Raw genomic sequence first — 230,686 nt, forward strand, 5'->3', positions numbered from 1 at the left:
GGACGCGTAGAGCCGGCCCACGGTGGAGGCCACCAGGCCCACCGCCGCGCCCATCAGCAGGTACCAGAGGTAGCGCGAGTCCGCCGCGCCGAAGCGGCCCGTCTGCAGCAGCGCGCCGCTCACCAGGTCCCCCAGGAACAGCAGCGCGGCGGCGGACGGCACCACCCAGAAGGCGATGCGCCGCGAGCCCGCGTCGATGCGGCTTCGCAGCTTCTCGTGCGCCTGGGCCTCCCCTTCCGCCGTGGCGCGGGCCATCTCCGGCAGCTCCGCGGCGGACACCGCCATGCCGAAGAGGCTCACCGGGATGAGGTAGATGGTCTGCGCGTAGAGCAGCGAGGACAGCGCGCGGTTGGAGATGAGCGACGCGAAGGCCGTATCCACCCACGCGCTGAACTGCACCACGCCGCGCCCCAGCACCACCGGGCCGAAGTTCTTCAGCACCTGGCGCACCGACGCGCTCGCCAGCGACACCACCGGGCGGAAGTGGCCCAGCAGGCGCATCACCGTGGGCACCTGCACCGCGAACTGGAGGAAGCTGCCCAGCACGACGCCGTAGGCCAGCCACTCCGTCAGGGCCTCCTCCGCGGCGCGGCCACCGGACGTGCCCTGCCAGCTACCCACGACCAGCAGCGTGGCGATGATCACCACGTTCCAGACGACGGGCGCCAGGTACGACAGCAGGAAGCGCCGGTGGCTGTTGAGGATGCCCAGGCACCACGCGCTCAGCACCAGGAAGCCCGTGCCGGGGAAGAGGATGCGCACCAGGCGCACGGCCAGGTCGCGCTCGCCGCCCTCGAAGCCCGGCGCGATGAGGTCCACGAACAGGGGCGTGGCCAGCATGCCCAGCGCCACCATCACGCCCGTGGCCAGGGCCAGCAGCCCGAACACCGCGCCCGCGACCCGATCCGCCTCGTCCGCGTCCTTCTTGCCCAAAAGCTGGGCGTAGACGGGGATGAAGGAGCCGGACAGCACGCCCTCGCCGAAGAGGTTCTGGAGGAAGTTGGGGATGCGCAGCGCGGCCTTGAAGACGGCGGCGGCCTCCGCGTTGCCCAGGTAGTGCGCGAAGACGCGCTCGCGCACCAGGCCCATCAGCCGCGATGCCAGGATGCCGATGCCCACCAGCATCGCGCCCCGCCCTCCCGCGCTGCGTTCAGGGGCGGACGGTGGAGTGGCTGCCGGGGAGGTGGGCGGAGGAGGCGTCGCGGGAGCGGGGGCGGTCACGAAGGGGCGGACTCTACGTCCGGCGTTCTTCGGCATGCAGCAGGAAACCCTTCGACCGCTGTTTCACTTGACGGTCACTCCCCAGGTTGCGAGGGTCCGCCCCCAATGGCCGGAAAGTCCGACACCGAGCGGTCCGACGTCGCGCGCATCCGCGCCGTGCTGGCACGCGAGCTCGAGACCATCAACGAGTACGAGGCCTACGCCGAGGACTCCTCCAATCCGGAGGTCCGCGCCTTCTTCCTCCACCTGGCGGCCGAGGAGAAGGAGCACGTCTCCGAGGCCACCCACATGCTGCGGATGCTCGACAAGGGCCAGGACGCGCACTTCGCCAAGCCCTTCGTCCCCGGCCACTTCCAGGCCGCCGCGGCGGGCGCTCCCTCTGAGCCCGCCCTGCCTCCCGCCGCCTCGCCTCCGCCCGTCGTCACCCAGGCGCCGCCCTCGGTGGGCCGCCTGCCGGTCGAGCCCCTGACGAACCTGCCGCCCCAGCGCCTCATCTACGGCGTCCCCGCGCCGCCGCCTTCCGCCAACAGCCACCCCCTCACCATCGGCAGCCTGCGCCGCGGTGGTGGCGGTGGCAGCGGCTCTGGTGGTGGTCGTTAAAAACCTTTCGCAGTCGCCCTTCCCTCCCCTCCTCTGCCGCCGCTCGTGACGGAGACACCGATGCCTGACTTCCTTGGACATGCCGAGAACCCGCTGCGCGAAGAGGAGTGGGCGCGCCTCAACGAGACGGTGATCCAGGTCGCGCGCCGTTCGCTGGTGGGCCGCCGCATCCTGGACATCTACGGGCCGCTGGGTGCTGGCGTGCAGACCGTGGCCTACGACGAGTTCCAGGGCGTGTCCCCGGGCGCGGTGGACATCGTCGGTGAGCAGGAGACCGCGATGGTCTTCACCGACGTGCGCAAGTTCAAGACCATCCCGATCATCTACAAGGACTTCCTGCTGCATTGGCGGGACATCGAGGCGGCGCGCACGCACAACATGCCGCTGGACGTGTCCGCCGCCGCTGGCGCCGCCGCGCTGTGCGCGCAACAGGAAGACGAGCTCATCTTCTACGGCGACCAGCGCCTGGGCTACGAAGGCCTGATGACGGCCAACGGCCGCCTCACCGCCACGCTGGGGGACTGGACCGCGCCGGGCGGCGGCTTCCAGACCATCGTGGAGGCCACGCGCAAGCTCAACGAGGCCGGCCACTTCGGGCCCTACGCCGTGGTGCTGTCGCCGCGCCTCTACTCGCAGCTGCACCGCATCTACGAGAAGACGGGCGTGCTGGAGATCGAAACCATCCGCCAGCTCGCGTCCGACGGCGTCTACCAGTCCAACCGCCTGCGCGGCGAGTCGGGCGTGGTGGTGTCCACGGGCCGGGAGAACATGGACCTGGCGGTGGCCATGGACATGGTCGCGTCCTACCTGGGCGCCAGCAAGATGAACCACCCGTTCCGCGTGCTGGAGTCGCTGCTGCTGCGCATCAAGCACCCGGACGCCATCTGCACGCTGGAAGGCGCCGTCCCCGCCGCTCCCCCGGCGCGCCGCTAGTCCGTCGTCTTTTCCGCGCGGAGGCTTATGGCCAAGGTCCTGGTCATCGACGACGAGACGAACCTGCGCAAGGTGCTGGCCGCCCTGCTGCGCCGCGACGGGTTCGACGTCACCGTGGCGGAGAACGGCGAGCAGGGCCTGGCCGAGTTCCACAAGAACGGCGCGGACATCGTCGTCACCGACCTGGTGATGCCCAAGCTGGGCGGCATGGACGTGCTGGCCGCCGTGCGCACCGCCAACCCGGACGTGCCGGTGATCATCATCACCGCGCACGGCACCGTGGACTCCGCCGTGGAGGCCATCAAGGCGGGCGCGTTCGACTACATCACCAAGCCCTTCGAGCAGACGGAGCTGTCCTCCGTCGTGGCCAAGGCCGCCAAGACGAACGAGAGCGCCAAGCGCTCCGTGCGGGCGGACCACAAGGCGCGCTCCGCCATCATCGGCGAGTCACCGCAGATCCAAGACGTCTACAAGATCATCGACAAGGTCGCGGACACGCCCTCCACGGTGCTGATCACCGGCGAGAGCGGCACGGGCAAGGAGCTCATCGCAACCGCGCTGCACGGCGCGTCCAGCCGCCGCGACAAGCCATTCATCAAGATCAACTGCGCCGCCATCCCCGCCACGCTCCTGGAGAGCGAGCTGTTCGGCTACGAGAAGGGCGCCTTCACCGGCGCCGTCACCTCCAAGCCGGGCCGCTTCGAGCTGGCCGACGAGGGCACCCTCTTCCTGGATGAGATCGGGGAGATTCCCGTCGAGATGCAGGTGAAGCTCCTGCGCGCGCTCCAGGAGGGCGAGTTCGAGCGCGTGGGCGGCATCAAGACGACGCGCGTGAACGTGCGCCTGGTGGCCGCCACCAACCGCGACCTCCAGGCGGAGATCGAAGCGGGCCGCTTCCGCAAGGACCTGTACTACCGGCTGGCCGTGGTGCCCATCGTGCTGCCCGCGCTGCGCGAGCGCCGCAGCGACATCCCGATGCTCGCCCAGCACTTCGTGGACAAGTACAACCGGCGCCTCAACAAGAAGATCGAAGGCATCGCCGACGACGCGCTCGCGCTGCTCCAGGCGTACGCGTGGCCGGGCAACATCCGCGAGCTGGAGAACCTCATCGAGCGCGTGCTGCTCTTCGCGGACGGCCCCCTCATCACCGCCAAGGATTTGCCGGAGCCGGTGCGCGGGGGAGCGGGCGTGCAGGCGGGGGCACCGGTCGCAGCCTCGCTGGGCACGCTGGACGTCCCCGTGGGCGAGGTAGGCCTCAAGGACATCGTGCGCATGAAGGCCGCGGAGCTGGAGCGGGACCTCATCGTGAAGAAGCTGGAGGAGACGGGCGGCAACGTCACGCGCGCCGCGCGCCTCCTGCAAATCAGCCGCAAGTCACTCCAGACGAAGATGAAGGAGTTTGGCCTGCGAGACACCACCCCGGACGGTCAGGAAGACGGCCCGGACGAGTAGCCCCGGGGCGCCGAAATATCGCCTTTTCGCCAGCGGTTTCGGCCCCCGCGTACCTTCTTACCCTCAGGGAGCCTGAATGCGGCCGAATCTTCCCACCCTCGGTGGACCACCGAAGCGCAATCCCTTCGGACCGGTGGTTGCCGTCTCCGTCATCCTCGGCGCGGCCGCGGGTGGCGTGTGGTGGTGGAAACAGCGCATGGCGGATGTCCCCATGGACGTCGCCTCGCAGACCGTGACCGCGCTGGACGCCGGCACCGTGGCCCAGGCCCCCGTGGCCCCGCCCGCGCCCACCGACCCCGTGAAGGCCGCCGGCCTGGAGCGCGCGTCCATCCGCATCGAGGGCCCGCTGGAGACGGCGCTCATCCAGGCCTCGGACGCCACCGTGGGTCCCGCCCTGGCCCAGGTGGTGACACGCACGCTGGTGTGGTGGGTGCGCGTACCCGGTGAAATCCTCCGGGGCGACACGCTGGACGTGCTCTACCAGCGCCGTCCCAACGAGGAGCCGCTGGTGTACGCGGTGCGCTTCGTGAGCGGCAAGACGGGCCAGACGCACCGGGCCTACCGCTTCACGCCCGCGGGCGAGCCGAACGCCCACTACTACCTGCCCAACGGTGACGAGCTGGAGCTGCGGATGGAGAAGTCCCCCATCGACAGCTACGAGCAGATCACCTCCCTCCTGCGCGACGGCCGCGGCCACAAGGGCGTGGACTTCCGCGCCCCGGTGGGCACGACGGTCCGGGCGCCCTTCGCGGGCGTCGTCAAGCGCAAGAACTGGAACTTCGGCAGCAACGGCAACTGCATCGAGCTGGTGGAGTCCGGAGGCAAGGGCCGCCGCGCGCTCTTCCTGCACCTGGCGGAGCTGCCCAAGTCCGTCCAGCCCGGGATGCGCGTGTCCGCGGGCCAGGTGCTGGCCCAGAGCGGCAACACGGGCCACTCCTTCGCCCCCCACCTGCACTACCAGCTCATGCTGGGTGAAAACCGGGTCCTGGACCCCTTCGACCAGCACAAGACCTACCGCGCCTCCCTGGCGGCGGCCCAGAAGGGCGCCTTCGACACCGAGGTCCAGCGCCTGGACGGACTGCTCGGGACGCCCGTGGCGGGCAAGTAAGGCCCACCCATTTCTTGACACTCCTCCGACGGCACGGCTAGCTGGCAGGCCTGGGCCGTGGTCGTCGGAGGTAGTGGATGCACAGGTTTCGCGCCGTCATTGCCGCGCTGACGCTGGGCGTGCCTTTCGCCGCCAGCGCGGCGGACATCACGCGGATTGCTTCCTCGTTCGAGGACGATGATCCGTTCGACCTCTTCCTCGACGTGGGCTTCGAGCGCACGCAGACGCGCGCGAAGATCGTCCGCGAGCAGCTCGCGGGCGGTGACGCCACCGACGTCCGGGAGGTCAACGAGCTCTGGTACAAGGGCGTGGACGCGCGGCTGAACCTGGCCGTGGCCTTCGGCCTCTGGAAGGACCTGGAGTTCAGCTTCAAGCTGCCCATCGTCTTCCAGCAGAACGAGTCCTGGAACTTCGTGTCCGGCACGAACCAGGGCAACTCCACCATCACCAACAGCTGCTTCAACGCGGACGGCTCGCCCTACTCGGCCGAGGGCTGCGTGGGCCGGCTGTTTCGGATGCCCCAGGAGAGCTACCGGGGCGGCCTGGGCAACGTGCACTTCGGGCTGGCGTACGCCTTCTTCAACCAGGAGAAGGACGACACCAAGCCCACGTGGATCGTCGGCATCGACTACGAGGCGCCCACCGCCAAGCAGCGCGATCCGAGCCTGGACAACACGGATCCGGATGGCGACCGCGGCAACGTGGGCGACCGCGTCCACAAGTACCAGCTCTACACGTCCTTCTCGCGGCGCATGGGCGTGGCGGAGCCGTACTTCAAGGCCTCCCACACCATCCCGGTGCGCGGCCCCGGCGCGTACTCGAACTGCGACCAGTCCGGCACCAACCCGTCCAACCTGGGCGCTCCGGGCAACTGCTACAAGGAGCCGTGGACCCGCCATGAGACGGGCATCAAGGCCCCCTCGCAGACGGCGCTGACGTTCGGCATGGAGCTGGTGCCCTTCGAGAACGCGTCGAAGAACCAGAAGCTCACCCTGGACCTGCGCCTCCTGGGCAACTACGTGGGCCGCGGCCGGTACTACAACGAGCTGAGCTCCGCGCTGCGCAAGCTGCTCACCTCCGAGGACTACCTCCAGGTGGGTGGCCAGCTCGGCGTCACCGCTCGCGCCGCCCAGGCCTTCACCATCCGCGCGTCCGGCAATTTCCTCTACAACACGGACCACCTGCTCACGACCGAGGCCATCGGCCAGGACGTGGACGGCAACGGCCGCATCGACACCGCGCCGGGCTCGCCGGAGCTGAACCCCACGTTCGACTGGCGCTACGACACGGTGTCCCGCCGCTTCCGGGCCATCCAGAGCACCACGTTCCGCTTCGACCTGGGCGCGACCTTCAGCTTCTGAGGGCCCGCCCCCGAGGCAGCGGTAGACGTTCCCCTACCGCTGCTTCAACCCCAGGCCCAGCCGGTACACCTCCTGGCCGGGCCACCCCGCGCGGCGGGCCAGCTCCGTGCTCAGCGGCTTGAGCTTCTCGCCGCGAGCCAGACCCGCCTCCAGCGCCTTGCGCAGCTCGTCCTCGCTCCAGCGCTGCTCGCCAGTGCGGCCCTCCACCAGCACCACCACCTCGCCCCGGGTCTCCTCCCCCGCGTAGCGCGCCACGAGCGTGGACAGCGGGCCCCGGACGAACTCCTCGTGCAGCTTGGTCAGCTCGCGCGCCACGCACGCGCGCCGGTCGCCCCAGGCCTCCTGGAGGTCCGCCAGCGTCTCCGCCAGGCGGCGCGGGGACTCGTAGAGGACGCAGGTGGCGGACAGGGGCGCCACCTCATCCAGCATGGCGCGGCGCTCCGGCCCCTTGCGCGGCAGGAAGCCCAGGAAGTGGAAGCGCCCCGTGGGCAGCCCTGAAGCGCTCAGGGCGGCCACCAGCGCCGTGGGCCCCGGCACCGGCTCCACCTTCAGGCCGCGCTCCAGCGCCTCCGCCACCAGCTTCTCCCCCGGGTCGCTGATGCCGGGGCTGCCCGCGTCGGTGATGAGCGCGCAGTCCTCACCGGCCTCGAGGCGGTCCAGGATGCGCCCGGCGCGCTGCCCCTCCGCGAAGGCCGGCAGGCTGACCAGGTCCTTCCCGGCGATGCCGAAGTGGTCCAACAGGATGCGCGAGTGCCGGGTGTCCTCGCACGCGAGGAAGCCCACGGTGCGCAGCGTCTCCAGGGCCCGGGCGGTGACGTCCCCCAGGTTCCCGATGGGCGTGGCCACGAGGTAGAGCGTTCCAGCCAAGGGACGGATTCCTTTACATGCCAGCGTCGAAGGCGGCGGGCAGGTGCTCCACCCGGGCGTGCTGGCCCTGGCCCACGACGGAGATGACGTCGAAGCGCACCATGCGCCCGTCGATGCCGTTCTGGAAGAGATAGTGCAGCGCGGCCTTCACCACCCGGCGCTGCTTGGCGAAGGACACGGTGTGCGAGGGGTCTCCCCACGCCGCGGTGGAGCGCATGCGCACCTCCACGAAGCACATGACGTCACCCTGCTCCGCCACGATGTCCAGCTCTCCGTAGCGGCACGTCCAGTTGCGCGCCACCACCCGGTAGCCCTGCGACTCCAGCAGGCGCACGCCCTCCGCCTCCGCCACGTTCCCCACGTCCCGCCGCGTTCCCATTCCGCCCCCGCCGCCCCACGCACTGCTTCGCGGCGGCTAGACGTTAACGGTGCCGTCCGACATCTGGCCGAAGCCGGGGTGCGCGGTGACGTGCAGGACCTGGGTGAGCGTGCCCAGGTGCTTGAGCATGCGGGCGACGAGGGGCAGCTTCGCCTCGTCCACGCCCGTCAGCACGTCGTCCAGGAGGAACGGGCGCTTCACCCGGGCGCACGTCTTCTCCACCACCGTCAGGCGCAGCGCCAGGTAGTAGAGGTCGATGTCCTTCGGGGGCAGCTCGCCTACCGGGATGCGCTTGTTCGGCGCGAGCAGGAAGGCGTTGCCCTCCCGATCCCACTCCACGCCCTGGTAGCGCTTGTCCGTGAGCGCGGTGAGGTACTGCACGCAGCGGTCCTTCAGGAGCGCCTGCACCGACAGCATGTCGGACGTGAGCACGTCCGCGGCCTGCGACAGCACCAGCGGGGACGGATCCTCCAGCGGATCCACCGGCACCGGCGCCTGGCCGGGGGCCGCGACGACCTGCACCGGGGGCGCCTTCGCCAGCGCGATGGACTCCTTCAGCCGGGACAGCTCGCGCTCCACCTCGCGCAGGTCGCGCACGTAGGTGCCCTTGGCGGACAGCTCCGCGTTGAGCTCCTCCTGCTGCGCGCGCAGCTCCTGCCCATCGCGAAGGGCGCCCTGGTACTCGGCGGAGGCTTCGAACTCCTCCAGTTGCGTCTGCAGCTCTCCCAACCGGATGCCGAGCAGGTCCTTCTGCTCCAGCGCGCCGGGGATCTCCTCGTAGGTCTCCAGGTTCAGGGCCTTGATGGCCATGCGCACCGGCGCGTCCTCGAGCTCGAACTCGTCGAGGATCTTCTTGTGCCGCGCGTCCTTGCGGTTGTCCTTGGAGCCCTTGCGCGTGGCGTGCTGCAGGTCATCCACGTAGCGCAGCGCCATCCACCCGGCGGTGCCGAAGGCGGGGATGTTGATCAGCGCCAGGTAGCGCCACAGGGGCTGTCCCGCGACGATGCCCAGGCCCACGCTCAGGCCCATGAAGAGCACGCCCGCGCCCAGGCCGCCCCAGAAGACGCGGTTCTTCGTGAGCGGCGGCACCTGGAGCGACACGTCCTCCAGCTCCGGATCGCGGTCCGTCTCCAGCCGCGCCAGCGCCTCGTCCCGCCGCGCCACCACCTTCGGGTAGCGCTTCACGCGCGAGAGGATGTCCAGCGGCAGGCCCAGCGACTCCGGCGACGGCGCCGCACGCCACGCGGCCTCCGCCTCCGCGATGGCGGTCTTGAGCCCCTCGCCGCCCTTGAGCTTCGAGTCCGCCTCGAAGATGAGCGACGACAGCTCGTCCACCTTGAACTGGAGCTGATCCACCGCCTTCGCGGTGACGAGCTCCTTCTCCAGCACCTTCACCTTCGCCTCGGCGGCCGGGACGTCCTCCGCGGGCAGCACCTGCGTGGCGGCGGCCAGCGACGGCGTGGCCCCGGAGGCCTTCGCTCCCGCGGCCGCGGCGGCCTTGGGCGCGCTCCTGCGGGGACGGCGCGACGGCAGCATCACCAGCTGGAGGCAGTACACCTGCTCGAAGGTGGTGCGCGGAGGCAGCCCCGCCTGACCGCGCAGGTACTGGTTGATCTCCGAGACGTCCGTGGACACCAGCTCCGGCTGGCTCGTGGTGGGGTTGAGCCGGTGCAGCGAGCCAGAACCGCCCAGCTCGCGCAGTACCCGGTACGTCATCCCGTCCTGGCCCACGAAAGTCAGCGCGGCCTTGCCCGAGCGCCCCGCGGCCCCCACCAGACTGGAGTCCCCGCCCCGGCCGTCCGCGAACAGCAGCGACAGCACGAGGCTCCCCAAGGGCAGCACGTCCGCCGTGGGCGGCTTGAGGATGAGGTACCCGGTCTTCAGCGGGAAGCGCCCGGCGGGAGAGAACCCGCGGACGTTCTGGATGGCGACCTCGACGAAGTGCATGGCGCGCGCAGTCTAGCCCGAACGAAAAAAGGAGCGTCCAGTGAAGGACGCTCCTTCTCTCACGCGGCCGCGAAGGCCGCGAGAGGGTTTCTGCGGACCTACTAGCCCTTGGCGACGGCGGCCTTGGCGGCGGCCTTCTCAGGATCCACCTGCACGTCCACGCGCGAGGCCTTGCCCTTCAGCTCGCGGAGGTAGAACAGGCGCTTGCGGTTCACGTCGCCGCGGGTGAGGACCTCGATCTTCTCGTAGCGCGGGCTGTGGATGGGGAAGATGCGCTCCACGCCGACGCCGAAGGACATCTTGCGCACGGTGAAGGTCGCGCGGTTCGTGCCCTTGGTCTTGCGGATGACCACGCCCTCGAAGGCCTGCACGCGCTCCTTCTCGCCTTCCTTGACCTTCCAGTGGACGCGAACGGAATCACCCGTGCGGAACGCGGTGATGTCCTTGCGCAGGAACTTGTTTTCGACGTGCTCGATGAGGCTGCGGCGCATGACGGACTCCAGAAAGCGGAACTTGACGCGTAGGACGCGTGGAAAAGAGCGGGCCGTCCTAGCAGAGACCACCGGGACGAACAAGCCTGCAACAAAAGGTTCCGCGAGAACACGCAGGGTTACAACGCTTCTTCTTCCCTGGCGAGCAGTTTCTGATCCGCCTTGCTGAACTCCAGCCGCGCGAACAGGTCCGGCCGCCGCTCCTGCGTGAGCTTGATGGCCTTCCACCGGCGCCACCGGGCGATGCGGGCGTGATCGCCTGACTGGAGGACGGCCGGCACCTCGGCGCCCCGGAACACAGGCGGCCGGGTGTAGTGAGGGTGCTCCAGCAGCCCTTCTTCAAAGCTCTCCGCGACGGAGGAGGCCTCGTTGCCCAGGACGCCCGGCACCAGCCGCGCCACGGCGTCCACCACGGCCAGGGCGGCCACCTCCCCTCCCGTGAGCACGAAGTCGCCCAGCGACAGTTCCCCGTCCAGGAAGGGCATCACCCGCTCGTCCACGCCCTCGTAGCGGCCGCAGACGAGGATCAGCCCGGCCTCGTGCCGCGCCAGCTCGCGCGCCGTGGCCTGGGTGAACGTGGGCCCCCGAGGGCTCATCAGGAGCGCCTTCGCGCCGGGCAGCCGGGCCCGCGCGGCCTCGATGGCGGCCACCAGGGGTTCGGGCTTCATCACCATGCCGGCGCCGCCGCCGTAGGGCGCGTCGTCGGTGACGCGGTGCTTGCCCTCGGCGAAGTCGCGCACGTTGGTGAGCGTGACGGAGAGCAGCCCCTTCTCCTGGGCCTTCCCGAGGATGCTCGCGCCCAGGTAGCCAGCCAGCATGTCGGGGAACAGCGTCAGCAGTTCGACGGGGTAGCTCACCCGTCGTCTCCGGAGTCCTCGGGGGGACCCTCGGGCCCGTCCGCCTCCAGGTACTCCAGGGGCCGGATGACGATGCGACCCGCGGGCACGTCCACCGTGGGGACGAACTCGTCCGCGAAGGGCACCACCAGCTCCGGCCGGCCCTTCATGCGGATCACCAGGTTGGGCACCTCACCGGTGGCCCAGACCTCTTCCACCGTGCCCAGGGACGCGCCCTGCTCGTCCACGGCGGTGAGGCCCACGAGGTCGCCCTGGAAGAACTCGCCCTCTTCTGGCGGCTCCAGGTCCTCGCGGTAGACGAGCACCTTCGCGCCCACCAGCGCCTCGGCGGCCGTGCGGGACTCGATGCCCTCGAAGCCCACGAGGTCTTCCTTGTTCGCCGGGCGGAAGGACTCCACGGTGTACTCGCGCTCCTCGCCGGAGCGCAGCCGCAGCCGGACACGGTCGACGGTGCCGAGCGTCTCCGACGCGGGGTCGAAGGCGCGGACGGCCACCTCGCCACGCAGCCCGTGCGCACGGGCCACGTAGCCCAGCTCCAGACAGGCCAGCGCGCTCACCGCGCGGCGTCCGGAGCAGGCGGCGCCGGGGGAGAACCCGGGGTGCGCCGGTCGTCGAGAATCTCCAGGCGGACCTTCTGGCCCTGCTTCTGGGCGGCGGCGTTGAGCAGCGTCCGGAGGGCGTTCACGGTGCGCCCATCACGGCCGATGACCTTGCCGACGTCCTCGGGGGCGACCTTCAGCTCATAGAGCCGGCCGCCATCCGCCTCGGAGATGCGCAGGGCGACCTGGTCGGGTTGATCAACCAGGGCCTTCGCCAGATACGTGAGCAGCGGCTCCACGTCTTGTCCAGACGGGGGCGTGCTCAGGCGGTGGTCGCCGGGGCCTGCTTCTTCGCCGTCTTGATGAGGTCCGCGACCGTCTCGGAGGGCAGCGCGCCGCTCTTCAGCCAGTAGTTCAGCCGCTCCTCGTTGAACTGCACCTTCGCGGGGCTGTGGTTGGGGTCGTAGGAACCGACCTGCTCCAGGAACTTGCCGTCGCGCGGGCTGCGCGAGTCGGTGGCAACCACGTGGTAGTACGGCATCTTCTTGGCGCCCGCGCGGGCAAGACGGAGGACAACGGCCATGGAACGCTCCAGCGAAAACGTGTGACTTCTACGGTAACAGGCGGAGGGGGGCGCTCTTAGCGCCCTGCCGACTGGATTGTCAAGGAAGCTCGGGTGCTTATGTCACGTCGGGGCTTCCGCGGCCGTCTCGTCCCGGTTGGCGAGCTGACCACAGGCCCCGGCGATGTCCCGGCCCCGGTTCTTGCGGATGTATGCCGCGACGTGCGCCTCGGCAAGGATGGCCCGGAACTCCTCGGCCCGCTGCTCGCCCGTCGTCTGGAACCCCAGGCCGGGGTTCTCGTTGTAGGGAATCAGGTTCACCTTCGCGGGAATGTCGCGCAAGAGCTCCCTCAGCCGGTGCGCGTCCTCGTCCGTGTCGTTGAACCCTTTGAGCAGTACGTACTCGAAGGTGATGCGCCGGCCCTGGCGCAGCGGGAACTTGCGGCAGGCGTCCAGCAGCGCCGCGATGTTCCACTTGCGGTTCACCGGCATCGTCTTGCTGCGCTGCTCGTCCGTGCTGGCGTTGAGCGAGATGGCCAGCTTGACGTCCGTCTCCTGGCCGAAGCGCTCGATCATCGGCACCAGGCCCACGGTGGAGACGGTGATGTGCCGGTGGCTGAAGTTGGGCCCCTCCTCCGACTGGAGGATGGAGAGCGCCGTCTTGAGGTTCTCGAAGTTGTGGAGCGGCTCGCCCATGCCCATGAACACCAGGTTCGTGAGCGGGCGCAGCGTCTCCAGACCTTCGTTGCGGCGCACCTCGCGGTTCACCGCGTGCACCTGGGCGACAATCTCCCCGGGGGTGAGGTTGCGCTTGAGGCCCAGCGTCCCCGTCATGCAGAACGAGCAGGCCATCGCGCAGCCCACCTGCGTGGACACGCAGAGCGTCTTGCGGTCCTCCGCCGGCATGTAGACGGACTCGATGAAGCGCCCGTCGCGCGTCTTGAAGCGGTACTTGATGGTGCCGTCGACGCTGCGCTGCTCCAGGTCCTTCACCAGCGGGACGATCTCCGCCTGGGCCTTGAGCTTCTCGCGCAGGGCCTTGGACAGGTCCGTCATCTCGTCGAACGTCGTGGCGCCGCGCTGGTGCAGCCAGCGGTAGAGCTGCGCCGCGCGGAACGGGCGCTCGCCCAGATGCTCGCTCAGGAACAGCGCGAGCTTCTCGCGCGACAGGCTGGCCACGTCGGTCAGCTTCGCGGGGGCCGGCACCGGCAGGGGCTCGGTGACAGGGAGGGCTGTGGCGGTAGGCTCTGACATCGTTCAGTCGGGGCTAACGGAGGGAAATGGGGCGTGCTTCCCACAAGAAGGCACGGCAAGTCAAAGGAGTGCCCGTCCCCTCCCCTGCCTACCCCTTCGAGTCGTGGTGCTCGGCGACGCCGCGCTTCCAGTAGCCCGTCACCCGCATCCAGCTCTTGTTCAGACCGCGCTCGTTCACCAGGTGTTCCCGGATGGACTTGAGCGACGTGGACTCGCCGGCCACGAACACGAACCCGTCCCCAGGGGGAGGCGTCCAGGCGCGCAGCGCGTCCTCCAGGTGCTTCGTCGTGCCGGCCTCCGCGCCGCCCCGGTGCAGCCAGGTGAGCTTCACGTCCGCCTTGCTGACGATGCGCTGCTCCTCCGCCGCGTCCGCGACCTCGATGAAGGCGAACGCGCGCTTGCCTGCGGGCAGCTCCTCCAGGCGCCGGGCGATGGCCGGCAGCGCGCTCTGGTCCCCCGCGAGCAGGTACCAGTCGAAGTCGTCCGCCACGTCGTGCGTGCTGCGCGGACCGCCAATGCCCATGAAGTCGCCGGGCTTCGCCTGCGCGGCCCACATCGACGCGGGGCCCTCGCCGTGCAGCACGAAGTCGATGTCCAGCTCGTTCGCCTTCGGGTCGAAGCGGCGCGGCGTGTAGTCGCGCGAGGCGGGCTTCTCCAGCCCCTCCGGCATGGCCAGGCCGTGGGGCCCGACCACCGGCATGTCCGGCTTCTTCACGCCGGGCTTCGCGAAGAAGCACTTCACGTGATCATCCGCGCCGGGGGACGAAAAGCCCTCCAGCTCCGGGCCGCCCAGCGTCACGCGCACCATGTGCGGCGACAGCCGCGTCACGCGCAGAACCTCCAGCAACCGCAACTTCACCGGGAACGGCCCCCGCCGGGCCACGCGCTCCGAATCGCCGCTCATGCGTGCTTCCTTGCCGATTGTGATTTTCATTATCGGTAGCAAGGACCGCCCGGGAGGGCAACCGGATACGGCAAAGGCGGGCGAGCTTCGGAAAAGACGACGGCCCGGGTCCGCGCCGCGTGGGGCGTGGACACCGGGCCGCTGTCACCAGACTGAAAGCTGATCAGCCGTGGATTTCGGTCTCGCGGAAGAAGTACGCGACCTCGTTCTTCGCGTTCTCCAGGCTGTCCGAGCCGTGGACCGTGTTCGCGTCGATGCTCTGGGCGAAGTCCGCGCGGATGGTGCCCTTGTCGGCCTTCTTCGGGTCCGTGGCGCCCATCAGGTCGCGGTTCTTCTGGACGGCGTTCTCACCCTCCAGGGCCATCAGGACCACCGGGCCGGAGATCATGAAGGACACCAGGTCCTTGAAGAACGGCCGGGCCTTGTGGACGGCGTAGAAGCCCTCGGCCTCCGCCTGGGACAGCTGCTGCCGGCGGATGGCGACGGGCTTCAGGCCCGCCTTCTCGAACCGGGCGATGATCTCGCCGACGTGGTTGTTCTTCACTCCGTCGGGCTTGATGATGGACAGCGTGCGCTCGATGGCCATGGTCTTTGGCTCCTCGTGTGTGGGTCGTGTGAAAGGTTCGGCTCAGCGCTTCGGCGGGCCGCGCTTGACGGCCTCCTGCAGCGTGGTGCCCAGCTCGGCGGGGCTGGCGGCCATCAGGATGCCCGCGCCCTCCATCGCCTTGATCTTCTCCGTGGCCGTGCCCTTGCCGCCGGAGATGATGGCGCCCGCGTGGCCCATGCGCTTGCCCGGGGGCGCGGACTGACCGGCGATGAAGCCGGCGATGGGCTTGGTGAACTCGCGCTTGACGTACTCGGCGCCCTCTTCCTCGGCGCTGCCGCCGATCTCACCGATCATGATGACGGCGTCCGTCTCAGGGTCGGCCTGGAAGAGCTTCAGCACGTCCACGAAGTTGGTGCCGTTGACCGGGTCGCCGCCGATGCCCACCGCGGTGGACTGGCCCAGGCCCAGCTGCGTGAGCTGGTGCACGGCTTCGTAGGTCAGCGTGCCGGAGCGGGACACCACGCCGATGCGGCCCGGCTTGTGGATGTGGCCCGGCATGATGCCGATCTTGCACTTGGCGCCGGGGGTGATGACGCCCGGGCAGTTCGGGCCAATCAGGCGCACGCCCGGCTTGCCCTGCAGGTAGCGCTTGGCGCGCACCATGTCGTTGACCGGGATGCCTTCGGTGATGGTGATGATGAGGGAGATGCCGGCGTCCGCGGCCTCCATGATGGAGTCCGCGGCGAAGGGCGGCGGCACGAAGATGACGGACGTGTTCGCGCCCGCCTGCTTCACCGCGTCGGCGACCGTGTTGAACACGGGAACCTTGCCCTCGAAGGAGGTGCCGCCCTTGCCCGGCGTGACACCGCCCACAATCTTCGTCCCGTACTCCAGCATCTGCTTGGCGTGGAACGAGCCCGCCGAACCGGTGATGCCCTGGACGAGGACCTTCGTGTTCTCGTTGACGAGGATGCTCATGGCGATCTTTCAGGTAAGAGGGGGCGAAGGCCCTACTTGATGGCCGCCACGGCCTTCTCGGCCGCCTGGCGCAGGTTGTCCGCGGGGGTGATGGCGAGGCCCGAGTTGCGGAGCAGCTCCTTGCCCTGCTCCACGTTGGTGCCTTCCAGGCGCACGACGAGCGGGATCTTCAGCTGCACTTCCTTCGCCGCCGCGATGATGCCTTCCGCGATGACGTCACACTTCATGATGCCGCCGAAGATGTTGACGAGCACCGCCTTGACCTGCGGATCCGCGAGGATGAGCTTGAAGGCCGCCGTCACCTTCTCCTTGCTCGCGCCGCCGCCCACGTCCAGGAAGTTGGCCGGAGCGCCGCCCACCAGCTTGATGGTGTCCATGGTGGCCATGGCCAGACCCGCGCCGTTCACCATGCAGCCGATGTTGCCGTCCAGCGCGATGTAGGCCAGGTCGTGCTCCTTGGCCTGCGTCTCGCGGGGCTCCTCCTCCGCCACGTCGCGGTACTCCAGCAGGTCCTTGTGCCGGTAGAGCGCGTTCTCGTCGAAGTTCACCTTCGCGTCGAGCGCCACCACGCCGCCGCTCTTGCGGATGACCAGCGGGTTGATCTCCACGAGGGACGCGTCCGTCTCCACGTACATCTTGTAGAGCGAGGAGCAGAACTGGACGAACTTGTTCACCGTGGGGCCCGTCAGGCCCAGCCCGAAGGCCAGCTCGCGGCCCTGGAAGTCCGCGAAGCCCACCGCGGGGTCCACGACGGCGCGGAGGATCTTCTCCGGGTGCTTCTCCGCCACTTCTTCAATCTCCACGCCGCCCTCGGTGGACGCCATGAAGGTGATGCGGCTGGTGGCGCGGTCGAGCGTCACGCCCAGGTACAGCTCCTGGCCGATGTCGAGGCCCTCTTCGATGTAGACCTTGTTGACCTTCTGCCCTTCCGGGCCGGTCTGGATGGTCTTGAGCATCATGCCCAGCATCTGCTGGGCGAGCGTCTTGGCCTCCGCGGGGCTCTTGGCCAGCTTCACGCCGCCGCCCTTGCCGCGGCCGCCCGCGTGGATCTGCGCCTTCACGACGACGACGGGCGTGGCCAGCTCCTTCGCCGCGGCCTCCGCCTGGTCGGGATCGAGCGCGAGGATGCCGCGCGGCGTGGGCACGCCATACTTCCGGAAGAGTTCCTTGCCCTGGTACTCGTGGATCTTCATCGAATCTCCGGGTGGGACGAGGGGAGACGAGGACAGCCCCTACACGGGGCGTCAACGCGGGCCCTCATTGCGCAGAAAACGACGGATGGCAAGGCCGTTTGGCCTCCAGCGTCGCGGCGGGACACAGGCACGGCCCCCACGGGATAACGCCCGGTGTCCGGGGGAATGAGGCGGCCTTCATCCCAAACGCCACGGCCCCGCCCGGCGCCCCGCTTGAGGGGGACGCTGGCACGGGGCCGCGAGGAAGCCAGGACGGCGTGACGGGAGACTACCCCGGACCGCTGGACGCCTTCTGCTCCTCTTCCTTGAAGAAGATGTCCTTGATCATCAGCTTGCTCACCTCGCGGTTCATCACCGCGATGGAGGTCGTGAGGGGGATCTCCTTCGGGCAGACCTTCACGCAGTTCTGCGCCTTGCCGCAGTCCTGGATGCCGCCGGGGCCCATGAGGGCGCGCGTGCGCTCCTCCGCGTTCAGCTTGCCCGTGGGGTGCATGTTGAACAGGCGGGCCTGGCTGATGGGCGCCGCGCCGATGAAGTCGTTGTCCAGCGTCACCTGGGGGCACGCCTCCAGGCAGCTGCCGCAGGTGATGCACGTGGACAGCACGTACATCACGGACTGGTCCTTCTGCGACTGGCGCGGGCCGGGGCCCAGGTTGTACGTGCCGTCGACGGGGATCCACCCCTTCACGCGCTTGAGCGACTCGAACATGCGGTCGCGGTCCACGGTGAGGTCGCGCACCACCGGGAACTTCTTCATCGGCTCCAGGGTGATGGGCTGCTGGAGCTTGTCCACCAGCGCGGAGCACGCCATGCGCACCCGGCCGTTGATGTTCATGGCGCAGCTGCCACACACCTCCTCGAGGCACGCGGCGTCCCACACCACGGGGGCCACCTTCTTGCCCTCCACGGTGACGGGGTTGCGCTGGATCTCCATCAGACAGGAGATGACGTTGGCGCCCTTCGTGTAGGGGACCTTGAACTCGTCGAAGTGACCCGGCTTGTTCGGATCATCCTGACGCCAGATGCGGAAGGTGACGGTCTTCGAGCTGACGGCGCTGGCCTGTGCGGTGTCCATGGTGCGGCTGCCCTTCCCTTCACTGCCAAATCAGGTGGCGGAAACCCGCGCCGCCAAAAGCGCGCGGGCCCGAAAAAGCAACGAGCGCCCTTACGCGTACCAGCGGGGCTCGGGGTCCAGCACCGGCGTGGGCAGGTCCTGGTAGGAGATCTGCGGGCCCTGGGAGGCGTACGTGGCGATGGTCGTCTTCGCCCACTTCTCGTGGCGCTTGCGCCACAGGTCCATCCACTGCGGATCCTCGCGCGGGTCCTTCGACTTGGGCTCCGGCAGGGAGAAGTCCGGCTTGTAGTGCGCGCCGCGGCTCTCGTCGCGCAAGAGCGCGCTGGTGGCGATGACCTCCCCCAGCTCCAGCATGTTCCACAGCTGGTTGGTGTAGGAGAGCGCGCGGTTGGCGACGACGCCCGTGTCCAGCACGTTGACGCGGCTCCAGCGGTCCTTCAGGCCGCGGATGGTCTCCACCGTCTTCTTCAGGCGGTCGTTGTAGCGGACGACGGTGCAGTTCTCCGTCATCACCTCGCCCAGCTCCTTGGCGAGCTGGTACGGGTTCTCCTGCCCGTTCATCGCCTTGATGGTGGCGAAGCGGTCCTGCCAGTACTTCTTCGCGTCCGCGAAGTACTTCTCCGGCATCGCCGAGGCGCTGGTCGTCTGGCTCTTGGCGAAGGACACCATCGCCGGGCCGCCGATCATGCCGGAGTAGATGCAGGACAGGAGCGAGTTGGCGCCCAGGCGGTTCGCGCCGTGGAAGGCGTAGTCCGCCTCGCCGGCCGCGTACAGGCCGGGGATGCGCGTGCTCTGGTTCACCGGGCTGCCGTCCAGCGGCGTCTGGGTGCGCGAGTCCGCCTCGAAAGAGACGTGCAGGCCGCCCATCGAGTAGTGCATGCCCGGGAAGATGACCATGGGCGTGTGGCGCGGATCATCTCCGACGAACTTCTCGTAGATCTCCATGACGCCCTTGATCTTCGCGTCGAGCGTCTTGGCCGGGATGTGCGTCACGTCCAGGTACACGCCGTCGCGCCCGCCCAGGCCCATGCCCAGGTCGCGGCAGACCATGAAGATCTCCCGCGTCGCCACGTCGCGCGGCACCAGGTTCTTGTACTTGGGGTACTTCTCTTCCAGGAAGTACCAGCGCTCGCTCTCCGGGATCTCCCGGGGGTTGCGCGTGTCGCCCTTCTTCTTGGGCACCCAGACGCGGCCGCCCTCGCCGCGCACGGACTCGCTCATCAGGCGCAGCTTGTCCTCGCCCGGGATGGAGGTGGGGTGCACCTGGATGAACTCGCCGTTGGCGTACAGCGCGCCTTCCATGTACGCGCGGCCCGCGGCGGTGCCGGTGTTGATGATGGAGTTGGTGGAGCGCCCGAAGACGATGCCGGGGCCGCCCGTGGCCAGGCACACCGCCTCCGCCGGGAACGTGCGGATCTCCATGGTGCGCAGGTCCATGGCCACGCTGCCGATGCAGCGGCCGGACTCGTCCTTCACCGTGCCCAGCCACTCCCAGTACTCGTACTTGGTGACCTTGCCCTCCGCCTCGTAGCGGCGGACCTGCTCGTCCAGCGCGTAGAGCAGCTGCTGGCCGGTGGTGGCGCCCGCGAACGCGGTGCGGTTGTGCAGGGTGCCGCCGAAGCGGCGGAAGTCCAGCAGGCCTTCCGGCGTGCGGTTGAAGGTCACGCCCATGCGGTCCAGCAGGTAGATGATGCCAGGCGCCGCGTAGCACATGCCCTTCACGGACACCTGCTCCGCCAGGAAGTCGCCGCCGCGCAGCGTGTCCTTCACGTGGATGTCCGGGTGGTCGCCTTCACCCTTCGTGTTCACCGCGCCGTTGATGCCGCCCTGGGCACAGACCGAGTGGGAGCGTTTGACCGGGACGAGCGAGAGCACGTCCACCTGGTGACCCGCCTCCGCCAGCTTGATCGTCGTCATCAGCCCGGCCAGACCGCCGCCCACCACCGTGAATCGCGCTGCTGCCGCCATCATCGTCTCCTTGACCACCGGACGCCCGGGGGGGTGCCTTCACGGGGGGCCGCCGAAGTCCTGCTTCGCGACACGTGCCCCGCTCCCGTGATCCAGTGCGAGTCCAACACGCTAGTTAACTTGGAAAAATACCGCCGCAAGGACGGTGCGCCGGGGGATAAGCCCGGATCATTCACGGCATCAGGCGGGGCCCGCCAGCAGGATTCCGGCGGGCCCGACCGACAGCCGGACTACAGCTTGACGAGCTCCACGGTGCCCTTCACGGAGGTGAAGGACTTGTTCAGCTCGGCCTTCTCCGCGTCGTTCAGCTCCACCTCGATGATCTTCTCCACGCCGCCCGCGCCGATCTGCGCGGGGACGCCGAAGAAGAAGTCCTTGATGCCGTACTGGCCCTTGAGCAGGGCGGCGGACGGCAGGACGCGCTTGCGGTCGAAGAGGAAGCTCTCCGCCATGGCGATGGAGGAGGAGGCCGGGGCGAAGTAGGCGCTGCCCGTCTTGTACAGGCCCACCAGCTCCGCGCCGCCCTTGCGGGTGCGGTCGATGATGGCGTCCAGCTTGTCCTTCGCGATGAGCTGGGTCAGGGGCACGCCGCCCACGGTGCTGTGGCGCACGAGCGGGACCATGTCGTCACCGTGGCCGCCGAGGACGAGCGCCTCCACGTCACGGATGGAGCAGTTCAGGGCCTCGGCCACGAAGCACTTGAAGCGGCTGGTGTCCAGCACGCCCGCCATGCCCACGACCATGTTGTCCTTCAGGCCGGCGATCTTGTGGAGCGCGAACACCATCGCGTCCAGCGGGTTGGCCACGTTGATGACGAAGGCGTCCGGGGCGTGCTGCTTGATGTTGCCCGCCACGTCCTTCATGATCTTCAGGTTGACGTCCAGCAGGTCCTCGCGGGACATGCCCGGCTTCCGGGGCACGCCGGCCGTGATGATGATCACGTCCGAGCCCGCGACGTCCTTCCAGTCCGTGGAGCCGGTGACGCGGCAGTCGTAGCCGTCCACCGCGGAGAGCTGGTTGATGTCCAGCGCCTTGCCCTTGACCAGACCCTCGGCCGCCGGGATGTCGTAGAGCACCACGTCGCCGAGGTTCTTCTGGACCGCCAGCAGCGCCAGGTTGCCGCCGATCTGACCGCCGCCAATGAGGCCGATCTTCTTCTTCTTGTGAGCCATGGTTTCGCCCTCCTGCTTTGGGGTGGGGACTACATGTGCTTGATGATGGCCTGACCGAACTCCGAGCACTTCACCTCGGACACGGTCTCCTTCGTCTCCAGCTTCATCAGGCGCGCGAAGTCGTACGTCACCGTGCGCGCGGCGATGGCCTTGTCCATGCCCTTGATGATCAGGTCCGCGGCCTCGTGCCAGCCCATGTGGCGGAGCATCATCTCGCCGGAGAGGATGACGGAGCCCGGGTTCACCTTGTCCAGGTCCGCGTACTTCGGCGCGGTGCCGTGGGTGGCCTCGAAGACGGCGTGGCCGGAGACGTAGTTGATGTTGCCGCCCGGCGCGATGCCGATGCCGCCCACCTGCGCCGCGAGCGCGTCCGACAGGTAGTCGCCGTTGAGGTTCAGCGTGGCGATGACGTCGAACTCGTCCGGACGGGTCAGCACCTGCTGCAGGGTGATGTCCGCGATGGAGTCCTTGATGATGATCTTCCCGGCGGACACCGCGGCCTTCTGCTCCGCGTTGGCGGCGTCCTCGCCCTTGGCGGCCTTGGTGGCCTCCCACTGGTCCCAGGTGTAGACCTTGTCACCGAACTCACGCGCCGCGAGGTCGTAGCCCCACTTGCGGAAGGCGCCCTCGGTGAACTTCATGATGTTGCCCTTGTGGACCAGCGTGACGCTCTTGCGCTTGAGGTCCACCGCGTACTGGATGGCGGCGCGCACCAGGCGCTCCGTGCCTTCCTGGGACACGGGCTTGATGCCGATGCCCACGTTCGCGGGGAAGCGGATCTTGCCCGCCTCCTTGGGGAACTCCTGCTTCAGCCAGCCCAGGAACTTCTCCGCCTGCGCGGTGCCGGCCTCGAACTCGATGCCCGCGTAGATGTCCTCCGTGTTCTCACGGAAGATGACCATGTCCACCTTGTCCGGCTGCTTCACCGGGCTGGGCACGCCCTTGAAGTAGCGCACGGGCCGCAGGCAGACGTACAGGTCCAGCATCTGGCGCAGCGCCACGTTCAGCGAGCGGATGCCACCGCCCACCGGCGTCGTCAGCGGGCCCTTGATGCCCACGAGGTACTCGCGGAACGCGGCGACCGTCTCGTCCGGCAGCCAGTTGTTCACCTGCTTGAAGGACTTCTCGCCGGCCAGGACCTCGTACCAGGAGATCTTCTTCTTGCCGCCGTAGGCCTTCTCCACCGCGGCGTCGAACACGGCCTGCGAGGCCTTCCAGATGTCGCGGCCGGTGCCGTCGCCCTCGATGTAGGGGATGATCGGGTTGTTCGGAACGGTCAGCTTGCCGTTCTGCAGGGTGATCTTCTCGCCAGAGGGAGGCGCCATGAACGCAAACTCCTGATTGAGACCGGGGTCTTGAGAGGCGGCGGATAGTCGGGAACCCGCCCCCGGTCGTCAAGGAGTTTGGCCGCACGCCGCCCTGGGTTCGTCACACCCGGGGTGTGCCGCGCTTATCGCAGCCAATGGTCCGGAAGCAGGATCGTTTTTCCGGAATTTGGCGGCGGACTAGAAGCTGGCGAGCCCCGGCGCCGGCAGCTGGACGCTCACGGCCGTCCCCTGCTCCAGGCGCTCCAGCCCGAGCTCACCGCCCATGGCGTCCACCAGCTCCCGGGCCCGGGCCAGGCGCCGCTGGGTGTTGCCCACGCGCAGGGGCGACAGCACCACCGAGCGCGTCTCCCGTTCCGACAGGCTCACGCCCGGCATCACCACCAGGAAGCGCGGCCCCACGTCGCCAAAGTCGTCCGGCGGCTCCACCACCACGCGCACGGTCTGGGCTTCCTGCGGCGCCGCGTCCACCGCGTGGGCGACGAGCAGCAGCAGCACTTGCTCCAGGCGGCGCCGGCTGACCCGGGCGATGACCGGATCCTCGGGGAGCTCCAGCGCCACCTCCACGCCGTGCAGCCGCCGCGTCGCGCCGAGCAGCCCCAGCGCGTCGCGCACGGACACCGCCACGTCCACCTGGAAGACGTCCGGGAAGTCCACGGGCTCCAGCCCCTGACCGCTGGAGGAGGCTTCCGCGTCCCCCGGCGAACCCTTCACATCCAGCGCTGCGCTCATTCGCGGCTCCCATCCCCAGCCCAGAAGCGCCGACCATAACGGCCACCCCTGCCAGGGTCCATTGTCTGACGGGCCCGGGGCTCCCCCACCTTTCCTGTTCAGGAGAGTTACAGCCCCGCGCCACTTTGCTGATAAGGATGCGCACGCTGGGTCCGTATCACTCCTCGGAAAACCCGTAGAACGACGGTCAACTATGACCCAGGGTGAGTCAAGGCGTCGGGCGGAAAAACAGCAGCGGCATATAAATTCGATTTGACTGTTACGGCCGAGATCTCCATGATGAGGACCCAGAATCCAGAGCCGTCAGCGTCTCCAGTGAATCAGGGAGGAAGTGTTGTGCTCGCAACATCGCCGACCACCAACGGTACCGCTGCCCGCAAGAGGGGAGTCCTGACGATGGATGGAGGGATCCCGGCGTCCTCGAAGTTCAGGCATGCGATCGAATTCGGCAGTGGCGACGCGCTGCGCAACGTGATTCCCCTCCCCCCCGCTGAAGCCGCACTGGACGACTCGGGCTACTCGCTGCACGGCACCGGCCCCACGGCCATCACCTGCGCGGTGGGCCAGCCGGACGCGGTGCTGGGTGAGGTGACGCGGCTGTCCCCGACGGTGGTGTGGGTGGCCCCGCGGCAGCCGCTGGTGGACACGACCGAGTCGCGCACCTTCCCCGTGTACCTGGCGTGCAACGGCGCCACGATTGGACCGCTCAATGGCGCCTTCATCCGTACGGACATGGACGTCCCGAACGCGCCCGTGGGGTTGCAGCTGGTGGGCGTGACGCTGGAGCAGGGCCGGCAGATCCTGGGCTTCCTGTCGGACGCGCTGCGCCAGGGCGTGGCGGTGCCGGCGGCCTCCGCGCTGCCCGTGCAGGACATCATCTCGGATCCGGAGCGGATCCGCTCCATCTTCACCGCCATCTGCGCGGCCGGGAACAAGGGCGTGCTGCGCCGCCAGGGCCGCGTGGTGCGCATGGTGCTGGAGCGCTTCCACGCCTCCACCGGCCAGCTCGAGTGGCGCACGGAAGATGCGACGGTGGACTTCGGCGAGCCGTCCTACGACATCGACGTCATCGGCTACAACTCCGCCTACCGCCTGCGCGCGGAAGCGGGCCGCAGCGAGGGTGACCGTCTCTTCACCACCCTGCCCGCGCAGCTGTTCCGCATCCGTCACCGCTGGCACCGCCGCGTCCCCGCCCCCGAGGGCGTGCACGCCCGGTTCCACCACCCGCTCTGGCGGGAGCAGGGACTGCTGCGCCGCGAGGTGCTGGACCTGTCCTTCTCCGGCCTGTGCATGCGCTGCCAGCCGCAGGACCTGCTCTTCCCCGGTCTGCTGCCGCCCCTCATCGAGCTGGAGCTGGGCGATGGCCAGCGCGTGAGCGTGCGCGGAGAGATCCGCTACGTGAGCAGCCCCCGCGCGGACGGCACCGTGCTGTGCGGCCTGAGCGTGCTGCCCTACTCCTCCGACGAGGCGCGCTGGGTGCGCTTCGTGTCCCAGACGCTGTCCCCGGCCACGCGCACCAGCGAGGGCCTGGTGGAGGAGCTGTGGGACCTCTTCAACCGCTCCGGCTTCTTCAGCCTGGGCGGCAGCACCCCGGCGGAGTTCGAGGAGCTGAAGCAGAACTTCGCGTCGCTCGCGAAGCGCGCCGCGGAAGTGCCGCAGCTGTTCTGCAACGCGGTGTGGCCGTCCGAGCGCGGCATCGAAGCGACGCTGTCCTTCACCAAGCCGTACCGCCACGCGTGGCTGGGCCACCAGGTGGCGAAGCGGCCCGGCAAGCCGCCGGAGGGGTTGAAGGAGGCGGGCGCCATCATGCGCGACCTCTACCTGCGCACCTTCGAGCACCCGCAGAGCGACCCGGACTTCCACTGGGTGGTGGCCTACGTGGAGGCCCTCAACCCGTGGATCAACAAGGCGCACGTGAAGTACGCGCAGCGCCAGATGGAGGCCGGTTCGTCCCTGGCCTTCACGCGGAAGATCCAGAAGATGAAGGCCTTCAGCCACGAGCTGACCGGCCGCGTGCACCCCTACTCCGTGGGCCCCGCCACCGCGAGCGAGCTGAGCCTGCTGGCCGCGACCGTCGCCCAGCAGTTCCCCGAGTGCTACGTGCAGTCGCTGGACCTCACGCGGGACCGGCTGGACATGGGCCCCGTGACGGCGAAGTGGAAGAGCTTCGGCATGGAGCGCGAGCGCGCCGTCCTGGTCGCGCGGCGCGACGGCGTCCCCTGCGCCGCCGCCGTGGTGGAGCTGGGCCAGCTGGGCGCGAACCTCTTCCGCCTGCTGGACAACACGCGGCTGTTCTCCCTCTTGGGGGATGGAACGCGCGCGTACTCCGCCCTGCTGGACGCGGCCCGCCGCTGGTACGCCGCGCGCAACCGCCCCTCCTTCCTCTACCTGCGCGAGGACGAGGGCGGCGACTACGTCCAGGAGTGCGGCCTGCACGACGGGCCGGATCCCTACCTGTGGATCATCTCCTCCAAGCTCGTCCCGGATTTCCTCGAGCACATCAGCGAACTCACCATCGGGCGCCGTGGTGCCCACTCCCGTTGAGGACCCCCACCCCATGAACAAGCCCCTCGTCGAAGAGCAGTACCTCCCCCACGTCACCGACGTCCGTCACCTCCTGGCGACCGGCCCCCACGTGACGACGCTGCTGGATGAGAACGTGGATCCCGCCCTGCTGGAGGCCTTCCTCATCCAGCTGTGTGCCCTGGGCGTCTACATGACGGAGCCCGTGGACGGGTGGATCCGCCGCGCCGGCGAGGCCTGTGTGAAGGCGGGCATGGTGGACGTGGGCGAGAAGCTCATCACCCACGCCAAGCACGAGGCCGGTCACCACCTGATGATGGTGGAGGACACGAAGAACCTGGTGGCCGGCTGGAACGCGCGCCGCTTCCCCAAGCTGGACGCGGAGGCCCTCCTGGCGCAGGCCCCCACCCGGGCCATGCAGGAGTACCGGGAGATCCACGAGGAGACCATCGCGGGCCCCATGCCCGGTGGCCAGGTCGCCATCGAGTACGAGATTGAAAACCTGTCGGTGGTGTTCGCGCCCCGGCTCATCGAGCAGTGCAAGCGCGTGCTGGGCCCGGACGTGATGAACTCGCTGTCGTTCATCAAGGAGCACGTGGAGCTGGACGTGGGCCACACGGCGCTCAACGAGGTCATGCTCAACAAGCTGCTGGGTCAGAAGCCCGAGCACGCGGCCACCATCGGCAAGACGGGGGCGCGCGCGCTGGACATCTACCTGCGCTTCTACGGCGACTGCATGGCGAAGGCGAAGCAGTTGCTCCAGTCCGCCGCCGCCTGATTCTCAGGCGCCGAGCTGCGCCGCCCGGCGAGATCCGCGGCTGCCCCAGCGGGTCAGCGGGCGGACGGCCTGCTTCAGCGATGCGTGGACCGCGTTGACGCCCGCGCGGTTCGTGGCCGCGTAGACGTAGCGGTCCGGGCGCAGGACGACCAGGTCCGCGGCGTGCTGGGCGAACCACTCGCCCAGCCTGCCCTCCAGGTCCACCACCTCACCCGAGCGGCCCGCGCCGGAGCGCGCCGCCGGCGCGACCGACAGCCACACGCCGCCGACGTCCTCCGCCATCGCCTTGGCGGCCTGCTGGACTTCCGCGGGCGCACCCGGCCGAGTCAGCACCGCGAAGCGGTGGCCGATGACGTCATCCAGCGGGCGCTCCCCTTCCTCGCCGTGCTCCACGCGCGGCTGCGGGAAGTAGGCGCCTTCCGCCGCCTGCTTGGACTTGCCGCGCTTGCCGCCGAAGAGGAACCCTTCCGAGTGGAAGAGGTTCGGCTTCATCTTGTACTCGCGGATGAACGGACCGGTGACGGGCATGTGGTAGAGCAGCTTGATGAAGGCGTTGCGCGCGCGGGCCACGAACGGACCGCCCGACGCCAGCATCGAGCCCAGCGAGTCCGACAGCCGCATCATCTCCGCGGCGTGCGGCCGGCGCTCCACCTCGTAGGTGTCCAGCAGCGACGCGTCCGCCGCGCCGCCCAGCACGTGCGCCAGCTTCCAGGTGAGGTTCGCCGCGTCGCGCAGGCCGGAGCACAGGCCCTGGCCCAGGAACGGCGGCATCAGGTGCGCCGCGTCCCCGAGCAGGAACACCCGGCCCACCCGCCACTTCTCCGCCATGCGGCTGTGGTAGGCGTAGAGGTTGACGCTCTTCACCTTCACGGTGTCCGGGTCGATGAAGGGGGCGATGATGCTGCGCACGTACTCGGGCGTCTTCACGTACTCCAGGTCCTGCCCCGGCTTGACCACCGTGTCGAAGCGGATCTCGTCGTGCGCGGTGCGCGTCACGATGCCCACGCGCTCCGGGCCGCAGGGGTAGTAGGTGAAGTCCGGCGCGGACGACTGCGTCTCCACGGAGACGGCCAGCGCGTGCTCCAGCGCCGTGGTGCCCTCCAGCTTCAGGCCCAGCCGGCGGCGGATGCCGCTCTTGGCGCCGTCGCACGCCAGCAGGTAGCGCGCGCGCACCGTCAAGGTGCGGCCATTGACGTTGTCCTTCACGCGCACGGACACGCCTTCGTCGTCCTGCATGAAGGACTCGACTTCGTGGCCGCGCCACATGCTGACGTGCGCGAAGCGCTCCAGGCCGCGGTGCAGGGCGGCCTCCATGCGAGGCTGGTTGAACAGCGAGCCGATGGGGTGGCCGTTGGGGCGCTCCACCTTGGTGAAGTCCACCTCGGCGAGCATCCGCATCTCGTCGTCCACGTAGGTCATCTTCAGGCACGGGTGGAAGCCCGGCCCCAGCTCGCCCGTGAGACCCGCGGCCTGGAAGATGCGCTGCGCTTCGTCGTCCGCGTTGATCGCGCGGGACTGGGTGTGCGCGGTGGTCTCCTTCTCGATGACCACGGTGCGCAGGCCGTACTGCCCCAGGAGGTTCGCCGCCATGGCACCCACCGGGCCGCTTCCGACGACGATCACATCAACAGATTCCGGAGCCATTACTCCCTCCCGTTGTGTGCGAGCTGATCCGTTTTGAACCGTGCGACCGGACGACCGAAGCCCCCCTCGGTCGTAAGTAATAATACCTATAAACTGCGGCAACCCCACTCCGGATACGCCGCTTCAGCGTGATCCTGGCTGCCCGGTCCGCCATCCCGACCGTCTGATAAAGAAACGCACCCCTCCAGAAACCTTGCAGCGCGGATCCGCACTGGCGGTCCGCTGTCTGCCTTTCGAGCAGTGATTTCCTGCAAGGCTTCAAACGTTTCGCGGCAACGGCAGGAATTGTGTGGGTTGTCTGGATTCCATGGCTCCAGATGTATGTGGATGCCCCTGGGGGGCGCCCCTTGTACGTGGCGCGATTCCGGGCGACAGTGACGGAGTTTTCTCCCCCTGAGCACCTTGGAGCGCCCAGCGATTATGCCCAGACTGCAACTTTTTGAATTAGAGGATCAGCCCTGGTTCCCGAAGGTGCTTCGCCGGGGTGTGACGGACTTCCTGGCGTACGTGTGGAGCCTGTCGGACGACCGCTATTCGGAGTTCGTGAAGCGGCTCAAGGGCGCGATGGCGGCGATGGGTGAGACGCAGCTCTTGGACATGGCGTCGGGCAGCGCGGGGCCGGTGCCGAAGCTGCTGGAGATGCTGGAGACGCAGGAGGGCTACAAGGCCACGGCGCTCCTGACGGACCTGTACCCGGAGACCTCCGCGTTCGAGAAGGCCAAGGCGGCGAACCCGGGCCGCATCGACTACGTGACGACGCCGGTGGACGCGACCGCGGTGCCGGCGACGTTCAAGGGCTTCCGGATCATGTGCAACTCGTTCCACCACCTGCCGCCGGACATGGCGCGCAAGGTGCTGGCGGACGCCGTGGCGCAGCGCCGGGGCATCGCCATCATGGAGTTGGTGGAGCGGCGCGGGCCTGCCATCGCGATGACGGCGGCGGCGCTGATCAACGTCCCGCTGACGACGCCCTTCATCCGTCCGGTTCGCGCGGACCGGCTCGCCCTCACCTACCTCATGCCGCTCATCCCCATCGCGGCGGCGTTCGACGGCGTGGTGTCCTGTCTGCGCACCTACTCCGTGGAGGAGATGCGCGAGCTCACCCACGGTCTGAGTGACGACTACATCTGGGAAATCGAGCGGCTCACCAACCCGGGGAACCCGTTCGGCATGATGATGCTCATTGGCCGACCTGCCACCCCCTCGCAAGCCTGAGTGGGCTGTCGGCGGGAGGTCACTGACGCCCCTGGTCAACGCGGGGCGTCGTGATTTCCGGGTTTGAAGCGGGTTCAATGGCCGCTCCTTCAACGAGGAGCAGGCTCATGGAATGGCTCGAATTCAAGCGCTGGTCTCCCGAAGTCCAGCACGCGCTGGCACTGCAGGCGGCCCGGTTGGGCCAGACGGCGATGCACGCCGAGCCGCCGCGGCCGTCCGCGACGATGGTCGCCGCGCACCGCCTGTGCACGCTGCTGCGCCAGTATCCGCGCACCAACCCCTGGGGACACCCGGCGTCGGAGTGCTGAGACGCTGACCTGAAGCACCCGGCCCGTCCGTGGGAACGCCACGGGCGGGACGGGCGCCTGGGGGTGGCTTCAGGCCCCGGTGGGGGTCCACGCCACGCGCAGGTGCTGGATGGTGCGGATGGTCAGCGACTGCGTGTGGCCGAAGTCCGGGGTCTCCTCCGCCAGCCGCAGGTCGGGCAGCAGGTCCAGCAGCAGGTTGGTGGCGATGAGCGCCTCCAGCCGGGCCAGCGGCGCTCCGATGCAGAAGTGGATGCCCCGGCCAAAGCCCAGGTGCGTCGGGTGGTGCCGGGAGATGTCGAAGTGCTCGCCGTCCGCCAGCAGCGAGGCGTCACGGCTTCCGGACGCGTAGAGCAGCAGCAGCCGCGAGCCCCTGGGCAGCGCGACGCCCGCGAGCTCCACGTCCTCCACGGTGGTGCGGATCATCCCGTGCGCCACCGAGTCGAAGCGCAGCGTCTCCTCGATCAGGTGCGGCACCAGCGAGCGGTCCTGCCGCAGCCGCTGCCAGAGGCCGGGCTGGAGCAGGGCCTGCTTCCAGCACTGGGCGAGCAGCGCCGTCGTCGTCTCATGGCCCGCCGCGAGCATGCTGCCGGCGATGGCGATGATCAGCTCCGGCAGCGTGAGCGCCTCGCCGTCCGCGTCGGTGGTGACCAGGTAGCTGACCAGGTCGTCCCTGGGCTCGTCGGTCCGGGCGCGGATGAGGCGGGCGACGTAGTGCTGGAAGGTGACCCAGCTTCGCGCGAGCGGCGGCTGCTCCTCCGCGGGGACGCGGGTGAAGATCATCCGGAAGAAGTCGTCGCACCAGCGCTTGATGTCCGCCATGTCCTCCTGGGGGATGCCCGCCATGCCCAGGATGACCCGCACGGGCAGCGGGTACGCGAACTGCGTCACCAGGTCCGCGTGCCCCTTCTGCGCGAAGGCGCGGATGAGTTCCTCGGAGACGGCGCGGATGGGGGCTTCCTGCGCGGCGATGCGCTGGGCGGAGAAGCCGCGGCCCAGCAGCTTGCGCAGCCGGGTGTGCGCGGGGGGATCCGAGTTGATCAGGCTGTCCGCCAGGGGATAGCCCTCGGCGAGCACCGAGAGCGTCTCCGGGGACAGCACCGAGCCCATGTTGCCCAGGTCCGCCGACGAGTAGCGCGACGGGTCCTTCAACACGTGGCAGATGTCCTCGTAACGGCTCACCAGCCACATCCCCAGCATGGGGTTGTAGCTGACGGGCGCGTCCCGCCTCAGCTGCGCGTAGAACGGATGCGGGTCCTCGACGTGAGGTCCCGCGAAGGGATTGTACTGGGCCCCCAGATGGGGGCACTTCATGGCGTTGGGGGCCTTGCCGCCATGCGCTTCGATGTGGATTGCGTCGGACTGCTCATCCACCTTCACTGCTTCCACTGCGGTACTCACCGTGAGCTTCCTCTCAGGATCCCCCCACAGTGGAATATTATAACCCGACCTGACAGGTCTTCTCGCCGAGTCCAGTGAACCCCACCCGTCAGGAAATCAGGGTTGTTAGGACCCTGGCTGATACGGGGGATGAGACAGGGCGTGTTTCCGGAGGACGGGGCGCTCCACCTTGCTCATGGCGTTGCGCGGCAGTGTTTCAATTGCAACAAACCGGGTGGGGACCTTGAAGCGCGCGAGTGACTGACGGCACCACGCGTCCAGGTCCGCGGGCAGCGCGTGGCCGGGGCGCAGGACGACGAAGGCCACGGGGACCTCGCCCCACTGGGGCTCCGGCACGCCGACGACGGCGGACTCCAGGATGGCGGGGTGGTTGGCGAGGACGGCTTCGATCTCCGCCGGGTAGAGGTTCTCCCCTCCCCGCACGATGAGGTCCGTGCGGCGCGACAGGAGGGTGAGGCGTCCCTTCGCGTCCAGCACGCCCACGTCGCGGGTGCGCAGCCAGCCGTCGTGGAAGGCGTCGCGCGTGGCCTCGCGCTGGCGCCAATAGCGGGCCATGAGCGTGGGGCCTCGGACCTCGACATCCCCCTCCTGCCCTTCCCCGAGCGTCGCGCCGTCCGTTCCGACGATGCGGACCTCCAGGCCCGGCAGGGGCGGCCCCGCGGTGCGGCCATCCGCTTCGTCGGGGCGCTCGGTGGTGACCTGCGAGCAGGCCTCGGTGAGGCCATAGGTCTGCAGGGCCCGGAGTCCCGCGGCCCGGGCCCGCGTGAGCAGCGCCGTGGGGACGGGGCCGCCGCCGATCAACGCGTACTGGAAGGTGTCGGGCAGCGTCCGGTCCTGCCTCGCGTCCAGCACGCGCTCCAGCGTGGTGGCGACGAAGCTGGCGTGCGAAGCGCCCTCCACGTCGATGGCGCGGTTGACCGCGTCCGCGTCGAAGCGCTCGTGCAGGAGGAGGCAGCCGCCCTCGTACGCGGTGCGCGTGAGCATGGCCAGGCCGCCGACGTGGAACAGGGGCAGCGTGCCCAGCCAGCGTGGCGCGGGGTGTGCGCCCAGGTTCGCTGCGGAGGCTGCGCACGAGGCACGGAAGGCACCTTCCGTGAGCACGGCGCCCTTGGGCCTTCCCGTCGTCCCGCTGGTGAAGAGGATGACCCGGGACGTGTCCGCGTCCCAGGCGCGCTCGGGGACGGAGGTCGTGGAAGCGGCATCCGGGAAGGACTCCAGGGCCTCCGCTTCGGGAAGCCGGTCGCGCAGGGCGTTGAGCGCCAGCGTGAGCCGGGGCTCGACGTCCTCCAGCAGGGGCCGCAGCTCCGCCGGGGTGAGGCGGGCGTTGAGCGGCGCGAACACCGCGCCCAGACGGCCCAGGGCCCAGAAGAGGAAGGTCACCGCAGGGTGGCTCGTGGACAGCAACGCCACCCGTTCGCCCTGATCGATTCCGCGCGCGGCCAGGGCTCCGGTCCAGCGCGTCACCTCCGCGTCCAGCATGCGATAGGTCCACGTCTGATCCGCGAAGCGCAGGGCCTCGGCTTCCGGATGCAGGCGCGCGCCTTCGCGGATGGGGCAGTCGTGGATCATGGCCGCGCAGCTCAGCGGTCCCAGAGGTAGTCCGGGTTCAATCCCAGTCCGGGCATGTCGCGCAGCCGCACGAGTCCCCCGTGGGGTTGATAGGGATGGTCGCGCGGTTCGTCCGCGAAGAGCCGCCCCACGGCGAGCCCGGACGCCAGCTCTCCCGACGGCAGCGCGGAGGCCAGGTGCGCGGCGCCCGCGCGGGCCACCACGCCGTCGATGGAGCTGGTGACGAACGCATGCATGCCCAGGTGGGCCGCTCGCAGCGCCACCACCATGGAGGGCAGCAGCCCCCCGAGCACCATCGGCTTGATCACCACCGCGCCCACCGCGGGCCCGCCGCCCAGGTCCATCGTGAGCAGCGTGCGCACGGCCGCGGGCGTCGCGAGCGTCTCGTCGGCGGCGATGATGCACGGCGCACGACGCTGCACGCGCCACAGCGCCTGCAGGTCCTCCGGGGACGTGGGCTGCTCCACCAGCTCCAGGTCGTACCAGCCCAGCCGGTCCAGGGCGCGGTTGGCCTCGGGTTCGGACCAGCCGCCGTTCGCGTCCAGACGCAGGCGCACGCGCGGGCCCACCGCCTCGCGCACGGCGCGCACCCGGGCTTCGTCCTCGTCCAGCGAGCGGCCCGCGACCTTCACCTTCAGCGTCTGGTAGCCCTCGTCCACGGCCTCTCGCGCCTGACGGGCCAGCGCCTCCGGCTCCTCCGCGCCCAGCAGCGCGTTGACCAGGACCTCCTGCCGCGCCTCCTCCGCGAGCAGCCAGCACAGGGGCACGCCCTTGCGCTGGGCCACCAGATCCAACAGCGCCAGTTCCAGGCCGTGCTGCGCGGCGGGGACGGGCTCTCCGGGATCGATGAGCCGGATCCGCGCACCGCGCTGGCGCAGCTCCTCGCTGGCCGACGGCGCGAGCGTGGCTTCGATGCCCTCGATGCTGTCCTCCAGCGACTGGCCCTTGAGCGAGCTCAGCCACGCGCGCAGCACCGTGTGCGTCATCGTCAGCGGCTCGGTGCCGAACTCCGGCAGCGGCATCGCCTCGCCCTGCCCCACGCGGCCGTCCTCGTCACGCAGCCGGATGAGGAAGCCGTCACGGGTGGCGTAGGTGCCCCTCGCCGTCTTCAACGGGTGCGTCAGCGTGAGGTGCAGCGGGGTGAGCGTCGCGTCGGTGATGCGCATGACGCCCCTTCAGCGCAGGTACAGGCCGACCGCGAACAGCAGTCCGAACACCATCTGCAGCTTCGCCGTCCCGCCCAACGCGGGGTTGAGCGCCGCGCCCTCGGCCTTCAGCATCAGCTTCAGCGGCGGCACCACCAGCGGCAGGCTCAAGAGCGGCAGGAAGACCCAGGCGCTCGCGTAGCCCCGGGCGAACAGCACGAACGGCGTGACGTAGGACGCCACGAGCAGCAGCACGTACTCCGCGCGGCCGAAGCCCTGACCGAAGCGCACCGCCATCGTGCGCTTGCCGGCCTTCACGTCCGTGCTCGCGTCGCGCTGGTTGTTCACCACGATGAGGCACGTGCCGATGGCGCCCACCGGCACCGACGCCCACCAGGCCGCCGGGCTCACGACGCCGGCCTGCACGTAGTACGTGCCCGTCACCGCGACGATGCCGAAGAAGATGAGCACGAACAGGTCGCCCAGCCCGAGGTAGGCCAGCGGGAACGGGCCTCCCGTGTACGCGTAGCCGCACAGCAGCGAGGCCACGCCGATGGCCACGATGGGCCAGCCGCCCACCGACACCAGGTACAGCCCCACCAGCGTCGCCAGCGCGAAGCACCCGAGGCCGCCCATCAGCACCGCGCCCGGCGCGATGAGCCCGCTCTGCGTCACGCGCTTGGGCCCCAGGCGCTCCTCGGTGTCCGCGCCCTTCTTGAAGTCGTAGTAGTCGTTGATGAAGTTGGTGCCGATCTGAATCAGCACCGCGCCCACGAGCGCCGCGAGCGCGGGCAACAGGCGCCCCACCCCGTTGCCGTACGCGAGCGCCGTGCCCACCAGCACCGGCACCGCGCCCGCCGTCAGCGTCTTCGGACGCACGGCCATCAGCCACGTCTTCAGCGTGGGCCGGGGAGGAGCCGCGTCGGGAGGGGTGCTCACCAGGGTCGTCACGAGTGGATCGCCTCTCGCGCCAGGATGGCGGGTTCGAACTGCGGCGCTTCGTACCAGGGCGTCTGGAGGAACGAGAGCACTTCGCGCACGTACTCCTCCGGCGCTTCCAGGTGCGGGGCGTGCGTGACCCCGTCGAACGCGTGACGCCACACCACCGGCAGCTCCGCCGCCATGCGCCGCGCCAGGGTCGTGAACTTCACGTCCAGGCTGCCCGTGAGCAGCAGCGTGGGCAGCCGCTGGCGGTGCAGCGACGGCCAGTAGTCCGGCTGCACGCCCAGGCCCAGGGTCTCCAGCGCGCCGGCGAGCCCCTCCGCCGTGCACGCCTTGCGGCGCTCACGCAGCGCGACCTGCTCCGGATCCGGCAGGCGGCGCAGGCCGTCGAACAGGGGCAGCGCTTCCCACCGGTCCACGAAGGCGTCCACGCCCTTCGTGCGGATGAACTCCACGAGCTTCGCGTCCGCCTCGCGCCGCTCGGAGCGTTCCTGGCGGCGGTGCAGACCGGGCGAGCCGCTCTCCATGATCAACCGGCCGAAGCACTCCGGCGCCTGGACCGCCGCGCCCAGCGCGACTCTGGCGCCCTGCGAATAGCCGAGCAGATCCACGTGGCCGCCCAGCTTGCGCGCCAACTGGACGACGGCGTCCACCGTCTCCAGGAAGCCGTCGCGTCCGGTCCGCTCCGGCAGCGGCGTGCGGCCGTGGCCGGGCAGGTCCACCGCCACGACGCGCACGGAGCGGCCGAGCAGCGGACGCAGGTGTCCGAACGAGGCGCCGCTGCCGGTGAAGCCGTGCAGCGCCAGGAGCGTATGGGGTCCGTCCCCCCAGGTTTCATAAGCGAGCGTCACGCCCATGGTCCTTCTCCCAGTGCGGTGGCCATCCGCGTGAAGAGGTTTCGGTGTGCTTCCACGTTGGTGGCCCGGTCCACCTGGACCTCCACCACGTGGAGGCCGCCTTCCAGCCCGGTGCGCACCGCCGCGCGCAGGGCCGCGGGCGTCGTGGGCCGCTCGAAGCGCGCGCCCGCGAGCGCCGCCGCGTGCGACAGGTCCACGCCGTGCGGCGTGCCGAAGAGGGCCTCGAACACGTCCGGCTTCGCCACCTGCGCCAGCGGCAGGAAGGAGAAGATGCCGCCGCCGTCGTTGTTCACCACGACGACCGTCAGGGGCACGCGCGCCCGCGCCGCCGTGACGAGCCCGCCCACGTCGTGCAGGAGCGCCAGGTCGCCGGACAGGAGCACCGCGGGCCTTCCGGCCGCCGCGGCCATGCCCGCCGCGCTGGACACGATGCCGTCGATGCCGTTGGCGCCCCGGTTCGCCAGGACGCGCAGCGGGATTCCGCCGCCGTGCGCGAACGCATCCACCGCGCGGATGGGCATGCTGCTGGAGACGAAGAAGAGCGCGTTCGCCGGCAGCGCCGCCACCACCTCGCGCGCCAGGCGGGGCTCGGTCAGCGCGTCCTTCTGTTCGCCGAGCGCCGTCTCCAGCGCGTTGCGGGCCACCCGCTCCGCGTTCACGAAGTCCTGCGCCCAGCGGCCCGGGCCTCGCGACAGCCCTTCCGTCAGCGCACGGCACGCGAGCACCGCGTTGCCTTCCACCACCCGCGTGGCCCGGTGCGCCGGGTCGTACAGCGCGCCCTCGTCGCTGAAGACGGAGATGTCCGCGCCGGAGGCGTCCAGCCACTGCTGCGGCGACTTGGGCGTCAGGCCTCCACCGAAGCGCAGCACCACCTCCGGCCGGTGGCCGCGCGCGAACGGTTCATGGCGCAGAAGCGCGTCGTAGAGCGACACGGTCAGCGGTCCGCCGCCGTAGCGCGCCTGCGACGTGGCCTCCGCGAGCACCGGGTAGCCCGTGGCCAGGCTCAATGCGGTGATGGCCTCCGCGAAGCCGTCGTCCTCGTCGCGGGGACCGCACACGATGACGCCGCGCTCGGTGGCGGCGATGCGCGCGCGCACGGACTCCAGCGCCGTTGCATCCGGGGCCCGCGACGCCTGCGCGATGTGGGTGATGGGCGCGTTCGTCCGCCCCTCCCTCGCGAGCGCCGTCAGCTTCTCCGCGCCGAAGTCCTGCGGGATGGGCGCCAGCGGTTCGCGGAACGGCACGTTGAGCTGCACGGCGCCTCGGGGCGCGCGGCACGCGGTGCTCACCGCGCGGGCGGCCGTGGCCCGCAGGTGCTCGATGGCGGCGCTGTTCACCTCGGGCATTCCCACGTCCGCGAACAGCCGCGCGAAGTCGCCGTAGAAGCGCGCCTGGGGCACCGTCTGCGGCGCGCCCCAGCCCTGCAGCTCCAGCGGCCGGTCCGCCGTGAGGATGATCAGCGGCACCTGGGCCATGGCCGCCTCGATGACGGCCGGGAAGAAGTGCGCGCCGGCCGAGCCGCTCGTCGCCACCAGCACCACCGGCTGGCGCGACTGCTTCGCCATGCCCAGCGCGAAGAAGCCCGCGCTCCGTTCGTCGATGACGGACCAGACGCGCAGGCCCGGCGTGGTCGCGCACGCGAGCGCCAGCGCCGAGGACCGGGAGCCCGGACACACCACCGCGTGCCGCACGCCGCCCCGCACCAGCTCTTCCAGCAGCGCACGCGACCACAGCACGTTGAGGTTGGCGTCCAGGGACATCACCGGCCCCCCAGCGCGCGCAGCATCGCCAGACTCTTCATCTCGGTCTCCCGCCACTCGGACTCCGCGCTGGAGCCCGCGACGATGCCCGCGCCCACGAAGAGCCGGGCCTTCGCGCCACGCACCAGCGCCGAGCGCAACGCCACCACCAGGTGCGCGCGCCCGGGGCCCACCCAGCCGACCGGTCCCGCGTACCAGCCCCGGTCCAGCGACTCGTGCTCCACCAGGAAGGACAGCGCGCGCTCGCGCGGCGTGCCGCCCACCGCGGGCGTGGGGTGCAGCGCGGTGACGACCTTCGCGGTGTCCACGCCGTCCGCCAGCTCCGCGCGGATGCCCGTGCGCAGGTGCACCACGTTCTTCAGCGCGAGCACCGACGGCTGCGCGTCCGCGGACACGCTCGCCGCCACCGGCGTCAGCGCCTGGAGGATGTAGCGCACCACCGCGTCATGCTCGCGCCGGTCCTTGTCGCTGGCGTCCAGCGCCTCCGCGCCACCCGGCGCCGCGGAGCCCGCGAGCGCCTCCGTCTCCAGCCGCCGCCCGTCCACGCGGCACAGCGTCTCCGGCGTCGCGCCCAGGAAGCCCGTGCCGTCCGGCGCGCGGAAGAGGAACGTGGCGCAGCGAGGGTTCTGCTCACGCAGGCGCGCCAGCACGTCCACCACGTCGAAGGGCTCCGGCCCCTCCGCCTCCAGCGCCCGCGCCAGCACCACCTTGTGCAACTGACCCGCGCCAATGGCCTCCACCGCGCGGTCCACCAGCGCCTCGAAGTCCGGCCGCGAGGAGGCCGTGCGCAGCGCCACCGGCGCGCCCATCGGATGCCGGTACGCCTGCGGGAAGGCGGCCCGCACGCGCTCCAGCCGCGAGCGCACCACGTCCTCCGCGCCAGGCCCGTCCGGCGCGAAGACGGCGACGGCCAGGGCGCCGCCATCGCGCCACACCAGCACCTCCGGAAGCGTCCAGCGCGCCAGACCGTGCGAGCGCCAAGCGCCGTCCGCCGGCTGCGTCGGGCTGAAGCGCATGCCGCCGAACCAGGGACCAGGCATCTGCGGAGACACCGCGTCCAGCCACCGCACGCTGTCGTGGCCGAGCGCGCCGAGCACCACCGGCAGCTCGCCGGGTGCATGCGCTTCGAGCACGCCCGCCTCGCCCCACCCCGCCACCGCCTCGCGCGCTACGGGTCGCTCCCAGTAGACGGAAGGCACGCCCAGGCTGCCCGCTCCAGCCAGCGGATCCACTCCGGCCAGCGGCATCATCCCGGCGACCCATCGCGGATCCTCAGCGGGACTGAGCGGCGTCATCAGCCATTCTCCTGCACCTCGGGGGAGGCAAGTGACATCAGCTTCGATTGTCTTCTAAGCGATCTCGGCTATACATGCACCATGGAGTTCAAAACCGCTTGAACTCCATGGAACACGAATTCCAGTAACTCCAGCGAGGGAGCCGCCGTGGGAGCCCAGCAACCAGACGACCCAGCCGGTCGGCGTGACCCGGGTGCACACCGCGTCCTACGCGCGGCGCATCCCTCCGGCACCCGCATCCAGGTGGGGGGCGTGGAGGTGGGCGGACCCGGCTTCGTGGTGATGGCGGGGCCGTGCGCGGTGGAGGGCGCGGAGCAGTTGGAGCTGGCGGCCCGCGCGGTGGCGCAGGCGGGGGCGCACCTGCTGCGCGGCGGCGTGTTCAAGCCGCGCACCAGTCCGTACGCGTTCCAGGGCATGGGGGAGCCGGGGCTGAAGCTGTTGGTGGACGCGGGCCGGCGTCACGGCCTGCCCATCATCAGCGAGGTGATGGAGACGGAGCAACTGCCCCTCATGGCGCAGCACGCGGACATCCTCCAGGTGGGCGCGCGGAACATGCAGAACTTCGGGCTCCTGCGCGCGCTGGGCCGGCTGCGCAAGCCGGTGCTGCTCAAGCGCGGGCTGTCCGCCACGGTGCAGGAGTGGCTCAACGCCGCCGAGTACATCCTGGCGGGCGGCAACGAGCAGGTGATCCTGTGCGAGCGCGGCATCCGGACCTTTGAGACAGCGATGCGCAACACGCTGGACCTGGCCGCGGTGGCGTGGGCGAAGGAGCGCACGCACCTGCCGGTCATCGTGGATCCGTCGCACGCCACGGGCATCCCGTCACTCATCACCCCCATGTCGCTGGCGGCGGCGGCCTGCGGGGCGGATGGTCTGTTGATTGAAGTCCACCCCCGGCCGGAGCAGGCGCTTTGTGATGGGCAGCAGGCCACGTCGCCCGGGGATTTCGCTACGTTGATGCAACGGCTGCCCGGCGTGCTCGCCGCGGTGGACCGTCACCTCTACACGCCGGCGGGGCCGGCACAGATCGCGGGGGCGCGATGAGCACCGAAGTCCGTCAGATGTTCTCCTCCATCGCCACGCGCTACGACGTGACGAACGAAGTCCTCTCGCTCGGCATCCACCGGCTGTGGCGGCGCTCGGCGGTGAAGTTGAGCGGTGCGAAGGAAGGCAGCCACGTGCTCGACTGCGCCACTGGCACGGGCGACCTGGCGCTGGCGTTCAAGCGCAAGGTGGGCGCCGCGGGCCGCGTGGTGGGCACGGACTTCTGCCCGGAGATGCTGGAGAGCGCGCCGGCCAAGGCGGCCAAGGCGGGCCTGGAAATCGAGTTCCAGGTGCAGGACGCCATGGCGCTCACGCTGCCGGACAACAGCTTCGACGTGGCGTCCATCTCCTTCGGCATCCGCAACGTGGATGATCCGGTGAAGTGCCTCCAGGAGATGGCGCGCGTGGTGCGCCCCGGAGGCCGCGTGGTGGTGCTGGAGTTCGGTCAGCCCACGGGCCCGTACGGCGCGCTGTTCCGCTTCTACAGCAAGACGGTGATGCCGGCGATTGGCGGCCTGCTCACGGGCAACAAGGCGGCGTATCAGTACCTGCCCCGCACCGCCGCGGCCTTTCCCGCCGGCGACCGCTTCCTCTCCCTGATGGACCAGGCCGGCGCCTACAGCGAGCGCGCCGCCCACCCCCTGCTGTTTGGAACCGCCTACGTCTATGTCGGCACCGTCCGTTGAGGCCCCGCGCCTCCTTGTCTCGCAAGTCGTCGCGTCGGTAGATCCCAGACTCCAGCAGGCGCTCCAGGGGGCCCTTACGTCCCCGGGGCCATGCCCCCGCCCGGCCGACGCGCAGACCGTCGTCATCGCCGGGCACCGCGCCGCGGGGAAGACCCGCCTGCTGCCGCTCGTCTCGAGCCTGCTCGGGCGGCCCGGCCTGGACCTGGACGCGGAGCTGGAGCGCCGGCACGGGCGCCCGCTCCGCACCTGGGTCGCGGAATCCCCCGCCACCTTCCGCGCCGCCGAGCGCGAGACATTGGGCCTCTTGCCCCCGGGCAGCGTGGTGGCGGTGGGCGGCGGATTCCTGTCGCATCATCCGGACGCGCTCGCCGGGCACTTCACGTTGGTCGTCCCCGTCACCTTCGACACGTACCGCGAGCGGTTGATGGCGGACACCACGCGCCCCCGGCTGCGCACGGACGTGTCGCTGGAGGAGGAGTTGCACTCGCTGTTCCACGAACGCGAGGCGCTGCACGCCCGCGTCCCCACCATCTCCCTGGCGGACTTCCTCCGGGGCTGTCTGGTCCAGGAGCCCGCGTGATGGCCACCCGGCGCATCATCACCCTGCCCCCCACCCTCACCGGCGCGGACGCCGTGGCCTTCGCGCGCGATGGGCTCAAGCGCGGCGCGGACGTCATCGAGGTGCGGACCGACCTGCACGCCGCCGGAGACATCGACCCGGACGCGCTCGCCCGCGTGATGCCGCTGCTCGTCTCCGAGCGGGGCAAGCCGCTGCCCGCTCCGTGGATCCAGGCCGCGTGGCGCGTGGACCGGGACGTGGAGCGCGCGCAGGACATGGACGCGCCGCCGGGGAAGCTGCTCGCGTCGCACCACGCGGAAGGACCACTCACGACGGCGGAGGCGCTGCGCCGCTGGTCCCGTCCCATTCCGCCGGACGCGCTGGTGAAGCACGTGGAGCCCATGGACGGGCCCGCGCACCTGGACACGCTGCTGGAGACACAGGCCCTGCTGTCCCAGCGCTTCGGCGCCGAGCGCGTCACCGTGCTGGGCATGGGGCCTGTCGCCATCCCGGCGCGCGCGGTGCTCTCGCGCAGGAACGGGCTGGAGTACGTGGCCATGGGCGGCCCGTGGACGGCCGCGCCGGGACAGCGCCTGCTGGACGACGTGGTGCGCGAGCATCGCAAGGCGAAGGATCCGCACGCGCTCCGCCTGGGCATCCTGGGCACGTCCATCGCGCACTCGCGCTCGCCGCGGATCCACCGTCAGCCGTTCGACCGCATCGACCTGGCGGAGGACGCACCGGTGGAGGCGGTGGTGGACGCGATGCTGCCGTACTACGCGGGCTTCGCCGTGACGAGCCCGTTCAAGATGAGGCTCGCGAAGCACACGGGCTCCACGCTGGACGCCATCAACACGCTGGTGCGCCGGGGCGCGCGGTGGGAGTCCTTCAACACCGACACGGAAGGGGCGCGCGCGGTGCTGGAGCGGTTGGGCGCGAAGGACGTCGCGGTGCTGGGCGACGGCGGCTCCACGCAGGCGCTGCGGCTGGTGGCCGCCGAACAGGGACTTGCCCTGCGGGTCGTCAAGCGCGCGGAGATTCACGCCCCGCTGTCCGGGGATTGGGTCTGGACGTGGCCGGACCGCGTGGCTCCGCCCGAAAACCTGCGATTCCACGGGGCACGCGTGGCGGTGATCGCATACGGTGCGCCCGGCCGGCGCGTCGCCGCGGAGATCGTTCGCCGCGGGGGCACCCCTCTCCTGCTCGGTGCGGCGTGGTTCGTCGCCCAGGCCCGGCGGCAGCGACAACTCTGGGAAACGGCGACATGAATACCTTTGGCACCCTCTTCCGGCTGACGACCTTCGGCGAAAGCCACGGCCCCGCGCTGGGCTCCGTCATCGACGGCTGCCCCGCGGGCGTTCCGCTCACGCGCGAGATGATCCAGGCGGCGCTGGACCGCCGGCGTCCCGGACAGTCCGCCCTGGTGACCCCGCGCAACGAGCCCGACACCGTGGAAATCCTCTCCGGCGTCTTCGAGGACAAGACGCTGGGCACTCCCATCGCGGCCATCGTGCGCAACGCGAACCAGCGCTCGCAGGACTACAATCAGTTGGCCAGCGTGGACCGGCCCGGCCATGCGGACGCCGTGTGGCGCGAGCGCTACAAGCACCGCGACCACCGGGGCGGCGGCCGCACCAGCGGACGTGAGACGCTCTGCCGCGTCATCGGCGGCGCCGTCGCGGAGGCGTACCTCGCGCGCGACCTGCCCTCCATCAGCACCGTGGCCTACGTCTCCCAGGTGGGCGAGCTGATCTCCTCCGTTCCGGCGCCGGGCCTCACCCGCGCCATGGTGGACGCCCACCCCACCCGCTGCCCGGATGCAGCCGTCCGTGAAGAGATGTCCCGGCAGATCCTCGCCGCGAAGGAGGCCGGGGACAGCCTGGGCGGCTCCATCGACGTGCGCGTGGAGGGCCTGCCCGTCGGCCTGGGCGAGCCCCTCTTCGGCAAGCTGAAGGCGCTCATCGCGCAGGCGCTGGGCAGCATTGGCGCCGTCACCGGTGTCGTGTGGGGTCCGCCGGATCTGATCCAGCGCCTGGGACAGCCCGGCACGAAGTTCCACGCCGTGAAGGACGCGTACGGCGGCATCCAGGGTGGGCTCGCCAACGGAGAGCCCATGCAGGTGCGCGCCTTCTTCAAGCCCCCCGCGACGCTCGCGGATCACGCCAAGGGCGGCCGTCACGACCCGTGCATCATGCCCCGCGCCGTCCCGGTGCTGGAGGCCATGGTGTCGCTCGTCATCGCCGACCTCGTCCAGCAACTCAACGCCCGCCCCCACTCCGCATGAGCCCGCTTCCTCCCGGTTCCTACCGCCCCCCCAACGACCGCTGGGGTTCCTTCACGAAGCTCGTCGCCAAGCTGCCCGAGGGCAGCGTCGCCGTGGTGGACCGCACCGTCGCGCGCTTCCACCCCACGCTCATCCCCGCCATCGAGGCCCGCAAGCCGCGCGCCATCATCCAGTTGGTGGGCGGTGAGCGCGCCAAGAGCCTCGCGTCGCTGCAGAAGGTGCTCGCGGGCGGGATCAACCTGCCGCGCTCCGGCACGCTCGTGGCCGTGGGCGGTGGCACCGTGGGCGACGTCGCCACCGTGGCCGCGCACCTGCTCAAGCGCGGCGTGCGGCTGGTGCAGGTGCCCACGACGCTGCTCGCGGCGGTGGACAGCAGCCTGGGCGGCAAGGGCGCGGTGGACCTCGTCGTGCGCGGCCGCGTGGTGAAGAACCCCGCGGGCGTCTTCCACTACGCGGATGAGACGTGGCTGTGCCCGGAGCTGTACGCCACGCTGTCCGACGCGCAGGTGCGCGAGGGGTCCATCGAGGCGTGGAAGATGGTCGCGTCGCTGGATGCGTCCCTCTTCAAGCGCTACGTGCGCACGCCGCCGGCGCTGGAGAAGCTGGTGAAGGACGCGCGCGGCCTGAAGGAGGACGTCTGCGCGAAGGACCCGTACGAGCACCAGGGCCTGCGCCGCGTGCTCAACTTCGGCCACACCTTCGGCCACGTGCTGGAGAGCCTGTCGCGCTTCAAGCTGTCGCACGGCGACGCGGTGGGCCTGGGCATCCTCTGGGCCCTGGACGTGGGCCGGCACCTGGGCATCACGCCGGAGCCGGTGGCGCATGAAGTGGAACGCGCGCTGGCCCGGGGTCCGGGCGTGCTCGGCCGCGACCGCGCTGCCGAAATTTCCCAGCGCGCGCCGTTGAAGGACGTGGTCGCGCTGCTGGACGCCGACAAGAAGGCCGGCGCCAACGGCGAGCTGCGCATGGTGCTGCTCACCGCGGTGGGCACCGCCGAAGTCGTGGATGTGATGCCGAAGACGTGGCGGGCCCTGTGGCCCGCCTGGACCCGTGGAGCCCGCCCTTGAGCCATGCCTCGCCGAGCCGTCTCACCGTCGACCCGAGCGCCTTGAGCGCCTCACCGCTCACCCCGCCCGTGTCGAAGTCGGACGCCCAGCGAGCCCTGGTGTTGGGACACCTCACGGGCGCCTGGCCGCTGCCGTCGGTGCAGGCGGAATCGGACGAGGACCTTCCCGCGGACGTGCGCGTGCTGCGCCGGGGCGTGGAGGCCCTGCGCCTGCCGCCCGGCCCCGTGCGTGACGTGGACTGCGCGGACGGCGGTGCTCCCTTCCGCATCCTCGTCACGCAGGCCGCGGTGACGCCCGGTGCGCGCGTGCGCTTCACCGGCACGCCCCGCCTGGGCGAGCGCCCGCACGGCCCGCTCTTCACGTCGCTCAAAGAGGCCCTGGGCCCCGCCGGCCTGACGCTCACCGAGGGCACCCCGTGGCCGGTGGAGCTGCACGCGCCCCAGGACACGGCGAAGCTTGCGCCGGTGTTCCGCGTGCCGGGCGCGCAGAGCAGCCAGTACGCCTCCAGCCTGCTCTTGGGCTGCGCGGAGCGGTTCCTGCGGGAGAAGCGCGCGTGGAGCGTGGAGATCGAAGGCACGCTCACCAGCGCCGGCTACATGGACCTCACGGTGGCGTGGCTGCGCCGCTTCGGCTTCACCGTGGAGCAGTCCGAAGGTCACTATTCCGTCACGCATTATCAGGCGCCCGAATCCGTCCCATCACTGCCGGGCGACTGGTCGTCGTTGGGCTACCTGGTGCTCATCGCCTGGCGCACGGGCGGCACGGTGGAGCGCGCGGAGCCGCGGAGCGCCCACCCGGACCAGGCGATCCTCCGGCTGGTCGCTGACGTCGGGTTGAAGATGATCCCCGCGGACGCGCCCAACACGTGGCGTTTCCAGGGCGAAGCCACCGGCGAGCTGCGCGCTTCCGGCAAGGAGTGCCCGGACCTGCTGCCCACGCTGGCGGCGCTCGCGTGCGTGCTGCCCCGGCCCACGACGCTGACGGACGTGGGCATCCTGCGGGTCAAGGAGAGCGACCGGCTGGAAGGAATCCGAACGTTGGTCACCGCCTACGGCGGCACCACGGAACTGTCGGCCGGAGCCGACAGTGAGTCGCTTCGCATCCTCCCGCCGAAGACGAAGCCCGCGCGCTTCGCCATGGACAGCCGGGGCGACCACCGCCTGGCGATGTCAGCGGCCACCCTGTGTGTGCTGTCCGGGGTGCCTCTGGAGTTGACGGGGCCGGAGTGCGTGGAGAAGAGCTTTCCGGGCTTCTGGCGGCAGCTGGCGCGCTCTGGAATCCGCTATTCCTGAGCAAGTGAGCGGACCGGAAACTTCGCCTCTCGGACTTATCGTTCTTTTTTGTTGAAAGCGTCCGCCGCCCTGTGAAATCTCCGCCCATGCCCAAGGACACGCTGACCGTCACCGACAATCGGACCGGGAAGACGTACGAGATCCCGATCGAGAACGGCTGTATCCGCACCCCCGACCTGCGCCAGATCAAGACCGGCAGCGATGACTTCGGTCTGATGGGTTACGACCCCGCGTTCCTGAACACGGCGAACTGTAAGAGCGCCATCACGTTCATCGACGGTGACAAGGGCATCCTGGAGTACCGCGGCTACCCCATCGAGCAGCTCGCGGAGAAGTCCACCTTCCTGGAGGTGGCCTACCTGCTGCTCAAGGGCCAGCTGCCCACGCAGGCGGAGCTGGACAACTTCACGCACAACGTGACGCACCACACGCTGGTGCATGAGAACATCAAGTCCTTCATGGACGGGTTCCGCTACGACGCGCACCCCATGTCCATGCTGGGCTCCACAGTGGCGGCCCTGTCCGGCTTCTACCCGGACGCGAAGAACATCCGCGACGCGCGCAGCCGTGAGATCCAGATCACGCGCCTCATCGCGAAGATGCCCACCATCGCCGCGTTCTCGTACCGGCACTCGATGGGCCTGCCCTACGTCTACCCGGACAACGACCTGTCCTACGTCGCCAACTTCCTGGCGATGATCAAGCGCATCGGCACCACGACGTACAAGGTGCACCCGACGCTGGAGAAGGCGCTCGACGTCCTCTTCATCCTGCACGCGGACCACGAGCAGAACTGCTCCACCACGTCCGTGCGCACGGTGGGCTCGTCGCAGGTGGACCCCTACTCCGCGGTCGCCGCGGGCGTGGGCGCGCTCTACGGCCCGCTGCACGGCGGCGCCAACGAGGCGGTGCTCCGCATGCTCCGCGAGATCGGCACCAAGTCCGCCATCCCGGAGTTCATCAAGCAGGTGAAGGGCGGCGAGGGCGAGAAGAAGCTCATGGGCTTCGGCCACCGCGTCTACAAGTCCTACGACCCGCGCGCGAAGGTCATCAAGCGCGTGGCGGACGAGGTCTTCGAAGTCACCGGCAAGAACCCGCTGCTCGAGATCGCGCTCGAACTGGAGCGCATCGCGCTCGAGGACGAGTACTTCGTGAAGCGCAAGCTGTATCCCAACGTCGACTTCTACTCGGGCCTCATCTACGAGGCGATGGGCTTCCAGGCGGAGATGTTCCCCGTCCTGTTCGCCATCCCCCGCACGGTGGGCTGGTGCGCGCAGTGGGAGGAGATGGTGACGGACAACGAGCAGAAGATCGCCCGGCCCCGTCAGGTCTACACGGGCTCCACGCGCCGCGACTACGTCGCCCGCGAGAAGCGCACCAGCGCCAAGTAGTCGCTGGCCGTCTCAGCCACTGAAGCACGAAGGGGCGCAGGACTCGAAGCTGAGTCCTCCGCCCCTTTCGCTTTGCCCTACCCGTGGGCCGCGGCCGCGCCCCCCGGCTCGCTGTAGAGCGCGTCGATGACGTCCGCGTACTTCTGCTCCACCACCTTGCGGCGCATCTTCATGCTGGGCGTGAGCTCGCCGCCGTCGATGGAGAACTCCCCCGGCAGCACGCGGAAGCGCTTGATGCCCTCGAAGCGCGACAGCTTCGGGTTCACGTCCCGCTCGAGGGCCTCGTGCAGGTGCTGCTGGAGCCGCGGGTCGTTCACCAGCGTGGCCACGTCCTCCGGCCAGCCCTTCTCCCGTGCAAGCCTCCGCGCCCGGTCCGGCTCCAGCGTCAGCAGGGCCACCAGGTAGTTGCGGCGGTCCCCCACCACCAGCGCGTGCCCCACGGGGGAGACGGCCTTGATCAGCTCCTCGATGTTCGCGGGAGACGTCTTCTTGCCGCCGGAGGTGACGATGATCTCCTTCTTGCGGCCGGTGATGCGCAGGAAGCCTTCGGCATCCAGCTGTCCCACGTCACCCGTGTGCAGCCACCCGTCCGCCAGCAGCTCCTGCGTGGCCTCCGGGTTGCGGTGGTAGCCCAGGCACACGTTGCCGCCCTTGACGAGGATCTCCCCGTCCTCCGCGATGCGCACCTCCACGCCCAGCATGGGGCGGCCCACCGTGCCCAGGCGGGCGCACTCGGCGGTGCTCACCGTGGCGGGGCCGGTCACCTCCGTCATGCCCCAGACCTCCAGGAGCACGACGTCGATGGAGGCGAAGAAGTCCAGCACGTCCCGGCCAATGGGCGCCGCGGACGTGGAGAACAGCCTCGCCCTGTCCAGACCGATGCGCGTCTTCAAGGGCTGGAACACCACCCGCTGGGCCAGCGCGAACTTGGCCTCCATGAACGAAGGCACGCGCTCCTGGTTGAGCACGCGCGTGTTGCGCTCCAGCGCCGTGGCGCGGGCCCACTCCACCAGCCGGCGCTTCAGGGGCGGCTGCGCGGCGAGCCCCTCCTCCGCCTTCGACTTGAACTTCTCCCAGACGCGCGGCACCGCGAAGAAGATGGTGGGGCGCACCTCCGTGAGGTTCTTGCCCAGCGCGTCCAGCGAATCCGCGAAGTACACCTGCGTGCCCATGAGCAGCGGGCTGTGCAGGGAGACGATCTGCTCCGCGATGTGTGACAGCGGCAGGTACGACACCAGCCGCTCGTCCTCCATGTCCTTGAAGCCCATGGTGTCGCCCAGCTGCTTCGACGTCCAGGCGAGGTTGCGGTGGCTGAGCGCCACGCCCTTCGGCTGGCCGGTGGTGCCGGACGTGTAGATGAGCGTGGCCAGGGCGTCCGGGTGCAGCGCGTGGACGCTGTCCCAGTAGGGGTCTTCGTCCTGCTTCGCGCCGGAGGCCAGCACGTCCGCGTAGCGCAGCACGCCGTCCGGCAGGGGCGTGGGCGCGTCCACGACGATGAGGTGCTTCAGCGCGGGCAGCCGCTTCTGGACCTCCAGACCGGTGGCCAGGTGCTTCGCGTTCTCCACCAGGAGGAAGCGCGCCTCACAGTGGCCCAGGATGTAGACGAGCTGATCCACACTGCTGGTGGTGTAGAGCCCCACCGGCACGCCGCCCAGGGCCATGGCCCCCAGGTCCGCGACGTGCCACGCCTCGCGGTTGAAGCTCAGGAGGCCCAGCGGGTCGCCTTCCCGGAAACCCAGCGCGTGCAGCCCCAGGGCGAAGCGCTTGACGCGCTGGGCATAGTCGAACCACGAGGTGGGGACATAGGCGCCTCCATGGTGGGACCACAGCGCCGGGCGGTGTTCCAGCCGCGCGGCCTGGTCATGGAGCGCATGCAGCATCGTCTTGGGCAGGTCCATCCGACGGAACGTAGTGGAAGCCCACCGCCTGTTCCACGTCTCCCCGTCTCAGCCGTTGACAGCATGTTCACCGGCTTTGTATGCCGCGCCCGACCATGAGCATCGACTTCACCTGCCAGAAGTGCGAGGCCAGCTTCGAGTTGGAAGCCCAGGACCTCATCGAGGGGACGGAGAAGATTGTCTGTCCCCACTGCGACGCGAAGGCGCCCGCCAACCTCACGGAGGACTTCGTCGCCGCGCTCACGGAGATGCGCGCGCAGATCGCCACCCTGAGCAAGAAGTTCGCGGTGACGATGACGCTCGAGGCCGAGGAGCTCGAGGACGAACTCGACGACGAGGACGAAGACGAAGAGGAGGACGACGAGGACGACGTCGACGAGGACGAGGACGACGAAGAGTCCGAGGACGACGAGGACTACGACGACGAAGAGGCCGAGGAAGACGACCGCTAGTCGTCCCGCGCCCCCTCTTCCCGCCTGCCCGCCTGCTCTCCAGCCGGGTGGGCCAGGGCCCGGGGGCCGCTCGCGACGGCCGGGGGGCGCTGCCCTCCCGGTGAAGGGACAGGTGCGTAGCTTAGGGATGTGAAAACGTCCAACCGCGCCAATTTCTTCGTCGCTCCGTTCACGGCCGTGGTGCTGGCGCTGGGGGGAGCGTTGTTCCTTCCCGCGTTCGGGATCCCCGGCGCCATCGCCGCCTCCGAGACGGCCGAAGGGAAGAGAGAGAAGCCCTGCATCACCGAGAAGGGCGCTGATCCCAAGGCGTGCTCGGAGCTGGTGGAGCTGGAAGTGAAGGACGTGGTGCCCTTGATGGAGGCGCAGACGCACGCCGTCGTGCTGACCACCAAGGACGGGGAGACGGTGCTCCCGCTCTTCGTGGACGAGGGCGCGGCGGTCTCCATCGCCTTCCGCCTCGCGGAACGTCCGCCCCCCCAGCCGCTGTCGCAGGACCTGCTGGACGACGTGGTGTCCAAGCTGGGCGGCAAGGTGACGGAGGTCCGCATCGACGACCTGCGCGACAACGTCTACTCCGGCCGCGTCTTCCTGCAGCAGGGCAAGAAGGAGCTGGCGCTGGACGCCCGGCCCTCCGACTCCATCGCCATGGCCATGCACAGCCAGGCCCGCATCCGCGTGACGCGCAAGGTGCTGGCGCTGGCGGGCATCACCCGCGCGGAGATCGAGGCCCTGCAGAAGCAGCAGGACCTGGGCGTGGGCGGCAGCGGCCAGGGGGGGGAGGACATGGGTCCCCTGCCCCCGCCGCCTCCCATGGGCCCCAGCGCGGGCCACCCGAAGCCTCCGTCCGAGGACATCGGCATGGACCACTCCGTCAAGGACGAGCCGCTGATGGCGCCCACGGGCAAGGGCCAGGAGATCGACCTCTAGCCCCCGGAAGCCCCACACCCCGGAACGATGAAAGCCCGGCCCCCCCTCCCAGGGTAGCCGGGCTTTCTTCGTCTCAAGCGTCTGAGAGCGCCACGAATGGCGCGCGCCAGCTCGCGGTAACTTTCCGCCCGGCGCGTGAAGCGAAGAGTTAGTCCTTCGGGCGCAAGCCTGTCAAGCCGCCCACCCCGTGAGGCTAGGATGGGCGGTCCTATGCGCAAGGCGAAGATCATCTGCACGCTGGGTCCGGCGTCGGACTCGAAGGAAGTCATCGAGGGGCTGGTGAAGGCGGGCATGAACGTGGCCCGGCTCAACTTCTCTCACGGGACGCACGACGAGCACCGCCAGCGCGTCCAGCGCATCCGCGCGGTGTCGAAGAAGCTGGGTGTGCCGGTGGCCATCCTCCAGGACGTGCAGGGCCCCAAGGTGCGCCTGGGCCGCTTCGAGGGCGGCCAGATGGCGGTGAAGACGGGCGACCTGGTGACGGTGACGACGCGCTCGGTGATGGGCCAGGGGAACGTCATCCCCACGCCGGTGCGCTCGCTGCCCCGGGACGTGGAGAAGGGCCACGAGGTGCTGCTGGACGACGGCCGGGTGCGCCTGCGCGTGCTGAAGGTGAGCGGCCAGGACGTGTCCTGCCGCGTGGAGGTGGGCGGGCTCCTCAAGGACCACAAGGGCCTCAACCTGCCCGGCACGGCCATGTCGGTGCCCACGTTGACGGAGAAGGACAAGGTGGACCTGGCCTTCGGCCAGGAGGTGGGCGTGGACTACGTGGCGCTGTCCTTCGTGCGCACCGCGCAGGACGTGCGCCAGGCGCGAGCGCTGGTGGCGAAGAACAAGACGCCGCTCATCTCCAAGATTGAGAAGCCCCAGGCGGTGGAGAACCTGGAGGCCATCGCCGCGGAGTCGGACGGGGTGATGGTGGCCCGCGGCGACCTGGGCGTGGAGATGCCGCTGGAGCAGTTGCCCGCCATCCAGAAGCGCACCGTGCGGCAGGTGAACCGCATGGGCGGCATCGTCATCGTCGCGACGGAGATGCTGGAGAGCATGGTGCTCAACGCCCGGCCCACGCGCGCGGAGGTGTCCGACGTGGCCAACGCCATCCTGGATGGCGCGGACGCGGTGATGCTCTCCGGTGAGACGGCGGCGGGCAAATACCCGGTGGACGCGGTGGCCACCATGGCGCGCATCGTGGAGGAGACGGAGCGCACCAGCCTCATCACCCTGCCCCACTCGCCCTTCGAGCGCTCGGAGGACCTGGGCACCGGCATCGCGGCGGCGGCGGTGGCCGCGTCCCGGCAGCTGGGCATCGGGACCATCATCGCGTACACGGAGAGCGGCCACTCCGCGCGCCTCATCTCCGAGTTCCGTCCCGGCGCGCGCATCCTCGCGCTGACGCCCAACGCGAACACGGTGAACCGGATGGCGCTGTACTGGGGCGTGACGGGCCACCTGGTGAAGCGCGTCAGCTCCACGGACGCCATGCTCAAGCAGGTGCGCCGGCTCTGCCTCGAGCAGCGCTTCTGCGAACCCGGCGCCCCCTTCATCCTGGTGGCCGGCGTGCCGCTCAACGTGCCGGGCAACACCAACCTCATGAGCATCCACCGCGTCTGATTCACGCGGTGGAGGCTTCACGGGCGGAAGGCCCTAGAGGACCTTCTGCTCGAAGTCGTAGAGCTTCTCCACGGAGAGCTGGCGGTAGCGCTCCACGTTGAGGGCCCGGCGGGCGCACTCCCACACCAGGTCCTTGGCGGGGCGCTCCGGCTCCTTCTTCTTGCGGCGCTTCACCTCGGCCTTGATGGCCTTCAACGCCATGGCCGGGTGGTAGCAGAAGGCAGAGGAGAACAGCAGGTGGCCGCCGAAGGGCACGAGGCGCGCCTCCAGCACGTCGCCCGTCTCCAGGCCCGCAATGTGGCGGCGCTCCGTCACGTCGAAGTCCTTGCCGGAGAAGAGCTCGCGCAGGCGGACCATGCCCTTGCCCAGCTTGCGCACCTCGAAGAGGCCGTGGACCGTCTCCGTGAAGCTGCGGAAGGCGTTGGCCTCCTCGGGCGGCGCGGACTTCTGGCGCTCCTCGTACAGCTCCGCGGCCGGCGTCTTGCCCGTGAGCGGCGAGACGCGGTCGTAGAGGTAGTAGTCCAGGAACGACGCCATGCGCAGCTCGAAGAACTTGTCGTCCTCGAAGACTTCACCGGTGAGGCGGAAGTACTCCGCCTTCGCCTCCAGGAGGTCCGGCTTGCGCGCCTCCGAGGAGCCGAAGGCGATGAGCTGGTCCAGGTACGGCTGGTACGACAACGGGGTCAGCGCGGTGTCCATGGCCGTTGCGAGCTTTCTTCCTACGAACCCGCCATCAGCGTCGCGAAGCGGCTGAACAGGTAGCGCGCGTCGTGAGGGCCGGGCGAAGCCTCGGGGTGGTACTGCACGCTGAAGGCCCGCGCGTCCGGTACGGCCAGGCCCTCCACCGTGCCGTCGTTCAGGTTGATGTGCGTGACGACGGCCTTGCCCTTGAGGCTGGCGTCGTCCACCGCGAAGCCGTGGTTCTGCGCGGTGATCTCCACCTTGCCCGTCGTGAGGTCCTTCACGGGCTGGTTGCCGCCGCGGTGGCCGAACTTCATCTTGTACGTCCGGCCGCCCAGCGCCAGCGCCATGATCTGATGCCCCAGGCAGATGCCGAACACCGGCACCTTGCCCAGGAGCGCCGCGACGGTGCGATCCGCGCCCTTCACCGCGGCCGGGTCGCCCGGGCCGTTGGCCAGGAAGACGCCGTGCGGCTTCTTCGCCAGCACCTGCTCCGCCGTGAAGTGCGACGGCACCACCGTCACGCGGCAGCCCACGTCCACCAGGTACTGGAGCATGGAGCGCTTGAGGCCGTAGTCGTACGCGATGACGTCGTACTTCAGCTCCGGCTCCGGCTGCTTGTCCCCGGTGCCCAGGAACACGTCCGGCGTCGGCGTGGTGAAGACGTAGGGCTCCTTGGTGGACACGCCCGTGGCCAGGTCCAGGCCCTCCATGCCCGCGGCGCTGCGCGCGCGCTCGGACAGGGCGGCGGCGGACACGTTCTCCGTGGAGATGATGCCCGTCTGGGCGCCGTGCGTGCGCAGGTGGCGCACCAGCCGGCGGGTGTCCACGCCCTCGATGCCCACGCGGCCGTGGCGCGCGAGGTACGCGTCCAGCGTCTCCTGGGCGCGCCAGTTGGAGGGCGTCTTCGTCAGCGAGCGCACCACCATGCCCACCGCGTGCGGCAGGCCCGCCTCCTCGTCGCCCGCGTTCGCCCCGATGTTGCCCATCTCCGGGTACGCCATGGTGACGATCTGCCCCACGTACGAGGGATCCGTGAGGATCTCCTGGTAGCCGTACATGGACGTGTTGAAGACCACCTCACCCACCGTCTCGCCGGAAGCGCCAAAGGCGCGTCCCTCGAACGTGGTGCCATCCGCCAGTGCGAGCACCGCCCGCTTCGTCATCACCGCGACTCCTTGAGCTGACCGTCCTCGAACACACACCGGCCGCCCACCCACGTCTGCGTCACGCGACCCTTCAGCGTGCGCCCGTGGAAGGGCGTGTTGCGACTGCGGGAATAGAACCGGTGGGCATCCACCGTCCACTCCTCTGAAGGAGACACAAGCGTGATGTCCGCCGGGGCACCAGGCGCCAAGTGACCGCCCGGCAGGCTGAATACCCTCGCCGGCCCGTCCGACAGCAGCTCCACCGCCCGGCGCGGGGTGAGCACGCCCTCGTGCACCAGCGCCAGGGTGAGCCCCAGGGCCGTCTCCAGCCCGACGATGCCGTTGATGCCCTTCTCGAACTCCACCAGCTTGTCGGACACGCCGTGCGGCGCGTGGTCCGTGGCGATGGCGTCCACCGTGCCGTCCACCAGCGCCTCGCGCAGCGCCTTCACGTCCGCGTCGCTTCGAAGCGGCGGCGCCATCTTCGCGTGGGTGTCGTAGTCCCCCACCGCCCGGTCATCCAGGGTGAAGTGGTGCGGCGCCACCTCGCAGGTGACGCGCAGGCCGCGCTTCTTCGCCTCGCGGATGAGCCGCACGCTGCCCTCGCAGGACACGTGCGCCACGTGCAGGCGCCCCTTCGTCTCCTCCAGGAGCACCAGGTCGCGCGCCACCATGGCGACCTCCGCGGAGGCGGGAATCCCGCGCAGGCCCAGCCGCGTGGACGTGGCGCCCTCGTGCATGGCGCCGCCGGCGGACAGCGTGAGGTCCTCCTCGTGGACCATGACCGGCACGTCGAACTGGGTGGCGTACTGGAGCACCCGGCGCATCAGGCCCGCGTTCATCACCGGGCGGCCGTCGTCGGTGAGGGCCACGCAGCCGGCGCCAATCAGCTCGCCCGCTTCCGACAGCTCCTCGCCCTTGAGCCCCTTGGTGATGGCACCGGCCGGGTACACGTGGCACAGGGCCGCGTCCCGCGCGCGCGACAGCACCAGCTCCGTGACGAGCGCGCTGTCGTTCACCACCTTGGTGTTGGGCATGGCCACGACGCCGGTGAAGCCGCCCGCCACCGCCGAGCGGCAGCCGGTGAGGACCGTCTCCTTGCCCTCTTCGCCCGGCTCGCGCAGGTGCACGTGCAGGTCGATGAAGCCCGGCACCAGCCACTTGCCCGTGGCGTCCACCACGCGCGCGTCCTGGGGCGCGGGCAGCGGCGCCTCCGACACCTGCGCCACGCGGCCGTCCGTCACCAGCACGTCGCGCACACCGTCCACGCCATTGCGCGGGTCGATGACGCGCGCCCGCTGGAAGAGCACCGTCGTCATGATGCGCACGCCTCCAGGATGGCCCGGCGCACCGCGACGCCGTTGGCCACCTGTTCCAGGATGACGCTGCGGGGCCCGTCAGCCACCGCCGGCGACAGCTCCACGCCGCGGTTGATGGGGCCCGGGTGCAGCACGAGGGCTTCCGGCTTCATCCGCTCCGCGCGGGCGGGCGTGACACCGAACAGCCGCGAGTACTCCCGCTGGGACGGCAGGAAGGCTTCCGACATGCGCTCCGTCTGCAGCCTCAGGCACATCACCGCGTCCGCCTGGGGCAATACGGAATCCAGCTGGTGCGTCACTTCACCGCCCATCTCCTCCAGCCCTGGCGGCAGGAGGGTGGGCGGCCCGCAGAGCACGACCCGGGCCCCCAGGGCCTTGAGGCACACGAGGTTGGAGCGCGCCACGCGGCTGTGCAGCACGTCACCCACGATGAGCACCGTGCGCCCGTCCAGGCGGCCCCAGCGCTGGCGCAGCGTGAAGGCGTCCAGCAGGGCCTGGGACGGGTGCTCGTGCGCGCCGTCGCCCGCGTTCACCACCGCGCACTTCACGTGCCGGGCGACGAGGTGCGGCGCGCCGGAGGAGCGGTGGCGGATGACGATGATCGCCGGCCCCATGGCCTCGATGTTGCGCGCGGTGTCCAGGAGCGTCTCGCCCTTGGACACGGAGGAGCCCGCGTGGCTCCAGTTGAGGACGTCCGCACCCAGCTTCCGCGCGGCCACCTCGAAGGAGGAGCGCGTCCGGGTGGAGTCCTCGAAGAAGAGGTTCGCCACGACGCGGCCGCGCAACACGTGCGAGGCATCCGGTCCGCCGGGCAGGTGTGCCTGGGCGCGGTCGAGCAGCGCTTCCAGCTCGTCCCGACGCCAGCCTGCGATTCCGAGAAGATGTCTCATGGGGCCGGGGCCGCCGCGTACCGCGCGCCGCACGTTGCGTCAAGCACGGCGCGTGGTGGCGACCCGGCCAGCGTCCGTCAGCGTACCGGTTCGAAGAACCGGTCCACCCGCAGGCCCGTGCCGCCGAACAGGTTGCCCAGCAGGCCCCCCCACCCGAGCGACAGCCAGACGACCATGGCCTTGCCCTTGATGTGGCCGTAGGGCACGTAGGCGACCTCGGCGCCGCCCGGGCCGCCCAGGTTGTAGCGGCTGTCCGCGCTGTTGTCCCGGTTGTCGCCCATCACGAAGACGCTGTCCGCGGGCACCGTGTAGGGGCCCTCGTGCTCGCGGCCCGGCAGGCGCATGGGGTGCTGCAGCGACGAGTGCACCACGCCGCCCAGGTCCTCGCGGTAGAGGACCTCTTCCTGGTCGAACCAGCGGCCCGTCATGTCGTCCTGGTTGTGCACCACGAAGTCCGCCGACACCAGCGTGCGCGGCTGCGGCTCGCCGTTGATGCGCACCACGCCGTCGACGATCTCCACCGTGTCGCCGGGGATGCCGATGACGCGCTTGATGAAGTCCTTGGACTCGTCCACGGGGTTGTTGAAGACGATGACGTCCCCGCGCTCGGGCGCCCGCACGATGCGGAACGGCACCACGTTCATGAACGGGACGCGCACCCCGTAGATGAACTTGTTCACGAAGACCTGATCACCAATCTGCAGCGTGGGCAGCATGGAGCCGGAGGGAATCCGGTACGGCTCCACCAGCACCGTGCGGATGACCAAAGCAATCAGCAGCGCCTTGCCGAAGCCGCCCACGAAGTCCCAGACGGACTGCTTGCGGTACGCGCCCAGGTGCTCCTGCGTGAGCTTCTCCAGGGCCTGCGTCTCCGTGCGCAGCAGCTCCACGTTGCCCGCGACGGAGGCCGACTCCACGCGCAGGGCCTGCTCGGTGATGCGGTCCGCCGCGGCCGGGGACACCTTCGTGCCCACGCGCGAAAGGATGCGCTCGTCCTCGGAGATGAGCTCGCGCGCCTCGTGGCGCAGCGTGCGCAACTGCGACTCCTTCTTGGAGGCGTTGCGCCACACCAGCAGGCCCACGAAGGCCAGCACCATCAGGAGGCCGAAGCCCTTCATCAGGGGCTGGGCCCAGGACGCGGTGCCGGGCGCCATTTCAATCAGCGTGACGTAGGGGATGAACGCCAGGCCCACGCCGCACAGCGGGGCCCAGAGGCTGGTGAGCAGCTCGCGCCACATCAGCTGGCGGCGGGCCTTGAGCTGCTCCGGGGTGCGGCGCGCGGCCATGGCCGCTCCCAGCTTCAAGGAAGGACTGGCCGTGCTCATGGGGCTACTGCTCCGTCTTGAGGACCGCGAGGAAGGCTTCCTGCGGAATCTCCACCGTGCCCACCTGCTTCATGCGCTTCTTGCCCTCCTTCTGCTTCTCCAGGAGCTTGCGCTTGCGGCTGATGTCGCCGCCGTAGCACTTGGCAAGGACGTTCTTGCGCATGGCGGAGATCGTCTCGCGGGAGATGATCTTCGCGCCGATGGCGGCCTGGATGGCCACCTCGTACATCTGCTTGGGAATCACTTCCTTGAGCTTCTCGCAGACCTCGCGGCCGCGCAGGTACGCGCGCTCGCGGTGCACGATGACGCTGAGCGCGTCCACCGGCTCGCCGTTGATGAGGATGTCCAGCTTCGCCAGGTCCGCTTCCGCGTAGGCGGACAGCTCGTAGTCCAGGCTCGCGTAGCCGCGCGACACGCTCTTGAGGCGGTCGAAGAAGTCGAACACGACTTCCGCCATGGGCATCTCGTACGTCACCTGCACGCGCGTGCCGCTGGAGCCCAGGTACTTCATGTCCTTCTGCACGCCGCGCCGGTCCTGGCACAGCTTCAGGATGGCGCCCAGGTGCTCGTTGGGCACGTGGATGTGACAGGTGAGGATGGGCTCCTCGAACTTCTCGATGTTCTGCGTGGGCGGCAGCTTCGCCGGGTTGTCCACCAGCATCACCTCACCCTTGCTGGTGGTGATCCGGTAGACCACCGACGGCGCCGTGGTGATGAGGTTGAGGTTGTACTCGCGCTCCAGGCGCTCCTGGACGATCTCCATGTGGAGCAGGCCCAGGTAGCCGCAGCGGAAGCCGAACCCCAGCGCCGTGGAGGACTCCGGCTCGTAGGTGAAGGCGGAGTCGTTGAGCGTCAGCTTCGCCAGCGCGTCGCGCAGGTTCTCGTAGTCGGCGGAGTCCACCGGGAAGATGCCGGAGAACACCATCGGCTTGACTTCCTTGAAGCCCGGGAAGGCCGTCTCCGTGGGACGCGCCTCCTCCGTCACGGTGTCGCCGACCTTCGCGTCCTGCAGCTCCTTCACGTTCGCGACGAGGACGCCCACCTCGCCCGCCATGAGCTGCGTCACCGGGCGCGAGAACGGGCTGAACACGCCCAACTCCTGCACCTCGAAGACCTTGTTGTTGCTGAACATCTTGATCTTCTGCTTGAGCTTCAGCGTGCCTTCCAGCACGCGCACCAGCGTCACCACGCCCCGGTAGTTGTCGTACCAGGAGTCGAAGATGAGGGCCTTGAGCGGCGCGCTCGGCGACCCCTGCGGCGGCGGCACGCGCTTCACCACCGACTCCAGGATGTCGTGGATGCCCAGCCCCTCCTTCGCGGAGGCCGGCACCGCGACGGACGCGTCGATGCCGATGACGTCCTCGATCTCCCCGCGCGTGCGGTCCACGTCCGCGCTGGGCAGGTCGATCTTGTTGATGACCGGGATGATCTCGAGGTTGTGGTCCAGCGCCATGTAGACGTTGGCCAGCGTCTGCGCCTCCACGCCCTGGGTCGCGTCCACGACGAGCAGCGCGCCCTCGCACGCGGCGAGGCTGCGGCTCACCTCGTAGGCGAAGTCCACGTGTCCCGGCGTGTCGATGAGGTTGAGGACGTAGTTCTGGCCGTCCTTCGCGGTGTACGTCATCCGCACGGACTGGGCCTTGATGGTGATGCCCCGCTCTCGCTCGATGTCCATGTTGTCGAGGAACTGAGCCTGCGCCTCACGCTTGGTCAGCGTGCCTGTCTTTTCCAGGAGGCGGTCGGCCAGCGTCGACTTTCCATGGTCGATGTGGGCGATGATGCAGAAGTTGCGGATGTGCGCGTTTTCAGCCGGCATGTTCAGGGCGCTCGTCGGTCGCGAAGCGGGCGTAGGTAACACCGAACCGCCCGAAAATCCACGACCGGCGCACTCCTGCCCGCCGGGCACTCCACCCACCTGACGCCCGGTATTCCTCCGCGGCTCCCCCCGGCGTCCAGGCCGGGGGGACCGCGGAAAGCGCTAGCCCCGGGCGCGGACGGGCCCGGCGGCCTGCTCGCGGAAGAACTGCAGCGTCAGGCGCAGGCCCTCCGCCAGCTGCACGGACGGCTCCCAGCCCAGCACCTTCTTCGCGTGGGACGCGTCGATGCACGAGCGCAGCTGCTCGCCCGGCTTGCCCGGCGCGTGCTCGGCCTTCAGCGAGCTGCCGCCGGCCTGCGCGATGAGCTCGTAGAGGCGGTTGATGTCCGTCTCCACGCCGGTGCCGATGTTCGCGGCGCCCACATAGTCGCTCTGGGCGGCCAGGTAGTTGGCGCGGGCCACGTCCGGGCCGAAGACGAAGTCACGCGTCTGCTTGCCCTCGCCGAAGATGGTGCAGCCCTGCCCCGCGACGACGCGCTTGCTGAAGACGGCCACCACGCCGGCCTCGCCATGCGGGTTCTGCCGGGGGCCGTACACGTTGGCGTACCGCAGGGCGACGTACGGCAGGCCGTACTGCGCCCGGTAGTAGCCCAGGTACAGCTCGCCCGCCGCCTTGGAGACGCCGTAGGGCGACACGGGGCGCGTCGGGTGGTCCTCGCGGGCGGGGAAGTAGTCCTGCTCGCCGTAGATGGCGCCGCCGGTGGAGCTGAAGATGACCTTCTTCACGCCGGACTGGCGCGAGGCCTCCAGCAGGTTGAGCATGCCGCGGACGTTCACGTCCGCGTCGAAGCTGGGGTCCTCCACGCTCTTGCGCACGTCCATCTGGGCGGCCAGGTGGCAGAGCACCTGCGGCTTCTCCGTGCGGATGAGCTCCGCGGCCTCCGGGCTCCGGATGTCGTGCACGGCCAGCCGCACGCGCGGATCGAGGTTCTCCTTCTTGCCGCTCGTCAGGTTGTCCAGCGCGATGACCTCGTGGCCATTGCGGAGGAACTCATCGCACACGTGCGAGCCAATGAAGCCCGCGCCGCCCGTTACCAGGACTTTCACGCCGTTCTCCCCCGGTCCGGCCGCCAGAGGGGGGCCGGACCGTCGTCTACCTCGCGTTCACTCGCGCGCGGCCAACCTATGCTCCAGAGGGGCGACCGGCAACCTCTCGGAAGTACGCGATGGTGTCCCGCAGACCATCTTCCAGCTTCACCTTGGGCTCCCAGCCCAGCAGCGTGCGCGCGCGGGTGATGTCCGGCTGACGCTGCTTCGGATCATCCTTGGGCAGCGGGTGGTAGACGATCTGCCTACCCCCACCGGCGGCCTCGCGCACGGCCTCCGCGAACTGCTTGATGGTCATCTCGCGCGGGTTGCCGATGTTCACCGGGCCCCGGACATCCGAGAGGATCAGCCGCACCAGGCCGTCCACCAGGTCCTTCACGTAGCAGAACGAGCGCGTCTGGCTGCCGTCACCGAAGACGCTGAAGTCCTCGCCCTTGAGCGCCTGGCCCACGAAGGCAGGCACCACGCGGCCGTCGTTGAGGCGCATGCGCGGGCCGTAGGTGTTGAAGATGCGCACGATGCGGACGTTCACGCCCCGGCTGCGCTCGTAGGCGGCGCTGATGGCCTCCGAGTAGCGCTTGGCCTCGTCGTAGACGGAGCGCGGCCCGATGGGGTTCACGTTGCCCCAGTAATCCTCCTTCTGGGGGTGCACCAGCGGATCGCCGTAGACCTCCGACGTGGAGGCCATGAGGAACACGGCCTTCTTCTTCTCCGCCAGCTTCAGCGCGTTCTCCGTGCCGATGGAGCCCACGCGCAGCGTTTCGATGGGGAGGTTCGCGTAGTCGATGGGCGACGCGGGCGAGGCCAGGTTGAGGACGAAGTCCACCGGCCCGTCCACCTCCAGCCCCTCCGTGATGTCCTGCTTCACGAACTGGAAGCCCGCGCGCGGCTTGAGCGTGCGCACGTTCGCTTCGTTTCCGGTGATGAGGTTGTCCACCGCGAGGACGGACTCCGCGCCGTCATCCAGCAGCCGCTCACACAGGTGCGAGCCCACGAATCCGGCCCCACCCAGCACCACCGCCCGCTTGCCACGCATGCTCGTCACGTCACGCCTCGTTCGTCAGGAAAGTTCGTCGAAGGTCGCCTGGCCCGGCAGCTGCGCCTTGTACTTCTCCAGCACCAGGTCGATGCCCTGCCGGATGTATTCGGCCACGGGCACCTTCGTCTTCTGGTTCAGCGCCTTGAGCAGTTCGTTCTGCTCCGGAGTGATGTAGATGGTGGTGCTGACTTTCTTTCGGGCCATGGCGATACGTGAAAATATATGGAATGACGTGGCCTGCGAAAGCACGGAAGTGAAGCGGCGCGAACATGGCGCCCCACCGGCTTGGGAGGCACCTTGGCTTCTGGCAACCGTTTGATTTTCCTGGGCTTCCTCGCGGCAGGCGTGCTCTCAGGTTGTGCCTCCCAGAAGGCGGCGGAGAACCCTGACGCGGCGCGCAAACGTCCGGAGGCGGAAGGCATCCGGGGGAAGCAGGACCCCGGGGAGACCGTGACGGAGCTGGACGCCAACGGCGACGGCCGCACGGACGTCTGGGAGTACCGGGTGAAGGACGTGCTCGTGCGCAAGGAGCTGGACCTGAACTGGGACGGCCGCGTGGACGTCACCCAGTACCTGGATCCGCAGGGCGCGAAGGTCCGCGAGGTGATGGACCTGGACTACGACGGCAAGGTGGACGCGACGTACCACTACGCCGAGGGCAAGCGCACGAAGGGCGAGCGCGACCTGGACGGCGATGGGCGCGCGGACTCGTGGCTCTACTACGAGAACGACACGCTCGTGCGGAAGGAGCGCGACGCGAACCACGACGGCCGGGTGGACTACTGGGAGTACTGGGAGAACGGCCAGGTGGACCGCATTGGCGAGGACCTGGACGGCGACGGCACCGTGGACCAGTGGACGCGCAACCCGAACCCGGTGGCGAAGCCCAAGGAGTGACGTCGCGTCAGCGGCCGGCGCACCCGCAGGGCGCGCCGGCTCGCGGTACAGCGAAGGCTACGGGGCGCTGGTGCCCGTGCGCCCGTAGGAGTCCTCCAGGCGGACCACGTCGTTCAGCTCGGGGGTGCTGACCTCGAGGATGTCGCAGTCGGTGATGGCGACCATGCGGTGCTTGGTCAGCGGCTTGATGTGGTAGCTCTCACCGGGGTTCATCTCCTTCTCGATGAGGCCCTGACCCTCGTCGACGACGAAGAGGAGCTTGCCGCTCTGGACGTGGATGGTCTCGTCCTTGACGTTGTGGAACTGGAGGCTCAGCTTGTGGCCGGCCTTCACGTGCAGGAGCTTGCCCACGTAGCGCTCCGTGTGGGCCCAGATGAGCTCGTGACCCCAGGGCTTCTCCACCCGCTTCGTCGTCGTCATGTTGCTTCGTCTCTTCCTTGCCCAGCAGCGCTAGTTCGTGCCGGCCACGTACGCGTCGAGCTGGGTCTCGCGCTTGAAGTCCGTCAGGTACCGGCCCGCGGCTTCCTTGCTGGCGAAGCTGCCCATCCGGACGCGGTACCAGGTGCCCTTTCCGGGCACCTCCGCCGCCAGGATATACGGGGCATAGCCCCGGTCTCGCAACCGCGCGGCGAAACGGTCGGCGTCCTGGCGGCTCTGGAAGGCGGAGAGCTGGAGCGTGAACGCCCCACCCTTCACGGCCTCCGAGGGGCGCGGCGGCTCGGCCGGCAGCGCCTGGGCCCGGGCGATGGCCTCCTTCATGCCCCCGTCACGCACGGCGGTGCGGGTGGCGACCGGCGTCTCCTCCACCTTTCCCTTCACCGGCTCCGGCTTCACGGGCTCTGGCTTCGCGGTGGCGACCTTCGCCGGCTCCGGCTTCGGCTGGGGCTTCACCGGCTCCGGCTTCGCGACGGGCTTGCCGTTGGCGATGGCGTCCTCCTCGGCGGCGTCCATGGCGGGCAGCTCGCCCGTGTCGGGGTCCGGCGTGGGGGCGGGGGCGGCGGGCTTCGCGGCGACCTTGGGGGCTTCCGCGGGCTTCGTCTCCGGCTTCACCTCGGGCTTCGCGGCGGCGGCGGTGGCCTTGGGGGCCTCCGGCTTCGCGGCGGGCTTGGGCAGCGGCGGGAGGGGCTCGGAGCCCGTCTTGCGGGTGAGCTCGTCCGGGAAGGTGAGCGGCGGCTCCTGGCGCGCGTCGTTGAGGACCTGCGCGTTGGCGTCCAGCGCGGAGAGCAGGTCCGGGGCGGCGGCGGTCTGCGCGTCGCCGGAGAGCTTCTTGCCCACGACGACGCCCAGCACGAACACGGCGCCCAGCACGACGATGCCGGCGATCAACAGGCTGACGATCTGCCGGTTGTCCAACGAGACGTCGAACTTCTCCTTCATCCGGTGGGCGTCACGCATGGCGGGGCAAACCTCATTGCGCGCTCGGGCCGTGTAACGGCCTGTAGCGACAGCGTGCGCGCAAGCTACGCCCCACCCCCAGGCGGGTCAAATTCACGGAGACCGCGCCGGACGCGTGCGCGCGAGGCCTGAAGTCAGGCGCCGGACGCGCCGGGTGGGATCAGACGATCCACCCGCCGCCGAGCACGCGATCCCGGTCGTAGACCACCGCGGCCTGGCCGGGCGTGACGGCGCGCGCGGGCTCGTCCAGCTTCACCGACACCAGCCCGTGCTGCGAGATGTGGATCCGTCCCGGTGCGCCCGCGTGGCGGTGGCGGATGCGGACCTCCACGGCCTGCTCCGGCGGGGGCGGCCCGTCCACCCAGTGCGGCTGGAGCAGCCCGAACTGCGCGCGGCCGGTGCCCTCCGCGGGGCCCACGACGACGCGGTTCGTCTCCGGCTCCAGGCGCTGCACGTAGCGCACCTCGCCGCCGCCCAGGTTGAGCCCCTTGCGCTGCCCCACGGTGAAGCGGTGGATGCCGTTGTGCGTGCCCAGCACCTTGCCGTCCGGATCCACGACCTCGCCGGAGGGCTGCGGGCCGGCGACCTTCTCCACGAAGCCGGCGTAGTCGCCGTCGGGCACGAAGCAGATCTCCATGCTCTCCGGCTTGTGGGTGGTGGGGAGGTTGTGGCGCTCGGCGACGGCGCGCACCTCCGCCTTGGTGAGGTGGCCCACCGGGAAGAGGACGTCCTTGAGCTCCTCCTGGCCCAGCGTGAAGAGGAAGTAGCTCTGGTCCTTGGCGGCGTCCACGGCGCGGCGCAGGTGGAAGCGGCCGTCCACCTCCTCCACCTGGGCGTAGTGGCCGGTGGCGAGCCGGGCGCCCAGCGCACGGGCGCGCTTGAGGAGGAAATTGAACTTCACGTCGCGGTTGCAGCTCACGCACGGGATGGGCGTCTTGCCGCCCAGGTACGACTGGACGAACGGGTTGACGACCCGGTCCTGGAAGATCTCCTCGGCGTTGGCCACGTAGAACGGAATGCCCAGCGTCTGGGCCACCGCGCGGGCGTCGTCGATGTCGTCCGGACTGCAGCAACTGCCGCACTTCGCGGCGCCCTCGTAGGACCAGACGCGCAGGGTGATGCCGATGACCTCGTGGCCCTGCTCCTTGAGCAGGGCGGCGGCGGCCGAGGAATCCACCCCACCGCTCATGGCAACGACGACTCGCATGGGGCTCCTTCCTACACGCCCCCGGGCCGGGACGCACGGCCCGAGGCGCTCCAGGCCCCCTCCCCTGCCCTCCGGCCGGCGAGGAGGCCCTCTTCTCAATGGCTCCGGGCCGCCCAGGCCGTGAGCCGGGCGCGGAGCTCGTCCGCGGTGTTCAGCGACGGATCATCGAGCACCGTCTCCACCAGGTACCGGGTCGCCTCGCCCACCTTCGGCGAGGGGCCGATGCCCAGTGTCTTCATGATGTCGCCGCCGGTGAGCGCCAGCTCCTTCGCGGACAGCGGAGGCTTCGCGGCGGCCAGCGCCTCCAGCCGCGAGGCCAGCGCCTCCAGCGCGGGGAGCTGCTCCGGCGCCCGGACCTGGACGCGGGCCTTCGCCACGGACAGGAGCGCGGGCAGGTTCGTCAGCCCCACGCGAGCGAGCAGCCGGCGCAGCGCGGGGTCCGTGTCCTGGACGCGCGTCTCCAGCTTCGCGTGCTCGACGAGCAGGCCGATGAGGTCGGCTGACTTGTTGGGGAACTTCAGGCGCAGGCATAGGTCCTTCGCCTGCGTCGCGGTGTCGATGTCCGCGAGCAGCGTGGCCATGCGCAGGTCCGCGTCCAGCGGCGCGGCCTGCACGGCGGCTCGGGCGAGCCGGGCGGCCTCCGCGTCCGCGCGGGCCACCTCCGGCAGGAAGCACTCCATCAGCCCCGTGTCCGCGAGCAGGTGCAGCCCCGTCTCCGCGCGGGGGGACAGCAGCAGCTTGAGCAATTCCTCTCGCACGCGCTCCAGCGCGACCTTGCGGAACACGGCCAGGGTCGCGGGGATGGCGTCGCGCGTGGCGGGGTCCAGGGTGAAGCCCAGCACGGCGGCGAAGCGCACGGCGCGCAGGGGGCGCAGGCCGTCCTCGGAGAAGCGCTCCAGCGCGGAGCCCACGCAGCGGATGAGCTTCGCGGGCAGGTCCACCTGTCCGCCGAACGGATCCACCAGCTCGCGGTCGAGCGGGTTGTACGCCATGGCGTTGATGGTGAAGTCGCGCCGGGACAGGTCCTTCACGATGTCGCGCTCGAAGGACACGGAGCTGGGGCGCCGTCCGTCCAGGTAGTCCCCCTCCGAACGGAACGTCGTCACCTCCACGTGGTTGCCGCCGGTGACGACCGTCACGGTGCCGTGCTGGATGCCGGTGGGGATGACCTTGCGGAAGGCGCGCTGGACCTCTTCCGGCAGGGCGCTCGTCGCGACGTCGAAGTCCTTGGGATGGACCTTGCGCACCATGTCCCGCACGCAGCCGCCCACCAGGTAGGTGGGATGGCCCAGCTCGCGCAGGCGGGTGATGACTTCGAGCACGGGCTTCGGGATTTCGGCGTCGTGGAGGTTGGCGATCATGACCACGAACTACGTTGCCGTCTTCCGGCGGGCCTGACCACTGCGGAGGCCCCGTGAAGGCTGGCATACGACAAATGACGTATACGTGCGCGAATGAAAGTCTTCAGGAAACTCTCGCGCACACGCCCCGACAATCATTTCAACGCAGCACCTACCGCGGGCGGGGCCAGGAGCCGCCGCCCCCAGCGAGGAAGACCATGCTCAAGTCCATCAGCAGCTACACGTTCAAGAACCCCTCCCGCCTGCAGATCGACCGCACGTCGGACGGCGCGAAGTCCGTCTACGGACAGCAGGTCAACGGGATGAACTACTTCCTGGACAAGAAGGGCGTCGGCATCTCCGACCGCTCGCGGGACAGCGTCATCGACAACGTCAAGAAGGTGGAGAACGGGAAGCGCAGCGAGATCAACGCGCACCAGCGCGAGGTCGTCGGCTTCACCAAGGACGCCTTCGAGAGCTTCCGCAAGGGCAACATCCGGCAGGGGTCCGTGGAGGCCGCGGGAGCGGTGCTCAACGCGGCGGGGTCTGTCTTCAAGTCCACGTACACGGAGACGCCGCACGAGAAGCAGGGCATCCTCCCCTACTGACCCCTGCCTGCTGACGGGGCCGGGGAGCGTTCCTGGAGTGCTCCCCTTCCCCGCCATGCGGCACGGTGGGCGCGTCTGTTAACGATGGACGCGCCATGTCCGAATCCCGAACCACCGCGGTGCACGTGCACGACGCCTGTGACGTCTACGTGGGCCGCGCCTTCCGTGCCTGGGCGAAGCCCGGCCCGCTCAACCCGGTGCCGGGCCGCTTCGGCAACCCGTTCAAGCCCGGGGGCGTGAAGACCTGGAAGGCGATGATCCGCACGTACTTCGAGCCCTGGCTGGCGAAGCTGCCCGCCGACGAAGCCGAGCGGATCCGCGACGAGGCCCAGCGGCGCATGGCGCCCGGCCCGGACGCGTTCGAATCCTTCCGCTGGTACCTGGAGCTGCGCACGCAGCACGACGCGGACTTCCTGCGCGACGTGCGGACGCTGCGCGGCAAGCGGCTGGGCTGCTGGTGCAAGCCGGGCCCATGCCACGCGGACGTGCTGGCCGCGTGGCTGGACGCGGGCCCGAGTCAGTGACGTGCGTTCTCCCGCTCGCGGACCTGCGCGGGCTGGAGCGTGAGCGTCGCGTCCACCTGCCGCCGCGTGCCCAGCGCTTCCGCCAGCGTCAGGCATGCCTGGGCAATGGCGTTGCGCGCGGCGAGTGAGTCCGCCAGCGGATCCAGCATCACGAAGTCGTGGATCATCCCTTCGTATTGGAGGGCCAGCGTCGGGACGCCCGCGTCCACCAGCCTGCGTGCGTAGGCCTGGCCTTCGTCGCGGAGCACGTCGCACTCGCCGTTGAGGATGAGCGCGGGAGGCAGACCTCGCAGCTGCGCGTCCGTCGCGCGCAGGGGGCTGACCAGGGGCTCCGTGCGGACGGAGGAGTCCGGGGCGTAGTTGTCCCAGAACCACTGCATTCCGCTCCGGGTGAGGAAGTAGCCGTCCGCGTAACGCTCATACGAGGCCGTGTCGAAGCGGGCATCCGTGACGGGATAGAACAGCACCTGCTGGAGGATGCGAGGGCCGCCGCGCTCCTTCGCCACCAGCGTGAGCGCCGCCGCCAGGTTCCCGCCCGCGCTGTCCCCCGCCACGGCGATCCGCTGACCATCCAGGTCCGCTTCGCCGCCGTTCTTCGCGACCCACTGGAGCGCGGCATAGGCCTGCTCGAGTTGCGCTGGGTATTGGCCTTCCGGCGCGGGCGTGTAGTTGATGAACACGACCGCGCACCGGCTGCCCACGGCCAGTTCCCGGATCAGCCGGTCGTGCGTGTCCTTGTCACCCAGCACCCAGCCACCGCCGTGGAGGTAGAGCACCACGGGCAGCCTTTCCGACACGTCCGCGGGACGCACGATGCGGACGGAAACCCGGCCGTCGGGGCCTACCGGCAGGACACGGTCCTCGACGCGGGCGGGCTTCTTCGCGCTCTTTCCCGACTGCACGCTCCGCAGCACGGCACGCGCATCCACGGGAGGCAGGGTTTCGAGCGCGGGTCCGCCCGCTGTCTTCAACTGCTCCAGGAACGCACGGGCATGCGGATCCAGGCCGGAATCGGAGGGCTTCTTCGCATCGGTGGGCATGGCGTCTCTCTCCTCTTCGGCCGAGGATGGCCATGCACGCCCGGAGTGGGAGACGCAGGCACCGGTGGGCTTGTCCGATACGCCGCATCTGGTATTTACAATTAGACGGACATTCCCAGATTTTCACGGAGAGTGCCATGAGTGGGTCCCCTGTCCTTCGCACTGCCTGGGCGCTGTTGCTGGCCATCCCGCTGGCGACCGCTTGCAGCCCGGGGCCTGAAGCCGAGGCCCTGGCGCAGGCCTCCGCGTCCCTGGCTTCGGTGATCACCAACACGTCCTTCGAGACGAACACCAACGGCTGGTCCAGCTGGCAGGGAACGCTGACGCGGGAGGCGCGCACTGGCGCACCCAACGGGCAGTATGTCGCTCGCGTCACCGTCAGCGGCGCGGCGACGCTCTACTCGCTGGACGGCGCGCAGAGCGGAATCGCGAACGCGCCGCAGGGACAGGCCTATACGGCGACGGCGTTTGTCGCCGCGGGCAACACCGGCACGGTGGGCAAGCCGGTCAGCCTCATCCTCCGCGAGAAGAACGCCTCCGGGACGACGTACAAGCTCTTCACGGCGGACGCGACGCTGACCACCAGCTTCCAGCGGCTCACCGTGACCGGAACCGTGGAGCGCGTCGGTGACACGGTGGATGTCTACGTCCTCCAGACGCAGGCGACTTCGGGCAATGCCATCCTCGTGGACGCCATCACGCTGGAGCCCACGGGCGGCGGCTCGAATCCTTCTGGCGAGCCGATGCCGGTGGGCGACCTCACGGGCTGGCGGCAGGTGTTCACCGACGACTTCACGACGAACGTTCCGGTGGGCCAGTTCCCCGCGGCGGTGTCATCGAAGTGGAGCGTGTACCCGGACGGATGGAAGGACACGAGCAAGAACGGGACGTACTCGCCGTCGAAGGTCGTCAGCATCCAGAACGGCGTGTTGAACAAGTCCCTGCACACGGAGAGCGGTGTGCACAGGGTGGCCGCGGTGCTGCCGAAGATCCCCGGCGCGAACGCTTCGGGTGGGCTCCCGGCGGGTCGCTACGCGGTGCGCTTCCGTGCGGACGCGGTGCCTGGCTACAAGGTCGCGTGGCTGCTCTGGCCGGACAGCGAGGTGTGGCCTCGCGACGGGGAGATCGACTTCCCGGAGGGCGACCTGGACGGCACCCTCTCCGGCTTCATGCACCGGCAGAACGGCACGTCCGGTGGGGACCAGGATGCCGCCTCATCGAGCGCGCGCTTCACGTCGTGGCACACGGCCGTCATCGAGTGGAGCCCGGGACGGTGCCGGTTCATCCTGGATGGCGCGGTCATCCTGGACAAGACCAGCCGGGTGCCGAGCACGCCCATGCACTGGGTCCTCCAGACAGAGACGGACCTGAGCGGCACACCGCCGAGCGACAGCGCCGCGGGCAACGTGCAGATCGACTGGGTCGCCGTCTGGGTGCCGAAATAGGCCGTGCAGATGAACAGCGCGGGCTAGCTGAACCGATGGCGCCGGAGCTGCTAGGAAGGGCCGCATGGGACTCGATGCGAGCTACCAGGCCCTTCCCGGCGGCGCTCCTCTTCTAGAGCTGGCCCGGCGGAACACCGGCGTGGGCGGATGGCTGATCTCCGTCACCCGGCTGCTCAAGGATCCTCGTGAGGAGAGCCTGGCGCCGGGTGGTCCGGATTCCGACGAGCTCGATCTGCTGGAGTCCGTGAGGGACCTGCTGCGGACGCGTCCCGACCTGGCGACACAACAGGTCGACCTCCACCGGAGATGGGATCAGCTGCACTTCGTCCTGTCCGCCCGGCGCAGGAACGCGCCGGAGGCAGAGGACGACTCCCTGGCCGGCATCGCGATCCGGGGAGAGGCAGAGATCGCCCCGCATGTGGTGGCACCCCAGGGTGTGCCCTTGCGCTACACGCGGCCGGAGACGGTGGAGCGGATTGCCCGGATGCTGGAGGCCTTCCCGTTCGACGCGCACCGCGAGCACTTCACCGTCGAGCGTCTGCGACAGGCGAGCGTCTATAAGTGTCCTCGCGAGGAGGACATCGACGAGGCCTGGCAGTGGCTCCGCGAGCGCTTCGACCTCTTCCGCGCCTTCCACGTCACGGCCGCGAAGCACGGGGACGGCGTCCTGGTCCGCGTGGACTGAAGATGAAGTACACGTTCGTCTTCACCACCGCCGCCGTGCTCCTCGCCTTCCTGGCCCAGCGGATCCAGGGCGCGGCCTGGGTGCTGCTGTGGCCTTCGGTGAGCTTCGCCATCGTGGCCATCGCCTATGCCGGCGCGGGTGCGCGGGCCTTCGGCAAACAAGCGGATGGACGGATGCGTCCGTTGGCGGTGCTCGCGCTCCTGCCCTATCTGCTGCTCACGTGGGGCACGTGGCATCTCGCACGGCGCATCTCCCGGGAGCGTGTCCTTGATGAAGTGGTGCCAGGGGTCCTGGTGGGACGCCGGCTGCTGCCCGGCGAGCTGCCCGCGGGTGTCAGCGCGGTGCTCGACCTGACCTCCGAGTTCATCGAACCCGAAGGCATCCGGAGTGCCTGCCGTTACGTGTCGCTGCCCATCCTGGATGCTTCAACGTTGCCCGTGGAGCGCGTGGCCCCGGTCCTTCGCGAGCTGGCCGTCCTGCCCGGTCCCCTGTACGTCCACTGCGCGCAGGGACATGGGCGCACGGGGATGATCGCCGCGGCGCTGCTCGTGGCCCGGGGAGATGCGCCAGACGCGAAGACGGCACTCGCTCGGGTGCGGCAGGCACGGCCCGCGGTACGGCTCTCCGTCCAGCAGGAGCGCGCGCTCGACGCGTTGGCCGCGGCACTGGTCTGAACCGCGAAGCCCGGACATGGCGCCGGGCCTCGCGGATGCGCGGGACCGCTCAGCTCTCGGCGGTCGGGGTCTGCTCCACTTCCGGCTGGGCGGCGTCGCAGACCGGCGCGGTGTCCTCGGACGGCTGGGTCTGTTCCGAGGAGACAGAGGCGGTCTCCTCCGAAGGCTGCGCGCGCGCGCCGCATCCGACCGACTCGCCACAGGTGGTGCGGTAGGTCCCCTCGTAACAGATCTGGTCGCAGCGGCCCGTGCAGACATCCCAGCACTGCGGCGGATAGGCAAACGCAGCGGCGGGGGCAACGGCAAGGATGGCGGCGACAGCGTTCAGGGACTTCCTCAGCGCGTTCATCTGCACTCCTGGGATGTGGGGGACGTGCCTGCGCAAAGCCAGGCACGCCGGGCAGCAGACGTCACCCCCCGCATCAACGACAGACACCTACGGCTTCAATGCCATCCACTGAACACTCACACCCAACCCGGGTGCCTGGCCATGGCTGTCAATAGCGGCAAGCCGCGATGTCCAGACGGCGTGGCTGGGATCAGACTGCGCGCCCACCCTTTCGTCGGAGTCGCCATGCGCCTCAATCCATTGCTGGCCGTCGCAGCCGCCCTTGTCTTTTCCCCGGCGGTGAGCTTCGCCCTGCCCATCCAGTGCACTGACGTCTGTTCCGAGCCCACCTACTGCGATGAGCCCTGTTTCGTGGTCATGCGCGCCTCCACCTGTGGCGCATCCGGATATGCCTGCTTCCCCCCAGACAGCGCTCCTGCGTCGAGCGGCGACGAGCTGGCGGCGACCTGCGCGGACTGCGCCACGGAGCGGACCGCCTGTCTGCGGCGCGTGAAGTACGGCGACATCGAGGAGATCCAGGCGTGCAATGACGCCTACACCGAATGCAGCCAGCTGTACTGCGTGAGCGCGCAGTAACGCGACGCCAGGCTCACGGGCCCCGCTGACCGGGCGTGGCCCCGCCGCCTCATTATGAACCTGCGCTTCACAGGCCATTGGTCCCCCTGCGTATAGTCCGGGCCGGGTCCAGGCCGTATCTCTCTTCCCGACGGAACAGCACACGGGAGAGAACACGATGCAGAAGCGCAGACTCGGAAAGAGCAACCTGGAGGTCTCGGCCATCGGGCTTGGCTGCATGGGCATGAGCCATGGCTACGGTCCGCCCGCGGACAAGCAGGAGATGATTTCCCTCCTCCGGTCGGCCGTGGACCAGGGCGTCACGTTCTTCGACACGGCCGAGGTCTACGGGCCCTGGACGAACGAGACGCTTGTCGGCGAGGCCCTGGCCCCCGTTCGTGGACAGGTGGTCATCGCCACGAAGTTCGGCTTCAAGCTGAGCGCTGACGGCAAGCAGGAGGGCCTCGACAGCCGCCCCGAGCACATCAAGCAGGTCGCCGAGGCCTCGCTCAAGCGGCTCCGGACCGACGTCATCGACCTGTTCTACCAGCACCGCGTGGATCCGGAGGTGCCCATCGAGGACGTCGCGGGCGCGGTCAAGGAGCTGATCCAGCAGGGCAAGGTCCGGCACTTCGGCCTGTCCGAAGCGGGCGCGAAGACGATCCGCCGCGCGCACGCGGTCCAGCCCGTCACCGCCCTCCAGAGCGAATACTCCCTGTGGTGGCGTGAGCCGGAGAAGGAGATCCTTCCGACCCTCGAGGAGCTGGGCATCGGATTCGTTCCGTTCAGCCCCCTGGGTAAGGGCTTCCTGACGGGCAAGCTGCCTGACGCCTCCCAGCTCGCCAAGAACGACTTCCGCAACATCCTTCCACGCTTCACGCCGGAGGCACGCAAGGCGAACCAGGTCTTCGTCGAGTTGCTAGACAGCGTCGCGGCCCGGAAGAAGGTGACGCCCGCGCAGCTCGCGCTCGCCTGGGTCCTGGCGCGCAAGCCGTGGATGGTCCCCATCCCTGGCACCACGAAGCCGCACCGCCTGGCGGAGAACCTGGGCGCGGCCCGGGTGGAGCTGACGGCGGACGAGGTCCGGGACCTCACGGATGCCGCGGCGAAGCTCACCGCGCAGGGAGCCCGCTATCCCGAGGCCCTGGAGAAGCTGACCGGCCGCTGAGCTGTCTTCAAAAGGACTTCAGCGCCAGCTCGCGCGCGGCTTCGACGAAGAGTCGCAGCGGCGCCGAGCGCTGCGCGCGGCTGGGGTAGTACAGGAAGAAGCCGGGGACGACGGGCGCGTAGGCCTCCAGCACCCGCACGAGCCGCCCGGTGCGCAGCGGCTCCGCCACGACCGGCTCGAAGGCATACGCCAGCCCCACGCCCGCCTCCGCCAGGGCCGCGGGCAGGTGCAGGTCGTTGCTGACGACGCCGCCTCGCACCGGCACGCGCCAGTTCCTGCGTCCGCGCTCCAGCTCCCAGGGGTAGAGGTTCCCGGTCGTCTGCGAGCGGAAGGTGATGCACTCGTGGCGCAGCAGGTCCTCGGGCTTCTGGGGCGTGCCGTGGCGCTGGAGGTAGGCGGGCGAGCCCACCACCACGAAGCGGAACGCGTCGGTGAGCCGCACCTGCACCATGTCGCGCTCGATGGCCTCGCTCAGCCGCACGCCCGCGTCGTAGCCCTCCGCCACGATGTCCACCAGGCGGTCCTCGACGACGACCTCCAACTCCACCCGAGGGTGACGCGCTCGAAAGGTGGGAACCACCGGGGCGATGACGTAGGGCACCGCCGCCGTCAGCACCGTCAGCCGGACCCGGCCCACGGCCTCTCCTGGCCGCGCGGAGACCTCGCGAAGCGCGGCGAGCGTCTGACCGACCGACGGGCCCGCCTCCTCCACGAGCCGCCTGCCCGTGTCCGTCAGCGATACGCTGCGCGTGGTGCGGGTGAGCAGCACCACGCGCAGCTGCTCCTCCAGCTGCCGCACCGACTGACTCACCGCCGCCGTGGAGACGCCCAGCTCGCGCGCCGCGCCGCTGAAGCTGCGCAGCCGGGCCACCGCGAGGAACACCTGCAACTGCGTGAAGGGCGCCGTATTCATTCGCGAAGACCGCCTTCGAACCCACTGTTAAGCACGGGTTAAGAGCCTATTGGCCTCCGCGCGCGTAGTCATCCATGGGTCCGGCGCGTATCTCTCTTCCCGTGAACAGGGCCCCGCGGCCCCAACTCCCTGGAGAAAAGACACATGCCCACCGTCAACGCCTACGCGGCCCGCTCCGCCACGTCGCCCCTCGGCCCCATCACGATCCAGCGCCGGGAGCTGGGCCCTCGCGACGTCCTCATCGAGATCAAGTTCTGCGGCATCTGCCACTCGGACATCCACACCGTCCGCGGCGAGTGGGGCGGGACGACCTACCCGCTCGCTCCCGGCCATGAGATCGCCGGCATCGTCACGCAGGTCGGCGCCCAGGTGAAGAAGCACGCCGTCGGCGACCGCGTGGGCGTCGGCTGCATGGTGGACTCCTGCGGCGACTGCTCGTCCTGCCGCAAGGGCGAGGAGCAGCACTGCCTCAAGGGGATGGTCGGCACGTACGGCGCCGTCGGGCGCGACGGTGAGGTCACCCAGGGCGGCTACTCCACCCACATCGTCGTGACCGAGGACTTCGTCCTCAAGATCCCCGAAGGCATCCCGCTCGACGCCGCCGCGCCGCTGCTGTGCGCGGGCATCACCACGTACTCGCCGCTGCGCCGCTGGGGCGCGGGCCCCGGCAAGAAGGTGGCCATCGTGGGCATGGGCGGCCTGGGGCACATGGGCGTGAAGTTCGCCCGCGCGATGGGCGCGGAGGTGACCGTCCTGTCGCAGTCGCTGAGCAAGAAGGAGGACGGCCTGCGGCTGGGCGCGCACCACTACTACGCGACGAAGGATCCGGAGACGTTCAAGAAGCTCGAGGGCACGTTCGACCTCATCGTGAACACGGTGAGCGCGAAGATCGACCTGAACGCCTACCTGTCCCTGCTGGCGCTGGACGGCGCGCTGGTCAACGTGGGCGCGCCCCCGGAGCCGCTGGCCGTCAACGTGTTCTCCCTCTTCATGCCCCGCCGCGTGTTCACGGGGTCGCTCATCGGCGGCATCCCGCAGACGCAGGAGATGCTGGACTTCTGCGCGAAGCACCACATCGGCGCGGAGATCGAGGTCATCCCCGCCAGCAAGATCAACGACGCCTACGAGCGCGTGCTCGCCTCCGACGTCCGCTACCGCTTCGTCGTCGACGCCGCGACCCTGAAGTAACCCCTGGAGAGGCCATGCGAATCGCAGCCACCGCCATCTCGTTGTCCCTGGTCACTTCCGCGTTCGCCCAGACGCACGACGGAGGGAGCGCCGCCACGGGCTCGGGCGCTTCGCGAGGCCTGAGCATCACGCGCGGCGGCTCGCAGCCCTCCAGCAAGGGGCCCGCCGAGAACTTCACGGGCTCCGTGCGCGTCGATCCCCTGTTCCAGGCGAACGCGCCCGCGCGGACTTCGGGCGCCTCCGTCACGTTCGAGCCCGGTGCCCGCTCCGCCTGGCACAGCCATCCGCTGGGCCAGACGCTGATCGTGACGGCGGGCTCCGGCCGCATCCAGCGCTGGGGCGGCCCCGTCCAGGAGATCCGGCCGGGCGACGTCATCTGGACGCCGCCCGGCCAGAAGCACTGGCACGGGGCTTCACCCACCACCGCGATGACCCACCTCGCCATCCAGGAGCAGCTCGACGGCAAGGTCGTCGAGTGGATGGAGAAGGTCAGCGACGCGCAGTACAGCCAGCCCGGTCAGCCCTTCACGACGCCGTAGCCGCTTCACCCTTGGGCGCATCCACCCTGTCGCCTCGCTGGCGGCGCGCTGACACCGCTGGGGGGGAAGCCGTGAGGTGCGCCGTGAATAGCCTCTGCGCCAGTGGCCGGACTTCTCCGGCCCGGGGGAGGCAGCATGAAGCAGACACGCCGATTCGCCGTGGCCCTGGCAGTGACCACCTTGCTCACGGGAGCGCCCGACGTCCAGGCCCGTGGCACGACGCCTTCCGATGCGGAAGCCGAGGTGACGTTCACCGCCGGCCCCGTCCGGTGCGGCGACACCCTCACCCAGCACACGCGCCTCACGCGCGACCTGAACTGTCCGGGCTCGGAGCCCTTCGCGCTCCGGCTCGACGGCGAGGGCATCGTGCTGGACCTCGGCGGTTACACCGTGCGCCGCACCGGCCCGGAGAACGAGGACTCGCAAGGCATCGTGGTCGACAACGCAAAGATGGTGCGCAACGGCACGGTGCAGGGGTTCGGCCGGGGCGTCATCACGCCCTGGTTCTCGAACGCGCTGAGCCTGCGGCTGCACGAGCTCGCGCTCCTCGACAACGACATCGCCGTCTACAGCCAGGCGGATACGAACTTCCTCATCACCCGGTGCCGCCTGAGTGGGAACGGCCGGGGACTGAGCAGCGAGTTCGATGCGTCCACGGGGCTCTTCGACGTGAGGTCATCAACCTTCACGCACAACGGGACCGCGATGATCGCGGACTTCCATCACATCGACGTGGTCGACTCCACCTTCACGTCCAATGGGCTGGTCATCAACTGCTTCGGTGGCTCCGCCCGCATCCGCGGGAGCACGCTCGCGTGGAACGACGCGGTGGGCAGGATGCAGATCGACTTCGGCGGCCCCTACACCTGCAACGAGATGCGCTTCGAGGACTCGCTCCTGACGGATAACGCCGCGTTCGCGCCCGCCATCCAGCCGGTCTGGGAAACGAACCGGCTCGCGATGGTCAACACGCTGGCCACCCGCAATGGCCTCGGGCTCCGCACCGCGGCCCTGACCGTGTACCTGGAGGGCAACACCTTCCATGACAACGCGGCCGGCCTGACGCTGTCCGACCTGCAGACGTCCTCCCCCGTCCCGCTCACGGGCATCGTCCGCGGCAACCAGTTCCTGAGCAACGACGGGGACGGACTCCGCGTGGAGCCACCTGGCACTCCCACGCTGATCAACAACGTCGCCCTGGGCAACGCGGGCGTCGGCATCGATGCGCCCACCGCCTTCAACGGCGGCGGGAACGTCGCGCGAGACAACGCCGGGGGCGACTGCGTGGGCATCCTCTGCTCCATGTACTGACGTCCCGGCTGCCCTGGCTGGAACAATGCACCTCCAGACACCTGCACGCACCCGGGTCGCCTTGAGGCGCACCCGGGGCCCTTCACTAGCGTGGCCTCCATCCATTCCACCCTGGAGGTCGCGACATGGAGACGGAACGCGGAAGGGCCTGGGTCCCCTGGCTGGTGACGGCGTTGGTGGCGGGGCTCGCGGGACTGGTGCTGTATCTGTCGCATCGCAGCACGACCCGCGCGGACGCGGAAGCCGCCTCCGCGGCCGCACGCGCGAGCGCGGCGGAAGAGGCGAAGCAGCTGCTCGAGGCGAAGCTCGCCACGCTGGAGGCGGAGCACGCGAAGCTGTCCACGGAGAAGGAACAGCTCAGTACGGAGAAGGAGCAGCTCAGCCAGACGGTGCAGGAGCAGGAGGCGGAGCTGGCCCGGCTCAAGGCCACCTACGAGGACCTCCAGGACAAGATGAAGAAGGAGATCGCCGAGGGCGCCATCCGCCTGACGCAGGACGGAGGCCGGCTCCAGGTGGACCTCGTCGACAAGGTCCTCTTCGATTCGGGCGACGCCAGCATCAGCGCGCGCGGCCAGGAGGTCCTCACCCGGCTGGGCGGCGTGCTGTCCAAGGTGGATGACAAGCTCATCCAGGTGACGGGCCACACCGACGACTCCCCGCCCACGCAGAAGCTCCAGGCCACCTTCCCCACCAACTGGGAGCTGTCCGTCGCGCGCGCCGTCAACGTGGTGCGCTACCTCCAGGACAAGGGCGGCGTGCCCGCGAAGCGCATGCTCGCGGCGGGCTACGGCGACACGCGGCCCCTGGCGGCCAATGCGTCTCCGCAGGGACGCGCGCGCAACCGCCGCATCGAGCTGCTGCTCATCCCGGAGCAGGCCGCCCGCCGGAACCCCGCCATCGCGAAGGCGGCCCCCGCGAAGGCCACGCCCGTGAAGGGGACTCCCGCGAAGGCGGCCGCCGTGAAGCCCGCCGTCGGGAAGAAGTCCGGCCGGTAGAGCACCCGTCCTACCGGGACTCGGAGAGGTGGCGGGATGCGCGCCACGCCTTTCCGTTGAACAGGTAGACCCAGGTGGCGTTGCCCTCGCCCCAGTCCACCAGCCCCTGGCGCGCCGTCCTGGGCACGCCCTGGGGCCCCGGCTTGGACCGGATGCCGTAGAGCTGGAGGCAGCTCACCTCGCGCGGCAGGGCGAGCACCTCCCGCACCTTCCCGTCCTTCGTGAAGAGCACGCGCACCGGCACGGAGCCGTTGCACGAGTAGCCCTTGCCCGGGAACGCGTAGTCGGGCTGGCCATCCTTGTCGAAGTCTCCCTGGACGCAGGGCCATCCGGCCGTCTTCAGCGCGCCCAGGTCCACGCCGATCTCCTCCAGCTGCGCCGTCGCCGTGCCCGGCGTCCCCACGCAGAGACAGCGCGTGCTCTTCTCCGCGGAACACGCCGGATCCACGGAGGTGAGCGCCACGCGCTCGCTGTCCGGCTTCTCTGGCGGTGAAGCCTCCGCGAGGCCCACGGCCGCCAGCGAGAGAATCCACGGCCACTTCCGACGCATCCGCATCATTCGGTCGCTCCCGGTGTCCATCCGCCGGGGCGACATACAAAAAAACAGGCGGTCAGGCGATGAGGGCCTGACCGCCTCGCTTCACGTCGGCGGTGTCCCGCTACCGGAACTGCCAGGCGCGCACGTAGTTGACCTCGAACGCGTTGCCCTCACCGGTCGGGGTCGAGCTGTCCGGGCTGCCGCTCGCGCTGCCGAACCACAGGTCCAGCAGGATGTACATCGGGTCCGCCATGGTGATGTCGAGGGTGTAGAACGGCTGCCCGTCGAAGTAGAACGTCTGCCGGTTCGGCTCCCACTTCACGGCGTACGTGTGGAAGGCCGCCGACAGGTCGGGCGTCTGCAACGTGCGGGAGCCGGCGGGCGCGTTGCTGGAGCCGTTGGGCCACACGGTGGCGGCGAAGGCGACCGGGTGCAGGTTGGAGTCGCCCCAGCCGCTGTTGGGGCCACCGCCCGGGTACGCCTCCATGATGTCGATTTCAGGGCGGCGGTCCCCCGGGTGCGCGAGGAGCCAGAACGCGGGCCACACGCCCCTGCCGATGGGCAGCTTCGCCTGCATCTCGAAGTAGCCGTAGCGCTGCTGGTACTTCCCGTCCGTGTCGAGGGTCCGGTTGAAGAAGCTGCCGCTGGCGTCGCGCTGCGGCCAGATCTTCAGGACGCCATTGCGGACCGCGTAGTTGAGGGTCGGGTTGGAGGACTCGTACCAGATGTGATCGTTCCACACGCTGGTGTTGAAGCCGTTGTTGAACTCCTCCTGGAAGGTCAGCACGTAGGCGCTCGCGTCCTGCCCCACGGGACCGTTGCCGGAGGGCTGCCCGCCGCCGACGGTGAGCGTGCCGACGATGTAGCGAAGCTCGCCGTCCGCCGTGACGCCGCTGCCCGCGGACAGCGCGACGCGCGGATAGGAGGGAGCGGTCATGCTGTAGAGCCCCACGCGAACCGTGTACGTGCCCGACGCCAGGTTGGTGGGGAGCGCCACGACGCGGTTGTAGGACACGGCGCCACTCCAGGAGGTCGTGCTGACGGGCGGCAGGTGATCCGCGCCCAGGTTGGGGTACTGCACGCCGTTGGCATCCACCAGGTGGACGAAGACGTAATAGCTCTGGCTCATCGGCACGGCGTTGAACCGCATCCCCAGCGTCACGTTCTGCCCGGCCTGACCGGACAGGTTCGGGGTGGAGAGCTGGAGGACCTGGGTGGTGGCGGGCTGCTGCGCGCCCACGGTGAGCGTGCCGACGGTGTAGCGGAGCTGGTCGTCGACGGTGACGCCGCTGCCCATGGCCAGCGGGACGCGAGCCCACGGCGAGTGGGTCTGCGAGAGGCCCACGCGGATGGCGTAGGTGCCCAGCGGCATCGACGTGGGCAGCGTCACGGTGCGGTTGTAGGCAATGGCCCCGCTCCACTGCGACGTTCCCACTGGCGGAAGGTGGTCCGCGCCAGCGGGCGCGTGGTTCACGCCGTTCTGGTCGATGAAGTGGATGAAGACGTTGTAGTTCTCAGCCATGGGCACGGCGTTGAACCGCATCGCCAGCGTCACGGCCTGGCCCGGCTGCGCCGACAGGCTGGGGGTGCCAAGGCGCTGCACGGTGCTCGTCTGGGCGGCGCTGACCGCCGGGATCAGCGCCAGCAACAGGGCGGCGAACAGCGGGGCTGGACCTCGTCTGGATGACTGCATGCGAATCTCCCGGGAGTGGACGTAGGCACTGCACGCCCAGGAAAACCGCACTTCGTGATTAGACGTGGAAATCCGGTTGGACAGCTCTTGCGGCTGTGCCGTTTCGAACATTCGAGACGTCGCTGTTTCACTCCCGGTCGGGCATCATCCCCCGCATGGTCCATCTGGAACGGATCCGCGGTGTGCAGTGGAAGGACTTGAGGACCCTGTCGACCCGGGAGCTCCTCATCGAGAACAACCTGACCCTTCCCTGGTTCCTGTGCTCGATGCTGCTCGCGTACTTCGAGCACTACGCCCTGGCCCTGCCCTTCTCCGCCTTCTTCTTCCTCACGGCCTTGAGACAGGTCCACAACGGCTTCCACCACGCGCTGGGCACGAACCGGTTCCTGACCTGGCTCACGCTGTATCTCAACAGCGTGTTGATGGTGGTCTCACTCCACGCGGTGAAGTTCAACCACCTGAGACATCACCGGTACACCCTGGCGGAGGGTGACTACGAGGGGAAGTCCGCGCGCATGTCCTGGTACGGCGCCATCCTGTACGGCCCCGTCCACATGTTCCTGATCCACAAGGTGACGCTCCAGCAGGGAGACAGGAAGTACCGCTGGAACGTCCTGTTCGAGCTGGCCTCCGTCGCGGTCTTCGTCGCGGGGGTCTTCCACCTGCGGCTTCACTTCCTCGTCTACCACGTCGCGGCGATGGCCCTGGGCGAGTGCCTGACGGCCTTCTTCGCCGTGTGGACCGTGCATCACGACACGCAGGACGCCCCGGCGCTCGCGCGGACCCAGCGCACCGGGTGGAAGAACCTGATCACCTTCAGCATGTTCTACCATCTGGAGCACCACCTCTTCCCGGCGGTGCCCACCATCAAGCTGCCGGAGCTGGCGAAGCGCCTGGACGCGGCGCTTCCCACCCTGGAGAAGCGCGCGACGTTCTGAAGGGACGGCGGCTCAGTCCTGCTTCAGGGTGCGGAACACGGCGGGCAATTCCTGCTCACCCAGGCCCGCGCCCAGCGCCCGCCGGTAGTTCTCCAGCAGCTCCCTGGGGAAGCGGGAGCTGATGCGGGCGTCGGTGCTCAGCCGGACGATGTGCTCGATGGCCGCGACGTGGGTGTTGAGGCTGCACTGCTGGCCGGTGAAGTCGTTGTTCTCGATCATCCCCTGCGCGGCGTCGGCGGTGACGGAGATCAACCCCAGGAAGGAGTTCTTCTGGGCGAAGAAGGCCTTGGGGTCCAGCCCCTCCGCCTGGCACATCGCCGCGGCGTGGAGGACCGCCAGGGAGCCTCCGTAGAAGGCCTCCAGGATCGCGCAGTCGAGCGTCGCGGCGGAGCCGATCTTCTCGTCGACGTAGACGCAGTTCTTCGCGATGGCCTGGAGGGTCTCCAGGTGCCGGTCGAAGACGGCGCGCGCGCCCGCGTAGAAGACCGTCGCGTAGTCGGTGGCCACGAACGCGGGAAAGGTGAGGATCGCGGCGTCCAGGTAGTCCACGCCATGCGCCCTCGCCCACTCCAGCCCGCTCCGGGCGTCCGCCGGTGAGCCACTGGTGAGCTGGACGAGCGTCTTTCCGGCCATGGCCGACGCGACGGCCTGCGAGGAGAACAGCTCCGCGCTGGCGGCGTAGGTGGACACCGAGACGACCACGAGTTCCCGTCCGGAGACGGCGTCCACCAGGCTCTCGAACGCGGTGGTGCCACCGCCCACGGCCTTCGCCTTGCTCGGGGTCCGGTTCCACACCGCGACGTCATGCCCCGCTGCGGCGAACGCCCGCGCCAGCGCGCTTCCCATGAGCCCACTGCCAATCACCGCAAGCTTCGTCCGACGGCTGGAAGTCATCTTCAATCCCCTCTTGTCTCAAGCAAGCACGGTCCCGTGACCGGCGCCGGGGATGAGAGCACACGCGGGATGGCGCCCGCACGACCTGACGCGTCCCGGAGCCGGAGAGTCGCGCTTGCCGGGGGAAGGCTGGGGGGAAATGCTTGCGCCGTCCTCTTCCCCGGGTGCCCTCCGCATGTCCTCGTCCCGCCTGCTGCCGCGCCTCGCGGCGCTGTCCCTCGCCCTGGCCTTCCCGGCACCCTCCAGGGCCGACGCGCCCCTCCCGTCCGCGCGTGAGCGTGAAGCCGCGCTGCTCGTGGGCAGCGTGCTGGGTGGAACGCCCATGCTCGAGGACCTGCGCTCGCTGGTGGACGAGGTGGGCGGCCGGGCCACGGGCTCCGAGGCCAACAACCGCTCCGTGGAATGGGCCCTGGAGCGCTTCCGCGCCGCGGGCGTGACGGCGCGCGCGGAGGCCTTCCCCATGCCCGCGCTGTGGCTGGAGCGCGGCGCCAGCGCCTCCGTGCAGGGTCCGGGCGTGCGCTTCGCCCCGCGCGTGGCCGCGATGCCCTTCTCCACCGCCACGCCCAAGGGCGGCCTCACCGCGCCGCTGCTGGAGGCGGGCCGCGGCACCGAGGCGGACTTCCAGCGCCTGGGCGCGAAGGCGCGCGGTGCCTTCCTCCTGGTGGAGACGGACGAGCTCAAGGACGTCGACGGCCTGTTCCGCGAGTACGACGAGGCGGCGCTCATCGAGACCCGCGCGTTCGCCGCGGGCGTGGCCGGCGTCGTCTACATGGGCAGCCGGCCCGGCAACCAGCTCTACCGGCACAGCGTCTCCACGGGTCCCCGGAACACCCGCCCCATGATGGTGATGGAGCGCGACGGCGCGAAGCGCGCCCTGCGGCTCCTGCGCGCGGGCAAGGCCCTGAGCCTCACCGCCGCGCTGGACCTGCGCACCGGCGGCCCCTACGAGGCACGCAACGTCATCGGTGAGATTCGCGGCACCACCCGCCCGGACGAGGTCATCGTGCTGGGCGCGCACCTGGACAGCTGGGACCTGGGCGGCGGCGCGCTCGACAACGGCGCCAACGTCGCGATGCTCCTCGACCTCGCGCGGCAGATGCAGCGCCTGGGCCTGAAGCCCGCGCGCACCGTGCGCTTCGCGCTCTGGAACGGCGAGGAACAGGGCATGTACGGCTCGGCCGGCTATACGCGCACGCACGCGGCGGAGCTGGACCGCCACACGCTGGCGCTGTCGGTGGACATCGGCTGCGGACGCATCACCGGCTTCTACACGAACGGCCGGTCCGCGCTGGTGCCGCTGGTGGACCGGGCGCTGAAGCCGGTGGAGGGCCTGGGGCCCTTCACACAGGTCGACGTGCCGGTGGTGGGCACCGACAACTTCGACTTCATGATGCACGGCGTGGCCAACCTCATCGCCAACCAGGAGCCCGCCACGTACGGGCCCAACTACCACGCGCGCTCGGACGAGTTCGAACAGTGCGACGCCCGCACGCTGCGCACCAACGCGGCCGTGGTGGGCGCGCTCGCGTGGGGCTTCGCCACCATGGACGAAAAGCTGCCCCGGCAGAGCCGCGCGGAGGTGGAGGCGCTCATCCGCGACACCGACCTGGGCCCGCAGATGAAGTCCTTCAACGTCTGGGAGGAGTGGGCCGCCGGCACCCGGGGACATCCCCTGGAGGGCAAGCCCACCCCTGCCCCGCGCTGACGCTACTGCTGGCGGATGTAGACCGCGTTGATGCGGTTGTTCCCCGCGCCCGGAGCGCTCTTCACCGTGAGGCGGCCGTCGTGCACCGCGACGTTCGCCATGCCCGTGGTGAAGCCGTAGCCCGTGGGCATGCCGCTGAGCACCACCGTGTCCTCCGCCTGGATGCGGTAGGCGCCCACGTAGTTGAACGGCTCGCCGGCCAGCATGCTCACCTGGTAGACGCCGTTGGGCACGGCGATCTCCCAGACGCGCTCACCGCCCTGCTGCATGCGCGCGTGGCGCTGCGCGACGATGTCCACGTCATGGCCCGCGTCCACCATGTTGGCCGTGTTGTCCACGTTCCACCCGTAGGTGAAGCCGAACTGCCGCGCGCCATACACGAGCCCGTTGTCCGGCAGGTAGCCGAAGTTCTCCAGCGGCGGGTTGGACGCGGGCTGGAAGTTGATGTCGATGCCGAACTTCCGCTTCACCTCCAGGAACGCGAGCTTGTTGTTCACGGCCGGGCTGCTGCTGCGCACCGTCAGCCTGCCGTCGCTCACGTCCACCAGCTTCACCGCCTCGAAGAAGTGCTGATCCGCCGTCGGCGTGCCGCGCAGCATGTCGCCGTAGTACTCGACGCTGAAGGCGTACTCGCTGTCGATGAAGTCCGAGTCCCCCGCCACCAGCCGCACCTCGTAGTAGCCGTTGGGCACGGCCAGCTCCCAGGTGTAGTTCGCGCCGTTCTGCGTGCGGATGATCGTGTCGTACGCCTGCGACGGCGTGCTGGGGTTGTTGCGGTCGCGCGTGTTGGCCGTGTTGTCCTGGTTCCACCCGTAGGTGAAGCCGTTGCCCCGGTTGCCGTACACCTGGCCGGAGTCCGCCACGAAGCCCGCCGGCACCGGCGCGCTCGCGGGCTGGAAGTTCACCCGCAGCTCGAACGGCGCGAACGGTGAGAAGGGACCGGGGGACTGGGCCTGCGCCGGTGCGGACGCCAGCGTCAGGCCCAGCGCCGTGGCGGCGGACAGCAGGAAACGCTTCATCGGAAGACCTCGGGGGCAAGGAAGTGGAAATCACGGCTTACCGCGATTTCCCTCAAGCCTCCGCAAGGTTTCGCGGGGGACGTCCGCCCCTCCGCACGGCCTACCCGGTGGCCGGTCCAGCGTCCGTCAGAGCGCTGCCTGCTCCTGGGGCAGCCGGGCTTCCACCTGGCGCTGGAGGGCCTGCAGTTGCTCCAGCCGGTCCCTCAGCTCACCGCGCAGGTCGTGCTCGTCGGTGCGCAGGACCTCGTCATGCAGCCCGTCGATGCTTTCGGCCAGACAGGCATGGAGGAGGTGGAATTGCTGTGGAGAGAGCTCCAGGACCATGGGACACCTCACTGTCAGAGCGATCGCGGAACACTTGAAAGTGTATGCATCGTCTGGCCGGGTGCCGGCTCTTCCACACCCAGGGTGCGGCGCGCCCGGACAGGGGGCCGCACCCTGGAAGCGAACTACCGCAGCGCGATCAGCGAGGCCACGAGCAGCGAGACGACGCTCATGACCTTGATGAGGATGGCCACGCCGGGGCCCGACGTGTCCTTGAACGGGTCGCCCACCATGTCGCCGACGACGGCGGCCTTGTGGACCGCCGAGCCCTTCGCGTGGCCCGGCAGCTTGCCCTTCTCGATGTACTTCTTGGCGTTGTCCCAGGCGCCGCCCGCGTTGGCCATGTAGAGGGCCATGGTGGCGCCGACGACGAGCGAACCAGCCAGCAGGCCCGCGAGCGCGAGGGGCCCCAGCACGTAGCCGACCAGCGGCGGGGCGACGATGGCGATGAGGCCCGGGAAGATCATCTCGCGCAGCGCGCTCTTGGTGGAGATGTCAACGATCTTCTTGGGGTCCGGCTCCGCCTTGAGCTCCATCAGGCCGGGAATCTCACGGAACTGACGGCCAATCTCCTCGACGATGGCGCCGGCGGCGCGGCCCACGGCGAGCATCGTGGAGGCGCCCACGAGGAACGGGAGGATGGAGCCGAGCAGCAGGCCGACAATCACGTTCGGGTTGGTCAGCTCCAGGCTCATCTCCGCCAGACCGTTGGCGACGCGCGTGTGGTTGACCTCCAGGTTGAACGCGGAGAACAGCGCGATGACCGTGAGCGTCGCGGAGCCGATGGCGAAGCCCTTGCCGATGGCGGCCGTGGTGTTGCCCACCGCGTCCAGCTCGTCGGTGATGGCGCGCACTTCGGGGCCCAGGCCGGACATCTCGGAGATGCCGCCCGCGTTGTCGGAGATGGGGCCGTACGCGTCCACCGTCATCACGACGGCCGTGCCGCCCAGCATGCCCACCGCCGACAGCGCGATGCCGTACAGGCCGAGCGCGCGGTCCGCGATGTACGCCACCAGGGCGATGGTCGCCATGGAGATGCCCACGCTCTCCATGCCCACCGCGAGGCCGCGGATGAGGTTGGTGCCCGCGCCCGTGATGGAGGACTCGGCGATGCGCTGCACCGGCGTGGAGGAGGTGTAGTAGTCGGTGACGAGGCCGATGATGGCGCCGCCGAAGGCACCCGCGGCCAGCGCCACGGTGATGGACTGGGACAGGCCGAACACGTTCATCAGCACGAACGACAGGCCCACCAGGATGACGGGGGGCATGATGAGCGCGCTGCGCAGCACCTGCGCGGGGTTCATGTGCTTGAGCGCGCGGGCGATGAAGATGCTCACCAGGCTGACCACCAGGCCGATGGCGGACAGCACCAGCGGCAGGATGACGCCCGCGAGCTTCGCGTTGCCGGTCGCGTTCGAGTCCACCACCAGGCGGGAGAGCTCCGTCGCGTTGGCCGTCAGCGCGATGGCCATGGCCGCGACGATGGCGGCCACCATGGACTCGTAGATGTCCGCGCCCATGCCGGCCACGTCGCCCACGTTGTCACCCACGTTGTCGGCGATGACGCCGGGGTTGCGCGGGTCGTCCTCGGGGATGTTCTCGATGACCTTGCCGGCGATGTCGGAGCCCACGTCGGCGGCCTTGGTGTAGATGCCGCCGCCCACGCGCGCGAACAGTGCGATGGAGCTGGCGCCCACGGCGAACGAGTGGAGGATGGGAGAGAGGTCCTTGCTGTCGCGGAACACGTAGTAGACGACGCCCATGCCGATGAGGCCCAGGCCCGCGACGGCCAGGCCCATGACGGCGCCGCCGTCCAGCGCGACCAGCAGCGCGTTCGGCTTGGAGCCGGTGCGCGCGGCCTGCGCGGTGCGCACGTTCGCGAACGTCGCGGCCTTCATGCCGATGTAGCCCGCGAGCAGCGACAGGAACGCGCCCGCCACGAAGCTGGCGCTCGCGACGGGGCCCAGCGCCAGGCCGATGACCACCGCGACGACGACGCAGTAGACCGCCAGCACCTTGTATTCGCGGACGAGGAACGCCATCGCGCCTTCGCGGATGTAGCCCGCGATGCGGTTCATCGTCGCGTCGCCGTCAGGGAGTCCTTTGACGCGGAAGTAGAAGAACGCAGAGAAGAGCAGACCGACGGCGCCGATGACGCTCGGTGCGATCGCCCAGAAATTCGACTCGAGACTCGACAACTCCATCCGTTCCTCCAGAGCAGTCCCGGGGGCCTCAGACCGCTCGCCCTGCGGATCGCTCGCGTGCCGCGCGAAATGTGCGGAGGGCCTATACGTGATTTCAGGGCAAGCTGGGAGCCTCGGCGCGGATCCACGGCGAGGCGGGCCTGCCCGGGGCCGGCAGCGCGAAGCGGCAGGGATGCCCGGAGGGGCCTGTTGAGTGGCCGTAAACAACCGGATTTACTTGGGATTTGGCCCAGAAACGGGACAACTCCCCATGAGGACACCGGTTCCAGCCACAGCGGCACACGGGTTCACCGCCGGAGCCGTCCCGGGTGGGCAGTCACGGCTCTTCCCCGTTCCTCAGCGGCTGGACGTGCCAGCATGGCCGCACCCGGAGGTTGGATGACCGCGTCACTCTTCATCGAGCAACTCACGTTCAGTGGGGGTGCAAGCATCGCGCTTGAACCCGACTCCATCGTCGTCATCGTCGGGCCCAACAACGAAGGAAAGAGCGCGACCCTGCGGGAGATTCTTGGCCGGTCAGGAGCAGTTTCGTCCGAGAAGAGCCGTCACGTCGTCACCGACATGAAGATCGGGCATCGCGGGACAGCCGAAGCGTTCCTGGAGAGATTGGCACCGTATCGTCTACCAGGTGGCAAGCATTACGCCTTAACCGCGCTGCAGGACGCGAACATCTTTTCGAAGATCAAGCCCTCCTCCATCGGTGGCTCCTCCCTCCTGAGCCCCGACCCCAAGAAAATACGTGAAAGCATACTCACGGCGTTCTGGGAGCAGCAGCCAGGCTTCGAGTCGCTCTCCGGGACCTTCTTCCATCTGCTCGATCTCGCTACTCGCTTCAAGGCCACTGAGCCCGCTGACGTATTCAATCTCACGGCAGAGATTCCGACCTCTCCCATCCAGAATATGTGCGTCGATCCGGTGCTGGCGGACCGGCTCAGCCGTTACTTCCAGCGAGCCTTCGGCCAAGCGCTCATCGTCAACCGGACCGCTGGCTACACATTGCCGCTCCACTGTGGAGATGTTCCTCCGCTGGAGCCCGGCGAAGACCGGGTTTCTCCCAGCTACGCCCGGAAACTCCAGGCTCTGCCACTGCTTCAGAATCAGGGCGACGGAATGCGGAGCTTCGCGGGCTGCCTCCTTGAAGTCTCCGCCGCCGACAAGCACGTCGTCATGATCGACGAACCCGAGGCATTCCTTCACCCGCCCCAGGCGCGGTTCCTCGGAACGCTGTTGGCCAGGGAGAAGCCCGTCGGGCGTCAGCTCATCATCGCGACCCACAGCGGAGATCTGCTCCGGGGGCTCCTGGACGCAAACCCCTCAGCCCTCCAGATCATCCGGCTCACCCGCGAGGGGAACGTCAACCATGCGTGTGCGCTGGACAGCGAGCGGATCCGCACGCTCTGGGATGATCCGATCCTGCGCTTCTCCAACACCCTGGACAGCCTGTTCCATGAACAGGTCGTGCTCTGCGAAGCGGATGGGGACTGCCGCTTCTATGCCGCGATCCTCGACGCGATTCAGCCGGAAGATGCAGACACCCGGAGGCCGGATGTCATGTTCACGAGCACGGGTGGCAAACAAAAGATTCCGGAGATCGCTGCGGCCCTGGCCAGCATCGGTGTTCCCACACGCGCCATCTTGGACTTCGACATCTTGAACGACCGCTCCCCTCTCAAGGAAGCCATCGAAGCACTCGGCGGAAGATGGGACGCGTTCGAGGCTCGCTGGAAGAGGGTCAAGGCAGGCGTCGAGCAATTCAGGCCGGAGCTGGAGACCGCCCACGTTCGGAAGGAGATCGAAAAACTCCTCGAACAGGTCAGCACGCCGACCTTCCCGTTGGAGGTGGCCAGGAGCATCAAGGGCGTACTCAAGCGAGCCTCGCCCTGGGATGCAGCGAAGGATCTGGGGCTGGACACGGTCCCCAAGGGGCAGTTGCGTCAGGTGGCCGAGGCCCTCCTTGCCGACCTCAAGCAACTCGGTCTCTTTGTCGTGGAGTCGGGTGAAATAGAGAGCTTCGATCAGACCGTCGGGGGACATGGGAACGCTTGGCTGGCGGAGGTGTTGCGCAAGGACCTCCGCCAGGATTCCCACCTTGAAAACGCCCGGAGATTCGTCCGAGCACTGTTTTCACAGCCTCCCCGCGCCCTGTCCTGACTGTCGTTCCTTCGAGGGAGCTCAATTGCTTCTCGAGGCATTCCGCGCACGCAGGAGGTCCTTCAGCCTCGCGGACTGCTCCGCGCTCCAGCCCTCGGGCCGCAGGAGCGCGGCCCAGCCGTCCACGTGCTCGCCGGTGTAGACGTGGCCGTAGCCCGGGGGCACCGCCATCCCGAGGGGAAGGTCCGCCGTCACCTGCCAGAACGTCACGAAGGGGATCCACACCATTCCCCCCAGCACGTCCGCGCCCCGAGGCTCGCGCAGCCAGTCCGGCCTCCGCACCAGGAGCCGGGGACTCCACCAGGTGATGGGGTCGGAGGGATGGAGGAGGTACAGCACGCGCGAGTCTCCCCACGGCTCGGACGCGGGCGGGATGTCGGTGCCGGGCCGGCGGCTGAAGCGGACGATGCGGCCCTGCCGGTAGATGGGCTCCACCTCGGGGCTGCCCGCATCCCGGTCGTCGGTGAAAGCGCGGTACAGGGTGTTGAAGTTCGGCGGCCCGACGAAGAGAACCCCGTCGGTGCGGTTGGCCAGGTCCCGCTCGCCGCTGAACGCCGTCTCTCCGCCGTAGGAGCCCAGGCTCTCTCCGAACACCAGCAGCTTCGGACGCCGGGCGGGAGGAAGCCGGGACCAGCGCTCGTAGACCGCGTCGAAGAGCGCGCGGCCCGATTCCCGGGCTCGCTCCTGATCCACCAGCACGGAGAGCCATGACCACAGATGCGAGTACTGCATGGAGACGATCGCGGAGTCGCCACCGGTCATGTACTCGAACGCGTCCACGGCCTCTGGCACCACCCAGCCGCTGCCCGTGGTCGTCACCACCAGCAGGTACGCGCGGTCGAAGCCCCCTGCCCGCTCCAGGTCGTCGACCGCGAGCGCGGCCCTGCTCTCCGCATCCGGCGCGGAGGCATAGCCAGCGTACGCGCGGATCGGCTCCTTCACGGCCGTGCCGTGGAACCGGGAGAGGTCCTCGACGGAGGGCCCCCGCCCCACGAAGTTGCGCCCTTCCCGGCCCAGGGACTCCCACGCGATGGGTGAGCCGGCGCCTCCGGAGCGCAGCGCGGTGCGTGGCTGGAACACGCCCTCGTCCGTCAGCGTGTCCTGCACCGCCAGGGTGCGGTCCGCCATCGCGATGAGTCCGTCCCAGAGCACGCCGCTGGCCACCAGCGCGGTGAGCACCACCACGGCCAGCCAGCTCGTCGTCCGCGCCGCGCGAGGACCGACGTGTCGCGTGAGCCGCGTGGCCAACGCGCGGGACACGGCGCGCAGCCCGCGCCCCACGGCGACGAGCAGGAAGAAGACGACCGCCGCGACGAAGGGCGCGATGAGATACCCCGCGCCACCCGACGCGGACATGCCCATGAGCTCGCGGATGCGCTGCTGCCAGTGCCAGCCCAGCAACAGCGCGGCGGCCAACGCCACGCCGCCCGTGATGAAGAAGACCGGCCATGCATGCCGGCGGGGCGTCCTCTCGGGGCGGTCCGCGAACTCCCGCCAGAGCCACGCGCCCAGACATCCCAGCCCATAGCCGATGGCCGCGCTGAGGCCGCTGACGAAGCCCTGGAAGGGCCCGCTGCGCGGCAGCAGCGACGGAGTGAAAGCCAGACATGCGAAGAGGAGTGCCACCCAGGCCCCGGGCAACGTGTAGCGGAGCCAGCGGGGCCAGGTCCTGCTTGCATGTCTGGCCTGATGCGCCGTTGCGGGCTGCTCGGCGTGGGTGAGGAAGTGCTCCATGCGGGCTCCCGGCACGTGCGCGGGCTTTGGCCTGCCAGCCAGGGAGACGCCAGCCGTCGAGGCTCGCCGTCCCTCCAGGGCGCACTCCAGAGGGTAGGCCCCGAGACCGCCCCCCGGCAGCGTGCGCCCGGCATGCCCGGCGCGCATCCAGTCAACGCACCTGAGGCTCGTGCCGCTGAAGGATGCGCGCACGGCCCCGGACCTTCCGTACTACCTTCCCCGCGGCATGCCCCCAGGGGAAGGACACGGCGCTTGAGCACTCGGAACGTCATCGTCGTTGGAGGGACTGGCGACATCGGGCGCGCCGTCGTCCACAAGCTGCGCGCGGAAGGGCTGCGCGTGCTGAGCGCCGCGCAGGACGTGACGGAGGAGACCTCGGACGCGTTGCACGTGGACGTCACCCGCGAGGACTCCGTGACGTCGATGTTCGACAAGGCGGAGGCGCGGTCGGGACCGCTCTCCGTCCTGATCAACTGCGCGGGCTTCGGTGCCTTCACGCCCATCCACGAGACGTCCCTCGAGAACTGGAACCGCAGCCTCGCCGTGAACCTCACTGGGACGTTCCTGTGCGCGCGTGAGGCCGTCCGGCGGATGAAGTCCCGAGGCGGCGGGCGGATCATCCACATCGGCTCCGTGAGCGACCACCTCACGCTCCCCATGAACGGCGCCTACGCCGCGTCCAAGCACGGCGTCCGGGGACTGACGGGCGTCCTGAACGAGGAGGGCCAGGCGTTCGGCATCCGCGCCACGCTCCTGTCGCTCGGTGCCGTCTACACCGCGTTCTGGAAGACCCGGCCGGAGTTCAGCCCCGCGGACATGCTCTCCGTGGAGGACGTGGCCCAGTGCATCTGGGAGATCGCCATCAAACCCCTGAACGTGCGCGTCGATGAGGTCCGCCTCGTCCCGCCCCGAGGAGTCCTCTGATGCAAACGCAACCGAAGGTCCCTGTCGCCGTCGTCACCGGAGCCAGCCGCGGGATTGGCGCGGCCATCGCCACCACGCTGGCCCGGAGTGGGTTCGAGGTGGCCCTGCTGGCTCGCGACGTGGCCGCTCTGGAACAGCTCCAGAAGCAGCTGGTGGAGGCCGGGGGCCGCGCGTGGCCGCTGGCCTGCGACGTCGCGAACCGGGACGACGTGATGTCCGCGTTGGATCGGCTCGAAGCGAAGGTGGGCGTGCCGGCGGTGCTCGTGAACAACGCGGGCATCGGAGGACCGTTCCATCGCGCGGACGAGGTCAGCGTCGCCGAGTGGGACCTGCTGTTCGGCGTGAACGTGGAGGGCGTGCGCAACCTGTGTCAGTGGGCGCTGCCGCGCATGAAGACGCAGGGGTACGGGCGCATCGTGAACATCGCGTCCATCATGGGCCTCTTCGGAGGGGCGCAGTCGTCCACCTACGCGGCCACCAAGCACGCGCTCGTGGGCTACTCGAAGGCCATCGCCGCGGAGTGGGGAGCGTACGGCATCACCTGCAACGCGCTCTGCCCCGGCTACATCGAGACGGAGATGCTGGCGAAGGCGCCCGCCGCCGCACGTCAGCGGCTGCTGGAGCGGATCCCCGTGAAGCGCTTCGGAACGCCGGGGGAAGTGGCGGGCATGGTGGCCTTCCTCGCCGGGCCCGCTGGCGGCTACGTCAACGGGAGCGCCCTGGTGATGGACGGTGGCCTGTCGGCACATCTGGCGTCGGACCTGCCGTCGTTCTGACGCCGGACTCCCCTGGAAGCATCACCTGCTCCAGCAGCACGCGCAGCTCTTGCTCCAGTCCAGGCACCGAGGCGCCGCGAAGATTGCCGCCGCCCCGGAAGAGGGACAGTCCTTCGAAGAGCGCGACCAGCAGTGCCGCGCGCCGCTCCCGGCGCGCCGGGGTGAGCTCGGGATCCAGCTCTCGCAGCAACTCCACGACGCCCGCGCGATAACCGGCGTAGAAGACCGCGAGCGCGTCAGCGACCATGGCGTCCCTTGCGGCCATCGCCCACAGCTCCGCGAAGAACTGGCAAGCGTGCGCCGAGTCCTGGTCCTCCAGGATGGCGTCCACGGCCAGCCCGAGCCGCCGCGCCGGCTCCTGTCCTCCGCCCGCCATCCGCTCGCGGACCTGCTGGAGCGCCTGCTCCAGGTAGCGAGCCAGCAGCGCCCGCACCACGTCCTGCTTCGCCGGGAAGTAGTACTGGAGGTTGCCCAGGCTCACCTCCGCGCGCTGGGCCACGGCGCGCAGGCTGAGCCCCGCGTAGCCGTCCTCGGCCAGGACCTCCATGGTCGCGTCGAGGATTCGCCCCACGCGCTCGGTGCCCTTGGCGTGCACCGCCGTCCCCTTCCGGGGGCTCGCGGAGGGCAGCGCCCCCGGGACCTGCTTGCTCGGACGGCGGGCCATCACGCCACCTCGCGCGCCAGTGGCTCGTCGATGCGGACCTCGACGCCGCAGGCACGCAGGGTGGCCAGCGTCTCCTCGGGCCGGGGCTCATGCTCCGGAAACCACACGCCTGGGGGCGGCGGAGGTGCGCCATCCAACCCCAGGAGCCGCTCCGCGCCCAGCAGCGCTCCGACGGCGGTGAGGTGGGCCTGTCCCCGCGGATCCACCATCTCGATGCGGACCTTCCCCCGCTCTCCCTCCACGTCCGCCACCCACGCCGCTTCGCCTCCCGTGTTGCTGCCGGTGAGCAGCGCCCGGCGCAGCGACGTCCAGCGCGGATGCTGGAGCAGCCGCAGGATGCCCAGCCGCTGGAGCACGACGAGCGTCCAGGTCGCGGAGCCTGAGTCGAAGCCCAGCCGCGTCGTCACGGTGCGAGCGCCCAGCACCCGGGGCAGCGTCGCCTGTTCGGGAGTGTCGAGCCGGAACACCCGTGTCTGGCGTCCGTCGGAGAACGTCACCCGCCGTCCGTCCGTCAGCGGTAACACGTGCCGCTCCTGTCCGTCCTCCATCACCTCGAAGGACAGGCCCAGCCGGTCCATGTACTCCAGCGAATCGGGCCCGGCCTGATCCGCGAGCGCGAAGCGGATGGCCACCTCCACGCGCTCCAGGCGCCCCACCCTTCGCGCCGCCATCGCCACGAGGCGCGGCACCAGTCCCGCCATCCACGCGGAGCCGAGCAGCACCGGCGCGGCCGGCGTCGCCCCCGAGAGCCGTAGCACCGTGGCCTTCAGCCGGGACGTCCACCGGGTGATGTCCAGCACGGGCACCCCGGCGCGCGACGCCGCCAGCAGCAGCGTGTCATCCGGGTCGTTGACCAGCGACAGCACGGCCCGGGGCTTCTCACCCAACGTCGCCAGCGCATCCGGCGAGTGGACATCCAGCGCGACGCCCTCCGCCCGCCCCAGACGCTCGGCCAGCGCTTTGGCGGGCGCTTCCCGGCGCCCGGCGATGAGCAACGGCAGGTTCGGGTGGCGCTCCCGCAGCAACACGGCGAGCTGTGCCCCCACCACTCCATAGCCCCCCATCAGCAAAACCTGGCCTTCGGACTCCATGGCGACTCCCCCGTCACAGGCACGGCTTCTTCCGTGACCGGCGAAGAATATAGGTCAATTGACCTATTTCTTCACGACATTCGACCGGAAGCGTTGGTGGCCTCCAAGCGGAGCCCCTTCTAAATGCCTGCTTCAGCGAGCGGAAATAACCGCTGCCTCCAGCGCCGCGAGGATGAGGGGGAGGTCCGCCGCGTCGGTCCGCCAGTTGGAGAAGGCCGCGCGCAGACCCGGACGACCGGCGTACTGCGTGGGAGTGAAGTGCACGCGCCCATCCGCTTGCAGTGCCTGAAGGAGGCGGTCGCGGCGCGCGGCATCTCCCGAGCGCAGCGCGAAGCAGACGATGTTCAACTTCACGGGGGCGAGCAGCGTGTAGTGCGGTGACGCCGCGAGTCCCTCCCCCAGGTCTCGCGCGAGCGCGCAGCTGCGCTCGACGAGTGCGCGGTGCCCGTCGCGACCGTAGGCCATGAGCGTCATCCACGCGGGCAGCGCCCGGAAGCGGCGCGAGTTCTCAGGCGTGCGGTGAAGTAGATCCGGCCCCTGGCCGAGGTAGGCCGCCACCGCGCGGAAGACGCGCTCCTGCAACGCGAGGTGGCGCGTGAAGACGATGCCGGAGTCATAGGGGACGTTGAGCCACTTGTGGCCGTCCGCCGCGACCGAGTCCGCGTGGGCGAGCCCCCGCAGCAGCTGCGCATGATCCGGGCTGCAGGCCGCGAAGATGCCGAAGGCACCATCCACGTGCAGCCAGGCCCCGTAACGGCGGCACAGCTGTCCCAGCGCCTCCAGGTCATCGAAGTCCCCGGTGTTCACCTCTCCCGCGCTCGCGAGCACGATGGCCGGGGCACCGCCGAGCGCCGCGAGCCGCGCCTCGAGCGCCTTCGGATCCATGACCGGCCGGTCCGGGAGGCACGCGACGGCCTCCACCGAGCGCCGTCCCATGCCAAGGATGGAGAGCGCCTTGAGCACGCTCGCGTGCGGCGCGCCGCCCAGCACCACGGGCTTCGGCAGGCCCCACAGCCCCTCCTCGCTCACGTCGTGGCCAAGCCGCTCCATCACCCACTGCCGCGCGGTGGCCAGCGAGACGATGTTCGCCGCCGTCGCGCCGCTCACGAAGGCCCCCTCGAAGGACTCCGGAAGGCCGAAGAGGGAGCGCAGCAGCCCCAGCGCTTCACGCTCCACGCTGGTGGCGAGCGAGTCGCCGTCGTTGCTCACGTTCTGGTCGTACGCGGAGACGAGCCAGTCGCCCACGAGCGCCGCCGGCGTGGTGCCACCCGTGACGAAGCCAAGGTAGCGCGGTCCCGCCGAGCCGGAGAGCCCGGCTTCGTAGCGGCGGCGGAAGAGCGCGAGCGCGTCCCCAGCCCCCAGGCCTGCATCCGGCAATCCCAGCGGCGCGGGCGGCGCGGAACGGATGCCAGCAGGGCGTGTGGGCAGGGCGGTGAGGAATTCGAGGGCGCTCGCGCGGGCCTGGTCGAGCAGGTCCGGAAGCAACGAGAGGTCACGGGAGAGCAGGTCGCTCATGGTTGCAGGGGTCCCCAGTGGAAGCCGGTGCCATCGACAGTAGCGCTCCACGGTTCGTCCGACGACAGCCCTTGGAGGGCCGTGAAGCCCTGGGATGGAGCTGAGGCCCGCGCCCACAAGCTCCACGCCCCGGGTCAGTCAGCGAAGGTCGGCGGCCGGGTTTCTGTGAGCGCGGGCGCGGGCGCGCCGCCGGACATGGCCAGGAGCCCCTTGAAGCAGCGGACAGCCAGGAGCCATTTGTCCAGCACCAGCTTCTCGCGCGTCTTGGGCCTGGCTTCGGTCGTCACGGGGCCCCGGGGGAATGGCCCGGCTATTTACACCTTCGTGACCAGGACCATGCCGGCACAAACGCCTTGCGGGGCTTCTTGAACCGCGGCCTCGGGCGGGCGCGCGGATGATGCATGACAGAAAACCGTCGTCTCGGTGGCATGCCCCCTGCGTAGTCCCAAGGGCGTGACCGGAGCGTGACGGGCTCCGTAAGTCCGCGTCCAAACACGGATTAATGGTTAAAGCAGGATATGCTGGATTTGTGATAGGATGCCCAGGCCGGCTTGATGCTGGCCCTCGAGCCCCTAAGGAAGACCATGTCCAAGCTCCAGAAGACCTTGCTGACGGCGTCCGTGACCCTGCTGGGATTGAACGGGTGTGGTGGCGGTGAAGGCGTGGAGGCGCCGGCGGAAGCCCTGCCGACGGTGGCCCAGGGCGTGATCGCGCAGGCGGCGCCCGGGTGTCTGGCTTCCGACGTGGACACGGACGGCGACGGCGTCTGCGACAAGGTGGAGGCGCAGTACGGCACCAACCCGCAGAGCACCGACACGGACGGCGACCGGCTGAGTGACTACGCGGAGCTGTTCGGTTCCGGCGGCGTGAACCTGCCGGCGCTGGGCGCCAATGCGCGCCGCAAGGACATCTTCATCGAGGCGGACTACTACGCCAACCGCAAGCCCACGCAGGGCGCGCTCAACCGGATCATCACCTCCTTCGCCAACGCGCCGGTGTCCAACCCGGACGGCAGCACCGGCATCACGCTGCACCTGACGTTGGATCAGCAGATCGCCACGGCGGACGAGGACCTGGACCTGAACCCGGTGTGGACGGACTTCGACGCGATCAAGGCCAAGTACTTCGCCGCCGCCCGCGCGCCCTTCTTCCACTACATGCTGTTCGCCAACAAATACAGTGGAGGCACCTCCAGCGGCATCTCGCGCGGCATCCCCGCCCACGACTTCGTGGTGACGCTGGGCGGCTGGCCCACGCCGGGCGGCACGGAGCTGCAGCAGGCCGGCACCATCATGCACGAGCTGGGGCACAACATCGGCCTGCGCCACGGCGGCACCGACAACGCCAACTACAAGCCCAACTACCTGAGCATCATGAACTACGAGTATCAGGTGTATGGCTTCACCATCGGCGGCGCGGCGAACGTGTTCGACTATTCACGCGTGCGCGTGGCGTCCTTCAACGAGGCGGCCATCAACGAGGTCGCGGCGTTCGCGCCCGTGGCCCCCACCACGGAGGCGGACCTGGCGAAGATTGGCGGGCTGCGCATGGTCAACGTCCAGGTCGCCGGCACCGCGAGCGCCAACCTGGACATGAACGCCAACGGGAGCATCCAGACGACCACCTACGCCCGGGACCTCAACCGCGACGGCAGCACCGCCACGGTGTTCCCCGCGTCGCAGCACGACTGGCTGGCGCTGGTGTTCGATGGCGGCGGCACCATTGGAGACAGCGCGCTGGGCGCGTCGCGCGCGCTGGACCGCGAGGAGCCCTTCCTGGTGGCCCCTGAGAAGGTGGAGCCCTGCCTCACCGCGGATCAGGTCACGGCCCGGTAATCAATAGAATGCACAGGAGGCGAGCCGGAACCGGGTCTGGACCACGGTCGGTTCTCCCGCCGGCTCGCTGTAGAGCAACGCCTCCACCGTGTATTCCCCCGGCGGCAACGGTTGGTCCTCCCGGCCCTTGAGCTCGAGCCGGGAGCGCAGGGTCTGGGCCTGCACGACCTGCTCCTGATCAAACGACTGCCGGCTCACCACCCACCCTTCCCCGTTCCGGATCATGAGTCCGGCCACGCGCAGCCCCTCCGGACGCTCCGGTCCGGAGGGGAACCGCACCTCCAGGGTGGTCTCGATGACCGACAGACTTCCACTGGCGACGCGCGTCCCCTTGTCCTCCTGGGGAGGAAAGGCAATCAGGGTCCGATCCAGGCGGAGGACCGCGAGGATGCGATTGTCCACGCGTGCCTGCGAGAAGGCCTGAAGCCCCGACCCCAGCTGCCGCGGCCCCGGGCAACAGCCCGACACGCCCTGGACGAGCACGCCCAGCGTGGCAATCCCCGCGAGAGTCCATCTGCGTCTCATGACCGGGAGCCTACGCCGCGCACCGGCTCGATGCTCGGGAGAGAGAGCCCTTACGGCAGTCGCCGTGCCTCGCCCAGCCAGCGACGGACTTCGTCCAGATACTCGCGAGGCAGCGCGTGTCCGCTGTCGAAGGTCCGGCGCGTCTTGCGCTTGGAGGGCGCGGCGTCGAACAGCTTCTGGTTGTCCTCCTCGGTGGAGAAGGGATCGCGGTTCGCCGTCAGCAGCAGCCAATCCTGATGGATCTTGCCCATCCGGTTCACCGGCGCGGCGTCGCCCAGCACGGGGTCGACATGGGGCGGCACCATCGTCACCAGGTGGGTGACGCGAGGCTCGCGAGAGGCCAGCAGCAGGCCCACCTGGGCGCCCATGCTGTAGCCGGCGACGAGCACTCGCGGCGGCTTCTTGCCGTTGGCGAGCACCTTCGTGAGGAGCACCTGCGCGTCCTTCACGGTGTCGACAATCATCGCCTGATAGGGACCGGGCTCACCGGCGTGTGCCTTTTTCGCGAGGGCTCCAGGCTTCGCATCCGGGGTCGCGCGTGCGCCGTGCCGCCTCGCGTCCATGAGGTAGACCCGGTAGCCCGCGCTCCGCAGTTGCTCCGTCAGGACGCCGCCGAACGTCGGCTCCTCGTCGGAGAGCCAGTCGTCTTTACTCCGGGTGAGGCCATGCAGCAGGACGGCCACGGGCGGATTCGTCCCCTTTCCTTCCGGCTCCAGCACCCACGCGGGAATGGGCGACCCATCCTCCGCGTGGACCTCCAGCGGGACCGCGGGGCTCGCGGCCACGGAGGTGGCGAGCAACATCAACAACAGCGAACGCTTCAGCATGGATGCCTCCATCGAAAGAGGCCCTGGACGATGAGGGAGCGAGCGTCAGCCGGGCGTCACCCGCCAGCTGACCTTCAACTGACGTGCCTGCGGGTAGCATCCGGGTCACTCCCATGCGTGTGCTCGTCATCGAGGACAACAGAGACCTCCAGGCCAACATCGCGCGGTTCCTGGAGCCGGACTTCCAACTGGACTTCGCGGGCACCGGCCCCGAGGGACTCGCGCTCGCGCTGGCGCACCCGTACGACGTCATCGTGCTGGACCTGATGTTGCCCGGCATGAGCGGCATCGAGGTGTGTCAGCGCTACCGGCAGGTCGCGCCCCGGCTCGTCCCCATCCTGATGCTGACCGCCAGGGACACGCTCGAGGACAAGGAAGAGGGCTTCCAAGCGGGAGCGGATGACTACCTCGTCAAACCGTTCTCGCTCCGGGAGCTGCGCTGGCGCCTGGAGGCCCTGGCGCGCCGGCCCGTCCCTCCGAGCGGGCGAACGCTGACGTGGGGCGGGCTCACGCTGGAGCCGGAGAGCGGACAGGCGCGCTGGGGTGGACGCACCGTCCGGCTCAACCGCACCGAGGCACTCCTCCTGCGGTGGTTGATGGAGGCCGCCCCCGAAGCCGTCCCCGCGGCGACGCTGGCTCAGCGGCTCTGGGGAGATGAAGCCCCCGAGTCCAGCGCGCTGCGCACCCACGTCTATGCCCTGCGCAAGGCGCTGGCCGAGCTGGGGCTCGACGATGCCATCACCACCCGCCGCAACGAGGGGTACCGCCTGGATGCGCGCTAGGACGCGTTCGGTGCGCGCCATGCTCCGGCGCGCCATGGGGCTGTCCGCCACGTTCGCGCTGGTGATGATGGGCGGGTTCTTCACGCTCTTCAGCTACGACCTCGAGGACGTCATCTTCAGCCGCATCGTGGCCGCGGAAGCAGACCGGCCCGAGCCAGGCCACTTCCCCGGAGTCACCCGGTATGACGGGCACTCCGCGCTGCCGCCCTGGCTCGCGGAGCGGCTGCGTCCTGGCGCGCCTCCTGGCGAGTACGAAGTGGCCGCGGGAAGCCACGGACACTTCCACGTCGCGGTGCGCCCCGGCGCGGATGGAAGCCAGCGGTACTTCGCGTTCGACGTGACACGCCTGACGAGCACGACGGACAACCTGAAGCGGACGGCGGGGCTGCTCCTCACCAGTGCCCTCCTGGCCATGCTGGCCGCGGTGCTGCTCGCGCGCCTCATGGCCCGCCGGCTCGGCCGCCCTCTGGAGCGGATGGTGGAGTGGACCCAGGCGGAAGGCGCAGCACCTCCAGAGGATGACGGCGGAGTGGCGGAGGTCCGGGCACTGCTGGACGCGCTGCGCGCACGCGACGCGCGCATCCAGGAGCAGTTGGAGCGTGAGCGGCGGTTCAACCGCGACGCAAGTCACGAGCTGCGCACGCCGCTGGCCGTGGCACAGGGGGCGGTGGAGATCCTGGAGCTCGACCCACCGCGAGACGCGGAGACCTTCGACCGGCTGCGCCGGGCCGTGAGCCAGATGGGCCTGTTGACAGAGGGCATCCTCTGGCTGGCCCGGGAGCGCCGCACGGAGGAGCGCTGCGACCTGCACCGCGTCTCCAGGGAACTGCTCGCGCTCTATGGGCACCTCCGGCGAAGCGACGGCATCGAGCTCACCATCGAATCCACTGGAGAGGTCCACGCACCCATCCCTGCGTCCGTCGCCAGGGTGATGATGGGCAACCTCCTCAAGAACGCGCTCGCCTACACAGACGCGGGGCGCATCGTCATCACCCTCGAACCTTCTGCGTGGACCCTCTCCGACACAGGGGTCGGCTTCGGCCGCGCAGAGCCAGGGAGCGAGAGCCACGGCATAGGACTGTCGCTGGTGGAACGGCTGGCCCGGCACTTCGGGTGGACGCTGACCATTGATGCTTTGGATCCCCGAGGCACCCGCGTGCGGCTGAGCTGGCGCGCCTAGCGGAAGGGAGACGATGTTGGCTTGCCAGCTTTGGCTGTGCTGTCATTGGCTGTCATGAAAGCCGCTTTCTCCCGCTGCCGCACCGCGAGCGTAGCTACGCTCCTCATCCTCGGCGGATGCGGGTCTGCGACCATCGGCGGTGGAGGAAGCCCTGCACGCTCGAAGTGGGTCGGCTCCATCGTCAGCACTCCGGACGGTGGCCAACTCAGGACGACCATCTACTACGGGCCCTGGCAGTGCAGCACCGCGTTCATTGCCCGCTGCGAGTCGAAGTGCGCCGCGCAGGGTCACGCACTGATGGGTTGCATGTGGCTCGCCGACATCAAGGGTGACTGGCAGGGCCGATTCCTCCTCATGCCCGCGCAGGCCGGTGGCCGCTTCGCCATCACCCACTGCTGCTGCGACTACCCCAAGGTGGCGGACCTGAAGTGGCGTCGGGATACCTGGAAGAACTCGCGGACCGCATTCCGCGACGAATGGGCTCGCGAGTTCGGCGGCTGGCCCACAACGAACGGCGCCAACTGGCAGGGACACCACATCTTCGACCTGGGGCACGGTGGGGCACCGCTGGCCAGGGACAACGTCATCCCCGCGCCCGACGACGTGCACGGCGTCTTCAACCGCGAGTATCCTGCCTGCTACGCGCCAGGTGGCCAGTGGCTGAAACCTGGTCCCGACCGGCCCTACGTGGACTGACGGCCATGAACATGGACCCACTCCTCGCCGAAGTCTCCCGACTCCACTTCCCCAACGCACCCGCGACGTCCACGCAACTGGCTGCCTTCGAGAAGCGCATGGGCTGGAGGCTGGACGATGACCTGCGCGCCTTTTACCTGCACTGCGACGGATGCACGCTCTTCAAGCCCCGGGCTGATGCCCTCTACCGCGTCTTGCCGCTCGCGGAGATCCGCCGAGCACGTCTGGCCATCCGGGCCAGCGACGCGGACCAGGATGGGGCGCCGTCCGTCTTCACGCTGGTGGACATGCAGGACTCCGACTACGTCGTCCTCGACGCTACCCAGCGCGAGTCGGCCCACTATCCACTGTTCGACGCCTTCCATGAGACGTTTCCCGAGGTGGAGCGCATTGCCTCCAGCTTCGCGGAGTTCCTGGAAAGGGCGCTGCGCAGCAGCAACCGCGCATTCTGGTTGAGCAGCGAAGCTTGAAGCAGCAATAGGCCTGTGCTGGCCCGGCGTTCGATATGGCTGCGGCGGGGTTGCGTTTCACCTTCATCGTGGAACGGGATGAAGGGAATCACGCAATGCGCTCGACCTGGCTCGTGGGATGGATGGCTTTGTTCTTCGTGGTGGGCTGTGCAGGCCACAGGAGCCTGGAGACGCCGGACCACGAGGCCATCTACGACGCGCCGCTCGAAGAGATGTGGCCGTCGGTGCGCGAGTACTTCAAGGCCGCGAACCTGAGCTACCGCGAGGACAAGGACAGCCGCGTGCTGGAGACCGAGTGGAAGGAGGAATTCGGTGGCTCGAAGATCTCGGGCTACTGGCACCGATACATGGTCATCGGCAAGCGGGAGACTCCCACGACGAGCAAGCTGTGGGTCATCCGCATCACCAAGACCGTGAACAAGGCCCTCATCCAGCCCGGCAGGCAGATCGACTGGGGCGTGCGCCGCGACCTGTTCGGACCGCCCCCTGACGGCATCCCCCTGAGCGCGGAAGACGACGAGGATCGGCTCAGTTTCCCGCGCGGGGAGAATGCCTTCTACGTGGACTCCGCCCAGGGCACGCGCGACATGAACATGGAGTGGAAGGTCTTCCGCGGCGTCGCGCCCCGGCTGGCGAAGAAGCAGGAAGCAGCGCCTGCGCAGCAGGTGGCCAGGGCGCCCGAAGCGAAGGACGCACCGGCCTTCACCGAGTGCGGCCAGGCCATCATCGGCCTGAAGAAGCAGGTGCAGCCGGGCGGAGTGATGCTGCTGGGCGAGCTGCACGGCACGCAGGAAGTGCCGCGCTTCATCGCGCAGTCCGTCTGCCAGATCGTCACGTCGGGCATACCGGTGTCCGTGGGACTGGAGCTGCCCGTGGAGAACGAGGAGCGCGTGGAGCACTTCCTCCAGAGCCATGGCGAGGATGCGGACTGGCTCAAGCTGATGGAGGCCCCCTTCTGGCGCAGCCCCTATCCGGACGGCCGTAGCAGCGAAGCGGTGGCGAACATGCTGGAGCAACTGCGCCAGCTGCGAGCGCAGGGCCTGGACGTGTCGGTGTTCGTCTACGACCACCCGAAGCTCACGGGTCAGAAGCGAGAGGACGCGCTCGCGGCCACGGTGCTCTCGCACGTGAAGGCGGAGCCCGCGCGCTATCACCTGGTGGTGAGCGGCAACATCCACTCGCGCACCGCACGGGGCCTGCCCTGGGACAAGGACTACCAGCCGATGGGCCGCGTCCTGAAGACGCAGCTCAAGGACGTGGTGACGCTGGACATGGCCTACGACAGCGGCTCGGCGTGGATCTGCGCGGCGGACCCGGTGGGCAACAAGCTGGACTGCGGCGTGAAGGCGACGAAGGGCCATGACAACGGCGACCGCTTCTTCGTGCACCTCTGGGATTCGGCCAACGCGGAAGGCTACCAGGGGGTGTTCTACGTGGGGCGCGTGAGCGCGTCGGAGCCGGCCATCCAGAAAGGCCTGGGCCGGGTGCGGTGACGAGGCCTGCACCGTCCATCCGCGCACGACGTAGGATGCGCGCATGATCAAGGTCTACGGCTTCTCCCGAGTGAACAAGATGGCCCACGGCAAGACCCGCGACCTGCGCGTGCTATGGGCGCTGGAGGAGATGGGTCTGCCGTACGAAATCGTGGGGATGGATCATCCCGAGCACGACCTCGATACGCCGGCGTATCGCGCGCTCAATCCCTTCGGACAGATTCCGGCGATCGACGACGACGGCGTGGTCGTCACCGAGTCTGGCGCGATCCTGCTCTACCTCGCGCGCAAGAGCGGCAAGCTGATGCCGCATGACCTCGCCGGCGAAGCGCAGGTGCTGCGCTGGTGCGTCGCGGCGCTGAACACGATTGAAGTTCCCATCCTGACCGCGTGGTTCGTCGACCTGTACGGCGGCAAGGGCACCCAGGCGAGCGAGGCGCTTCACCAGTGGGGGGACATGCGCCTGAAGCAGCTCGACGGCTGGCTCGCGGGCAGGGAGTTCATCGCGACCCACGAGTTCACCGTCGCGGACCTCTTGATGACGCATGTCCTGGGCGCCGGCATCGACGAGAGTGTCGTCAAGGACCATCCCAACGTGCTCGCCTTCCAGAAGCGCTGCATCGCGCGCCCTGCCTGGAAGAAGGCGTTCGACGCCTACGTCGACCGCGTCGAACCGGCCTGAGCGCGGGGCGCCGCAGACTCAGCGTGCGCCCCATCTTCGCCCCCTCCCTCTTCTAGGGGATTGCGTCAGGCATGGCGACGGCGCTGTAGTCCGGCCCCTTCATGACGGTTCGAAAAGACGCCAACCGCCTCGCGCTGCGCACGGCACGCAGTATCGTCGACGCGGCAGCGGATCTGCGGTTCGAAGTCGAGGGCAATGCCATCGACATCCAGATCGAGCGCCTGCCCCCTCCGCCCTTCCCAACGCTGAGTGCAGAGGGGCAAGAGGTGCTGGATGCGTCCACCGACGGCCCCTGGCCGGGCGCGGTCCAGGTCAAGTGCTCCTGGAAGGAAGGTTCGCGAACGCTCCTCGTCCAGGCGGACTACTCACGGCCCGCCAACGAGCATCACCACTATGTCGCGATCCGGGTCAGTCTCATGGAGCGGACAAGGGACCTTGTCTGGCTCAACCTGTGCAGCCGATTCCTCGAAGCGGAGGACGGCGAGGAGCTTGCCTTCGTCGCGAGCGCCACCATCTACAAGCGCAAGGAATACGTTGAAAAGGGAGACCACGCGGCCCTGAAGGCGGTGGTGAGCAGGTCCGGACTCCCATTGCTCTCCAGAGCCCGTGTGGAGGTATTCCGCTCCGAGGTGCCCACCGCGGAGGTGCGTCCCAGCCCGGCTGAAGCCTTCCGGCGGCTTGTCCACCTCGCGCTGCTCAAGCTCCCCTTCCTGATGCGCATGGACGATGACGCTTCGGAGGGAAATATGCCGTTTCGAATCCCTGACTCGGCAGCTGATGACAGCGAAGCGGCGGACGAAGCTCCACCCACCGATAAGTTCGCGGGCCTCTTCCCGCTCCCGGGCGGTGTTCGCCAATACAAGGCGACCCTCGACGAACTGCTGGAATGGCTCGCCGTCCAGCCACGTAGCGTGAAGGAGTTCGAGCGCAATCTTCTGGAGCGCTATGAGGTGTCGGGCGAATCCGCTCGGGTGGGCTACCGGCGGCTGCTGACGAACCTGCGCTTCGCGACTGAGCTCGGAGGAAAGCTCGACCTCACCAGCAGGGGCGAGGAATACCGCGCTTCGGGTGATGCGCTGCTCCTCTTCGACCGGCTCCATGAGGCCTACCAGGGTATGCTGGCGACCCTTGTCATCGTGGAGTTTGGCTGGGGCACCCGGACGGACGAGGTGCAGTGGCAGCTCGAAAGGCTGCTCGATGTGTATTGGAAGTCCTCGAACCAGACGAATTTCCGACGGAATTGGCTGCTTTCGCTCGGGCTCACAGACCGCACACCCAACGGTGACGTGATCACCGCTCGGGGCAGAGAGGCGCTGAAGCGGCATTCCGATGAAGCCGCCCAGCTCAACGCCCAGCTCTCGGACATTCATGAGGAGGCGGCGGAAAAGGATCTAACGGACCGAGAAATGGTGGGAATGGAACCTGACGCAGAGGCGCCATCCCGCCGACGCAAGGTGCGGCAAGAGCCGCTGGCGGAGGACGTCCCGCAGTCCGCCTCCAGTCCCAAGGCTGACGTCGTCGCGCCGGCGGGTTGGCTCGCGGACCGGCTGGACCTCGCGACGGCCCTCGTACAGCCGCACATCGGCGCCCTGGAGCTTCCACCTGGGGTGCTGGACCGCGTCTGCGCGGCGCTCTCCTCCGGAAAGCATCTGCTGCTCGTAGGCCCGCCCGGGACGGGCAAGACGGAGCTGGCACACGCGCTGGCCAGGGCCGCCAGTTCGGAGGGCTATTGCCACGGCATCTTCGAAGCCACCGCCTCCGCGGACTGGACGACCTACGAGACCATCGGTGGTTATGCGCTGGAGCGTGATCAGTCCCTGCGCTTCCGTCCGGGGGCATTCCTCCGCGCGGTCGAGAGCTGGCAGTGGCTGCTCGTGGATGAATTGAACCGCGCTGACGTGGACAAGGCCTTTGGCGAGCTGATGACCGTGCTCTCGGGCAAGGGAACCGATACTCCGTTCGAGTTGGAGGGAGGGCGTCGCGTGTCCATCGGCTTCGACAGCGACCGCTCACACCGGGTCTCCCGCACGTTCCGCGTCATCGCGACGATGAATACCTGGGACAAGACCTCGCTCTTCCGCCTCTCGTACGCGGTGCAGCGTCGCTTCGCCATCGTCCACCTGGGCCTCCCCGAGGATGCGGCGTACGCCCGGCTCGTCTCCCACGCGGCACTCGGTCCGGGGCCTGACTCGCCCCTGGACGAGGCCGCGGTGCGCCGGCTCACGCGGCTGTTCCAGCGCAAAGGGTTGCTCGAGCACCGCGACATCGGGCCCGCTGTAGCACTCGACATCGTCCGCTACATGCGCCGGCGCTCGGCTTCAGGTGACGCGCTCGCGGAAGCGCTGGGGATGTTCCTCCTTCCCCAGCTCGAAGGACTCGACGTGGAGCGAGCACGCAAGGTGGACGTGCTCTTCCGCGAGGCGCTCACGGGCTGGACATCGGATGCGGCACTCATGGAGCTGCGTGAGCGTTGCGCGGACCTCTGGCCTCCCGACTACCTCGGCGAGGACTGAACATGGGGACGGCGTGGGAGGAGTTCCTCCGGGGGCACTTCCCTGGCTACCTGCTGCCCGAGTCGCAGCGGCAGCGCATTGATGCGGCCGACGCCGCGCGTTTCCTGGAGCGGCTGACGGGCAGGCCTCAGCAGCTCCGCCTCCTGCTTACCGCGAGCTTGCTGGCGGCCAACATGGACGCGCTGCGAGAGCTGGCGCTGGAGCAGCTTCCCCAGCTCATCCGGACCCTCACGGCCCGCACCGAGGTGCACCCGAGGCTTTGGGAGGGTGGCTATCAAGGGCGCCTGGATGTGCGCGCGACCCTGGCCCGCCACCTCGCTGGCGAACCAACACGCTTCGTCACGCGTGCCCGGCGTCGACGCTTCGACCTTCCGGAACAGGTGCTCGTGCGCGCCACCGTGAAGCGACTCATCGACGTCCTCGCCGAGCTGCGCGCGGCCAGGATTACAGAGTCCTACGGTTGGAGCGCGGACGCGAGCGACTGTGAGGCCCGACTCCGCCACCTGCTGGAGTCCACCGTCCTGCGAGAAGTGCCTCAGGAGCGTCCCGGCGCGTTCCATCTGCGTGCCGCGGAGCTGGCCCGCCACCCCTGTTATGGGCTCGCCCGGTGGTGGCACCTGCAGTTGGAGCAGCTGAGAACAGAAGACCCTGTGCGGCTGGCGCGCATCCTCTCCGAGGGCGCGCTCAGCCCGATGAACGACTACACGCGCTTCGAGCTCGCCGTGGCCATCCGGCTCCTCCAGTGTCTGGAGGCACGGCTGGAGGTGCGTCAGCCCGGGCGCTGGACGTTGCAACGAACGCTCGTGATGCATGGCAGGACGGAACTCGCCGTCCTCGTGCGCGACGATGGCGCCCGGGTGCGGCTCTTCTACAACCAGGCGGTCCTGGGACCGGGAGCGGTGGAAGCGGGCTCGCGTCACTATCTCGGCCACAACGGACGGATGCGACCCGACCTCACGCTGAAGGTGTCACTGCCCGGCGGGAAGGAGCGCGGTGCCGTCGTGGAGATCAAGCACTCGGCGGAGCCGGGCACCCTGCTGGCCGGCTTCCATGAGGCGAACCTCTATCGACTCGAGTATGCGACGTGGATGAGCGGATGGCCGCAGGCCGTGCTGGTCGCGTCCGGCACCGTGGCCGGAGTTCCACGACGAGAGGATGACGTCATTGCCGTCGACTGGGCACGCTGGGTCCCGGACGACGTGGTCGATGGATTCCTCGACGGCCTCTGAGGTTTCGGGGGCTCTCCCCTCCAGCCTCTCAGGCCCACTCCGTCAGGCCCTCGCGCTGGTACAGGGTCGCGAACGAGGGCCGGGCCTTCAATTGGGTGGCGACCTCGGCCAGGTGCGGCCATGCCGTGGCGGGCTTCGGCATGTTGCGGGACCAGCGCATCAGCATGACGAGGTAGAAGTCCGCGACGCTGAGCGTCTTCCCCAGCAGGAACGGGCCATTCGCGGCGAGGTGCGCATCCAGCACCTGCCACGCGCGGTCGATGCGGCCCGCGACGGTGGCGCGCACGGCCTCGGCATGGGCCTCTCCCGCGGGCTCGTGGGGGTACCACCACTGACGGAACAGCGGCTGCACCATGTTCGCCAGGTGGAACATCCACTGGTGGTAGTCCATGCGCGCCGTGCTTCCCGGCGCGGGAGCCAGGCCCACCTCCGGATGGCGATCCGCGAGGGACATCACCAGGGCCGCGGCCTCGAAGTGCGGCTTGCCGTCAATCAGCAGCGTCGGCACGACGCCATTCGGGTTGAGCGCCAGGTACTCGGGGCGCTTCTGCTGGCCGGCGCCGGTGTCGACGCGTTCCAGGGTGTGCGGCTGGCCAAGTTCGATCAGGACCCAGTGCACCAGCATGCTGGCGGCACCCGGCGAATAGTAGAGCGTGTACATGGGGGCTCCGTGCAAACGGGTTATGAGGTGCGGCATCGCTATCAGGGATGCAGGTCCTGGAGGAACTCTTCCTCCTGTCTTCCAGCACACGCCAGGAGAGGCTCCCGCAGGCGCCAGCCATACCGTCATTACGACGCGACGGTCTTGGGGCCGCCCCGCATCTCGAAGACCTGGCCGCACCCTTGGCGTGCGACGACTCGCGCCACGAGACCGAGGGTAGGATGCATGATGCCCTGTAAGCGGGCTGGTGAAGAGGGGCCGCTCAGCGCTGCTGTGGAGGGTACCGCGCGGGCTGTGCGCTGGGCTTGCGACACAGGCCATGCCGCTGCGTGGGGCATATGCCGGCCCCTGCAGCCCCCCAGGCGGCAGGCCGCAGCCGCGCGGGCCTCCAACCCGTTTGCGCAGCAGATGTGGCGTGCTCGCGACATGGCCCCCGCGACACAAGGGATGCGGCCACCCTCTGTAGAACGCTCCGAACGGGGCTCGCGGCTGCGAACAGAGAACCAGTGCATCGCCTCTTTGCAAGAGTTCCCGAGCCCCATTGGCCTACCCACAACCACATCACCACCCTACCCCAGAAGAAGCATGTCAGACCATCTCGTTAGGTTGTTTAGCGCTCGTACGCACATCAAGGGAGCCGACGATGGGAGACTTGACGAATGCTGCATCAGGGGAAGGACGAGGGATTGGAGGGCTATCGCGTAGCCAGTTCGCGGCGCGAGTAGCAAAACATAAAGAAGCGTTGCTTGCTGCTATGGGCTACCTGGGCCACCAGCACGTTACCGAATACGAACGGCAGACCTTAGCCGAACTGGAGAAGCAGACCCTCTTGATAGCGCGCTGCTTCGTCGACACCTGGCCAAAGAAAGAGAAGCCTCATCCCATCGACGTTGTCGCGATGGCAGTGCTGAAGTGCGGAAAGATAGATGCATCCCTGATTCGCCATATCTTTGGAGGATTTTCTTTAGAGTGTGACTTGACGGCCCCAGTGGCCGCACAACTCCGGAAAGAAGGACTTCAAGTTGCCCGGGAGGTCGTGGTGCATGATAGCCGTGCAGACCTTATTGGTTTTGGCCGGCTTTTTATCGAGCGCAGCATAATTGCCGTTGAACTGAAGAACGCACCAGAGGAGTGCACACGTCTTGCTGGCCAAGTGGCAGATTATCGGCGTGCCACTGATTCCGTTCGCGTGATCATGTCTCCGGAATGCCTTGCGCGCATTTCGCTCGTTCGCGGGGAGCTGACTGAGCCTTCCGCCTACGCACAGTACATCACAAAGACGGGTGCTGAGCTCTGGACACTGGACTCAACTACGGGCGACTTCGAGCGGATCACTGGGACCGCACCGAGCGCGTATGTGTCCAAGGACTACGAATCACTCTGGACGCAACTAAACCGGACAACTGCTGCTGCCGCGTAGCTCCATCACACAAGGAAGACCTGAAGTGACCCAACCACACAACCAACACAAAGGACATACACAATGATTGACCTGGAGAGCGGAAACAAATGGGATAAGCGATTAAGGCCGATTGGGGAGACCTCTTGGGAAAAGGAGCCGTTCTCTGCTTGGTGGAGCAGGCACTCAACCGAGTTTGCACACCTGGACCCGCAAGCATTGGAGCAATGGGTGCACCGACACTGGCACTACTCCCCTTTTTGTCGGTTGCCACTACATCGGCTTCGTTCAAAGAAGGAACTCTGGTCGACAGAAAGAATCTTGAGTGACGTCTTCAACGACAACAGCAGAGAGCCCGAACATGATTTCAAGGTGCTGGCCAATGCGCCCACTGGAAAGGCAATGCTCGCGACTGGGACTTGGGACTATCCGATGCTCATTTTGAGCACTCCGAAGGGATTCAAAGACCGTCGCGGCAATCATCCAGGCGCTCGATTCCGACTGATCGAAGGACATCTCAGATTCAGATTCCTGAACGCGCTATTTCACAGAAAAGAGGGGCGACCTCTGCATGAAGTTATTATTCTTGAAATCAACCAATAGGCATAATGCTGCTCGGCCACGAGCGTGACGGTCGACGAGGCGTCGATCAAGCATTGGCGAGAATAGGACGCATGGGGCCCTGCAGGCGGTCTGGTGACGAAGGGCCCCCTCAGGCCAAATGCGGGGGTGACGCGCGGGTTGTGTGCCGGGCCGGGACACAGGCCGTGCCGATGATTGGGGCAATCGTCGGCACAGGCGGCAGGCCGCAGGGGCGTGGGCATCCAAGTCCCGTTGAGGGCTTGGCGCTTAACACCCGCGCGCTGGACGGCCCCTGCACTGCGGCCACCTTCGCGGCACGGCCGACCTCCCCTCGCACGGAGCCCGTCCGTTCTTGAGATGGGAACCCGCCAGGAGCGCGACCGCGCGGCTCTCCCCTCACAGGGCCGGGTCGAACGGCGCCACTCCGGCCGTCCGTTCCGGTATTCGCGCCACGTCGTCACCGGTGAGTCCCTGGAGGGGCGCATCCCGGCCCACGACGATGAAGGGGGCCCAGTAGTAGGGATGGGGCCGTTGCTCACGGAGTGCGCGCATGGCCTCACGCAGCGCCTCGCCCCGTCCCCGTCCCTCCAGCAGGTGGCGATAGTAGAGCCCCATCAGCCTGCTCGTCGTCCCGTCCTCCACCTTCCACAAGCTCGTCACCACCGTCTCCGCGCCCGCCACCAGGAAGGCCCGGCCCAGCCCGTACACGCCCTGCCCCAGCTGCACATCTCCCCGGCCCGTGTCGCAGGCGGACAGGACGACCAACTGTGTGCCCCACAGGTCCAACCCCGCCAGCTCCAGCGCCGTCACCAGCGCGCCGTCGGGCCTGACGCGCTCCGGGTCTCGCGTTCCGGCGAAGACGAGGCCGGAGCGCAGCAGGGGCTCCGTGGGGAGCGGCGGCGCCTCACCCAGCGCGCCGAAGTGGATGACCGCACGCGAGGCGACCGCGCCGGCTGTGTCCCCCAGGAAGAAGCCGTGCGTGGCCAGATGGAGGATGCCGGGCGTGGGCAGGTGCAACAGCCGCTCCCGGGTGGCCTCGGGCCCCAGGAAGAGCTGGGCCTGGGGCAGGAGGCGCTGGATGGCCTCCGCCTCCTCGCGTGTCCCTGGCAAGGGCGCGGAGGGCGCCGCGGAGGGAGCGCCGAAGTCCGGGTTGGCCAGGACGACCACGGAGCCCGGAGGGGTGCGCTCCTGGGGACGTGGCAGCAGGTCCTTGCCCGAGGAGAGAGAGGTGAAGTCGAAGGCGTCCACGAGGAAGCGCTCGCCGTCGTGAAGGGCCGCGAAGGGCACCAGCGCCAGCGGGCCCTCCGGTGAGAGGAAGAGTCGGCGCTTCTCCCCCAGCAGCGGCAGCAGGGGCTGGAAGATGCGCTGGTGGAGCGCCTGTGCCGGGGCTTCGATGTCGGCGTCGCGGCGGGCCAGGGCGTCGCGGAAGCGCAACGCCTCCGCGTCGATGGGCCCGGCAGGCCCCAGGTCCACGGCCCGGGTCGTCGCGTCGGGATGGAGCACGAGCGCCAGGTAGTGCAGGCGCGGGGAACCCGGGGACACGAGCCCCGCCACCCGGGGCCGGTCGTCGTAGGCGATGAACTCGACGAGCGCGCCGTCACCGGGCAGGGCCCTGGCGACACGGTCGACCACTTCGTCGGGCGACGGAAGCGCGGTCATCGCGCGCAGGGGCGCGGAGCGGCGGGCCAGGTCGGCCTCCAGGGCATCGCCCTGCTCGGAGAGCGCCGCGAGCCGCCGCGGATAGTCCCGGGGCGACAGCGTGCCGGGCCCCTGGAGGGACAGGTGGGCCAACTGGGCGCGCAGGGCCCCCAGCCGCGCGAAGGTGGCGCGGTCCTCCTCCGCCAGGCCCTGGTAGACGGTCCGGGAGATGCTGGCGGTCTCCTCGATGGAGCGGCCCTTGCGCAGCAGGGCGGCGCTGAGCGCCAGGCGCCTGACGCGGGCGTCCCCGGGATGGGCGCGCAGCAGCGCGTAGAGCCGCTCCTCGTCCGTGCGCAGCACCTGGAGGAAGTGGATCCGGTGCGACTCGGAGAAGCCCAGGGACTCCTGACGCAGACGCTGCTCGGACAGCGCGAAGGCGTGGGTGAAGAGCGGCAAGGCCTCCTCGAGCCGATGCTGGGCCTGCCGGACCTCGGCGAGTCCATTGAGGAGGCTGACGACGCGCGGAGAGTCCTTGCCGAACGTCGCCTCCAGGAGGCCCCGTGCGCGCGCGTAACGCGCCGCCGCCCGCGCGTACCGCCCCTGAATCGCGTCAAGGCGGGCAAGCTCCTCGAGCGGAAAGGCCACGGACACGTCCTCCCGGCCCAGGGCGGCCTCCTGGATGGACAGGGCCCGCTCCTGGAGCCGCGTGGCACTGCGGTACCGCCCCTGGGCGGCATGGAGCCCGGCCAGGTTGCTGAGCGCCAGGGCGACGCTGGGATGGTGCGCGCCGCAGGTCCTCTCCAGGATGGCCAGCCCCCTCTGGAAGAGCGGCTCCGCGCCGGAGTAGTCCCCCTGCGCCACGTGCAGGTTGGCCAGGGGGATGAGCGCGTGGGTGAGATAGGCGTGGTCCTTGCCCAGGGCCGTCTCCCAGATGGCCAGGGCGCGCTCGAAGAGGGGCTGGGCCCGCGCATACGCCCCCTGTTCCATGGAGAGGGCGCCCAGGTGGGTGAGCGAGTCCGCGACGCGGTCATGCGCCGCGCCGAGGGTGGCTTCCCGGAGGGCCAGCGCGCGCTGGTGGAGCGGCTCGGCCTGCCCGAGCAGTCCCCGGATCTGGTCGTTGCGGCCGAGCTGGAAGAGCGACTCGGCGACCAGCGGGTGGCGCTCTCCGAGGGTGGCTTCCCGGAGGGCCAGGGCGCGCTCAAGGAGGGGTTGGGCCTGCTCGTACAGCCCCTGGCTCGCATACAGCGCCGCGAGCCGGTTGAGCACGTCGACGACATCCACCGGGTCCTGTTCGAGGGCCGTCTCCCAGAGGCGCCGGGCACGCGCGAACAGCGGCGCGGCGCGCGCATGCCGTCCCTGCTGCCGGTGGACGACGGCCAGCCAGTAGAGCGGCTCGGCCACCAGGGGATGGTGCTCGCCGAGGGTGGCTTCGCGGAGGGCCAACGCGCGCAGGTAGAGCGGCTCGGCCCGGCGGTAGAGCATCTGCTGGTGGTAGAGGCCGGCGAGGTCGCCCAGGGTCTCCGCCACGTCCAGCGGGGCCCTGCCCGGGATGGCTTCCTGGAGGGCCAGGGCGCGCAGGTAGAGTGGCTCGGCGCGGGTGTAGTGGTCCTGGGCCAGGTAGAGGTTGGCGAGCCGGTGGAGCGGCTCGGCGACGTCCGGGTGGTGCTTGCCCAGGGCGGCTTCGCGGAGGGCCAGGGCGCGCAGCAGGAGCGGCTCGGCCCGCGCGAACAGCTCCTGGGCCGCGTAGACCCTGGCCAGGAGGATGAGCGTCCGCGCGACGTCCGTGGGGGGCGTGCCTGGCGTGGCTTCGCGGAGGGCCAGCGCGCGCAGCAGGAGCGGCTCGGCCCGGGCCAGGTCCCCCCGGAGCAGGAGCCAGTGCCCCAGGCGGTCCAGGCCCCTGGCGACCTCGGAAGGAGGACTTCCGCGCACGGACTCCCACAGCGCCAGCCCCTGCTCCCCCCGGGTGATGGCGTCCGCGTAGCGGCCCGCGTCCCAGAGGGTGTCCGCCTCGTCCGAGGCCACCCGCGCCTGGTGAAGCCGCGCATCGGGTAGCGCTTCGCCGGCCGCGGCGCCTTCCGCCCAGCACACCAGCACCACCAGCATTCCCACGAGACCACGCCGCATGCCGGCTCCCAGGGCCTTCCCCACTCCGAACCGGGGTTCCACGAAACGAAGGAGCCGGCGAGCCGGGGAGTCATGCACGGACCCGGGCGCCCAGGCTCCCCTGCCCTTCCGGGATAGAGTGTCCCTCCGGAACGGCTCATGGCATCGCGGCGCATCTCTCCCCAGACCCTCGAGGAACTGCGCCACCGGGTGGACCTGCCCGGCCTCGTCTCACGTCACGTGGCGCTCACTCCGAGCGGGAAGGAGTTTCGCGGCCGGTGCCCCTTCCACGAGGAGCGCACCCCGTCCTTCTTCGTCGTCCCGGAGAAGGGCTTCTTCTTCTGTCACGGGTGCCGCGCGCGCGGAGACGCGGTGGACTTCCTCCGGCGCATGCTCGGGCTCTCCTTCGGGGACGCCGTGCGCCAGCTGGCACGGGAGGTGGGACTCCCGGTGTCCGAAGCCGAGGACGCGGCGGCGGACTCCAGCCAGCGCCTGCGCGACGTGACGAGGTTGGCCCAGGAACACTTCCAGGCCCTGCTCTGGAGCCCGGAAGGCGCATTGGCGAGGGCCTATCTGGAGGCGCGGGGCGTCACGGAGGAGACGGCGCGCGCGTTCGGGTTGGGCTGGGCTCCAGACGCCTGGGACCGGCTCACGGAGCGCATCGCACGCGCGGGGCTGCGCGAGGCGGGACTCGAGACGGGACTCGTGCGGCCGCGCAAGAAGGGCGCGGGCTGCTACGACTTCTTCCGGGGCCGGCTGATGTTGCCGCTGCGCTCGCCGGACGGACGTCCCGTGGGCTTCGGGGGGCGGCTCATGCCCGGTGGCGCCGGGGGAGCGAAGTACCTCAACTCGAAGGACAGCCCGCTCTACCACAAGGCGGACACGCTGTTCGGGATGGACCTCGCGCGGGCGGAGATCCGTAAGCTGCATCGCGCGGTGCTGGTGGAGGGCTACTTCGACTGCGTGCTCCTGCATCAGGTGGGAGTGCGCCATGCCGTGGCGCTCTGTTCCACGCACCTGACGCCGGGCCACCTCCAGGTGCTCGCGAGAGCGGAGGCCCGTGAGCTGGTGCTGCTGCTGGACGGGGACTCGGCGGGGCTCGCCGCGGTGGAGCGGCTGTCCGGGCCGCTGCTCGCCGCCGGAGTGGCCACCCATGTGGCCCTGCTGCCCCACGGAGAGGACCCGGACACGTTCGCGCTGCGGGAGGGCGGAGCCGGCGTGTCGCGTCTGCTGGAGGACGCCCGTCCGCTCACGCGCCACCTCTTCACCACCGTGCTGCCCGAGGGGCGAGAAGCCAGCTTCGAGGCGAAGATGCTCGCGCTGGGACGGCTGCGTGATGTCATGGCGAAGATCCCCCCGGGCCTCATGCGCACGGCCTTCCTCGACGCGCTGTCCGCGCACGTGGGCCTGCCCTCCGCGGAGCTGGAGGGCGTGCTGACCGGGACACCCGCCGCGCCGGTGGCGCAGGCCCCTTCCCCGCCGCCAACGAGTGTCACGCAAGCCGAGCGCGGCGTGGATGCGCTGGAGGCCCGCGCGGTGGCCTGTGTGCTGCGCAATCCCAGCGTGCGGGAACACGACGTCTTCGGGGCGTTGGATCATCTCCAGGAGGCAGGACTGCGAATGGCGCTGGGCACCGCGACCACCGGAGGGCTCGCGGCCACGGGAGCGGTGGCGCGAGCCCTCGCGGGCGCGACGAGGACCCTGCCCAAGGAGGAGGACGCCCTGGTGACGGACTTCCGCGTCACCTGCTGCGAGCTGTCTCTGCGAAGGCTGAACGCGGAGCTGGCGAACCTGAATGGACTCACTCGCGAGCTCCGCCCCAGTGGCGCGAACCTCGCGCGACTCTCCCAGCGCTCGGAGCTGCTGGCCTTGAGGCACCGGGTGCTCCAGGTGCTCCAGGACCTTCGCTGAGACGCCAGGCTCACTCCTCCTTGAGGATGAGCAGGCCCCGGTGCGTGTCCACCACGTAGATGAACCCGTCCCCGGGCACGCGGATGCCAATGGCGTTCGAGAAGAACTCGGAGCCCGTCCGGGTCGGAGGGGTGTCCCGGTACGTGTTGAAGTACGCCACCTCGCGCGGCCGGGGCGGCACGGACACGTCCAGCACGCGCACTCCCTCCTGGTAGTACGCGATGTAGAGCTTCGTGCCCACCAGCACCATGTTGTGGATGGAGTACTCGGGGCGCAGCGCGTATTGCCCAATCAGCCGCATGTTCGCGGGGTCGGTGACGTCCAGCACGCGCAGGTGCGCGTTCACCTGCTCGCCGCCCTCGAACGCGATGGTGCGTCCCGCGAAGGTGCCCACTGCGTTCGCGTGGCTGAACGCGTCGCCGTAGGCGTAGCGCCCCAGCTCCCGGACGCGCGCCGGGTCGCTCACGTCGAAGGCGATGTATCCCTCGGTGGTGTGGTTGACGTAGAGGTTGTCGCCATACGCGAAGGCGTCGTGCACGCCCCCGAAGCTCTCGTCCGGAATCGAGATGCGCTCCAGCAGTTGCGGCGAAAGCGCCGAGCTCACGTCGAACATGAGCGTCTGGCTGGAGGACGAGGGCGCCATGCCGTAGAGCCGGTCTCCGCGCACGTGCACGGTGTGCACGTTGAGGGCGCCGCCGGGCAAAGCGCGCACGTACTGCGGATCCGCCGGGTTCGTGATGTCGTAGACGATGACCCCGGAGTTGGCGCTGGCGATGTAGAGCGCGTCGTCCTTCGCCCAGGCGCCATTCCAGTAGGTGTCCCCCTCCAGTTGGATCCGCTTCTTGAGCACCGGGTGGGCGGGGTCCTTCACATCGTAGACGGCCAGGCCTCCGCTCCCGGTGCTGTCGCCAATGGCGACCACGTACGCGTGTCCCTTCGTGACGTAGATGTCCACCGGGAAGGTCAGTGGGACGGCGGACTCGGAGACGAGCTTCAGGCCCGAGGCCTCCCCCTCGCCCCGCCTCCATCCATGGCGCAGCGCCGTGAAGCTGCCCTTGTTGATCACCCGCCCCTCGGAGGTGCACTGCACGTAGCAACCGTTGACGCGGTCCGTCTCCGGTCGCGTGCAGCCGGCGAAGGTGAGGTGCCGATAGACGGGGGTGGGCAACCTCCGCAGGAACCGGGTCCCGAAAAAGAACTCCCCGTCCCCCACGTCCTGGAAGAGCAGCGGGTTGCCATCGCTCGTGCCCACGCCCCCATCCGAAGGCAGCCGCAGCGTGAAGCCGAGTTGATAGGGATTGGTGGAGGGCAGATAGCGCACCTCGTACGTGCCCGAAGCCCCCAGGTCGTCGAGCGCCCCGGATGGGCACATGGACCGGTCGAACAGGGCCAGGTCCGAGCACGAAGCGGGGGTCGTGCCTGTCTCTGGCATGAAGGTGCAGTCCGCGTACGGCGCTTGCTCCACCACGTCCCCCGGATCCACCAGCGTCTCCGCGCCGCCGTCCCAGACTTCCCCCGCGTCGGGAACACCCGAGTCGGGAGGCCCCGCGTCGGGAGTGCCGCTGTCCACCGGAGGCGGCGGCGTCCCGGCGTCATTGCCTGAGGAGGAAGAACAGCCACCCAGAAACAGGGAGGCGGTGAGCAACAGCCAACGGGAGGGATGGGTCATGGAATGGAAATCCATAACCAATCGGCGTCTGGATTTACCAGCCCCCCCCGGAAAGCACTTGCCCCAGGCAACCATCGGTTGAATCAGCTAGGGAGCAGGCGGTGGGGCGTAGAGGATTTCTCCCGTCTGGCTCATGACCATCGTGACGCGGTCCCAGGACACGGGATTGAAGAGGATGACCTCGGGGGCGGTCTGCGGCTCCCGCAGGTACCACTGCTCCCGCGTCAGGCTGGCACGCCCCATGGTCCCGTCCGTGAACGTGTGTGCCTTCACCTGAAGCACGTCCGTCGAAGCGGGCTGCATGAAGATGTACACGAGCGCCGGGTTCTCCGTGTCACTGCGCCGGGCCTGACCGAGGAGCACGTCGCCCAGCAGTGTGTTGGACCGGTTGCGCGTGACGAGCCAGTCCGGCTGGTCATGCGAGCTCACGGTCCAGCTGGCCATGAGCATGTCCGGGTCATTCGCCGGCGTCAGGCCCTCGACGTCCGTGGGGAGCTGACCGTCCACGAACGCGTCCGGAGGTGCGATGGGGCCATAGGGCTGCAAGCCTTTGCCGGCGATCAGCTCCTCGTATTTGGTTGCAGGGGTGAGGTGGACGTAGAAGTCCGTGACGGCGCCGTCACTGCCCTGGAAGTAGAAGGCGCCCGTCGTCTTGTCCACCAGCACCGAGCCCCCTTCCACGGCCTGGAAGACGCGCAGGTTCTCGGGATCGAGCCCCTCGAGCCCCGCGGCGGCGAGTGAGCCCTCCTTGATCTTCGCCGGCATGACGGAATACGTGCTGGCGAGGAACGTCTGGGGCACCTCCATCATGCCTTGCGAGCCATCGTAGATGTACCGCGTGCCATTCGGGGCTGTGTAGACGGGACGCCCGCCCAGCCCCGTCTCCAGCCGCACCGTCTTGGGATCCACCCCGACGCGGGTGAGTTCCCTGCTCTCGTAAAGGGCGAGCCTGGGCGGCGGAGGCGGCGTCGCCGTCGTCGTCGTGAGGGCCATGCTCGTGGTCCGGGCGCTGTCCACCGTGCTGGGGCGCTGCATCCACTGGACGTAGTCCTGGGCGACTTCCGGGGGCACCTTCGTCGCGTCTCCTCCCGCCGCGGCGACCGCGGTCCGGTAGGCGTCCTCCGGGGACACGCCCTGGCCCAGGTGGTAGCGCTGATACAACGTCAACGCCTGCGGCGTGTAGAGCCGCTCGGCGCGGACCACCTGGTTGAGCGCGCGCTCCGCGTCGGTCAGGGTCTCCGGGGCCGTCACCGCGCGGTTGGCGATGTCCGCGACCTCTTCGAACGTGTAGCCGCCAGACTGGAGCTGCCGCAGCGCGGTCAGCGTCGCGTCCGTCACCTCGGCTCCGTCGTCCAGCCGGCTCGCCAGCCGCAGGCCCAGCGGCGACGCGAGCAACTGCTCCAGCGAGCCGAGCATCTGCGCCGCCTCCGTGGCGGCCTTCGCGCCGCGCATCACGCGCACCGCCTGCGCGATGTCCGCCCCGTCCATCACGATGCCGAACAGGTTGAGCCCCTGCTCCAGCAGGTACTGGAACGCGCTGGGGTCCTCCACGCCGGAGAGCGCTCCGAACCGCGCCAGCCGCTGCGCATCCACGAAGCGCTCATGGGTGCGGAACATGCCGTAGCCGCCGGCCAGCATCGACGTGCCCGCCATCGACGCGATGAGCAGCGGCGCCGCCGCTCCGCCCGTGGCCGCCGTGAGGATGGTCGCCCCCAGTCCCGCCACCGCGCCCGTCAGCCCGATGGCCAGGTCCTGGCGCGCCTGGGTCTGCTGCTTCTCCGCATACGTGTCGAAGAGCCCGCCCGTGAAGATAAGCGCGCGGCCCAACGGACCGGGCTGCCCGTTGGCGCCACCCGCCTCGCCCGGTGACGTGAGCCGCGAGGCCAGGGCCTCGAAGGCGCGGCTCGCGGACGGCAGGAGGTCCATCGCGGTGGGCGGCGGCACGGCCTTCGCGAGGTTGCGCTGCAACGTCACCACGTCCGCCAGTGCCCCCTGGAGCAGCGCTCCGTACCCCTGGGTGAGGCCCGCGGTGGTCCCCGCGAAGCCCGGCTGCGAGGTGATCCGCTGGAGCATCGCGGCGCCGGACGCGGTGCTCGCTTCCGGGGCGAAGGTGGTCGAGCCCAGCTGCACGGACGGGCTGAGCTGTCCGTTGGACACCGTGAAGCGCGCGGTCATGCCGGGCGCGAGGTCCTGGACCAGCCTCGCCGGGTCCACCACGCCCAGGAGCGGGTTCTGCTGGTAGAGCGCCGACACACGCGCGGAGGCCTGGTCCTGGTACGCCTGGAACGTGAGGCCGGAGGCGCGCAGCTCCCCGGCCGTGCTCAACGCCTGCGAGAGGCGCTGGCCCGCTTCCGTGGAGCCGAACGCGGGGGCCGGGCTGACGGCGCCGCGTCCCGAGTACTGGCTCATCGCATCCACGACGGCCTGACGCTGGGAGACAGGGAGGGCCAGCAGCGCTTCGGCCGACACGGGCAGGCCGGTGATGGCGCCATTCGTCAGGCGCGACAGCTGGGGCCCCAGCGCCGCGGGCTGGCCCGTCATGCCGGCGGGCGCGGCCTTCCAGTCCCGCTCCACTCCCTGGCACTGCGTATTGAGCGCCTGCATCTCCGTGGTCAGCGTCAGGAACGGGTCCGGCTGCTGGAGGATGCCCATCAACGCCTGGAGCTCCGCGGCGGCCACCGCCAGCGCGCCCCACTGCTCCGGGGTGGCGTTGGGCAACTGCAGCGCCGCGCGGTTGAGGTCCGAGCGCTGCGAGGCGAGCTGCGCCTCCGCGAACTCGCGCACGTAGGTGTCGAAGCCCTTCTCCGAAGGGGCGTTCACGTAGGCCGCCATCGCCACCAGCGCCTCGGACTGCGCCTGCACGGCCTGCGACTCCAGCACCGCCTGTCCTGCCTGCGCGCGCTGGGGACCCGGAGGCAACAGCGCCTGGGCCTGCGCCATCACGCCCGCGAGCGCTCCCGCCTCCACCGCCAGCGCGGCGGCCGGCGCGCCGGCCAGGTCCGAGGGCACGTTGGAGAGCGTCCCCGAGGACTCGGCCAGCGCCTGCTGGCCGGTGGTGATGAGGAAGGCGAGGACCTGGGGGTTCGGCGGCTTGCGGGCCAGCTCCAGCTTCAACTCCTCCCGCACGGAGGTCATCGGCTGCGTCAGGCCCTGGCTCAATGGATCCGTCGCGCCGGGAGCACGCGTCGTGGGCAGCATGCGCGCGAGCTGCTGGAGCGCCTGCGCGCCCCCCATGAGCAGGGAGCCCACGCTGAAGCCCGGGGTGGTGCCCGCGCGCGCGTCCTGCTGGGGCGCCGCCGTCCGGGTGGCCGTGTTGACGAAGGTGCTCACCGTGCTCACGACCTGCTGGAGCGCGAGCAGGCCCTTGTCGACCGGGGGCGTGACGACGGGTGGAGGTGGGGGCGGCGCGGCCTGCGTCGCAGCCGGCTGCGGTTTGATGACAACAGGCGGCGGTGGCGTGTTGCCACGGATTGGACCAGCCATGCGTGTTCCCCCTTGCGTGCGCCCGGAAGGTCCGGGCGCGCTCAACACATGCCGATGTTCCGGCATCCCCTCGGAGGAATACATCAGGTGTCGACAGGAAAAAAAGGCCCGGCCCGGTAGTCCCCCGCACGAATGGGGGTCTGGATTTATCAGGGTCTCCGGAAAGCACTTGCCCCAGGCAACCATCGGCTTGAAAGGAGGCGGGCGTGACGGCGTGCGCCCAGCAACCGGTGGATGCCGAAGAGGAGGATGGCCGTGCCCGCCAGCAACTGGGCTCCCCGAACGATGCGATTGACGTCCACGGCGGGGACCCAGGTGACGTTGCCCTCGCGGATGACGAAGGCGCCCGCGGGTCTGGCCCTCAAGCCGAACCCACTGCCCGAGCCGCTTCCCATCGGGGCCTCGCCCTCCCCTCCGGCCTGCTGAGGTGCCGGCCCCTCGCCGCCGCCTCCGCCGCCTCCGCCTGCCACCAGGGCCGCGGGAATCACGGTGACGCCCCCCTGTTGGATGGCCTCTCCGTAGACGCGCTTCACGGTGATGCTGTCGCGGGTCCGGTCGATGACGTCGTTGACGTCCATGCTGTCCTCCCAGATGGGATGTCGGTGACCTCACCGCGAGTAATGGACATGGTGCGGCAGGATGACTGGAGCGTCAGGCCGGTGGACCGTGAGGCGGCACGGAGGGCGGGGGCTCCATTCCTCGGACCGACGGATCATGACGGTGGGGCAGCTGGCAGGCGCTCCCTGCGGCGCGTGCCTCCGCCCTGGCCGCCGAGCACCTTCGCGAGGAGGGCCGTCCGGGACTGCACGCCAAAGCGCCGGTAGAGGGTCTTCGTGTATTGATTCACGGTGAAGCGGCTGATGCCGAGCCGGGCGGCGATCTGCTTGTCCCCCAGCCCTTGCAGGAGCAGTCCCAGCGTCTGGCGTTCGCGCGGCGTGAGCCGCACCCCTGGGGGCTCCTCCGGCAGGCCGAGCAAGGCTCCGCATTCGGCGTGGAACAGGTGCAGCAGCTCGCGGTCCGCTTCATCGAAGGGGCGCTCGTTCCGCCCGCGGTAGATGCCGATGCCCCGCACCGCTCCCGGCACCTCGGACCACCGGATCGAATACATCGATTCATCGAGATGCGTCGGCCGCAGGTAGTGCTCGACGTAGGGGGCGCCGTACCAGGCCCGATCTCCGACGAGCTCCCGCCGCAGCGCGGTGAGGACCGCGCCAGGCACCGGAGTCAGCTCCATCAGGGAGCGGATGCTCGGGTTGCAGGCGCTGCCCATGCGCTGGAGCGCCTCGAGCGCGGGCCGCGCCGCGCCGTCCCAGCCCTCCAGGACGACGGCCTTGAAGCCTCCACGACCCTCCGGTCTGAAGTCGCCCTCCAGGACGCAGGCTCCCGCATCGGCGCCCAGGAGACGGCACATGCCGGAGAGCAGATGCCGCGGTCTCTCCCCTTGCCCCTCGGGAAGCTCATGCGCTTCGTTGACCAGACGAATCAGGGCTCGGACTTGAGAGCTTCGAAGACTGCCAGCGGCCATGAAAACTCCAGAGTCGCTTTCAGGGAGCGTGTTCCCTGATTTTAGGGATGGCTGTTTCAGCGGCTCGCACTGACTGTTCGCGCGCAGCACCCCACCCCAGGAGGGAAGCGCATGACGAGGCAGCTCAAACAGGCAGTTCTCACGATGGTGGTCCTTCTCCCCCTCGCGGCGATGGCGGCCCGCACCGTGCCCGCGAGCGCCGGCAGGCCCGTCGCCTGGAGCGACGGCCCCTGCTTCTCCATGTCATACAGCACCATGTCCAATGTCTGTTCGACCCGGAGGAGCTACGAGATTCCCCTGACGTCCGACAGTGCAGGTAGCAAGGCGGTGAACGTCACCGCGCGTGGCGCCACGCCCTCGAACAACGTCGGCTGCATGGCGATTGGGATGAACCGCGAGGCCACCCTCGTCTGGGGCGGGACCCGCAAGTGGCTCACCTCCTTCGGCACGCCGCAGATCATCGCGCTGACCGGCGCCTACATCCCCAACAGCGGCTACCTGTACGCCAATTGCCTCGTTGACCCGGGCGGACAGGTCAACACCGTCGAGCACAATCCCTAGCAGAAGCCGGTTGGGCCCATGACTCTCGGAGCGGGGTGTCCGCGTATGCGTGGGCACCCCGGCTCATGTGACATGACAAGAAATCATGTATTGATTTGCGCGGCCCTGTCCGTGGGGCTGCTTTCCTACGGTGTGTCCCGGCTCGCCGTCGCGAGCGACGTGAACGCAGGCGAGCCTGGCGCGCGTGAAACCACCGAGTTGCAGCGGTTGAAGGCGCAGGTCCGCGAGCTCGAGGGCTCGGTCGCTCACTCCGAGCGGCTGGCGCGTGAGGCCCAGGTGGCGGCCCGGGCCACGGGGCCGCGCGTGGATACACCCGTGGCTCCAGATCCGTCCTCCGTGGACATGAGTCCGCCCGACGCGGAAGCCATCGCAGCGGTCCACGAGGAGCCGACGCCGGACGAGGCCGTCGCACGGATGGACGCGCGCTTCTTCGGTGAAGCCGTGGATACGGCCTGGAGCCACGGCGCCACACGGCGCGCGGAGCGGCTCGGTGCGGTGCTGCCTCAAGGCGCGCGCATCGTGTCCCTGGAGTGCCGCAGCTCCATGTGCCGGCTCCAGATGTCCCATCCGAGCCAGGACGCCTTCCACAAATTCCTTCGCGAAGGCCTGATGGAGGCCGCGGACGCGTGGGACGGGCCATTCATGGCCGCGCTCACGGGCACTCCGGGACAGGCAGGAGAAGTCGAGGCGGTGGCCTACCTTGCACGCGCGGGAGTGGACCTGGCGCCTTGAGCGTCACTGCGACAGCGTGAGCAGCCCACCCACGGACTCCGAGCGGACGCGTTGCTCGTCCTGCAGGCGATCCCGCTGGACCCGCGCCCAGAGGAATCTGCGCTTCGCGAGCCGTTCAGCAGGGGTGGTGGCAACCGTCGCGCGGACCTGCGGCGCGAACATGGCATTCCACTCCGCCGGCTCCTTCCGGTAGATGTTGTGGCTCTTCAACGGTGCCAGCAGGTCCGCCTCCCGCCTGTAGGTCCGCGTTTCATCCGCGTAGCGGTCAAGGATGGCTTTGAGGGGCGCCTTGTTCGTTTCGGCGGACGCGCTCTCGCAGGTGGTGATGAAGAGATCCAGGAGTTCGAGCCAGATGAGGCGCCGTTGGGACTGGCCCTGGGCCCGGATGGAGCGAAACGGAACCTGGGGGGCTTCGCGCAGCACCTTCGTCGCGAGCGTGACGAAGCCAACGCGGATCTTGGCTTCGATGAGCCCATCCACCTCGTTGTAGATGGAAGGAATCTTGGAGACAGCGGAGTTGCAATACAGAAACGACACCATCCACTCTTCTTCGAGGTTCTCGAGCAGGTGCAGCGGGACGCGGTTCAGCGACAGCTCCCGGAAGACCTGGTGGGCCCATTGTTTATCGGCCTTGCCGACGCCACCTCCGGTCTTCGCCTGGATGGTGGAGCCCTCGGCCGTTACCACGGCCTGGGAGTCAATCCTCTTGAAGGCAGCCAGATAGTCCAGCAGTCCCAGGACCACGAATGAGATGATCAGCCGCTTCCGGCCGTGCGTGTGTTCATTCTCATTGGAGGGGACAACGAAGTAGTTCAGGGTGTCCGGCGAGTATCGAGTGCCCATGAGTGCAACGGTCATCGATATGGGAGCGCGAAGGAAAGGACCAGGGAGGTGGGGCGGCCGGGCAGGCGCTTGCCGTCTGTGCAGCCGGGTACTCCACGCTGTGTAGCGGGCTGCACACCCGGTGGGCGCGCGGGCCCATCCCCTCGGAAAGAGGAGGGCTTCCCGGCTGGCCCTGTTGGTGCATTGCTGACGTTCCATGTGCCGGGAACGCGCCGCCACCCCTTTTGACGGCCTTCGCGCCGCCCCGCCCAGCGAACACAGCCGCTGGCTGGCGGAGCCCGATGAGCCCGCGCTGCGCGAGCTGCTCCACGCGCGCTACGCCGGGAGCTACTCCTACCGCTTCCTCCATGAGCCTGAAGGGGCCTCGCGGCTCTGGAGGGCCGGCGCGCTGCTCAGCCTGGGGGAGTTCGACGCCCGGGGCACGCTCCTCTGGCACACGGGGCTGTGGTGCAAGCCGGGGCGGGACTCCCTGGACTCGGGGCTCTCCGTGGCCCTGCCCTGCCGGCGCACCGCCATGGACCGCGCCGAGCACGAGCGGCTGTGGAGCCACCTCCTGGAGCGGCTTCAGGCGCGCGTGGGCTTCCTGCACCAACAGACGTCCACGCTGCACCTCATGGCGCAGCGCTACGCGTCGCGCTTCATGCGGGCCGTGCCGGTGGGCCTCATCGTCGACTACACCGAGGGGGAGACGCTGGTGGGGGTGGAGGGCTCGGGCCTGCCGATGCAGGCGCTGGCGATGACGACGGTGCTCGCGCCGCTACCGCCGCGCCGGCGCTTCCTGCCCGCGGGGCCGTGGGGCGAGTGGCTCGCGTCCATCCTCGCCGCCTCGGGCCTGCCGGGGACAGTGGAGCTGACGCCGCTGGAGCGCCGCCCTCGCACCGGGGGCCTCGTGCCGCGCCCGCTCGACTGGAACGAGTCCCTGCGGCTCGAACGGCGGGAACTGGTGGGGTCCGCCGGGGAAGCGCAGTGGGCCACGGCGCTCCCGTCCTCGCGGGCGCGCGTGGACCTGGTCCACCTGTCCATGGGCGAGCCCCAGCTCGTGGCCGAGGCCACGCCCGTGCTCCTCGCGGCGGGCTACCTGCCGACGGGACTCCGACCGCGCCTGGACGCGGCTGACGACATCGTCTTCCAGCACCTGCCGGCGCCGGAGCGGGCGCGCGAGGCGGTGGGACGCGCGCGGCTGGACGGCGAGGCGGCCCGGGCCCTGTGGAGCGGATGGGTGGAGCGATGCGCGCGAACTTCGTAGACACGCTCCTCGCGCGGCTGGACGGCGAGGTGGCCACCATCTGGGCCACGGTGCTGCTGCGCATCGACGCGCGGCCCGACGTGGCGCGGCTGCGCGGGGCCTTGCGCGCCCTGGTGCGCGAGAGCGAGCGCCTCAACGTGGCCTGGGACGACGCGCGCGGTGCGTGGGTGCCCGCGCCGCGCACGGACGAGGCGGTGGACGCGGCCCTGCTGGAAGGCGCCGAGCCGCTGGACGAGCCCGAGGCGGTGACGCGGATCATCAACACCCGGGTGGACCTCGCGAGGGACGTGCCGCTGCGGCTCCACCTCCACCCTGTGGCCGATGGCATGCCGGGCCCGTGGCTCTTCGCCATCCAGCTCCACCACGCGATCGGGGACGCCAAGGCGCTCGCCCACCTGCTGGAGCGGCTCTGGCTGCACTGCGCGGGGCGCGCGTCGGAGTCGCCTCCGCTGGGCCCGTCGACGCTGACGGATGGCAAGGTGCTGCTCGCGGCACTGCGCGGGCCGGGCCGGGTGCTGGGCCTCGCGAGCCCCCGCCGCCGGCTCCTCGCGCACCGGGGCCTGGGCCTGCGCCGCAGTGGAGACACCGCGGGCCGCTCGTTGATGGCGACGGCGCGCCTGACACTCCCGGCGGGCCGCACGGACGTCCAGGCCTCGGAGGTCTTCTTCGCCGCGCTGCTGGCGGGCGTCGCGCTGCGCGAGCCCACGAAGGACGGGCTCATCCGCCTGCGGGTGCCGGTGGACCTGCGGCGCATGCTGGGGCTGGGGCGGATGCTGGGCAACGGCTGCTCGACGGTGCCGCTGGAGTTTCCCATGTGCGAGGTCCGCGCCCGGCTGGAGGACGCGCCCTCGCTGGCGGCGCTGGTGCGCGAGTCGCTGCGGCGCGTGCTCGACGAGGGCGTGCACTGGACGACGGCGCTGGAGTGCATGGCGGTGGCGCGGCTCGCCCCGGGGCCCGTGCTGCGGCGCAACGCGCGCCCCGGGCTGGTGGCCGAGCCCCGCACCAACACGCTGGTGGCGACCTACCTGGGTCGGCTCGACAAGCACTTCGTGGACGCGCCCTTCCGCATCCACTCCATGCGCAGCCACACGGCCACCTGGGGCGCGACGGGCCTGGGTTTTGGCGACACGCTCCACATCAGCACGGCGACGTTCGAGGGACTGTGGAACCACGGCGAGCTGCGCGACTTCACCGAGCAGCTCGCGGGCTGGGCGTCCTCCGGCTTCGGGCTTTCGGCGGAGGTGGTGGGACCATGAAGGGGCTTCGCGACGCACCCGCGCTCTACCTGGGCTTCATCTCGCTGCACCTGCTGCTGGGGCACCTGGGCTCCAGTCTCGTCTACCGCCTGCGCTTCGGCCGCAGCCCGCTGGCCTACCGGAGCACCGGGGCCGACTCCTCGCACACGCGTCTCACGCGGTTGATCAGTGGCGCCTCGCTGGTATGGGCGGGCTCGGTGGTGGCGGCGGCGCTCTGGCCGCGCTGGTCCGAGCTGCCCTGGGGCCGGCCCCTGCTGGCCCTTGCGCCGGAGGTGGGCTGGGCGCTGGGTGTGCTCGGGCTGGTGGGCATGCTGGCGGCGCAGTACGGCATGGGCGCGACGTTCCGCATCGGCGTGGACACGGGGGAGTCCCTGCCCGTGCTGCACGAGCGAGGACTCCACCGCCACTCGCGCAACCCCATCTACGTCTTCTCCTACCTGTACCTCGTGGGCGCCTCGCTCTGGGCTCCGTCGTGGGTGACGCTCGGGGCGTGCGCGGTGCTGGGGGTGCTGTTCCACGGGCTGGTGCTCCAGGAGGAGCGCTACCTCTCCGCCCGCCTCGGCGAGGCCTACGCGCGCTACCGCCAGCGCGTCCCCCGCTATTTCTAAAGGCCCCATGCAGCCCGCCCTCCCCCCCGTCTCCGCATCACCCGCTGCCCCCTCCCGCGACGAGCTGGTGGAGCTGCTGCGCATCCGCCCCGCACGGGCGCTGGGCATGGCGGCCCTCCACCTGGGCGTGTGGGGGCTGGCCGGCGTGGGGCTCGCGCACGTCAGTGGCTTCTGGTTGAAGCTGCCCCTGTGGCTGCTGGCGGCCCAGGGCGTCATGGGGCTCATCCAGTTGGACCACGACGCGTGGCACGACACCCTCTTCGCGTGGCCCTGGCAGAACCGCCTCTTCGGCAACGCGCTCAGCCTGCTCGTGGGCATCGCCTACGAGCCGATGCGGCACGACCACCTCGCGCACCACCGCTGGAACCGCACCGAGAAGGACCCTGACGCCTACAACGCGGGCCGCCGCTCGCCTGGACTGTGGACACTCTTCTACGCCACCGTGCTGCTGGGCCTGCCGCTCAGCCTCGTCTACTTCAACGTCCTCTACCCGGTGCAGCACTTCGACGCTGGCCGCCTGCGCCGCCATGCGTGGGTGTTGCTCGGCTACGGGGCCTTCTACGCGCTGCTCTTCTGGCTCCTGGCGGGCCACGGGCTGCTCGGCGGCGCGGTGGAGTGCTGGCTGCTGCCGGTGCTCTTCGCCAGCCCCCTCAATGGGCTCAAGTCCATCTCTGATCACCACGCCAACGTCTGGCGCGGCGACCGCTTCCACACCGCGACGACGGTGCGCAGCACCCGGCTCGTCACCTTCCTGTGGAACGGCCTCAACCACCACCTGGACCACCACCTCTACCCGCGGGTGCCCGGCTACAACCTCGCGCGGCTGCACGCGCGCCTGCGCCCCGAGCTGCTCGCGCGCGGGGCCCCTCTCTTCGACAGCTACCTCCACGTCATGTGGCGGGCCCTCCTGGCCGGCCCCATGGTGGTGGACGAGGACGTGCGACTCGTCACCCTGGAGCGAAAGCGCCCATGAACGCCCTGCGCCGGCTGTACGCGGACATCCGCTACGAGGACGGCCGCTGGCCGCTGTCCCGCTGGGACCTCAACCTGCGCTACATCACCAAGAGCCTCCTGCATCTGCCGGAGCCGCGCTCGGCCGGAACCGCGGAGCACTTCGCTCGAGTCGCCCGGCACCTCGCCTCGGGGAGCTGGCGGCACGCGGGCGCGCCGGAGCTCCGGCTGAGCGCCGTGGGCGACATGATGTGGATCCGCAGCGGCTTCCACCGCGCCCTCTCTCCCGGCGTCCGGGAGGTGATGGCGAATGACGCGGTGGCCTTCGCCAACCTGGAGACGCCGGTGGATCCGGCGCGGCCTGTACCCCGGCTCGTCTACGAGACGCTCCACTACAACGCCCCGCCGGACTACCTCACGGCCTGGGAGGGCACGGCGCGCCACCGCGTCTTCTCCCTCTGCAACAACCACGCGCTCGACCAGGGCGCCGGAGGGCTGGAGCGGACCCGGGAGACGGTGCTGGCCTCCGCCCAGCACCGCTGCGTGGGAGGCCCCCGGCCGGAGGACGCGGTGGCGGCCCTGGAGGTGGACGGGGTGCGGATGGGCATCGCCGCCGTGACGTATGACATCAACCACCTCGTGGGGACGCCGCCCGCCGGGGTGCCGGTGACGCGGCTGGGCAGCCCGCTCCACGCGCCGGACTGGGAGCGATTGGGCGCGCTCATCGACGCCGCTCGCGCGGTGGGGCCGGACCTGGTGGTGCTGATGCCGCACTGGGGCTTCGAGTACGAGTACTGGCCCGAGGCCCTCCAGCGCGAGCACGCGTACCGGCTCATCGAGCGCGGGGCGGACGTCCTCCTGGGCTCCTCGCCGCATGTCCTCCAGCCGGTGGAGTGGGTGTCCATCGACGGCGCGGACGCCACCTGCCCCACGCAGGTGCGCCGGGGCGGGCCCGCGCGGATGGGGCTCATCGCGTACTCGCTGGGCAACTTCCTGAGCATCATGCCCACGCTGGCGTGTCAGACGGGGGCCGTGCTGAAGCTCGCGCTCGCCCGGGATACGCGGGGCGTGCTCCAGCCGGTGGACTTGCGCGCGGTGCCCACCGCCTGTGGGCGGGGACTCGGTGGGGAGGGGTTCCTCGACGCGGGCGTGGTGCGCCTGGACGAGCTGCCCCCGAAGCGGGCGGCGCCGCACCTCGCTCATGCCCGGCGGACATTGGGCGCGCTGCTTTCGGACCGGAGGGACTGAGGATGTCTGCGATTGAGGAGCAGTTGGAGGCAATCACCGTCGGGATGGCGCGGCAGGTCGCGAGCTGGCTGCCGACGGTGACGCCCGAGCGCTACGTGGCATTCCTAGACATGATGTACCACTACACGCGGCGAAGCGGAGACCGGCTGCGGCTCGCAGCCGAGCGCGCCACGCTCCCCGAGCTGAAGGCCTTCTTCGCGGAGCTGGCGGCGGACGAGCAGTCGCACTACCTGCTGGCCAGGGCGGACCTCGAGGCCTTCGGGCGCGAGCCCTCGTCCGGCACGCCTCGCGAGGTGGCCGACTTCCACGCCTTCTGGGAGGGAATCGGGCCGGAGCAGCAGCTCGCCTTCCTGGGCGCGCTGCGAGTGCTGGAGGGCGTGGCGAGGCACCTGGGAGGCGAGGCCCGCCAGGGGCTGGGGCGGCTCGGGCTGGAGCGGACGAAGGCGCGCTTCATCCTCGTCCACCTCGACGTGGACCTGGAGCACGGCGCACGGGCCCAGGACCTTTGCGAGGCGCTGGGAGCCGGGCACCCGGAGCCGCTGCTCGAAGGGGCCCGGCGGGCCGCCGACTTCTGGGTGGCCATCCACCGCGCGGCGCTGACCGGCGACGCGCGGCCCTGAGCGGAAACGGCAACCTTCAGTTCAGTAGCAGTCTACATAACAGGAGTAGATGTCCTCTCCAGCGCCACAGAAATTATCGCCACAGGTGACTGGCTGCGAGTTGCAGACCGCATAAAGCATCTCACACTCAAAGAACAGGTGCTCCTGCGTCCACCAGTCCTTCTCGGAGTTTGCGTTGTCCATGCAATATCCATAAGCCTCATCGCAGTCGTTCGCCTGGGCCGGCGTGACCCAGAGTGTCACCATGGCGAAGATGGAAAGCGCGAACCGCGAACCTGTCTTGATTGTCATCATGATTGTCCTTTCGGCCCTGTCTTACGGAAACAGCGACCGCTCCTGGACACCGCACGAGGTGATGTGAGGCTTGTCTCTATTTCTCGCTGACGGTGCGAAGCGGTTCCCCCCCGATTTAAATGAGCCGACGAAGCGGGAAATGATGCACAGGAGGCTGTTCAGCGAGCAGTCCACCAATTCCCTACACTATCGGGCGTGGACGCCCGTGCAGGTGCTACGCTGGGACACCGCAGCCCAGCCGGGAAAGGCCCACAACGGGGTTCCCATGCCGCAGCTTCGCCTCACCTACCAGTTGCCGCGCGCGTCGGTCAGTTGATCGTCGATGAAGCGGATCGCGGCGTCCTTCATTCGCTCCGCGACCTGTGTTCGCCGCACCTCAGGCAAGGCGCGGAATTTCTTGTCCAGCGTGACCATGCCCTGCAGTTCGTCGGCAAATGGCTTCATCTCGATGGAGATGGCCTTGCGCCAGAGGTCATTCGCGGTCGCGCGGCTGGCGCCGAAGGCGCCGGTGTTCGGGAAGAAGGTGAGGAGCTTGCGGACCGTGCCGTTCGCGCTCGCCGCGTCCGTGGTGGGAAGGGCTCGGATGTCGGCCTTGATCTGCTCGGGGGACTTGCCGTTGAAGAGGCCTTTCAGGCCAATGGTCTCGATGGAGCGCTGCCCGGGCACGCCGAGGTAGGTGTAGAGGGCCTGGATCTCTTCCTTGACGATGAGCGCGGCGGCCTGGGCAACGGGCGGAAGGGGCATGCTGATCAGCTCGTAGGCGGCATCCACCCGCTTCTTCTTGTCAACCGGCGTGCCATCCAGCGTCTCGCCCGCGAAGGCACGCGAGGCATATTCGAGCGCCTTGAGGGGCTTGGCGATCTTGTCACCGAGCACCTTGGCGACATTCCCAAGCTGACCCGCGGCTTTCTCCGCGAGCTCCGGATGCTGGCCCAGGGTCTTCGCGATCTCGCCGATGAGTTTGAAGGTCTTACCGGTGAGGTCAATGATCGCGCGCTGGTGCGTCTCCTTGTCTCCCATCGTCTTCGCGTCCACCACGAGCTTCGCCGCTGTGTAAACGGCGGCCAGGCTTTCCTTCAGCAGCCCGCTGGGCAGCGACTTCGACGCGATATCGATGCTCGTGATTGCGCGATTGACGGCCGGGGAGACGGCCTCGGGCTGCTTCGCTGGCGCCGTCTGCTGTGCCTGCACCGGAGCCTGGCCCTGCGGCTTGCGTTGGGGCGCGTTCTCGAAGAGGTCGGCCCCAATGGAGCGCGGAGGCTTGGGCAGTACGGACTCGAACACGCTCTCGAAGGGCTTGCGCTGGGCCGGCTGGTTCTTGACGTTGAGGATGCTGTTGTCGACGTTCGCCTTCTGGGTCTGCCTCTGCGCGGCTTCGTTCACCATGCCCAGCAGCGAGGTGGCACCCCTCGGACCGAGTGCTCCCACCGTTCGCGCCATCTGCACGGCCTGCTTGAATTTCTGGAGGTCACCTGGCACGCCCTGTTGCACGCCACGAAAGCTGTAGAGGAGCTGGCCGACGAAGCGCGTGTCCTTGATGCCGTTCTGGCGCAGGGTCGACTCGAGCTGGGCCGTGGTCGCCTTGATGTGGCCGTTGGTGTCGTTGGTCAGGACGGACTGGACGGCGCGCTTCAGTGACTCGCCAGCGTCGTAGACGACCTTTGGCGCGGTGCTCACCCCGTGAACGCTGGGGGTGTTTCCACGGCCGGTCGGAAGGTTCTGGATCAAAGGGGTGCTCCCGGAAACATGGGGAAACGGTGCTGCTTGTCCCCCAGGAAGTCCCCTTCGGATTTCTTTTGCGTTTCCGTCCGCGGCAAACGCGGCGTCTCTCCAAGGCCCCCCGGGCCCGACGAAATCCTCAGTCGGGACGGGGGGTTGCGGAGTGGCCCCGACAGGAATCGAACCTGTGGCCTGCGGTTTAGGAAACCGCCGCTCTATCCAACTGAGCTACGGGACCGGAAACGGAGGGCGTTATAGCAGGGGACCCGTCGCGCGCAACGGGTCTGACGCCCGTCCCGGCGGGCTCTGTCCACCCGGCGGCGGATGCAGCCCCGGCAGGGAGCGAGGCAAGCGGGCATGGCCCGGCCGTCGCGACCTTCCTGGAACCAATGCCTGACGTGCTTCCATTTTCTGGTTCACACGTTCCAGATTCTGGAGAGAAGTCCCGCGACGTCTGTCTGGAATTGGCATGCCGTCCGGATTCGGTGATCACGGCCTCCAGAGTGGCGCCCCCTGATATCGAGTGTCTGTGAACACAGGGCACGACGCTTGCTCTGCCTCCGGACATGGACCGTCCCCCCTCCGAGTCCTGTTCGCGCCTCCCCCGTCGTTCCCTCTCTTCCCGGCATAGACCGCGTGAGCGCGGCTTCGCGCTGCTGGCGGCCCTGGGCATCACGCTCGCGCTCACCGTCACGGTGGCCCTGACCGTCAGCGCCGTGACCCGCGAGGCCACCATCCAGGGCGACCTTCGCCGTCAGAAGGAGGCGTTCTTCGCGGCCGAAGCTGGACTCGCGGAGGGGCGCGAGACGATGCGCCTGCTGCTCGGGGACTCGGAGACGTACAACACGGCCCTCGCCGCGCTGGGGCCTCCCGTGAGCGAGCCCGGGCTCGGCTCCGCGACGCAGCCCTGGTACGAGGTCCTTCCTGCTCCTGCCTCCAGCGACGGCTGGAACACGTACCCGCTCACGCTGGAGGACCTGTCCGTCGCGGAGCGTTCGAGCGCGACCGGCGAGCTCTACGCGGACTATCCGCGGCAGGCCAACGTCCGCTACCGCGTCTTCGTCCACGACGACGCGGACGACGCCGACTTCACCGAGGACACCAACCGCCGGGTCTGGCTCGTCGCCGTGGGTGAAGTCCTGGGGAGCAGCGGGCGCCCTACCCGCTCCGTGGTCCAGGCGCTCATCACCAATGACAACGCCTTGCGGCTCACCGGCCCGGGCTGCGTGAACCGCGGCTGCGGTCCCAGCAACACCTTCAACAACACCCTGGATCGCCAGGCGCCCTCCCCCCAGACCGTCCGCTTCTTCTGAAAGCCGCAGCCAGTCCCCCGAGGCGTCCATGCGAGCTCCGCTGCTCTCCGCGTTCCTCCTCCTCGCGCCAATCGCCAGCGCCGAGAACCGAGGCGAAGTCCTCTTCAACCAGGCGTGCTCCCGGTGTCATGTCGCCCAGGCGCCTTCGAAGCCCCAGCCCACGTCGGGCCTCGTGGCGGCCTCCAGGGGCAGCGGTCCCAACCTGGGCGAGCTCATGCCCCGCCGCACCTACGAGCAGGTCCGCAAGTGGATCCAGGGCCCCCAGCGCCTGAAGCCCGACACGGGATGTGACACGCGCATGCTCGCGCCGTCGGACCTGGACGCGCTCATGTCCTTCCTGGCCACCGTGTCCCAGCCTCCCGAGCCTCCGCGGGAACAGCGGCTGCGCCAGGAACTGGAGCAACAGCTCGCCGAGCGGCGTGCCCGGCAACCGCGCTCCGGTGTGAAGGAGACCCGATGATCCGCGCCCTCCTTTCCGCGCTCCTGCTGACCCCGCTGCTCGCCCAGGCGGGTGGACTCAGTCAGCTCTGCACGGACGTGCTCAGCCAGGACAAGCAGCCCGCCTTCCAGGCCAGCGGCTTCGACACGAACCAGTCGGTCCTCATCACCCGGGAGAGTCCGCCCCGGCTCCAGCTCAACACCAACCTGACGGTGCTGGACCCCGAGCGCATCTACTTCCCGTTCGATCAACACGTCACCATCAGCTACGTGTTCGAGTCCGCTGGCGCCTCGCACGCCCTGGGCTACCTGTACCTGGACGACGTGAAGGCGCGCGGCTACGCGGACGCCAACGGCAACCTCGTGGATGCCAATGGCAACGGCATCCTCGACCTGCACGAGGACCTGTACAACCTGGCGCCTACCAGCGGCTCCCGCGCGCGGCCCTATATCGGGCCCGCCGCCGCCTCGGGCACGCCCAACCGCCGGTGCAACGTGCCGTTCACGTCGGGCGGCTTCACCTACAACCAGCCCGAGCTGGCGATGAACGGGAGCTGCGCCTCGACGTTCAGCTCCCAGCAGAGCGTGAAGGACGCGCGGCCGGGACAGACGGGCAACACCATCAAGGTCGACCTCGTGGGCAGCACGATGGGCGGCGCGCCCACGTCGCCCGCGTTCTCCGACCGTGGCGTCTTCGACTACATCCCCAACCTGCTGGAGCCCGCGGATCCCCGTAACAACAAGCTGGGGCTGGGCCGGATGGTCTTCCTCTTGTCCGACGACGACACGGACACGAGCGCGTTCAACAACATCCCTCCGGTCGCCGACTCGAGCGCCACCGCCGACGGCGTCCCCGACTACGACGTCTCCCGCTACGACGCCAACGGCCTGCAGCGCGCCACCAACCCGGACCCGGGCATCACCGCGTACGACCGCACGGTGGACCTGGGACAGATTGAAGGCGGCAAGGAGGTCGTCTTCTTCCTGGTCGTCTTCTACGACGCGACCCACGCTCCTTCCACGTCGGGCGGCACCGTCTTCCCGTGCCTGCGCCGCGACTCGGATGACAAGTGCACGCTCCACCTGCGCACCTCCGTCTCCGTCTTCTTCTCCAAGGCGGCGTGGAACCTGGACCAGAACGCCGTGGGCGGCACGACGACGGCCGAGCGCAACATCGGTTGCAGCTACAACTCGAGCTGCAACCCGAGCAGCCCCTCCACGAGCAACGGGGCCTGCGCCGTGGCCGGCAGCAGCCAGCTGCTCTGTGGCTGGCTGGAGGGCCCCAAGAGCAACGTCAACTCCACGCTGGGCCGGTTGAACACTCCGGCCTACGGCAACCTCAACATGCCCATGGAGAAGGAGTCCATCCCCCGGCCCGCCAACAACCGCATGGCCCACGTCATCATGGGCGCGCCGAGCACCGACCCGTTCCGGTGGATCCTCGGGTTCGAGGACCTCAACGGCGGCGGTGATCGCGACTTCAACGACGTCGTGTTCATGATCAACAAGGAGAACGGCGGCGGCGTCCGCTCGGGCACCGTGTCTGGCGACATCTCCCCGGACATCGCCGAGGACTTCACCATCACCAAGGTCCGCTTCCGGCGGCAGGACGACCTCGCGCCCGCCCCGCGCACCTGCTCCGGTGGCGCGCCGTGCTGGTCCGAGGAGCTGCCCGGCGCGTGCCGGCCTGCCGGTGGACCGCTGCCCACCATCCGTTATTCCGTCGCGGTGGACTGCCGCGTCTGCGCCGCGGGCGTCTGCACGCGCAACCCCAACCCCACCTGGTATCCGGTGGAGTTCCCCAATACGTCGCCGCCCACGCAGGAGGTGGAGCTGGACATGCTGGCGCTGGGCTTCACCGGCTCGCAGCTGTGCTGGAAGGCGGACATCACCAGCCCGAACGAGCGGTGCCGTCCCGTCATCGACAACGTCGACGTGGGCTACCAGGCCGTGCGCGCCGGCACGTACGCACGCGCGTCGCCCTCCACCTTGGGCAACGCCCTCGTCTGGGGCGCGAACGAGACGCCGGGACGCGGCTGGGGTCAGGGATGGACGTCGCCCGGGTATGCCGGCATGCCCGCCGCCAGCCAGCGGGCCTACGACGGCACCACGGACCTGGCGGTGCGCGGGCACCTGTACTTCCGCTCGCTCTACGACCCGGAGGCCCCCACCCGGACGAACGTCGTCGAGCGGTGGAACGGTGGACGCGTCATGGCGGTCGCGTTCGCGCAAGGCCGGGATCCCGCCTCCCGCCGCCTCTTCACCCTGGACGCCTCGGGGATGCGCACGGAGGTCCAGACCGCCGCCGCCGACAACGCCTCCACCAGCCCGCTCTTCCCCGACAGCCTTTGTGATCAGGTGGTCAACGGCCGCTACGTCTACGACCTGAACAACGACGGGACGTGCGGCACGCCCACCCATCCGTTCAAGCGGATCGACGACGACACCAACGACCGGGCCTTCCTGCGCGAGTGGCTGTACGGCTGGGAGGACCTGCACACGCCTGGCCCCGCGAACGTGCGGCGCGCCTGGCCGGTGGGCGGCATCAACCTGTCCACCGTGGCGCTGGCCGTGCCGCCGTTCTTCGACGCCTGGTACCAGGGCGCCCGCGCCGCGGAGCGCGACCAGTACCGCAAGAACTTCATGGAGCCGCTGAAGGAGCGCCGAACCGTCGCCTACGTCGGCACGGTGAGCGGCTACCTGCACGCCTTCGACGCGGGCGCGTTCCGCACGGGTGCGCGCGATGGCTGCCTGGATCAGGAGCAGCAGCGCGGCTACTTCGCGCCGACCGCATGTGGGGCGCGCACGGTGCCGAGGGACTACGGCACCGGAGAGGAGCAGTTCGCCTATCTCCCGAGGCTGTTGCTCGAGCGCTACGTCAACCGCTACGCGCGATTCCTCGGCTCGGGCAACCTGCCGCGCCCGCAGGTGGATGCTTCGCCCACCATCGCCAACGTGGACTTCGGTGTGCCCGGCAAGCCCGCGTGGACGCTGTCCGGTACGCCCTCGCGGACGCAGGGCGCCAAGACGGTCCTGGTCTCCGCCACGGGCAAGGGAAGCCCCGCGGTCTTCGCGCTCGACGTCACCCGGCCGGACCTGCCCGCGCAGTTCCCGCTGCCGCTCTGGGAGTTCAGCTTGGCGGACGGTGCCGTGCAGCAGTCCTTCACGGACGCGCGCAACGCGGATCGCTCCACGCCCAAGAGGGTGAAGCTTCCGGACGACTCCGGCTCGCGGCACGCCCCCAGCGTGGTGCGCCTGGCGTGGGGCGCTTCCCGCGGCCCCGTCTGGAGCGCCGTCGTCGGCACGGACTACGTGCCGAGCTCGGGCCGGGCGGGCACGCTCTACCTGCTCGACATGAAGACGGGGCGCCCGCTGGACCTGGGCACGGGCGGCCGCATGGCAGGTGTCATCACCCTGGATGACGGTTCGGGCATCGCTGGCGAGTCCGCGATGGTGGACCTGGATCAGGACGGCACCTACGAGGTCCTCTACGTCCCGACCACCGCCGGCCGCGTGTACCGCATCAACCTGGACCGGGTGGACACGAGCGCGCCGCTCGGCGCCCAGGTGAGCCGCTGCCGCGTGGCGGACGCCCCGGTAGACGTGTCGTTGAGCAGCAGCGCGGCCAGGTCCCAGGACCAGAGCTACCAGCAGCTCTACTCGAACCTGGCGGTGAAGGTGGTGGACTCCAGCACCGGTCCCATCGTGCGCTTCTACTTCGGCACGGCGGACAACCCGGACGAGTCCTCGGACGGGCCCGCGGACAACACGCGCTACCAGTACCACCTGCTGGGCTACGAGGATCCGGATCCCACCGGCGCTCGGGGCTGCGTGGCGCTGTCACCGCTCTGGGTGAGGCCGCTGGACGCGGGGCAGGCGGTGTGGGGCGGCGTGTCGCTCTCCCAGGACAAGGTCTACGCCACCACGGCGGTGGGCAAGGCCGCGGACATCTGTAGCCTGAGCAGCACGGAGAGCGGACGGTTCTACGCCGTGGGCCAGCTGAACACCGGAACGCTGGCGCCGGAGACGTCGAGCGCGGCCCTCCAGGGCCACGGCGTCAGCGCGCCGGTGGTGCACGACGAGCACCTCTTCGTGCTCACCGCTGACGGAAAGATGCTGATGGTGGGCGGAGACGCCTGGAACAACGACACCGGAAGCGCCGGGGCCACTCGCTCGCGGGTCCTGCTCTGGGAGTCCGTGCCCGAAGGGAGGATGCCGAAATGAGGACGCGGAAGCTCGCGGCACGCAGAGGCGTCGCGCTGCTGGAAACGATGGCGGCGTCGGTGGTGCTGCTCCTGGGGTTAATGGCGGCCATGGCGATGATCCAGCAGAGCAACCACGCCAGCCGCCGGACCCTCACCGCCACCCAGGCGCAGACACTGGCGGAGCAGACGCTGGAGAACCTCGTGTCCCAGGGCTGCACGCGCGCACCGCCGTGCGGGAACATCGCCGCGCTGGACGGCAGCCGCTCCAAGGTGTGGCAGACGGCGGCCGGGGCGGTGCTCACGACGCGGCCTGCGGCGTCCATCGTCGCGCGCGAGTATGAGATCGCGGTGGACGTGGATGGCTCCGTCCAGGCGGGCCTCAACGAGAACAGCGCCGTCGGCGTGCCGGCCGTGGACCGGTCACTGCGAGGGATGGGATCCGGCAACCTCGTCAACGTGCGGGTCAGCGTCAGCTGGGTGGAGCCCGCCCGGACCGGACGCCAGGTGGTCGTCCTCCAGACGCGGATGGCGCCATGAGACGCGGGCCTTCTGTCCGGCGTGGCTTCACGTTGCTGGAGCTCATGATCGGCTCCGCGCTGTCCCTCGTGTTGCTGGCGATGGCCCTGGGCGCCAGCGTCCAGCTCCAGCGGCGCTCGGTGCTCGAGCAGCAGACGATGCTCGCGCAGGTCACCGGGCGCGCGCTCAAGGAGTTCCTCGTCACCGAGCTGTCCCGCGTGGGCGCCGGCATGGGGAACGCGACGCTGGTGTTCTCCCAGGGCGACGTGCGCCAGGGCCTCACCGTGTGGACGGCGCCGGACCTGTCGCTGGGCCGTCCGCCGCTGCTGGCCGCGGATCCGGGCTTCGCGCTTCCCCCCACGGGCGGGCCGTATGCGGGCATGGCCTCGGACGCGCTGCAACTCTGGTGGGGCGACAGCCGGGGGATGATTGCGTTGGACGACTGCGCCGGTGGAAAGGCCTACCGGGTTCGCGAGGGAGGCGCGGAGCGCTTCTGCACGGCGCCCGCGCCCGCCACGGAGCTCCAGCCCGTGACGGGGCAGACCACGCCCGCGTTCCTCGTCAACGCCAGCCAGGTGTTGGCCTGCCACGTGGAAGTCAGGCAGGTACAGGCGGCCACCCAGGAGGTCACCGCCATCGCGGGCACCGGGACGCTGCGAATCCAGAGCGGTCCCTGCGCGGACGCTCAGGCGGCCCTGTGGGAGGAGCCGGGCTGGTTGCTGATGCGGGCCCAGGGTTCTTCGTACCGGGTGAACTGGGCCACGGGTGATCCGGTCCTGGAGTACCTGCCCGCGGGGGCCACGACGTGGACGACCGTGAGCCGCGATGTCGAGCAGCTGAAGGTCCGGCAGGGCCTCATCGATCTGTCCCAACCGCAGCGACCCCTGCGGTGGTTCCCGGACGCTGCGGCCGGGAGGCCCGGGGTCGACGGCTGCACCCTCACCCAGGCGGCGTGCGCGGTGGACACAGGGCCCACCGATGCTCCCGAGGCCGCACCCACGTCGGATGCGGAGCTCCGTCGGATCCTCCAGGAGCGCGTGCGGTCCGTCGAGGTGACGCTCGTGGTCCGCTCGCCCCGTCGCGACCTGAGCGCCGTCCAGGCGGGCACGACCGATGACGAGGGCTTTCCCAAAGACGGCTACCGCCGCCGCACGCTCACGTTCCGGGTCAGCCTCCGGAACCAGGCCGTCGCCGGGCGGGTGCCATGACCGGGCTCCAGGGCTCGCGCGAGGTCTCCATGCGTGGCGCACGAGGAATGACGTTGCTGGAACTGATGGCGGCCCTGGCGGTGTTCGCCGTCGTGACGACGCTGGCGGTGTCGGGGATGAGCAGCAACCTGGCGCGCCGGCGCGAGAGCGGCACCACGCGCGAGCTCGAGTCCTCGGCGATGCAGGCGCGGCAGCGGGCCCAGGCCACGAACCAGCCCATCCGCTTCGTCGTGGAGGCGAACGTGACGCTGGCGAATGGGACCGTGGGCACCGTGGCGCGGTGGGAGCGGCCCCGGTGCGACAACACCTGGGACAGCGACTCCTGCCCCGCCACGAGCTGCGTGTCGACGACGTGCCGGCAGAACCCGTCGTGCTGCGACGAGGTGGGCGAGGACATCGCGCTCCCCCCGTCGATGAACGCCTCCAGCGTGAGCGGACTGTGCTTCCTGCCCACGGGACGGGCCGTGCGCGCCGAGGGCGACCTGAGCTGCCTGCGCTCCAGCCGTGGACGGCCTGACACGCTCGCGGCGGCCACGCCCGGGACGTTGACGATCACCTATTCGTCCGGGCGTGTCCCCACACTGCTCCGCGTCGAGGGGCTCACCGGCATGGTGAGCACCCTCGACTGCGATGCGCCGTCCGCGAGCGCGTACTCGGGGAAGGGCTGTCCGTAGCCGGCTCCTGCTACGGCGCTGACGGCCCGTCCTCCTCCAGGGCCTGCGTGATCAGCTTCTGGAGGAGCTCGGCCAGGACCGTCACCTGGGGCGCGCGGAGGATGGAGTAGTGGTCGCCCTCCACCTCCAGCAACTTCACGCCGCCCTGCCCCACCGCCTCCCAGCCGCGGTCGCGGCCCAGGGGCGCCGGGTCCACGCTCTTGCTCGCGCGGACCACGGTGAGGACGCCCTCGTAGGACCCGGGGACGTACTGGCGGACGGCCTTCCGGTTGAGCTCGAAGACGCGCATCAGGATGCGGAAGTCCTCCAACTCCACGTCCTGCGTCACCGCCCCGGCCCGCTTCGCCTCGTCCAGCAGGCGCGCCAGCTGCGCGTCGGTGGACTGTTGCGCCTGGGTTTCAGCGCCCTCCTTGTCCTGGGTGAAGAGTGCGGCCAGCTCCTGGCCAATCTGCTCGTCCTCCGCGCCCGTGCCTCCGGTCTTCGTCACCGAGCCCGGGTCGATGAGCGCCAGCAGCGCCACGGTCTGTCCCGCCGCGCGCAGCTGACGGGCCATCTCGTAGGCCACGGCGCCACCCATGGACCAGCCCGCGAGCAGGTAGGGCCCCTCGGGCCGCACCGTGCGCACGGCCTCGACGTACGCCGTCGCCATCGCTTCGATGGTCTCCAGCGGCTCCTGCTCGCCCTCGATGCCCAGCGAGCGCAGGGCGTAGAACGGCTGCTCCGGACCCAGGCGCCTGGACAGCTCCACGTAGCTGAGGACGTTGCCACCGGCCGGGTGGACGACGAACAACGGCGGCCGGGTGCCTTCAGGCCGGATGGCCACCAGCGGCGACAGCGACGGTGCCGCCTCCTCGCGCAGGAGCGCCGCCAGCCCCTCCACCGTCGGCCCCAGGAAGAGCGCGGCGAGCTTCAGGTTCCGGCCCATGCGATTGCGGATCGCCGTCATCAACCGGACCGCCAGCAGCGAGTGGCCACCCAGCTCGAAGAAGTCCGCGTCGACGCTGATCGGCTGGATGCCCAGCAGCTCCTCCCAGATGGACACGAGCTGCATCTCCACCGTGTCGCGGGGCGCGATGACCTTCCCCGCGGCGCTCGCGTTCGTCTTCACCGAGGGCAGGGCCTTGCGGTCGACCTTGCCGTTGGCGTTGAGAGGCAGGGCCTCCAGCACCACGAAGGCTGACGGCACCATGTACTCCGGCAGCCGTCCCTTCAGGGCACTGCGGAGTGCAGAGGCTTCCAGCGTCTGGCCGGGCTGCGGAACCACGTACGCCACCAGCCGCTTGTCGCCCGGTGCATCCTCGCGCACCACCACCACGACGTCGCGCACCGTGGGCTGCTCACCCAGCGCCGTTTCCACTTCTCCCAGCTCGATGCGGAAGCCACGCACCTTCACCTGGAAGTCCATGCGGCCCAGGTACTCCAGCGTCCCGTCCCGGCCCCACCGCACCTTGTCTCCCGTGCGGTACAGCCGCGTCCCCGCCGCACCGAACGGATTCGGCACGAAGCGCTCCGCCGTCAGGCCCGGCTGGCCCAGGTAGCCTCGCGCCAGGCCTTCTCCGCCCAGGTACAGCTCGCCGGGCACGCCCACCGGCACCGGCTGCCCGTGCGTGTCCAGCACGTACGCCTGTGTGCCTTCCAGCGGACGGCCAATCCTCGGCTCCGTCTTCGCTCCGCGCTCCACCCGTGCGTGCGTCGAGTACGTCGTGTCCTCCGTCGGGCCGTAGAGGTTGTTGACCTCCTTCACCTGCGGCAGCGCGTACAACGCCTGCACCAACCGGTTCGGCAGTGCTTCGCCGGCGAGGTTCACCGTCTCCACCGATGACGGGATGCCTCCGCTTCGCACCAACTCCGCCACCGCCGACGGCACCGTGTTCAGCAGCGTCACTCGCGAGGCTTCCTTCAGCCCCGCCAGTGCCAGTGCATTCTCGGCCACCACCACCGTGCCGCCGCTCACCAGCGGCGCGAAGACTTCGAACACCGACAGGTCGAAGTTCAGCGACGTTGCTGCCAGCACACCCTTCAGTTGCTCCGGCTTGAAGGTGCCCATGGCCCACTTGAGGAATGCCACCGCGCTTGCGTGCGTGACGGCCACGCCCTTCGGACGGCCCGTGCTTCCCGACGTGTACAGCACGTACGCCAGTTGCTCGGGCCGTGTCGTCACGGCCGGTGCCTCCACGGGGTACGAGGCCAACACGGTCTCATCTGCGTCCAGCCGCACGCGCTGGCCCGTGTACTCCGGCAGCACGTCTTCCAGACCCGCCTGCGTCACCACCACCGGTGCGCCTGTGCCCTCCAGCATGTAGGCCAGGCGGTCCTTCGGGTACGTCGCGTCCAGCGGCACGTATGCCGCGCCCGCCTTCAGCACACCCAGCAGCGCCACCACCATGGCTTCCGTGCGCTCCACGCACACGCCCACTCGACTCTCTTCCCCGATGCCCAGCGTCCGCAGGTGACGCGCGAGCTGATTCGCCCGCGTCTCCACCTGCGCGTACGTCAGCGCCCGGCCCTCGTGCACTACGGCCGTTGCGTCCGGCGTCTTCCTTGCCTGTGCAGCGACGAGGCTCTGGATCGTCTCCGCCGTGGAGCCCTCCCCCTGCGTGCCAGCGAAGTGCTTCAGCACCTGCTGCCGTTCCTCCGAGCCCAGAATCGGCAGGCTCCAGAGGTTCGCGTCCGCGTCCTTCGCGATGCCTTCCAGCAGCATCCCGAAGTGGCTCAGCATCCGCTGCGCCGTCTCCGCGTCGTACAGGTCCGTGTTGTATTCGAGCGTCGCCGCCAGGCCATGGCCTGTCTCCGCCATCGCCAGCGTCAGGTCGAACTTCGCCGTCGTGCCTTCCGTCTCCATCGCGCGCAGGGTCAGCGCGTCCTTCGGCCTTGCTTCACTCGCCCGGGTCGGCGTGTTCTGCAGGATGAAGTTCACCTGGAAGAGCGGCGTACGGCTCAGGTCACGCTCGGGCTTCAGCTCCTCCACCAGCTTCTCGAACGGCACTTCCTGGTGCGCGTACGCACCCAGCGTCGTCTCCTTCACCTGACGGAGGACGTCGCGGAAGGTCTGGGCACCCTCCAGCTTGGTGCGCAGCACGAGCGTGTTCACGAAGAAGCCGATGAGGCCTTCGAGTTCCGTGCGGCTACGGCCCGCGATGGGGGTGCCCACGCTGATGTCCTGCTGCCCGCTGTAGCGGGCCAGCAGCACCTGCCATGCCGCCAACAGCACCATGAAGGACGTGGCGCCTTCCTGACGGGCCAGCACCGACAGCTTCTCCTCCAGTGCCTTCGGCCACCGGGCCATCGTCGTGGCGCCGTGGAAGCGCTGCACCGCCGGACGCGGTCGATCCGTCGGCAGCTCCAGCGCGTGCGGTGCTCCCTCCAACTGCTGGCGCCACCACGTGAGCTGGCCTTCGAGCACCTCACCACGCAGCCAGCCTCGCTGCCACGCCGCGTAGTCCGCGTACTGCACCGGCAGTTCCGGCAGCGCCGACGGCCGCTGCTCCGAGTACGCCGCGTACAGCTCCGTGACCTCACGGACCAGGACGCCCATCGACCAGCCGTCCGACACGATGTGGTGCATGACCAGCACCAGCACGTGCTCCGTCTCCTCGAGCCGCAGCAACATCGTGCGCAGGAGCGGCCCCTGGCTCAGGTCGAACGGCTGCTGGATGGCGGCCGCCGCCCTCGCCTTCGCGGTGGCCTCACGCGCGTCCTGCGGTAGTGACTGGAGGTCCACCACCTCGAGCGGCAACTCCAGCGAAGCCGCGACGTCCTGCACGGGCTCGCCTGCCTCCGAGCGGAACGTCGTGCGCAGGGACTCGTGCCGGCGCACCAGCTCCTGGAAGGTCCTGCGGAGGGCATCCTCGTCCAGCCGCCCCGTCAGCCTCACGGCCGTGGGGATGTTGTAGAGGGCGCTGCCCGGCTGCAGTTGATCCAGGAACCAGAGCCGCTGCTGCGCGAACGACAAGGGCACTCCGCCCGAGCGCACAGTGGGCACCAGCGGCGGCGGCTGGGCTCCACGGCCTCGCCGCACCTCCGCGTCCACCTGCTCGGCCAGCGCCCTCAGCACCGGCGCCTCGAAGAGGGCCCGCAGCGGGACCTCCACCCCGAAGGCCGTGCGCAGACGGGACACCACCTGCGTCGCCAGCAGCGAGTGTCCGCCCAGCTCGAAGAAGTCGTCGAGCGCGCCCACCCGGGCCACTCCCAGCACCTGCGCCCAGACGGCCGCCAGCGCCTCCTCCGTCGCCGTATTCGGCGCTTCGTACGGTCCCTTCCTAGATGCTTCGGCTTCCGGCGCCGGCAACGCGCGTCGATCCACCTTGCCGTTGGCGTTGAGCGGCAGGGCCTCCAGCACCACGAAGGCCGACGGCACCATGTACTCCGGCAGACGTCCCTTCAGGGCATTGCGCAGCGAAGCCGCGTCCACGGTGTGGCCCGGCTGCGCCACCACGTACGCCACCAGCCGCTTGCCCGTCGTCGCCTCGTCCCGCACCAGCGCCACGGCCTCGCGGACTCCGGGCTGCGCCACCAGCGCCGCTTCCACTTCGCCCAGCTCGATGCGGTAGCCGCGCACCTTCACCTGGAAGTCCAACCGGCCCAGGTACTCCAGCGTCCCGTCCTCCCGCCACCGCGCCTTGTCTCCCGTGCGGTACAGCCGCGTTCCCGCCGCACCGAAGGGGTTGGGCACGAAGCGCTCCGCCGTCAGGCCCGGCTGGCCCAGGTAGCCTCGGGCCAGGCCCTCTCCGCCCACCCAGAGCTCTCCCGCCACGCCTACCGGCACCGGGTGCCCGGCTTCGTCCACCACGTACACGTCCGTGTTGGCGATGGGGTGGCCCAGCGGCATGGACTCCACTGCTTCGCGCGGCGTCTCCCAGGCCACGCAGTCGATGCACGCCTCCGTCGGGCCGTACTGATGCACCAGCGTCGCGCCCAGCTTCTTCACGAAGCGCCGGTGCAGCGCCACGCTCAGGGCTTCACCGCCGCTGAAGACGTACCGCAGCCCTTCGCAGGCCTCGACGCCCGCTGTCTCCAGGAACGTCCCCAGCGGTGCCGGGCCGAAGTGCAGGTGCGTCACACCGTGCTTCGCCACCGTCCGCACCAGGTACTCCGTGTCGCGCTGGCCTCCCGGCTTCGCCAGCACCAGCCGCGCTCCGCTGACCAGCGGCGCCCAGACTTCCCACACCGAGATGTCGAAGCTGCTCGACGCCTTGGCGAGGAACGCGTCTCCCTCTCCCATGGGGAAGCGCTGCTGACGCCAGTGCAGGTGGTTGACGACGGCGCGGTGCCCCACGCCTACCCCCTTCGGACGGCCCGTGCTTCCCGACGTGTAGATGACGTACGCCAGTCCGTCCGCAGGGGCCTGTCGAATCGTCTGCGCTGGCGCCTCTGTTGTACGGAGTGCCTCCTCCACGAAGACCACGCGTGCGGAAGTCGCCGGCAACTCCTGCGCCCTCGCCGCGTGCGCCAGCACCAGCGCCGCGCCACTGTCCTGCACCATGAAGGCCAGTCGCTCCGCCGGGTACTCCACATCCAGCGGCACCCACGCGCCTCCAGCCTTCAGCGTCGCCACCTGCGCGATGACCAGCGCCGAGGAACGCTCCAGCGCCAGGCCCACCTTCACTTCAGGACCCACGCCCCAGGCGCGCAGCTTCGCCGCCAGCGCTTCGGCGGCTTCGTTCACCTGCCGGTAGCTGAGGCTCCCCTCTTCGCTGACGAGCGCCACCGCCTCCGGCGTCCTCGCCACCTGTGCCTCGAAGAGGCCATGCAGCGTCGCCGAGCGCGGGAACTCCGCGGCCGTCTGGTTCCACTCCACCAGCACCTTGCGCGCTTCGGCGCCTCGCAGCAGCGCCACGTCTCCGACTCGCGCGTCAGGCCGGGCCGTCACCTCCTCCAGCAGGACCGCGAGGTGCCCCAGCAGCCGCTTCGCCGTGCCCTCCACGAAGAGGTCCGTGTTGTACGTCAGCGTCGCCGCCAGCCCCTGACCCGTCTCCGACATGGAGAGCGACAGATCGAACTTCGCGTTCGACCCTTCCGTCTCCACCGCATGGATCACGAGCCCGCCGGGCAGCCCCGTCGCGCCTCCTGCCTTCGTCGTATTCAGCGTGAAGGACACCTGGAACAGCGGAGTGCGGCCCATGTCACGCTCGGGCTTGAGCTCCTCCACCAGCTTCTCGAACGGCACCTCCTGGTGCGCATACGCGCCCAGCGCCGTCTCGCGTACCCGCGCCAGCACCTGCCGGAAGGACTCGCGTCCCTCCACCTTCGTGCGCAGCACCAGCGTGTTCACGAAGAAGCCGATGAGGCCTTCGAGTTGCGTCTGGTTGCGGCCCGCGATGGGCGTACCCACGCTGACGTCCGGCTGTCCGCTGTACTTCGCCAGCACCACCTGCCACGCCGCCAGCAGCAGCATGAAGGACGTCACGCCCTCCCGCTGCGCCAGTATCCTCACCTGCTCTTCCAGCGAGTTCGGCAGGGCCACCGTGTAGCTCGCGCCCCGGAAGCGCTGCACCGCGGGACGCGGCTTGTCCGTCGGCAGCTCCAGTGCGGGCGGTGCGCCTTCCAGCTGCTTGCGCCACCACGAGAGCTGGCCCTCCAGTACCTCGCCTCGCAGCCAGCCGCGCTGCCATGCCGCGTAGTCCGCGTACTGCACCGGCAGCTCCGCCAGCGGCGACTCGCGGCCTTCCGCGTACGCCGCGTAGAGCGCGCCCACTTCCTTCACCAGCACCTGCATCGACCAGCCGTCCGACACGATGTGGTGCATCACCAGCACCAGCACGTGCTCCTTGGCGCTCAGCCGCAGCAGCTTCGCGCGGAAGAGGGGGCCCTGGCCCAGGTCGAACGGACGCTGCGCTTCACGCTGTGCGCGCCGTTGGGCTTCGGCCTCGCGCTCGGTCTGCGGCAGCGCTCCGAGGTCCACCACCTCCAGCACCGCTTCCGCAGCCGGCGCGATGACCTGTGCAGGCTGTCCGTCACGGACCTGGAACGTGGTCCGCAGGGCTTCGTGACGCCGCACCAGCTCATCGAAGGTGCGACGCAGGGCGCTTTCATTCAACGGGCCCGTGAGCCGGACGGCCGCGGGCAGGTTGTAGAAGGCGCTTCCCGGCTGGAGCTGATCCAGGAACCACAGGCGCTGCTGAGCGAAGGACAACGACTCCTCCGCCGAGCGCATCTGCTTCGTGAGCACCGGCATCATCGGGTGCTGATCCGAGCCGTGAGCCACATCCACCCTGCGGGCCAGCTCCGCGACCGTGGGGGACTCGAAGAGGGCTCGCAGGGGCAGCTCGATGTTGAAGGCCGTGCGGATGCGCGACACCGCCTGCGTCGCCAGCAGCGAGTGGCCTCCCAGCTCGAAGAAGCTGTCCTCCACTCCCACCTGCTTCACACCCAGCACCTGCGCCCATATGTCCGTCAGGACCTCTTCGGTCTTCGTGCGCGGTGCCACGTACTGGCGCGTGCGCTCCGCTCCCGCCTCCGGCTTCGGTAGCGCCTTGCGGTCCACCTTGCCGTTCGCGTTGAGCGGCAGCGCGGCCAGCACCACGAAGGCCGACGGCACCATGTACTCCGGCAGCCGTCCCTTCAGGGCGCTACGGAGTGCTGCCGCTTCCAACGTCTGGCCCGGCTGCGCCACCACATACGCCACCAGCCGCTTGTCGCCCGGTGCGTCCTCGCGCACCACGACGACGACATCACGGACTGACGTCTGCTCGCCCAGCGCCGTTTCCACTTCTCCCAGTTCGATGCGGAAGCCACGCACCTTCACCTGGAAGTCCATGCGGCCCAGGTACTCCAGCGTCCCGTCCCGGCCCCACCGCACCTTGTCTCCCGTGCGGTACAGCCGTGAGCCAGGCGTGCCGAAGGGATTCGGTACGAAGCGCTCCGCCGTCAGGCCCGGCTGGCCCAGGTAGCCCCGGGCCAGGCCCTCTCCGCCCAGGTACAGCTCGCCGGGCACGCCCACCGGCACCGGTTGCCCGTGCGTGTCCAGCACGTACGCCTGTGTGCCTTCCAGCGGACGGCCAATCCTCGGCTCCGTCTTCGCTCCGCGCTCCACTCGCGCGTGCGTCGAGTACGTCGTGTCCTCCGTCGGGCCGTAGAGGTTGTTGACCTCCTTCACCTGCGGCAGCGCGTACAGCGCCTGCACCAGCCGGTTGGGCAGTGCTTCGCCGGCCAGGTTCACCGTCTGCACCGACGACGGGACGCCTCCGCTTCGCACCAACTCCGCCACAGCCGACGGCACCGTGTTCAGCAGCGTGACGCGACCCGCCTCCTTCAGTCCGGAGAGTGCCAGTGCGTTCTCGGCCACCACCACCGTGCCGCCGCTCACCAGCGGCGCGAAGACTTCGAAGACGGAGAGGTCGAAGTTCAGCGACGTTGCTGCCAGCACACCCTTCAGTTGCTCCGGCTTGAAGGTGCCCGTAGCCCACTTGAGGAATGCCACCGCGCTTGTGTGCGTGACGGCCACGCCCTTCGGACGGCCCGTACTTCCCGACGTGTACAGCACGTACGCCAGTTGCTCGGGCTGTGTCGTCACGGCCGGTGCCTCCACCGGGTACGAGGCCAGCACCGCCTCATCCGCATCCAGCCGCACGCGCTGGCCCGTGTACTCGGGCAGCACGTCTTCCAGACCCGCTTGCGTCACCACCACCGGTGCGCCTGTGCCCTCCAGCATGTAGGCCAGACGCTCCTGCGGATACGTGGAGTCCAGCGGCACGTAGACGGCGCCTGCCTTCAGCACACCCAGCAGCGCCACCACCATGGCTTCGGTGCGCTCCACGCACACGCCCACTCGACTCTCTTCCCCGATGCCCAGCGTCCGCAGGTGACGCGCGAGCTGATTCGCCCGCGCCTCCACCTGCGCGTACGTCAGCGCCCGGCCCTCGTGCACTACGGCCATTGCGTCCGGCGTCTTCCTTGCCTGCGCAGCGAAGAGGCTCTGGATCGTCTCCGCCGTGGAGCCCTCCGCCTGTGCTCCCGCGAAGTGCTTCAGCACCTGCTGACGCTCTTCGGCCTCCAGCAGCGGCAGGCTCCAGAGGTTCGCGTCCGCGTCCTTCGCGATGCCTTCGAGCAGCATCCCGAAGTGGCTCAGCATCCGCTGTGCCGTCTCCGCGTCGTACAGGTCCGTGCTGTATTCGAGCGTTGCCGAGAGCCCTCGACCCGTTTCGGTCATGGCCAACGTCAGGTCGAACTTCGCCGTGGTCCCTTCCGTCTCCACCGGGCGAAGCACCAGGCCGCCCGGCAGGGATTCTCCGCTGCTGCTGGCCGCGTTGCGCAGGGTGAACATCACCTGGAAGAGCGGCGTACGGCTCAGGTCGCGCTCCGGCTTCAGCTCCTCCACCAGCTTCTCGAACGGCACTTCCTGGTGCGCGTACGCACCCAGCGTCGTCTCCTTCACCTGACGCAGCACCTGCCGGAAGGACGCACGGCCCTCCAGCTTCGTGCGCAGCACCAGCGTGTTCACGAAGAAGCCGATGAGGCCTTCCAGCTCCGTGCGGTTACGGCCCGCGATGGGCGTACCCACGCTGATGTCCTGCTGCCCGCTGTACCTCGCGAGCAGCACCTGCCACGCCGCCAGCATCACCATGAAGGACGTCGCGCCCTCCTGCCGGGCCAGCGAGGACAGCTTCTCCTCCAGCGCCTTCGGCATCACCGCCGAGACCGTCGCGCCGTGGAAGCGCTGCACCGCCGGACGCGGCCGATCCGTCGGCAACTCCAGCGCATGCGGTGCGCCCTCCAACTGCTGACGCCACCACGCGAGCTGGCTTTCCAGCACCTGGCCTTGCAGCCAGCCTCGCTGCCAGGCGGCATAGTCCGCGTACTGCACCGGCAGCTCCGGCAGCGGCGACTCGCGGCCTTCTACGTACGCGCCGTAGAGCGCGGCGACTTCGCGCACCAGCACATCCATGGACCAGCCGTCCGACACGATGTGGTGCATCACGAGCACCAGCACGTGCTCCGCTTCCGACAGCCGAACCAGCGTCGCGCGGAACAGCGGCCCCTGGCTCAAGTCGAACGAGCGCATCGCTTCCGCGCCGACCTGCTTGCGGAGCTCCGCCTCCTGCCGATCCGCCGGCAGCCCGTCCAGGGCCGTGAAGCTCCAGGCGGCTTCCTGGAGTGGCGCGATCCGCTGGAAGGGCTGACCTTCGTGGACCTGGAACGTCGTGCGCAGGGCTTCGTGACGGCGCACCAGTTCGTTGAAGGTGCGGCGTAGGGCGCCCACGTCCACCTTGCCGGTCAACCGCACCGCGAGGGGGATGTTGTACGACGTGCCTCCGGGCTGGAGCTGATCGAGCAGCCACAAGCGCTGCTGCGCGAAGGACAGCGGCTCCTGCGCAGTCCGGGACCGAGCCTCCAAGCGCGGGATGGTCACCGTGATCCCAGCGTTCCGGGCCGCGTCCACCTGGATGGCCAGCTCGGCGGCCGTGGGAGTCTCGAAGAGGACTCGCAGCGGCAGGTCGACGTTGAGGGCCGTGCGGATGCGCGACACCACCTGCGTCGCCAGCAGCGAGTGCCCACCCAGTTCGAAGAAGCTGTCCTCCACTCCCACCTGGGCCACACCCAGCACCTGCGCCCAGATGTTCGTCAGGACCTCTTCCGTCGCGGTGCGCGGCGCCACGTACTGATGCGTGCGCTCCGCTCCGGCCTCCAGCTTCGGCAGGGCCTTGCGGTCTACCTTGCCGTTGGCGTTGAGAGGCAGCGCCTCCAGCACCACCAGCGCGGAAGGCACCATGTATTCCGGCATGCGCTGCTTGAGGGCATTGCGCAGCGAAGCCGCGTCCACGGTGTGGCCCGGCTGCGCCACCACGTACGCCACCAGCCGCTTGCCCGTCGTCGCCTCGTCCCGCACCAGCGCCACGGCCTCGCGGACTCCGGGCTGTGCCACCAGCGCCGCTTCCACTTCGCCCAGCTCGATGCGGTAGCCGCGCACCTTCACCTGGAAGTCCAACCGGCCCAGGTACTCCAGCGTCCCGTCCTCCCGCCACCGCGCCTTGTCTCCCGTGCGGTACAGCCGCGTTCCCGCCGCACCGAAGGGGTTGGGCACGAAGCGCTCCGCCGTCAGGCCCGGCTGGCCCAGGTAGCCTCGGGCCAGGCCCTCTCCGCCTACCCAGAGCTCTCCCGCCACGCCTACCGGCACCGGGTGCCCGGCTTCGTCCACCACGTACACGTCCGTGTTGGCGATGGGGTGGCCCAGCGGCATGGACTCCACTGCTTCGCGTGGCGTCTCCCACGCCACGCAGTCGATGCATGCCTCCGTCGGGCCGTACTGGTGCACCAGCGTCGCGCCCAGCTTCTTCACGAAGCGCCGGTGCAGTCCCACGCCCAGGGCTTCACCGCCGCTGAAGACGTACCGCAGCCCTTCGCAGGCCTCCACGCCCGCCGTCTCCAGGAACGTCCCCAGCGGTGCCGGCCCGAAGTGCAGGTGCGTCACACCGTGCTTCGCCACCGTCCGCACCAGGTACTCCGTGTCGCGTTGGCCTCCCGGCTTCGCCAGCACCAGCCGCGCTCCGCTGACCAGCGGCGCCCAGACTTCCCACACCGAGATGTCGAAGCTGCTCGACGCCTTGGCGAGGAACGCGTCCCCCTCTCCCATGGGGAAGCGCTGCTGACGCCAGTGCAGGTGGTTGACGACGGCGCGGTGCCCCACGCCCACGCCCTTCGGACGGCCCGTGCTTCCCGACGTGTAGATGACGTACGCCAGTCCGTCCGCACCTGTGCGCGACTCGCTGGTGCCCTGCATGGAAGGCGCTGCCGTCTGGAGTGCGTCCTCAATCAGGACCACTCGTGCGGAGGTCGCCGGCAGCTCCTGCGCCCTCGCCGCATGCGCCAGCACCAGCGCCGCGCCACTGTCCTGCACCATGAAGGCCAGTCGCTCCGCCGGGTACTCCACGTCCAGCGGCACCCATGCGCCCCCCGCCTTCAGCGTCGCCACCTGCGCGATGACCAGCGCCGAGGAACGCTCCAGCGCCAGGCCCACCTTCACTTCAGGACCCACGCCCCAGGCGCGCAGCTTCGCCGCCAGCGCTTCGGCGGCTTCATTCACCTGCCGGTAGCTGAGGCTGCCCTCTTCGCTGACGAGTGCCACCGCCTCCGGCGTCCTCGCCACCTGTGCCTCGAAGAGGCCATGCAGCGTCGCCGAGCGCGGGAACTCCGCGGCCGTCTGGTTCCACTCCACCAGCACCTTGCGCGCTTCGGCGCCTCGCAGCAGCGCCACGTCTCCGACTCGCGCGTCGGGCCGGGCCGTCACCTCCTCCAGCAGGACCGCGAGGTGCCCCAGCAGCCGCTTCGCCGTGCTCTCCACGAAGAGGTCCGTGTTGTACGTCAGCGTCGCCGCCAGCCCCTGACCCGTCTCCGACATGGAGAGCGACAGATCGAACTTCGCGGTCGTGGCTTCCGTCTCCACGGGGCGCAACGCCAGCGCTTCCTTCGGTCCGGCGTCACTTGCCTGCGCGGGAGTGTTCTGGAGGCTGAAGAACACCTGGAACAGCGGAGTGCGGCCCATGTCGCGCTCGGGCCGCAGCTCTTCCACCAGCTTCTCGAACGGCACCTCCTGGTGCGCATACGCGCCCAGCGCCGTCTCGCGTACCCGCGCCAGCACCTGCCGGAAGGACTCGCGTCCCTCCACCTTCGTGCGCAGCACCAGCGTGTTCACGAAGAAGCCGATGAGGCCTTCCAACTGCGTCTGGTTGCGGCCCGCGATGGGCGTGCCCACGCTGACGTCCGGCTGTCCGCTGTATTTCGCCAGCACCACCTGCCACGCCGCCAGCAGCAGCATGAAGGACGTCACGCCCTCCTGCTGTGCCAACGTCCTCACCTGCTCCTCCAGCGAGTTCGGCAGGGCCACCGTGTAGCTCGCGCCCCGGAAGCGCTGCACCGCGGGACGCGGCTTGTCCGTCGGCAGTTCCAACGCGGGCGGTGCGCCTTCCAGTTGCTGACGCCACCAGGCCAGCTGGCCCTCCAGCACATCGCCTCGCAGCCAGCCACGCTGCCATGCCGCGTAGTCCGCGTACTGCACCGGCAGCTCCGCCAGCGGCGACTCGCGGCCTTCCGCGTACGCCGCGTAGAGCGCGCCCACTTCCTTCACCAGCACCTGCATCGACCAGCCGTCCGACACGATGTGGTGCATCACCAGCACCAGCACGTGCTCCGTGGCACTCAGCCGCAGCAGCTTCGCGCGGAAGAGCGGGCCCTGGCCCAGGTCGAACGGACGCTGCGTTTCACGCTGTGCGCGCCGTTGGGCTTCCGCCTCACGCTCCACCTGCGGCAGCGCTTCGAGGTCCACCACCTCCAGCACTGCTTCCGCGGCGGGCGTGATGACCTGGAACGGCTGCCCGTCACGAACGTGGAACGTGGTCCGCAGGGCTTCGTGACGCCGCACCAACTCCGCGAACGTGCGCTCCAGGGCCGACACGTCCAACCGGCCTGACAGCCGGATGGCCGCGGGCAGGTTGTACTGGGTGCTTCCCGGCTGGAGTTGATCCAGGAACCACAGGCGCTGCTGCGCGAAGGACAGGGGCTCGGCGCCGGTCCTTGCCACTGGCACCAGGGCCGGAACGCCGGTGCGCGCGGCGTCATGCGTTCCGCGCACCGCCGCATCCACCTTCCGAGCGAGGCCGGACACCGTGGGCGCCTCGAAGAGGGCCCGCAGCGGCAGCTCCACACCGAACGCGGAGCGGATGCGCGACATCGCCTGGGTCGCCAGCAGCGAGTGGCCTCCCAGCTCGAAGAAGCTGTCCTCCGTCCCGACCTGCGGCACTCCCAGCACCTGCGCCCAGAGGCCCGCCAGCAGGGCTTCCGTCGGGGTGCTCGGGGCCACGTAGCGGTGCGTCCGCGACGCGCCGGCTTCGGGCGCGGGCAGTGCCCGCCGGTCCACCTTGCCGCTGGTGTTGAGCGGCAGGGATTCCAGCGCCACGAAGGCCGACGGCACCATGTATTCCGGCAGATGCTGGCGCAGGAAGGGGGCGAACGCGCCGGTCTCCTGCGCGGCTCCGCCCTTGCCCACGACGTACGCCACCAGCCTCCTGCCGCCCGGGACGTCGTCGCGGACCACGACCACGCACTCGCGCACAGCCGGATGCAGGGCGAGCGCCTGTTCAATCTCTCCCGGCTCGATGCGGAAGCCTCGGAGCTTGATCTGATCATCCGCGCGGCCGAGGAACTCCAGCGTGCCTTCCGCCAGCCAGCGCACCCGGTCACCGGTGCGGTACAGGCGGGCGCCGGGCTCGGTGGTGAACGGATCCGGGAGGAAGCGCTCCGCCGTCAACGTGGGCCGGCGCAGGTAGCCGCGCGTGACGCCCGCGCCCGCGACGTACAGCTCGCCACCGACCCCGATGGGGACCGGCCTCTGGCGGGCGTCCAGCACGTAGGCCCGCATGTTGGCGATGGGCTGGCCGATGGGCGGCGCCTGCGTCGACGCGCGCACCACCGCCGCGGTGGAGACCACCGTGCCCTCCGTGGGGCCGTAGTGGTTGACGACCTGGAACGGCAGGTGCGCGGTCTCCACGCGGTGCAGCCGGTCTCCACCGGTCAGCAGCGTGCGGAGCGCCGTCGTGGCGGGCCACTCGCGGGTGACGACCGCTTCGGCGAGCACCGTGGGCAGGAACGCGAGGGTGATGCCCTGCTCCGTCAGCCAGTGCACCAGCTCGGCGGGTGCCGTGCGCACCTCGTCGGGAGGCAGGTGCAGGCTCGCGCCCGCGGCGAGCGTCGGCCAGATTTCCCAGACGGACGCGTCGAAGGCCAGGCCCGCGAGCTGCGTCGTGCGGTCCGCCGCCGACAGGGCGTACGCGCGCTGATGCCAGTCCACCAGGTTGCCGAGGCTCGCGTGTTCGACCTCCACGCCCTTCGGCCGGCCCGTGGAGCCCGACGTGTAGATGACGTAGGCGAGCCGCCCCGCCTCCGCCACTGGAGCCAGGGACCCGGGCGTGACGTCGCGCTCCCAGTCCGAATCCAGGCACACGACCTTCGCCGAGCCTTCCGGCAGGGCATCCCGCAGCGAGCGCTGCGTGAGCACCACCCGCATGCGGGCGTCCTCCAGCAGGTACGCCAAGCGCTCGCGAGGATGTGCCGGATCCAGCGGCACGTACGCGCCGCCCGCCTTGAGCACGGCCAGCATGCCCACGATCATGGCGGGCGAGCGCTCCACGCACAGGCCCACGCGGACCTCGGGGCCCACGCCCAGCGAGCGCAGGTGCTGGGCGAGCAGGTTCGACCGGGCCTCCAGTTCCCCGTACGTCAGCGTCGCGCCCGTGGCCGACTCCACCGCCAGCGCGCCAGGCGTCCGCGCGGCGTGGGCCGCGAAGCGCTCGTGGACGGTCCCGGTCGCGGGGAACAGGGTCCGGGTGTCATTCCATTGCACGAGGACCTGCTGGCGCTCGGCCGCATCCATCAGCGGCACGTCCCAGACGCCCACGTCCGCGTCGCTGGCGACGCCCTCCAGCAGCATCCCCAGGTGCTTCAGCATCCGCTCGGCGGTCGAGGCGTCAAAGAGGTCCGTGTTGAACTCGAGCGACGCGGCCAGGCCCGACGTGTCGTCCGTCATGGAGAGCGTCAGGTCGAACTTGGCCGTGCCTCCGTCCGTCTCGAGCGACCGCAGCGACAGGCCTTCCGCCGGCGCCGCTTCGCGCGTGGACGGGGCCGCGTTGGTCAGGGTGAACATCACCTGGAAGAGCGGCGTGCGGCTCAGGTCGCGCTCGGGCTTCAGCTCCTCCACGAGCTTCTCGAACGGGACCTCCTGGTGCGCGTACGCGCCCAGGGTCGTCTCCTTCACCTGGCGCAGCACCTGCCGGAAGGACGCGCGGTCCTCCAGGCGGGTCCGGAGCACCAGCGTGTTCACGAAGAAGCCGATGAGGCCTTCCAGCTCCGTGCGGTTGCGGCCCGCGATGGGCGTGCCCACGCTGACGTCCTGCTGACCACTGTAGCGAGCCAGCAGCACCTGCCACGCGGCCAGCAGCACCATGAAGGGCGTCATGCCCTCCTGTCGGGCCAGCGCGTTCAGCCGCTCACCCAGCCCGCGAGACCACACCACCGAGCGGTGGTCCCCGCGGAACGTCTGCACCGCCGGACGCGGCCGATCCGTCGGCAGCTCCAGCGCCTGCGATGCGCCCGCGAGCTGATCGCGCCACCACGCGAGCTGTGCCTCGAGCACGTCGTCGCGCAGCCAGCCGCGCTGCCAGGCCGCGTAGTCCGCGTACTGCACGGGCAGCTCCGGCAACGGCGAAGGACGCCCCTGGGTGAACGCCGAGTAGAGCGCGGACACCTCCCGGACGAGCACATCCATGGACCAGCCGTCCGACACGATGTGGTGCATCACCAGCACCAGCACGTGCTCCGAAGCGGTCAGCCGCAGCAGCGTCACGCGCAGCAGCGGATCCCGGCTCAGGTCGAAGGGACGGCGGACCTCCAGGTCGATGTGGCGGCGGACCTCGGCCTCGGCCTGCGAGGCGTCCACCGCCTCGATGGGCACCCACGTCAGCGCCAGTTCCCGCGAGGCTTCGATGTGCTGGATGGGCTGGCCATCCCGGACCTGGAACGTCGTGCGCAGGGCTTCGTGACGGCGCACCAGCTCCGTGAAGGTCCGGCGCAGGGCTTCGACATCCAGCGTGCCGCTCAGGCGCACCGCGGCCGGCAGGTTGTACGAAGCGCTTCCCGGCTGGAGCTGATCCAGCAGCCACAGCCGCTGCTGCGCGAAGGACAGCGGCTCCTGGCCCGTGCGCGCCGTGGCCACGAGCTTCGGCACCGTGCTGCCCTGCTTCGCGGACTCCACCTTGAGGGCCAGCTCCGCGGCCGAGGGGGACTCGAAGAGGGCTCGCAGTGGCAGCTCGATGTCGAAGGCCGTGCGGATGCGCGACACCGCCTGCGTCGCCAGCAGCGAGTGGCCTCCCAGCTCGAAGAAGCTGTCCTCCACTCCCACCTGTTTCACGCCCAGCACCTGCGCCCAGATGTCCGTCAGGACCTCTTCGGTCTTCGTGCGCGGCGCCACGTACTGGCGCGTGCGCTCCGCGCCCGCCTCCGGCTTCGGTAGCGCCTTGCGGTCCACCTTGCCGTTCGCGTTGAGCGGCAGTGCGGCCAGCATCACGAAGGCCGACGGCACCATGTACTCCGGCAGCCGTCCCTTCAGCGCACTGCGCAGCGTTGCTGCCTCCAACGTCTGGCCCGGCTGCGGAACCACGTACGCCACCAGCCGCTTGTCGCCCGGTGCGTCCTCACGCACCACCACGACGACGTCGCGGACTGACATCTGCTCACCCAGCGCCGTTTCCACTTCTCCCAGCTCGATGCGGAAGCCACGCACCTTCACCTGGAAGTCCATGCGGCCCAGGTACTCCAGCGTCCCGTCACGGCCCCACCGCACCTTGTCTCCCGTGCGGTACAGCCGTGAGCCGGGCGTGCCGAAGGGGTTGGGCACGAAGCGCTCCGCCGTCAGCTCGGGACGTTTGAGGTAGCCGCGCGCCAGGCCCTCTCCGCCCAGGTACAGCTCTCCATGCACGCCCACCGGCACCGGCTGCCCGCGGGTGTCCAGCACGTAGGCCTGCACGTTGGGCAGCGGGCCACCGAGGACAGGCTGCGTCCCAGGACGCACCTCGTGGCTCGTGGAGTCCACCGTGCATTCCGTCGGACCGTACACGTTGAAGGCCCGAGTCCTCGGCGCGGCGGCCAGCGCGGCCCACGTGGCCGCGTCCAGGGCCTCACCGCCCGGCAGCACCAGTCTCGGGGCCTTCTTTCCTTCCAGCAGCCCCTGCGGGATCAGCAGCCGCAACAGGGACGGCGTGCAGTCCAGCACGTCCACCTGCTCACGCCGCACCCACTCCACCAGCGCCTTCGGCTCCTGCCTCGTCTCTTCCGGCACGATGCACAGGCAGTGCCCGTCCAGCAGCTGGACCCACTGCTGCACGGACGCGTCGAAGTACAGCGGCGCGTTGACGCTGACACGCAGCCCCGTCGGCTGGCCCGCGTAGATCGTCTGCTTCAGCGCCTGGTGGAAGTGCAGCACCGAGCGGTGCTCGATCATCACGCCCTTCGGCGTGCCCGTGCTTCCCGAGGTGTAGATGGCGTAGGCAAGGTTGCGCGCCGTCGCCACCTGCACCGGAGCGTGCGTCGGCAGGCCCTTGGGCAGTGCGCCTTCCGCGTCCAGGCACAACACCTGGACGCCCTCGACGTCCCACCCGGCCGCGATGCGTGCATGCGTCAGCAGCACCGGCGCCGCGCTGTCCTTCAGCGCCAACGCACGGCGGTGGACGGGCCATGCCGGGTCCAGGGGCACGTAGTAGCCGCCGGCCTTCATCACCGCCAGCACGGCCACCATCGCCTCCAGCGAGCGGTCCAGGCACAGCGCCACCGGCACGTCCGCTCCGACTCCCAGCGCGCGCAGGTGGTGCGCGAGCATGTTGGCGCGGGCTTCCAACTGCGTGAAGGAGAGCGTCTCCTCCTCGAAGCGCACCGCGGGCGCATCCGGCGTCCGGGCCACCTGCTTCTCGAAGGCCTCCGAGAAGGTGCCCTCCAGCTCGACGTCCCTGGCCGTTGCGTTCCAGTCGAGGAGCACCTGCTGACGCTCCTCGGTCTTCAGCAGTGACACCTCCCAGACGCCCACGTCCGCGTCCTTCGCGATGCCCTCCAGCAGCATCCCGAAGTGGCTCAGCATCCGCTGCGCCGTCTCCGCGTCGTACAGGTCCGTGTTGTATTCGAGCGTCGCCGCCAGGCCCTGGCCTGTCTCCGCCATCGCCAGCGTCAGGTCGAACTTCGCCGTCGCGACATCCGTCTCCACCGCGCGCAGCGTCAGCGCTTCCCTCGGCGCCGCTTCGTGCCGCTGCGTCGGCGTGTTCTGCAGCAGGAAGCTCACCTGGAAGAGCGGCGAGCGGCTCAGGTCGCGCTCGGGCTTGAGTTCTTCCACCAGCTTCTCGAACGGCACTTCCTGGTGCGCGTACGCACCCAGCGTCGTCTCCTTCACCTGACGCAGCACCTGCCGGAAGGACGCGCGGTCCTCCAAGCGGGTCCGGAGCACCAGCGTGTTCACGAAGAAGCCGATGAGGCCTTCGAGTTCCGTGCGGTTACGGCCCGCGATGGACGTGCCCACGCTCACGTCCTGCTGCCCGCTGTAACGGGCCAGCAGCACCTGCCACGCCGCCAGCAGCACCATGAAGGACGTGGCGCCTTCCTGGCGACCCAGGGTCGCCAGCGCTTCACCAAGGGCCTTCGGCATCACCACCGAGGCATTCGCGCCATGGAAGCGCTGCACCGCCGGACGCGGCCGATCCGTCGGCAGCTCCAGCGCGTGCGGTGCGCCCTCCAACTGCTGGCGCCACCACGCGAGCTGTTCTTCCAGGACGTCACCGCGCAGCCAGCCTCGCTGCCAGGCGGCGTAATCCGCGTACTGCACCGGCAGGGCCGGCAGCGGCGACTCGCGGCCTTCCGCGTATGCGCCGTAGAGCGCGGCGACTTCCCGCACCAGCACGTCCATGGACCAGCCGTCCGACACGATGTGGTGCATCACCAGCACCAACACGTGCTCCGTCTCCGACAGCCGCACCAGCGTCGCGCGGAACAGCGGACCCTGGCTCAAGTCGAACGGACGCAGGGCCTCGGATTTCGCCAGGGCCCGGACCTCTGCTTCACGGCGGGCTTCCGGCAGAGCCTCCAGTGACGTGAGGCTCCAGGCCAGCTCGCCAGCCGCTGCCACCACCTGCGACGGTTGGCCATCGCGGACCTGGAACGTCGTGCGCAGGGCTTCGTGACGGCGCACCAACTCCGTGAAGGTCCGGCGCAGGGCTTCGACATCCAACGTGCCAGTGAGGCGCACCGCGGCCGGCAGGTTGTACGAGGCACTGCCCGGCTGAAGCTGATCGAGCAGCCACAGCCGCTGCTGCGCGAAGGACAGCGGCTCCTGGCCCGTGCGAGCCGTGGCCACGAGCTTCGGCACCGCGCTGCCCTGCTTCGCGGACTCCACCTTGAGGGCCAGCGCCGCGACCGTCGGAGCCTCGAAGAGTGCACGCAGTGGCAGGTCGACGTTGAAGGCCGTGCGGATGCGAGACACCGCCTGCGTCGCCAGCAGCGAGTGGCCTCCCAGCTCGAAGAAGCTGTCCTCCGCGCCCACCTGCTTCGCGCCCAGCACGCTCTCAAAGAGCGCAACGAGCATGGTCTCCGTTTGGGTCTTCGGCGCCACGTACTGGCGCGTGCGCTCCGCACCCGCCTCCGGCTTCGGCAGCGCCTTGCGGTCCACCTTGCCGTTCGCGTTGAGGGGCAGTACGGCCAGCACCACGAAGGCTGACGGCACCATGTACTCCGGCAGCCGTCCCTTCAGCGCACTGCGCAGCGTTGCCGCCTCCAACGTCTGGCCGGGCTGCGGAACCACGTACGCCACCAGCCGCTTGTCGCCCGGTGCGTCCTCACGCACCACCACCACGACGTCACGCACCGTGGGTTGCTCACCCAGCGCCGTTTCCACTTCTCCCAGCTCGATGCGGAAGCCGCGCACCTTCACCTGGAAGTCCATGCGGCCCAGGTACTCCAGCGTCCCGTCACGGCCCCACCGCACCTTGTCTCCCGTGCGGTACAGCCGCGTCCCCGCCTCACCGTACGGGTTCGGCACGAAGCGCTCCGCCGTCAGGCCCGGCTGGCCCAGGTAGCCTCGCGCCAGGCCTTCTCCTCCCAGGTACAGCTCACCGGGCACGCCTACCGGCACCGGCTGTCCGTGCGTGTCCAGCACATACGCCTGCGTGCCTTCCAGCGGACGGCCGATTCGCGGCTCCGTCTTCGCTCCGCGCTCCACTCGCGCGTGCGTCGAGTACGTCGTGTCTTCCGTCGGGCCGTAGAGGTTGTTGACCTCCTTCACCTGCGGCAGCGCGTACAACGCCTGCACCAACCGATTCGGCAGCGCCTCACCTGCGAGGTTCACCGTCTCCACCGAAGACGGGATGCCTCCGCTTCGCATTAGCTCCGCTACCGCGGACGGCACCGTGTTCAGCAGCGTCACTCGCGAGGCTTCCTTCAGCCCCGCCAGTGCCAGTGCATTCTCGGCCACCACCACCGTGCCGCCGCTTACCAGCGGCGCGAAGACTTCGAACACCGACAGGTCGAAGTTCAGCGACGTCGCTGCCAGCACGCCCTTCAATTGCTCCGGCTTGAAGGTGCCCGTGGCCCACTTGAGGAATGCCACCGCGCTTGCGTGCGTCACCGCCACGCCCTTCGGACGGCCTGTGCTTCCGGACGTGTACAGCACATACGCCAACTGCCGGGGCTCCGTTCTGCTGGCCAGTGCCGCCACCGGGTACGAGGCCAGCACCGCCTCATCCTTGTCCAGCCTGACGCGCTGGCCGGTGTACTCGGGCAGCACGTCTTCCAGACCTGCCTGCGTCACCACCACCGGCGCGCCCGTGCCCTCCAGCATGTAGGCCAGACGCTCCTTCGGGTACGCCGCGTCCAGCGGCACGTATGCCGCGCCCGCCTTCAGCACGCCCAGCAGCGCCACCACCATGGCTTCCGTGCGCTCCACGCACACGCCCACCCGGCTCTCTTCTCCGACGCCCAGCGTGCGCAGGTGACGCGCCAGCTGGTTCGCCTGCGCCTCCACCTGCGCGTAGGTCAGTGCCCTGCCCTCGTGCACCACGGCCGTTGCGTCCGACCTCTTCGCGGCCTGCGCAGCGAAGAGGCTGTGGATCGTCTCCGCAGGGGAGCCCTCCGCCTGCGTGCCCGCGAAGTGCTTCAGCACCTGCTGACGTTCCTCCGAGCCCAGGAGCGGCAGGCTCCAGAGGTTCACGTCCGCGTCCTTCGCGATGCCCTCCAGCAGCATCCCGAAGTGGCTCAGCATCCGCTGCGCCGTCTCCGCGTCGTACAGGTCGGTGTTGTACTCAAGCGACGCCGCGAGGCCCTGGCCTGTCTCAGCCATCCCCAGCGTCAAGTCGAACTTCGCCGTCGCGCCTTCGGTTTCGAGAGCACGCAACGCAAGGCTGTTGTTCGGACGCACCTCTCCCGTGGACGTGGCGACCGAGCCAGCCTGCCAGGTGAACATCACCTGGAAGAGCGGCGTGCGGCTCAGATCGCGCTCGGGCTTCAGCTCCTCCACCAGCTTCTCGAACGGCACTTCCTGGTGCGCGTACGCACCCAGCGTCGTCTCCTTCACCTGACGGAGGACGTCGCGGAAGGTCTGGCGCCCCTCCAGCTTCGTGCGCAGCACCAGCGTGTTCACGAAGAAGCCGATGAGGCCTTCGAGCTCGGTGCGGTTACGGCCCGCGATGGGCGTCCCCACGCTGATGTCCTGCTGACCGCTGTAGCGCGCGAGCAACGCCTGCCACGCCGCCAGCAGCACCATGAAGGGCGTCGCGCCCTCCTGGCGAGCCAGTGAGGACAGCTTCTCCTCCAGCGCCTTCGGCATCACCACCGAGGCATTCGCGCCATGGAAGCGCTGCACCGCCGGACGCGGCCGATCCGTCGGCAGCTCCAGCGCATGGGGTGCGCCCTCCAACTGCTGGCGCCACCACGCGAGCTGGCCTTCCAGCACCTCGCCTTGCAACCAGCCTCGCTGCCAGACGGCGTAGTCCGCGTACTGCACCGGCAGCTCCGGCAGCGGCGACTCGCGGCCTTCCGCGTACGCGCCGTAGAGCGCGGCGACTTCCCGCACCAGCACGTCCATAGACCAGCCGTCCGACACGATGTGGTGCATCACCAGCACCAACACGTGCTCCGTCTCCGACAGCCGCACCAGCGTCGCGCGGAACAGCGGACCCTGGCTCAGGTCGAACGGACGCAGGGCCTCGGATTTCGCCAGGGCCCGGACCTCTGCTTCACGGCGGGCTTCCGGCAGAGCCTCCAGTGACGTGAGGGTCCACGCCAGCTCGCCAGCAGGTGCCACCACCTGCGACGGTTGGCCATCGCGGACCTGGAACGTCGTGCGCAGGGCTTCGTGACGGCGCACCAGCTCCGTGAAGGTCCGGCGCAGGGCTTCGACATCCAGCGTGCCGCTCAGGCGCACCGCGGCCGGCAGGTTGTACGAGGCGCTGCCCGGCTGGAGCTGTTCGAGCAGCCACAGCCGCTGCTGCGCGAAGGACAGTGGCTCCTGGCCCGTGCGCGCCGTCGCCACGAGCTTCGGCACCGTGCTGCCCTGCTTCGCGGACTCCACCTTGAGGGCCAGCTCCGCGACCGAGGGGGACTCGAAGAGTGCACGCAGTGGCAGGTCGACGTTGAAGGCAGTGCAGATGCGCGACACCGCCTGCGTCGCCAGCAGCGAGTGGCCTCCCAATTCGAAGAAGCTGTCCTCCACTCCCACCTGTTTCACGCCCAGCACCTGCGCCCAGATGCCCGTAAGGACCTCTTCGGTCTTCGTGCGCGGTGCCACGTACTGGCGCGTGCGCTCGGCTCCGGCCTCCGGCTTCGGCAGCGCCTTGCGGTCCACCTTGCCGTTCGCGTTGAGGGGCAAAGCCTCCAGCACCACGAAGGCCGACGGCACCATGTACTCCGGCAGCCGTCCCTTCAGGGCGCTGCGCAGCGTCGCCGCCTCCAACGTCTGGCCCGGCTGCGCCACCACGTACGCCACCAGCCGCTTGTCGCCCGGTGCGTCCTCGCGCACCACGACGACGACATCACGGACTGACGTCTGCTCGCCGAGCGCCGCCTCCACCTCTCCCAGTTCGATGCGGAAGCCGCGCACCTTCACCTGGAAGTCCATGCGGCCCAGGTACTCCAGCGTCCCGTCCCGGCCCCACCGCGCCTTGTCTCCCGTGCGGTACAGCCGCGAGCCGGGAGTTCCGAAGGGGTTGGGGACGAAGCGCTCCGCCGTCATGCCCGGCTGGCCCAGGTAGCCTCGCGCCAGGCCCTCGCCGCCCAGGTACAGCTCGCCGGGCACGCCCACCGGCACCGGCTGCCCGTGCGTGTCCAGCACGTACGCCTGTGTGCCTTCCAGCGGACGGCCGATTCGCGGCTCCATCTTCGCTCCGCGCTCCACCCGCGCGTGCGTCGAGTACGTCGTGTCTTCCGTCGGGCCGTAGAGGTTGTTGACCTCCTTCACCTGCGGCAGCGCGTACAGCGCCTGCACCAACCGATTCGGCAGCGCCTCACCTGCGAGGTTCACCGTCTCCACCGAAGACGGGATGCCTCCGCTTCGCATTAGCTCCGCTACCGCGGACGGCACCGTGTTCAGCAGCGTCACTCGCGAGGCTTCCTTCAGCCCCGCCAGTGCCAGTGCATTCTCGGCCACCACCACCGTGCCGCCGCTTACCAGCGGCGCGAAGACTTCGAACACCGACAGGTCGAAGTTCAGCGACGTCGCTGCCAGCACGCCCTTCAATTGCTCCGGCTTGAAGGTGCCCGTGGCCCACTTGAGGAATGCCACCGCGCTTGCGTGCGTCACCGCCACGCCCTTCGGACGGCCTGTGCTTCCGGACGTGTACAGCACATACGCCAACTGCCGGGGCTCCGTTCTGCTGGCCAGTGCCGCCACCGGGTACGAGGCCAGCACCGCCTCATCCTTGTCCAGCCTGACGCGCTGGCCGGTGTACTCGGGCAGCACGTCTTCCAGACCTGCCTGCGTCACCACCACCGGCGCGCCCGTGCCCTCCAGCATGTAGGCCAGGCGGTCCTTCGGATACGTCGCGTCCAGCGGCACGTATGCAGCGCCTGCCTTCATCACGCCCAGCAGCGCCACCACCATGGCTTCCGTGCGCTCCACGCACACGCCCACCCGGCTCTCCTCGCGGATGCCGAGCGTCCGCAGGTGATGCGCCAGCTGGTTCGCCCGCGCCTCCACCTGCGCGTACGTCAGCGCCCTGCCCTCGTGCGCCACGGCCATCACGTCCGGCGTCTTCGCGGCCTGCGCAGCGAAGAGGCTCTGGATCGTCTCCGCCGTGGAGCCCTCTGCCTGTGCTCCCGCGAAGCGTTCCAGTACCTGCTGACGCTCTTCGGTCTCCAGCAGCGGCAGGCTCCAGATGCTTGCGTCCGCGTTCCGCGTGATGCCGGAGAGCAACGTGCCCAGGTGGCTCAGCATCCGCTGCGCCGTCTCCGCGTCGTACAGGTCCGTGCTGTACTCGAGCGACGCCGCCAGACCCTGGCCTGTCTCCGCCACTCCCAGCGTCAGATCGAACTTCGCCGTCGTCCCTTCCGTCTGGAGCGAACGCAGGGTGAGATTGCTGTTCGGACGCACTTCTCCCGGGGTGTTCGTGGCAGCCGCTTCGGTCTGCCACGTGAACATCACCTGGAAGAGCGGCGAGCGGCTCAGGTCACGCTCGGGCTTCAGCTCCTCCACCAGCTTCTCGAACGGCACTTCCTGGTGCTCGTAGGCGCCCAGGGTCGTCTCGCGCACCTGGCGCAGCACCTGCCGGAAGCTCGTGCCGCCCTCCAGTTTCGTGCGCAGGACCAGCGTGTTCACGAAGAAGCCGATGAGGCCTTCCAGCTCTGTGCGGTTACGGCCCGCGATGGGCGTTCCCACGCTGATGTCCTGCTGTCCGCTGTAGCGCGCGAGCAACACCTGCCATGCCGCCAGCACCACCATGAAGGGCGTCGCGCCCTCCTGACGTGCCAGCTTGAGCACCGCTTCCTCCAGGGCCCTGGGGAGCTGGAGCGCGGTCCTGGCACCGGAGATGCCCTGCACCGCCGGACGCGGACGGTCTGTGGGCAGCTCCAACGCGTGCGGCGCACCCTCGAGCTGTCCACGCCACCAGGACAGCTGCTTCTCCAACACCTCGCCGTGCAGCCAGCCGCGCTGCCAGGCCGCGTAGTCCGCGTACTGCACGGGCAGCTCCGGCAGCGGCGACGCGCGGCCCTGCGAGTAGGCGCCGTACAGGGCCGCCACTTCGCGCACCAGCACGTCCATGGACCAGCCGTCCGACACGATGTGGTGCATCACCAGCACCAGCACGTGCTCCGTGTCCCTCAGCCGCAGCAGCGTCGCGCGGAACAGAGGCCCCCGAGCGAGGTTGAACGGACGCGTGGCTTCAGCCTCCACGAGCTTGCGCGCTTCGGCGTCCTGCTCGGCGGAGGTCTGGCCCTGGACGGGGAGCTGCGCCAGGACGGACGCGCCAAGGGCGGAGATGACCTGGACTGGTCGACTGTCACGGGTCTGGAAGGTCGTCCGCAGGGCTTCGTGCCGGCGCACGAGCTCCAGGAACGTGCGCTCCAGGGCCGTGACGTCCAGCGTGCCCGACAGCCGCACCGCGGACGTCATGTTGTACGACGCGCTTCCGGGCTGGAGCTGATCCAGGAACCACAGGCGCTGCTGCGCGAACGACAGCGGCAGGTCGTTCCCGGTCCGCTCCACCGCCACGAGCTTCGGCACCGCGTCGCCCTGCTTCGCGCGCCGGGCTTCGTCCACGCGCATCGCGAGGGCCGCGACCGTGGGGGACTCGAAGAGGGCCCGCAGCGGCAATTCCACGCCGAAGGCGCTCCGCACGCGCGACATCGCCTGCGTCGCCACCAGTGAGTGGCCTCCCAGGTCGAAGAAGTTGTCGCTCGCGCCCACCCGCGCCACGCCCAGCACCTGCGCCCAGAGGTTCGAAAGCAACTCCTCCGTCGGCGTCCTCGGCGCCACGTAGTCCGCCGATTCCTGCGCTCCTTCCGGCGCCGGCAGCGCCTTGCGGTCCACCTTCCCATTGGGTGTCAGCGGCAGCGCGTCCAGCACCACGAAGGCCGCCGGCACCATGTACTCCGGCAGGCTCTCCTTCACGTGCTGCCTCAACGCCGAGGCCTCCACTCCCTCCGGCGCCACCACGTACGCCACCAGCCGTCGCGGCTCCTCCCGCAGCAGCACCACCGCCGTCCTCACCGCCGGGTGCTTGCCCAGCACCGATTCGATTTCCCCCAGCTCCACCCGGAAGCCACGCAGCTTCACCTGCGTGTCCGCCCGGCCCAGGAATTCAATGTTCCCGTCCGCCAGGTGCCGCGCCCTGTCTCCCGAGCGGTACAGCCGCGCGCCAGGAGTGCCGTACGGATTGGGAACGAAGCGCTCCGCCGTCAACTCCGGCCTGCGCACGTACCCGCGCGTCACGCCCTCGCCGCCGATGTACAGCTCTCCCGCCACTCCCGGCGGCACCGGCTTGAGCGCCGCGTCCAGCACGTACATCCGCACGTTGGCGAAGGGCCGCCCAATGGGCACCAGCCGGTTGTCCCCGGCCTCCAGCGCCTCGCTCTCGAACCACGTGCTGTCGATGGTGGTTTCGCTGATGCCGTACGAGTTGATGAGCCGCGTCCCAGCGCCGATGACGCCTCGAATCCTCCGGTACTCATTCACGTACCAGGCGTCCGAGCCGGCAATCAGGACTCGCATTCCCTCCAGCCGCTGGCCCGTCTCCTCCAGGTGCTGCAACAGCCCTCGCAGCACCGCCGGGACGAACTCCGCGCAGTCGACTGCTTCGGCTTCCATCAGCCCGTGCAGCTTCACCGGCTCCAGCAGCCACTCCCTCGGGCACAGCACCAGCTTCCCGCCACTGCACAGCGCGCGAGAGACGTCTCCGCCGAAGACGTCGAAGGAGAAGCTTGCCATCTGCAGGTGGCTTCGCGGCCCCTGCTTCAGTCCGTAGCTTCGCTCCCAGCCCAGGTACGCATTCGCCCAGCTGCGGTGCGACACCATGACGCCCTTGGGCGTCCCCGTGCTTCCCGACGTGAAGACGACGTACGCCAGATTCTCGAAGCCTGCCGTACGCGCGGGCGCCGACTTGGGCAGTGCCGCGCGGGCCCCAGCCTCCTCGTCCAGCAGGTAGCGGCGCAGGCCCGGAGCCTCCACCGTGCCTTCCAGTGCACGCTGCGTCAGCAGCAGCGACAGGCGCGACTCCGACACCATGAGGGCCAGTCGGTCCGCCGGGTACGACGGGTCCAGCGGCACGTACGCGCCTCCGGCCTTCAGGATGCCCAGCAGTGCCACCAGCAACTGCGGCGTACGCTCCAGGCACACGCCCACCAGCACCTCGGGGCCTACCCCCAGGCTTCGCAGGTGGTGCGCCAGCTGGTTCGCCTGCGCCTCCAACTGCCCGTACGTCAGTGCATCTCCGCCCGGTGCCACGACGGCCGGGGCTTGCGGCTGCACCCGCGCCAGCTCCGCGAAGCGCTCCGGAATCCCCTGCCCCTCCGGCAGCACCACGTCGGTGGCGTTCCACCCCAAAAGCACCTGCTGGCGCTCTGCTTCGCCCAGCAGCGGCAGGTCCAGCACTCGCGCATCCGGACGCGCGGCGATTCCCTCCAGCAGCACGCCGAAGTGCCGCAGCATCCGCTCCGCGGTCGCCACCTCGAACAGGTCGGTGTTGAACTCCAGTGCCACGGCGAGCCCCGAGGCGCTCTCCATGACGGAGAGTGACAGCTCGAACTTGACCGTTTCGCCTTCCGCTTCGATGGGACGGAGGCGCAGGCCGGTCGGCAACTGGACCGAGGGCAGCGTCGCGTTCTGGAGCGAGAACATCACCTGGAAGAGCGACGAACGGCTCATGTCGCGCTCCGGCTTCAGCTCCTCCACCAGCTTCTCGAACGGCACTTCCTGGTGCGCGTAGGCGCCGAGCGCCACCTCCCGCACCTGACGCAGCGTCTGCCGGAAGCTGGGGTTGCCCTCCAGCCGCGTGCGCAGCACGAGCGTGTTGATGAAGAAGCCGATGAGCCCTTCCAGCTCCGCGCGGTTGCGGCCCGCGATGGGCGTACCCACGCTGATGTCGTCCTGGCCGCTGTAGCGCGACAGCACCACCTGCCACGCCGCCAGCAACGTCATGAAGGGCGTGGCGCCCTCCTGCCGGCTCAGCTCCCAGAGCGAGTCACGCAGCGCGGCCGGCAACGTCACCGAACGGCTGGTGCCCCGGAACGTCTGCATCGCCGGACGCGGCTTGTCCGTCGGCAGCTCCAGCGCGTGCGGCGCCCCCGCCAACTGCTGCTTCCAGTAACCGAGCTGCGCCTCCAGCACCTCGCCGCGCAGCCAGCCTCGCTGCCAGGCCGCGTAGTCCGCGTACTGCACGGACAGCTCCGGCAGCGGCGACGGCTGGCCCGTGCTGAACGCTCCGTAGAGCGTCCCCACTTCGCGGATCAGCACGCCTCGCGACCAACCGTCGGAGACGATGTGGTGCACCGAGAGCAACAGCACGTGCTCGGTGTCCGCCAGGCGGATCAACGTCACCCGGAACAACGGGCCGCGCTCCAGGTCGAACGGACGCCGGACCTCTTCCTCCGCCAACGCCTGGGCCCGAGCCTCGGCGTTCGCGTCGGACGACAGGTCCACCTGCGCCAGCGGCACCTCCGCCGCGGGCGCCACGACCTGCACGGGCTGGCCTTCCTGCGCTCGGAACGTGGTGCGCAGGGATTCATGACGGCGCACCAGCTCCGTGAACGTGCGGCGCAGCGCGGCCACGTCCAGGGCCCCTGACAGCCTTACGGCCGTCGGGATGTTGTAGAAGGCGCTGCCCGGCTCCAGCTGATCCAGGAACCAGAGGCGCTGCTGCGCGAACGACAGCGGCAGCTCGCCCGAGCGATCCGCCGGCACCAGGGCCGGCATCTGGACGCCCGTCCCGGCCTGCATGGCGGCGTCGATGCGGAGCGCAAGCTGCTCCAGCGTCGAGTGCTCGAAGAGCGCGCGCAGGGGCAGCTCCACCTCGAATGCCTGGCGGATCCGCGAGAGGGCCTGTGTCGCCAGCAGCGAGTGGCCACCCAGCTCGAAGAAGTTGGACCCGGGGCCCACCTGCTTCGCGCCCAGCAGCTCGCTCCAGATCGCCGCCAGCCGCTGCTCCGTGGGCGTGCGCGGGGCGACGAAGTCCCGAGCGTCCGCATCCACCGTCTCCGGCTTGGGCAGGGCCTTGCGGTCCACCTTGCCGTTGGCGTTGAGCGGCATCGCCTCCAGGACGACGAAGGCCGACGGCACCATGTACTCCGGCAGCCGTCCCTTCAGCTCGCTCCTCAGCGCCGTGGCCTCCACCGTGCTGCCCGGCTTCGCCACCACGTACGCCACCAGCCGCTTGTCTCCGGGCGCGTCCTCCCGCGCCACCACGACGGCCTCACGCACGCCTGCGCATGCGCTCAGCCCCGCCTCCACCTCGCCCAGCTCCACCCGGTACCCGCGCACCTTCAGCTGGAAGTCCACGCGGCCCAGGAACTCCAGCTTCCCGTCCTCCCGCTGCCTCACCTTGTCGCCCGTGCGGTACAGCCGCGCCCCGGGCTCCGTGCTGAAAGCGTCCGGCACGTACCGCTCCGCCGTCAGCTCCGGACGGCCCACGTACCCACGCGTCACCACCGCACCGCCCACGTACAACTCACCCGCCACGCCACGGGGCACCGGATGTCCGCTGGCGTCCAGCACGTACATGCGCGCGTTGCCGATGGGACGGCCCAGCGCCAGCGTCGTGGCGCCCTCTTCCCACGCGCCCTCCACCGGGTTCGTCAGCACGCCGACCGTCGTCTCCGTCGGGCCGTAGTGGTTGAAGACGGCGCACTCCGGTGCGAGCCGCTTCACCGTCTCCACCAACTCGCGCTCCGACGCCTCGCCGCCCACCACCAGCCGCTTCCTCGGCAGCACTGCCTTCGCATTCGGCCCGCTCAGCAACGCGCGCAGGTGCGAGGGCACCACCTTCAGGCCGTCCACCCCGTGCGTCTGCATGTACGCGCCCAGGGCCTCCGCGTCCGACGCGACTTCCTTCGACACCAGGTGCAGCGTCCCGCCTCCGCACAGCATCGGGAAGACGGCCGTGTGCCCCAGGTCCGCCGCCAGCGTCGTCACCGACGCGAAGCTCATCCCCTCTTCCAGCCTCAACCGCCCGCGGATGCTCCCCACGTAGTTGGCCAGCTGCCGGTGCTCCACCACCACGCCCTTCGGACGCCCCGTGCTTCCCGACGTGAAGATGGCGTACGCCGCGTTCTCCCCTCGCACCTTCGTCGTCACCGGCGCAGCGCTGGCGCTCACGTCCTCCACGCTCAGCGTCTGGCAGCCCAGGTTCGCCACCTGGCTTGCGTACGCACTCTGCGTCACCACCACGCGCAGGCCCGCGTCCTCCGCGATGGCCTTCACTCGCGCCTCCGGGAAGGACGTGTCCATCGGCACGTACCCGCCCCCGGCCTTGAGGATGCCCAGCATCCCCGCCACCGCCTCCACCGTGCGCTCCACGTACAGGCCCACCAGCGACTCCGGGCCCACTCCCAACGCGCGCAGCTGCTTCGCTACACCGTTCGCCTTCGCGTCCAGTTCCGCGTACGTCGCCTGCTTGCCGTCCGCGACGACCGCGATGGCTCCAGGCTTCCGCTTCGCCTGCGCTTCGAACATCCCGTGGATGCTCTCCAGCGGCACGGACTCCGCCGTCTGGTTCCACGTCCTCAGCACCTGCTCCCGCTCCGCCTCCGCCAGCATCGGCAGCGCGCTCACGGTCGCGTCCGGATTCGCGGCGATGCCCTCCAGCAGCACCCGCAGGTGCCCCATCATCCGCTCCACCGTCGCCTGCTCGAACAGGTCCGCGCGGTAGTCGGTCACGCACAGCAGCCCCATGCCGGTGTCCTTGAAGGACAGCGTGAGGTCCACCTTCGCGGCGCCTTCGTCCCGGCCCAGCGAGCGCAGCTTCAGGCCCGGCAGCTCGATGGACGAGGCCGGCGTGTTCTGCACCGACAGCTTCACCTGGAAGATGGGCGAGTGGCCCAGGCTGCGCTCAGGGTTGAGCGCCTTGACCAGCTCCTCGAACGGCAGGTCCTGGTGCCCGTACGCGCCCAGCGCCGTGTCCTTCACGCGCCGCAGGAGCTGACGGAACGTCGGGGCGTCATCCAGCCGCGTGCGCATGGCGAGCTGGTTCACGAAGAAGCCGATGAGGCCTTCGGTGTCCGCGTGGTTGCGGTTCGCGATGTCCGTGCCCACCACGATGTCCGTCTGCCCGCTGTAGCGCGACAGCAACACCTGGAAGCCCGCGAGCAGCGTCATGTAGAGCGTCGCGCCCTCTGCCTGCCCCAGGGCCTGGAGCTTCTCCGACAGCGCCTGGGAGAACTCCGTCGGCACCGTGCCCGCGCGGTGCTTGCGCACCGTCGGCCTCGGATGATCCGTGGGCAGCTCCAGCAGCGGCGGCGTGTCCCGCAGCTGCTCACGCCACCAGGACAGCTGCGCCTCCAGCGCTTCGCCGCGCAGCCAGCCGCGCTGCCACGCCGCGTAGTCCGCGTACTGGACCTTGAGCTCCGGCAGCGGTGAGGGCTGCCCCGCGTGGAAGGCCTCGTAGAGCGCGGCCATCTCACGCATGAAGATGCCCATGGACCACCCGTCGGAGACGATGTGGTGCATGGTCAAGAGCAGCACGTGCCGCCGCGCGTCCTGCCGCAGCAGCGTCGCCCGCACGAGCGGTCCCCGCGTCAGGTCGAACGGCTGGCGCGACTCCGCCATCGCCCGCTGCTCCAGCGTCGCTTCGACCTCGGCGGCCGGCAGCGCGCCCAGGTCCACGACCCGCAGCGCGACCTCCGGCACCGCGGAGATGACCTGCACCGGCTCGCCTTCGTGCACGCCGAAGGCGGTGCGCAGGGACTCGTGGCGGCGGAGGATCTCCTGGAAGGCGCGGCCCAGCGCGGGCACGTCCAGGTCTCCCTCCAGGCTCACCGTCAACGGGATGTTGTACGCCAGGCTTCCCGGCTCCAGCTGATCCAGGAACCACAGGCGCTGCTGCGCGAAGGACAGCGGCAGCGGCTGCTCGCGCGACACCGGCACCAGCGGCGGCACCTCCGGGCCCACGTCCTGGACCTGGGTGGAGAGCCACGCCGCGAGCGCTGCCACGTTGGGCATCTCGAAGAAGGCCCGCACGGGCAGGTCCACGCGGAACGCCTGCCGGATGCGCGACACCGCTTGCGTCGCCAGCAGCGAGTGCCCGCCCAGCTCGAAGAAGTCCGCGTGGCGCCCCACGCCCTCCACGCCCAGCAGCTCCGCCCAGATGCGCGCGAGCTTCTCCTCCGCGCCGGACCGGGGTGCTTCGTCGCCGGTCTCCGCCGCGAGATTCTGGAGCTCCGGCTTCGGCAGCGCCTTGCGGTCCACCTTGCCGTTGGGCGTCAGCGGCAGCGCGTCCAGCGCGACGAACGCCGCGGGGACCATGTATTCCGGCAGGCGCTCCTTGAGGAACGCGCGCAGCGCCTCCGCGTCGGCCGTCTGCTCCTCCTGCGGCACGACGTACGCCACCAGGCGCTTCTGGCCGGGCACGTCCTCGCGCGCCAGCACCACCGCGTCCTGCACGGTCATGTGCTGACCGAGCGCCGCTTCGATTTCGCCCAGCTCGATGCGGAAGCCACGCAGCTTCACCTGGTGGTCCACGCGGCCCGCGAACTCCAGCTGGCCGTCCGCGCGGTAGCGCACCACGTCGCCCGTGCGGTACAGCCGCGCGCCGGGCTCGCCGCCGAAGACGTCGGGCACGAAGCGCTCGGCCGTCAGATCCGGGCGCTCCAGGTAGCCGCGGCCCACGCCCACGCCGCCGATGAACAGCTCACCCAGGACGCCCGTGGGCACGGGCTGGCCCATGCGGTCCAGCACGTACAGCCGGGTGTTGGGATACGGCCGGCCGATGCCCGGACGTCCACCGTCCGGCGCGCAGAGGGCGCTGGTCGCGGTGACGCTGATCTCCGTGGGGCCGTAGCAGTTGAGGAACCGGCGTCCGACACCCCAGCGGGCCACCAGCTCCAGCGGCAGCGCTTCCGCGCCGGAGATGATGGTCTCCAGCTCCGGCAGCGCGTCGTGCGGCAGGGCCGCCAGGACGGGCGGCAGCAACACGGAGGTGGTGATGTGGCGGTCGCGCAGCAGCGCCGTCAGCTCGGGGCCGGGCAGGAGCGCGTCGCGCGGCACCAGCACCAGCGTGCCTCCGCCCGCGAGCGTGCCGAAGATCTCCAGCACGGAGGCGTCGAAGCCGAACGCGGTGAACTGCAGGACGCGACGGCCCGGCTGGATGCCGAAGTCCGTCACGGTGCGCGCAATCGTGTTGCGGATGCCCCGGTGCTCCACGACGACGCCCTTGGGGCGCCCCGTCGAACCGGAGGTGAAGATGACGTAGGCGGCGTTGCGCGGCTCCGTCAGCGACGGCGGAGCCTCCTTTGGCCTGCGGGCGATGGCCGCGGCCTCTTCGTCCACCAGCAGCAGCCACTCGCCGCGCGACGGCAGCGCGTCCGCCAGCGACTCCTGCGTCACCACCACGGGGACGCGGCTGTCCTCCAGCATCGCGCCCAGGCGCTCGGACGGATACGACGGATCGAGCGGCACGTACGCGCCGCCTGCCTTGAGCACGCCGAGCAGCGCCACCACCAGGTCCAGCGAGCGCTCCAGGCACACGCCCACGCGCGTCTCCGCGCGCACGCCCAGGCCCCGCAGGTGCCACGCGAGCTGGTTGGCCCGGGTGTCCAGCTCCCGGTACGTGAGGGCTTCGCCCTCGAACTCCGCCGCGACGGCGTCCGGCGCGCGGGCCACCTGGGCCTCGACGAGCCCCTGGAGTCCGCCGTCCTCGGACAACGCGAGCGAGGTGTCGTTCCAAGCCTCCAGCAGCGTGCGGCGCTCCTCGGCGGGGAGCACGGGGAGGCGGGAGACGCGCTCCGCCGGTTCAGCGACCGCGGACTCCAGCACCGTGCGGAAGCCGGCGGCCAGACGCTCCATGGTGGAGGCGTCGAACAGGTCCGTGCCGTAGACCCACTGGCAGGACAGACCCTGCGGCGTCTCCGTGATGGAGAGCGTCAGGTCCAGGTTCGACTGCACGGACTCGCTGCCCGAGGCGCGGAAGCTCAGTCCCGGCAGCTCCAGCGACGACGTGGGCGTGTTCTGCAGGATGAGCTTCACCTGGAACAGCGGCGCGTGGGCCAGGCTGCGTTCTGGGTTGAGCGCCTTGACCAGTTCCTCGAAGGGCAGGTCCTGGTGCCCGTACGCGCCCAGCGCCGTGTCCTTCACGCGCGCCAGCAGCGTGGTGAAGGACGGGTCGTCCTCCAGCCGCGTGCGCATGGCGAGCTGGTTGATGAAGAAGCCGATGAGCCCTTCGGTCTCCGCATGGTTGCGGTTCGCGATGTCCGCGCCCACCACGATGTCCGTCTGCCCGCTGTGGCGGGACAGCAGCACCTGGAAGCCCGCGAGCAGCGTCATGTAGAGCGTCGCGCCCTCGCGCTGGCTCAGGGTCCGCAGCGCCTGGGTGAGCCGCTCCGGCAGCATCCGCTGGAGGATGGCGCCGCGCGTGCCCGCCACCGGGGGACGCGGACGGTCCGTGGGCAGCTCCAGCAGGCGCGGCGAGCCGCCCAGCTGCTTGCGCCAGTAGGAGAGCTGCGTCTCCAGCGCGTCGCCCTGCAGCCAGCCGCGCTGCCAGGCCGCGTAGTCGGCGTACTGCACCTTGAGCTCGGGCAGCGACGCGGGCTGGCCCGTGCGGAAGGACTCGTAGAGGGCGGTGACCTCGCGCACGAGGACGCCCATGGACCAGCCGTCGGAGATGATGTGGTGCTTCGCCACCAGCAGCATGTGGCGCTGCGCGCCCAGGCGCAGGAGCGTGGCGCGGAACAGCGGGCCCCGGCCCAGGTCGAACGGCCAGCGCGCCTCCACGCCCGCGATGCGGCGGGCTTCCAGCTCGATGGCGTCCGCGTCCAGCGTGGACAGGTCCACCGTGGTCAGCACGTGCTCCGGCACGGGCGAGATGCGCTGCACGGGCTCCTGGCCGCGCGCCTCGAACGTCGTACGCAGCGACTCATGCCGCTCCACGAGGGCGTGGAACGCACGCTCCATCGCGGGCACGTCCAGCGCGCCCTCCAGGCGGAGGGCCGTGAACATATTGAAGGCCGTGGAGCCGGGCTCCATCTGGTCCAGGAACCACAGGCGCTGCTGCGCGAACGACAGCGGCAGCGGCCCCGTGCGAGGCACGGGCACCAGCGGCGGAGCCTTCGCCCCGAGCGCCGCGGCATCCACCCGGATCGCCAGGTCCGCGACGGTGGGGGCTTCGAACAGCGCGCGCAGCGGCAGCTCCACGCCGAAGACGGAGCGCACGCGCGAAATGGCCTGCGTCGCCAGCAGCGAGTGCCCGCCCAATTCGAAGAAGTTGTCCCGCGCACCGACGCGTGCGACGCCCAGCACCTTCGCCCACTCCGCCGCCAGCACCTCCTCCGTCGGCGTCCTCGGCGCCACGTACGCACCCGAGACTTCCACGCCCGCTTCCGACGGCTCCGGCAGTGCCTTGCGGTCCAGCTTGCCATTCGCCGTCAGCGGCAGCGCGGGCAGCGCCACGAAGGCCGAGGGCACCATGTACTCCGGCACCCGCCCCTTCAGCGCCGTGCGCACCTGGGCCACGTCCAGGCCTTCGCCCGCCACGTACGCCACCAGCCGCTTCGTCCCTGCCCCCTGCCCCTTCGCCACCACCACGCACTCGCGCACGCCTTCGCACTGCGCCAGCGCCGCTTCCACCTCACCCAGTTCCACCCGGAAGCCACGCACCTTCACCTGCGTGTCCCCACGGCCCTGGAACTCCAGCACGCCGTCCGCGCGCCACCGGGCCAAGTCCCCCGTGCGGTACATGCGGCTGCCTGCCGGGCCGTACGGGTTGGGCAGGAAGGCCTGCGCCGTCAGCCCCGGCTGGCCCAGGTAGCCTCGCGCCAGGCCGTCTCCCGCCGCGTACAACTCCCCCACCACGCCCACCGGCACCGGCTGCCACTGCCCGTCCAGCACGTACACCTGCGTGTCGCCAATCGGCCGCCCAATGGGCACCACCGTGCCCACGTCCTCCACCGTCTCCATCCGGTGGCACGAGGTGAAGAGCGTCCCTTCCGTCGGCCCGTAGCAGGCCGTCACCGCCACGCCCAGTGTCTCCAGCGCCCGCTTCACGTGCGGCGCTGACACGACGTCTCCGCCCGTCAGCAGCTGCTTCACTCCGCGCAGCCCCTCCAGGTTGCCGTCCACCATCTGCGTGAAGAGGCCTGCCGTCAGGTGCAGCACCGTCACCCCGTGCCGCTTCAGCACCCCTTCCAATTCCTTCACATCCCCCACCGGCACCGGCGGGTACACCACCAGCTTCGCCCCGCTCAGCAGCGGGCCCCACACCTCCAGCGTCGACGCGTCGAAGGACACCGGCGCCAGCAGCAGGAAGGTGTCCTCGTCCGTCCACCTCGCGTAGTTGGCCTTCAGCACCGTGCGCAGCACGCCGCCGTGCTCCGTGCACACGCCCTTCGGCTTGCCCGTGCTGCCCGACGTGAAGTCCACGTACGCGACGTTGCGGCTTCCCACGTCACTTGCCGGCGCGTGCTTCGGCTGGCGGGCCAACTCCTCCCGCGCCTCCTCCAGCCGCACCACGTCCAGCCCGTCCGTGGGCAGTCGCTCGCCCAGCGCTCGCGTCGTCACCAGCACGCGTGCCCCGGCCTCCTTCAGCATGTAGGCCAGGCGCTCTCGCGGGTAGTCCGCCTCCAGCGGCACGTACGCCCCGCCCGCCTTGAGGATGGCCACCAGCGCCACCACCAGTTCCACCCCGCGCTCCAGGCACAGCGCCACCCGCGACTCGGGGCCCACTCCGTGCGCGCGCAGCAGGTGCGCCAGCTGGTTCGCCCTCGCGTCCAGCTGCGCGTACGTCAGCTGCTCCTCTCCCGCCTCCAACGCCACCGCGTCCGGGCGACGCGCCACCTGCGCCGCGAAGACGTCCACGATGCTGGCTTCGCGCGGGGAGTCGCTCGCCGTCTGGTTCCACTCCACCAGCACGCGCTGCTTCTCCTCCGACGACAGCACGCCCACTTCCCAGAGGCGTCCCGTCTCCCCCGCCACCAGCCCTTCCACCGCGCGCCGCCACTGCTCCAGCAGCCGCCCAATCCCTTCAGCCTCGAAGCGCGGCGTGTCGTACGCCAGCTTCAGCAGCAGCTCGCGGCTGGGGCTGGACGACGCGGTCAGCGGGAAGTTGCTGCGCTCACTGCCCTGGACGTCACGCACCTCCAGCACGCTCGCGCGCTGGCTCAGCGTCGAGTCGATGGGGTAGTTCTCGAAGACGAAGAGGCTCTGGAACAGCGGCGTGCCTCGCGGCACCTGGCTGTAGCCCTGCACGCGCACCAGCGGGCTGTGATCGTACTGACGCAGCTCCAGCTGCTGCGCCTGGAGCTGGCGCAGCCACGGGACGATCTGCTCCTGCGCGGGCACGCGCACGCGCACCGGCAGCGTGTTGATGAAGAGGCCCGTCATCCGCTCCACGCCCGGGAGGTCGGACGGACGCCCGGACACCGTGGCGCCCAGCACCACGTCCTGCTCCCCGCTGTGGCGTGCGAGCACCAGCGCCCAGGCGGCCTGCACCAGCGTGTTCAGCGTGAGCTGGTGGCGCTTCACGAACGCGTCCACCGCCGTGGTCGACGCCGCGGACAGGCGTATCGACTTCTCCGCGTGATCCTGATGCTGCGTCCGCGCCAGGGCCGCGCGCTCGTCACCCGGCAGCGGCGTGGGCGCGTGGAGGCCCGCGAGCTCCCGCTTCCAGAACGCCTCCAGCCGGGTGCCGTCCTGCCGCTGCAGCCACGCGATGAACTCGCGGTACGGGACCGCGCGCTCGCGGGGCACCGACTGGCCCTGGTCCAGGGCGCGGTAGAGCGAGAACAGCTCCTGGATGAGGAGCGACATGCTCCAGCCGTCCAGCAGCAGGTGGTGGATGCTCCACAGGCAGCGCAGCACCTGGTCATCCATGCGGATGACGGTCAGCCGCATCAGCGGCGCGCGCGTCACGTCATGGCCTCGCGCCCGGTCGTCCGCGAGGTACTGCTGGAACAGGTCCTGCTGCTCCGCCTGCGACAGGCCGCGCCAGTCCAGCTCGCGCCACGGCAGCTCCGCCGACGCGTGCACCACCTGCAACGGCTCTGACAATCCGTCCCACACGAAGGACGTGCGCAGGATGGCGTTGCGCTCCACGAGCAGCTCCCATGCCCGCCGCATCACCGGCAGGTTGACGGTGCCGTGGAAGCTCCACGCCATCTGCTCGCAGTACATGCCCGACGTGGGCTCCAGGAGCGCGTGGAAGAGCATGCCCTGCTGGAGCGGAGACAGCGGATACACGTCCTCCAGGTCTGGCTTCGCCGCGTGCAGCTTCGCCAGGCCCGGCGCGTCCAGCCGGGCCAGCGGGAAGTCCGCGGGCGTGTAGCGGCGCGCGTCCTGCGTCTCGCGGTTCGCGATGAGCGTGCGCAGGGACTTGAGGAACGACTCCGCCAGCGCCTCCACCGTGGCGCGCGCGTGCACGGCCTCGCTGTACGTCCAGGACAGCTCCAGCCGGCCGTTGATGACCAGGCCGTTCACCTCCAGGAGCGCCGTGCGCAGGCCGCCCTCGCCCTGGCCCGGGCCCGCTGGCTCCTTCGCGAGGCCGAACATCGACTCGCCGGCCGCCATCGCGTCGAACTGGCCCAGGTAGTTGAAGGCCACCTGCGCGGGGGGCACCGCCTTGAGCTTCGCGGCGTCGTCCGCGTCGCGCATGTAGCGCACGAGCCCGTAGCCCAGGCCCTTGTTGGGCAACCGCCGCAGCGTGTCTCGCACCGCGCGCAGGCCGTCACCCGGGGTGCCGCCTTCGGGCACCTCCAGCAGCACCGGGTAGACGGACGTGAACCAGCCCACCGTGCGGGAGATGTCCGCGTCCGCGAACAGCTCCTCGCGGCCGTGGCCCTCCAGGTGGATGCGTGCCCGCCGCTCGCCCGTCCAGCCGGACAGGGCCTGCGTCAGCGCCGCCAGGAGCACGTCGTTGATGTGGGCCCGGTACGCGGTCGGCACCTCCTGCAGCAGGGCGCGCGTCTCCTCCGTCTCCAGCACCGCGCGGACGCTGTTCGCGGACGCGAGCGTGTTGAGACCCTGATGGTCCACCGGCAGGGGTTTGACTTCTCGGGCCCCCTCCAGCCAGAACGCCAGCTCGGACGCCATCGCCGGGCCGCGCGCGTGCGCCTCCAGCTTGCGGGCCCACTCCTGGAAGGACGTCGTCTTCGACGGGAGCGACGCGGGCACGCCGCGACGCAACTGGGTGTAGACGGTGTTCAGGTCCTCCAGCAGCACGCGCCACGACACGCCGTCCACCGCCAGGTGGTGGACGACGAGCAGCAGGCGCTCCGTGTTCCCTTCGCCGCGCTCGACGAGCATGGCGCGCAGGAGGAGCCCCTCGTCCAGGCGCAGGCTCTTGTGCAGGTCCGCGGCGGCGGCCTGGATGGCCCGGCGCTGGGCCTCCTCGTCGCCCGCGTGCGCGGAGACGTCCAGGCGCCGCAGGGACACCGGCTGCTCCAGGCCCGCGTTCTCCTGCGTCCAGCCGGCCTCACCGCGCACGTAGCGCAGGCGCAGGGCGTCGTGGTGCTCCACCAGCCGCGCCAGCGCCTTCTCCAGCAGCCCGGCGTCCACGCGCTGCCGCGCTTCGATCATCACCGCCTGGTTGAAGTGGTGCGGCCGCGGGATGTCCCGCTCGAAGAACCAGTGCTGGATGGGGGTGAGCGGCACCGGGCCGCGCACCACGCCCTGCTCCGCCTGCGACGCGAGCGCCGCGGTGGCCACCTGCGCCAGTTCCGCCACCGTCTGGTGCTGGAAGAGCTGCTTCGCCATCAGGCGCAGACCGGCCTGGTTGGCGCGCGAGATGATCTGGATGCTGATGATGGAGTCGCCGCCCAGGGCGAAGAAGTTGTCGTGGATGCCCACCTTCTCCAGGCCCAGCACCGACGCCCAGATGGCCGCGAGCTTCTCCTCTTCCGGCGTCCTCGGCGCGACGTAGGCCTTGCCCGAGTCCTGGCGGTCTCCCTGCGGCGCGGGCAGGGCCTTGCGGTCCACCTTGCCGTTGGGCGTGAGCGGCAGCGACTCCAGCATCACGAACGCCGCGGGCACCATGTACTCCGGCAGCCGCGTCTTCAGCTCCGCGCGCAGCGCGTCCACCGTGGGGCGCGTCGCCTCCGGAGCGCCCACGTAGGCCACCAGCCGCTTGATGCCCGGCGAGTCCTCGCGCGCGATGACGGTGTTCTCGGCCACGCCCTTGCACTGGCCCAGCGCCGACTCCACCTCGCCCAGCTCGATGCGGAAGCCACGCACCTTCACCTGCGAGTCCAAGCGGCCCAGGAACACGATGCCGCCGTCGGGCAACTGCTTCACCTGGTCGCCCGTGCGGTACAGGCGCGCACCGGCCGCCGTGCGGAACGGGTGCGGCACGAACTTCTCCGCCGTCAGCTCCGGCCGGCCCAGGTAGCCCAGCGCCAGACCGTCGCCGCCGATGTACAGCTCACCGAGCACGCCCACGGGCACCGGCTGAAGCTCGGCATCCAGGACGTACAGCTCCGTGTTGGACAGCGGCCTGCCGATGGGCACCGCCGTCGCGCCTTCCGGCACTTCCTTCACGTGGTGCCACGCGGCGAACGTCGTGCTCTCCGTGGGGCCGTACGCGTTGACGAACTTCCCTGGGGCGCCGCGCGCAAGCACCGCCCGGGCCGCGCCCGGATCCACGGCGTCACCGCCGACGTGGAGCTGCCGCACCGTCTGGAACGTCTCCGCCGACTGCGCCACCAACTGGTTGAAGAGCGCGGACGTCACGAACAGCGTGCTGATGCGCTCGTCGCGCAGGTACGCCGCGAACGCCGCAGGCGACAGCGCCACGTCCTTCGCCACGCCCACCAGCCGCCCGCCGTGCAGCAGCACGCCCCACACCTCGAACGTCGCCGCGTCGAACGACGCGTTCGACACCTGCGCGATGCGGTCCTCTCCCGTCAGCTGGATGAAGTTCGTCTCCACCAGCAGCCGCACGATGGCCCGGTGGGGTACCCACACGCCCTTCGGACGCCCCGTGCTTCCCGACGTGTAGATGACGTACGCCGGGTCCGTCGCATCCACCCGGCTCTCGGACGCCTGCGCCGGCTCCGCGTCCAGCGTGCCGTCGTCCAGCAGCACGACGGTGTACTGCCCTTCAGGCAGTGAGCCCTGCTGGGACTTCTGCGTCACCAGCACTTCCACCCCGGCGTCCTCCACCATGAACGCCAGCCGCTCCCGCGGGTAGCCCGCGTCCAGCGGCACGTACGCTCCGCCCGCCTTGAGGATGCCCAGCATCCCCTCCACCATCCCCACTCCACGCTCCACGCACAGGCCCACCCGCGAGCCGCGCTTCACGCCCTGCTTCACCAGCCGCTGCGCAAGCTGGTTCGCCCGCGTCTCCACCTGGCGGAACGTCCGCTGCTCCCCTCCAAAATCCAGCGCCACCGCGTCCGGCGTGCGCTCCACCTGCTCCGTCACCAGCGTGTGGACGCACTTCTCCCTCGGGAACGCCGTCCTCGTCGCGTTCCACCCCAGCACCTGCTGCCGACGCTCGCCTTCCGTCAGCAGTGGCAGCTGCGACACCTTCGCATCCGGGTTCTTCGCGATGGCCTCCAGTAGCACCTCCAGGTGCCCCGCCATCCGCTCCACCGTGCCTGCATCGAACAGGTCCGTGTTGTACTCAATCGAACCGGAGAACCCTTCCGGCGTGTCCGACAGCGACAGCGTCAGTTCGAACTTCGTCGTCTGCGCTTCCACGCGCAGCGTGCGCAGCGCCACGTCCGGCAGCACCAGCTCCGACACCGGCGCGTTCTGCAGGCTGAACATCACCTGGAACAGCGGCGAGTGGCTGAGCGTGCGCACCGGCTGGAGCAGGTCCACCAGCTTCTCGAAGGGCACCTCCTGGTGCGCGTAGGCGCCCAGCGCCTGCTCCCGCACGTGCGCGAGCACCTGGCGGAAGGTCATCCCCGGCTTCACCTTCGCGCGCAGCACGAGCGTGTTGATGAAGAAGCCGATGAGGCCTTCCAGCTCCGCGCGGTTGCGGCCCGCGATGGGCGTGCCCACGCTGATGTCGTCCTGGCCGGTGTAGCGCGCCAGCAGCACCTGCCACGCCGCCAGCAGCGTCATGAAGGGCGTGGCGCCCTCCTTCTGGCCCAGCGCCTTCATCGCCTCCGACACGGCGCGCGGCAGCTGCACGAAGTGCTTCGCGCCCCGCGAGCTCTGGATGGCCGGACGCGGCCGGTCCGTGGGCAACGCGATGACGTCCGGCGCGCCCTCCAGCTGCTGCTTCCACCAGTCGAGCTGCGCCTTCAGCGTCTCGCCCTGGAGCCACTCGCGCTGCCACCCGGCGTAGTCCGCGTACTGGAGCGCCAGCTCCGGCAGCGGCGACGGACGCCCGTGCAGGTAGGCGTCGTAGAGCGACGCCAGCTCGCGGATGACCACGCCCATGGACCAGCCGTCGGAGATGGCGTGGTGCATGGTCACGAGCAGCACGTGCTCCTCGTCACCCGTGCGCACCAGCGACGCGCGCACCAGCGGGCCCCGGCCCAGGTGGAAGGGCCGCAGCGATTCCTCGCGCACGCGGCGCGACAGCTCGGCCTGGCGTTCGGGGCCGGCCACGCCGCGCAGGTCCGCCACCTCCAGCGTCAGCGGCGACGGCGGAGAGATGACCTGGACGGGTGTGCCCTCCACGGTGCGGAAGGTCGTGCGCAGGGACTCGTGGCGCTCCTGGAGCGCGGTGAACGCCTGCTCCAGCGCCTCCAGCTTCAGCTCGCCCTTCAGCTCGATGGCCAGGGGGATGTTGTAGAGCGCGCTCTCCGGCTCCAACTGATCCAGGAACCACAGGCGCTGCTGGGCGAACGACAGCGGCAATGGCGAGCCGTCACGGGGACGGCGGGCGATGGCCGGTGCACGCGCGGGACGGGCCCCCTGCTGCTGTTGCTGCTGGCGCAGCTGCTTGAGCAGCAGGGCGCGCTTCTCGGGGGACAGGGCTGCGATGCGCTTGTCGGCGTCACTGCTCATTGCTGGAGACCTTCTTGATGTCCTGGGGGAGGACTTCGTCGGAGGGCACTTCGTCAGAGGACAGGAGCGCTTCCGCTTCTTCGGCGGACAGGTGCTCCAGCTCCCCCATGAGTCGTTCGAGTTCCGCGGGGTCCGCTTGCGCGGCCTGGGCCTGCACGATGTGGACGGCGAGGTTCTCCACCGTCGGGGACTCGAAGATGTCCCTCAGCGGCAGTTCCACGTCGAACGTCGTGCGGATGCGGGAGATGAGCTGGGTGCCCAACAGCGAGTGGCCTCCCAGCTCGAAGAAATCGTCGTGGACGCCGACCTGCTTCACGCCGAGCAGCTCCGACCAGATGTCGGCCAGCTGCTGCTCCAGCTCGTCGCGCGGCGCCACGTAGCCCTTCTCCAGCTCGGGGCGCTGCGTGTCCGGCACCGGCAGCGCCTGCCGGTCCAGCTTGCCGTTGGGCGTGAGCGGCAGCGCCTCCAGCGACACGAAGGCGGAGGGCACCATGTACTCCGGCAGCCGGGCGAGGAGCGCGTCCTTGAGGGCCCGCATGTCCAGCACCTGCCCCTCGCGCGGCACCACGTAGGCCACGAGCCGGGGGTTGCCGGGCACGTCCTCGCGCAGGAGGACGACGGTGGACTCCACGGCGGAGTGGTCCGCGATGGCGGCCTCCACCTCGCCCAGCTCGATGCGGTAGCCGCGCAGCTTGAGCTGGTGGTCGATGCGGCCCAGGAACTCCAGCTCGCCGGAGGGCAGGTAGCGCACGAGGTCGCCCGTGGCATAGAGCCGCCCGCCGGCCTCGGGGCCGAAGGCGTCCGGCACGAAGCGCTCGGCGGTGAGGTCCGCGCGGTGCAGGTAGCCCCGCGCCAGACCCACGCCGCCCACGTGCAGCTGGCCGGGCACGCCCACGGGCACCGGCTGTCCCTGGTCGTCCAGCACGTACACCCGCACGTTCGGCAGCGGCGTGCCGATGGTGGGCCGCGTGGGGTCCACGTTCGCGCGCACCGTGGCGCAGACCGTGACCTCGGTGGGGCCGTACGCGTTGAGGAAGCGGCGGCCCGGAGACCAGCGGCGCACCAGCTCCGCGGAGCAGGCCTCGCCCGCGGCGGCCACGGACGTGAGCAGCGGCAGTCCTTCCGGCTCCAGCTGCGCCAGCACGGACGGCGTCAGCGTCACGGTGGTGATGCCGCTGGACGCGATGAGGCCGTGCAGCGGCGCTCCCGGCAGCAGCGCTTCCCGAGGCGCGAGGTGCAGCGCCGCGCCGCCCAGCAGCGCGGAGAACGTCTCCCACACCGACGCGTCGAAGCCGAAGGCCGCGAACTGGAGGACGCGGCTGGAGGGCGTGATGCCCAGCGCCGCGATGGCCGCCGTGGCCGTGTTGCAGAGGCCCCGGTGGTGCAGCAGCGTGCCCTTGGGACGGCCCGTGGAGCCGGACGTGTAGATGACGTAGGCCAGGTGCTCCGGCTCCAGCTTCACGGGCGGCTTCGTCACCGGGTGCTTCGCGATGCGGGCCGCGTCCGAGTCCAGGCACACCAACAACTCGCCTTGTACCGGCAATTCATCCGCCAGGGCGTCCTGCGTGACGATGACCAGCACCGCCGCGTCCGCCAGCATGTAGGCCAGGCGGTCGCTCGGGTAGGACGGATCCAGCGGCAGGTAGGCCGCGCCCGCCTTCAGGATGCCCAGGATGCCCACGGCCATGTCGAGCGAGCGCTCCACGCACAGGCCCACGCGCGACTCCAGGCCCACGCCGCTCTGCTTCAGGTGCCACGCGAGCTGATTGGCCTTCGCGTCCAGCTGCGCGTACGTCAGCGACGTGTCGCCGTACACCGCCGCCAGCGCGTCCGGCGTGCGAGCGGCCTGCGCTTCGAACAGCGCCGTGGCGGTGGGCCCCGGCAGCGCGTCGGTGCGCGTGTCGTTCCAGGCGTCGAGCAGCGTGTGGCGCTCGGCGTCGGTGAGCAGGGACAGCGAGGACAGGCGGCGCGAGGCCTCGCGGGTCAGGCCGTCCAGGGCCTGCTCGAAGTGCTTCGCCATGCGCGCCACGGTGTCCCCGTCGAAGAGGTCCGTGGCGTACTCCCAGACGCAGGCGAGCCCCTGGGGCGTCTCCTGCACCGCGACGGTCAGGTCCAGCTTCGCGCGGGTGGCCTCCTGGCCCACGGGGCTCAGCTCCAGCCCGGGCAGCTCCAGCCGGGACACGGGCGCGTTCTGGAGCACCAGCTTCACCTGGAACAGGGGCGCCTGGCCCAGGCTGCGCTTGGGGTTCAGCTCCTTCACCAGCTCCTCGAACGGCAGGTCCTGGTGTGCGTACGCGGAGAGCGCCGTCTCGCGTGCGCGGGACAGCAGCTCACGCACGGTGGGGTCTCCGCCCAGGTCGCCGCGCAGGACGAGCTGGTTCACGAAGAAGCCGATGAGGCCTTCGGTCTCCGCGCGGTTGCGGTTGGCGATGTCCGTGCCCACCACGATGTCCGTGCGGCGCGTGTAGCGCGACAGCACCACCTGGAAGCCCGCGAGCAGCGCCATGAAGAGCGTGACGCCCTCGCGGCGGCACAGTGCCTGGAGGCGGGCCATCACGTCCGGCGGCACCAGCACCTGAAGCTGTTCACCCTTGTGCGACTGCACGGTGGGACGGGGCCTGTCCGTGGGCAGGTCCACCGTCTGCGGTGCGCCGTCCAGCTGGCGCTTCCACCACGCGAGCTGCTGGGCCAGCGCGCCCTGCTCCAGCCACTGGCGCTGCCAGGCCGCGTAGTCCGCGTACTGGAGCGGCAGCTCCGGCAGCGGCGACGGCCTACCGGTGCGGAAGGCTTCGTAGAGGGCCACCAGCTCGCGCACGAGCACGCTCATGGACCAGCCGTCGGAGACGATGTGGTGCATCGTCAGGAGCAGCAGGTGCTGACGCTCCGCGAGCTGGAGCAGCGTCACGCGCAGGAGCGGTCCCCGGGCGAGGTCGAAAGGACGCCTCGCCTCCTCCTGGGCCTGGCGCAGCGCCTCCTCCTCACGGGCCAGCTCGGGCAGGCCACGCAGGTCCTGACGCGACACCGGGGACTCCGGCACCGGCTGGATGACGTGGAGCGGCCGGCCCTCCTGGGCGCGGAACACGGTGCGCAGGGCTTCGTGGCGGCGGAAGAGCTCCGCGAACGCCCGCTCCAGCGCGGCCACGTCCAGCGTGCCTTCCAGCCGAAGCGCGGCGGGCACGTTGTGGAACGCCCCCTGGGGCTCCAGTTGATCCAGGAACCACAGGCGCTGCTGCGCGAAGGACAGCGCCAGCGACTCCGTGCGAGGCACCGGGACGAGCGGCGGGACGCGAGGACCCTCGGCGTTCTTCGCCTTCGCCTCCAGGAGCTTCGGCAGGAGCGTGGCGACCGTCGGCGCCTCGAAGAGGTCGCGCAGGGGCAGCTCCACGCCGAAGACGTCGCGAGCCCGCGACACCGCCTGCGTGGCCCGGAGCGAGTGGCCACCCAGCGCGAAGAAGTCGTCATGGACGCCCACCCGCTCCACGCCCAGCACCTGCGCGAAGAGGCCGGCGAGCAGCTCCTCCTCCGGCGTGCGCGGCGCGACGAAGTGGGACTCACCGCCGGTGGCCTCCGGCGCGGGCAGGGCCTTGCGGTCCACCTTGCCGGTGACGGCCACGGGCAGCGTGTCGAGCACGACGAAGGCGACGGGGACCAGGTAGTCCGGCAGCGTCTTGCGCAGCGCGGTCTTGAGCGACGCGGCGTCCACGGTGGCCCCGGCCTTCGGCACCACGTAGCCCACGAGGCGCCGGTCTCCCGGCACGTCCTCACGGGCGAGCACCACGCCCGCGGCGACGTCCGGCAGCGCGGTCAGCACGGACTCGATTTCGCCCAGCTCGATGCGGAAGCCTCGCACCTTCACCTGGTCGTCGCGGCGGCCCAGGTACTCCAGCACGCCGTCCGCGCGGCGGCGCACGGTGTCGCCGGTGCGGTACAGGCGCGCGCCCGGCTCGGAGCTGAACGGATCCGGCACGAAGCGCTCGGCCGTGAGGTCCGGGCGGCCCAGGTAGCCGCGGCCCACGCCGTCGCCTCCGACGTAGAGCTCACCCACGGCACCTCGTGGGGAGAGGCGGCCCGCCGCGTCCAGCACGTACAGGCGCGTGTTCGCGATGGGATGGCCGATGGGCACGGGGCCCGTGCGCGGCTCGTCCTCACGGACCTCGTGGATGCAGCAGCCCACCACCGTCTCGGTGGGGCCGTACTCGTTGATGAGCCGCGTGCCCGGCGCGTACCGCCGCCAGTGCTCCAGCGCCTCGTAGCCCAGCGCCTCGCCGCCGATGACGAAGGCCCGCGCGCGGCCGGAAGCGCCCTGCTCCGCGAGCTGGGCCTCCAGGAGCCGCAGGTGCGCGGGCGTGAGCTTCACGAGGCTGTGGTCCGCCTGCTTGCGCAGGGCTTCACCCAGTCCCTCCACGGCGCCCACGGCCTCGTCCACCAGCACGGCGGGACGGCCCGCCGCGAGCGGCGCCAGCAGGCTCGTCACGGTGAGGTCGAAGGAGAACGACGAGTGCACCGGAGCGCCCTGCCCGTCCGCCACGCGGTACGCGTCCAGCGCCCAGGTGAGGTAGTTGACGACGCCCCCGTGCGTGACCATCACGCCCTTGGGACGGCCGGTGCTGCCGGACGTGTAGATGACGTAGGCCAGCGCCTCCGGGCGCGTCTCCACCGCCGGACGCGTGGTGGGCAGCGCGGCGAGCACGTCCTCCAGCGCGTCCATCCGGATGACCTGCGCGTGCACGCCGGGCAGGCGCGCCTCCAGGTGCCGGTGCGTCAGCAGCGCCGTGAGGTTCGCGTCGCGGGCCATGAAGCCCAGGCGCGCTTCGGGATAGGTCGGATCCAGGGGCACGTAGGCGCCCCCGGCCTTGAGCACCGCGAGCAGCGCGACGACGAGGTCCGGGCCGCGCTCCAGGCAGATGCCCACGCGCGACTCCAGGCCCACGCCCTGCGCGCGCAGGTGGTGCGCCAGCCGGTTCGCTCGCGCGTCCAGGGCTCCGGCCGTCAGGGTGCCGGTGTTCCAGCGCAGCGCCTCCGCGTCGGGCGCCTGGGCAGCGCGGGCCTCGAAGAGCTGCTGCACCGCGAGCGTGCGGGGGTACTCCGCGCGCGTCGCGTTCCAGGTGTCCTTCAGCGCGTGCGTCTCCTCCACGGAGAGGAGGCTCACGTCGGCGACGCGCTGACCGGCCCGGGCGACCAGTCCTTCCAGGGCCCGGCGCCACTGCCCCAGCAGGGCCTTGGCCGTTGCGTCGTCGAAGCGCGGCGTCTCGTGCGCGAGCTTGAGCAGCAGCTCGCGGCCGGGCGCGGCCACGGCGGTGAGGGGGTAGTTCGTCCGCTCGAACGCGTGGAAGTCGCGCACGTCCAGCCGACGGGCGCCAGTCTCCACGGTGCTGTCCACGGGGTAGTTCTCGAAGACGAGGAGCGTCTCGAAGAGGGGCGTGCCCCGGGGCACTTCGCTCCAGCCCTGCACCTGCACCAGCGGGCTGTGCTCGTGGTGGCGCAGCTCCACCTGCTGCGACTGGAGCTGCTGGAGCCAAGGCACCACCGCCGAGCGCTCATCCATCCGGACGCGCACGGGCAGCGTGTTGATGAACATGCCCAGCATCGAATCGACGCCCGGCAGCTCCGAGGGCCGTCCCGCGACGGTCGCGCCGAAGACGACGTCGGACGTGTCCGCGTGCCGCGCGAGCACCAGCGCCCAGGCGGCCTGCACCAGCGTGTTGAGCGTGAGCTGATGGCGGCGCGCGAAGGCCTGGAGCGCGTCGGTCGTGTCAGCCGGCAGCAGCACCGACTGCTCTGACAGTCCACCGGTGGCGAACGCACGCGAGGCACCACCCGCCGGCAGCGGCGTCGCGGCGGAGAAGCCCGCCAGCGCGTCGCGCCAGAAGGACTCCGTGCGCTGGAGGTCCTGGCGCTGGAGCCACGCGATGTACTCGCGGTACGCGGGGCCCTTCTCCTGCGGCGGGGCCTTCCCCTGCGCCAGCGCGGCGTAGCGGGTGAACACGGCCTTGCGCAGCAGCGCCGAGCTCCAGCCGTCCGTCAGCAGATGGTGGAAGCTCCACACCAACCGCCAGGCCTGCTCCTCCGTGCGGATCAGCGCCAGCCGCATCAGCGGCGCGTGCGCCAGCTCGAAGCCACGCGCCCGGTCCTCCGCGAGGAACGTCTCCAGCCGGGCCTGCTGCTCCGAAGCGGAGAGCCCGCGCCAGTCCAGCTCCGACCAGGGCAGCGTCACCCGGGCATGTACCGCCTGGAGCGGCGACTCCAGGCCCTGCCAGAAGAACGAGGTGCGCAGCACCGGGTGGTGCGCGATGACGTCCTCCCACGCCTGCTTGAGCGCGCCCAGGTCCAGCGCGGAGTGGAAGCTCCAGGAGCGCTGTTCGAAGTACGCGCCCGACGCGGGCTCCAGCAGCGTGTGGAAGAGCATGCCCTGCTGCATGGGCGACAGCGGGTAGAGGTCCTCCAGGTTGGGGACGGCCGCCAGCACGCGCTCCAGCGCGGACGCCTCCACGCGAGCGAGCGGGAAGTCCGTGGGCGTGCGGCGTGCGGCATCCGCTGAAGCCCGGCCCGCGATGAGCGTGCGCAGCGCGGCCACGAAGTCGCGAGCGAGCGCCTCGATGGTGGCCTGGCTGTGCAGGTGTTCGCTGTAGCTCCAGCTCAACTGGAGCTGCCCGTCGAGCACCAGGCCGCTGACGTCCAGTACGTGGCGGCGCGGAGCACGGGGGCTGCGCACGGGGCCGCTGCCCTCGCGAGCGATCCGGAACGCGGTGTCGCCGGTGCCGGACGCGACGCCGTCGAACTGGCCCAGGTAGTTGAAGGACACCTGGGCCGGAGGCGCGGCGCGCAGGGCTTCCACCGTCTCGGTGTCGCCCAGGTAGCGCAGGAGGCCATAGCCCACGCCGTTGCCCGGGAGGCGCCGCAGGGTGTCTCGGACCGCGCGCAGCCCGTCACCGGCACTGCCCGAGGCGGGCACCTCCAGCACCACGGGGTACACGGCGGTGAACCAGCCCACCGTGCGGGACAGGTCCACGTCCGCGAACAGCTCCTCGCGCCCGTGGCCTTCCAGGTTGACGCGCATCCGGTGCTGGCCCGTCCACCGCGCCATCGACTGGACCAGCGCGGCGAGCAGCACGTCGTTGATCTGCGCGCGGTACGCGGCCGGCACTTCCTGGAGCAAGAGCCGCGTCTCCTCCACGTCGAGCGACAGCGAAACGCTCCGCGTCGAGGCCACGGTGTTCTCGCCACCGGCCCGGTCCACGGGCAGCGGCACGACGTTCCGGGTCGCATCCCGCCAGAAGGCGAGCTCGGACCGCGCGTCGGGAGTCCTCGCATGGGCCTCCAGCCTGCGGGCCCACGTCTGGAACGAAGTGGTCTTCGCGGGCAGCCGCGCCGGCTGGCCCGAGGCGAGCTGCTGATAGGCCGTCTCCAGGTCCTCCAGCAGCACGCGCCACGACACGCCGTCCACCGCGAGGTGGTGCACCGCCAGCAACAGGCGCGCGGTCTGGCCTTCGCCGCGTTCAATCAACATCGCGCGCAGCAGCAGTCCTTCGTCCAGCACGAAGCTCGCCTGGAGCCGGGCCGCCGCGTCCTGGATGGCCTGGACCTTCGCGGCGTCATCCAGCGTGGAGACGTCCAGCCGGCGCAGGGTCAGCGGCTGCGACACCCCGGTGTTCTCCTGCGACCAGCCAGCGGCGGCCTGCGTGAAGCGCAGCCGCAGCGCATCGTGATGCGCTACGAGGTGACGCAGCGCCTGCTCCAGCACCGCCGCGTCCACCGGGCGGCGGGCTTCGATCATCAGCGACTGGTTGAGGTGGTGCGGATCAACGACGTCTTCCTCGAAGAGCCGGCGCTGGATGGGCGTGAGCGGGACGGACCCGAGCACCTCGCCCTGCTCCGCCACCACGAGCGACGCCGAGGTGGCGACGGTCGCCAGTGCCGCGATGGTCGGGTGCTGGAAGAGCTGCCGGGTCGTGATGCGCAGCCCGGCCCGCGCGGCGCGCGCGACGATCTGGAGGCTGATGATGGAGTCGCCGCCCAGCTCGAAGAAGTTGGCGTGGATGCCCACGCGCTCCTGCCGAAGCACCTGGGCCCAGATGCGCTCCAGGGTCTGCTCCGTGGGCGTGCGTGGGGCGACGAAGTCCTGCGCGTCCGCATCCACCGTCTCCGGCTTGGGCAGGGCCTTGCGGTCCACCTTGCCGTTGGCGTTGAGCGGCATCGCCTCCAGGACGACGAAGGCCGACGGCACCATGTACTCCGGCAGCCGTCCCTTCAGCTCACTTCTCAGCGCCGTGGCCTCCACCGTGCTGCCCGGCTTCGCCACCACGTATGCCACCAGCCGCGTGTCTCCGGGCGCGTCCTCCCGCGCCACCACGACGGCCTCACGCACGCCTTCGCATGCGCTCAGCCCCGACTCCACCTCGCCCAACTCCACCCGGTAGCCGCGCACCTTCAGTTGGAAGTCCACGCGCCCCAGGAACTCCAGCTTCCCGTCCTCCCGCTGCCTCACCTTGTCGCCCGTGCGGTACAGCCGCGTCCCGGGCTCCGTGCTGAAAGCGTCCGGCACGTACCGCTCCGCCGTCAGCTCCGGACGGCCCACGTACCCGCGCGTCACCACCGCACCGCCGACGTACAGCTCTCCCGCTACGCCTCTCGGCACCGGACGTGCACTTGCGTCCAGCACGTACATGCGCGCGTTGCCGATGGGACGGCCCAGCGCCAGCGTCGTGGCGCCCTCTTCCCACGCGCCCTCCACCGGGTTCGTCAGCACGCCGACTGTCGTCTCCGTCGGGCCGTAGTGGTTGAAGACGGCGCACTCCGGCGCCAGCCGCTTCACCGTCTCCACCAGCTCGCGCTCCGATGCCTCGCCGCCCACCACCAGCCGCTTCCTCGGCAGCACCGCCTTCGCATTCGGCCCGCTCAGCAACGCGCGCAGGTGCGAGGGCACTACCTTCAGGCCGTCCACCCCGTGCGTCTGCATGTACGCGCCCAGGGCCTCCGCGTCCGACGCCACCTCCTTCGACACCAGGTGCAACGTCCCTCCTCCGCACAGCATCGGGAAGACGGCCGTGTGCCCCAGGTCCGCCGCCAGCGTCGTCACCGACGCGAAGCTCATCCCCTCTTCCAGCCTCAGCCGCCCGCGGATGCTCCCCACGTAGTTGGCCAACTGCCGGTGCTCCACCACCACGCCCTTCGGACGGCCCGTGCTTCCGGACGTGAAGATGGCGTACGCCGCGTTCTCTCCGCGCACCTTCGTCGTCACCGGCTCTGTGCTACCGCCGGCCTCATCCACTGCTTCGACGACGACCGTGACGAGCCCCAGGCTCGCGATATCCGCGGCCTGAGCCCGCTGAGTCACCACCACGCGCAGGCCCGCGTCCTCCGCGATGGCCTTCACTCGCGCCTCGGGGAAGGACGTGTCCATCGGCACGTACCCGCCTCCCGCCTTGAGGATGCCCAGCATCCCCACCACCGCCTCCACCGTGCGCTCCACATACAGGCCCACGAGCACGTCGGGGCCCACGCCTTCCTTCACCAGCGCTCGCGCCAGCCGGTTCGCCTTCGCGTCCAGCTCCGCGTACGTCAGCTGCTTGCCGCCCGCGACGACCGCCACGCCACCGGGCACACGCTCCACCTGCGCTTCGAACTGCGCGTGGATGCGCTCCGACGGCACGGTTTCCGCCGTCTGGTTCCACGTCCTCAGCACCTGCTCCCGCTCCGCCTCCGCCAGCATCGGCAGTGCGCTCACGGGCGCATCTGGATTCGCGGCGATGCCCTCCAGCAGCACCCGCAGGTGCTCCACCATCCGCTCCACCGTCGCCGGCTTGAACAGGTCCGCGCTGTACGCGAGCGCGCCCCGGAAGCCCTCCGCCGACTCCGCGAGCGACAGGCTCAGCTCGAACTTCGTGTGCTCGCCGTCCACCGGCTCCGGACGCAGGGTCAGGTCCGGCAGGGACAGCGCGGTGTCCACCTCCGTGTTGAGCACCAGCATCGCCTGGAACAGCGGCGTGCGGCCCAGGTCGCGCTCCGGCCTCAGCGCATCCACCAGCCGCTCGAACGGCACCTGCTGGTGCGCGAACGCGCCCAGCGTCGTCTCACGCACCTGCCCCAAGAGCTGCCGGAAGGTCCGCTCCGGCGCGACACGCGTGCGCAGCACCAGCGTGTTCAGGAACAGGCCGATGAGGCCTTCCACCTCCGCGCGGTTGCGGCCCGCGACCGGCGTGCCCACGCTGATGTCGTCCTGGCCGCTGTAGCGCGACAGGAGGGCCTGCCAAGCGGCCAGCAGCACCATGAACGGCGTGGCGCCCTCGCGGCGGCCCAGCGTCTTCAGCGCGTCCGTCAGCGGCTTCGACAGCTCCACCGCGACGGAGCTGCCTCGCGACGTCGGCGTCGCGGAGCGGGGTTTGTCCGTCGACAGCTCCAGCGCGGCCGGGGCGCCTTCCAGCTCGCGCCGCCACCAGCCGACCTGCTCTTCCAGAGCCTCATCCCGCAGCCACTCGCGCTGCCACACCGCGTAGTCCGCGTACTGCAACGGCAACGCTTGCAGCGGCGAGGCACGCCCCGCGCTGAAGGCCGTGTAGAGCGCTCCCAGCTCCCGCACCAGCACGCCCGCGGACCAGCCGTCGGAGACGATGTGGTGCAGCACCACCACCAGCAGGTGCTGACGCTCACCGGTGCGCAGCAGGGTCACGCGCAGGAGCGGGCCCTGGCCCAGGTTGAAGGGGCGCAGCGATTCGGCGCGGGCATGCTCGCGGGCTTCTCGTTCCGAGTCAGGACGGTCGCGGAGATCGACCTGGGTCCAGCCCACCTTGCCTTCGCCGGCGATCCGCTGGAACGGCCGTCCGTCCGCGTCGGCGTGGAAGGTGGTCCGCAGTCCTTCGTGGCGCTGGATGAGCGCGGCGAAGGCTCGCTCCAGGGCCGCGACGTCCAGCGTGCCCTCCAGGCGGAGGACGTTCGGGATGTTGTAGAGCGGGCTGTCCGGCTCCAACTGCTCCAGGAACCACATCCGCTGCTGCGCGAAGGACAGCGGCATCGCGTCCGTGCGAGGCACCGGCACGAGCGCCGGAGCCGGACGGGCGTCCGCGGCCCGAGCACGCGCGTCCACGCGAAGCGCGAGCTTCCCCACCGTGGGTGCGTCGAACAGCTCCCGCAGGGGCAGCTCCACGCCGAAGACGGCGAGCACCCGCGCCACCACCCGCGCCGCCAGCAGCGAGTGTCCGCCAATCTCGAAGAAGTCGTCCCGGCGCCCCACCCGCTCCACGCCGAGCACCTGCGCGAAGACTCCGGCGAGCAGTTCCTCTGTGGGCGTGAGCGGGCCCGTAACGTCCGAGCCGCCTGCTTCGCCCTCCGGCTTCGGCAGGGCCTTGCGGTCCACCTTGCCGTTGGACGTGAGGGGCAGCGACTCCAGCACCATGAGCGCCGAAGGCACCAGGTACGCGGGCAGCCGCTGCTGGAGCGACGCTCGCACGGCGGCGACGTCCACGGCTTCACCCGTGACGTAACCCACCAGCCGCTTGTCGCCGGCCACGTCCTCGCGCACCACCACGACGGACTCGCGCACGCCGGGATGACTCGCCAGCGCCGCCTCGATGTCGCCCAGCTCGATGCGGTAGCCGCGCACCTTCACCTGGAAGTCGGCGCGGCCCAGGTACTCCAGCTGACCGTCCGCGCGCCAACGCGCCACGTCCCCGGTGCGGTACATCCGCGCGCCCGGCTCCATGCTGAACGGATCCGGCACGTAGCGCTCCGCCGTCAGCTCCGGCCGCTGCTGGTAGCCGCGTGTCACGCCGTCGCCGCTCACGTACAGCCCGCCCGCCACGCCCAGGGGCACGGGCCGCAGCCGCGCGTCCAGCACGTACAGCCGCGTGTTCGCGATGGGCCGCCCGATGGGCACGCCCGCCGACACGTCCGCCTCGCGCGGCACGTCGTAGACCGCGCAGCCCACCACCGTCTCCGTGGGGCCGTACTCGTTGATGAGCCGCGTGCCCGGCATGTGCCGCCGCCAGAAGTCCAGGCTCGCGGGAGGCAGGGCCTCACCGCCCACCACCAGCGCGCCCACGCGCCCCGCCGCCTCATCCGCCGGCAGCGTCTGGCGCAGCAACTCCCAGTGCGCCGGGGTCAGCTTCACCAGGCTGTAGTCCGGCCGGGCCCGCAGCGCCCGCGACAGCCCTTCCACGCCGTCCGACTCCGGCAGCAGCCACACGCCGCGCCCCGCGACCAGCGGCACCAGGAGGCTCGTCACCGTCAGGTCGAACACCACGGGCGAGTGCACCGGCGCGCCCACGCCGCGCTCCAGGCCGTAGGCCTCCAGCGACCACGCGACGTAGTTGTTCAGGCCGCCGTGCGGGACCATCACGCCCTTGGGCCGACCCGTGCTGCCCGACGTGTAGAGCACGTACGCCAGGTAGCCCGCGTCCACGGCCACGTTGCACGCGGTCTCCGGCTGCGTCCGCAGGAGCGCCGCATCCGCGTCCAGCCGCACCACCTGTTCATCCGCGAGCGGCAGGGCCGACGCCAACCGCTCCACCGTCACGAGCACCCGCACGCCCGCGTCGGAGAGCATGTAGCGCAGCCGGTCAGCGGGGTACGTCGCGTCCATGGGGACGTAGGCGCCACCCGCCTTCAGGATGCCCAGCAGGCCCACCACCAGTTCGGGCGAACGCTCCAGGCACAGGCCCACGCGCACCTCGGGCCCCACACCCAGTCCGCGCAGCCGATGCGCGAGCTGATTGGCGCGCGCGTTCACCTGCGCGTACGAGAGGACCTGTCCCTCGAAGCGCACCGCCTCCGCGTCGGGCGTGCGCGCCGCTTGGGCCTCGAACAGGTGCTGCACGCAGGTGTTCCGCGCGTAGTCCTTCCGCGTGTGGTTCCATTCCACCAGCACCTGCTGGCGCTCCGCCTCCGGCATCACGGGCAGGTCGCTGACGCGCTGGCCGGGCTCCGCGACGATGGCCTCCAGCAGCACCCGCAGGTGCCCGAGCATCCGGGCCGCGGTGCTGTCGTCGTAGAGGTCCGGGCTGTACTCCACCGCGGCGATGAGGCCGTCCGCGGAGTCCGCCAGGGATAGCGACAACTCGAACTTCGCGGCGTCGGTGCCCGTCTCCACGGAGCTCAGGCGCAGGTCGCCCGGAAGCCGTGCCTCCCGCGAGGCCGCCTCCTGGAACGTGAACATCACCTGGAACAGCGGCGGGCGGCTGAGGTCGCGCTCGGGCTTCAGCTCCTCCACGAGCTTCTCGAACGGCACCTCCTGGTTCGACTGCGCGCCGAGCGTCGTCTCCCGCACCTGCTTGAGCAGGTCGCGGAAGGTGAGCCCATCACCCAGGCGCGCGCGCAGCACCAGCGTGTTGACGAAGAAGCCGATGAGCCCTTCGAGCTCCGTGCGGTTGCGGCCCGCGACGGGCGAGCCCACGCTGATGTCGTCCTGCCCGCTGTAGTGCGACAGCTGCACCTGCCACGCCGCCAGCAGCAGCATGAACGGCGTCACGCCCTCCTTGCGGCCCAGGCTCCACAGCGCATCCCGCAGTGCGGACGGCAACGTCGTGGTCCGGCGCGCTCCGCGAGTCAGCGGCGCGGCGGTGCGCGGGTGGTCGGTGGGCAGCTCGATGACCCGGGGCGCACCTTCCAGTTGCTTGCGCCACCACGCCACCTGCGCGTCGAGCACCTCGTCCTTCAACCAGCCGCGCTGCCACGCGGCGTAGTCCGCGTACTGCACGCCCAGCTCGCGCAGCGGCGCGGGACGTCCCGCCACCTGGGCCGCGTACAACGCGACGGCCTCGCGCACGAGGACGCCCATGGACCAGCCGTCGGAGACGATGTGGTGCATCACCATCGCGAGCAGGTGCTCCCGCTCACTCAGGCGCACCAGGCGCGTGCGAAACAGGGGGCCCTTCGCGAGGTCGAACGGCGCGCGCGTCCACGCATCCACGATGCACCGGGCCTCGGCTTCACGCTCGGGGTGGCCGCTCACGTCGAGGACGTCCCAGGCCACGGGGCCCGGAGGCGCAACGACCTGGAACGGCTGGCCTTCACGGGCCTGGATGGTGGTGCGCAGGGATTCGTGCCGGCGCACCAACTCCGTCAGGGCCTGCTCCAGGGCCGCGACGTCCAGCGTGCCATCCAGGCGGACCGCGGTGGCCACGTTGTAGGAGGCACTGCCCGGCTGGAGCTGATCCAGGAACCACAGGCGCTGCTGCGCGAACGACAGCGGCAGCTCGCCCGTGCGCGCCATCGGCGTCAGCGGCGGGACCTTCACGCCCTGACGCGCTCGCAGGGCTTCGTCCACACGCACCGCGAGGGCCGCGACGGTGGGGGATTCGAAGAGGGCCCGCAGCGGCAGCTCCACGCCGAAGGCGCTTCGCACGCGCGACATCGCCTGCGTCGCCACCAGCGAGTGGCCTCCCAGGTCGAAGAAGTTGTCGCTCGCGCCCACCCGCGCCACGCCCAGCACCTGCGCCCAGAGGTTCGAAAGCAGCTCCTCCGTCGGTGTCCTCGGCGCCACGTAGTCCGCCGCTTCCTGCGCTCCTTCCGGCGCCGGCAGCGCCTTGCGGTCCACCTTCCCGTTGGGCGTCAGCGGCAGCGCGTCCAGCACCACGAAGGCCGCCGGCACCATGTACTCCGGCAGGCTCTCCTTCACGTGCTGCCTCAGCGCCGAGGCCTCCACCCCCTCCGGCGCCACCACGTACGCCACCAGCCGCCGCGGCTCCTCCCGCAGCAGCACCACCGCCGTCCTCACCGCCGGGTGCTTGCCCAGCACCGACTCGATTTCTCCCAGCTCCACCCGGAAGCCACGCAGCTTCACCTGCGTGTCCGCTCGGCCCAGGAATTCGATGTTCCCGTCCGACAGGTGCCGCGCCCTGTCTCCCGAGCGGTACAGCCGCGCGCCAGGGGTGCCGTAGGGATTGGGTACGAAGCGCTCCGCCGTCAACTCCGGCCTGCGCACGTACCCGCGCGTCACGCCCTCGCCGCCGATGTACAGCTCTCCCGCCACTCCCGGCGGCACCGGCTTGAGCGCCGCGTCCAGCACGTACATCCGCACGTTGGCGAAGGGCCGCCCAATCGGCACCAGCCGGTTGTCCCCGGCCTCCAGCGCCTCGCTCTCGAACCACGTGCTGTCGATGGTGGTTTCGCTGATGCCGTACGAGTTGATGAGCCGCGTCTGGGCGCCGATGACGCCTCGAATCCTCCGGTACTCATTCACGTACCAGGCGTCCGAGCCGGCAATCAGGACTCGCATGCCCTCCAGCCGCTGGCCCGTCTCCTCCAGGTGCTGCAACAGCCCTCTCAGCACCGCCGGGACGAACTCCGCGCAGTCCACCGCTTCGGCTTCCATCAGCCCGTGCAGCTTCACCGGCTCCAGCAGCCACTCTCGCGGGCACAGCACCAGCTTGCCGCCACTGCACAGCGCGCGCGAGACGTCTCCGCCGAAGACGTCGAAGGAGAAGCTCGCCATCTGCAGGTGGCTTCGCGGCCCCTGCTTCAGTCCGTAGCTTCTCTCCCAGCCCAGGTATGCATTCGCCCAACTGCGATGCGACACCATGACGCCCTTGGGCGTCCCCGTGCTTCCTGACGTGAAGACGACGTACGCCAGGTTCTCGAAGCCCGCCGTGCGCGCAGGCGCCGACGTGGGCAGTGCTGCGCGGGCCCCAGCCTCTTCGTCCAGTAGGTAGCGGCGCAGGCCCGAGGCCTCCACCGTGCCCTCCAGCGCACGCTGCGTCAGCAGCAGCGACAGGCGCGACTCGGACACCATGAGGGCCAGTCGGTCCGCCGGGTACGACGGGTCCAGCGGCACGTAGGCGCCCCCGGCCTTCAGGATGCCCAGCAGCGCCACCAGCAGCTGCGGCGTGCGTTCCAGGCACACGCCCACCAGCACCTCGGGGCCTACCCCCAGGCTTCGCAGGTGGTGCGCCAGCTGGTTCGCCTGCGCTTCCAGTTGCCCGTACGTCAGTGCTTCTCCGCCCGGTGCCACGACGGCCGGGGCTTGCGGCTGCATCCGCGCCAGCTCCGCGAAGCGCTCCGGAATCCCCTGCCCCTCCGGCAGCACCACGTCGGTGGCGTTCCACCCCAACAGCACCTGCTGGCGCTCTGCTTCGCCCAGCAGCGGCAGGTCCAGCACTCGCGCATCCGGACGCGCGGCGATTCCCTCCAGCAGCACGCCGAAGTGCCGCAGCATCCGCTCCGCGGTCGCCACCTCGAACAGGTCGGTGCTGTACTCCAACGCGGCCGCGAACCCCTGGCCCGTCTCCGCCATGTCCAGCGACAGCTCGAACTTGGCGGTGCTGCCCTCCGTCTCCAGGGCGCGCAGCGTGAGCCCCGAGCCAGTGGTCGCCGCCGACGACGACGGGGCCGCGTTCTGGAGCGAGAACATCACCTGGAACAGCGGAGACCGGCTCAGGTTGCGCTCCGGCTTCAGCTCCTCCACCAGCTTCTCGAACGGCACCTCCTGGTGCGCGTACGCACCCAGCGTCGTCTCGCGCACCTGCTGGAGCAGCTCGCGGAACGTGGGGTTGCCTTCGATCCGCGTGCGCAGCACCAGCGTGTTGACGAAGAAGCCAATGAGGCCTTCCAGCTCCGCGCGGTTGCGGCCCGCGATGGGCGTGCCCACGCTCACGTCGTCCTGACCGCTGTAGCGCGACAGGAGCACCTGCCACGCGGCCAGCAGCACCATGAACGGCGTGGCGCCCTCCTTCTGCCCGAGCGCCTTGAGCGCGGCCTCCACCTCACGCGAGAAGTGGGCGGACACCACCGCGCCCTGGGTCGTGGGCACCGCCGGGATGGGGCGGTCCGTGGGCAGCTCGATGGCCTGCGTGGCGCCCTGGAGCTGCTTGCGCCAGTACGCGAGCTGCGCTTCGAGCACCGGCCCCTGGAGCCATTCGCGCTGCCACGCCGCGTAGTCCACGTACTGGATCGTCAGCTCCGGCAGCGGCGACGGCTTGCCCTGGCTGAAGGCTCCGTAGAGGGCCAGCAGCTCGCGCAGGAAGACGCCTCGCGACCAGCCGTCGGAGATGACGTGGTGCAACGTCAGGAGCAGCACGTGCTCCGTCGCGGACAGCTTCAGCAGCATCGCGCGCAGCAGCGGGCCCACGGAGAGCGTGAAGGGCTGCTGCACGTCCCGGAACACGCGCAGGCGGGCTTCCTTCTCCCGTGCCTCCGCGGGAAGGGACTGGAGGTCCACCGTGTCGATGGCCACGGGCGCGGGCGGGGCGATGACCTGCACCGCGCCGCCCTCTTCCGCGCGCAACGTCGTGCGCAGCACCTCATGCCGGCGCACCAGTTCATCCAGGCAGCGCTGGAGCGCGGCCGCGTCCAGGACGCCGTCGAGCCGGACCGCGAGCGGGATGTTGTACTGCGGGTTCTTCGGATCGAACTGATCCAGGAACCACAGGCGCTGCTGCGCGAAGGACAGGGGGAAGGAGGAGACCGCGTTCCTCGGGCGCGCCACGAGCGTCGCGACGGGAGCCGCCGCGCTCTTCTGGCGCAGCTTCCGCATCAGCAGGTCCTGCTTCTCGGGCGACAGGTTGGAGAACCGCTTCGAGGTGTCACTCATTGGAAGTCTTCCTGACCTGTTCCGTATCCGCGTCCAGGAGGGCCTGCGCCTCTTCACCGGACAGTTCTTCCATCTCCGCCATGAGCCGCTCGAGCTCGTCGGGGTCCACCTGAGCGGCCTGGGCTTCCATCACGAGCACCGCGAGCGTCTCCACCGTGGGCGACTCGAACAGCTTGCGCAGCGGCAGCTCCACCTGGAACGTCTGGCGGATCCGCGAGATGGCCTGCGTCGCCAGCAGCGAGTGGCCGCCCAGCTCGAAGAAGCCGTCGTGGATGCCCACGCGCTTCACGCCCAGCAGCTCGGAGTAGATGCCCGCCAACTGCTGCTCCAGCTCACTGCGCGGAGCCACGAAGTCCCGTGAGCGCGGCTCCGACTCCGCGTCCGGCTTGGGCAGGGCCTTGCGGTCCACCTTGCCGTTGGCGTTGAGCGGCATCGCCTCCAGCACCACGAAGGCCGACGGCACCATGTACTCCGGCAGCCGTCCCTTCAGCTCACTTCTCAGCGCCGTGGCCTCCACCGTGCTGCCCGGCTTCGCCACCATGTACGCCACCAACCGCTTGTCTCCGGGCGCGTCCTCACGCGCCACCACCACGGCCTCACGCACGCCCGCGCATGCGCTCAGCCCCGCTTCCACCTCGCCCAACTCCACCCGGTACCCGCGCACCTTCAGCTGGAAGTCCACGCGGCCCAGGAACTCCAGCTTCCCGTCCTCCCGCTGCCTCACCTTGTCGCCCGTGCGGTACAGCCGCGCCCCGGGCTCCGTGCTGAAAGCGTCCGGCACGTACCGCTCCGCCGTCAGCTCCGGACGCCCCACGTACCCACGCGTCACCACCGCACCGCCGACGTACAGCTCTCCCGCTACGCCACGGGGCACCGGGCGCGCACTCGCATCCAGCACGTACATGCGCGCGTTGCCGATGGGACGGCCCAGCGCCAGCGTCGTGGCGCCTTCCTCCCACGCGCCCTCCACCGGATTCGTCAGCACGCCGACCGTCGTCTCCGTCGGGCCGTAGTGGTTGAAGACGGCGCACTCCGGCGCCAGCCGCTTCACCGTCTCCACCAGCTCGCGCTCCGACGCCTCGCCGCCCACCACCAGCCGCTTCCTCGGCAGCACCGCCTTCGCATTCGGCCCGCTCAGCAACGCGCGCAGGTGCGAGGGCACTACCTTCAGGCCGTCCACCCCGTGCGTCTGCATGTACGCGCCCAGGGCCTCCGCGTCCGACGCCACCTCCTTCGACACCAGGTGCAGCGTCCCTCCTCCGCACAGCATCGGGAAGACGGCCGTGTGCCCCAGGTCCGCCGCCAGCGTCGTCACCGACGCGAAGCTCATCCCCTCTTCCAGCCTCAGCCTTCCGCGGATGCTCCCCACGTAGTTGGCCAACTGCCGGTGCTCCACCACCACGCCCTTCGGACGCCCTGTGCTTCCCGACGTGAAGATGGCGTACGCCGCGTTCTCCCCGCGCACCTTCGTCGTCACCGACTCGGTGCTGGCGCTCACGTCCTCCACGCTCAGCGTCTGGCAGCCCAGGTTCGCCACCTGGCTTGCGTACGCACGCTGAGTCACCACCACGCGCAGCCCCGCGTCCTCCGCGATGGCCTTCACTCGCGCCTCGGGGAAGGACGTGTCCATCGGCACGTACCCGCCTCCCGCCTTGAGGATGCCCAGCATCCCCGCCACCGCCTCCACCGTGCGCTCCACGTACAGGCCCACCAGCGACTCCGGGCCCACTCCCAGCGCGCGCAACTGCTTCGCCACGCCGTTCGCCTTCGCGTCCAGCTCCGCGTACGTCGCCTGCTTGCCGTCCGCGACGACCGCGATGGCCCCTGGCTTCCGCTTCGCTTGCGCTTCGAACATCCCGTGGATGCTCTCCAGCGGCAGCGCTTCCGCCGTCTGGTTCCACGCCCGCAGCACCTGCTCCCGCTCCGCCTCCGCCAGCATCGGCAGCGCGCTCACGGTCGCGTCCGGCGTCGTCGTGATTGCCTCGAGCAGCACGCCCAGGTGCTCCACCATCCGCTCGACCGTCGAGCGCTCGAACAGATCCGCGCTGTAGGTCAGCGCGCCCTGGAAGCCTTCCGGCGCATCGCTCAGCGACAGGTTCAGCTCGAACTTGGCCGACAGGTTCTCCAGCTCCAGACGGCGCAACGTCAGGTCGCTCAGCGACAGGGAGGTGTCCACCTCCGTGTTGAGCACCAGCATCGCCTGGAACAGCGGCGTGCGGCCCAGGTCGCGCTCCGGCCTCAGCGCATCCACCAGCCGCTCGAACGGCACCTGCTGGTGCGCGAACGCCCCAAGCGTCGTCTCCTTCACTCGCGCGAGCACTTCACGGAAGCGATCCGCCGCGCGCACCCGCGTGCGCAACACCAGCGTGTTCAGGAACAGGCCGATGAGGCCTTCCACCTCCGCCTGCGACCGTCCCGCCACCGGCGTGCCCACGCTGATGTCGTCCTGACCGCTGTAGCGAGACAGGAGCACCTGCCACGTGGCCAGCAGCACCATGAACGGCGTGGCACCCTCGCCACGTCCCAGCGTCCGCAGCGCGTCCGAGAGCGGCTTCGACAGCCGCACCGGCACCGAGCCACCCCGCTCCGTCAACTTCGCGGGGCGCACCCGGTCCGTTGGCAGCTCCAGCGCGGCCGGGGCGCCTTCCAGCTCCCGACGCCACCAGCCGACCTGCTCCTCCAGCGCGGCTCCCTGCAACCACTCGCGCTGCCACACCGCGTAGTCCGCGTACTGCACCGGCAATGGGGGCAGCACCGCGTCGCGCTGCTCGACGCGCGCGGCGTAGAGGGCGACCCACTCACGCACCAGCACGCCCGCGGACCAGCCGTCGGAGACGATGTGGTGCATCGACAGGAGCAGCAGGTGCTCCCGCTCCTCCGTCCGCAGCAGCGTGACACGCAGGAGCGGACCATGGACCAGATCGAACGGCCGCTGCGCTTCAACTCGCGCCAGCCGCCAGGCCTCCTGCTCCCGCAGCGCCGCGTCGACTTCGCGCAGGTCCACCACCGGCAACGGAAGCACCGGGGCTTCGTTGATGCGCTGGAAGGGCCGGCCATCCTCGGCGTGGAACGTCGTCCGCAGGCTCTCATGCCGCTGGACGAGCGCGTTGAGTGCCTGCTCCAGCGCGGCCACGTCCAGGTGTCCCTCCAACTTGAGCAGGCTGGGGATGTTGTAGAGCGACCCCTGGGGAGAAAGCTGCTCCAGGAACCACAGCCGCTGCTGCGCGAACGACAGCGGCAGCGGGCCGGTGCGGGCCGCGGGCTTCAGCGGGGGCACTCCGGGCGATGCTTCGGCGCGAGCGGCCTCCACCCGCTGCGCGAGCGCGGCCACGGTGGGGGCTTCGAACAGCGCGCGCAGCGGCAGCTCCACGCCGAACGCCGCGCGGATCCGCGAGATGGCCTGCGTGGCCAGCAGCGAGTGTCCACCCAGCTCCAGGAAGTCGTCGTGGATGCCCACCTGGGACACGCCCAGCAGCTCGCGCCAGGTCGCGGCCAGCGTCTCCTCCACCGGCGTGCGCGGCGCGACGTAGGTCGGTCCCTGCTCCGAGCGCACCGCGTCCGGCGCAGGGAGGGCCTTGCGGTCCACCTTGCCGTTGGGCGTGAGCGGCATCGCGTCCAGGACGACGAACGCGGACGGCACCATGTGCTCGGGGAGCTTGTCCTCCAGGTAGCGACGCAAGGCCGCGGCGTCCACCGCCTCGTCCTCGCGCGCCACGACGTACGCCACGAGGCGCCGGTCGCCGGGGACGTCCTGGCGGGCCAGCACCACCGCCTCGCTCACGGCGCCCGCGAGCACCGCTTCGATTTCTCCCAGCTCGATGCGGAAGCCGCGCACCTTGACCTGGTGGTCGGTGCGGCCGACGAACTCCAGCGCGCCGTCCGCGCGGTAGCGGACCAGGTCGCCCGTCCGGTACAGCCGAGCGCCCGGCTCCGAACCGAACGGATCCGGCACGAAGCGCTCCGCCGTCTGCTCCGGCCGGCCCAGGTAGCCTCGGCCCACGCCCGCGCCGCCGATGAACAGCTCGCCCGCGATGCCTACCGGCACCGGTGCTCCCGTCGCGTCCAGCACGTAGGCGCGCACGTTGGGATAGGGCCGGCCAATGGGCGGCGTCCCCGAGCCCGGAGCGCAGACCGCGCTCGTCACCGTGATGCTCGCCTCGGTGGGGCCGTAGGAGTTCACGAAGCGGCGGCCCTGCGCCCAGCGATCCATCACCTCCGCCGGGCACGCCTCCGCGCCCGTCACCACCGTCTGGAGCGTGGGGAAGTCGTCGGACGTGAGGACCGCCAGCGTGGAGGGCAGCAGCACCGAGGTGGTGATGTTCCGCTCGCGCATCAGCCGCGTCAGCTCCGGGCCGGGCCGCAGCGCTTCGCGCGGCGCGAGGACCAGCGTGCCTCCGCCCACGAGCGTGGAGAAGATCTCCAGCAGCGACACATCGAAGCTCATCGACACGAACTGGAGCGTGCGAGTCCCGGGGCGCACGTCGAAGTCACGCACCGCCTGGGCGAGCGTGTTGACGATGCCCCGGTGCTCGACGAGCGCGCCCTTCGGCTGGCCGGTGCTGCCCGACGTGTAGATGACGTAGGCCAGATGCCGTCCGCCCAGCGCGGGCAGGTTGCCGGAAGGCTGGCGCGCGAGGCTGGCGGCGTCGGAGTCCACGCAGAGCAGTTGCTCGCCGCGCGAAGGCAGCTCGTCCGCGATGGCCTCACGGGTGACGAGCACCGGGACGCGCGAGTCCTCCAGCAGGTACGCGATGCGGTGCTGCGGGTAGTCCGGATCTACGGGCACGTAGGCGCCACCGGCCTTGAGGATGCCCAGGAGCGCCATCAGCAACTCGGGCGAGCGCTCCAGGCACACGCCCACGCGCACCTCCGGCCCCACCCCGAGGAGCTTGAGCTGTCGCGCCAGTTGGTTCGCGCGGGCATTCAGCTCGCGGTACGTCCAGCGCGTGTCGTCCAGCTCCACGGCGATGCCGTCGGGCGTGCGCTCCACCTGTGCCTCGAAGAGGCCGTGCAGCGAGGCCTCGGCCTCCAGCGGCGCCTGCGTGGCGTTCCAGTCCTTCAGCACCTGGTGCCGCTCGGCGTCCGTGAGGAGCGAGAGGCGGGAGACGCGGCTGTCGGCCGCCGCGACGGCGATGCCTTCCAGCAGCGTGCGCCAGTGCCCCAGCAGCCGGGTCATGGCCTCCGCGTCGAAGCGCGACAGCTGATAGGACAGGCGCAGGCCCAGCTTCTCGCCGGGGAGGACCGCGGGGGCCAGCGGCAGGGTCAGCCGCTCGCGGCCCTCGAAGTCGCGCACGTCCAGGCCGCGGGCGCGTTCCTTGATGGACGCGTCGATGGGGTAGTTCTCCACGACGACGAGGCTTTCGAAGAGCGCCTGGCCCCGGGGCAGGTCGCTCCACGACTGGACCTGCACCAGCGGGCAGTGCTCATGCGCGCTGAGGGCCACCTGCTGCGTCTGGATTCCCTGGAGCCAGGACACCAGCGTGTCCCCGGGCGTGATCCGCACGCGGAGCGGCAGGGAGTTGATGAACAGGCCCATCATCCCCTCCACCCCCGGAAGCTCCGAGGGACGGCCGGAGACGGTGGTGCCGAAGACCACGTCCTGCTCACCGCTGTAGCGACTGAGCAGCAGCGCCCACGCGCCCTGCACCACGGCGCCCAGCGTGAGCTGGTGACGGCGTGCGAAGGACTCGATGGCGGCGGTGGTCTCCGAGGAGAGGGCGATCTCCTGCGAGCCGTGCTGGTGGACGGCCTCGCTGTCGTCGGAACCCGTGCCCTGATCCATGGGCAACGGCGTGGGGGCCGTGAAGCCCGCGAGCCGCTCACGCCAGAACGCTTCCGAACGGGCGGGCTCCTGCTGGGACAGCCACGCGATGTAGTCCCGGAAGGGAGGCCGCGCGACCGCGAGCGGCACTTGCGAACGGCTGAACGCGTCGTAGAAGCCGAACAGATCCTGCATCACCAGGCCCAGGCTCCAGCCGTCGAGCAGGGTGTGGTGGAAGCTCCAGATGAGCCGGTGGACGTGCGTGTCCAGGCGCACCAGGGCCACACGCAGCAGCGGGCCCTGCGTGAGGCTGAAGCCCTGGGCGCGGTCCTCTTCCAGGTACGCGTCCAGCGCCTGCCGCTGCGCTGCTTCCGTCTGCCCGCGCCAGTCCAGCTCCCGCCACGGCAGCGCCGCCTCGCGACGCACCACCTGCAACGGCGCTTCCAGCCCTTCCCACAGCAGCGTCGTGCGCAGCACCGGGTGCCGCGCCACCAACTCTTCCCACGCGCGCTTCAACGCCCCCACGTCCAGCTTCGCGTGGAAGGCCCAGGACAGCTGCTCGAAGTACACGCCCGACTTCGGTGACAGCAGCGCGTGGAAGAGCATGCCCTGCTGCATCGGCGACAGCGGGTAGATGTCCTCTACCTCCTGCCCCACCGCCGCCTGCACCTTCGCCAGCGTCTTCACGTCCAGCTTCGCCAGCGGGAAGTCCGCCGGCGTGTACTTCGCCGCGTCCTCCGTCTTGCGTCCGGCCACCAGCGCCTTGAGTGCTTCGGTGTACTCGCGCGCCAGCGCCTCCACCGTCGCCTTCGTGTGCAGCGCTTCGCTGTACGTCCACGTCACTTCCAGCTGGCCACCCACCACCAGCCCGTTGATTTCCAGCACGTGGCTGCGCTGGCCGCCTTCGCCCTGCGTCGGGCCCGCGGACTCCTTGGCCAGCGTGAAGCCCCCGCTGCTGCTGGCCAGCGCGTCGAACTGCCCCAGGTAGTTGAAGGCCACCTGCGCCTTCGGTGCCTGCTTCAGCTTCGCGGCGATGGCCTCCGGGCCCTGGTAGTGCAGGAGGCCGTAGCCCACGCCCTTGCCCGGCACGGCCCGAAGTGTGTCGCGCACCGCCCGCAGTGCGTCGCCGGCCGTGCCGTCCTTCGTCACCTCCAGCACCACCGGGTAGAGGGAGGTGAACCAGCCCACCGTGCGCGTCACGTCCACGTCCGAGAAGAGTTCCTCGCGCCCGTGCCCTTCGACTTCCACGCGCACCCGCTGCTGCCCTGTCCACTTCGTCAGGACTCGCGCCAGGGCCGACACCAGGACTTCATTCACGCTCGCCCGGTACGCGCCCGGCACTTCCTGCAGCAGCGTCCGCGTCTCTTCCGCGTCCAGCGCGGCCACCACGTTGCGTGCGGAGGCCGCCGTGTTCGCGGCTGCCGTGTTCACGTCCACCGGGAGGGCAGACGTCTCTTCACGCGCCTGCGCTTGCCACCACGACGCTTCCTTCTCCAGCTCTGGCCCGCGCGCGTACGTCTCCAGCCTGCGCGACCACGTCTGGAAGGATGTCGTCTTCGCGGGCAGCGTTACGTTCTGTCCCTGACGACGCTGCGCGTATGCCGTGCCCAGATCCTCCAGCAGCACGCGCCACGACACGCCGTCCACCGCGAGGTGATGCACCGCCAGCAACAGCCACGACGGCTTGCCCCCGCTCCGTTTCACCAGCAGCGCGCGCAGCAGCAGTCCTTCGTCCAGCCTCAGGCTGCCCTGAAGCTCCTTCGCCGCCTTCGCCAGTGCCTCACCTTCGTTCGACGATGCCGAGACATCCAGCCGCCGCAAGTACGGGCCCGCGCCCACTCCCGCGTGGTGCTGTGTCCAGCCGGCTTCGCTCTTCTCGTAACGCAGCCGCAGCGCATCGTGGTGCGCCACCAGCGCCTTGAGCGCCTCTTCCAGCCGCTCCGTTTCCACCCCTTCCTTCGCCTCCAGCAGCACTGCCTGGTTGAAGTGGTGCGCCTGCGGCAACTGCCTCTCGAAGAACCAGCGCTGAATCGGCGTCAGCGCCGCCTCTCCCTCCACCAGCCCCTGCTCCCCCACCACTCCGCGCCCCTGCTCCACCACCTTCGCCAGTTGCTCCACCGTCGGGTGCTGGAAGAGCTGCTTCGGCGTCACCTTCAGCCCGGCTTGGCCCGCCTTCGCCACCACCTGGATGCTCAGGATGGAGTCGCCGCCCAGCGCGAAGAAGTTCTCCTTCACTCCCACACGCTGCACGCCCAGCACTCGCGCCCACACGGATGCCAGTGTCTCTTCCGTGCGCGTCCTCGGGGCTTCGTAGGCTTCCGTCGTTTCGGCCGTTGCTTCCGGCTTCGGCAGCGCCTTGCGGTCCACCTTGCCGTTCGGCGTGAGGGGCAGCACGTCCAGCACCACGAAGGCCGCGGGCACCATGTACTCCGGCAGCCTGGCCTTCAGCGCCTCGCGCAAGCCTTCCGCCGTCACGCCCTGGCCCGCAACGTACGCCACCAACCGGCGATGTCCCGGCGTGTCCTCGCGCACGATGGCTACGCTCTCGCGCACGCCTTCGCACTGGCTCAGCGCGGACTCCACTTCGCCCAGCTCGATGCGGAACCCGCGCACCTTCACCTGCGAGTCCAACCGGGCCAGGAACACCACGCTGCCGTCCGGCAACTGCTTCACCTGGTCGCCCGTGCGGTACAGCCGCGCGCCCGGCTCCGTGCCGAACGGGTGCGGCACGAACTTCTCCGCCGTCAGCTCCGGCCGGCCCAGGTAGCCCAGCGCCAGACCGTCGCCGCCGATGTACAGCTCACCCGCGACACCCGCCGGCACGGGCTGCCCGTGCGCGTCCAGGACGTACAGCTCCGTGTTGGACAGCGGTCTGCCGATGGGCACCGTCACCGCGTCCACGGGGACCTGCTTCACCTCGTGCCACGTGGCGAACGTCGTACTCTCCGTGGGCCCGTACACATGAACGAGCTTCCCGGACATGCCGGCCGCGAGCGCCGCGCGCATCGCCCCCGGATCCACCGCCTCGCCGCCGACGTGGAGCTGCCGGACCGTCTGGAACGTCTCCGCCGACTGCGCCACCAACTGGTTGAACAGTGCCGTCGTCACGAACAGCACGCTGATGCGCTCGTCGCGCAGGTACGCCGCGAACGCCGCCGGTGACAGCGCCACGTCCTTCGCCACGCCCACCAGGCGCCCGCCGTGCAGCAGCACGCCCCACACCTCGAACGTCGCCGCGTCGAACGACGCGTTCGACGCCTGCGCGATGCGGTCCTCTCCCGTCAGCTGGATGAAGTTCGTCTCCACCAGCAGCCGCACGATGGCCCGGTGAGGCACCCACACGCCCTTCGGGCGCCCCATGCTTCCCGACGTGTAGATGACGTACGCCGGGTCCGTCGCATCCACCCGGCTCTCGGGCGCCTGCGCCGGCTCCGCGTCCAGCGTGCCGTCGTCCAGCAGCACGACGGTGTACTTCCCTTCCGGCAGCGCGCCCTGCTGGGACTTCTGCGTCACCAGCACTTCTACCCCGGCGTCCTCCACCATGAACGCCAGCCGCTCCCGAGGGTAGCCCGCGTCCAGCGGCACGTACGCCCCGCCCGCCTTGAGGATGCCCAGCATCCCCTCCACCATCCCCACACCGCGCTCCACGCACAGGCCCACCCGCGAGCCGCGCTTCACGCCCTGCTTCACCAGCCGCTGCGCAAGCTGGTTCGCCCTCGCCTCCACCTGGCGGAACGTCCGCTGCTCTCCTGCGAAGTCCAGCGCCACCGCATCCGGCGTGCGCTCCACCTGCTCCGTCACCAGCGTGTGGACGCACTTCTCCCTTGGGAACGCCGTTCTCGTCGCGTTCCACCCCAGCACCTGCTGCCGACGCTCGCCTTCCGTCAGCAGCGGCAGCTGCGACACCTTCGCATCCGGGTTCTTCGCGATGGCCTCCAGCAGCACCTCCAGGTGCCCCGCCATCCGCTTCACCGTCACCGCGTCGAGCAGGTCCGTGTTGTACTCAATCGACCCGGAGAACCCTTCCGGCGTGTCCGACAGCGACAGCGTCAGCTCGTACTTGGCCGTGCGGTCATCGGCTTCGATGGGACGCAGTGACAGCTCGGGCAGGTGCTGTTCGGCCAGGACGTCCTGCTGCAACGCGAACATGACCTGGAACAGTGGCGAACGGCGCAGGTCCCGCTCGGGGCTCAGCGCGTCCACCAGCTTCTCGAACGGGACGTCCTGGTGCGCGAACGCACCGAGCGTCGTCTCGCGCACCTGCGCCAGCACTTCGCGGAACGTGGGCTTGCCGTCGAACCGCGTTCGCAGCACCAGCGTGTTGACGAAGAAACCGATGAGCCCTTCCAGCTCCGTCCGGTCGCGGCCCGCGATGGGCGTGCCCACGCTCACGTCGTCCTGCCCGCTGTAGCGGGACAGCAGCACCTGCCACGCGGCGAGCAGCAACATGAACGGCGTGACGCCTTCACTCCTGCCGAGCCCGCGCAACGTCGCGGACAGATCGGAGGACAGGACCACCGGCAGACGCGCGCCACGGAAGGACTGCACCGCCGGACGAGGCCGATCCGTCATCAGCTCCAGCGCGGGAGGCGCGCCTTCGAGCTGCCGTGTCCACCACGTGAGCTGCGACTCCAGCGCATCGCCCTGCAACCAGCCGCGCTGCCACGCCGCGTAGTCCGCGTACCGCACCGGCAGCTCCGGCAGCGACACGGGCTGGCCCGTGCGGAACGACTCGTAGAGCGCGGTCAGCTCGCGCACGAGGACGCCCATGGAGGCGCCATCGGAGACGATGTGGTGCATCGTCAGCAGCAACAGGTGTTCGCGCTCCGTGAGCCGCACCCACGTGGACCGGAAGAGCGGGCCCTTCGACAGGTCGAACGGACGGCGCGCCTCTTCGCCCGCGAGCCGCAGGGCTTCGGCTTCACGCTGGGCACCGTGCAGCTCTTCCAGGTCGATTCGCGTCAGGGGGATTTCAGCATCCGCGATGACGACCTGCGCGGGCCGGCCCTCCTCGGAGCGGATCACGGTCCGCAGGGCATCATGACGACGCACGAGCGCCTGCAGCGAACGCTCCAGGGCCGACACGTCCAGCACGCCCTCCAGCCGGACGGCGGCGGGGATGTTGTACGAAGCGCTTCCGGGCTCGAACTGATCAATGAACCAGAGGCGCTGCTGCGCGAACGACAGCGGCGCCGCGCCTTCCCAGCGTCCGGCGGTCAGCGGCGGACGGCCCTCGGCCTTCGGATCGCGACGGGCCTCGTCCACTCGCGCGGCGAGCCCCGCGACGGTGGGGGCTTCGAACAACGCGCGCAGCGGCAGCTCCACGCCGAAGACGGAGCGCACGCGCGAAATGGCCTGCGTCGCCAGCAGCGAGTGCCCGCCCAGTTCGAAGAAGTTGTCCCGCGCACCGACGCGGGCAACGCCCAGCACCTTCGCCCACTCCGCCGCCAGCACCTCCTCCGTCGGCGTCCTCGGCGCCACGTACGCACCCGAGACTTCCACGCCCGCTTCCGACGGCTCCGGCAGTGCCTTGCGGTCCACCTTGCCATTGGCCGTCAGCGGCAGCACGGGCAGCGCCACGAAGGCCGAGGGCACCATGTACTCCGGCACCCGCCCCTTCAGCGCCGTGCGCACCTGGGCCACGTCCAGGCCTTCGCCCGCCACGTACGCCACCAGCCGCTTCGTCCCTGCCCCCTGCCCCTTCGCCACCACCACGCACTCGCGCACGCCTTCGCACTGCGCCAGTGCCGCTTCCACCTCACCCAGTTCCACCCGGAAGCCACGCACCTTCACCTGCATGTCCCCACGGCCCTGGAACTCCAGCACTCCGTCCGCGCGCCACCGGGCCAAATCCCCCGTGCGGTACATGCGGCTGCCCGCGGGCCCGTACGGGTTGGGCAGGAAGGCCTGCGCCGTCAGCCCCGGCTGGCCCAGGTAGCCTCGCGCCAGGCCGTCTCCCGCCGCGTACAACTCCCCCACCACGCCCACCGGCACCGGCTGCCACTGCCCGTCCAGCACGTACACCTGCGTGTCGCCAATGGGCCGGCCAATGGGCACCACCGTGCCCACGTCCTCCACCTTCTCCATCCGGTGGCACGAGGTGAAGAGCGTCCCTTCCGTCGGCCCGTAGCAGGCCGTCACCGCCACGCCCAACGTCTCCAGCGCCCGCTTCACGTGCGGCGCGGACACGACGTCACCGCCCGTCAGCAGCCGCTTCACTCCGCGCAGCCCCTCCAGGTTGCCGTCCACCATCTGCGTGAAGAGGCCCGCCGTCAGGTGCAGCACCGTCACCCCGTGCCGCTTCAGCACCCCTTCCAATTCCTTCACGTCCCCCACCGGCACCGGCGGGTACACCACCAGCTTCGCCCCGCTCAGCAGCGGGCCCCACACCTCCAGCGTCGACGCGTCGAAGGACACCGGCGCCAGCAGCAGGAAGGTGTCCTCGTCCGTCCACCTCGCGTAGTTGGCCTTCAGCACCGTGCGCAGCACGCCGCCGTGCTCCGTGCACACGCCCTTCGGCTTGCCCGTGCTGCCCGACGTGAAGTCCACGTACGCGACGTTGCGGCTTCCCACTCCGCTTGCCGGCGCGTGCTTCGGCTGACGGGCCAAATCCTCCCGCGCCTCCTCCAGCCGCACCACGTCCAGGCCGTCCGTGGGCAGGCGCTCGCCCAGCGCCCGCGTCGTCACCAGCACGCGCGCTCCGGCCTCCTTCAGCATGTAGGCCAGGCGCTCTCGCGGGTAATCCGCCTCCAGCGGCACGTACGCACCGCCCGCCTTGAGGATGGCCACCAGCGCCACCACCAGCTCCACCCCGCGCTCCAGGCACAGCGCCACCCGCGACTCCGGGCCCACTCCGTGCGCGCGCAGCAGGTGCGCCAGCTGGTTCGCCCTCGCGTCCAACTGCGCGTACGTCAACTGCTCCTCGCCCGCCTCCAACGCCACCGCTTCAGGCCGTCTCGCCACCTGCGCCGCGAAGACGTCCACGATGCTGGCTTCACGCGGGGAGTCGCTCGCCGTCTGGTTCCACTCCACCAGCACGCGCTGCTTCTCCTCCGACGACAGCACGCCCACTTCCCACAGCCGACCCGTCTCCCCCGCCACCAGCCCTTCCACCGCGCGCCGCCACTGCTCCAGCAGCCGCCCAATCCCTTCAGCCTCGAAGCGCGGCTTGTCGTACGCCAGCTTCAACAGCAGCTCGCGGCCCGGAATCACGGAGGCGGTCAGCGGATAGTTGCTGCGCTCGGCGCCGCGCACGTCACGAACGCCGAGCGGATTGCCCTGCGCCGCGAGCGATGCGTCCAGCGGGTAGTTCTCGAAGACGAAGAGGCTCTGGAACAGCGGCGTGCCTCGCGGCACCTGGCTGTAGCCCTGGATGCGGACCAGGGAGTCGTACTCGTACGAACGCGACTCCGTGTGGCGGGCCTGCAGGTGGTGCAGCCACGTGGAGACGGTGGCTTCCGCATCCACGCGCATGCGCACCGGCACGGTGTTGATGAAGAGGCCCGGTGCGTCTTCCGCTCCGGGCAACTCCGGAGGCCTACCAGAGACGGTGACGCCGAAGACCACGTCCTGCTCACCGCTGTGGCGGGAGAGGACCAGGGCCCACGCCGCCTGCACCAACGTGTTGAGCGTGAGCTGCTGCCGACGCGCGAACGACTGAAGCGCGGCGGTGGTCCGCGCGGACAGGGTGAGGGACCGCTCGGCGTGACCGGAGGGGATGGACTCGGAGGACTCCGTGGCACCCGGCAGCGGCGTGGGTGCGTGGAGGCCCGCGAGTTCCGATCGCCAGAAGGCTTCGGACCGCTCCGCGTCCTGCTGCTGGAGCCAGGCGATGTAGTCGCGGTAGTTCGCTCCCGTTGCCAGCTTCGGGAGGGTGTTTGCCGACGCCAACGACTGGTAGATCGCGAAGACCTGCTTGAGCAGCAGGGCCATGCTCCATCCGTCCAGGATGACGTGATGGAAGCTCCAGATGAGCCGGTGGACATGCGTGTCCAGCCGCACCAGGGCCACGCGCAGCAGCGGGCCTTGCGTGAGGCTGAAGCCCTGCGCGCGGTCCTCTTCCAGGTACGCGTCCAGCGCCTGCCGCTGCGCCGCTTCCGTCTGCCCGCGCCAGTCCAGCTCCCGCCACGGCAGCGCCGCCTCGCGACGCACCACCTGCAACGGCGCTTCCAGCCCTTCCCACAGCAGCGTCGTGCGCAGCACCGGGTGCCGCGCCACCAATTCTTCCCACGCGCGCTTCAACGCCCCCACGTCCAGCTTCGCGTGGAAGGCCCAGGACAGCTGCTCGAAGTACACGCCCGACTTCGGCGACAGCAGTGCGTGGAAGAGCATGCCCTGCTGCATCGGCGACAGCGGGTAGATGTCCTCCACCTGCTGCCCCACCGCCGCCTGCGCCTTCGCCAGCGTCTTCGCGTCCAGCTTCGCCAGCGGGAAGTCCGCCGGCGTGTACTTCGCCGCGTCCTCCGTCTTGCGTCCGGCCACCAGCGCCTTGAGTGCTTCGGTGTACTCGCGCGCCAGCGCCTCCACCGTCGCCTTCGTGTGCAGCGCTTCGCTGTACGTCCACGTCACTTCCAGCTGGCCACCCACCACCAGCCCGTTGATTTCCAGCACGTGGCTGCGCTGGCCGCCCTCGCCCTGCGTCGGGCCCGCGGACTCCTTGGCCAGCGTGAAGCCCCCGCTGCTGCTGGCCAGCGCGTCGAACTGCCCCAGGTAGTTGAAGGCCACCTGCGCCTTCGGTGCCTGCTTCAGCTTCGCGGCGATGGCCTCCGGGCCCTGGTAGTGCAGGAGGCCGTAGCCCACGCCCTTGCCCGGCACGGCCCGCAGCGTGTCGCGCACCGCCCGCAGTGCGTCGCCGGCCGTGCCGTCCTTCGTCACCTCCAGCACCACCGGGTAGAGGGAGGTGAACCAGCCCACCGTACGCGTCACGTCCACGTCCGCGAAGAGTTCCTCGCGCCCGTGGCCCTCCACTTCCACGCGCACCCGCTGCTCTCCCGTCCACTTCGTCAGGACTCGGGCCAGGGCCGAGACGAGCACTTCGTTCACGCTCGCCCGGTACGCACCCGGCACTTCCTGCAGCAGCGTCCGCGTCTCTTCCGTATTCAGCGCGGCCACCACGTTGCGCGCGGAGGCCACCGTGTTCACGGCTGCCATGTCCACGAGGACATTCCGTGCGGTCGCTACGGCATTCACAGGCCATGCAGCGACGGAGTCCTGTGCGGACGCCACCGTGCGGACTCCGCCTGCGTCCACCGTCAGCGCAGTCGAGCCACTGGCCACGCTCACAGGCAATGCGGACACGGTGTCCTGCGCGAATGCCGCCTTGCTCACTTCCACCGGCAGCGCGGACGTCTCTTCACGCGCTTGCGCCAGCCACCACGCGGCTTCCTTCTCCAGCTCCGGTCCGCGAGCGTACGCCTCCAGCTTGCGCGACCACGTCTGGAAGGACGTCGTCTTCGCGGGCAGGACTACGGGCATTCCGCTGCGCAGTTGCGTGTACGCCGTTCCCAGATCCTCCAGGATGACTCGCCACGACACGCCGTCCACCGCGAGGTGGTGCACCGCCAGCAGCAGCCACGACGGCTTGCCCTCGCTGCGCTCCACCAGCAGCGCGCGCAGCAGCAGTCCTTCGTCCAGCCTCAGGCTGCCCTGAAGCTCCTTCGCTGCCTTCGCCAGTGCCTCGCCTTCATTCGACGATGCCGAGACGTCCAGCCGCCGCAGGTACGGGCCCGGGCCTACTCCCGCGTGGTGCTGCGTCCAGCCTGCCGTGCCCTGCTCGTACCGCAGCCGCAGCGCATCGTGGTGCGCCACCAGCGCCTTGAGCGCCTCCTCCAGCCGCTCCGCTTCCACCCCTTCCTTCGCCTCCAGCAGCACTGCCTGGTTGAAGTGGTGTGCCTGCGGCAACTGCCTCTCGAAGAACCAGCGCTGAATCGGCGTCAGCGCCGCCTCTCCCTCCACCAGCCCCTGCTCCCCCACCACCCCGCGTCCCTGCTCCACCACCTTCGCCAGTTGCTCCACCGTCGGGTGCTGGAAGAGCTGCTTCGGCGTCACCTTCAGTCCCGCCTGCCCCGCCTTCGCCACCACCTGGATGCTCAGGATGGAGTCGCCGCCCAGCGCGAAGAAGTTCTCCTTCACTCCCACCCGCTGCACGCCCAGCACTCGCGCCCACACGGACGCCAGCGTCTCTTCCGTGCGCGTCCTCGGGGCTTCGTAGGCTTCCGTCGTTTCGGCCGTTGCTTCCGGCTTCGGCAGCGCCTTGCGATCCACCTTGCCGTTGGGGGACAGCGGGAGCGCGTCCAGCACCACGAAGGCCGCGGGCACCATGTACTCCGGCAGCCTGGCCCTCAGCACTTCGCGCAGTCCTTCGATCGTCACGCCCTGGCCCACCACGTAGGCCACCAGCCTCTTGGTGCCGGGCGCGTCGTCGCGCACCACGACGACGCTCTCGCGCACGCCTTCGCACTGGCCCAGCGCGGACTCCACTTCGCCCAGCTCGATGCGGAACCCGCGCACCTTCACCTGGAAGTCCAGGCGGCCGAGGTACTCGATGCTGCCGTCGGTGAGGACCCGGGCCTGGTCTCCGGTCCGGTAGAGCCTCGTGCCCGGAGCACCGTAGGGATCCGGGATGAACCGCTCCGCCGTCAGCGCGGGACGGCCCAGGTACCCTCGGCCCACCTGCACGCCGCCGATGTAGAGCTCTCCCGCGATGCCCACCGGCACCGGCCGCAGGGACGCGTCCAGGACGTGGATCCGCGTGTTCGCCACCGGCCTGCCAATGGGCACCGAGCGTCGTCCGTCGTGGCGCTCGCACGTCCAGGCCGTCACGTCCACCGCGGCCTCCGTGGGGCCGTAGAGGTTGTGGAGCGGGACGCCCAGCCGATCCAGGCAGCGGTCCTTCAGGTCCAGCGGGAGCGCCTCACCGCTGCACACCACGCGGCGGAGCGCCGTGATGCGCTCCAACCCCGGCTCCTCCAGGAACACCTGGAGCATGGACGGCACGAAGTGCAGCGTCGTGACGCCTTCGCGCGCCATCACGTCCACCAGGTAGGCGGCGTCCTGGTGCCCACCGGGCTTCGCCACCACCAGCCGCGCTCCCGTCATCAGCGGCCAGAAGAACTCCCACACCGACACGTCGAAGCTGAACGGCGTCTTCTGCAATACGACGTCGCGGGGCTCCAACCCGTAGGCTTCCTGCATCCAGAACAACCGGTTGCGGATGCCCGCGTGGGTGTTCATCGCGCCCTTCGGACGCCCCGTGCTGCCCGACGTGTAGATGACGTAGGCCAGGTGCTCCGCGCCCACGCCCGACACCACCGGCTCCGAGGACAGGCTCGCGACCTGGGGCCAGTCCGCGTCCAGGCACAGCACCGGCGTGCTCCCCAACGGCAGCAACGACCGCAGATGCTCCTGCGTCAACACCACCGCGACCGCCGAGTCCTCCACCTGGTACGCCAGCCGGTCCGCCGGTGCCGACGGATCCACGGGCACGTACGCGCCGCCTGCCTTGAGCACACCCAGCAGCGCGATCACCAGCTCCAGCGAGCGCTCCGCGCACACGCCCACGCGCACTTCCGACCCCACGCCGCGCGCTCGCAGCGCACGCGCGAGCTGGTTGGCCCGGCCGTCCAGCTCCCGGTACGTCAGCCGGGCGCCCTCGAAGTCCACCGCGACGGCGTCCGGAGTGCGCGCCACCTGCGCTTCCACCAGGCCGTGCAGCGTGCCCTCCAGCGGGTAGTCGCGCGCGGTGGCGTTCCAGTCCACCAGCAGGCGGCGCTGCTCCGCTTCCGCCATCAGCGGCAGCGCCTTCACCCGCGTCTCCGGGTGGGCCACCGCTCCCGCCAGCAGCACGTCCAGGTGCTCCACCCACCGCGCCACCGTCGCCGCGTCGAAGAGGTCGGTGTTGTACTCCAGCGCTCCCGCGAAGCCGGCCGGCGCGTCCGTGAGCGAGAGCTTCAGGTCGAACTGCGCGCCCGCGCCCTCTCCCTCCAGCATCCGCAGCCCCAGCCCGGGCAGCCGCAGCTCCGGGAGCGGATCCTCCTGCAGCGCCAGCATCACCTGGAACAACGGCGAGCGCCCCAGGTCGCGCTGCGGCTGCACCGCGTCCACCAGCTTCTCGAACGGCACCGCCTGGTGCGCGTAGGCGCCCAGCGTCGTCTCGCGGACCTGCTGGAGCAGCTCACGGAAGGACGGGTTCGCGCCCAGCCGCGCACGCAGCACGAGCGTGTTCACGAACAGGCCGATGAGTCCTTCCAGCTCCGCGCGGTCACGTCCCGCGACGGGCGTGCCCACGAGCACGTCGTCCTGTCCGGCATGGCGTGCCAGCAGCGTCTGCCACGCGGCGAGCAGCACCATGAAGGGCGTCACGCCCTCGCGACGGGCGAGCGCCCGCACGGCGTCGGACAGCCCGGTCGACAGGCGCACCGGCAGGGTCGCGCCCGCAGCCGTCTGGACCACCGGGCGGGGACGGTCCGTCGGCAGCGCCAGCACGTGCGGCGCCCCCTCGAGCTGCCCGCGCCACCAGGAGAGCTGGGCCTCCAGCACGTCACCCTGGAGCCAGGCGCGCTGCCACGCGGCGTGATCCACGGGCTGGATGGACAGTGCAGGAAGCGGCGAAGGACGGCCCGCCAACCGGGCCTCATAGAGCGCGGCCACTTCGCGCACGAGCACCAGCATCGAACCGCCGTCGGAGACGACGTGATGCAGGGTGAGGAGCAGCACGTGCCGCGTGGGCGCGCACCGCACCAGCGTGAGCCGCAGCAGCGGCCCTTGCGACAGGTCGAAGGGCTTGCGCGCCTCCTCCGCCATCAGGCGCCGCAGCCCCGCCTCCACACCCTCGCCGCCGAGCCCGGACAGGTCCACGCCCACGAACGGCACCTGCGCGGACTTCGCCACCACCTGGAAGGGCTGTCCCTCCGGCGCCACCAGCGACGTGCGCAGCGATTCGTGCCGCTGCACCAGGGCCTCGAAGGCGTGCTTCAGCGCGGCCACGTCCAGCTCGCCGTCCAGCTCGACGGCCGCGGGGATGTGGTACGCGGGGTTGCCCGGCTCCAGTTGCTCCAGGAACCACAGCCGCTGCTGCGCGAAGGACGGCACGAGCTTGCCTTCGCGAGACACCGGCTCCAGCGCGGGCGCCAACGTGCCCGCCTGCTCCAGACGGACGGCGTCGATGCGTGCCGCCAGCGCCGCCAGGGTGGACGCGTCGAACAGCGCGCGCACCGGCAACTCCACCCCGAAGGCGCCTCGGACGGCGGACAGCAGGCGCGTGGCGAGCAGTGAGTGCCCGCCCAACGCGAAGAAGTCATCGCGCAGCCCCACCCGCTCCACGCGCAGGAGCCGGCTCCACAGGCCGGCCAGCACCTGCTCCGTCGGCGTTCCAGGGGCGACGTAGCCGTGCTCCGAACGGGGCAGCTCCGGGGCCGGCAGCTCCTTGCGATCCACCTTGCCGTTGGGCGTGAGGGGCAGTGCCTCCAGCACCATCACCGCGGACGGCACCATCGACTCCGGCAGGTGGCGCCTCGCGTGCTCGCGGAGTGAGGCCTCGTCCAGCGTCTTGCCGGGCTTCGCGACGACGTAGGCCACCAGCCGCGTGTCCCCTGGCACGTCCTCGCGCGCGACCACCACCGAGGCCGCGACGCCTTCGTGCCGGACGAGGGCCGCTTCCACTTCACCCGGCTCGATGCGGAAGCCGCGCACCTTCACCTGATGATCCACGCGGCCCAGGAACTCCAGCGTCCCGTCCGCGAGCCAGCGCGCCCGGTCTCCCGTGCGGTACATCCGCGCGCCCGGATCGCCATGGAACGCGTCCGGCACGAAACGCTCGGCCGTCAGGTCCGGCCGGCCCAGGTAGCCGCGCACCACGCCGTCGCCACCGATGAACAACTCACCCGGCACACCGGCCGGCACCGGGTGCAGTCGCGCGTCCAGGATGTAGAGGCCCGTGTTCGCGAGCGGCCGTCCCAGCGACACCGTCCCGGCCGTGTCCTGCGCCACGCGATGCGTCGAGGACCACACCGTCGTCTCGGTGGGTCCGTACATGTTGAGCAGGACTGGAACGCGTGCCCGCAAACGTGCGGCAAGGCCGCCCGGGAGTGCTTCTCCGCCGACGAGCAACTGCCGCAGACCGCCCAGCGCGTGCAGCGCCCGGGGCTCTTCCACGAGGGCGCGCGCGTACGACGGCGTGCACTGGAAGTGGGTGACGGCGTGCTGCTCCAGCGTCTGCGCGAGCGCGGCGGGCTCCAGGCCCGTGGGCGCGAGCACCACCTGGAAGCCGCGCGTCCAGGACCAGAGCAGTTCCAGCACGGAGATGTCGAAGGAGATGCTCGTCATCGCCAGCCACGTGCCCGGGCACGGCGAGACGTGCGCATCCATCGCGCGGAAGAAGTTCATCACCGTCCGGTGCGGCACGCTGACGCCCTTGGGCCGCCCCGTTGAACCGGACGTGTAGAGCACGTACGCGAGCGACCGCGCGTCACCAGCGGGCTCGGCGAAGTCACCGTCCATCGCGTCGTCCAGGAAGAGACGCTGCTCCGACGGCACGGAGATCACGCCCTCCAGGCGACGAGGACTCACGAGGACCTTCGCGCCCGAGTCCTCCCACATCGCCGCGAGCCGCTGCGCCGGATAGGCCGGGTCCAGCGGCAGGTAGGCCGCGCCCGCCTCCAGGATGCCGAGCAGCCCCACGGCCAGCTCCGCCGTGCGGTCCACGCACAGCCCCACGATGGACTCCGGCCCCACGCCGCGATTTCGCAGCGCATGCGCCAGGGCCCGCGCCCGCTGGTGCAGCTCGCGGTACGTCAGCCGCGTCTCTCCGGCGACGAGCGCCACGGCATCCGGAGTGCGAGCCACCTGCGCCGCGAACTGCGACGCCACGGTGGCCTCCGCCGGGAACACCGTGTCTTCACCACGCGACAGGCCCCGCAGGTGCTGCGACTCCGAGGCGTCCAGCCACGGCAGCGCGTCCACGCGACGCGAAGGGTCCGCGACAGCGGCCTCCAGCAGCACGCGCAGGTGGCCAGCGAGGCGGGCCACGGTGTCCGCGTCGAAGAGGTCGGTGGCGTACTCCAGCCATCCATCGAAGCCCCGGACGGATTCGGAGAGCGAGAGCGTCAGGTCGAACATCGCCGTGCCGGGGTGCACGTCCAGCAGCTTCGACTGGAGGCCCGGCAGCACGGGGGCGCCCACCTGCGCGCCCTGGAGGATGAACATGACCTGGAAGAGCGGCGTGTGCCCGCGCTCGCGCGTGGGCTGAAGCGCTTCCACCAGCTTCTCGAAGGGCACGTCCTGGTGCGCGTACGCACCCATGGCCGTCGCGCGCACCCGGCCCAAAAGCTCACGGAAGGTGGGCGCACCGGACAGCCGCGTGCGCATCACCAGCGTGTTGACGAAGAAGCCCACCAGCCCCTGGAACTCCGCACGTCCCCGGCCCGCGATGGCCGTGCCCACGCTGACATCGTCCTGGCCCGCGCGGCGAGCGAGCACCGCCTGGAAGCCGGCCAGCAGCACCATGAAGGGCGTGACGCCTTCACGCACCGCCAGCTTGCGCACCGCTTCGGCCAGCCGGGAGTCCAGCACCACCGGCACCCGCGCGCCCTGCGTCCCACGCTCGGCGGGACGGGGCCGGTCCGTGGCCAGCTCCAGCAACCGGGGTGCACCCGCAAGCTGCTTGCGCCAGTAATCCAGTTGCGAAGTCAGCGCGGCGCCGTCCAGCCACTCCCGCTGCCACTCCGCGTAGTCCGCGTATCCCAGCGGCAGCGCGGGCAGCGGAGAAGGGCGACCGTCACGCAGCGCCGCGTAGAGGGCGGACACCTCACGCACGAGCACCGCCATGGACGTGCCGTCCGACACGGCATGGTGCATGACGAGCACCAGCACATGCGTGCGTGCATCCAGCGTCAGCAGCGTGGCGCGAACCAGCGGCCCCTGCGACAGGTTGAACGGGCGGCGGGCCTCGTCGTGAGCAAGGCGGGAGGCTTCGGCCTCGCGAGCCTCAACAGGCAGGGACTCCAGAGATACGCGCACCAGCGGCAGCACCGCGTTCTTCGCGATGACCTGGAGTGGCCGTCCATCCTCTTCCCGGAAGGACGTCCTCAGCGCGTCATGGCGCGCCGCGAGCGCATGGAGGCTGCCCTCCAGCGCGGCTACGTCCAGGTCGCCTTCCAGGCGCACGGCCGCGGGCAGGTTGTACGCCACGTCGCCCGGTGCGTACTGGTCCAGGAACCACAGCCGGGCCTGGGCAAACGACACGGCCCGGTCGCCCTCGACGTCCCGGCGACGCAGGGTGCTCGAAGCCGGCCCCGCCGACGCCCGAAGCGTGAGCAACTGCCGCGCCAGGGACGTGATGCTCGGCCCCTGGAGCAACCACTCCATGGGCACCGTCAGGCCCATGCCCGTGCCCACTTCATGGGCCAGTTCCACCGCGCCCAGTGAGTCCAGTCCGAAGCGCGTGACCGGAGCCTCGACGTCAATCTCCTCACGGCGCATGCGCACGTGCCGCGCCACGATGTCGCGCAGCCACGCCACCAACGCTTCCGCGTCCGGCTTCGCAGCCAGCGTCACCGCCCCCTGCCCTGCTCCGGCATGCGAACCGGACAGCGCTGCGTGAGGGGCAGACGAACCGCCTGCCTGGGCTCCGGATCCCCGGCCCGCATCAGACGACGATCCACCGGAAGCCACAGGCCCTGCCACACCGCCCGTGCTCGACGAACCGCTGGAACCCACGGGCCCTGCCACACCGCCCGTGCCCGACGACGAACCGTCGTACGCCACGGGGCCCGTGCCAGCCTTGCCCGTGCTCGACGCTGTGCCGCCCGCGGATCCGGACGACGGACCTCCGGACGATCCCGGACCGCCTGCGCCTCCCGGAGGCTCGGGCGGCTCCTCCCTCCAGGCCATGACCTCCTGCAACGTCCCGGTCAGGAAACCCGTGCGGCATGCGTGCCGCTGCACCTTGCCACTGGACGTCTTGGGCAGGCTGCCCGGCTCGATGAGCACCACCGCGTGCGCCTGCACCTCGTGCGACTCCGCCAGCCGCTGCCGGATGGCCCCGACCGCCGCGTCCGCCGCGGCGAACTGCTTCCGCAGATCGCCCAGCCGCCGGACATCAATCTCCTGCACGACGACCGCGCGCTCCTCGCCCGCCACCTCCACCGCGAACACCGCGCCGCCACCCGGCCGCAGCGTCGGGTGCGCCAGCTCCACCGACGCCTCCAGGTCCTGCGGGTAGTGGTTGCGCCCACGCAGGATGATCAGGTCCTTGCGCCGCCCCGTGACGTACAGCTCGCCATCCGGCCTCAGGAACCCCAGGTCTCCCGTGCGCAGGTACGGCCCGGAAGCATCACCGGCGATGCGCGCCTGGAACGTCTCGCGCGTCGCGTCCTCGCGGCCCCAATACCCCTGGGCGACGCTCGGCCCGGACACCCAGACCTCGCCCACTTCACCCGAGGCGCGCCGCTCCAGCGTCTCCGGATCCACGATGGCGATTTTCTGCTCCGCCAGCGTCCGGCCACACCCCACCAGCGTCCGCGCCCCCGGCTCCGCCGCGCCCACTTCCTCCGCGCGGTGCCGCTCCAGCGCTCCAGCCGAAAGCGTCACCGACACCGGCGGAGCCGACTTCTCGCCTCCGGAGACGATGAGCGTGCCTTCCGCCAGTCCGTAGCAGGGATAGAACGCCTCGCGCCGGAAGCCGCTCGGACCGAACGCCTCCATGAAGCGCTCCAGCGTCTCCGGACGGATGGGCTCCGCGCCGCAGAACGCGACCTCCCAGCGGCTCAAGTCCAGCGCCTGGCGCTGCTCCGGCGTGCTCTTGCGCACGCACAGGTCGAACGCGAAGTTCGGTCCGCCGCTGATGGTGCCCCCGAAGCGCGACACCGCCTCCAGCCACGCCATGGGCCGCTTGAGGAACGACAGCGGCGACATCAAGGCCGTGTGGAAGCCCCCGTACAGCGGCTCCAGGATGCCGCCGATGAGCCCCATGTCGTGGTACGGCGGCAGCCAGATGACGCCCACGCTGTCCGGCCTCGCCTGGAACGCGCCGTGGATGAGCGACAGGTTGTGCAGCAGGTTCCCGTGCGTGAGCATCACGCCCTTCGGCGTGCCCGTGCTCCCGGACGTGTACTGGAGGAAGGCCAGCGTGTCGGCCTTCACCGCCGGCGCGCGCCACGCGGCGGCCTCGTCCGGCGACAGCGCGTCCGTCGCCACCCACTTCACGTCCCGCAGCTCCGGCGCCTGCTCGAACAGGAACTCCGCCATCGACAGCACGAACGAGGTCGTCAACACCACCGTCGCCCGCGCGTCCTGGATGATGGCCCGCAGGCGCGGCAGCGTGCGCTCCAGCCGCGACGGATCCGGCGGGTACGCGGGCACCGCCACCGCCCCCGCGGCCAGGCACCCGAAGAACCCCGCCACGTACTCCAGGCCCGGCGGGTACAGCAGCACCACCCGGTCCCCCGCGCGCGCGTGCTCCGACACCGCGACGGCGATGGCCCTCGCCCGCGACGCCAGCCCCCCGTACGTCAGCGCCCCTTCCTCACCCTCCTCCAGGAAGGTGTAGAGCCGCGCCTCCGCCGCCCCCTGGACCCGTGCCTCGAGAAGATCCAGCAAGGTCGCAAAAGACGACGCGTGGCTCGCCAAGAGCATGTTCGACGTTCCTCAAGGTGGCTGGCGGTGCAGGCCCTGCCGGGGGGTTGGACCTGCACGAAAAGGCCATTGTTTTATCGCTAAACAAACCGAGCGAGAAATGCGCTGTCGGTAGTTCTTGATTTTCTCTGAAGCTGTGAAAGCGAACGTCAAGACAGACCCGGATTCCCTGTAACGTTCCCGGTCACAGCTCGGGATTCCCAGGCTCTGGCTGCCCTTCCCCGGTCCTGGCAGGGAAGCCGGTGCCTTGAAGTCAGCCGGGGAATCATCAACATTGCCGGCACACGCGTGCTTCCGGGCTTGCCCGGGCGCCTGCTCGCTCACACTGCCGGCAACATCTCCCCCGCGCCGGGCCGAAGGGCCCCGGCGGACGCCCCCGCGAGGCCCCCATGCTCGACCGTCCGATGTACCTGAAGCCCGATGTCGCCATCGAGCCCCTGTTCAACCAGTGGTACGTCTGGTGGTACCTCATCTCCCCCGCCACGGCGCCGCTGTTCGTGTCCCGCCTGCACCTGAAGCTGATGCAGTCGTTCGTCGCGAACCCGGACGTGCACGTGGCCGCGCTGCAGAACCCGGCGCTGATGGGCGGCCCCTTCATCAACCACCCCGTGTCGCGCGTGGGGGACGTGAAGGCGCTGCTGGAGCGCACCACCCGTGATCACGCGGACATGCTGGCCTACACCAAGGCCGTGTCGGACCTGGAGCAGCTCCTGGCCAGCTCCAAGGGCGAGTCGCTGGAGCCGCTCTACGCCAAGGTGCCGGAGATGCTCAAAGGCTACGTGGAGCTCACGTACGACCTGGCCCACCGGGCCAACGCCCGCATCATGGAGCCGCTGCTCTACCGCAGCAGCCTCTACAAGGAGTCGTCGCAGAGCATCTCGCTGATGCGCGTCTCCGGCGACGCCCGCAAGTACGTCTTCAGCACCCCGCGCCTGGAGGGTGACTCGCCCTTGTGGCTCCAGGTGCCCTTCCGGCACGAGGGCATCGACGCGCTCTTCCGCATGCGCCACACGCCGGGCAGCCCCGGCCAGGTGGCGGAGATGCTGGGCGTGCCCTCCTCCGCGGCGGACGCGTTCGCGGACCTCTTCACGGAAACCGCCCCGCGCAAGCCCGAGCCCTACACCGGCCCCGGCGTGCGCGTGCGCTACTTCGGCCACGCGTGCGTGCTGATGGAGACGCGGGAGGTGTCCGTCCTCACCGACCCCGTCATCAGCTACGAGTTCCCCACGGAGCAGCAGCGCTTCACCCACGCGGACCTGCCGGAGAAGATCGACTACGTCCTCATCACGCACGGCCATGCGGACCACCTGATGATGGAGACGCTGCTGCAGCTGCGTCACCGCATCGGCACCATCGTCGTGCCCCGCGCGAACGCGTACTCGCTGGCGGATCCGTCGCTGCGTCTGGTGCTGGAGAAGACGGGCTTCCGCAACGTGATTGAGATCGACGACCTGCAGGAGATCTCCATCCCCGGCGGGTCGCTGATGGGCATTCCCTTCATCGGCGAGCACAGCGACCTGGCGGTGCAGGCGAAGACGGCGCACCTGGTGCGGCTGGCCGGCCGCTCCATGCTGATGGCCGCGGACTCCAACGCGCTGGAGCCGCGCATGTACCAGCACCTGGCGCAACTGGTGGGCCCGCTGGACGCGCTCTACCTGGGCATGGAGTGCGAGGGCGGGCCGATGAGCTGGATGTACGGCCCGCTGCTCAGCCAGCCCCTGCCCCGCAAGATGGACCAGTCGCGGCGGCTCAACGGCTCCGACAGCGCGCGCGCCACGGAGATCCTCAACCACCTGAACCCGCGCGAGGTGTTCGTCTACGCCATGGGCCAGGAGCCCTGGCTGCGCCACGTCATGGTGCTCCAGTACGACGAGACCGCGCCCCAGATGATCGAGTCGAACAAGTTCATCGAGGTCTGCCGCGGCCGGAGCATCCCGGCCGCGCGGCCCTTCCTCACCATGGAGCGCGTCCTGGAGTAGTCCCTCCAGGCGGGCTCAGATCGTCTTGCGCCCCGGCAGGTCGAAGCGATCCAGCTCCATCACCTTGGCCCACGCGGCGACGAAGTCCTGCACGAAGTGGGCTTCGCCGTCGCGGGCCGCGTAGACCTCCGCCAGCGCGCGCAGCTGCGAGTTCGAGCCGAAGACGAGGTCGGCGGTGGTCGCCGTCCAGCGCAGCTCGCCCGTGGCCCGGTCGCGGCCCTCGAACACGTTCGGGGCCGTCTGCGAGCGCTTCCACGCGGTGCGCATGTCGAGCAGGTTGACGAAGAAGTCCGGGCTCAGCGTGCCCGGGCGCCGGGTGAACACGCCGTGCTGCGTGTGGCCGTGGTTGACGTCCAGCGAGCGCAGGCCGCCCAGGAGCGCCGTCATCTCCGGCGCGGTGAGCGTGAGCAGGCTGGCGCGGTCGATGAGCGCGGCGGCCGTCGTCGCCTCGGCGCCCGCGCGGACGTAGTTGCGGAAGGCGTCCGCCGCCGGCTCCAGGACGAGGAACGAATCCACGTCCGTCTGCTCCTGAGACGCGTCCATGCGGCCCGGGGTGAAGGGCACGGTGACATTGTGGCCGGCCTTGCGCGCGGCGGCTTCGACGGCCGCGGTGCCCCCCAGCACGATGAGGTCCGCCAGCGACACCCGCTTGCCGCCAGCCTGCGCGCCGTTGAACCGCTGCTGGAGTCCTTCCAGCGTGGTGAGCACCCGCGCGAGCTCCGCGGGCTCGTTGGCCTCCCAGTCCTTCTGCGGCGCCAGCCGGATGCGCGCGCCGTTCGCGCCCCCGCGCATGTCGCTGCCGCGGAACGTGGACGCGGAGGCCCAGGCGGTCTTGATCAGCTGCTGCGGAGACAGGCCGGAGCCGAGCAGCTCCGCCTTGAGCGTGGCGATGTCCGAGGCGTCCACCAGCGCGTGGTCCACGGCCGGGATGGGGTCCTGCCAGAGCAGGTCCTCCGCCGGCACCAGCGGGCCCAGGTAGCGCACCTTGGGGCCCATGTCGCGATGGGTCAGCTTGAACCAGGCGCGCGCGAAGGCGTCCGCGAACTTCGCCGGGTGGGCCATGTAGTCGCGCGAGATGCGCTCGTAGATGGGGTCGAAGCGCAGCGCGAGGTCGGCCGTGGTCAT

General features: G+C 69.9%; 134 protein-coding genes and 1 tRNA gene (2 of these 135 only partly in view). 64 read left to right on the forward strand and 71 right to left on the reverse strand.

Translation table 11 applies throughout. The features are described 5' to 3' along the window. Window positions 1-1,125 carry the 5' portion of a murein biosynthesis integral membrane protein MurJ gene (gene murJ / locus JYK02_RS10275; RefSeq protein ID WP_242588633.1) on the reverse strand. 513 nt of this gene lie to the left of the window's left edge, so only the first 1,125 of its 1,638 coding nucleotides appear in the window; its start codon is at window positions 1,123-1,125; its stop codon lies beyond the left edge, outside the window. 201 nt (window positions 1,126-1,326) lie between these two features. Here murJ and JYK02_RS10280 point away from each other — a divergent pair, with 201 nt between their 5' ends. The 5 genes from JYK02_RS10280 (at window position 1,327) to JYK02_RS10300 (ending at window position 6,675) form a co-directional block, all read left to right on the forward strand. Next, window positions 1,327-1,821, forward strand: coding sequence for a ferritin family protein (locus JYK02_RS10280; RefSeq protein WP_207050726.1), 495 nt, complete (start codon window positions 1,327-1,329; stop codon window positions 1,819-1,821). 60 nt (window positions 1,822-1,881) lie between these two features. Then, window positions 1,882-2,754, forward strand: coding sequence for an encapsulin nanocompartment shell protein EncA (gene encA, locus JYK02_RS10285; RefSeq protein WP_207050727.1), 873 nt, complete (start codon window positions 1,882-1,884; stop codon window positions 2,752-2,754). A gap of 27 nt (window positions 2,755-2,781) precedes the next feature. Further along, window positions 2,782-4,206, forward strand: a complete 1,425-nt coding sequence (locus tag JYK02_RS10290) for a sigma-54-dependent transcriptional regulator (protein ID WP_207050728.1) — start codon at window positions 2,782-2,784, stop codon at window positions 4,204-4,206. Between the two features lie 76 nt (window positions 4,207-4,282). Further along, window positions 4,283-5,314: a M23 family metallopeptidase gene (locus JYK02_RS10295; protein ID WP_207050729.1), complete on the forward strand. Its 1,032-nt coding sequence runs from the start codon at window positions 4,283-4,285 to the stop codon at window positions 5,312-5,314. A gap of 77 nt (window positions 5,315-5,391) precedes the next feature. Beyond that, window positions 5,392-6,675: a hypothetical protein gene (locus JYK02_RS10300; RefSeq protein ID WP_207050730.1), complete on the forward strand. Its 1,284-nt coding sequence runs from the start codon at window positions 5,392-5,394 to the stop codon at window positions 6,673-6,675. Window positions 6,676-6,708: 33 nt separating this feature from the next. Here the strand turns inward: JYK02_RS10300 and rsmI are convergent, their stop codons facing one another. The 18 genes from rsmI to JYK02_RS10390 all read right to left on the reverse strand — a co-directional run bounded on the left by rsmI (window position 6,709) and on the right by JYK02_RS10390 (window position 23,465). Then, a complete protein-coding gene (gene rsmI / locus JYK02_RS10305; RefSeq protein WP_207050731.1) occupies window positions 6,709-7,542 on the reverse strand; it encodes a 16S rRNA (cytidine(1402)-2'-O)-methyltransferase in 834 nt (277 codons plus the stop codon). 13 nt (window positions 7,543-7,555) lie between these two features. Then, a complete protein-coding gene (locus tag JYK02_RS10310; RefSeq protein WP_207050732.1) occupies window positions 7,556-7,921 on the reverse strand; it encodes a YraN family protein in 366 nt (121 codons plus the stop codon). A gap of 36 nt (window positions 7,922-7,957) precedes the next feature. Further along, the gene (locus tag JYK02_RS10315; RefSeq protein ID WP_207050733.1) at window positions 7,958-9,868 is read right to left on the reverse strand and encodes an ATP-binding protein; all 1,911 of its coding nucleotides are present in this window, start codon (window positions 9,866-9,868) and stop codon (window positions 7,958-7,960) included. A 101-nt stretch (window positions 9,869-9,969) separates the two neighbouring features. Continuing rightward, window positions 9,970-10,359 carry a 50S ribosomal protein L19 gene (rplS, locus tag JYK02_RS10320; protein WP_207050734.1) on the reverse strand — a complete coding sequence of 130 codons (390 nt, stop codon included), beginning with the start codon at window positions 10,357-10,359 and terminating at the stop codon, window positions 9,970-9,972. A gap of 119 nt (window positions 10,360-10,478) precedes the next feature. Further along, a complete protein-coding gene (gene trmD / locus JYK02_RS10325) occupies window positions 10,479-11,216 on the reverse strand; it encodes a tRNA (guanosine(37)-N1)-methyltransferase TrmD (RefSeq protein WP_207050735.1) in 738 nt (245 codons plus the stop codon). Then, entirely contained in the window at window positions 11,213-11,773 is a 561-nt protein-coding gene (gene rimM, locus JYK02_RS10330) for a ribosome maturation factor RimM (RefSeq protein WP_207050736.1), read from the reverse strand. The genes trmD and rimM overlap by 4 nt, the downstream gene beginning before the upstream one ends. Next, window positions 11,770-12,054, reverse strand: coding sequence for a KH domain-containing protein (locus tag JYK02_RS10335; RefSeq protein WP_207050737.1), 285 nt, complete (start codon window positions 12,052-12,054; stop codon window positions 11,770-11,772). The genes rimM and JYK02_RS10335 overlap by 4 nt, the downstream gene beginning before the upstream one ends. A gap of 23 nt (window positions 12,055-12,077) precedes the next feature. Next, complete coding sequence (gene rpsP / locus JYK02_RS10340) at window positions 12,078-12,338, reverse strand: 30S ribosomal protein S16 (RefSeq protein ID WP_014397299.1); 261 nt, start codon at window positions 12,336-12,338, stop codon at window positions 12,078-12,080. Window positions 12,339-12,440: 102 nt separating this feature from the next. Beyond that, window positions 12,441-13,571, reverse strand: a complete 1,131-nt coding sequence (gene rlmN, locus JYK02_RS10345; protein WP_207050738.1) for a 23S rRNA (adenine(2503)-C(2))-methyltransferase RlmN — start codon at window positions 13,569-13,571, stop codon at window positions 12,441-12,443. A gap of 88 nt (window positions 13,572-13,659) precedes the next feature. Further along, window positions 13,660-14,475: a siderophore-interacting protein gene (locus JYK02_RS10350; RefSeq protein ID WP_207050739.1), complete on the reverse strand. Its 816-nt coding sequence runs from the start codon at window positions 14,473-14,475 to the stop codon at window positions 13,660-13,662. 163 nt (window positions 14,476-14,638) lie between these two features. Next, window positions 14,639-15,061: a nucleoside-diphosphate kinase gene (gene ndk, locus JYK02_RS10355; protein ID WP_120546387.1), complete on the reverse strand. Its 423-nt coding sequence runs from the start codon at window positions 15,059-15,061 to the stop codon at window positions 14,639-14,641. 42 nt (window positions 15,062-15,103) lie between these two features. Then, a complete protein-coding gene (sucD, locus tag JYK02_RS10360; protein ID WP_207050740.1) occupies window positions 15,104-16,000 on the reverse strand; it encodes a succinate--CoA ligase subunit alpha in 897 nt (298 codons plus the stop codon). Between the two features lie 32 nt (window positions 16,001-16,032). Further along, entirely contained in the window at window positions 16,033-17,193 is a 1,161-nt protein-coding gene (gene sucC / locus JYK02_RS10365; protein WP_207050741.1) for an ADP-forming succinate--CoA ligase subunit beta, read from the reverse strand. A 268-nt stretch (window positions 17,194-17,461) separates the two neighbouring features. After that, a complete protein-coding gene (sdhB, locus tag JYK02_RS10370; RefSeq protein ID WP_207050742.1) occupies window positions 17,462-18,268 on the reverse strand; it encodes a succinate dehydrogenase iron-sulfur subunit in 807 nt (268 codons plus the stop codon). A gap of 90 nt (window positions 18,269-18,358) precedes the next feature. Beyond that, the gene (gene sdhA / locus JYK02_RS10375; protein WP_207051092.1) at window positions 18,359-20,236 is read right to left on the reverse strand and encodes a succinate dehydrogenase flavoprotein subunit; all 1,878 of its coding nucleotides are present in this window, start codon (window positions 20,234-20,236) and stop codon (window positions 18,359-18,361) included. A 230-nt stretch (window positions 20,237-20,466) separates the two neighbouring features. Further along, window positions 20,467-21,408, reverse strand: a complete 942-nt coding sequence (gene mdh / locus JYK02_RS10380) for a malate dehydrogenase (protein ID WP_207050743.1) — start codon at window positions 21,406-21,408, stop codon at window positions 20,467-20,469. 29 nt (window positions 21,409-21,437) lie between these two features. Next, complete coding sequence (gene icd / locus JYK02_RS10385) at window positions 21,438-22,733, reverse strand: NADP-dependent isocitrate dehydrogenase (RefSeq protein WP_014397308.1); 1,296 nt, start codon at window positions 22,731-22,733, stop codon at window positions 21,438-21,440. Between the two features lie 180 nt (window positions 22,734-22,913). Further along, window positions 22,914-23,465 carry an ATP-binding protein gene (locus tag JYK02_RS10390; RefSeq protein ID WP_207050744.1) on the reverse strand — a complete coding sequence of 184 codons (552 nt, stop codon included), beginning with the start codon at window positions 23,463-23,465 and terminating at the stop codon, window positions 22,914-22,916. Between the two features lie 396 nt (window positions 23,466-23,861). Here JYK02_RS10390 and JYK02_RS10395 point away from each other — a divergent pair, with 396 nt between their 5' ends. Both JYK02_RS10395 and JYK02_RS10400 read left to right on the forward strand, forming a co-directional pair. Further along, window positions 23,862-26,009, forward strand: a complete 2,148-nt coding sequence (locus JYK02_RS10395) for a hypothetical protein (RefSeq protein ID WP_207050745.1) — start codon at window positions 23,862-23,864, stop codon at window positions 26,007-26,009. Window positions 26,010-26,022: 13 nt separating this feature from the next. Further along, complete coding sequence (locus tag JYK02_RS10400) at window positions 26,023-26,766, forward strand: hypothetical protein (protein ID WP_207050746.1); 744 nt, start codon at window positions 26,023-26,025, stop codon at window positions 26,764-26,766. Between the two features lie 3 nt (window positions 26,767-26,769). Here JYK02_RS10400 and JYK02_RS10405 read toward each other — a convergent pair whose 3' ends face one another. Further along, on the reverse strand, window positions 26,770-28,410 hold the full coding sequence (locus tag JYK02_RS10405) for a bifunctional 3-(3-hydroxy-phenyl)propionate/3-hydroxycinnamic acid hydroxylase (protein ID WP_207050747.1): 1,641 nt from the start codon (window positions 28,408-28,410) through the stop codon (window positions 26,770-26,772). Window positions 28,411-28,881: 471 nt separating this feature from the next. Between JYK02_RS10405 and JYK02_RS10410 the strand changes: the two genes are divergently transcribed. Together JYK02_RS10410 and JYK02_RS10415 are read left to right on the forward strand one after the other, a co-directional pair. Next, on the forward strand, window positions 28,882-29,625 hold the full coding sequence (locus tag JYK02_RS10410; protein ID WP_207050748.1) for a hypothetical protein: 744 nt from the start codon (window positions 28,882-28,884) through the stop codon (window positions 29,623-29,625). 107 nt (window positions 29,626-29,732) lie between these two features. Continuing rightward, window positions 29,733-29,933 carry a hypothetical protein gene (locus tag JYK02_RS10415; RefSeq protein ID WP_120525317.1) on the forward strand — a complete coding sequence of 67 codons (201 nt, stop codon included), beginning with the start codon at window positions 29,733-29,735 and terminating at the stop codon, window positions 29,931-29,933. Between the two features lie 69 nt (window positions 29,934-30,002). Here JYK02_RS10415 and JYK02_RS10420 read toward each other — a convergent pair whose 3' ends face one another. The 7 genes from JYK02_RS10420 to JYK02_RS10450 all read right to left on the reverse strand — a co-directional run bounded on the left by JYK02_RS10420 (window position 30,003) and on the right by JYK02_RS10450 (window position 38,899). Continuing rightward, window positions 30,003-31,331 (reverse strand): cytochrome P450, encoded by a 1,329-nt coding sequence (locus JYK02_RS10420; protein WP_207050749.1) that lies wholly within the window; start codon window positions 31,329-31,331, stop codon window positions 30,003-30,005. A 105-nt stretch (window positions 31,332-31,436) separates the two neighbouring features. Next, window positions 31,437-32,900 (reverse strand): o-succinylbenzoate--CoA ligase, encoded by a 1,464-nt coding sequence (gene menE / locus JYK02_RS10425; RefSeq protein ID WP_207050750.1) that lies wholly within the window; start codon window positions 32,898-32,900, stop codon window positions 31,437-31,439. Between the two features lie 11 nt (window positions 32,901-32,911). After that, window positions 32,912-34,066 (reverse strand): o-succinylbenzoate synthase, encoded by a 1,155-nt coding sequence (gene menC, locus JYK02_RS10430; RefSeq protein ID WP_207050751.1) that lies wholly within the window; start codon window positions 34,064-34,066, stop codon window positions 32,912-32,914. A 9-nt stretch (window positions 34,067-34,075) separates the two neighbouring features. Further along, complete coding sequence (locus tag JYK02_RS10435; protein ID WP_207050752.1) at window positions 34,076-34,996, reverse strand: 1,4-dihydroxy-2-naphthoate polyprenyltransferase; 921 nt, start codon at window positions 34,994-34,996, stop codon at window positions 34,076-34,078. Further along, window positions 34,993-35,844: a 2-succinyl-6-hydroxy-2,4-cyclohexadiene-1-carboxylate synthase gene (menH, locus tag JYK02_RS10440; RefSeq protein WP_207050753.1), complete on the reverse strand. Its 852-nt coding sequence runs from the start codon at window positions 35,842-35,844 to the stop codon at window positions 34,993-34,995. Before menH ends, JYK02_RS10435 begins: the two co-directional genes overlap by 4 nt. Then, window positions 35,835-37,604 carry a 2-succinyl-5-enolpyruvyl-6-hydroxy-3-cyclohexene-1-carboxylic-acid synthase gene (gene menD, locus JYK02_RS10445; RefSeq protein ID WP_207050754.1) on the reverse strand — a complete coding sequence of 590 codons (1,770 nt, stop codon included), beginning with the start codon at window positions 37,602-37,604 and terminating at the stop codon, window positions 35,835-35,837. The genes menH and menD overlap by 10 nt, the downstream gene beginning before the upstream one ends. Next, a complete protein-coding gene (locus JYK02_RS10450) occupies window positions 37,604-38,899 on the reverse strand; it encodes an isochorismate synthase (protein WP_207050755.1) in 1,296 nt (431 codons plus the stop codon). Before JYK02_RS10450 ends, menD begins: the two co-directional genes overlap by 1 nt. Window positions 38,900-39,046: 147 nt before the next feature. Between JYK02_RS10450 and aroF the strand changes: the two genes are divergently transcribed. The 8 genes from aroF to JYK02_RS10490 all read left to right on the forward strand — a co-directional run bounded on the left by aroF (window position 39,047) and on the right by JYK02_RS10490 (window position 47,222). After that, entirely contained in the window at window positions 39,047-39,943 is an 897-nt protein-coding gene (gene aroF / locus JYK02_RS10455; RefSeq protein ID WP_207050756.1) for a 3-deoxy-7-phosphoheptulonate synthase, read from the forward strand. After that, a complete protein-coding gene (gene ubiE / locus JYK02_RS10460; protein WP_207050757.1) occupies window positions 39,940-40,629 on the forward strand; it encodes a bifunctional demethylmenaquinone methyltransferase/2-methoxy-6-polyprenyl-1,4-benzoquinol methylase UbiE in 690 nt (229 codons plus the stop codon). Before aroF ends, ubiE begins: the two co-directional genes overlap by 4 nt. Then, window positions 40,610-41,209, forward strand: a complete 600-nt coding sequence (locus JYK02_RS10465; protein ID WP_207050758.1) for a shikimate kinase — start codon at window positions 40,610-40,612, stop codon at window positions 41,207-41,209. Before ubiE ends, JYK02_RS10465 begins: the two co-directional genes overlap by 20 nt. Next, window positions 41,209-42,456: a shikimate dehydrogenase gene (locus JYK02_RS10470; RefSeq protein ID WP_242588635.1), complete on the forward strand. Its 1,248-nt coding sequence runs from the start codon at window positions 41,209-41,211 to the stop codon at window positions 42,454-42,456. Before JYK02_RS10465 ends, JYK02_RS10470 begins: the two co-directional genes overlap by 1 nt. Next, the gene (aroC, locus tag JYK02_RS10475; protein WP_207050760.1) at window positions 42,453-43,472 is read left to right on the forward strand and encodes a chorismate synthase; all 1,020 of its coding nucleotides are present in this window, start codon (window positions 42,453-42,455) and stop codon (window positions 43,470-43,472) included. The genes JYK02_RS10470 and aroC overlap by 4 nt, the downstream gene beginning before the upstream one ends. After that, entirely contained in the window at window positions 43,469-44,539 is a 1,071-nt protein-coding gene (locus JYK02_RS10480; protein ID WP_207050761.1) for a 3-dehydroquinate synthase, read from the forward strand. The genes aroC and JYK02_RS10480 overlap by 4 nt, the downstream gene beginning before the upstream one ends. Continuing rightward, window positions 44,536-45,831 carry a 3-phosphoshikimate 1-carboxyvinyltransferase gene (locus tag JYK02_RS10485; protein WP_207050762.1) on the forward strand — a complete coding sequence of 432 codons (1,296 nt, stop codon included), beginning with the start codon at window positions 44,536-44,538 and terminating at the stop codon, window positions 45,829-45,831. Before JYK02_RS10480 ends, JYK02_RS10485 begins: the two co-directional genes overlap by 4 nt. An 86-nt stretch (window positions 45,832-45,917) precedes the next feature. Beyond that, entirely contained in the window at window positions 45,918-47,222 is a 1,305-nt protein-coding gene (locus JYK02_RS10490; protein WP_207050763.1) for a citrate synthase, read from the forward strand. Between the two features lie 77 nt (window positions 47,223-47,299). On the opposite strand, the gene JYK02_RS10495 is transcribed toward JYK02_RS10490, so the two are convergent. After that, window positions 47,300-49,120: an AMP-dependent synthetase/ligase gene (locus JYK02_RS10495; RefSeq protein ID WP_207050764.1), complete on the reverse strand. Its 1,821-nt coding sequence runs from the start codon at window positions 49,118-49,120 to the stop codon at window positions 47,300-47,302. A 95-nt stretch (window positions 49,121-49,215) separates the two neighbouring features. On the opposite strand from JYK02_RS10495, the gene JYK02_RS10500 reads away from it, so the two are divergent. The 3 genes from JYK02_RS10500 (at window position 49,216) to pyk (ending at window position 52,110) form a co-directional block, all read left to right on the forward strand. Then, window positions 49,216-49,572, forward strand: a complete 357-nt coding sequence (locus JYK02_RS10500; RefSeq protein WP_242588636.1) for a hypothetical protein — start codon at window positions 49,216-49,218, stop codon at window positions 49,570-49,572. A 129-nt stretch (window positions 49,573-49,701) separates the two neighbouring features. After that, entirely contained in the window at window positions 49,702-50,499 is a 798-nt protein-coding gene (locus tag JYK02_RS10505; RefSeq protein ID WP_207050767.1) for a bifunctional nuclease domain-containing protein, read from the forward strand. A gap of 210 nt (window positions 50,500-50,709) precedes the next feature. Further along, window positions 50,710-52,110 carry a pyruvate kinase gene (gene pyk, locus JYK02_RS10510; RefSeq protein WP_207050768.1) on the forward strand — a complete coding sequence of 467 codons (1,401 nt, stop codon included), beginning with the start codon at window positions 50,710-50,712 and terminating at the stop codon, window positions 52,108-52,110. 33 nt (window positions 52,111-52,143) lie between these two features. Here pyk and JYK02_RS10515 read toward each other — a convergent pair whose 3' ends face one another. From JYK02_RS10515 to JYK02_RS10555, 9 genes are all read right to left on the reverse strand, one after another. Beyond that, window positions 52,144-52,809, reverse strand: coding sequence for a hypothetical protein (locus tag JYK02_RS10515; protein WP_207050769.1), 666 nt, complete (start codon window positions 52,807-52,809; stop codon window positions 52,144-52,146). 20 nt (window positions 52,810-52,829) lie between these two features. Beyond that, the gene (gene carA / locus JYK02_RS10520) at window positions 52,830-53,957 is read right to left on the reverse strand and encodes a glutamine-hydrolyzing carbamoyl-phosphate synthase small subunit (RefSeq protein WP_207050778.1); all 1,128 of its coding nucleotides are present in this window, start codon (window positions 53,955-53,957) and stop codon (window positions 52,830-52,832) included. After that, a complete protein-coding gene (locus tag JYK02_RS10525; protein WP_207050779.1) occupies window positions 53,957-55,258 on the reverse strand; it encodes a dihydroorotase in 1,302 nt (433 codons plus the stop codon). Before JYK02_RS10525 ends, carA begins: the two co-directional genes overlap by 1 nt. Further along, complete coding sequence (locus JYK02_RS10530; protein ID WP_207050781.1) at window positions 55,255-56,148, reverse strand: aspartate carbamoyltransferase catalytic subunit; 894 nt, start codon at window positions 56,146-56,148, stop codon at window positions 55,255-55,257. Before JYK02_RS10530 ends, JYK02_RS10525 begins: the two co-directional genes overlap by 4 nt. A gap of 77 nt (window positions 56,149-56,225) precedes the next feature. Beyond that, complete coding sequence (gene lepB, locus JYK02_RS10535; protein WP_207050783.1) at window positions 56,226-57,473, reverse strand: signal peptidase I; 1,248 nt, start codon at window positions 57,471-57,473, stop codon at window positions 56,226-56,228. 4 nt (window positions 57,474-57,477) lie between these two features. Continuing rightward, a complete protein-coding gene (lepA, locus tag JYK02_RS10540; protein ID WP_207050785.1) occupies window positions 57,478-59,289 on the reverse strand; it encodes a translation elongation factor 4 in 1,812 nt (603 codons plus the stop codon). Window positions 59,290-59,451: 162 nt separating this feature from the next. Beyond that, the gene (locus tag JYK02_RS10545; protein WP_207050786.1) at window positions 59,452-60,396 is read right to left on the reverse strand and encodes an NAD-dependent epimerase/dehydratase family protein; all 945 of its coding nucleotides are present in this window, start codon (window positions 60,394-60,396) and stop codon (window positions 59,452-59,454) included. Window positions 60,397-60,472: 76 nt separating this feature from the next. After that, window positions 60,473-61,432, reverse strand: coding sequence for a UDP-glucuronic acid decarboxylase family protein (locus JYK02_RS10550; protein WP_120546417.1), 960 nt, complete (start codon window positions 61,430-61,432; stop codon window positions 60,473-60,475). A 24-nt stretch (window positions 61,433-61,456) separates the two neighbouring features. After that, window positions 61,457-61,639: a ribbon-helix-helix domain-containing protein gene (locus tag JYK02_RS10555; RefSeq protein ID WP_014397342.1), complete on the reverse strand. Its 183-nt coding sequence runs from the start codon at window positions 61,637-61,639 to the stop codon at window positions 61,457-61,459. Window positions 61,640-61,732: 93 nt separating this feature from the next. Between JYK02_RS10555 and JYK02_RS10560 the strand changes: the two genes are divergently transcribed. Further along, a complete protein-coding gene (locus JYK02_RS10560; protein ID WP_207050788.1) occupies window positions 61,733-62,332 on the forward strand; it encodes a hypothetical protein in 600 nt (199 codons plus the stop codon). Between the two features lie 57 nt (window positions 62,333-62,389). Here the strand turns inward: JYK02_RS10560 and JYK02_RS10565 are convergent, their stop codons facing one another. From JYK02_RS10565 to JYK02_RS10580, 4 genes are all read right to left on the reverse strand, one after another. After that, the gene (locus tag JYK02_RS10565) at window positions 62,390-62,752 is read right to left on the reverse strand and encodes a cupin domain-containing protein (RefSeq protein ID WP_014397344.1); all 363 of its coding nucleotides are present in this window, start codon (window positions 62,750-62,752) and stop codon (window positions 62,390-62,392) included. Between the two features lie 30 nt (window positions 62,753-62,782). Further along, window positions 62,783-63,727 carry an SPOR domain-containing protein gene (locus tag JYK02_RS10570; protein WP_207050790.1) on the reverse strand — a complete coding sequence of 315 codons (945 nt, stop codon included), beginning with the start codon at window positions 63,725-63,727 and terminating at the stop codon, window positions 62,783-62,785. Window positions 63,728-63,887: 160 nt separating this feature from the next. After that, a complete protein-coding gene (gene mnmA / locus JYK02_RS10575; protein WP_207050792.1) occupies window positions 63,888-64,934 on the reverse strand; it encodes a tRNA 2-thiouridine(34) synthase MnmA in 1,047 nt (348 codons plus the stop codon). 95 nt (window positions 64,935-65,029) lie between these two features. Continuing rightward, window positions 65,030-66,295 (reverse strand): CCA tRNA nucleotidyltransferase, encoded by a 1,266-nt coding sequence (locus JYK02_RS10580; RefSeq protein ID WP_207050793.1) that lies wholly within the window; start codon window positions 66,293-66,295, stop codon window positions 65,030-65,032. Window positions 66,296-66,492: 197 nt separating this feature from the next. Here JYK02_RS10580 and JYK02_RS10585 point away from each other — a divergent pair, with 197 nt between their 5' ends. Both JYK02_RS10585 and JYK02_RS10590 read left to right on the forward strand, forming a co-directional pair. Further along, entirely contained in the window at window positions 66,493-66,882 is a 390-nt protein-coding gene (locus tag JYK02_RS10585; protein ID WP_207050794.1) for a hypothetical protein, read from the forward strand. A 95-nt stretch (window positions 66,883-66,977) separates the two neighbouring features. Next, window positions 66,978-67,406: a DUF4326 domain-containing protein gene (locus JYK02_RS10590; protein WP_207050796.1), complete on the forward strand. Its 429-nt coding sequence runs from the start codon at window positions 66,978-66,980 to the stop codon at window positions 67,404-67,406. On the opposite strand, the gene JYK02_RS10595 is transcribed toward JYK02_RS10590, so the two are convergent. Then, window positions 67,400-68,446, reverse strand: a complete 1,047-nt coding sequence (locus JYK02_RS10595; protein WP_207050798.1) for an alpha/beta hydrolase — start codon at window positions 68,444-68,446, stop codon at window positions 67,400-67,402. The genes JYK02_RS10590 and JYK02_RS10595 overlap by 7 nt on opposite strands. A 137-nt stretch (window positions 68,447-68,583) precedes the next feature. Between JYK02_RS10595 and JYK02_RS10600 the strand changes: the two genes are divergently transcribed. The 3 genes from JYK02_RS10600 (at window position 68,584) to JYK02_RS10610 (ending at window position 71,250) form a co-directional block, all read left to right on the forward strand. Next, on the forward strand, window positions 68,584-69,891 hold the full coding sequence (locus tag JYK02_RS10600) for a carbohydrate binding domain-containing protein (protein WP_207050800.1): 1,308 nt from the start codon (window positions 68,584-68,586) through the stop codon (window positions 69,889-69,891). A 64-nt stretch (window positions 69,892-69,955) separates the two neighbouring features. Further along, complete coding sequence (locus JYK02_RS10605; RefSeq protein WP_207050802.1) at window positions 69,956-70,576, forward strand: DUF1877 family protein; 621 nt, start codon at window positions 69,956-69,958, stop codon at window positions 70,574-70,576. Between the two features lie 2 nt (window positions 70,577-70,578). Then, window positions 70,579-71,250: a tyrosine-protein phosphatase gene (locus tag JYK02_RS10610; RefSeq protein ID WP_207050804.1), complete on the forward strand. Its 672-nt coding sequence runs from the start codon at window positions 70,579-70,581 to the stop codon at window positions 71,248-71,250. A 49-nt stretch (window positions 71,251-71,299) separates the two neighbouring features. Here JYK02_RS10610 and JYK02_RS10615 read toward each other — a convergent pair whose 3' ends face one another. Next, complete coding sequence (locus JYK02_RS10615) at window positions 71,300-71,599, reverse strand: hypothetical protein (protein ID WP_207050806.1); 300 nt, start codon at window positions 71,597-71,599, stop codon at window positions 71,300-71,302. A gap of 225 nt (window positions 71,600-71,824) precedes the next feature. Here JYK02_RS10615 and JYK02_RS10620 point away from each other — a divergent pair, with 225 nt between their 5' ends. Both JYK02_RS10620 and JYK02_RS10625 read left to right on the forward strand, forming a co-directional pair. After that, window positions 71,825-72,175 (forward strand): hypothetical protein, encoded by a 351-nt coding sequence (locus tag JYK02_RS10620; RefSeq protein ID WP_207050807.1) that lies wholly within the window; start codon window positions 71,825-71,827, stop codon window positions 72,173-72,175. A gap of 157 nt (window positions 72,176-72,332) precedes the next feature. Then, window positions 72,333-73,322 (forward strand): aldo/keto reductase, encoded by a 990-nt coding sequence (locus JYK02_RS10625; protein ID WP_207050808.1) that lies wholly within the window; start codon window positions 72,333-72,335, stop codon window positions 73,320-73,322. Between the two features lie 7 nt (window positions 73,323-73,329). Here the strand turns inward: JYK02_RS10625 and JYK02_RS10630 are convergent, their stop codons facing one another. Then, window positions 73,330-74,235: a LysR family transcriptional regulator gene (locus tag JYK02_RS10630; RefSeq protein ID WP_207050809.1), complete on the reverse strand. Its 906-nt coding sequence runs from the start codon at window positions 74,233-74,235 to the stop codon at window positions 73,330-73,332. 144 nt (window positions 74,236-74,379) lie between these two features. Here JYK02_RS10630 and JYK02_RS10635 point away from each other — a divergent pair, with 144 nt between their 5' ends. The 4 genes from JYK02_RS10635 to JYK02_RS10650 all read left to right on the forward strand — a co-directional run bounded on the left by JYK02_RS10635 (window position 74,380) and on the right by JYK02_RS10650 (window position 78,268). Beyond that, window positions 74,380-75,423 carry an NAD(P)-dependent alcohol dehydrogenase gene (locus JYK02_RS10635; protein ID WP_207050810.1) on the forward strand — a complete coding sequence of 348 codons (1,044 nt, stop codon included), beginning with the start codon at window positions 74,380-74,382 and terminating at the stop codon, window positions 75,421-75,423. Window positions 75,424-75,437: 14 nt separating this feature from the next. Continuing rightward, window positions 75,438-75,962: a (R)-mandelonitrile lyase gene (locus JYK02_RS10640; protein ID WP_207050811.1), complete on the forward strand. Its 525-nt coding sequence runs from the start codon at window positions 75,438-75,440 to the stop codon at window positions 75,960-75,962. A 135-nt stretch (window positions 75,963-76,097) separates the two neighbouring features. Continuing rightward, complete coding sequence (locus JYK02_RS10645; RefSeq protein WP_207050812.1) at window positions 76,098-77,273, forward strand: right-handed parallel beta-helix repeat-containing protein; 1,176 nt, start codon at window positions 76,098-76,100, stop codon at window positions 77,271-77,273. Window positions 77,274-77,398: 125 nt separating this feature from the next. Further along, window positions 77,399-78,268, forward strand: coding sequence for an OmpA/MotB family protein (locus JYK02_RS10650; protein WP_207050813.1), 870 nt, complete (start codon window positions 77,399-77,401; stop codon window positions 78,266-78,268). Window positions 78,269-78,278: 10 nt separating this feature from the next. Here JYK02_RS10650 and JYK02_RS10655 read toward each other — a convergent pair whose 3' ends face one another. Next, window positions 78,279-78,818: a hypothetical protein gene (locus tag JYK02_RS10655; RefSeq protein WP_242588637.1), complete on the reverse strand. Its 540-nt coding sequence runs from the start codon at window positions 78,816-78,818 to the stop codon at window positions 78,279-78,281. A 109-nt stretch (window positions 78,819-78,927) separates the two neighbouring features. After that, complete coding sequence (locus JYK02_RS10660; RefSeq protein WP_207050815.1) at window positions 78,928-80,499, reverse strand: glycoside hydrolase family 16 protein; 1,572 nt, start codon at window positions 80,497-80,499, stop codon at window positions 78,928-78,930. 197 nt (window positions 80,500-80,696) lie between these two features. Here JYK02_RS10660 and JYK02_RS10665 point away from each other — a divergent pair, with 197 nt between their 5' ends. Beyond that, the gene (locus JYK02_RS10665; protein WP_207050816.1) at window positions 80,697-81,437 is read left to right on the forward strand and encodes a fatty acid desaturase; all 741 of its coding nucleotides are present in this window, start codon (window positions 80,697-80,699) and stop codon (window positions 81,435-81,437) included. A gap of 12 nt (window positions 81,438-81,449) precedes the next feature. Here the strand turns inward: JYK02_RS10665 and JYK02_RS10670 are convergent, their stop codons facing one another. Continuing rightward, window positions 81,450-82,331, reverse strand: a complete 882-nt coding sequence (locus JYK02_RS10670; protein ID WP_207050817.1) for an NAD(P)-dependent oxidoreductase — start codon at window positions 82,329-82,331, stop codon at window positions 81,450-81,452. A 175-nt stretch (window positions 82,332-82,506) separates the two neighbouring features. Between JYK02_RS10670 and JYK02_RS10675 the strand changes: the two genes are divergently transcribed. Beyond that, window positions 82,507-84,036, forward strand: a complete 1,530-nt coding sequence (locus JYK02_RS10675; protein ID WP_207050818.1) for a M28 family metallopeptidase — start codon at window positions 82,507-82,509, stop codon at window positions 84,034-84,036. A 2-nt stretch (window positions 84,037-84,038) separates the two neighbouring features. Here JYK02_RS10675 and JYK02_RS10680 read toward each other — a convergent pair whose 3' ends face one another. From JYK02_RS10680 to JYK02_RS10690, 3 genes are all read right to left on the reverse strand, one after another. After that, on the reverse strand, window positions 84,039-85,055 hold the full coding sequence (locus JYK02_RS10680) for a hypothetical protein (protein ID WP_207050819.1): 1,017 nt from the start codon (window positions 85,053-85,055) through the stop codon (window positions 84,039-84,041). A 126-nt stretch (window positions 85,056-85,181) separates the two neighbouring features. After that, a complete protein-coding gene (locus JYK02_RS10685; protein ID WP_207050820.1) occupies window positions 85,182-85,379 on the reverse strand; it encodes a hypothetical protein in 198 nt (65 codons plus the stop codon). 125 nt (window positions 85,380-85,504) lie between these two features. Next, entirely contained in the window at window positions 85,505-87,583 is a 2,079-nt protein-coding gene (locus tag JYK02_RS10690) for a sodium-translocating pyrophosphatase (RefSeq protein WP_207050821.1), read from the reverse strand. A gap of 378 nt (window positions 87,584-87,961) precedes the next feature. Here JYK02_RS10690 and JYK02_RS10695 point away from each other — a divergent pair, with 378 nt between their 5' ends. Continuing rightward, the gene (locus JYK02_RS10695; protein WP_207050822.1) at window positions 87,962-89,734 is read left to right on the forward strand and encodes an AAA family ATPase; all 1,773 of its coding nucleotides are present in this window, start codon (window positions 87,962-87,964) and stop codon (window positions 89,732-89,734) included. Window positions 89,735-89,755: 21 nt separating this feature from the next. Here the strand turns inward: JYK02_RS10695 and JYK02_RS10700 are convergent, their stop codons facing one another. Next, complete coding sequence (locus JYK02_RS10700; protein ID WP_347402464.1) at window positions 89,756-91,360, reverse strand: alpha/beta hydrolase; 1,605 nt, start codon at window positions 91,358-91,360, stop codon at window positions 89,756-89,758. A gap of 360 nt (window positions 91,361-91,720) precedes the next feature. Here JYK02_RS10700 and JYK02_RS10705 point away from each other — a divergent pair, with 360 nt between their 5' ends. Both JYK02_RS10705 and JYK02_RS10710 read left to right on the forward strand, forming a co-directional pair. After that, entirely contained in the window at window positions 91,721-92,392 is a 672-nt protein-coding gene (locus JYK02_RS10705) for an SDR family oxidoreductase (RefSeq protein WP_207050824.1), read from the forward strand. Further along, complete coding sequence (locus JYK02_RS10710; protein WP_207050825.1) at window positions 92,392-93,168, forward strand: SDR family NAD(P)-dependent oxidoreductase; 777 nt, start codon at window positions 92,392-92,394, stop codon at window positions 93,166-93,168. The genes JYK02_RS10705 and JYK02_RS10710 overlap by 1 nt, the downstream gene beginning before the upstream one ends. On the opposite strand, the gene JYK02_RS10715 is transcribed toward JYK02_RS10710, so the two are convergent. The 4 genes from JYK02_RS10715 to JYK02_RS10730 all read right to left on the reverse strand — a co-directional run bounded on the left by JYK02_RS10715 (window position 93,098) and on the right by JYK02_RS10730 (window position 96,725). Continuing rightward, on the reverse strand, window positions 93,098-93,832 hold the full coding sequence (locus JYK02_RS10715; protein WP_242588638.1) for a TetR/AcrR family transcriptional regulator: 735 nt from the start codon (window positions 93,830-93,832) through the stop codon (window positions 93,098-93,100). The two genes, JYK02_RS10710 and JYK02_RS10715, sit on opposite strands and share 71 nt — an antisense overlap. Then, window positions 93,832-94,896: a saccharopine dehydrogenase family protein gene (locus JYK02_RS10720; RefSeq protein WP_242588639.1), complete on the reverse strand. Its 1,065-nt coding sequence runs from the start codon at window positions 94,894-94,896 to the stop codon at window positions 93,832-93,834. The genes JYK02_RS10715 and JYK02_RS10720 overlap by 1 nt, the downstream gene beginning before the upstream one ends. A 159-nt stretch (window positions 94,897-95,055) precedes the next feature. Then, complete coding sequence (locus JYK02_RS10725; RefSeq protein ID WP_207050827.1) at window positions 95,056-96,438, reverse strand: pyridoxal phosphate-dependent decarboxylase family protein; 1,383 nt, start codon at window positions 96,436-96,438, stop codon at window positions 95,056-95,058. Between the two features lie 134 nt (window positions 96,439-96,572). Beyond that, the gene (locus JYK02_RS10730) at window positions 96,573-96,725 is read right to left on the reverse strand and encodes a hypothetical protein (protein ID WP_242588640.1); all 153 of its coding nucleotides are present in this window, start codon (window positions 96,723-96,725) and stop codon (window positions 96,573-96,575) included. A gap of 297 nt (window positions 96,726-97,022) precedes the next feature. Here JYK02_RS10730 and JYK02_RS10735 point away from each other — a divergent pair, with 297 nt between their 5' ends. Beyond that, complete coding sequence (locus tag JYK02_RS10735) at window positions 97,023-98,273, forward strand: hypothetical protein (protein ID WP_207050828.1); 1,251 nt, start codon at window positions 97,023-97,025, stop codon at window positions 98,271-98,273. Here the strand turns inward: JYK02_RS10735 and JYK02_RS10740 are convergent, their stop codons facing one another. Then, the gene (locus JYK02_RS10740; RefSeq protein ID WP_207050829.1) at window positions 98,274-98,798 is read right to left on the reverse strand and encodes a hypothetical protein; all 525 of its coding nucleotides are present in this window, start codon (window positions 98,796-98,798) and stop codon (window positions 98,274-98,276) included. Window positions 98,799-98,848: 50 nt separating this feature from the next. After that, the gene (locus JYK02_RS10745) at window positions 98,849-99,625 is read right to left on the reverse strand and encodes an alpha/beta hydrolase (RefSeq protein ID WP_207050830.1); all 777 of its coding nucleotides are present in this window, start codon (window positions 99,623-99,625) and stop codon (window positions 98,849-98,851) included. 113 nt (window positions 99,626-99,738) lie between these two features. Between JYK02_RS10745 and JYK02_RS10750 the strand changes: the two genes are divergently transcribed. The 8 genes from JYK02_RS10750 (at window position 99,739) to JYK02_RS10785 (ending at window position 108,670) form a co-directional block, all read left to right on the forward strand. After that, window positions 99,739-100,407 (forward strand): response regulator transcription factor, encoded by a 669-nt coding sequence (locus JYK02_RS10750; RefSeq protein WP_207050831.1) that lies wholly within the window; start codon window positions 99,739-99,741, stop codon window positions 100,405-100,407. A gap of 19 nt (window positions 100,408-100,426) precedes the next feature. Then, on the forward strand, window positions 100,427-101,587 hold the full coding sequence (locus JYK02_RS10755; RefSeq protein ID WP_242588681.1) for a sensor histidine kinase: 1,161 nt from the start codon (window positions 100,427-100,429) through the stop codon (window positions 101,585-101,587). A gap of 306 nt (window positions 101,588-101,893) precedes the next feature. Continuing rightward, window positions 101,894-102,283, forward strand: coding sequence for a hypothetical protein (locus tag JYK02_RS39580; protein WP_242588641.1), 390 nt, complete (start codon window positions 101,894-101,896; stop codon window positions 102,281-102,283). 5 nt (window positions 102,284-102,288) lie between these two features. Continuing rightward, window positions 102,289-102,753: an SMI1/KNR4 family protein gene (locus JYK02_RS10765; RefSeq protein WP_207050834.1), complete on the forward strand. Its 465-nt coding sequence runs from the start codon at window positions 102,289-102,291 to the stop codon at window positions 102,751-102,753. Between the two features lie 95 nt (window positions 102,754-102,848). Next, a complete protein-coding gene (locus JYK02_RS10770) occupies window positions 102,849-104,246 on the forward strand; it encodes a hypothetical protein (protein ID WP_207050835.1) in 1,398 nt (465 codons plus the stop codon). Between the two features lie 43 nt (window positions 104,247-104,289). Further along, window positions 104,290-104,928: a glutathione S-transferase family protein gene (locus JYK02_RS10775; protein WP_207050836.1), complete on the forward strand. Its 639-nt coding sequence runs from the start codon at window positions 104,290-104,292 to the stop codon at window positions 104,926-104,928. A 101-nt stretch (window positions 104,929-105,029) separates the two neighbouring features. Further along, entirely contained in the window at window positions 105,030-107,441 is a 2,412-nt protein-coding gene (locus JYK02_RS10780; RefSeq protein ID WP_207050837.1) for an AAA family ATPase, read from the forward strand. Between the two features lie 2 nt (window positions 107,442-107,443). Continuing rightward, the gene (locus JYK02_RS10785; RefSeq protein ID WP_207050838.1) at window positions 107,444-108,670 is read left to right on the forward strand and encodes a hypothetical protein; all 1,227 of its coding nucleotides are present in this window, start codon (window positions 107,444-107,446) and stop codon (window positions 108,668-108,670) included. Window positions 108,671-108,698: 28 nt separating this feature from the next. Here JYK02_RS10785 and JYK02_RS10790 read toward each other — a convergent pair whose 3' ends face one another. After that, window positions 108,699-109,331, reverse strand: coding sequence for a glutathione S-transferase family protein (locus JYK02_RS10790; RefSeq protein WP_207050839.1), 633 nt, complete (start codon window positions 109,329-109,331; stop codon window positions 108,699-108,701). Between the two features lie 643 nt (window positions 109,332-109,974). Between JYK02_RS10790 and JYK02_RS10795 the strand changes: the two genes are divergently transcribed. Both JYK02_RS10795 and JYK02_RS10800 read left to right on the forward strand, forming a co-directional pair. Next, window positions 109,975-110,751: a hypothetical protein gene (locus tag JYK02_RS10795; RefSeq protein WP_207050840.1), complete on the forward strand. Its 777-nt coding sequence runs from the start codon at window positions 109,975-109,977 to the stop codon at window positions 110,749-110,751. A 63-nt stretch (window positions 110,752-110,814) separates the two neighbouring features. Next, window positions 110,815-111,333 carry a hypothetical protein gene (locus JYK02_RS10800; protein WP_207050841.1) on the forward strand — a complete coding sequence of 173 codons (519 nt, stop codon included), beginning with the start codon at window positions 110,815-110,817 and terminating at the stop codon, window positions 111,331-111,333. 375 nt (window positions 111,334-111,708) lie between these two features. On the opposite strand, the gene JYK02_RS40380 is transcribed toward JYK02_RS10800, so the two are convergent. Next, a complete protein-coding gene (locus JYK02_RS40380; RefSeq protein ID WP_207050842.1) occupies window positions 111,709-115,074 on the reverse strand; it encodes a CHAT domain-containing tetratricopeptide repeat protein in 3,366 nt (1,121 codons plus the stop codon). 138 nt (window positions 115,075-115,212) lie between these two features. Between JYK02_RS40380 and dnaG the strand changes: the two genes are divergently transcribed. Next, on the forward strand, window positions 115,213-116,964 hold the full coding sequence (gene dnaG, locus JYK02_RS10810) for a DNA primase (protein ID WP_207050843.1): 1,752 nt from the start codon (window positions 115,213-115,215) through the stop codon (window positions 116,962-116,964). 10 nt (window positions 116,965-116,974) lie between these two features. On the opposite strand, the gene JYK02_RS10815 is transcribed toward dnaG, so the two are convergent. The 4 genes from JYK02_RS10815 to JYK02_RS10830 form a co-directional block, all read right to left on the reverse strand. Next, a complete protein-coding gene (locus tag JYK02_RS10815; RefSeq protein WP_242588643.1) occupies window positions 116,975-118,633 on the reverse strand; it encodes an LVIVD repeat-containing protein in 1,659 nt (552 codons plus the stop codon). 87 nt (window positions 118,634-118,720) lie between these two features. Continuing rightward, window positions 118,721-122,116: a hypothetical protein gene (locus JYK02_RS10820; protein WP_207050845.1), complete on the reverse strand. Its 3,396-nt coding sequence runs from the start codon at window positions 122,114-122,116 to the stop codon at window positions 118,721-118,723. 149 nt (window positions 122,117-122,265) lie between these two features. Next, a complete protein-coding gene (locus JYK02_RS10825; RefSeq protein WP_207050846.1) occupies window positions 122,266-122,694 on the reverse strand; it encodes a spore germination protein GerW family protein in 429 nt (142 codons plus the stop codon). Window positions 122,695-122,828: 134 nt separating this feature from the next. Next, the gene (locus JYK02_RS10830) at window positions 122,829-123,527 is read right to left on the reverse strand and encodes a helix-turn-helix transcriptional regulator (RefSeq protein WP_242588644.1); all 699 of its coding nucleotides are present in this window, start codon (window positions 123,525-123,527) and stop codon (window positions 122,829-122,831) included. 225 nt (window positions 123,528-123,752) lie between these two features. Between JYK02_RS10830 and JYK02_RS10835 the strand changes: the two genes are divergently transcribed. Together JYK02_RS10835 and JYK02_RS10840 are read left to right on the forward strand one after the other, a co-directional pair. Beyond that, window positions 123,753-124,202, forward strand: coding sequence for a hypothetical protein (locus JYK02_RS10835; protein ID WP_207050848.1), 450 nt, complete (start codon window positions 123,753-123,755; stop codon window positions 124,200-124,202). A gap of 111 nt (window positions 124,203-124,313) precedes the next feature. Beyond that, window positions 124,314-124,934, forward strand: a complete 621-nt coding sequence (locus tag JYK02_RS10840) for a hypothetical protein (RefSeq protein WP_207050849.1) — start codon at window positions 124,314-124,316, stop codon at window positions 124,932-124,934. 3 nt (window positions 124,935-124,937) lie between these two features. Here JYK02_RS10840 and JYK02_RS10845 read toward each other — a convergent pair whose 3' ends face one another. Continuing rightward, window positions 124,938-125,777 carry a hypothetical protein gene (locus JYK02_RS10845; RefSeq protein WP_207050850.1) on the reverse strand — a complete coding sequence of 280 codons (840 nt, stop codon included), beginning with the start codon at window positions 125,775-125,777 and terminating at the stop codon, window positions 124,938-124,940. Window positions 125,778-125,973: 196 nt separating this feature from the next. Between JYK02_RS10845 and JYK02_RS10850 the strand changes: the two genes are divergently transcribed. Genes JYK02_RS10850 through JYK02_RS10875 form a run of 6 tightly spaced genes read left to right on the forward strand, consistent with a single transcriptional unit; the run spans window position 125,974 to window position 131,706 of the window. Continuing rightward, complete coding sequence (locus JYK02_RS10850) at window positions 125,974-127,023, forward strand: hypothetical protein (RefSeq protein ID WP_207050851.1); 1,050 nt, start codon at window positions 125,974-125,976, stop codon at window positions 127,021-127,023. Beyond that, window positions 127,005-128,279, forward strand: coding sequence for a hypothetical protein (locus tag JYK02_RS10855; protein ID WP_207050852.1), 1,275 nt, complete (start codon window positions 127,005-127,007; stop codon window positions 128,277-128,279). Before JYK02_RS10850 ends, JYK02_RS10855 begins: the two co-directional genes overlap by 19 nt. Beyond that, window positions 128,276-128,887, forward strand: coding sequence for a methyltransferase family protein (locus tag JYK02_RS10860; RefSeq protein WP_207050853.1), 612 nt, complete (start codon window positions 128,276-128,278; stop codon window positions 128,885-128,887). Before JYK02_RS10855 ends, JYK02_RS10860 begins: the two co-directional genes overlap by 4 nt. A gap of 7 nt (window positions 128,888-128,894) precedes the next feature. Further along, window positions 128,895-129,860 carry a fatty acid desaturase family protein gene (locus JYK02_RS10865; RefSeq protein WP_207050854.1) on the forward strand — a complete coding sequence of 322 codons (966 nt, stop codon included), beginning with the start codon at window positions 128,895-128,897 and terminating at the stop codon, window positions 129,858-129,860. Then, the gene (locus JYK02_RS10870; protein ID WP_207050855.1) at window positions 129,857-131,086 is read left to right on the forward strand and encodes a CapA family protein; all 1,230 of its coding nucleotides are present in this window, start codon (window positions 129,857-129,859) and stop codon (window positions 131,084-131,086) included. Before JYK02_RS10865 ends, JYK02_RS10870 begins: the two co-directional genes overlap by 4 nt. Window positions 131,087-131,088: 2 nt before the next feature. Further along, a complete protein-coding gene (locus JYK02_RS10875) occupies window positions 131,089-131,706 on the forward strand; it encodes an iron-containing redox enzyme family protein (protein WP_207050856.1) in 618 nt (205 codons plus the stop codon). A 21-nt stretch (window positions 131,707-131,727) separates the two neighbouring features. Here JYK02_RS10875 and JYK02_RS10880 read toward each other — a convergent pair whose 3' ends face one another. The 3 genes from JYK02_RS10880 to JYK02_RS10890 form a co-directional block, all read right to left on the reverse strand. Next, window positions 131,728-132,000, reverse strand: coding sequence for a hypothetical protein (locus JYK02_RS10880; RefSeq protein ID WP_207050857.1), 273 nt, complete (start codon window positions 131,998-132,000; stop codon window positions 131,728-131,730). A 285-nt stretch (window positions 132,001-132,285) separates the two neighbouring features. Continuing rightward, a complete protein-coding gene (locus tag JYK02_RS10885) occupies window positions 132,286-133,728 on the reverse strand; it encodes a hypothetical protein (RefSeq protein ID WP_207050858.1) in 1,443 nt (480 codons plus the stop codon). A 155-nt stretch (window positions 133,729-133,883) separates the two neighbouring features. Continuing rightward, window positions 133,884-133,957 (reverse strand) — tRNA-Arg (locus tag JYK02_RS10890). A 328-nt stretch (window positions 133,958-134,285) separates the two neighbouring features. Between JYK02_RS10890 and JYK02_RS10895 the strand changes: the two genes are divergently transcribed. Genes JYK02_RS10895 through JYK02_RS10920 form a run of 6 tightly spaced genes read left to right on the forward strand, consistent with a single transcriptional unit; the run spans window position 134,286 to window position 142,073 of the window. Beyond that, window positions 134,286-135,032 (forward strand): pilus assembly PilX family protein, encoded by a 747-nt coding sequence (locus tag JYK02_RS10895; RefSeq protein ID WP_242588645.1) that lies wholly within the window; start codon window positions 134,286-134,288, stop codon window positions 135,030-135,032. 28 nt (window positions 135,033-135,060) lie between these two features. Then, the gene (locus tag JYK02_RS10900) at window positions 135,061-135,492 is read left to right on the forward strand and encodes a c-type cytochrome (protein WP_207050859.1); all 432 of its coding nucleotides are present in this window, start codon (window positions 135,061-135,063) and stop codon (window positions 135,490-135,492) included. Beyond that, complete coding sequence (locus JYK02_RS10905) at window positions 135,489-139,694, forward strand: PilC/PilY family type IV pilus protein (RefSeq protein WP_207050860.1); 4,206 nt, start codon at window positions 135,489-135,491, stop codon at window positions 139,692-139,694. The genes JYK02_RS10900 and JYK02_RS10905 overlap by 4 nt, the downstream gene beginning before the upstream one ends. Then, window positions 139,691-140,212 (forward strand): type IV pilus modification PilV family protein, encoded by a 522-nt coding sequence (locus JYK02_RS10910; RefSeq protein ID WP_207050861.1) that lies wholly within the window; start codon window positions 139,691-139,693, stop codon window positions 140,210-140,212. Before JYK02_RS10905 ends, JYK02_RS10910 begins: the two co-directional genes overlap by 4 nt. Beyond that, window positions 140,209-141,399 carry a prepilin-type N-terminal cleavage/methylation domain-containing protein gene (locus JYK02_RS10915; protein WP_207050862.1) on the forward strand — a complete coding sequence of 397 codons (1,191 nt, stop codon included), beginning with the start codon at window positions 140,209-140,211 and terminating at the stop codon, window positions 141,397-141,399. Before JYK02_RS10910 ends, JYK02_RS10915 begins: the two co-directional genes overlap by 4 nt. Window positions 141,400-141,428: 29 nt before the next feature. Then, window positions 141,429-142,073, forward strand: coding sequence for a pilus assembly FimT family protein (locus tag JYK02_RS10920; protein ID WP_207051094.1), 645 nt, complete (start codon window positions 141,429-141,431; stop codon window positions 142,071-142,073). A gap of 10 nt (window positions 142,074-142,083) precedes the next feature. On the opposite strand, the gene JYK02_RS10925 is transcribed toward JYK02_RS10920, so the two are convergent. Genes JYK02_RS10925 through JYK02_RS10935 form a run of 3 tightly spaced genes read right to left on the reverse strand, consistent with a single transcriptional unit; the run spans window position 142,084 to window position 227,582 of the window. Then, window positions 142,084-185,673, reverse strand: a complete 43,590-nt coding sequence (locus JYK02_RS10925) for a non-ribosomal peptide synthetase (protein WP_207050863.1) — start codon at window positions 185,671-185,673, stop codon at window positions 142,084-142,086. After that, window positions 185,663-203,191 carry a non-ribosomal peptide synthetase gene (locus JYK02_RS10930; protein WP_207050864.1) on the reverse strand — a complete coding sequence of 5,843 codons (17,529 nt, stop codon included), beginning with the start codon at window positions 203,189-203,191 and terminating at the stop codon, window positions 185,663-185,665. Before JYK02_RS10930 ends, JYK02_RS10925 begins: the two co-directional genes overlap by 11 nt. Continuing rightward, a complete protein-coding gene (locus JYK02_RS10935) occupies window positions 203,184-227,582 on the reverse strand; it encodes a non-ribosomal peptide synthase/polyketide synthase (protein ID WP_207050865.1) in 24,399 nt (8,132 codons plus the stop codon). Before JYK02_RS10935 ends, JYK02_RS10930 begins: the two co-directional genes overlap by 8 nt. A 389-nt stretch (window positions 227,583-227,971) precedes the next feature. On the opposite strand from JYK02_RS10935, the gene JYK02_RS10940 reads away from it, so the two are divergent. Then, complete coding sequence (locus JYK02_RS10940; protein ID WP_207050866.1) at window positions 227,972-229,561, forward strand: MBL fold metallo-hydrolase; 1,590 nt, start codon at window positions 227,972-227,974, stop codon at window positions 229,559-229,561. Between the two features lie 15 nt (window positions 229,562-229,576). Here JYK02_RS10940 and katG read toward each other — a convergent pair whose 3' ends face one another. Beyond that, a protein-coding gene (gene katG, locus JYK02_RS10945) for a catalase/peroxidase HPI (RefSeq protein WP_207050867.1) crosses the window boundary here: on the reverse strand, window positions 229,577-230,686 show its 3' portion. 1,083 nt of this gene lie beyond the right edge of the window; 1,110 of the gene's 2,193 nt are visible here — the last part of the coding sequence; its start codon lies beyond the right edge, outside the window; the stop codon is at window positions 229,577-229,579.

This window comes from Corallococcus macrosporus (genome assembly GCF_017302985.1).
GTDB classification, from domain to species: Bacteria; Myxococcota; Myxococcia; order Myxococcales; family Myxococcaceae; genus Corallococcus; species Corallococcus macrosporus_A.

What these genes read in the sequence shown, in the direction of transcription:
- aroC (WP_207050760.1), top strand. Translation starts at nt 42,453, where the DNA reads ATGAATACCTTTGGCACCCTCTTCCGGCTGACGACCTTCGGCGAAAGC.
- JYK02_RS10580 (WP_207050793.1), bottom strand. Translation starts at nt 66,295, where the DNA reads ATGATCGCCAACCTCCACGACGCCGAAATCCCGAAGCCCGTGCTCGAA.
- JYK02_RS10605 (WP_207050802.1), top strand. Translation starts at nt 69,956, where the DNA reads ATGGGACTCGATGCGAGCTACCAGGCCCTTCCCGGCGGCGCTCCTCTT.
- JYK02_RS10655 (WP_242588637.1), bottom strand. Translation starts at nt 78,818, where the DNA reads ATGCGTCGGAAGTGGCCGTGGATTCTCTCGCTGGCGGCCGTGGGCCTC.
- JYK02_RS10530 (WP_207050781.1), bottom strand. Translation starts at nt 56,148, where the DNA reads ATGAGACATCTTCTCGGAATCGCAGGCTGGCGTCGGGACGAGCTGGAA.
- JYK02_RS10925 (WP_207050863.1), bottom strand. Translation starts at nt 185,673, where the DNA reads ATGAGCAGTGACGCCGACAAGCGCATCGCAGCCCTGTCCCCCGAGAAG.
- JYK02_RS10495 (WP_207050764.1), bottom strand. Translation starts at nt 49,120, where the DNA reads ATGGACCTGCCCAAGACGATGCTGCATGCGCTCCATGACCAGGCCGCG.
- JYK02_RS10845 (WP_207050850.1), bottom strand. Translation starts at nt 125,777, where the DNA reads ATGGGCACTCGATACTCGCCGGACACCCTGAACTACTTCGTTGTCCCC.
- encA (WP_207050727.1), top strand. Translation starts at nt 1,882, where the DNA reads ATGCCTGACTTCCTTGGACATGCCGAGAACCCGCTGCGCGAAGAGGAG.
- sucD (WP_207050740.1), bottom strand. Translation starts at nt 16,000, where the DNA reads ATGAGCATCCTCGTCAACGAGAACACGAAGGTCCTCGTCCAGGGCATC.
- JYK02_RS10620 (WP_207050807.1), top strand. Translation starts at nt 71,825, where the DNA reads ATGCGCCTCAATCCATTGCTGGCCGTCGCAGCCGCCCTTGTCTTTTCC.
- JYK02_RS10590 (WP_207050796.1), top strand. Translation starts at nt 66,978, where the DNA reads ATGTCCGAATCCCGAACCACCGCGGTGCACGTGCACGACGCCTGTGAC.
- JYK02_RS10465 (WP_207050758.1), top strand. Translation starts at nt 40,610, where the DNA reads ATGTCGGCACCGTCCGTTGAGGCCCCGCGCCTCCTTGTCTCGCAAGTC.
- JYK02_RS10825 (WP_207050846.1), bottom strand. Translation starts at nt 122,694, where the DNA reads ATGGACGTCAACGACGTCATCGACCGGACCCGCGACAGCATCACCGTG.
- JYK02_RS10765 (WP_207050834.1), top strand. Translation starts at nt 102,289, where the DNA reads ATGAACATGGACCCACTCCTCGCCGAAGTCTCCCGACTCCACTTCCCC.
- JYK02_RS10850 (WP_207050851.1), top strand. Translation starts at nt 125,974, where the DNA reads ATGTGCCGGGAACGCGCCGCCACCCCTTTTGACGGCCTTCGCGCCGCC.
- JYK02_RS10585 (WP_207050794.1), top strand. Translation starts at nt 66,493, where the DNA reads ATGCTCAAGTCCATCAGCAGCTACACGTTCAAGAACCCCTCCCGCCTG.
- JYK02_RS10755 (WP_242588681.1), top strand. Translation starts at nt 100,427, where the DNA reads ATGCTCCGGCGCGCCATGGGGCTGTCCGCCACGTTCGCGCTGGTGATG.
- JYK02_RS10785 (WP_207050838.1), top strand. Translation starts at nt 107,444, where the DNA reads ATGGGGACGGCGTGGGAGGAGTTCCTCCGGGGGCACTTCCCTGGCTAC.
- JYK02_RS10525 (WP_207050779.1), bottom strand. Translation starts at nt 55,258, where the DNA reads ATGACGACGGTGCTCTTCCAGCGGGCGCGCGTCATCGACCCGCGCAAT.
- menD (WP_207050754.1), bottom strand. Translation starts at nt 37,604, where the DNA reads ATGTCCCTGGACGCCAACCTCAACGTGCTGTGGTCGCGTGCGCTGCTG.
- JYK02_RS10935 (WP_207050865.1), bottom strand. Translation starts at nt 227,582, where the DNA reads ATGCTCTTGGCGAGCCACGCGTCGTCTTTTGCGACCTTGCTGGATCTT.
- JYK02_RS10940 (WP_207050866.1), top strand. Translation starts at nt 227,972, where the DNA reads ATGCTCGACCGTCCGATGTACCTGAAGCCCGATGTCGCCATCGAGCCC.
- JYK02_RS10565 (WP_014397344.1), bottom strand. Translation starts at nt 62,752, where the DNA reads ATGACGACGACGAAGCGGGTGGAGAAGCCCTGGGGTCACGAGCTCATC.
- JYK02_RS10300 (WP_207050730.1), top strand. Translation starts at nt 5,392, where the DNA reads ATGCACAGGTTTCGCGCCGTCATTGCCGCGCTGACGCTGGGCGTGCCT.
- mdh (WP_207050743.1), bottom strand. Translation starts at nt 21,408, where the DNA reads ATGGCTCACAAGAAGAAGAAGATCGGCCTCATTGGCGGCGGTCAGATC.
- JYK02_RS10770 (WP_207050835.1), top strand. Translation starts at nt 102,849, where the DNA reads ATGCGCTCGACCTGGCTCGTGGGATGGATGGCTTTGTTCTTCGTGGTG.
- lepB (WP_207050783.1), bottom strand. Translation starts at nt 57,473, where the DNA reads ATGAGCACGGCCAGTCCTTCCTTGAAGCTGGGAGCGGCCATGGCCGCG.
- JYK02_RS10630 (WP_207050809.1), bottom strand. Translation starts at nt 74,235, where the DNA reads ATGAATACGGCGCCCTTCACGCAGTTGCAGGTGTTCCTCGCGGTGGCC.
- pyk (WP_207050768.1), top strand. Translation starts at nt 50,710, where the DNA reads ATGCGCAAGGCGAAGATCATCTGCACGCTGGGTCCGGCGTCGGACTCG.
- JYK02_RS10915 (WP_207050862.1), top strand. Translation starts at nt 140,209, where the DNA reads ATGAGACGCGGGCCTTCTGTCCGGCGTGGCTTCACGTTGCTGGAGCTC.
- JYK02_RS10670 (WP_207050817.1), bottom strand. Translation starts at nt 82,331, where the DNA reads ATGACTTCCAGCCGTCGGACGAAGCTTGCGGTGATTGGCAGTGGGCTC.
- JYK02_RS10865 (WP_207050854.1), top strand. Translation starts at nt 128,895, where the DNA reads ATGCAGCCCGCCCTCCCCCCCGTCTCCGCATCACCCGCTGCCCCCTCC.
- JYK02_RS10675 (WP_207050818.1), top strand. Translation starts at nt 82,507, where the DNA reads ATGTCCTCGTCCCGCCTGCTGCCGCGCCTCGCGGCGCTGTCCCTCGCC.
- JYK02_RS10400 (WP_207050746.1), top strand. Translation starts at nt 26,023, where the DNA reads ATGAACAAGCCCCTCGTCGAAGAGCAGTACCTCCCCCACGTCACCGAC.
- JYK02_RS10835 (WP_207050848.1), top strand. Translation starts at nt 123,753, where the DNA reads ATGACGAGGCAGCTCAAACAGGCAGTTCTCACGATGGTGGTCCTTCTC.
- carA (WP_207050778.1), bottom strand. Translation starts at nt 53,957, where the DNA reads ATGACGAAGCGGGCGGTGCTCGCACTGGCGGATGGCACCACGTTCGAG.
- JYK02_RS10820 (WP_207050845.1), bottom strand. Translation starts at nt 122,116, where the DNA reads ATGGCTGGTCCAATCCGTGGCAACACGCCACCGCCGCCTGTTGTCATC.
- JYK02_RS10390 (WP_207050744.1), bottom strand. Translation starts at nt 23,465, where the DNA reads ATGAGCGCAGCGCTGGATGTGAAGGGTTCGCCGGGGGACGCGGAAGCC.
- icd (WP_014397308.1), bottom strand. Translation starts at nt 22,733, where the DNA reads ATGGCGCCTCCCTCTGGCGAGAAGATCACCCTGCAGAACGGCAAGCTG.
- rpsP (WP_014397299.1), bottom strand. Translation starts at nt 12,338, where the DNA reads ATGGCCGTTGTCCTCCGTCTTGCCCGCGCGGGCGCCAAGAAGATGCCG.
- JYK02_RS10695 (WP_207050822.1), top strand. Translation starts at nt 87,962, where the DNA reads ATGACCGCGTCACTCTTCATCGAGCAACTCACGTTCAGTGGGGGTGCA.
- JYK02_RS10660 (WP_207050815.1), bottom strand. Translation starts at nt 80,499, where the DNA reads ATGCAGTCATCCAGACGAGGTCCAGCCCCGCTGTTCGCCGCCCTGTTG.
- JYK02_RS10515 (WP_207050769.1), bottom strand. Translation starts at nt 52,809, where the DNA reads ATGGACACCGCGCTGACCCCGTTGTCGTACCAGCCGTACCTGGACCAG.
- JYK02_RS10405 (WP_207050747.1), bottom strand. Translation starts at nt 28,410, where the DNA reads ATGGCTCCGGAATCTGTTGATGTGATCGTCGTCGGAAGCGGCCCGGTG.
- menH (WP_207050753.1), bottom strand. Translation starts at nt 35,844, where the DNA reads ATGGGCGTGACGCTCGCTTATGAAACCTGGGGGGACGGACCCCATACG.
- menE (WP_207050750.1), bottom strand. Translation starts at nt 32,900, where the DNA reads ATGATCCACGACTGCCCCATCCGCGAAGGCGCGCGCCTGCATCCGGAA.
- JYK02_RS10715 (WP_242588638.1), bottom strand. Translation starts at nt 93,832, where the DNA reads ATGGCCCGCCGTCCGAGCAAGCAGGTCCCGGGGGCGCTGCCCTCCGCG.
- ndk (WP_120546387.1), bottom strand. Translation starts at nt 15,061, where the DNA reads ATGGCCATCGAGCGCACGCTGTCCATCATCAAGCCCGACGGAGTGAAG.
- JYK02_RS10900 (WP_207050859.1), top strand. Translation starts at nt 135,061, where the DNA reads ATGCGAGCTCCGCTGCTCTCCGCGTTCCTCCTCCTCGCGCCAATCGCC.
- JYK02_RS10600 (WP_207050800.1), top strand. Translation starts at nt 68,584, where the DNA reads ATGAGTGGGTCCCCTGTCCTTCGCACTGCCTGGGCGCTGTTGCTGGCC.
- JYK02_RS10815 (WP_242588643.1), bottom strand. Translation starts at nt 118,633, where the DNA reads ATGACCCATCCCTCCCGTTGGCTGTTGCTCACCGCCTCCCTGTTTCTG.
- JYK02_RS10570 (WP_207050790.1), bottom strand. Translation starts at nt 63,727, where the DNA reads ATGCGTGACGCCCACCGGATGAAGGAGAAGTTCGACGTCTCGTTGGAC.
- JYK02_RS10490 (WP_207050763.1), top strand. Translation starts at nt 45,918, where the DNA reads ATGCCCAAGGACACGCTGACCGTCACCGACAATCGGACCGGGAAGACG.
- JYK02_RS10895 (WP_242588645.1), top strand. Translation starts at nt 134,286, where the DNA reads ATGGACCGTCCCCCCTCCGAGTCCTGTTCGCGCCTCCCCCGTCGTTCC.
- JYK02_RS10725 (WP_207050827.1), bottom strand. Translation starts at nt 96,438, where the DNA reads ATGAGCGACCTGCTCTCCCGTGACCTCTCGTTGCTTCCGGACCTGCTC.
- JYK02_RS10860 (WP_207050853.1), top strand. Translation starts at nt 128,276, where the DNA reads ATGAAGGGGCTTCGCGACGCACCCGCGCTCTACCTGGGCTTCATCTCG.
- JYK02_RS10680 (WP_207050819.1), bottom strand. Translation starts at nt 85,055, where the DNA reads ATGAAGCGTTTCCTGCTGTCCGCCGCCACGGCGCTGGGCCTGACGCTG.
- dnaG (WP_207050843.1), top strand. Translation starts at nt 115,213, where the DNA reads ATGGCATCGCGGCGCATCTCTCCCCAGACCCTCGAGGAACTGCGCCAC.
- JYK02_RS10470 (WP_242588635.1), top strand. Translation starts at nt 41,209, where the DNA reads ATGGCCACCCGGCGCATCATCACCCTGCCCCCCACCCTCACCGGCGCG.
- JYK02_RS10415 (WP_120525317.1), top strand. Translation starts at nt 29,733, where the DNA reads ATGGAATGGCTCGAATTCAAGCGCTGGTCTCCCGAAGTCCAGCACGCG.
- JYK02_RS10930 (WP_207050864.1), bottom strand. Translation starts at nt 203,191, where the DNA reads ATGAGTGACACCTCGAAGCGGTTCTCCAACCTGTCGCCCGAGAAGCAG.
- JYK02_RS10615 (WP_207050806.1), bottom strand. Translation starts at nt 71,599, where the DNA reads ATGAACGCGCTGAGGAAGTCCCTGAACGCTGTCGCCGCCATCCTTGCC.
- JYK02_RS10610 (WP_207050804.1), top strand. Translation starts at nt 70,579, where the DNA reads ATGAAGTACACGTTCGTCTTCACCACCGCCGCCGTGCTCCTCGCCTTC.
- sucC (WP_207050741.1), bottom strand. Translation starts at nt 17,193, where the DNA reads ATGAAGATCCACGAGTACCAGGGCAAGGAACTCTTCCGGAAGTATGGC.
- JYK02_RS10650 (WP_207050813.1), top strand. Translation starts at nt 77,399, where the DNA reads ATGGAGACGGAACGCGGAAGGGCCTGGGTCCCCTGGCTGGTGACGGCG.
- JYK02_RS10790 (WP_207050839.1), bottom strand. Translation starts at nt 109,331, where the DNA reads ATGTACACGCTCTACTATTCGCCGGGTGCCGCCAGCATGCTGGTGCAC.
- JYK02_RS10780 (WP_207050837.1), top strand. Translation starts at nt 105,030, where the DNA reads ATGACGGTTCGAAAAGACGCCAACCGCCTCGCGCTGCGCACGGCACGC.
- JYK02_RS10745 (WP_207050830.1), bottom strand. Translation starts at nt 99,625, where the DNA reads ATGCTGAAGCGTTCGCTGTTGTTGATGTTGCTCGCCACCTCCGTGGCC.
- JYK02_RS10710 (WP_207050825.1), top strand. Translation starts at nt 92,392, where the DNA reads ATGCAAACGCAACCGAAGGTCCCTGTCGCCGTCGTCACCGGAGCCAGC.
- JYK02_RS10905 (WP_207050860.1), top strand. Translation starts at nt 135,489, where the DNA reads ATGATCCGCGCCCTCCTTTCCGCGCTCCTGCTGACCCCGCTGCTCGCC.
- JYK02_RS10315 (WP_207050733.1), bottom strand. Translation starts at nt 9,868, where the DNA reads ATGCACTTCGTCGAGGTCGCCATCCAGAACGTCCGCGGGTTCTCTCCC.
- sdhA (WP_207051092.1), bottom strand. Translation starts at nt 20,236, where the DNA reads ATGGCGGCAGCAGCGCGATTCACGGTGGTGGGCGGCGGTCTGGCCGGG.
- JYK02_RS10735 (WP_207050828.1), top strand. Translation starts at nt 97,023, where the DNA reads ATGTCCAAGCTCCAGAAGACCTTGCTGACGGCGTCCGTGACCCTGCTG.
- JYK02_RS10870 (WP_207050855.1), top strand. Translation starts at nt 129,857, where the DNA reads ATGAACGCCCTGCGCCGGCTGTACGCGGACATCCGCTACGAGGACGGC.
- JYK02_RS10450 (WP_207050755.1), bottom strand. Translation starts at nt 38,899, where the DNA reads ATGACGCCGCTCAGTCCCGCTGAGGATCCGCGATGGGTCGCCGGGATG.
- JYK02_RS40380 (WP_207050842.1), bottom strand. Translation starts at nt 115,074, where the DNA reads ATGCGGCGTGGTCTCGTGGGAATGCTGGTGGTGCTGGTGTGCTGGGCG.
- JYK02_RS10855 (WP_207050852.1), top strand. Translation starts at nt 127,005, where the DNA reads ATGCGCGCGAACTTCGTAGACACGCTCCTCGCGCGGCTGGACGGCGAG.
- menC (WP_207050751.1), bottom strand. Translation starts at nt 34,066, where the DNA reads ATGCGCATCACCGACGCGACGCTCACCCCGCTGCACCTCACGCTGACG.
- JYK02_RS10880 (WP_207050857.1), bottom strand. Translation starts at nt 132,000, where the DNA reads ATGATGACAATCAAGACAGGTTCGCGGTTCGCGCTTTCCATCTTCGCC.
- JYK02_RS10310 (WP_207050732.1), bottom strand. Translation starts at nt 7,921, where the DNA reads ATGGGAACGCGGCGGGACGTGGGGAACGTGGCGGAGGCGGAGGGCGTG.
- JYK02_RS10875 (WP_207050856.1), top strand. Translation starts at nt 131,089, where the DNA reads ATGTCTGCGATTGAGGAGCAGTTGGAGGCAATCACCGTCGGGATGGCG.
- JYK02_RS10795 (WP_207050840.1), top strand. Translation starts at nt 109,975, where the DNA reads ATGGGAGACTTGACGAATGCTGCATCAGGGGAAGGACGAGGGATTGGA.
- JYK02_RS10775 (WP_207050836.1), top strand. Translation starts at nt 104,290, where the DNA reads ATGATCAAGGTCTACGGCTTCTCCCGAGTGAACAAGATGGCCCACGGC.
- JYK02_RS10640 (WP_207050811.1), top strand. Translation starts at nt 75,438, where the DNA reads ATGCGAATCGCAGCCACCGCCATCTCGTTGTCCCTGGTCACTTCCGCG.
- JYK02_RS10625 (WP_207050808.1), top strand. Translation starts at nt 72,333, where the DNA reads ATGCAGAAGCGCAGACTCGGAAAGAGCAACCTGGAGGTCTCGGCCATC.
- JYK02_RS10280 (WP_207050726.1), top strand. Translation starts at nt 1,327, where the DNA reads ATGGCCGGAAAGTCCGACACCGAGCGGTCCGACGTCGCGCGCATCCGC.
- lepA (WP_207050785.1), bottom strand. Translation starts at nt 59,289, where the DNA reads ATGCCGGCTGAAAACGCGCACATCCGCAACTTCTGCATCATCGCCCAC.
- JYK02_RS10920 (WP_207051094.1), top strand. Translation starts at nt 141,429, where the DNA reads ATGCGTGGCGCACGAGGAATGACGTTGCTGGAACTGATGGCGGCCCTG.
- JYK02_RS10555 (WP_014397342.1), bottom strand. Translation starts at nt 61,639, where the DNA reads ATGGCCCGAAAGAAAGTCAGCACCACCATCTACATCACTCCGGAGCAG.
- JYK02_RS10550 (WP_120546417.1), bottom strand. Translation starts at nt 61,432, where the DNA reads ATGCGTGGCAAGCGGGCGGTGGTGCTGGGTGGGGCCGGATTCGTGGGC.
- rplS (WP_207050734.1), bottom strand. Translation starts at nt 10,359, where the DNA reads ATGCGCCGCAGCCTCATCGAGCACGTCGAAAACAAGTTCCTGCGCAAG.
- JYK02_RS10740 (WP_207050829.1), bottom strand. Translation starts at nt 98,798, where the DNA reads ATGAGACGCAGATGGACTCTCGCGGGGATTGCCACGCTGGGCGTGCTC.
- JYK02_RS10395 (WP_207050745.1), top strand. Translation starts at nt 23,862, where the DNA reads ATGGATGGAGGGATCCCGGCGTCCTCGAAGTTCAGGCATGCGATCGAA.
- mnmA (WP_207050792.1), bottom strand. Translation starts at nt 64,934, where the DNA reads ATGCGAGTCGTCGTTGCCATGAGCGGTGGGGTGGATTCCTCGGCCGCC.
- JYK02_RS10480 (WP_207050761.1), top strand. Translation starts at nt 43,469, where the DNA reads ATGAGCCCGCTTCCTCCCGGTTCCTACCGCCCCCCCAACGACCGCTGG.
- JYK02_RS10720 (WP_242588639.1), bottom strand. Translation starts at nt 94,896, where the DNA reads ATGGGGGGCTATGGAGTGGTGGGGGCACAGCTCGCCGTGTTGCTGCGG.
- ubiE (WP_207050757.1), top strand. Translation starts at nt 39,940, where the DNA reads ATGAGCACCGAAGTCCGTCAGATGTTCTCCTCCATCGCCACGCGCTAC.
- JYK02_RS10595 (WP_207050798.1), bottom strand. Translation starts at nt 68,446, where the DNA reads ATGCCCACCGATGCGAAGAAGCCCTCCGATTCCGGCCTGGATCCGCAT.
- JYK02_RS10350 (WP_207050739.1), bottom strand. Translation starts at nt 14,475, where the DNA reads ATGAGCGGCGATTCGGAGCGCGTGGCCCGGCGGGGGCCGTTCCCGGTG.
- JYK02_RS10685 (WP_207050820.1), bottom strand. Translation starts at nt 85,379, where the DNA reads ATGGTCCTGGAGCTCTCTCCACAGCAATTCCACCTCCTCCATGCCTGT.
- JYK02_RS10645 (WP_207050812.1), top strand. Translation starts at nt 76,098, where the DNA reads ATGAAGCAGACACGCCGATTCGCCGTGGCCCTGGCAGTGACCACCTTG.
- JYK02_RS39580 (WP_242588641.1), top strand. Translation starts at nt 101,894, where the DNA reads ATGTGGCTCGCCGACATCAAGGGTGACTGGCAGGGCCGATTCCTCCTC.
- JYK02_RS10500 (WP_242588636.1), top strand. Translation starts at nt 49,216, where the DNA reads ATGAGCATCGACTTCACCTGCCAGAAGTGCGAGGCCAGCTTCGAGTTG.
- rlmN (WP_207050738.1), bottom strand. Translation starts at nt 13,571, where the DNA reads ATGTCAGAGCCTACCGCCACAGCCCTCCCTGTCACCGAGCCCCTGCCG.
- JYK02_RS10295 (WP_207050729.1), top strand. Translation starts at nt 4,283, where the DNA reads ATGCGGCCGAATCTTCCCACCCTCGGTGGACCACCGAAGCGCAATCCC.
- JYK02_RS10910 (WP_207050861.1), top strand. Translation starts at nt 139,691, where the DNA reads ATGAGGACGCGGAAGCTCGCGGCACGCAGAGGCGTCGCGCTGCTGGAA.
- sdhB (WP_207050742.1), bottom strand. Translation starts at nt 18,268, where the DNA reads ATGGACACCGCACAGGCCAGCGCCGTCAGCTCGAAGACCGTCACCTTC.
- JYK02_RS10290 (WP_207050728.1), top strand. Translation starts at nt 2,782, where the DNA reads ATGGCCAAGGTCCTGGTCATCGACGACGAGACGAACCTGCGCAAGGTG.
- JYK02_RS10800 (WP_207050841.1), top strand. Translation starts at nt 110,815, where the DNA reads ATGATTGACCTGGAGAGCGGAAACAAATGGGATAAGCGATTAAGGCCG.
- JYK02_RS10830 (WP_242588644.1), bottom strand. Translation starts at nt 123,527, where the DNA reads ATGTGCCGTCTCCTGGGCGCCGATGCGGGAGCCTGCGTCCTGGAGGGC.
- JYK02_RS10690 (WP_207050821.1), bottom strand. Translation starts at nt 87,583, where the DNA reads ATGGAGTTGTCGAGTCTCGAGTCGAATTTCTGGGCGATCGCACCGAGC.
- JYK02_RS10635 (WP_207050810.1), top strand. Translation starts at nt 74,380, where the DNA reads ATGCCCACCGTCAACGCCTACGCGGCCCGCTCCGCCACGTCGCCCCTC.
- JYK02_RS10750 (WP_207050831.1), top strand. Translation starts at nt 99,739, where the DNA reads ATGCGTGTGCTCGTCATCGAGGACAACAGAGACCTCCAGGCCAACATC.